Origin of the sequence: Bradyrhizobium sp. CCBAU 51753 (assembly GCF_015291565.1) — a bacterium.
GTDB classification, from domain to species: Bacteria; Pseudomonadota; Alphaproteobacteria; order Rhizobiales; family Xanthobacteraceae; genus Bradyrhizobium; species Bradyrhizobium ivorense.
In genome coordinates this window covers 4,904,820-5,127,506 of the sequence record NZ_CP030037.1, presented here as the reverse complement: position 1 = coordinate 5,127,506, position 222,687 = coordinate 4,904,820, and the positions used below count along the sequence as shown (strand labels likewise).

Annotated in this window: 226 protein-coding genes, 5 tRNA genes and 2 pseudogenes (2 of these 233 running past the window's edge); 140 read left to right on the top strand and 93 right to left on the bottom strand. The window is 64.5% G+C overall.

Annotation, left to right across the window (positions count from 1 at the left end; all coding sequences use genetic code 11):
- The 7 genes from XH93_RS23300 to XH93_RS23270 all read right to left on the bottom strand — a co-directional run.
- A protein-coding gene (locus tag XH93_RS23300) for an L-aspartate oxidase (RefSeq protein WP_194469293.1) crosses the window boundary here: on the bottom strand, positions 1-1,157 show its 5' portion. 394 nt of this gene lie to the left of the window's left edge; only the first 1,157 of its 1,551 coding nucleotides appear in the window; its start codon is at positions 1,155-1,157; the stop codon falls past the left edge of the window.
- Positions 1,154-2,140 carry a quinolinate synthase NadA gene (nadA, locus tag XH93_RS23295; RefSeq protein WP_194469292.1) on the bottom strand — a complete coding sequence of 329 codons (987 nt, stop codon included), beginning with the start codon at positions 2,138-2,140 and terminating at the stop codon, positions 1,154-1,156. The genes XH93_RS23300 and nadA overlap by 4 nt, the downstream gene beginning before the upstream one ends.
- A 54-nt stretch (positions 2,141-2,194) precedes the next feature.
- Entirely contained in the window at positions 2,195-3,151 is a 957-nt protein-coding gene (locus XH93_RS23290) for a hypothetical protein (RefSeq protein WP_194469291.1), read from the bottom strand.
- A gap of 1 nt (position 3,152) precedes the next feature.
- Positions 3,153-3,563, bottom strand: a complete 411-nt coding sequence (locus XH93_RS23285; protein ID WP_371814776.1) for a hypothetical protein — start codon at positions 3,561-3,563, stop codon at positions 3,153-3,155.
- Positions 3,564-3,695: 132 nt separating this feature from the next.
- Positions 3,696-4,976, bottom strand: a complete 1,281-nt coding sequence (locus XH93_RS23280; RefSeq protein ID WP_139483209.1) for an O-acetylhomoserine aminocarboxypropyltransferase — start codon at positions 4,974-4,976, stop codon at positions 3,696-3,698.
- Positions 4,977-5,127: 151 nt separating this feature from the next.
- Complete coding sequence (locus tag XH93_RS23275) at positions 5,128-5,712, bottom strand: CoA-binding protein (protein WP_139862709.1); 585 nt, start codon at positions 5,710-5,712, stop codon at positions 5,128-5,130.
- Between the two features lie 103 nt (positions 5,713-5,815).
- Positions 5,816-6,640, bottom strand: coding sequence for an enoyl-CoA hydratase (locus tag XH93_RS23270; protein WP_194469290.1), 825 nt, complete (start codon positions 6,638-6,640; stop codon positions 5,816-5,818).
- A 69-nt stretch (positions 6,641-6,709) separates the two neighbouring features.
- Here XH93_RS23270 and XH93_RS23265 point away from each other — a divergent pair, with 69 nt between their 5' ends.
- Positions 6,710-7,138: a PaaI family thioesterase gene (locus XH93_RS23265; protein WP_194469289.1), complete on the top strand. Its 429-nt coding sequence runs from the start codon at positions 6,710-6,712 to the stop codon at positions 7,136-7,138.
- 14 nt (positions 7,139-7,152) lie between these two features.
- Here the strand turns inward: XH93_RS23265 and XH93_RS42780 are convergent, their stop codons facing one another.
- Entirely contained in the window at positions 7,153-7,281 is a 129-nt protein-coding gene (locus XH93_RS42780) for a hypothetical protein (protein ID WP_256436475.1), read from the bottom strand.
- 10 nt (positions 7,282-7,291) lie between these two features.
- On the opposite strand from XH93_RS42780, the gene rplM reads away from it, so the two are divergent.
- The 4 genes from rplM to XH93_RS23240 all read left to right on the top strand — a co-directional run bounded on the left by rplM (position 7,292) and on the right by XH93_RS23240 (position 9,988).
- On the top strand, positions 7,292-7,756 hold the full coding sequence (gene rplM, locus XH93_RS23255) for a 50S ribosomal protein L13 (protein ID WP_139483213.1): 465 nt from the start codon (positions 7,292-7,294) through the stop codon (positions 7,754-7,756).
- Positions 7,756-8,232, top strand: coding sequence for a 30S ribosomal protein S9 (gene rpsI / locus XH93_RS23250; protein ID WP_139483214.1), 477 nt, complete (start codon positions 7,756-7,758; stop codon positions 8,230-8,232). The genes rplM and rpsI overlap by 1 nt, the downstream gene beginning before the upstream one ends.
- Positions 8,233-8,491: 259 nt before the next feature.
- On the top strand, positions 8,492-9,709 hold the full coding sequence (locus tag XH93_RS23245; RefSeq protein WP_194469287.1) for a GGDEF domain-containing protein: 1,218 nt from the start codon (positions 8,492-8,494) through the stop codon (positions 9,707-9,709).
- A 42-nt stretch (positions 9,710-9,751) separates the two neighbouring features.
- Entirely contained in the window at positions 9,752-9,988 is a 237-nt protein-coding gene (locus tag XH93_RS23240) for a hypothetical protein (RefSeq protein ID WP_194469286.1), read from the top strand.
- Between the two features lie 69 nt (positions 9,989-10,057).
- On the opposite strand, the gene XH93_RS23235 is transcribed toward XH93_RS23240, so the two are convergent.
- Entirely contained in the window at positions 10,058-11,197 is a 1,140-nt protein-coding gene (locus XH93_RS23235; protein ID WP_194469285.1) for an AI-2E family transporter, read from the bottom strand.
- 161 nt (positions 11,198-11,358) lie between these two features.
- On the opposite strand from XH93_RS23235, the gene XH93_RS23230 reads away from it, so the two are divergent.
- The 4 genes from XH93_RS23230 (at position 11,359) to XH93_RS23215 (ending at position 16,776) form a co-directional block, all read left to right on the top strand.
- Positions 11,359-12,054, top strand: a complete 696-nt coding sequence (locus XH93_RS23230) for a hypothetical protein (protein WP_194469284.1) — start codon at positions 11,359-11,361, stop codon at positions 12,052-12,054.
- A 167-nt stretch (positions 12,055-12,221) separates the two neighbouring features.
- A complete protein-coding gene (locus XH93_RS23225) occupies positions 12,222-12,992 on the top strand; it encodes a gamma-glutamyl-gamma-aminobutyrate hydrolase family protein (RefSeq protein WP_139483219.1) in 771 nt (256 codons plus the stop codon).
- 316 nt (positions 12,993-13,308) lie between these two features.
- Positions 13,309-15,621 (top strand): PAS domain-containing sensor histidine kinase, encoded by a 2,313-nt coding sequence (locus XH93_RS23220; RefSeq protein WP_246799276.1) that lies wholly within the window; start codon positions 13,309-13,311, stop codon positions 15,619-15,621.
- 87 nt (positions 15,622-15,708) lie between these two features.
- Positions 15,709-16,776: an extracellular solute-binding protein gene (locus XH93_RS23215; RefSeq protein ID WP_194469283.1), complete on the top strand. Its 1,068-nt coding sequence runs from the start codon at positions 15,709-15,711 to the stop codon at positions 16,774-16,776.
- 87 nt (positions 16,777-16,863) lie between these two features.
- Here the strand turns inward: XH93_RS23215 and XH93_RS23210 are convergent, their stop codons facing one another.
- Positions 16,864-18,093 (bottom strand): ABC transporter substrate-binding protein, encoded by a 1,230-nt coding sequence (locus XH93_RS23210; protein ID WP_194475305.1) that lies wholly within the window; start codon positions 18,091-18,093, stop codon positions 16,864-16,866.
- Positions 18,094-18,279: 186 nt separating this feature from the next.
- Positions 18,280-19,257: a GlxA family transcriptional regulator gene (locus XH93_RS23205; protein WP_194469282.1), complete on the bottom strand. Its 978-nt coding sequence runs from the start codon at positions 19,255-19,257 to the stop codon at positions 18,280-18,282.
- 151 nt (positions 19,258-19,408) lie between these two features.
- On the opposite strand from XH93_RS23205, the gene XH93_RS23200 reads away from it, so the two are divergent.
- Positions 19,409-19,672 carry a tautomerase family protein gene (locus XH93_RS23200; RefSeq protein ID WP_194469281.1) on the top strand — a complete coding sequence of 88 codons (264 nt, stop codon included), beginning with the start codon at positions 19,409-19,411 and terminating at the stop codon, positions 19,670-19,672.
- An 81-nt stretch (positions 19,673-19,753) separates the two neighbouring features.
- On the opposite strand, the gene glnA is transcribed toward XH93_RS23200, so the two are convergent.
- Complete coding sequence (gene glnA / locus XH93_RS23195; RefSeq protein WP_139483224.1) at positions 19,754-21,163, bottom strand: type I glutamate--ammonia ligase; 1,410 nt, start codon at positions 21,161-21,163, stop codon at positions 19,754-19,756.
- Between the two features lie 152 nt (positions 21,164-21,315).
- Positions 21,316-21,654 (bottom strand): P-II family nitrogen regulator, encoded by a 339-nt coding sequence (locus tag XH93_RS23190; protein WP_011441447.1) that lies wholly within the window; start codon positions 21,652-21,654, stop codon positions 21,316-21,318.
- A gap of 354 nt (positions 21,655-22,008) precedes the next feature.
- Here XH93_RS23190 and XH93_RS23185 point away from each other — a divergent pair, with 354 nt between their 5' ends.
- Together XH93_RS23185 and XH93_RS23180 are read left to right on the top strand one after the other, a co-directional pair.
- Positions 22,009-23,508, top strand: a complete 1,500-nt coding sequence (locus tag XH93_RS23185) for an NAD(P)H-hydrate dehydratase (protein ID WP_194469280.1) — start codon at positions 22,009-22,011, stop codon at positions 23,506-23,508.
- A gap of 82 nt (positions 23,509-23,590) precedes the next feature.
- Positions 23,591-23,938, top strand: coding sequence for an N-acetyltransferase (locus XH93_RS23180; RefSeq protein ID WP_246799730.1), 348 nt, complete (start codon positions 23,591-23,593; stop codon positions 23,936-23,938).
- Between the two features lie 10 nt (positions 23,939-23,948).
- Here the strand turns inward: XH93_RS23180 and XH93_RS23175 are convergent, their stop codons facing one another.
- Both XH93_RS23175 and XH93_RS23170 read right to left on the bottom strand, forming a co-directional pair.
- The gene (locus tag XH93_RS23175) at positions 23,949-25,034 is read right to left on the bottom strand and encodes an enolase C-terminal domain-like protein (RefSeq protein WP_194469279.1); all 1,086 of its coding nucleotides are present in this window, start codon (positions 25,032-25,034) and stop codon (positions 23,949-23,951) included.
- Positions 25,035-25,052: 18 nt separating this feature from the next.
- The gene (locus XH93_RS23170; RefSeq protein ID WP_246799275.1) at positions 25,053-26,114 is read right to left on the bottom strand and encodes a multicopper oxidase family protein; all 1,062 of its coding nucleotides are present in this window, start codon (positions 26,112-26,114) and stop codon (positions 25,053-25,055) included.
- A 381-nt stretch (positions 26,115-26,495) separates the two neighbouring features.
- On the opposite strand from XH93_RS23170, the gene XH93_RS23165 reads away from it, so the two are divergent.
- The 5 genes from XH93_RS23165 to lon all read left to right on the top strand — a co-directional run bounded on the left by XH93_RS23165 (position 26,496) and on the right by lon (position 33,473).
- A tRNA-Leu gene (locus XH93_RS23165) sits at positions 26,496-26,580 on the top strand.
- 166 nt (positions 26,581-26,746) lie between these two features.
- Positions 26,747-28,108, top strand: coding sequence for a trigger factor (tig, locus tag XH93_RS23160; protein ID WP_194469277.1), 1,362 nt, complete (start codon positions 26,747-26,749; stop codon positions 28,106-28,108).
- A 264-nt stretch (positions 28,109-28,372) separates the two neighbouring features.
- Positions 28,373-29,008, top strand: a complete 636-nt coding sequence (locus XH93_RS23155; RefSeq protein WP_139483229.1) for an ATP-dependent Clp protease proteolytic subunit — start codon at positions 28,373-28,375, stop codon at positions 29,006-29,008.
- A gap of 443 nt (positions 29,009-29,451) precedes the next feature.
- Positions 29,452-30,726 (top strand): ATP-dependent Clp protease ATP-binding subunit ClpX, encoded by a 1,275-nt coding sequence (gene clpX, locus XH93_RS23150; RefSeq protein ID WP_024515407.1) that lies wholly within the window; start codon positions 29,452-29,454, stop codon positions 30,724-30,726.
- Between the two features lie 323 nt (positions 30,727-31,049).
- A complete protein-coding gene (gene lon, locus XH93_RS23145; protein ID WP_139483230.1) occupies positions 31,050-33,473 on the top strand; it encodes an endopeptidase La in 2,424 nt (807 codons plus the stop codon).
- 61 nt (positions 33,474-33,534) lie between these two features.
- Here lon and XH93_RS23140 read toward each other — a convergent pair whose 3' ends face one another.
- The gene (locus tag XH93_RS23140; protein WP_194469276.1) at positions 33,535-34,752 is read right to left on the bottom strand and encodes an MFS transporter; all 1,218 of its coding nucleotides are present in this window, start codon (positions 34,750-34,752) and stop codon (positions 33,535-33,537) included.
- A 1-nt stretch (position 34,753) separates the two neighbouring features.
- Entirely contained in the window at positions 34,754-35,422 is a 669-nt protein-coding gene (locus tag XH93_RS23135) for a GntR family transcriptional regulator (protein ID WP_139483232.1), read from the bottom strand.
- Positions 35,423-35,588: 166 nt separating this feature from the next.
- Here XH93_RS23135 and XH93_RS23130 point away from each other — a divergent pair, with 166 nt between their 5' ends.
- The 5 genes from XH93_RS23130 to XH93_RS23110 all read left to right on the top strand — a co-directional run bounded on the left by XH93_RS23130 (position 35,589) and on the right by XH93_RS23110 (position 37,822).
- A complete protein-coding gene (locus XH93_RS23130) occupies positions 35,589-35,993 on the top strand; it encodes a GFA family protein (protein WP_194469275.1) in 405 nt (134 codons plus the stop codon).
- A 54-nt stretch (positions 35,994-36,047) separates the two neighbouring features.
- Positions 36,048-36,122, top strand: a tRNA-Val gene (locus tag XH93_RS23125).
- Positions 36,123-36,310: 188 nt separating this feature from the next.
- Positions 36,311-36,637 (top strand): hypothetical protein, encoded by a 327-nt coding sequence (locus XH93_RS23120; RefSeq protein ID WP_194469274.1) that lies wholly within the window; start codon positions 36,311-36,313, stop codon positions 36,635-36,637.
- Positions 36,638-36,659: 22 nt separating this feature from the next.
- Positions 36,660-36,965 carry a YciI family protein gene (locus tag XH93_RS23115; RefSeq protein WP_139862723.1) on the top strand — a complete coding sequence of 102 codons (306 nt, stop codon included), beginning with the start codon at positions 36,660-36,662 and terminating at the stop codon, positions 36,963-36,965.
- Positions 36,965-37,822: a class I SAM-dependent methyltransferase gene (locus tag XH93_RS23110; RefSeq protein ID WP_194469273.1), complete on the top strand. Its 858-nt coding sequence runs from the start codon at positions 36,965-36,967 to the stop codon at positions 37,820-37,822. Before XH93_RS23115 ends, XH93_RS23110 begins: the two co-directional genes overlap by 1 nt.
- Positions 37,823-37,831: 9 nt before the next feature.
- Here XH93_RS23110 and XH93_RS23105 read toward each other — a convergent pair whose 3' ends face one another.
- Positions 37,832-39,064 (bottom strand): lytic murein transglycosylase, encoded by a 1,233-nt coding sequence (locus XH93_RS23105; RefSeq protein ID WP_194469272.1) that lies wholly within the window; start codon positions 39,062-39,064, stop codon positions 37,832-37,834.
- A 111-nt stretch (positions 39,065-39,175) separates the two neighbouring features.
- A complete protein-coding gene (locus XH93_RS23100) occupies positions 39,176-39,697 on the bottom strand; it encodes a MarR family winged helix-turn-helix transcriptional regulator (protein ID WP_194475304.1) in 522 nt (173 codons plus the stop codon).
- A gap of 104 nt (positions 39,698-39,801) precedes the next feature.
- Here XH93_RS23100 and XH93_RS23095 point away from each other — a divergent pair, with 104 nt between their 5' ends.
- Together XH93_RS23095 and XH93_RS23090 are read left to right on the top strand one after the other, a co-directional pair.
- On the top strand, positions 39,802-40,281 hold the full coding sequence (locus XH93_RS23095; RefSeq protein ID WP_194469271.1) for a carboxymuconolactone decarboxylase family protein: 480 nt from the start codon (positions 39,802-39,804) through the stop codon (positions 40,279-40,281).
- Positions 40,282-40,330: 49 nt separating this feature from the next.
- Positions 40,331-40,837 carry a cupin domain-containing protein gene (locus tag XH93_RS23090; protein ID WP_194469270.1) on the top strand — a complete coding sequence of 169 codons (507 nt, stop codon included), beginning with the start codon at positions 40,331-40,333 and terminating at the stop codon, positions 40,835-40,837.
- An 18-nt stretch (positions 40,838-40,855) separates the two neighbouring features.
- Here the strand turns inward: XH93_RS23090 and XH93_RS23085 are convergent, their stop codons facing one another.
- Positions 40,856-41,281, bottom strand: coding sequence for a DUF805 domain-containing protein (locus XH93_RS23085; RefSeq protein WP_194469269.1), 426 nt, complete (start codon positions 41,279-41,281; stop codon positions 40,856-40,858).
- Positions 41,282-41,563: 282 nt separating this feature from the next.
- Here XH93_RS23085 and XH93_RS23080 point away from each other — a divergent pair, with 282 nt between their 5' ends.
- Complete coding sequence (locus XH93_RS23080) at positions 41,564-42,454, top strand: dihydrodipicolinate synthase family protein (RefSeq protein WP_194469268.1); 891 nt, start codon at positions 41,564-41,566, stop codon at positions 42,452-42,454.
- A gap of 24 nt (positions 42,455-42,478) precedes the next feature.
- On the opposite strand, the gene XH93_RS23075 is transcribed toward XH93_RS23080, so the two are convergent.
- The 3 genes from XH93_RS23075 to XH93_RS23065 form a co-directional block, all read right to left on the bottom strand.
- Positions 42,479-44,062 (bottom strand): M23 family peptidase, encoded by a 1,584-nt coding sequence (locus XH93_RS23075; protein ID WP_194469267.1) that lies wholly within the window; start codon positions 44,060-44,062, stop codon positions 42,479-42,481.
- A gap of 143 nt (positions 44,063-44,205) precedes the next feature.
- Positions 44,206-44,772: an elongation factor P gene (gene efp / locus XH93_RS23070; protein ID WP_139483241.1), complete on the bottom strand. Its 567-nt coding sequence runs from the start codon at positions 44,770-44,772 to the stop codon at positions 44,206-44,208.
- 158 nt (positions 44,773-44,930) lie between these two features.
- Positions 44,931-45,659: a hypothetical protein gene (locus tag XH93_RS23065; protein ID WP_194469266.1), complete on the bottom strand. Its 729-nt coding sequence runs from the start codon at positions 45,657-45,659 to the stop codon at positions 44,931-44,933.
- Positions 45,660-45,896: 237 nt separating this feature from the next.
- On the opposite strand from XH93_RS23065, the gene epmA reads away from it, so the two are divergent.
- Genes epmA through XH93_RS23045 form a run of 4 tightly spaced genes read left to right on the top strand, consistent with a single transcriptional unit; the run spans position 45,897 to position 48,543 of the window.
- Positions 45,897-46,949, top strand: a complete 1,053-nt coding sequence (gene epmA / locus XH93_RS23060) for an EF-P lysine aminoacylase EpmA (protein WP_194469265.1) — start codon at positions 45,897-45,899, stop codon at positions 46,947-46,949.
- Positions 46,946-48,037: a lysine-2,3-aminomutase-like protein gene (locus XH93_RS23055; RefSeq protein ID WP_194469264.1), complete on the top strand. Its 1,092-nt coding sequence runs from the start codon at positions 46,946-46,948 to the stop codon at positions 48,035-48,037. The genes epmA and XH93_RS23055 overlap by 4 nt, the downstream gene beginning before the upstream one ends.
- 8 nt (positions 48,038-48,045) lie before the next feature.
- Positions 48,046-48,258: a hypothetical protein gene (locus XH93_RS23050; protein ID WP_194469263.1), complete on the top strand. Its 213-nt coding sequence runs from the start codon at positions 48,046-48,048 to the stop codon at positions 48,256-48,258.
- 21 nt (positions 48,259-48,279) lie between these two features.
- Positions 48,280-48,543, top strand: a complete 264-nt coding sequence (locus XH93_RS23045) for a hypothetical protein (protein ID WP_139483305.1) — start codon at positions 48,280-48,282, stop codon at positions 48,541-48,543.
- Positions 48,544-48,657: 114 nt separating this feature from the next.
- Here the strand turns inward: XH93_RS23045 and XH93_RS23040 are convergent, their stop codons facing one another.
- The 4 genes from XH93_RS23040 to XH93_RS23025 all read right to left on the bottom strand — a co-directional run bounded on the left by XH93_RS23040 (position 48,658) and on the right by XH93_RS23025 (position 53,131).
- On the bottom strand, positions 48,658-49,743 hold the full coding sequence (locus XH93_RS23040; RefSeq protein WP_194469262.1) for a 3-deoxy-7-phosphoheptulonate synthase: 1,086 nt from the start codon (positions 49,741-49,743) through the stop codon (positions 48,658-48,660).
- A gap of 237 nt (positions 49,744-49,980) precedes the next feature.
- Positions 49,981-50,553 (bottom strand): HdeD family acid-resistance protein, encoded by a 573-nt coding sequence (locus tag XH93_RS23035; protein ID WP_139483307.1) that lies wholly within the window; start codon positions 50,551-50,553, stop codon positions 49,981-49,983.
- Positions 50,554-50,648: 95 nt separating this feature from the next.
- Positions 50,649-51,686: a PrsW family glutamic-type intramembrane protease gene (locus XH93_RS23030; protein WP_139483308.1), complete on the bottom strand. Its 1,038-nt coding sequence runs from the start codon at positions 51,684-51,686 to the stop codon at positions 50,649-50,651.
- Positions 51,687-51,886: 200 nt separating this feature from the next.
- A complete protein-coding gene (locus XH93_RS23025) occupies positions 51,887-53,131 on the bottom strand; it encodes a Zn-dependent hydrolase (protein ID WP_194469261.1) in 1,245 nt (414 codons plus the stop codon).
- 130 nt (positions 53,132-53,261) lie between these two features.
- Here XH93_RS23025 and XH93_RS23020 point away from each other — a divergent pair, with 130 nt between their 5' ends.
- The 5 genes from XH93_RS23020 (at position 53,262) to XH93_RS23000 (ending at position 55,048) form a co-directional block, all read left to right on the top strand.
- Positions 53,262-53,597 (top strand): hypothetical protein, encoded by a 336-nt coding sequence (locus XH93_RS23020; protein WP_194469260.1) that lies wholly within the window; start codon positions 53,262-53,264, stop codon positions 53,595-53,597.
- A 352-nt stretch (positions 53,598-53,949) separates the two neighbouring features.
- The gene (locus XH93_RS23015) at positions 53,950-54,132 is read left to right on the top strand and encodes a hypothetical protein (RefSeq protein WP_194469259.1); all 183 of its coding nucleotides are present in this window, start codon (positions 53,950-53,952) and stop codon (positions 54,130-54,132) included.
- A 133-nt stretch (positions 54,133-54,265) separates the two neighbouring features.
- A tRNA-Glu gene (locus XH93_RS23010) sits at positions 54,266-54,340 on the top strand.
- Between the two features lie 173 nt (positions 54,341-54,513).
- Positions 54,514-54,771 carry a PilZ domain-containing protein gene (locus tag XH93_RS23005; protein WP_139483312.1) on the top strand — a complete coding sequence of 86 codons (258 nt, stop codon included), beginning with the start codon at positions 54,514-54,516 and terminating at the stop codon, positions 54,769-54,771.
- A gap of 31 nt (positions 54,772-54,802) precedes the next feature.
- A complete protein-coding gene (locus XH93_RS23000) occupies positions 54,803-55,048 on the top strand; it encodes a hypothetical protein (protein ID WP_194469258.1) in 246 nt (81 codons plus the stop codon).
- Between the two features lie 92 nt (positions 55,049-55,140).
- Here the strand turns inward: XH93_RS23000 and XH93_RS22995 are convergent, their stop codons facing one another.
- Positions 55,141-55,785 (bottom strand): glutathione S-transferase family protein, encoded by a 645-nt coding sequence (locus tag XH93_RS22995; RefSeq protein WP_139862739.1) that lies wholly within the window; start codon positions 55,783-55,785, stop codon positions 55,141-55,143.
- Between the two features lie 378 nt (positions 55,786-56,163).
- The gene (locus tag XH93_RS22990) at positions 56,164-56,616 is read right to left on the bottom strand and encodes a VOC family protein (RefSeq protein ID WP_194469257.1); all 453 of its coding nucleotides are present in this window, start codon (positions 56,614-56,616) and stop codon (positions 56,164-56,166) included.
- Positions 56,617-56,888: 272 nt separating this feature from the next.
- Here XH93_RS22990 and XH93_RS22985 point away from each other — a divergent pair, with 272 nt between their 5' ends.
- Both XH93_RS22985 and XH93_RS22980 read left to right on the top strand, forming a co-directional pair.
- Entirely contained in the window at positions 56,889-57,263 is a 375-nt protein-coding gene (locus XH93_RS22985) for a hypothetical protein (RefSeq protein WP_194469256.1), read from the top strand.
- Positions 57,264-57,435: 172 nt separating this feature from the next.
- A complete protein-coding gene (locus XH93_RS22980; RefSeq protein ID WP_172626901.1) occupies positions 57,436-57,582 on the top strand; it encodes a hypothetical protein in 147 nt (48 codons plus the stop codon).
- Positions 57,583-58,011: 429 nt separating this feature from the next.
- On the opposite strand, the gene XH93_RS22975 is transcribed toward XH93_RS22980, so the two are convergent.
- From XH93_RS22975 to XH93_RS22965, 3 genes are all read right to left on the bottom strand, one after another.
- On the bottom strand, positions 58,012-58,386 hold the full coding sequence (locus XH93_RS22975; RefSeq protein ID WP_246799274.1) for a hypothetical protein: 375 nt from the start codon (positions 58,384-58,386) through the stop codon (positions 58,012-58,014).
- Positions 58,387-58,465: 79 nt separating this feature from the next.
- Positions 58,466-58,696 (bottom strand): hypothetical protein, encoded by a 231-nt coding sequence (locus XH93_RS22970; RefSeq protein WP_194469255.1) that lies wholly within the window; start codon positions 58,694-58,696, stop codon positions 58,466-58,468.
- 127 nt (positions 58,697-58,823) lie between these two features.
- A complete protein-coding gene (locus XH93_RS22965) occupies positions 58,824-58,997 on the bottom strand; it encodes a hypothetical protein (protein WP_172626902.1) in 174 nt (57 codons plus the stop codon).
- A gap of 361 nt (positions 58,998-59,358) precedes the next feature.
- Here XH93_RS22965 and XH93_RS22960 point away from each other — a divergent pair, with 361 nt between their 5' ends.
- Both XH93_RS22960 and XH93_RS22955 read left to right on the top strand, forming a co-directional pair.
- Positions 59,359-59,553 (top strand): hypothetical protein, encoded by a 195-nt coding sequence (locus tag XH93_RS22960; protein ID WP_194469254.1) that lies wholly within the window; start codon positions 59,359-59,361, stop codon positions 59,551-59,553.
- 452 nt (positions 59,554-60,005) lie between these two features.
- Positions 60,006-60,284, top strand: a complete 279-nt coding sequence (locus XH93_RS22955; protein WP_139483320.1) for a hypothetical protein — start codon at positions 60,006-60,008, stop codon at positions 60,282-60,284.
- Positions 60,285-60,394: 110 nt separating this feature from the next.
- On the opposite strand, the gene XH93_RS22950 is transcribed toward XH93_RS22955, so the two are convergent.
- The gene (locus tag XH93_RS22950; protein WP_194469253.1) at positions 60,395-60,556 is read right to left on the bottom strand and encodes a hypothetical protein; all 162 of its coding nucleotides are present in this window, start codon (positions 60,554-60,556) and stop codon (positions 60,395-60,397) included.
- Between the two features lie 283 nt (positions 60,557-60,839).
- Between XH93_RS22950 and XH93_RS22945 the strand changes: the two genes are divergently transcribed.
- The 14 genes from XH93_RS22945 to XH93_RS22880 all read left to right on the top strand — a co-directional run bounded on the left by XH93_RS22945 (position 60,840) and on the right by XH93_RS22880 (position 69,604).
- Positions 60,840-61,601, top strand: coding sequence for a Sir2 family NAD-dependent protein deacetylase (locus XH93_RS22945; protein ID WP_172628237.1), 762 nt, complete (start codon positions 60,840-60,842; stop codon positions 61,599-61,601).
- A 200-nt stretch (positions 61,602-61,801) separates the two neighbouring features.
- Positions 61,802-62,467 carry a cold-shock protein gene (locus XH93_RS22940; RefSeq protein WP_194469252.1) on the top strand — a complete coding sequence of 222 codons (666 nt, stop codon included), beginning with the start codon at positions 61,802-61,804 and terminating at the stop codon, positions 62,465-62,467.
- A gap of 181 nt (positions 62,468-62,648) precedes the next feature.
- Complete coding sequence (locus tag XH93_RS22935) at positions 62,649-63,128, top strand: DUF192 domain-containing protein (protein WP_194469251.1); 480 nt, start codon at positions 62,649-62,651, stop codon at positions 63,126-63,128.
- Between the two features lie 130 nt (positions 63,129-63,258).
- Positions 63,259-63,335: transfer RNA gene (locus tag XH93_RS22930), tRNA-Pro, on the top strand.
- A gap of 230 nt (positions 63,336-63,565) precedes the next feature.
- Positions 63,566-64,825: a phage portal protein gene (locus XH93_RS22925; RefSeq protein WP_194469250.1), complete on the top strand. Its 1,260-nt coding sequence runs from the start codon at positions 63,566-63,568 to the stop codon at positions 64,823-64,825.
- Positions 64,825-65,145 (top strand): gene transfer agent family protein, encoded by a 321-nt coding sequence (locus XH93_RS22920; protein WP_194469249.1) that lies wholly within the window; start codon positions 64,825-64,827, stop codon positions 65,143-65,145. Before XH93_RS22925 ends, XH93_RS22920 begins: the two co-directional genes overlap by 1 nt.
- Positions 65,138-65,629, top strand: a complete 492-nt coding sequence (locus XH93_RS22915) for an HK97 family phage prohead protease (protein WP_194469248.1) — start codon at positions 65,138-65,140, stop codon at positions 65,627-65,629. Before XH93_RS22920 ends, XH93_RS22915 begins: the two co-directional genes overlap by 8 nt.
- Before the next feature lie 29 nt (positions 65,630-65,658).
- The gene (locus XH93_RS22910) at positions 65,659-66,789 is read left to right on the top strand and encodes a phage major capsid protein (RefSeq protein ID WP_194469247.1); all 1,131 of its coding nucleotides are present in this window, start codon (positions 65,659-65,661) and stop codon (positions 66,787-66,789) included.
- Positions 66,790-66,800: 11 nt separating this feature from the next.
- Positions 66,801-67,397: a hypothetical protein gene (locus XH93_RS22905; RefSeq protein WP_194469246.1), complete on the top strand. Its 597-nt coding sequence runs from the start codon at positions 66,801-66,803 to the stop codon at positions 67,395-67,397.
- A complete protein-coding gene (locus tag XH93_RS22900; protein WP_194469245.1) occupies positions 67,397-67,726 on the top strand; it encodes an HNH endonuclease in 330 nt (109 codons plus the stop codon). The genes XH93_RS22905 and XH93_RS22900 overlap by 1 nt, the downstream gene beginning before the upstream one ends.
- 336 nt (positions 67,727-68,062) lie before the next feature.
- The gene (locus tag XH93_RS22895) at positions 68,063-68,572 is read left to right on the top strand and encodes a hypothetical protein (RefSeq protein ID WP_194469244.1); all 510 of its coding nucleotides are present in this window, start codon (positions 68,063-68,065) and stop codon (positions 68,570-68,572) included.
- Positions 68,573-68,586: 14 nt separating this feature from the next.
- Positions 68,587-68,868 carry a head-tail connector protein gene (locus XH93_RS22890; protein ID WP_194469243.1) on the top strand — a complete coding sequence of 94 codons (282 nt, stop codon included), beginning with the start codon at positions 68,587-68,589 and terminating at the stop codon, positions 68,866-68,868.
- Positions 68,868-69,287 (top strand): DUF3168 domain-containing protein, encoded by a 420-nt coding sequence (locus tag XH93_RS22885; RefSeq protein WP_194469242.1) that lies wholly within the window; start codon positions 68,868-68,870, stop codon positions 69,285-69,287. Before XH93_RS22890 ends, XH93_RS22885 begins: the two co-directional genes overlap by 1 nt.
- Positions 69,287-69,604 carry a head-tail adaptor protein gene (locus tag XH93_RS22880; RefSeq protein ID WP_194469241.1) on the top strand — a complete coding sequence of 106 codons (318 nt, stop codon included), beginning with the start codon at positions 69,287-69,289 and terminating at the stop codon, positions 69,602-69,604. The genes XH93_RS22885 and XH93_RS22880 overlap by 1 nt, the downstream gene beginning before the upstream one ends.
- 8 nt (positions 69,605-69,612) lie before the next feature.
- Here XH93_RS22880 and XH93_RS22875 read toward each other — a convergent pair whose 3' ends face one another.
- Positions 69,613-70,323, bottom strand: coding sequence for a hypothetical protein (locus tag XH93_RS22875; RefSeq protein WP_194469240.1), 711 nt, complete (start codon positions 70,321-70,323; stop codon positions 69,613-69,615).
- 152 nt (positions 70,324-70,475) lie between these two features.
- Between XH93_RS22875 and XH93_RS22870 the strand changes: the two genes are divergently transcribed.
- The 9 genes from XH93_RS22870 (at position 70,476) to XH93_RS22830 (ending at position 79,540) form a co-directional block, all read left to right on the top strand.
- The gene (locus tag XH93_RS22870) at positions 70,476-70,745 is read left to right on the top strand and encodes a P27 family phage terminase small subunit (RefSeq protein ID WP_246799272.1); all 270 of its coding nucleotides are present in this window, start codon (positions 70,476-70,478) and stop codon (positions 70,743-70,745) included.
- A complete protein-coding gene (locus tag XH93_RS22865; protein ID WP_194469238.1) occupies positions 70,723-72,351 on the top strand; it encodes a terminase large subunit in 1,629 nt (542 codons plus the stop codon). Before XH93_RS22870 ends, XH93_RS22865 begins: the two co-directional genes overlap by 23 nt.
- Positions 72,348-72,758: an HK97 gp10 family phage protein gene (locus tag XH93_RS22860; RefSeq protein WP_194469237.1), complete on the top strand. Its 411-nt coding sequence runs from the start codon at positions 72,348-72,350 to the stop codon at positions 72,756-72,758. The genes XH93_RS22865 and XH93_RS22860 overlap by 4 nt, the downstream gene beginning before the upstream one ends.
- Positions 72,748-73,089 carry a GTA-gp10 family protein gene (locus XH93_RS22855; protein WP_194469236.1) on the top strand — a complete coding sequence of 114 codons (342 nt, stop codon included), beginning with the start codon at positions 72,748-72,750 and terminating at the stop codon, positions 73,087-73,089. Before XH93_RS22860 ends, XH93_RS22855 begins: the two co-directional genes overlap by 11 nt.
- Positions 73,089-75,248, top strand: coding sequence for a hypothetical protein (locus tag XH93_RS22850; RefSeq protein WP_194469235.1), 2,160 nt, complete (start codon positions 73,089-73,091; stop codon positions 75,246-75,248). The genes XH93_RS22855 and XH93_RS22850 overlap by 1 nt, the downstream gene beginning before the upstream one ends.
- A gap of 43 nt (positions 75,249-75,291) precedes the next feature.
- The gene (locus XH93_RS22845) at positions 75,292-75,567 is read left to right on the top strand and encodes a hypothetical protein (RefSeq protein WP_194469234.1); all 276 of its coding nucleotides are present in this window, start codon (positions 75,292-75,294) and stop codon (positions 75,565-75,567) included.
- A gap of 899 nt (positions 75,568-76,466) precedes the next feature.
- On the top strand, positions 76,467-76,805 hold the full coding sequence (locus XH93_RS22840; protein WP_194469233.1) for a hypothetical protein: 339 nt from the start codon (positions 76,467-76,469) through the stop codon (positions 76,803-76,805).
- Entirely contained in the window at positions 76,787-77,536 is a 750-nt protein-coding gene (locus XH93_RS22835; RefSeq protein WP_194469232.1) for a hypothetical protein, read from the top strand. The genes XH93_RS22840 and XH93_RS22835 overlap by 19 nt, the downstream gene beginning before the upstream one ends.
- 186 nt (positions 77,537-77,722) lie before the next feature.
- A complete protein-coding gene (locus XH93_RS22830) occupies positions 77,723-79,540 on the top strand; it encodes an ATP-binding protein (protein WP_194469231.1) in 1,818 nt (605 codons plus the stop codon).
- A 6-nt stretch (positions 79,541-79,546) separates the two neighbouring features.
- Here the strand turns inward: XH93_RS22830 and XH93_RS22825 are convergent, their stop codons facing one another.
- Positions 79,547-81,328, bottom strand: coding sequence for a site-specific integrase (locus XH93_RS22825; protein WP_194469230.1), 1,782 nt, complete (start codon positions 81,326-81,328; stop codon positions 79,547-79,549).
- A 385-nt stretch (positions 81,329-81,713) separates the two neighbouring features.
- On the opposite strand from XH93_RS22825, the gene XH93_RS22820 reads away from it, so the two are divergent.
- Entirely contained in the window at positions 81,714-81,878 is a 165-nt protein-coding gene (locus XH93_RS22820; RefSeq protein WP_194475302.1) for a Flp family type IVb pilin, read from the top strand.
- 420 nt (positions 81,879-82,298) lie between these two features.
- On the opposite strand, the gene XH93_RS22815 is transcribed toward XH93_RS22820, so the two are convergent.
- Together XH93_RS22815 and XH93_RS22810 are read right to left on the bottom strand one after the other, a co-directional pair.
- Positions 82,299-84,542: a calcium-binding protein gene (locus tag XH93_RS22815; protein WP_194469229.1), complete on the bottom strand. Its 2,244-nt coding sequence runs from the start codon at positions 84,540-84,542 to the stop codon at positions 82,299-82,301.
- Positions 84,543-84,700: 158 nt separating this feature from the next.
- Positions 84,701-86,740, bottom strand: a complete 2,040-nt coding sequence (locus XH93_RS22810; protein ID WP_194469228.1) for a calcium-binding protein — start codon at positions 86,738-86,740, stop codon at positions 84,701-84,703.
- Positions 86,741-87,125: 385 nt separating this feature from the next.
- Between XH93_RS22810 and XH93_RS22805 the strand changes: the two genes are divergently transcribed.
- A complete protein-coding gene (locus tag XH93_RS22805) occupies positions 87,126-87,902 on the top strand; it encodes a cyclase family protein (protein WP_194469227.1) in 777 nt (258 codons plus the stop codon).
- A gap of 317 nt (positions 87,903-88,219) precedes the next feature.
- Here XH93_RS22805 and XH93_RS22800 read toward each other — a convergent pair whose 3' ends face one another.
- Positions 88,220-88,504: a hypothetical protein gene (locus XH93_RS22800; protein WP_244622300.1), complete on the bottom strand. Its 285-nt coding sequence runs from the start codon at positions 88,502-88,504 to the stop codon at positions 88,220-88,222.
- A gap of 369 nt (positions 88,505-88,873) precedes the next feature.
- Between XH93_RS22800 and XH93_RS22795 the strand changes: the two genes are divergently transcribed.
- On the top strand, positions 88,874-90,694 hold the full coding sequence (locus tag XH93_RS22795; protein ID WP_194469226.1) for a carbamoyltransferase C-terminal domain-containing protein: 1,821 nt from the start codon (positions 88,874-88,876) through the stop codon (positions 90,692-90,694).
- Positions 90,695-90,697: 3 nt separating this feature from the next.
- Here XH93_RS22795 and XH93_RS22790 read toward each other — a convergent pair whose 3' ends face one another.
- Positions 90,698-91,861, bottom strand: a complete 1,164-nt coding sequence (locus tag XH93_RS22790) for an OpgC domain-containing protein (RefSeq protein WP_139862757.1) — start codon at positions 91,859-91,861, stop codon at positions 90,698-90,700.
- A 238-nt stretch (positions 91,862-92,099) separates the two neighbouring features.
- Between XH93_RS22790 and XH93_RS22785 the strand changes: the two genes are divergently transcribed.
- Positions 92,100-92,405: an ETC complex I subunit gene (locus XH93_RS22785; protein ID WP_139862758.1), complete on the top strand. Its 306-nt coding sequence runs from the start codon at positions 92,100-92,102 to the stop codon at positions 92,403-92,405.
- A gap of 183 nt (positions 92,406-92,588) precedes the next feature.
- On the opposite strand, the gene XH93_RS22780 is transcribed toward XH93_RS22785, so the two are convergent.
- On the bottom strand, positions 92,589-93,086 hold the full coding sequence (locus tag XH93_RS22780; protein ID WP_194469225.1) for an Lrp/AsnC family transcriptional regulator: 498 nt from the start codon (positions 93,084-93,086) through the stop codon (positions 92,589-92,591).
- Positions 93,083-93,745: a TetR/AcrR family transcriptional regulator gene (locus XH93_RS22775; protein ID WP_246799271.1), complete on the bottom strand. Its 663-nt coding sequence runs from the start codon at positions 93,743-93,745 to the stop codon at positions 93,083-93,085. The genes XH93_RS22780 and XH93_RS22775 overlap by 4 nt, the downstream gene beginning before the upstream one ends.
- 192 nt (positions 93,746-93,937) lie before the next feature.
- Here XH93_RS22775 and XH93_RS22770 point away from each other — a divergent pair, with 192 nt between their 5' ends.
- The 6 genes from XH93_RS22770 to XH93_RS22745 all read left to right on the top strand — a co-directional run bounded on the left by XH93_RS22770 (position 93,938) and on the right by XH93_RS22745 (position 103,435).
- The gene (locus XH93_RS22770; protein WP_194469224.1) at positions 93,938-95,110 is read left to right on the top strand and encodes an isovaleryl-CoA dehydrogenase; all 1,173 of its coding nucleotides are present in this window, start codon (positions 93,938-93,940) and stop codon (positions 95,108-95,110) included.
- Between the two features lie 241 nt (positions 95,111-95,351).
- Positions 95,352-96,956: a carboxyl transferase domain-containing protein gene (locus tag XH93_RS22765; RefSeq protein WP_194469223.1), complete on the top strand. Its 1,605-nt coding sequence runs from the start codon at positions 95,352-95,354 to the stop codon at positions 96,954-96,956.
- A 2-nt stretch (positions 96,957-96,958) separates the two neighbouring features.
- Positions 96,959-98,968 (top strand): acetyl/propionyl/methylcrotonyl-CoA carboxylase subunit alpha, encoded by a 2,010-nt coding sequence (locus XH93_RS22760; protein ID WP_194469222.1) that lies wholly within the window; start codon positions 96,959-96,961, stop codon positions 98,966-98,968.
- Positions 98,965-99,867: a hydroxymethylglutaryl-CoA lyase gene (locus XH93_RS22755; RefSeq protein ID WP_194469221.1), complete on the top strand. Its 903-nt coding sequence runs from the start codon at positions 98,965-98,967 to the stop codon at positions 99,865-99,867. Before XH93_RS22760 ends, XH93_RS22755 begins: the two co-directional genes overlap by 4 nt.
- A gap of 1,026 nt (positions 99,868-100,893) precedes the next feature.
- Complete coding sequence (gene ilvD / locus XH93_RS22750; RefSeq protein WP_194475301.1) at positions 100,894-102,618, top strand: dihydroxy-acid dehydratase; 1,725 nt, start codon at positions 100,894-100,896, stop codon at positions 102,616-102,618.
- The gene (locus XH93_RS22745) at positions 102,605-103,435 is read left to right on the top strand and encodes a tetratricopeptide repeat protein (RefSeq protein ID WP_172626905.1); all 831 of its coding nucleotides are present in this window, start codon (positions 102,605-102,607) and stop codon (positions 103,433-103,435) included. The genes ilvD and XH93_RS22745 overlap by 14 nt, the downstream gene beginning before the upstream one ends.
- A gap of 30 nt (positions 103,436-103,465) precedes the next feature.
- Here the strand turns inward: XH93_RS22745 and xth are convergent, their stop codons facing one another.
- Together xth and XH93_RS22735 are read right to left on the bottom strand one after the other, a co-directional pair.
- Positions 103,466-104,263, bottom strand: coding sequence for an exodeoxyribonuclease III (gene xth / locus XH93_RS22740; protein WP_194469220.1), 798 nt, complete (start codon positions 104,261-104,263; stop codon positions 103,466-103,468).
- Positions 104,264-104,320: 57 nt separating this feature from the next.
- Entirely contained in the window at positions 104,321-104,746 is a 426-nt protein-coding gene (locus tag XH93_RS22735) for a GNAT family N-acetyltransferase (RefSeq protein WP_139862274.1), read from the bottom strand.
- Between the two features lie 219 nt (positions 104,747-104,965).
- On the opposite strand from XH93_RS22735, the gene XH93_RS22730 reads away from it, so the two are divergent.
- The 3 genes from XH93_RS22730 to XH93_RS22720 are packed head-to-tail and all read left to right on the top strand — an operon-like array spanning position 104,966 to position 110,070.
- Positions 104,966-106,099, top strand: coding sequence for an efflux RND transporter periplasmic adaptor subunit (locus XH93_RS22730; RefSeq protein ID WP_194469219.1), 1,134 nt, complete (start codon positions 104,966-104,968; stop codon positions 106,097-106,099).
- Positions 106,100-106,102: 3 nt separating this feature from the next.
- On the top strand, positions 106,103-109,225 hold the full coding sequence (locus XH93_RS22725) for an efflux RND transporter permease subunit (RefSeq protein WP_194469218.1): 3,123 nt from the start codon (positions 106,103-106,105) through the stop codon (positions 109,223-109,225).
- 2 nt (positions 109,226-109,227) lie between these two features.
- Positions 109,228-110,070 (top strand): amidohydrolase family protein, encoded by an 843-nt coding sequence (locus tag XH93_RS22720; protein WP_194469217.1) that lies wholly within the window; start codon positions 109,228-109,230, stop codon positions 110,068-110,070.
- Positions 110,071-110,077: 7 nt separating this feature from the next.
- Here XH93_RS22720 and erpA read toward each other — a convergent pair whose 3' ends face one another.
- Positions 110,078-110,407, bottom strand: a complete 330-nt coding sequence (gene erpA, locus XH93_RS22715; protein WP_139483341.1) for an iron-sulfur cluster insertion protein ErpA — start codon at positions 110,405-110,407, stop codon at positions 110,078-110,080.
- 166 nt (positions 110,408-110,573) lie between these two features.
- Between erpA and XH93_RS22710 the strand changes: the two genes are divergently transcribed.
- The 12 genes and pseudogenes from XH93_RS22710 (at position 110,574) to surE (ending at position 123,294) form a co-directional block, all read left to right on the top strand.
- Positions 110,574-111,785 (top strand): deoxyguanosinetriphosphate triphosphohydrolase, encoded by a 1,212-nt coding sequence (locus tag XH93_RS22710; protein ID WP_194469216.1) that lies wholly within the window; start codon positions 110,574-110,576, stop codon positions 111,783-111,785.
- Positions 111,786-111,794: 9 nt separating this feature from the next.
- On the top strand, positions 111,795-113,591 hold the full coding sequence (gene argS, locus XH93_RS22705) for an arginine--tRNA ligase (RefSeq protein WP_194469215.1): 1,797 nt from the start codon (positions 111,795-111,797) through the stop codon (positions 113,589-113,591).
- Between the two features lie 118 nt (positions 113,592-113,709).
- Positions 113,710-115,251: an SPOR domain-containing protein gene (locus XH93_RS22700; protein WP_194469214.1), complete on the top strand. Its 1,542-nt coding sequence runs from the start codon at positions 113,710-113,712 to the stop codon at positions 115,249-115,251.
- A 46-nt stretch (positions 115,252-115,297) separates the two neighbouring features.
- On the top strand, positions 115,298-116,320 hold the full coding sequence (gene nagZ / locus XH93_RS22695; protein ID WP_194469213.1) for a beta-N-acetylhexosaminidase: 1,023 nt from the start codon (positions 115,298-115,300) through the stop codon (positions 116,318-116,320).
- Positions 116,317-117,138, top strand: coding sequence for a ScpA family protein (locus tag XH93_RS22690; RefSeq protein ID WP_194469212.1), 822 nt, complete (start codon positions 116,317-116,319; stop codon positions 117,136-117,138). The genes nagZ and XH93_RS22690 overlap by 4 nt, the downstream gene beginning before the upstream one ends.
- 22 nt (positions 117,139-117,160) lie before the next feature.
- Positions 117,161-117,946, top strand: a pseudogene (gene scpB, locus XH93_RS22685) (SMC-Scp complex subunit ScpB); the annotation flags it as partial.
- Positions 117,947-118,149: 203 nt separating this feature from the next.
- Positions 118,150-118,383 carry a twin-arginine translocase TatA/TatE family subunit gene (locus XH93_RS22680; RefSeq protein WP_139483348.1) on the top strand — a complete coding sequence of 78 codons (234 nt, stop codon included), beginning with the start codon at positions 118,150-118,152 and terminating at the stop codon, positions 118,381-118,383.
- A 160-nt stretch (positions 118,384-118,543) separates the two neighbouring features.
- A complete protein-coding gene (gene tatB / locus XH93_RS22675; RefSeq protein ID WP_139483349.1) occupies positions 118,544-119,077 on the top strand; it encodes a Sec-independent protein translocase protein TatB in 534 nt (177 codons plus the stop codon).
- Positions 119,074-119,874, top strand: a complete 801-nt coding sequence (gene tatC, locus XH93_RS22670) for a twin-arginine translocase subunit TatC (RefSeq protein WP_194469210.1) — start codon at positions 119,074-119,076, stop codon at positions 119,872-119,874. The genes tatB and tatC overlap by 4 nt, the downstream gene beginning before the upstream one ends.
- Positions 119,875-119,952: 78 nt before the next feature.
- Positions 119,953-121,449: a serine--tRNA ligase gene (gene serS, locus XH93_RS22665; protein WP_194469209.1), complete on the top strand. Its 1,497-nt coding sequence runs from the start codon at positions 119,953-119,955 to the stop codon at positions 121,447-121,449.
- A gap of 15 nt (positions 121,450-121,464) precedes the next feature.
- Positions 121,465-122,460, top strand: a complete 996-nt coding sequence (locus XH93_RS22660) for a hypothetical protein (protein WP_194469208.1) — start codon at positions 121,465-121,467, stop codon at positions 122,458-122,460.
- A gap of 66 nt (positions 122,461-122,526) precedes the next feature.
- Complete coding sequence (gene surE / locus XH93_RS22655; RefSeq protein WP_139862287.1) at positions 122,527-123,294, top strand: 5'/3'-nucleotidase SurE; 768 nt, start codon at positions 122,527-122,529, stop codon at positions 123,292-123,294.
- A 119-nt stretch (positions 123,295-123,413) separates the two neighbouring features.
- Here the strand turns inward: surE and XH93_RS22650 are convergent, their stop codons facing one another.
- Positions 123,414-123,791: a response regulator gene (locus tag XH93_RS22650; protein WP_139483407.1), complete on the bottom strand. Its 378-nt coding sequence runs from the start codon at positions 123,789-123,791 to the stop codon at positions 123,414-123,416.
- A gap of 416 nt (positions 123,792-124,207) precedes the next feature.
- Between XH93_RS22650 and XH93_RS22645 the strand changes: the two genes are divergently transcribed.
- Together XH93_RS22645 and XH93_RS22640 are read left to right on the top strand one after the other, a co-directional pair.
- Entirely contained in the window at positions 124,208-124,825 is a 618-nt protein-coding gene (locus tag XH93_RS22645; RefSeq protein ID WP_139483408.1) for a protein-L-isoaspartate(D-aspartate) O-methyltransferase, read from the top strand.
- A 110-nt stretch (positions 124,826-124,935) separates the two neighbouring features.
- A complete protein-coding gene (locus XH93_RS22640) occupies positions 124,936-126,312 on the top strand; it encodes a M23 family metallopeptidase (protein ID WP_194469207.1) in 1,377 nt (458 codons plus the stop codon).
- A 249-nt stretch (positions 126,313-126,561) separates the two neighbouring features.
- On the opposite strand, the gene XH93_RS22635 is transcribed toward XH93_RS22640, so the two are convergent.
- Positions 126,562-127,539: an ATP-binding protein gene (locus XH93_RS22635; protein ID WP_194469206.1), complete on the bottom strand. Its 978-nt coding sequence runs from the start codon at positions 127,537-127,539 to the stop codon at positions 126,562-126,564.
- Positions 127,540-127,738: 199 nt separating this feature from the next.
- Between XH93_RS22635 and yajC the strand changes: the two genes are divergently transcribed.
- The 5 genes from yajC to XH93_RS22610 are packed head-to-tail and all read left to right on the top strand — an operon-like array spanning position 127,739 to position 132,045.
- Positions 127,739-128,095: a preprotein translocase subunit YajC gene (yajC, locus tag XH93_RS22630; protein WP_139483356.1), complete on the top strand. Its 357-nt coding sequence runs from the start codon at positions 127,739-127,741 to the stop codon at positions 128,093-128,095.
- Positions 128,096-128,133: 38 nt separating this feature from the next.
- A complete protein-coding gene (secD, locus tag XH93_RS22625) occupies positions 128,134-129,735 on the top strand; it encodes a protein translocase subunit SecD (RefSeq protein ID WP_194469205.1) in 1,602 nt (533 codons plus the stop codon).
- 10 nt (positions 129,736-129,745) lie between these two features.
- On the top strand, positions 129,746-130,771 hold the full coding sequence (gene secF, locus XH93_RS22620; RefSeq protein ID WP_139483358.1) for a protein translocase subunit SecF: 1,026 nt from the start codon (positions 129,746-129,748) through the stop codon (positions 130,769-130,771).
- Positions 130,772-130,777: 6 nt separating this feature from the next.
- Entirely contained in the window at positions 130,778-131,161 is a 384-nt protein-coding gene (locus tag XH93_RS22615; protein WP_139483359.1) for an Mth938-like domain-containing protein, read from the top strand.
- Positions 131,158-132,045 carry a phytoene/squalene synthase family protein gene (locus XH93_RS22610; RefSeq protein WP_194469204.1) on the top strand — a complete coding sequence of 296 codons (888 nt, stop codon included), beginning with the start codon at positions 131,158-131,160 and terminating at the stop codon, positions 132,043-132,045. The genes XH93_RS22615 and XH93_RS22610 overlap by 4 nt, the downstream gene beginning before the upstream one ends.
- Here XH93_RS22610 and XH93_RS22605 read toward each other — a convergent pair.
- The 4 genes from XH93_RS22605 to XH93_RS22590 all read right to left on the bottom strand — a co-directional run bounded on the left by XH93_RS22605 (position 132,042) and on the right by XH93_RS22590 (position 135,248).
- Positions 132,042-132,326 carry a DUF1488 family protein gene (locus XH93_RS22605; protein WP_139483409.1) on the bottom strand — a complete coding sequence of 95 codons (285 nt, stop codon included), beginning with the start codon at positions 132,324-132,326 and terminating at the stop codon, positions 132,042-132,044. The genes XH93_RS22610 and XH93_RS22605 overlap by 4 nt on opposite strands.
- A gap of 79 nt (positions 132,327-132,405) precedes the next feature.
- Complete coding sequence (locus XH93_RS22600) at positions 132,406-133,524, bottom strand: serine/threonine protein kinase (RefSeq protein WP_194469203.1); 1,119 nt, start codon at positions 133,522-133,524, stop codon at positions 132,406-132,408.
- A gap of 5 nt (positions 133,525-133,529) precedes the next feature.
- On the bottom strand, positions 133,530-134,963 hold the full coding sequence (gene trmFO, locus XH93_RS22595; protein ID WP_194469202.1) for a methylenetetrahydrofolate--tRNA-(uracil(54)-C(5))-methyltransferase (FADH(2)-oxidizing) TrmFO: 1,434 nt from the start codon (positions 134,961-134,963) through the stop codon (positions 133,530-133,532).
- Between the two features lie 132 nt (positions 134,964-135,095).
- The gene (locus XH93_RS22590; RefSeq protein WP_016846063.1) at positions 135,096-135,248 is read right to left on the bottom strand and encodes a DUF1127 domain-containing protein; all 153 of its coding nucleotides are present in this window, start codon (positions 135,246-135,248) and stop codon (positions 135,096-135,098) included.
- 345 nt (positions 135,249-135,593) lie between these two features.
- Between XH93_RS22590 and XH93_RS22585 the strand changes: the two genes are divergently transcribed.
- Both XH93_RS22585 and XH93_RS22580 read left to right on the top strand, forming a co-directional pair.
- Positions 135,594-136,001 carry a hypothetical protein gene (locus XH93_RS22585; protein WP_194469201.1) on the top strand — a complete coding sequence of 136 codons (408 nt, stop codon included), beginning with the start codon at positions 135,594-135,596 and terminating at the stop codon, positions 135,999-136,001.
- A 17-nt stretch (positions 136,002-136,018) separates the two neighbouring features.
- Positions 136,019-136,267 carry a hypothetical protein gene (locus XH93_RS22580; RefSeq protein ID WP_371814773.1) on the top strand — a complete coding sequence of 83 codons (249 nt, stop codon included), beginning with the start codon at positions 136,019-136,021 and terminating at the stop codon, positions 136,265-136,267.
- 78 nt (positions 136,268-136,345) lie between these two features.
- Here the strand turns inward: XH93_RS22580 and XH93_RS22575 are convergent, their stop codons facing one another.
- Together XH93_RS22575 and XH93_RS22570 are read right to left on the bottom strand one after the other, a co-directional pair.
- Positions 136,346-137,161: a lytic transglycosylase domain-containing protein gene (locus XH93_RS22575; protein WP_139862297.1), complete on the bottom strand. Its 816-nt coding sequence runs from the start codon at positions 137,159-137,161 to the stop codon at positions 136,346-136,348.
- 255 nt (positions 137,162-137,416) lie between these two features.
- A complete protein-coding gene (locus XH93_RS22570) occupies positions 137,417-138,325 on the bottom strand; it encodes a DUF2189 domain-containing protein (RefSeq protein WP_194469200.1) in 909 nt (302 codons plus the stop codon).
- A gap of 289 nt (positions 138,326-138,614) precedes the next feature.
- On the opposite strand from XH93_RS22570, the gene XH93_RS22565 reads away from it, so the two are divergent.
- The gene (locus XH93_RS22565; protein WP_194469199.1) at positions 138,615-139,022 is read left to right on the top strand and encodes a DUF3597 domain-containing protein; all 408 of its coding nucleotides are present in this window, start codon (positions 138,615-138,617) and stop codon (positions 139,020-139,022) included.
- 87 nt (positions 139,023-139,109) lie between these two features.
- On the top strand, positions 139,110-139,901 hold the full coding sequence (locus XH93_RS22560) for a fumarylacetoacetate hydrolase family protein (RefSeq protein ID WP_194469198.1): 792 nt from the start codon (positions 139,110-139,112) through the stop codon (positions 139,899-139,901).
- An 11-nt stretch (positions 139,902-139,912) separates the two neighbouring features.
- Here the strand turns inward: XH93_RS22560 and XH93_RS22555 are convergent, their stop codons facing one another.
- Complete coding sequence (locus XH93_RS22555; protein ID WP_194469197.1) at positions 139,913-140,185, bottom strand: GNAT family N-acetyltransferase; 273 nt, start codon at positions 140,183-140,185, stop codon at positions 139,913-139,915.
- Positions 140,186-140,286: 101 nt separating this feature from the next.
- On the opposite strand from XH93_RS22555, the gene XH93_RS22550 reads away from it, so the two are divergent.
- The 4 genes from XH93_RS22550 to XH93_RS22535 all read left to right on the top strand — a co-directional run bounded on the left by XH93_RS22550 (position 140,287) and on the right by XH93_RS22535 (position 144,541).
- Entirely contained in the window at positions 140,287-141,231 is a 945-nt protein-coding gene (locus XH93_RS22550) for a tetratricopeptide repeat protein (RefSeq protein WP_194469196.1), read from the top strand.
- A gap of 156 nt (positions 141,232-141,387) precedes the next feature.
- Positions 141,388-141,789, top strand: coding sequence for an SPW repeat protein (locus XH93_RS22545; RefSeq protein WP_139483369.1), 402 nt, complete (start codon positions 141,388-141,390; stop codon positions 141,787-141,789).
- Positions 141,790-142,020: 231 nt separating this feature from the next.
- Positions 142,021-143,661, top strand: coding sequence for an acyl-CoA synthetase (locus tag XH93_RS22540; RefSeq protein ID WP_194469195.1), 1,641 nt, complete (start codon positions 142,021-142,023; stop codon positions 143,659-143,661).
- A gap of 4 nt (positions 143,662-143,665) precedes the next feature.
- Complete coding sequence (locus tag XH93_RS22535) at positions 143,666-144,541, top strand: PCC domain-containing protein (RefSeq protein ID WP_194469194.1); 876 nt, start codon at positions 143,666-143,668, stop codon at positions 144,539-144,541.
- 862 nt (positions 144,542-145,403) lie between these two features.
- Here XH93_RS22535 and XH93_RS22530 read toward each other — a convergent pair.
- Positions 145,404-145,727 carry a hypothetical protein gene (locus XH93_RS22530; RefSeq protein WP_194469193.1) on the bottom strand — a complete coding sequence of 108 codons (324 nt, stop codon included), beginning with the start codon at positions 145,725-145,727 and terminating at the stop codon, positions 145,404-145,406.
- 124 nt (positions 145,728-145,851) lie between these two features.
- On the opposite strand from XH93_RS22530, the gene XH93_RS22525 reads away from it, so the two are divergent.
- From XH93_RS22525 to XH93_RS22505, 5 genes are all read left to right on the top strand, one after another.
- Positions 145,852-146,604, top strand: coding sequence for an AAA family ATPase (locus tag XH93_RS22525; protein WP_371814772.1), 753 nt, complete (start codon positions 145,852-145,854; stop codon positions 146,602-146,604).
- 1 nt (position 146,605) lies between these two features.
- The gene (locus XH93_RS22520) at positions 146,606-147,400 is read left to right on the top strand and encodes an AAA family ATPase (RefSeq protein ID WP_139862303.1); all 795 of its coding nucleotides are present in this window, start codon (positions 146,606-146,608) and stop codon (positions 147,398-147,400) included.
- Positions 147,401-147,548: 148 nt separating this feature from the next.
- The gene (locus tag XH93_RS22515; protein WP_194469191.1) at positions 147,549-148,088 is read left to right on the top strand and encodes an SRPBCC family protein; all 540 of its coding nucleotides are present in this window, start codon (positions 147,549-147,551) and stop codon (positions 148,086-148,088) included.
- A gap of 2 nt (positions 148,089-148,090) precedes the next feature.
- Positions 148,091-149,029, top strand: coding sequence for a cytochrome D1 domain-containing protein (locus XH93_RS22510; protein ID WP_194469190.1), 939 nt, complete (start codon positions 148,091-148,093; stop codon positions 149,027-149,029).
- A 177-nt stretch (positions 149,030-149,206) separates the two neighbouring features.
- On the top strand, positions 149,207-149,539 hold the full coding sequence (locus XH93_RS22505) for a PRC-barrel domain-containing protein (protein WP_194469189.1): 333 nt from the start codon (positions 149,207-149,209) through the stop codon (positions 149,537-149,539).
- A gap of 144 nt (positions 149,540-149,683) precedes the next feature.
- Here the strand turns inward: XH93_RS22505 and XH93_RS22500 are convergent, their stop codons facing one another.
- From XH93_RS22500 to XH93_RS22485, 4 genes are all read right to left on the bottom strand, one after another.
- The gene (locus XH93_RS22500; RefSeq protein WP_194469188.1) at positions 149,684-150,124 is read right to left on the bottom strand and encodes a hypothetical protein; all 441 of its coding nucleotides are present in this window, start codon (positions 150,122-150,124) and stop codon (positions 149,684-149,686) included.
- A gap of 57 nt (positions 150,125-150,181) precedes the next feature.
- The gene (uvrA, locus tag XH93_RS22495) at positions 150,182-153,160 is read right to left on the bottom strand and encodes an excinuclease ABC subunit UvrA (RefSeq protein WP_194469187.1); all 2,979 of its coding nucleotides are present in this window, start codon (positions 153,158-153,160) and stop codon (positions 150,182-150,184) included.
- A 260-nt stretch (positions 153,161-153,420) separates the two neighbouring features.
- Positions 153,421-154,080 (bottom strand): outer membrane protein, encoded by a 660-nt coding sequence (locus XH93_RS22490; RefSeq protein ID WP_194469186.1) that lies wholly within the window; start codon positions 154,078-154,080, stop codon positions 153,421-153,423.
- Between the two features lie 320 nt (positions 154,081-154,400).
- Complete coding sequence (locus XH93_RS22485) at positions 154,401-155,156, bottom strand: outer membrane protein (RefSeq protein WP_139483381.1); 756 nt, start codon at positions 155,154-155,156, stop codon at positions 154,401-154,403.
- Between the two features lie 434 nt (positions 155,157-155,590).
- On the opposite strand from XH93_RS22485, the gene XH93_RS22480 reads away from it, so the two are divergent.
- The 3 genes from XH93_RS22480 (at position 155,591) to gyrA (ending at position 159,674) form a co-directional block, all read left to right on the top strand.
- Positions 155,591-156,076, top strand: a complete 486-nt coding sequence (locus tag XH93_RS22480; RefSeq protein WP_139483382.1) for a single-stranded DNA-binding protein — start codon at positions 155,591-155,593, stop codon at positions 156,074-156,076.
- A 260-nt stretch (positions 156,077-156,336) separates the two neighbouring features.
- On the top strand, positions 156,337-156,735 hold the full coding sequence (locus tag XH93_RS22475; protein WP_194469185.1) for a DUF2306 domain-containing protein: 399 nt from the start codon (positions 156,337-156,339) through the stop codon (positions 156,733-156,735).
- Between the two features lie 212 nt (positions 156,736-156,947).
- Positions 156,948-159,674, top strand: coding sequence for a DNA gyrase subunit A (gene gyrA, locus XH93_RS22470; protein WP_139483384.1), 2,727 nt, complete (start codon positions 156,948-156,950; stop codon positions 159,672-159,674).
- A 272-nt stretch (positions 159,675-159,946) separates the two neighbouring features.
- On the opposite strand, the gene XH93_RS22465 is transcribed toward gyrA, so the two are convergent.
- On the bottom strand, positions 159,947-161,800 hold the full coding sequence (locus XH93_RS22465) for a potassium transporter Kup (protein ID WP_194475300.1): 1,854 nt from the start codon (positions 161,798-161,800) through the stop codon (positions 159,947-159,949).
- Positions 161,801-161,997: 197 nt separating this feature from the next.
- Positions 161,998-162,255, bottom strand: a complete 258-nt coding sequence (locus tag XH93_RS22460) for a hypothetical protein (protein ID WP_139483412.1) — start codon at positions 162,253-162,255, stop codon at positions 161,998-162,000.
- A gap of 288 nt (positions 162,256-162,543) precedes the next feature.
- Here XH93_RS22460 and coaD point away from each other — a divergent pair, with 288 nt between their 5' ends.
- The 5 genes from coaD to queA all read left to right on the top strand — a co-directional run bounded on the left by coaD (position 162,544) and on the right by queA (position 165,675).
- Positions 162,544-163,041 (top strand): pantetheine-phosphate adenylyltransferase, encoded by a 498-nt coding sequence (gene coaD, locus XH93_RS22455; protein ID WP_139483413.1) that lies wholly within the window; start codon positions 162,544-162,546, stop codon positions 163,039-163,041.
- Between the two features lie 47 nt (positions 163,042-163,088).
- Positions 163,089-163,631, top strand: a complete 543-nt coding sequence (locus XH93_RS22450; RefSeq protein WP_194469184.1) for a peptidylprolyl isomerase — start codon at positions 163,089-163,091, stop codon at positions 163,629-163,631.
- A gap of 6 nt (positions 163,632-163,637) precedes the next feature.
- Positions 163,638-164,075, top strand: a complete 438-nt coding sequence (locus XH93_RS22445) for a hypothetical protein (protein ID WP_194469183.1) — start codon at positions 163,638-163,640, stop codon at positions 164,073-164,075.
- Positions 164,051-164,515: a peptidylprolyl isomerase gene (locus XH93_RS22440; protein ID WP_194469182.1), complete on the top strand. Its 465-nt coding sequence runs from the start codon at positions 164,051-164,053 to the stop codon at positions 164,513-164,515. Before XH93_RS22445 ends, XH93_RS22440 begins: the two co-directional genes overlap by 25 nt.
- A 62-nt stretch (positions 164,516-164,577) precedes the next feature.
- On the top strand, positions 164,578-165,675 hold the full coding sequence (gene queA, locus XH93_RS22435) for a tRNA preQ1(34) S-adenosylmethionine ribosyltransferase-isomerase QueA (protein WP_194469181.1): 1,098 nt from the start codon (positions 164,578-164,580) through the stop codon (positions 165,673-165,675).
- Between the two features lie 110 nt (positions 165,676-165,785).
- Here the strand turns inward: queA and XH93_RS22430 are convergent, their stop codons facing one another.
- Both XH93_RS22430 and XH93_RS22425 read right to left on the bottom strand, forming a co-directional pair.
- Positions 165,786-166,544, bottom strand: a complete 759-nt coding sequence (locus XH93_RS22430; protein ID WP_194469180.1) for an SDR family NAD(P)-dependent oxidoreductase — start codon at positions 166,542-166,544, stop codon at positions 165,786-165,788.
- A gap of 77 nt (positions 166,545-166,621) precedes the next feature.
- Entirely contained in the window at positions 166,622-167,890 is a 1,269-nt protein-coding gene (locus tag XH93_RS22425; protein ID WP_194469179.1) for an ROK family protein, read from the bottom strand.
- Between the two features lie 285 nt (positions 167,891-168,175).
- Here XH93_RS22425 and XH93_RS22420 point away from each other — a divergent pair, with 285 nt between their 5' ends.
- From XH93_RS22420 to XH93_RS22390, 7 genes are all read left to right on the top strand, one after another.
- The gene (locus XH93_RS22420; protein WP_371814771.1) at positions 168,176-169,129 is read left to right on the top strand and encodes a sugar-binding protein; all 954 of its coding nucleotides are present in this window, start codon (positions 168,176-168,178) and stop codon (positions 169,127-169,129) included.
- Positions 169,130-169,191: 62 nt separating this feature from the next.
- Complete coding sequence (locus tag XH93_RS22415) at positions 169,192-170,733, top strand: sugar ABC transporter ATP-binding protein (RefSeq protein ID WP_194469177.1); 1,542 nt, start codon at positions 169,192-169,194, stop codon at positions 170,731-170,733.
- Positions 170,730-171,791, top strand: coding sequence for an ABC transporter permease (locus XH93_RS22410; protein ID WP_194469176.1), 1,062 nt, complete (start codon positions 170,730-170,732; stop codon positions 171,789-171,791). Before XH93_RS22415 ends, XH93_RS22410 begins: the two co-directional genes overlap by 4 nt.
- A 148-nt stretch (positions 171,792-171,939) precedes the next feature.
- Entirely contained in the window at positions 171,940-173,286 is a 1,347-nt protein-coding gene (locus XH93_RS22405) for a carbohydrate porin (protein ID WP_194469175.1), read from the top strand.
- Positions 173,287-173,392: 106 nt separating this feature from the next.
- Positions 173,393-174,187, top strand: coding sequence for an ATP-binding cassette domain-containing protein (locus tag XH93_RS22400; RefSeq protein WP_194469174.1), 795 nt, complete (start codon positions 173,393-173,395; stop codon positions 174,185-174,187).
- Positions 174,187-175,269: an ABC transporter permease gene (locus tag XH93_RS22395; RefSeq protein ID WP_194469173.1), complete on the top strand. Its 1,083-nt coding sequence runs from the start codon at positions 174,187-174,189 to the stop codon at positions 175,267-175,269. The genes XH93_RS22400 and XH93_RS22395 overlap by 1 nt, the downstream gene beginning before the upstream one ends.
- A 93-nt stretch (positions 175,270-175,362) precedes the next feature.
- Complete coding sequence (locus XH93_RS22390; protein WP_194469172.1) at positions 175,363-176,295, top strand: sugar-binding protein; 933 nt, start codon at positions 175,363-175,365, stop codon at positions 176,293-176,295.
- A gap of 82 nt (positions 176,296-176,377) precedes the next feature.
- Here the strand turns inward: XH93_RS22390 and XH93_RS22385 are convergent, their stop codons facing one another.
- The 3 genes from XH93_RS22385 to XH93_RS22375 form a co-directional block, all read right to left on the bottom strand.
- Positions 176,378-177,403, bottom strand: coding sequence for an aspartate-semialdehyde dehydrogenase (locus XH93_RS22385; protein ID WP_194469171.1), 1,026 nt, complete (start codon positions 177,401-177,403; stop codon positions 176,378-176,380).
- Between the two features lie 297 nt (positions 177,404-177,700).
- Positions 177,701-178,327: a PepSY domain-containing protein gene (locus XH93_RS22380; RefSeq protein WP_246799270.1), complete on the bottom strand. Its 627-nt coding sequence runs from the start codon at positions 178,325-178,327 to the stop codon at positions 177,701-177,703.
- Between the two features lie 281 nt (positions 178,328-178,608).
- Positions 178,609-179,358: a TetR/AcrR family transcriptional regulator gene (locus XH93_RS22375; RefSeq protein ID WP_194469170.1), complete on the bottom strand. Its 750-nt coding sequence runs from the start codon at positions 179,356-179,358 to the stop codon at positions 178,609-178,611.
- Between the two features lie 230 nt (positions 179,359-179,588).
- Here XH93_RS22375 and tgt point away from each other — a divergent pair, with 230 nt between their 5' ends.
- Complete coding sequence (gene tgt, locus XH93_RS22370) at positions 179,589-180,734, top strand: tRNA guanosine(34) transglycosylase Tgt (protein WP_194469169.1); 1,146 nt, start codon at positions 179,589-179,591, stop codon at positions 180,732-180,734.
- Between the two features lie 9 nt (positions 180,735-180,743).
- Here tgt and XH93_RS22365 read toward each other — a convergent pair whose 3' ends face one another.
- Positions 180,744-180,959, bottom strand: coding sequence for a hypothetical protein (locus XH93_RS22365; RefSeq protein ID WP_139483438.1), 216 nt, complete (start codon positions 180,957-180,959; stop codon positions 180,744-180,746).
- Positions 180,960-181,185: 226 nt separating this feature from the next.
- Here XH93_RS22365 and cysK point away from each other — a divergent pair, with 226 nt between their 5' ends.
- A complete protein-coding gene (cysK, locus tag XH93_RS22360; RefSeq protein WP_139483440.1) occupies positions 181,186-182,160 on the top strand; it encodes a cysteine synthase A in 975 nt (324 codons plus the stop codon).
- Positions 182,161-182,163: 3 nt separating this feature from the next.
- Positions 182,164-182,403, top strand: a complete 240-nt coding sequence (locus XH93_RS22355) for a BrnA antitoxin family protein (RefSeq protein ID WP_139483442.1) — start codon at positions 182,164-182,166, stop codon at positions 182,401-182,403.
- 65 nt (positions 182,404-182,468) lie between these two features.
- On the opposite strand, the gene XH93_RS22350 is transcribed toward XH93_RS22355, so the two are convergent.
- Complete coding sequence (locus tag XH93_RS22350) at positions 182,469-183,347, bottom strand: DMT family transporter (RefSeq protein WP_194475297.1); 879 nt, start codon at positions 183,345-183,347, stop codon at positions 182,469-182,471.
- Between the two features lie 145 nt (positions 183,348-183,492).
- Between XH93_RS22350 and XH93_RS22345 the strand changes: the two genes are divergently transcribed.
- On the top strand, positions 183,493-183,891 hold the full coding sequence (locus XH93_RS22345) for a RidA family protein (RefSeq protein ID WP_194469168.1): 399 nt from the start codon (positions 183,493-183,495) through the stop codon (positions 183,889-183,891).
- Positions 183,892-183,964: 73 nt separating this feature from the next.
- Here XH93_RS22345 and XH93_RS22340 read toward each other — a convergent pair whose 3' ends face one another.
- From XH93_RS22340 to XH93_RS22310, 7 genes are all read right to left on the bottom strand, one after another.
- Positions 183,965-184,342: a hypothetical protein gene (locus XH93_RS22340; protein WP_139862367.1), complete on the bottom strand. Its 378-nt coding sequence runs from the start codon at positions 184,340-184,342 to the stop codon at positions 183,965-183,967.
- 133 nt (positions 184,343-184,475) lie between these two features.
- A complete protein-coding gene (locus XH93_RS22335; protein WP_139862366.1) occupies positions 184,476-184,811 on the bottom strand; it encodes a hypothetical protein in 336 nt (111 codons plus the stop codon).
- Positions 184,812-185,000: 189 nt separating this feature from the next.
- A complete protein-coding gene (locus XH93_RS22330; RefSeq protein WP_139483447.1) occupies positions 185,001-185,597 on the bottom strand; it encodes a formyltransferase family protein in 597 nt (198 codons plus the stop codon).
- Between the two features lie 104 nt (positions 185,598-185,701).
- Positions 185,702-186,991: a hemolysin family protein gene (locus XH93_RS22325; RefSeq protein WP_194469167.1), complete on the bottom strand. Its 1,290-nt coding sequence runs from the start codon at positions 186,989-186,991 to the stop codon at positions 185,702-185,704.
- Positions 186,992-187,416: 425 nt separating this feature from the next.
- A complete protein-coding gene (locus tag XH93_RS42410) occupies positions 187,417-187,809 on the bottom strand; it encodes a hypothetical protein (RefSeq protein WP_246799269.1) in 393 nt (130 codons plus the stop codon).
- 69 nt (positions 187,810-187,878) lie between these two features.
- A complete protein-coding gene (locus tag XH93_RS22315; protein WP_194469166.1) occupies positions 187,879-188,082 on the bottom strand; it encodes a hypothetical protein in 204 nt (67 codons plus the stop codon).
- Positions 188,083-188,249: 167 nt separating this feature from the next.
- Positions 188,250-188,549 (bottom strand): hypothetical protein, encoded by a 300-nt coding sequence (locus XH93_RS22310; protein WP_139483452.1) that lies wholly within the window; start codon positions 188,547-188,549, stop codon positions 188,250-188,252.
- A 102-nt stretch (positions 188,550-188,651) separates the two neighbouring features.
- Between XH93_RS22310 and XH93_RS22305 the strand changes: the two genes are divergently transcribed.
- The 5 genes from XH93_RS22305 to XH93_RS22285 all read left to right on the top strand — a co-directional run bounded on the left by XH93_RS22305 (position 188,652) and on the right by XH93_RS22285 (position 192,510).
- A complete protein-coding gene (locus XH93_RS22305; protein ID WP_194469165.1) occupies positions 188,652-189,137 on the top strand; it encodes a hypothetical protein in 486 nt (161 codons plus the stop codon).
- A 748-nt stretch (positions 189,138-189,885) separates the two neighbouring features.
- The gene (locus tag XH93_RS22300; protein WP_194469164.1) at positions 189,886-190,737 is read left to right on the top strand and encodes a 3-hydroxybutyryl-CoA dehydrogenase; all 852 of its coding nucleotides are present in this window, start codon (positions 189,886-189,888) and stop codon (positions 190,735-190,737) included.
- A gap of 644 nt (positions 190,738-191,381) precedes the next feature.
- Complete coding sequence (locus tag XH93_RS22295; protein ID WP_194475293.1) at positions 191,382-191,636, top strand: DUF3551 domain-containing protein; 255 nt, start codon at positions 191,382-191,384, stop codon at positions 191,634-191,636.
- Between the two features lie 223 nt (positions 191,637-191,859).
- Positions 191,860-192,024 carry a hypothetical protein gene (locus XH93_RS22290; protein WP_194469163.1) on the top strand — a complete coding sequence of 55 codons (165 nt, stop codon included), beginning with the start codon at positions 191,860-191,862 and terminating at the stop codon, positions 192,022-192,024.
- Between the two features lie 27 nt (positions 192,025-192,051).
- A complete protein-coding gene (locus XH93_RS22285; RefSeq protein ID WP_194469162.1) occupies positions 192,052-192,510 on the top strand; it encodes a hypothetical protein in 459 nt (152 codons plus the stop codon).
- Positions 192,511-192,520: 10 nt separating this feature from the next.
- Here XH93_RS22285 and XH93_RS22280 read toward each other — a convergent pair whose 3' ends face one another.
- Positions 192,521-192,742, bottom strand: a complete 222-nt coding sequence (locus tag XH93_RS22280; protein ID WP_194469161.1) for a hypothetical protein — start codon at positions 192,740-192,742, stop codon at positions 192,521-192,523.
- Between the two features lie 573 nt (positions 192,743-193,315).
- On the opposite strand from XH93_RS22280, the gene XH93_RS22275 reads away from it, so the two are divergent.
- Complete coding sequence (locus XH93_RS22275; protein WP_139483462.1) at positions 193,316-193,525, top strand: hypothetical protein; 210 nt, start codon at positions 193,316-193,318, stop codon at positions 193,523-193,525.
- A 172-nt stretch (positions 193,526-193,697) separates the two neighbouring features.
- On the opposite strand, the gene XH93_RS22270 is transcribed toward XH93_RS22275, so the two are convergent.
- The 6 genes from XH93_RS22270 to XH93_RS22245 all read right to left on the bottom strand — a co-directional run bounded on the left by XH93_RS22270 (position 193,698) and on the right by XH93_RS22245 (position 199,901).
- Positions 193,698-193,991, bottom strand: coding sequence for a hypothetical protein (locus XH93_RS22270; RefSeq protein ID WP_194469160.1), 294 nt, complete (start codon positions 193,989-193,991; stop codon positions 193,698-193,700).
- Positions 193,992-195,308: 1,317 nt separating this feature from the next.
- On the bottom strand, positions 195,309-195,533 hold the full coding sequence (locus XH93_RS22265; RefSeq protein WP_194475291.1) for a hypothetical protein: 225 nt from the start codon (positions 195,531-195,533) through the stop codon (positions 195,309-195,311).
- The gene (locus tag XH93_RS22260) at positions 195,521-195,820 is read right to left on the bottom strand and encodes a hypothetical protein (RefSeq protein WP_210340394.1); all 300 of its coding nucleotides are present in this window, start codon (positions 195,818-195,820) and stop codon (positions 195,521-195,523) included. Before XH93_RS22260 ends, XH93_RS22265 begins: the two co-directional genes overlap by 13 nt.
- Positions 195,821-195,948: 128 nt before the next feature.
- Positions 195,949-196,024 (bottom strand) — tRNA-Lys (locus tag XH93_RS22255).
- A 215-nt stretch (positions 196,025-196,239) separates the two neighbouring features.
- A complete protein-coding gene (locus XH93_RS22250) occupies positions 196,240-199,107 on the bottom strand; it encodes a glycosyltransferase (RefSeq protein WP_194469158.1) in 2,868 nt (955 codons plus the stop codon).
- A gap of 191 nt (positions 199,108-199,298) precedes the next feature.
- Complete coding sequence (locus XH93_RS22245; protein ID WP_194469157.1) at positions 199,299-199,901, bottom strand: beta-1-3, beta-1-6-glucan biosynthesis protein; 603 nt, start codon at positions 199,899-199,901, stop codon at positions 199,299-199,301.
- 244 nt (positions 199,902-200,145) lie between these two features.
- Here XH93_RS22245 and XH93_RS22240 point away from each other — a divergent pair, with 244 nt between their 5' ends.
- On the top strand, positions 200,146-201,771 hold the full coding sequence (locus tag XH93_RS22240; RefSeq protein WP_194469156.1) for a beta-(1-6) glucans synthase: 1,626 nt from the start codon (positions 200,146-200,148) through the stop codon (positions 201,769-201,771).
- Here XH93_RS22240 and XH93_RS22235 read toward each other — a convergent pair.
- Together XH93_RS22235 and XH93_RS22230 are read right to left on the bottom strand one after the other, a co-directional pair.
- Positions 201,731-202,111 (bottom strand): hypothetical protein, encoded by a 381-nt coding sequence (locus XH93_RS22235; protein WP_194469155.1) that lies wholly within the window; start codon positions 202,109-202,111, stop codon positions 201,731-201,733. The two genes, XH93_RS22240 and XH93_RS22235, sit on opposite strands and share 41 nt — an antisense overlap.
- 97 nt (positions 202,112-202,208) lie before the next feature.
- Positions 202,209-203,564: a hypothetical protein gene (locus XH93_RS22230; RefSeq protein WP_194469154.1), complete on the bottom strand. Its 1,356-nt coding sequence runs from the start codon at positions 203,562-203,564 to the stop codon at positions 202,209-202,211.
- Positions 203,565-203,746: 182 nt separating this feature from the next.
- Between XH93_RS22230 and glmU the strand changes: the two genes are divergently transcribed.
- Positions 203,747-205,105, top strand: coding sequence for a bifunctional UDP-N-acetylglucosamine diphosphorylase/glucosamine-1-phosphate N-acetyltransferase GlmU (gene glmU, locus XH93_RS22225; protein WP_194469153.1), 1,359 nt, complete (start codon positions 203,747-203,749; stop codon positions 205,103-205,105).
- Between the two features lie 480 nt (positions 205,106-205,585).
- Here the strand turns inward: glmU and XH93_RS22220 are convergent, their stop codons facing one another.
- The 4 genes and pseudogenes from XH93_RS22220 to XH93_RS22205 all read right to left on the bottom strand — a co-directional run bounded on the left by XH93_RS22220 (position 205,586) and on the right by XH93_RS22205 (position 207,292).
- Entirely contained in the window at positions 205,586-205,801 is a 216-nt protein-coding gene (locus XH93_RS22220; RefSeq protein ID WP_139862351.1) for a hypothetical protein, read from the bottom strand.
- Between the two features lie 302 nt (positions 205,802-206,103).
- Positions 206,104-206,325 (bottom strand): hypothetical protein, encoded by a 222-nt coding sequence (locus XH93_RS22215; RefSeq protein WP_194469152.1) that lies wholly within the window; start codon positions 206,323-206,325, stop codon positions 206,104-206,106.
- A gap of 132 nt (positions 206,326-206,457) precedes the next feature.
- A pseudogene (locus tag XH93_RS22210) lies at positions 206,458-206,993 on the bottom strand (ferritin-like domain-containing protein).
- A gap of 86 nt (positions 206,994-207,079) precedes the next feature.
- Complete coding sequence (locus tag XH93_RS22205) at positions 207,080-207,292, bottom strand: hypothetical protein (protein WP_194469151.1); 213 nt, start codon at positions 207,290-207,292, stop codon at positions 207,080-207,082.
- 172 nt (positions 207,293-207,464) lie between these two features.
- Between XH93_RS22205 and XH93_RS22200 the strand changes: the two genes are divergently transcribed.
- Positions 207,465-207,641: a DUF3606 domain-containing protein gene (locus XH93_RS22200; protein ID WP_194469150.1), complete on the top strand. Its 177-nt coding sequence runs from the start codon at positions 207,465-207,467 to the stop codon at positions 207,639-207,641.
- Between the two features lie 170 nt (positions 207,642-207,811).
- Entirely contained in the window at positions 207,812-208,237 is a 426-nt protein-coding gene (locus tag XH93_RS22195) for a PRC-barrel domain-containing protein (protein ID WP_194469149.1), read from the top strand.
- Positions 208,238-208,250: 13 nt separating this feature from the next.
- Here XH93_RS22195 and XH93_RS22190 read toward each other — a convergent pair whose 3' ends face one another.
- Positions 208,251-208,505, bottom strand: coding sequence for a hypothetical protein (locus XH93_RS22190; protein ID WP_194469148.1), 255 nt, complete (start codon positions 208,503-208,505; stop codon positions 208,251-208,253).
- On the opposite strand from XH93_RS22190, the gene XH93_RS22185 reads away from it, so the two are divergent.
- The 3 genes from XH93_RS22185 (at position 208,504) to XH93_RS22175 (ending at position 212,366) form a co-directional block, all read left to right on the top strand.
- Positions 208,504-208,851 (top strand): DUF1236 domain-containing protein, encoded by a 348-nt coding sequence (locus tag XH93_RS22185; protein WP_194469147.1) that lies wholly within the window; start codon positions 208,504-208,506, stop codon positions 208,849-208,851. The two genes, XH93_RS22190 and XH93_RS22185, sit on opposite strands and share 2 nt — an antisense overlap.
- Before the next feature lie 719 nt (positions 208,852-209,570).
- Positions 209,571-211,397 carry a glutamine--fructose-6-phosphate transaminase (isomerizing) gene (gene glmS, locus XH93_RS22180; RefSeq protein WP_194469146.1) on the top strand — a complete coding sequence of 609 codons (1,827 nt, stop codon included), beginning with the start codon at positions 209,571-209,573 and terminating at the stop codon, positions 211,395-211,397.
- A 192-nt stretch (positions 211,398-211,589) separates the two neighbouring features.
- Positions 211,590-212,366 (top strand): DUF502 domain-containing protein, encoded by a 777-nt coding sequence (locus XH93_RS22175; RefSeq protein WP_139483498.1) that lies wholly within the window; start codon positions 211,590-211,592, stop codon positions 212,364-212,366.
- Positions 212,367-212,641: 275 nt separating this feature from the next.
- Here the strand turns inward: XH93_RS22175 and XH93_RS22170 are convergent, their stop codons facing one another.
- The gene (locus tag XH93_RS22170) at positions 212,642-212,929 is read right to left on the bottom strand and encodes a GIY-YIG nuclease family protein (RefSeq protein ID WP_194469145.1); all 288 of its coding nucleotides are present in this window, start codon (positions 212,927-212,929) and stop codon (positions 212,642-212,644) included.
- A gap of 125 nt (positions 212,930-213,054) precedes the next feature.
- Positions 213,055-215,163 (bottom strand): ATP-dependent DNA helicase RecG, encoded by a 2,109-nt coding sequence (recG, locus tag XH93_RS22165; protein ID WP_194469144.1) that lies wholly within the window; start codon positions 215,161-215,163, stop codon positions 213,055-213,057.
- A 240-nt stretch (positions 215,164-215,403) separates the two neighbouring features.
- Between recG and XH93_RS22160 the strand changes: the two genes are divergently transcribed.
- Positions 215,404-215,694, top strand: a complete 291-nt coding sequence (locus tag XH93_RS22160; protein ID WP_194469143.1) for a succinate dehydrogenase assembly factor 2 — start codon at positions 215,404-215,406, stop codon at positions 215,692-215,694.
- The gene (mfd, locus tag XH93_RS22155) at positions 215,691-219,209 is read left to right on the top strand and encodes a transcription-repair coupling factor (RefSeq protein WP_194469142.1); all 3,519 of its coding nucleotides are present in this window, start codon (positions 215,691-215,693) and stop codon (positions 219,207-219,209) included. Before XH93_RS22160 ends, mfd begins: the two co-directional genes overlap by 4 nt.
- 174 nt (positions 219,210-219,383) lie before the next feature.
- On the opposite strand, the gene XH93_RS22150 is transcribed toward mfd, so the two are convergent.
- From XH93_RS22150 to XH93_RS22140, 3 genes are all read right to left on the bottom strand, one after another.
- Positions 219,384-220,610, bottom strand: a complete 1,227-nt coding sequence (locus XH93_RS22150; protein ID WP_194469141.1) for a GGDEF domain-containing protein — start codon at positions 220,608-220,610, stop codon at positions 219,384-219,386.
- A gap of 107 nt (positions 220,611-220,717) precedes the next feature.
- Complete coding sequence (locus XH93_RS22145) at positions 220,718-222,226, bottom strand: class I adenylate-forming enzyme family protein (protein WP_194469140.1); 1,509 nt, start codon at positions 222,224-222,226, stop codon at positions 220,718-220,720.
- Positions 222,227-222,264: 38 nt separating this feature from the next.
- On the bottom strand, positions 222,265-222,687 hold the end of the coding sequence (locus XH93_RS22140) for an extracellular solute-binding protein (RefSeq protein WP_194475289.1). It continues 1,341 nt past the right edge of the window; only the last 423 of its 1,764 coding nucleotides appear in the window; the start codon falls outside the window, past its right edge; its stop codon occupies positions 222,265-222,267.

Sequence of the window (222,687 nt, the reverse complement as noted above, 5' to 3'; positions counted from 1 at the left end):
CGCGCGCAAACGATCGCTTCCATCAGCGAGTTGCTGGCGAGCCGGTTGGCGCCGTGCAATCCGGTGCGTGCGGCTTCGCCGCAGGCCCACAGGCCCTGCACGCTGCTGCGTCCTGCGCCGTCAACCGCGATGCCGCCCATGTGGTAGTGCACTGCGGGGCGGATCGGGATCGGATCATGCGCCGGATCGATGCCCGCCATCTTGCAAAACGCGCTGATCACGGGATAGCGCTGCGCAAAATCGGCGCCCGGATGCTGGCGCGCATCGAGGAAGGTGCGGTGGCCCGCGGCGCGGTGGCGCCACACCGCGCGCGCGACGATGTCGCGCGGCGCGAGCTCGGCGCCCACCTGGTCGGCCATGAAGCGCTGCCCGGTCTCGTCGATCAGCAGCGCGCCGTCGCCGCGGATCGCCTCGGTGAGCAGCGGCATCGGCCGCGACGGCCCGTCGAAGGCGGTCGGGTGAAACTGGACGAATTCGAGATCGGCGAGCGTTGCGCCGGCGTGTGCGGCGAGCGCGAGGCCCTGGCCAAAGCATCCGCCCGGATTGGTGCTGTCGGCGAACAGCCCGCCGATGCCGCCGGTCGCGATCACGACGCGGTTGGTGGCAATCGTCAGTGGGCCGCGATCATTCGCCGCCAGCACGCCACGGATCGCATTGTCCTCGACCAGCAGCCGCCGCGCCTCGACGCCTTCCAGCAGCGTGATCGACGGCGTGCGCCGGACGGCCGCGATCAGCGCGCGCATGATTTCGCGTCCGGTGCCGTCGCCGGTGGCGTGCACGATGCGGTTGCGGCCGTGCGCGGCTTCCAGCCCGAGCCGCCAGCTGCCATCGGCCCGCCGGTCGAAGCCGACGCCGAGCTTGACCAGGCGCTCGACGGCATCAGGCGCTCCGTGAACGATCCGGCTCGCGGCGGCCTCGTCGCACAGGCCGGCGCCGGCTGCGAGCGTGTCAGCAAGATGCAGGGCAGGGCTGTCGTCGGCGCCGACGGGGGCGGAAAATCCGCCCTGCGCCCACATGCTGGAGGCCTCGGCGCCGAGCGGCGATTTCGACAGCAGCACGACCGGTTCGGGGGCGAGCTCGAGCGCGGTCATCAGCCCGGCGGCGCCGCCGCCGATGATGACCGGGCGGCCGGTCAGATCGGAGATGTCGGTGCTCATATCGCCAGCATCCTTTCCACGCTCTTGCGCGCGCGCTCGGCGATCTCAGGATCGATCGTGACCTCGTGCTGATTGGTCTCCAGCGCGTGACGGATGTTCTTCAGCGTGATCCGCTTCATGTGCGGGCAGAGATTGCAGGGGCGGACGAAGTCGACATCGGGATTACGGGCCGCGATGTTGTCGCTCATCGAGCATTCCGTCAGCAGCACGACGCGCGGCGGCCGCCTGGTTTCGACGAACGACTGCATCGCGGCCGTCGATCCCGCAAAGTCCGCTTCAGCGACCACCTCAGGCGGGCATTCCGGATGCGCCAGGACGGTGACGTCGGGGTAATTTTCGCGCAACTGGCGCACGTCGTCCGCGGTGAACAGCTCATGCACCTCGCAATGGCCCTTCCAGGCGATGATCTTCTTGCTGGTCTGCTTGGCGATGTTCTGCGCCAGATACTCATCCGGCAGCATGATGACGCGCTCGGCGTCGAGCGATTCCACGACCTTCAGAGCGTTGCCTGAGGTGCAGCAGATGTCGGACTCCGCCTTCACCGCGGTCGAGGTGTTGACATAGGCGACCACAGGCGCGTCGGGATAGCGCGCGCGCATCAGCCGCACGTCGGCTGCCGTAATGGAGTCCGCCAGCGAGCAGCCGGCCCTGAGGTCGGGGATCAGCACGGTCTTGGCCGGATTGAGCAGCTTTGCCGTCTCGGCCATGAAATGCACACCCGCGAGCACGATGACGTCGGCATCGACTTTGGTGGCTTCGCGCGCCAGCAAGAGGCTGTCGCCGACGATGTCGGCGACGCCGTGGAAGATCTCCGGCGTCTGGTAATTATGCGCCAGCACCACCGCGTTGCGGCGGCGTTTCAGCGCGAGGATCGCATCGACGTCCTCGGCGAAGGTGGCCCATTCGAAGGGCGGGATCACGCGCTTGACGCGCTCATACAGCGGCGCGGTGCGCTCGAGCAGTTCGGCGTTGGGACTGGCCATTTATACTCTCCGTGAGCATAAGATGGCTTATACTTATCCTGAGCATAAGGTCTGTCAAGTGCGCGACAGCGGGAGCTTGGTGCCGGTGACCGCCCGTTCGGCCAGGACGCCATGGCGGAAGCGGAACAGCTTGGCCGGCCGCCCGACGGTATCCGCGGCCATTGCGCCAGTCTCTTCAACGAGTTCCTGCTGCTCCATGAGGCGGCGGAAATTCTGCTTGTGGAGCAGCCGGCCTGCGAGCGCCTCAACACTGCGTTGCAGTTGCAGCAGGGTGAACTCGGCCGGCATCAGCTCGAACACGACCGGTCGGTATTTGATCTTGGCGCGCAGCCGGGCGAGCCCGGTAGCAAGGATGCGGCGATGATCCGCGGTCATCGGCTTGCCCGGCGCGACGGCGGTGTCGCGGCCATGCGCGCGTCCGGCCTCCGGGATCAGGCCGGCCTCATAGAGCAGCTCGTAGCGCTGCAGCACCAGCTCCTCGTTCCAGTCGCGCTCATCGAGGCCGAAGGTGATGGCGCAGCGCTGCCAGCGCTCGCGCTGCAGAACGGGCGACGGCGCCGATTTCGCCCAGGCTTTCAGCTTCGGCGTGATCAGCTTGGCAATGAAGGCCGGCGCGCCGGCACGGTGGTCCTCCCAGGGGAAATAGTCGTACCAGCCGGACCAGTGCGCCTCAAAGCCTTCGCCGACCTGATCCTCGCGCGTGAGGCCGAGATAGCTGATGGAGACGCTGTGCGGTCCCTTGATATCGCCGGAGCGGCCGCGGTCGGCGAAGGTGTACAACTGCTCGACATAGCCGAGCGGGTGGCCGGTCTGGGTCTCGACCCAGGCCCTGAGCGCGGTCTGCAGCGAGCGGTGGCTGAACTCGAACGGGCCGCTCGGCAGCGCCGCGCCGCCGGCGATGGTCATGATCTTCGGCGTGCCCTCGGTGACGGCGACCAGCACCGCGACGAGGTCGGCGGTGATGGCGTTCCCCGAAGCGGATGTCTTGGTCTTTTGCGGCGAACGGGCCACGCTAGCAGTAGCCGTAGACGCCGCAGGCGTAGGGCAGGCGGTCCCAGTAGTCCACATAGGCGCCGCCGTAGTACGGGCCGAGGTAGCTGTAGGAGCGGGAGTTGCCATAATAGCCGGGCAGCGACGACGATCCCGGCAACAGCGGCTCACCCGGCACGTAGGGGATGTAGGGCTCCGAGTTCAGCGGCACCACCACGACCTCGGGCTCGACCACCACGAGCTGGCGGCCGCGCCGCACATAGGTCGGCGGCGCGATCGTGGTGCGGTAGGCGTAGTTCCGGCGCGGCAGGCCGGCCGGCAACTGGCGTGCGGCCTTGATGGTGGCCTGCTTGGTGGCGACGGGGGCGTCGGTGGCATCAGCAGGCGGGATCGCAAACAGCGCGATCGCGAGCGGCAATATCCAGCGCAGCATCAATGGTCTCCCGAATCATCCGGAGCCTATCACTGCCACTTTATGCCGGAATGAGCGTTAACGAGAGACTTGTCCTTTCGACTGACCTCGCCGGAGCGATGCGGCGCACCGCTCCGGAACTTATGGTGCGGTTCAGGCGCGCAGCGCCTGGTCGAGGTCCGCAATCAGGTCTTCCTTGTCCTCGATGCCGATCGAGACCCGCACCACGTCGGGCGCCGCGCCGGACCTGACCTTGGCCTCGTCGTCGAGCTGGCTGTGGGTGGTGGAGGCCGGGTGGATCACCAGCGAGCGGGTGTCGCCGACATTGGCGAGATGCGAGAACAGTTTCAGGTTCGACACCAGATTGACGCCGGCGTCATAGCCGCCCTTGAGGCTGAAGGTGAACACCGCGCCGGCGCCCTTCGGCGAATATTTGCGCTGCAGGTTGTTGTAGCGGTCGCCGGGCAGGCCGGCATAGTTCACCGCCGAGACCGCCGGGTGCGAGGAGAGGAATTCCGCGACTGCCTTGGCATTGTCGCAGTGCTTCTGCATGCGCAGCGGCAGCGTCTCGATGCCGGTCAGGATCATAAACGCATTGAACGGCGATAGCGCCGGGCCGAGGTCGCGCAGGCCGAGCACGCGGCAGGCGATCGCGAAGGCAAAATTTCCGAAGGTCTCCTGGATCCGGATGCCGTGATATTCCGGGCGCGGCTCGCTCAGCATCGGGTACTTGTTGTCCTTTGCCCAGTCGAAGGTGCCGGCATCGACGATGATGCCGCCGAGCGAGTTGCCGTGGCCGCCGAGGAATTTCGTCGCCGAGTGCACGACGATGTCGGCGCCGTGATCGATCGGCTTGATCAGATAGGGCGAGGCCAGCGTGTTGTCGACGATCAGCGGCACACCAGCCTTGCGCGCCACCGCCGCAATCGCTTCGATGTCGGTGATGCTGCCGGCGGGATTGGCGATCGACTCGATGAAGATCGCCTTGGTGTGCGGCGTCACCGCGCGCTCAAAGCTTGCGACGTCGTCCGGATCGGCCCAGGCCACGTTCCAGCCAAACGCCTTGAAGGCATGCGTGAACTGGTTGATCGATCCGCCGTAGAGTTTGCGCGCGGCAAGCACCTCGTCGCCGGGCCGCATCAGCTGCTGCAGCACGACCACCTGCGCGGCGTGGCCGGAGGCCACCGCGAGCGCCGCGGTGCCGCCCTCGAGCGCGGCGACGCGCTCTTCCAGCACCGCGTTGGTCGGGTTGCCGATCCGGGTGTAGATGTTGCCGAACGCCTGCAGGCCGAACAGCGAGGCGGCATGGTCGGCATCGTTGAACACGAATGACGTGGTCTGATAGATCGGCGTCGCCCGCGCGCCGGTGGTGGGATCAGGCTGCGCGCCCGCGTGCACGGCGAGGGTGGAAAATCCCGGAAGGCGATCGGTCATTATCTGGCGTCCTGTTGTGGCCTGGTCGAAAATGCGCGGCATGCTGATGGCAGCACACGCCGCCGTCAAGGCAGCTCGGCGGCGGCTTGTGGGTTTGAAATGAGGTGCTTGCACCTGATCGCGGGATCGAAACGATTGTTCCGCGGTGGCCTCAGGTCGTCTCGGTTTTGTTTTTCGCCGCGCGGTCGGATGCTGCAGTCTGACCGCCGCCGAAGCTCGTGCGATTGAGCGACAGCCGCATGCCCTGGGTCGGAATCGGCGCGCGCTTGGAGCTCAGCGTGCGCGAATTGACGCCCATCCAGGAAATCTCCGACGACAGCCGGCCATATTCGATCTTCGGGCAGCGGTTCATCACGACCTTGAGCCCGGCGGCCTCCGCCTTCTCGGCGGCCGCGTCATCGCGCGCGCCGAGCTGCATCCAGATCACCTTCGGCGGTGGCGACAGCTTTAATGCCTCCTCGACCACGGGCATGATGTGGCTCGAATTGCGGAAGATGTCGATCATGTCGATCGGATGACCGATGTCGGCGAGCGAAGCGACGAACGGCTTGCCCATCAGCGTCTTGCCGACATGGCCGGGATTGACCGGGATCATGTCATAGCCGCGCTGCGCCAGGTATTTGAACGCAAAATAGCTCGGCCGCACATTGACCGGCGAGGCGCCGACCATCGCGATCGACTTCACGCCGTTGAGGATGCTGCGGATGTAATTGTCGTCGTAGGCGTCGTGGTTCATTGCGAAGAGCTATCCCAATTTCGTCATTGCGAGCGAAGCGAAGCAATCCATTCTATCATCGTGCGGCGATATGGATTGCTTCGCTTCGCTCGCAATGACGAGGTTATCTATCCTGCCATTTCGGCTCGCGCTTTTCGATGAAGGCGCCGATACCTTCCTCGGCATCGCGCGCCATCATGTTCTCGGTCATCACTTCGGCCGCGAGGCGATAGGCATCCGCAAGGCTCATCTCGGCCTGGCGGTAGAATGCCTCCTTGCCGAGCTTGACGGTGTAGGCCGATTTCAGCGCGACCTGTTGCGCCAGCGCGATCGCGGCGTCGCGTTCGGTGCCTGCTGTTACCACGCGGTTGACCAGGCCGATATTTTTCGCCGTTGCCGCCGAGATCGGCTCGCCGGTCAGCAGCATCTCCATCGCCTGCTTGCGCGGCACGTTGCGCGACAGCGCCACCATCGGCGTCGAGCAGAACAGCCCGATGTCGACGCCCGGCGTCGCAAAGCTCGCGGCTTCCGATGCGACCGCGAGGTCGCAGCTCGCGACCAGCTGACAGCCGGCCGCGGTCGCAATGCCCTGCACGGACGCCACCACCGGCTTCGGCAGATGCACGATCGCCTGCATCATCGCGCTGCAGGCGTTCATGATCTTTGCGAAATAGGCGCGGCCGCGGTCAGCGTCGCTGCGGCGCGCGGTGAGCTCCTTCAAGTCATGGCCGGCGGAGTAGGCCGGGCCGTTGGCGGCGAGCACGACGGCGCGAATGCTCTTGTCGTCGCCGATCTGGTTCAGCGCCGCGTGCAGCTCGGCAATCATGCCTTCGGAGAGGCTGTTGCGCGCCGCCGGGCGATTGAGCGTCAGGACGGCGATACTGCCGACGGTCTCACGCAGCAGGATCGGGGCCTGCGGCACTTCTGCACGGGCAGCTTGGGCGGACATGGCGAATTCCATTATGGTGTCCATGACAATTTAATGTAACAGGCAGGCAGAGGCGAGGGCAGAAACGGCATGGCGATAGCGAAAATGGGCGCGGCTGAGGTGGAGGAGTTCCTGCGCAAGGAATTTCCGCAGGCGTTCAGCAGCGACGATATCAGGATCGAAAGCGCCGACGGCGAGACGGCGCTGCTGCGCCAGCGTTTCAGCGAGCGCATGCTGCGGCCGGGCGGCACGGTGTCGGGGCCGACCCTGATGGGGCTCGCCGATTTCGCCATGTACGTGGTGCTGCTGTCCGCGATCGGGCCGGTCGGCCTCGCGGTGACCACCAATCTCAACATCAACTTCTTGCGCAAGGGCCAGCCGGGGCAGGACGTGCTCGCGGTGGCCAAGCTGCTCAAGCTCGGCAAGCGGCTTGCGGTCGGCGAGGTCAACCTGCTGTCGGGCTCTTCGCCCGATCCGATCGCCCATGTGACCGCGACCTATTCCATTCCAACTACGTGAGCTTTTCGCTGGTATTATTGTACCATATTTTTAAGCGGCTGTTTCCATTGATGTAATTTGCGCGCATCGACGTTGACTGACGCGCGCGGCTTCTCTAGAAAGCCGCCCAGTTCGGCGCATACGGCGCCGATTTCCTTTTTCACGGATTTCACCATGAGCACGTTCTCGGCCAAGCCCGCCGAAGTGACGAAGAAGTGGGTCGTGATCGACGCCAAGGGTCTGGTCGTCGGCCGTCTCGCCACCCTCGTTGCGATGCGCCTGCGCGGCAAACACCTGCCTACCTACACCCCGCATGTCGATTGCGGCGACAACGTCATCATCGTCAACGCCGCCCATGTGGTGCTGACCGGTCGCAAGCGCGAGCAGAAGACCTACTACAAGCACACCGGCTTCATCGGTGGCATCAAGGAGCGCACCGCCAAGCAGATCCTCGAGGGTCGCTTCCCCGAGCGCGTCGTCGAGAAGGCGATCGAGCGCATGATCCCGCGCGGTCCGCTCGGCCGCATGCAGATGGGCAATCTGCGCGTCTATCCCGGCGCCGAGCATCCGCATGAGGCGCAGAGCCCCGAGAAGATCGATATCGCTTCCCTGAATCGCAAGAACACGAGGGCCGCATAATGTCCGATACGTTGCAGTCCCTCGACCAGCTCGCGCAGGTCAAGCCGGCGGCTCCCGAAGCGCCGAAGTACGTCAAGAAGGTGGACAAGTTCAACCGCGCTTACGCCACCGGCAAGCGCAAGGACGCGGTCGCCCGCGTCTGGGTCAAGCCCGGCTCGGGCAAGATCTCGGTCAACACCCGCGAGTTTGAAGTCTACTTCGCCCGCCCGGTGCTGCGCATGATGATCCAGCAGCCGCTGGTCGCCGCTGCCCGCAACGGCCAGTACGACGTGATCTGCACCGTCGCCGGCGGCGGTCTGTCCGGCCAGGCCGGTGCTGTCCGTCACGGCATCTCGAAGGCGCTGACCAACTTCGAGCCGGAGCTGCGCGGCGTGCTCAAGAAGGGCGGCTTCCTGACCCGCGACTCTCGCGCGGTCGAGCGCAAGAAGTACGGCAAGGCGAAGGCCCGCAAGTCCTTCCAGTTCTCGAAGCGCTAATTCGAGACTTAAAATTTGCGGCAATCGCCGCACGCATCAAGTTGAAGAGGGCGCCGCGAGGCGCCCTTTTTGCTGCGTTGCGTGTCGATGTTTCTGCGCTGCCCTTAGATGTGAATTAACGCAGTTTTTCGCGAAAACTTGCGTATGCGTGCAAACGAAATTGGAACTCGGCCGCCCTAGCGTGGCAACAGCAGAAGCGCAGCATCACCAATTTCAATTGCGCCTGCGAACGTTGCACCACCCAGGGCTGGGGTCATTCATGTCGTTTGACACGTCGACACTTTATTTGTTCGCCACCATGGTCGCGGGCATGCTCGGCGCCATGCTGATGCTGTTCGGCAGGCAGGAGAACATTCCCGCATTGAAATGGTGGGGCACCGCCTATCTGCTCGGCGCCGGCTCGGTCGCGATCTGGACGCTGGGCGGCTCCTCGCTCGGCGTGCACATCGTGCTCGGCCTCAATGCGGTCGGCTTTGCCGCCTGCGGCCTGGTCTGGAATGCGGCGCGGATTTTCCACGGCCGCAAGCCCAACCTGGCGGGTCTCGTGCTCGGCCCGATCGTCTGGGTCGCCACCGTGACGATGGTGGAGAGTCCCGCAATGCGCATGACGATCGGCGCCGGCATCGTCGCGGTCTATGCGGCGCTCACCGCCACCGAACTGTTCAGCGAGCGCCGCCGCGCGATGCAGAAGCGCTGGCTTGCGATCGCGGTGCCGGTGCTGCATGGCGGCGCCTTGATGCTGCCGATCCTGGTCGGCGACCTCCTGCGCCCGCATGATGCGAATTTCGTCTCGAGCTTCTGGGTCACGCTGTTCTCGATCGAGCTCGTGCTGTACGCGATCGGCACGGTGTTCGTGATCTTCATGATGGTGTCGGACCGCGCGGTGGCCGTGCACAAGACCGCGGCGTCGATCGATCCGCTCAGCGGCATGCTCAACCGCCGCGGTTTCACCGAGGCCTGCACGCGCGTGATCGAGCGCGAGGCCAATGCCGGCCGGCCGGTCACCGTGATGATCTTCGACATCGATCACTTCAAGTCGATCAACGACCGCTTCGGTCATCCCGCCGGCGACGAGGTGCTCAAGCTGTTCTCCGCCGTCGTGGTCAACAACCTCAGGATCAGCGACCTCTCGGGCCGCATCGGCGGCGAGGAGTTCGCGGCGCTGCTGCCGTGCTCGCTCGAGGAGGGCGTGCTGGTCGCCGAGCGCGTGCGCGAGGCCTTCGAGTGCAGCAACATCACCTGCGAAGAAGGCGCGGTCGACACCACCGTCAGCATCGGCGTCGCCGGGGGGCCGGCCGGCACCGAGCTCGAGGTACTGCTGGCCTCCGCCGACACCGCGCTCTACCAGGCCAAGCGGGGCGGCCGTAACCGCGTCGAGGCCGCTGAAGAGCTGCCGCTGTCGCTGGAGAACTGGCGGCGCAAGACCGCGGGCCTGCCGGCCACCGCGCGGCAGAAGCCGACGCCGGTGCGGGCCTGAGCGGTAACGTCTGGTTAACCATTCGATCCCATGCTTTTGGGCATGGAGTCGATCCGCACGCGCAATCCGCAGGCAGCCCTGATGTCGCTCGAAGCGGCGGCGGCTTCGGCGCGCGGCGGGTTCGCCTGCCGGTTCGCGAACTCCGACGAGTACGAGACCGCGCTGATCGCCGAACGCCGCGCGCAGGGCCGCTACGCGCCGCCCCAGCGCCGCTGGCCGGTCGCCATGCTGATCGGCGTCATGCTGATCGTTGCAGGCACGGTGCTGCTGTTCGCTTGAACCTATTTTTGTCTTGACGCGTTTTCTTCACGCGAACCGGTATCCACTTCGCTCGAAAACGCTCTGATCTCACGCGGCTTTGGCAGGCGCGCCATTCTCCGCCTTGAAATGGTCGATCATCACCTTGGCGATCGCGATCAGCGGCAGCGCCAGCGCCAGCCCCCAAACGCCGAACACGACGCCGAGCAGGATCTGGAACGCGAACAGCGTCGCCGGCGGGATGTCGAGCGCCTGGCGCTGGATGATCGGCGTCAGCACGTAGCTCTCCAGCGCGTGCACGCCGAGGAACAGCACGAAGGCGGAGACCGCCGCGATCCAGCCGGTCGCGAGGCTCGCCAGCACCACGATCAGCCCGCCGAGGATCGCCCCGACGGTCGGGATGAAGGCGAGCAGCCCGGCCTGGATGCCGAGGATGAACGAGCTCGGGATGCCGATGATCGCAAGCCCGATCCAGGTGACCAGGAATACCGCCACCATCGTGATGATCTGCGCGATCAGCCAGCGCTCCAGCGTCTCGCCGATGCGGTCGACGATGGCGGTGGCCTCGCGGCGGTATTTTGCCGGCGCGATGAATAGCAGCCCGGCACGGTAGACGCTCGGCTGGGCGGCGAAGGCGAGTCCCAGGAACAGCACGATGAAGAAGTTGCCGACCACGCTGACGGTGCCGAGCAGCACCTTCAGCGTCTGTCCGATGATCGCGCCGCCGCTCGAGGCGAGCGCGCTGGCGCCGGGCAGGCCGTGGCTCTGCGAGGTCGCGGGCGCCGTCGTCGTTGCCGCGCCGGCGCCTTCTGGTTTGGCCTCATTGGTCACGTTGCTGAAATCGAAGTAGCTGGTGTCGACGCCGTGCTGCTCGAGGAATTCCTTGACGCTGCCGAGCTGCGACTTGATCGTGTTGGTCAGCACGGTGGCCTGCTGCGCGATGGTGGTGCCGCCGAGGAACACGATGCCGGACAACAGCCCGGCCAGCGCCAGGCAGACGATCGCAAGCCGCAGCGGGTGGGGCAGCCCGGTCAGGCGGCCGAGCAGGGTGGTCATGGCGTTCAGCCCGACGCCGAGCAGCATGCCGGCGAACAGCAGGAACAGCGTCGCGGCGAAATGCCAGGTGAACATCAGAAGCGCCGCGAACAGCACGATCCCGGTGCCGCCGACGGCGATCGCCCACGCCATGTCGTTGCGCGCCCGCAGGCGATTGTCAGCCGAGTCTGTCACGGGTGATTCCCTTCCGCGCCGGTGTCCTCGCCACTTTGTCGCGAAACCGCCGCGGGGATCAAGCTGCGACCGCACGGCGGTTTGACGCTGGCGTCCCGATTGTGCCAAGCGAGGCAAAAGATCGATCGGGCGGACGCGCTCGGGGAACGGCGAGGGCGGGCATGGTTTTGAAATGGGTCGGGCCGCTCGCGCTGCTCGCGGCGCTTGTGATCGGCGACCAGATCCGGATCAACCGGCCCGGGCACAAATACCGGTTGTCGGTCGAGGTCGAGACGCCGGACGGCATCAAGTCCGCCTCCGGCGTGCTCGCGGTGCATCCCGACCGCGGCTACAGCCGCGGTGGCCACACCCGCACCGCGGGCGATGCGGTCTATGTCGATCTCGGTGGCGGCAAGAATTTGGTCGCGCTGCTCGCCCATCTCGACAAGGCGATCGATCTCGACGACATCAACTACGTCGCGCTGCGCGCCTACGGCGCGGCCCGCGGCGACCGCGTCTCGTTCAGCGCGATGAACAGCCAGACCGGCGTCGTGCCCATGACGGGCAAGCTGATCCCGGTGCTGATGACGTTCGCCGACCCAGCCGACCCCGGCAGCGCGCGTGCCGTTTTGCCCGAGGAAAGCGAGGCTGCGCTCGGCCAGGGGTACCGGCTGCACGGGCTCACCGCCGAGGTGGTGCCGAACGGCTACTGGCCGCTCGATTTCGGCGGCAGGCTCGGCGAACCCGTCACGCGCGCCATCAAGGCCCGGCTGCCCTGGCTCCGCGGCGACAGCGCGCCGGCCGCCGCCGCGCTCCGCGCAGCTGGCCTGCCCGGCGTCGAGACCATCGATGCCGGGGCCGCCTTCGCCCGAAAGTGACCGCTTTTGGCGCCGCTACGGCCGATCCGGGCCATCGGCGCCGGTGCTGTGCAGGGCTGCAAGGTGGGCTTTGCGCAGATAGGCAGTTGATCCGGGGGGAACTCGAAGGCATGATCGTCTTTGCAGCGTCGCAAACTTAGAAGAATCATCGCGCGAGACTTAAGATAATGAGACGGCCCGTGGTCGGCGTGATCGGAAACGCCCATCGCATCGAAAATCGTTTCACAGTCCAGATGGTCGGGGAGCGCAACCTTCGCGCGGTTGCCGAGGTGTCGGGCGCCGTCCCGCTGATGTTCGCAGGCAGTCCTGAAATTACCGACGTCGGGGCCTTGCTCGACGTGGTCGACGGCGTGGTGCTGACCGGGGCGCGCGCCAATGTCCATCCGACCCGTTTCAACACCGAGCCCTGCGCGGCCCACGAGCCCTACGATCTGCACCGCGACGACGTCGCGCTGGCGCTGTCGGAGGCCTGCGTCGCGCGCGGCGTGCCGATCTTCGGCATCTGCCGCGGCCTGCAGGAGATGAACGTCGCGTTCGGCGGCTCGCTGCATCCCGAAATCCGCGAGCTTCCCGGCCGCATGAACCATCGCATGCCGCGGCTGGAGAACGGCGAGATCCATCCTGACCCCACGGTGATCTTCGCCGACCGTCACGACGTCGCGCTGACGCCGGGCGGCGCCTTCGCCAAGATCCTCGGGCGCGAGTCCATCCGGGTCAATTCGCTGCACGGGCAGGGCATCCTGGTGCCCGGCGATCGCGTCGTGATCGAGGGCATCGCCGAGGACGGCACCATCGAGGCGATCCGCATCGCCGACGCGCCGGGCTTTGCGCTCGGCGTGCAGTGGCACGCCGAATACGACCCGCAGCGCAACCCGATCAACCGCGCGCTGTTCGAGGCTTTTGGCGACGCGCTGCGCGAGCGGCGGCGGGCGGCGTAGGGCCCATCTGGCGATCCATTTGCGGTGTCATCACCCGCGCATGCGGGTGATCCAGTATTCCAGAGGCAGCAGCGCTGGAGCCGAGAAGCCGCGGCGTACTGGATCGCCCGGTCGAGCCGGGCGATGACAGTTGTGCCGCTCGGGGAGCGCATCTCCGTAATTCTACGGATACGAAATTGGCGGATCGCCGGGCCGGACTCGGCTAAGCAACACCGGAGCAGCCCACCGGATATTGCCCGGCGCCGACGATCCTTTCCGAATTCCTGTTTCCCTTTTTTCCGTTTCCGGTGCGGCTGATCACGATGAGTTGGTCGGGATGAATTTGTCGGGCCGTCTGGCGCTCGGGGTGACGCTCCCGGTCGTCGCGATCCTGCTTGGGCTGGGGCTTATCCACGGCGCCTCCTGGTCGGGCCTTGGGCTCGCCGTGGGCGCAATTGCGGTGGTGTTGATGATTGCCGAGATCATTGCCAGATCGCTCTCGAAGCCGCTCGCCCAGGCGGTGGAGGGGCTGTCGCGTGGCGAGCCGGCGCCGGTGTCTCCTGCCAGCGGTCATGAGATCGCTCGCCTTACCGCGGCGCTCGCCGATCTGTCGGCGCAATTGGGCTCGCGGCAGAACCTGCTGGAAACGACGGTCGAGAGCATCCGTGACCTGGTGGTGATTGCCGACGAGACCGGTGCGGTCGTGGTCGTCAACGCCGCCGCGCGACAGCTGTTCGGCATCGATGCCGGCTTCAACAGCCTGACCGGCGTGCGCAGCTTCGAGTGCTATTACGCCGACGGCGTGACGCCGATGCCAATTGCGGAGTCGCCGCTGGTGCGGGCGCTGCGCGGCGAGGATATCGAGGCTCTCAAGCTGGTGGTGAAGCCGCGCTCCGGCGCCCCCGAAGTCTGCCTCGTCGCCAACTCCCGGCCGTTGCGCGACGACGCCGGGAATCTGCGCGGTGCGGTCTCGGTGCTGCATGACGTCACGGCGCGGCGGCAGGCGCATGCGGCGCTGGTCGAGAGCGAGCAGATGGCGCAGGCCATCATCCGGACCGCGCTCGATGCCTTCGTGCAGACCGACCAGGACGGCATCGTGCTGGACTGGAGCCCGCAGGCCGAGGCGCTGACCGGCTGGACCCGCTCCGAGGCCGTCGGCTGCAAGGTGGTGGAACTGGTGGTCCCGGAAGAGCTTCGCGTCGCGCACCGGCAGCGCATCACCCGCTTCCTGCAGGAGACCGCGGCCGGCGGCATGGGCATGCGCTATGAATCGCCGTCGGTGCACCGCGACGGCCATTTGTTCTATGTCGAGGTGTCGCTCAACGCGCTCAAGCGCGGCGATGGCTACGTCGTCAACGCCTTCGTCAGGGACATCACCCAGCGGCGCGTCGCCGCCGAGCAGTTGATCCAGGCCCAGAAGACGGAATCGCTGGGGCGGTTGACCGGCGGCATCGCGCACGACTTCAACAACATGCTGACCGTGATCACCGGCACGATCGAGCTGCTCGCCGACGGCGTCAAGGACAACCCGCAGCTTGCCGCGATCGCCAAGCTGATCAGCGATGCCGCCGATCGCGGCGCGCAACTGACATCGAGTCTGCTGGCGTTCTCGCGCAAGCAGCCGCTGCAGCCCGCCGAGACCGACGTCAACGAGCTGATCGGCGAGGTGGTGCGGCTATTGTCGCAGACGCTGGGCTCACAGATCGAGATCAGGACCGAACTCCGCCGCGACGCCTGGCTTGCCTTCGTCGACCGCAGCCAGCTTTCGGCGGCGCTGGTCAATCTCGGCATCAATGCGCGCGATGCGATGCCGGAGGGCGGCACGGTGACGTTTGCGACCCGCAACATCCAGCTTGGGATTCCCGAGGCGGTGGCGCGCGGCGTCGAGCGCGCCGGCGATCATCTCGTGATCGAGGTGACCGATACCGGCGTCGGAATCTCGCCGTCGCATCTGGAGAAGATCTTCGATCCGTTCTTTTCCACCAAGGAGGTCGGGCAGGGCACCGGGCTCGGGCTCAGCATGGTGTTCGGCTTCGTCAAGCAGAGCGGCGGCGGCATCGAGGTCCGGAGCGAGGAGGGGCGCGGCACGATCTTCCGGATCTATCTGCCGAAGGCCGACGGCGTCGCGCCGCGTGCGGACGAGGAGGACGAAGCGCCGGTCCGCGGCGGCACCGAGACCATCCTGTGCGTCGAGGACGACGTCCGGATCCGCGAATATGTCACCGGACAACTTGAAAGCCTCGGCTACAAGGTACTGGTGGCGGCCAATGCCGACGAAGCGCTGGCGATCGTCCGCCGCGGCACCGCGTTCGACCTCTTGTTCACCGACATCGTGATGCCCGGCAGCATGAACGGCCGGCAGCTCGCGGAGACGCTGATGGCCGGGCGCCCGGCAATGCGGGTGCTGTTCACCTCGGGCTACAGCGACGGCGCCTTGCCGACCCAGCAGGGGCGCAGCGGTCACGGCATTCCGCTGCTGACCAAACCCTATCGGCGCAGCGAGCTGGCGCGGATGCTGCGGCGCTGTCTCGATCTGCAGGTCGACTTTCAGGGCGATCCGGTTCCGCAGCCTTACTCCGTGCTGCCCGACCTCGAACGCTTCTTGCGCGAGAACCCTCCGGACAAGACCGATCCGCGGTCTGCAGGATAGGTATCGCTTCGCTCGACCCATCCGACTATCATCACTTCCGTAACAATGGCGTGGCCGGTCAACGGCCCGACCCCGGGGAGTGTGCAGATGCAGGACCGCAAATGGTCGAGGCGCGATTTGATCAAGGCGACGGCGGCGACCGCGGCCGGCATGGTGTTCGCCGAACCGCTGAGGGCGGCAGCGCCGCCGGCGGAGGCGGTGACGCCGGAATTGATCGCGGCGGCGACCAAGGAGGGCAAGGTCTCGTTCTACAGCGCGCTGGAGTTGAACACCGCCGAGCGGCTGGCGCGCGACTTCGAGCAGAAATACCCCGGGATCAGCGTCCGCGTCGAGCGCTCCGGCGCCGAGCGCATCTTTCAGCGCATCGCGCAGGAGCAGGGCAGCGGCATCAACGCCGTCGACGTCGCCAACTCCACCGACCCCGCGCATTATCTCGACTGGAAGAAGAACGATTGGCTCGCGGCCTACGTGCCGGAAGATGTCGCCAAGAATTTTCCGGCCGACCAGATCGATCCGGATGGCACCTCGGCGACGTCCTGTGCCTGGTTCGAGGTGATCGGCTACAACACCGATCAGGTGAAACGCGAGGAGGCGCCGAAGAGCTACGCCGACCTGCTCGATCCGAAATGGCGCGGCAAGATCGTCAAGGGTCACCCTGGCTACTCGGGCGCGATCATGACAGCGACCTTCGTCCTGGCGCGCGACCTCGGCTGGCCCTATCTGGAAAAGCTGGCGCAGCAGCGGGTGATGCAGGTGCAGTCGGCAGCCGATCCGCCGAAGAAGATCCTGCTCGGCGAGCGCGCCATCATGGCCGACGGCAATGACTACAATTTGGTGCTGGCCAAGGACCAGGGCAAGCCGGTCGAAGTGGTCTATCCAACCGAAGGCGCGCCGCTGATCATCGTGCCGAGCGGCATCTTCAAGAGCGCGCCGAATCCGAACGCGGCAAAACTGTTCCAGAGCTTCCTCTTCAGCGCCGCGACCCAGCAGATGCTGGCCGACGAGTTCGCCCACCGCTCGTTCCATGCCCGGGTGAAGGAGAAGGTCGAGCACGTGCCGCTGGCGAAGCTGAAAATGCTGAAGGCCGATCCGGCCCAGGTGCAGGCGCAGAGCGAGGAGATCAAGGCAAAGTACGCGAAGCTGTTCCGGGTCTAGGTTCGCCGGGGTCCGGAAGGGTGGGGTGCTTCCGCCTTCGCTCTTCGAGCTACGGCGGACAAGTCGCTCCACCCATCCTGCGGATCGCTAACCTCCGATCTCTGCGCTGAGCATGGGCCCGAACAGCTCCCATTTCTCGCCCTTGAGTCGTCTGAGCTGCATCTGCTTGATCGGCGCGAAATCGATCGGGCTGGTGTTCATCGTGATTCCGGGCAGCAGGTTGCTGGTCCGGAAGGCCTTCAGGCTGGCGGCCTGTTTCATCACGTTGGCACGCGTGAGATCGTCGCCACACTGCTTGAGCACCTGAACCAGCGTTTGAGCGGCGTTGTAACCCGTCATCACCAGGCTGTCGGCCCGATTGCCTTCGGGGAAATATTTGGAGAGAAACTCGTCGAACGCCTTCATCCCGGGGTCGTCCCTCCATTGCGGATCGAGCGCATCCATCATGTAGGCCACCGAGATGATGCCCTGTGCGTTCTCGAAACCGGCAGGCTGGATCACGGCGCCGAGCGAGGAGGCCACCGAGTTGAGGATGTGTAACGGTTTCCAGCCGATCTCGGCCGCCTTCTTGATGGCCTGCGCGGCGAACTTCGGTGTGGCAATGTCGACGAATACATCGGCATTCATCGATTTCATCTTGACGATGTGCGTGTCGATCGTCGGCTCGGCCACCTCGTACGCATCCTCGATGACGATCATCGACGCCGCCTTGTCGCCGAGGCCGTCCTTCAGACCCTTGAGATAGTCTTTTCCATAATCGTCGTTCTGATAGAGGACGGCGATCCGGCCGCCCGGCTTTTCCTTCAGGATGTGCTTGGCGTAGATCCGTCCCTCGCTCTGATAACTGGGCTGCCAGCCCATGGTCCACGGAAAGTTCTGCGGGTCGTTCCACTTCGTGGCGCCGGTCTGAATGAACAGCTGCGGTACTTTCTTCACGTTCATGTATTTCTGAATCGCGCCGTTGGATGCCGTGCCGAGCGCTGCGAAGATCAGCAAGACCTCGTCGCCTTCGACCAGCTTGCGCGCCTGCTCGACCGTTTTCGGCGGACTGTAGCCGTCGTCGTAGGAGATGAAATTGATCTTGCGACCATTGATGCCGCCCTCGGCGTTGATCTTGCGGAAATATGCCGCCTGAGCCCGGCCGCTGGTGCCATAGGCGGATGCCGGCCCGCTGTAGGGCATGATATTGCCGATCTTGATTTCAGTATCGGTTGCGCCGGTGTCGTATTTCTTCTGGGCAAATGCGCTGCCAGCACAGACAGCTAGGATGGTGATGGCGGTCGAAAGCGCCGCCATTCGTCGAGCGACGAAAGACATCTCGTTTCTCCCCATGCAAAATGAATGTGTCTGTTTTTTATCGCGGGCCGCTTTTCGGGGCGTTGCTGCGAGTGAACACCCGACTCCAGACATTGTCGATTCCGAACGTCACCTTGCGTGCTGGTTCGCGCAATTTCGTGAGGTTTTGTCAGCATCGCTGACCGTAGTCTTCCGGGCTTCCAGCGATCAGGCCGCGCGCATCGATCGCTGCGCGCGATAGGCCTGCGGCGAGGTCAGCGTCAGTTTGCGGAAGGCTTTGCGAAAGCTGCTTTCGTCCTCGTAGCCGGTGGCGCGGGCGATCGCCTTGATCGGCTGCGTCGTCGTCTCCAGCAGCGTGCGGGCGTGCTCGACGCGGCGGCGCGTGATGAAGGCTTGCGGCGGCTCGTGGGTCAGCTCGCGGAAGCGGCGGTTCAGCGTGCGCTCGCTGAGGCCGAGTGCATGGGCGAGACGGCGGACCGTGATCGGCGTCTTGCCGGTGCGGCGCACCAGCATGTCCGCCTTCATCAGCAGCGGATCCTGGGCGTGCAGGTAGCCGAGCGGCATGAAGATCGCCTGGGTGCGCTGCGCGGTGTCGATCACCGCATAGTCGGCGCAGACCTTGGCGACCTCGGGGCCTTCGACCAGCTCGATCAGCCGCAGCAGAAGATCGACCCACGACATCGGGCCGGCCGCGCAGACCAGGCGATCGGCCTGGGTGATGACGGCGTCGCCGGCGAGATCGACCTTGGGATGGCGGCGGCGGAACTCGCTCTGCAGCCACCAGGTGATGGTGGCGCGCCGGCCGTCGAGCAGCCCGGCATTGGCGAGCAGCAGTACGCCGCTGCAGAACGCGCCGATCAGCCGGCCGCTCGCATGTTGCTGGCGCAGCCAGGCGCCGGCGCGGTCGTATTGCGGTTGCAGGCGTTCGGCGGTCAGATGATCGACCAGGCTGCCGGGCACGATGATCGCATCATATGCCGTCCGCTTGCCGACCGCGCCATCGACCGCCAGCACCTTTCCACCGCCCGCACGCACCGCCTTGCCGTCGAGCGACAGCGTCTGCCAGCTGAAGCGCGCCTTGCCGCCGCGCAGCTGCATCACGTGGTTGGCGAGCGTGAGGATGTCGGCAATGCCGGCGATCGCCGATTGCATGCAGCCTTCCAGCGCGAGGATCGCAAGCTTCATGGCACCTCCGGAGTTTGCCGTCATGCTACCCGATCGGTGCATCGAGCGGTGGCAGATATTGCCCGATCTCTGTCTGATCGGCCACTGCCTCGTCGCGCCGTGCCGGTCCATCTTCGCTGCGTTGTCAGACCCTCAGCAATGGAGAGAGGCCATGCCTTACGTCACCATTTCCACCGTCCGCGGCATCTTCGACGTCGCGCAGAAGAAGGCGCTGCTGGAGCGCGTCACTGATCTCATGGTCGAGATCGAGGGGCAGGGTAACCCGGACTTCCGCCGCAACGTCTGGGTCAAGATCGAGGAGGGCGAGCCGGCGAGCTGGTCGCTCGGCGGCATGATCCCGACGCCGGACATGATCGCAGGCAAGTTTGGCGCGATCGATGCCGGCGGCCGCCGAGTCGCGAAGGCGAAGGTGTAAGCTTCTCTCCATCCATCCTACGTCAAAAACAAAAGGCGCTTCCGTCGGAAGCGCCTTTCGCATTGCTGAGAGCCGTAAAGCTTACAGCGAGTAGTACATCTCGAACTCGACCGGGTGCGGGGTCATCTCGAAGCGGGCGACCTCGGTCATCTTCAGCTCGATATAGGCGTCGATGAAGTCATCATCGAACACGCCGCCGTTCTTGAGGAAGGCGCGGTCCTTGTCGAGGTTTTCCAGCGCCTCGCGCAGCGAGCCGCAGACGGTCGGGATCTGCTTCAGCTCTTCCTTCGGCAGATCGTAGAGGTCCTTGTCCATCGCCGGACCCGGATCGATCTTGTTCTTGATGCCGTCGAGGCCGGCCATCAGCATCGCGGCGAAGCCGAGATAGGGATTGGCCATCGGGTCGGGGAAACGCACCTCGACGCGCTTGGCCTTCGGGTTCGCGGTGTAGGGGATGCGGCACGAGGCCGAGCGGTTGCGCGCAGAGTAGGCGAGCAGCACCGGCGCCTCATAGCCCGGCACCAGACGCTTGTAGGAGTTGGTCGACGGGTTGGTGAAGGCGTTGATCGCCTTGGCGTGCTTGATGATGCCGCCGATGTAGTGCAGGCAGGTCTCCGACAGGTCGGCATATTTGTTGCCGGCGAAGGTCGGCTTGCCTTCCTTCCAGATCGACTGGTGGACGTGCATGCCCGAGCCGTTGTCGCCATAGACCGGCTTCGGCATGAAGGTGGCGGTCTTGCCGTAGATGTGCGCGACCTGGTGGATGCAGTACTTGTAGATCTGCATCTGGTCGGCCATCAGCGTCAGCGTGTCGAACTTCATGCCGAGCTCGTGCTGGGCGGAGGCGACCTCGTGGTGGTGCTTCTCGACCTTGACGCCCATCTTGGCCATCGCCCCTAACATTTCCGAGCGCATGTCCTGCACCGAGTCCTGCGGCGGCACCGGGAAGTAGCCGGCCTTGGTGCGGATGCGGTGGCCGAGATTGCCGCCTTCATATTCGGTGGCGGAGTTGATCGGCAGCTCGGAGGAATCGAGGCGGAAGCCGGTGTTGTAGGGGTCGGCCGAATAGCGCACGTCGTCGAACACGAAGAACTCGGCCTCGGGGCCGACGAACACGGTGTCGCCCACGCCCATCGACTTCACCATCGCCTCGGCCTTCTTGGCGATGCCGCGGGGGTCGCGGTTGTAGGGCTCGCCTGTGGTCGGCTCGAGCACGTCGCAGGTGATGACCATGGTGGTCTCGGCGAAGAACGGGTCGATCGTCGCGGTGACCGGGTCGGGCATCAGGCACATGTCGGATTCGTTGATCGCCTTCCAGCCGGCGATCGAGGAGCCGTCGAACATCTGGCCTTCGGCAAAGGTGTCCTCTTCGATCATGCCGACGTCGAAGGTCACGTGCTGCCATTTGCCGCGCGGATCGGTGAAGCGCAGGTCGACGTACTTGACGTCGTTGTCCTTGATCATTTTCAGGACGTCTTTGGCGGTCTTCATGAATACCCCTTATGGATGAGCGGGTCGGTTTTGCGGCGGTGGGCGAGGTTATTCCCGCTTGTGGCGAGTTGGCGTGACGGCTCAAACGAAATCAGGCTGCCGAAGCAGCCTTTGTTCTCTTTTGGCGTCAGAAAATCCGGATAGCACCGCCCTCAAATAGCGTCCAGCCCGGATTCGCCGGTCCGGATGCGGATCGCTTCCTCGATGTTGGAGACGAAGATCTTGCCGTCGCCGATGCGCCCGGTCTGGGCGGCGCGGCGGATCGCGTCGATCGCCTTCTCGACCAGGTCGTCGCCGATCACGATCTCGATCTTCACCTTGGGCAGGAAGTCGACGATGTATTCCGCACCGCGATAGAGTTCGGCGTGTCCCTTCTGCCGGCCAAAACCCTTGGCCTCGGTGACGGTGATGCCTTGCAGTCCGACTTCCTGGAGCGCCTCTTTCACCTCGTCGAGCTTGAAGGGCTTGATGATGGCTTCAATCTTCTTCACTGAGCGCCTCCCGGGCATTGCAGATAACAGGTCGTGTTTTGATGCGCGTGGGGCGCAGTCTCGTGGGTTCTTAAGGCTTCCGGCGGCTGGCCGGAAGCACGCATAATGGCCGCAACAGCCGCTGCTGTGCGCGGCTTCCTCAAAAGCAGGGTCTATGCCAAGTTGTGATGGTCCCCGAATTTGGAATGTTATCAGCCTTTTAACAGGCAGTCGGCTGATATCGAACCAGATGGCTATGATATCCAAGCCTAACGAATAGGCAAATAGATCAATCCGTATGCAATCAGACCTTAGAAACTCCGGGAACAGCGCGGGAGTTGCCTCTCGAAAAGGCGAAGCGATTGAGGATTCGGCATGGACGTCCTGACCACCACCGAGATGGAACGCGCCGACCGGCTGACCATCGCGGCCGGTAGGCCGGGCTTCGCGCTGATGATGAGCGCCGGGCAGGCGGTCGCCGAGGCGGCGATGGACCTGGTCGAGGAGGGGCCGATCGTCGTGGTAGCCGGCCGCGGCAACAATGGCGGTGACGGATTTGTCGCCGCCGCCGAACTCGCCGCGCGCGGCCGCGAGGTCTCGGTCGTCCTGCTCTGCGAGCGCGACAGCCTGCAGGGCGACGCGGCGCTGGCGGCGAAGGGCTGGAAGTATCCCGTGCTGCCGTTCAACCCGCAGGCGCTCGGCAAGCCGGCGCTGATCATCGATGCGCTGTTCGGCGCCGGCCTCAACCGTCCGGTGAAGGGCGACCCGCTGGAGATGATCGCCGCGATCAACGCCAACGGTGCGCCGGTGCTCGCGGTCGATCTGCCGAGCGGCATCAACGGCACCACGGGCGCGGTGATGGGTGCCTCGGTGCAGGCGACCGAGACCGTGACCTTCTTCCGCAAGAAGCCCGCGCATCTGTTGCTGCCCGGGCGGATGCAATGCGGACGGGTCCGCGTCGCCGACATCGGCATCGATCTGACCGTGCTCGACGAGATCAAGCCGCTGACCGCGGAGAACGTGCCGCAGGCCTGGCGCTGGTCGTTCCCGGTGCCGCGGATCGACGGCCACAAATACGCACGCGGTCATGCCGTCGTGGTGTCGGGCGACATCGCCTCCACCGGCGCGGCGCGGCTCGCGGCGCGCGGCGCGCTGCGTGCCGGCGCCGGTCTCGTGACGCTGGCCTCGCCGCGCGATGCGCTCGCGGTCAACGCCGCGGCGCTGACCGCGGTGATGGTGCGCGCGGTCGACAACCCGATCCAGTTCGCCGAGATGCTCGGCGACAAGCGCTTCAACGCATGTGCGATCGGTCCCGGCATGGGCGTCAACGCGCGCACCCGCGACTTCGTCCACACCGCGCTGGCGGCGCAGCGGCATCTGGTGCTCGACGCCGACGCGCTGACCAGCTTTGCCAGCGCGCCGGACCGGCTGTTCGAGGCGATCAAGGCGTCCGACGGCCAGCAAATCGTGCTGACGCCGCATGAGGGCGAGTTTCCGCGGCTGTTCAGCGACATCTCCAACAAGCATCCGGGCCGTTCAAAGCTCGAGCGCGTGCGTGCCGCGGCCGAACGCTCCGGCGCTGTGGTGCTGCTGAAGGGTGCCGATACGGTGGTGGCCTCGCCCGACGGCCGTGCCACCATTGCCGGCAACGCGCCGCCCTGGCTCGCGACCGCCGGCGCCGGCGACGTTCTCGCCGGCATCATCGCGGGTTTTCTGGCGCAAGGCGTCGCGGCGTTCGAGGCCGCCAGCATCGGCGTGTGGATGCATGGCGAAGCCGCAAGCGAGGCCGGCCCCGGCCTGATCGCCGAAGATCTCACCGAAGTGCTGCCCGCCGTGTTCCGCCGCCTCTATGACGAGTTCGGGATTGAGTATTAGGCGGCTCGCGCTTGCCGACATGGATGCAGCTGCGCACGTGCATCGCGCGGCGTTCGACCATGCGCTGCCGTAGCTTGCCGGCCTGCACACGCTGGACGAGGACCGCTGGTTCTATCGCGAGCGGATGTTCGCCAGTTGCACGCTGTGGGGTTGGTTCGAGGGCGAGGCGATGTGCGGGGTGATCGCCTTCCATGACGACTGGATCGAGCAGCTCTATGTGCTGCCGGCTGCCCAGGGCCGTGGCGTCGGCAGCGCGCTGCTCCAGATTGCACAGCAAGGCTCCGACCGGCTGCAGCTCTGGACCTTTCAGCGCAACGCGCAGGCGCGCCGCTTCTACGAGGCGCGCGGATTTGTGCTGGTCGAAGAGACCGACGGCAGCCGCAACGAGGAGAGGGAGCCGGACGCGCGCTACGTGTGGACGCGATCGTAGAGGATGGGTCTCACTCCACCAGATACTTCGCGACGGCCGGCTCGTTCCATTCGATGCCGAGGCCAGGGCCGCGGGCGGTGACGGCGCCGTCAACGATTTCCGTGGGCTTCGCCAGGATCGCGCCGGCAAAGTCGAGATATTCGAGCCAGTGCGCGGTCGGCGTCACCGCGAGCAGATGCGCGCTGACCTCCGCGAACAGATGGCTCGACACCGGGATCGAGGCGGCGTCGGCTTGCCCTGCGACCTGCAGCCAGCCGCTGACGCCGCCGACCTTCATCACGTCGGGCATGATGAAGTCGGACGCGCCGGCGGCGATCGCTTCGGCAAAGCCGCGCGGGAACCACCAGTTCTCGCCGGCCTGGATCGGCGTCGGTGAGGTCTCGCGCACCTTGGCGTGACCGGACAGGCTCTCCTGCGGCACCGGCTCCTCGATCCAGTGCAGATCGTAGGGCGCAAGGCGCGCGATGCGGCGGGTGGCTTCGGCCGGATCGAGCGACTGGTTGAAGTCGAGCATCAGCGCGATGTCGCCGCCGAGCAGGGCACGCACGCCCTTGACGACGCGCTCGTCATTGGCGGCATCGCCGTCGCCGCCCTTGATCTTGATGCCCCTGAATCCCTGGTCGAGGGAGCGGCGCAGCGCGCGCTCGTCGGCTACGGGGTCGACCACGCCGTAGCTGTCATAGGCCTTGATCGGTTTTGCGGTACCGCCGAGCAACTCGACCAGCGGCCGGCCGGCGAGCTGGCCGAGCACGTCCCAATACGCCATGTCGAGGCCGGACACCGCCATGCCGACCAGCCCCTGCCAGCCGAGCAGGCGAAATTTGGCGTCCATCGCCCGCATCAGATCGAACGGCGCGACCGGCTTGCCGACGAGCTCGCGGCCGATCTCCCCGATCAGATAACAAAGCGGTTGAAGCGTCAGCTTGCTGTAGGCGAACAGATAGGTGCGGCCGGTCACGCCCAGATCGGTCTCGACATCGATCAGCACCAGGGGACCGGAATCGATCGTGGCGAACGCGGTCTTCACCGGGCGCTTGAGCGGCACCACGACGCTTCGCGCGCGGACTGCGCGGATCGCTGCAACTGTCTGGCTCATGAGCGTTTCCCCCTGTCGTTATTGGACACTGTACCATCGCACTAGCCGCGGCGCGGCCCAATCGGTCGCGACCTGCTCGATCAGATAGCGCCCGGGATATTCGGCGAGGAAGGCGACGCGCTGGGTCTGGCCGGGCTCGATCGCGAGCGTGTCGAGCCAGAACGGTTTCCAGCCGTCGTCGAGCCGGTCGAGCAGGCGGAAGTGATGGCCGTGCAGATGAAATACGGTGGCAACCGTTGCACGGTTGGTCAGGGCCAGCACGACGGGGCGTCCGGCCTTGGCCTGGAAGGCCGGCGCGGAGGACGAGCCCAGGTTTGTGGGGTTTACCCAATCGTTGGGTTGGCCAAGGACAAGGTCGATCCGTTGGGCCCCTTTCAGCTCGATCTGGGCTGGCAGTCCATTCGACGGCAGCGGTGGGGCAGGCGGACGCGGCGAGTTCCGGACTGGCTGCTGGGTGGAGAGTGACAGCTTGCCGATGGTACGGGCGTCCTTGCCGTCATGCAGGAGAATCGACGAGGCCGCGGTTGCATCAACGAAAGCGTCGAGCCGTCCGCCGGGCGGCAGTACTATTGCACCGTTGCGGGCCGGAAACGGCTCGGCCGGCTGGCCGTCGATGGCCATGACGCGCAACTCGACGGCATCCAGTTTGATCGCGAGCACCGTTCGCTGCGAGCCGTTGATGAAGCGAAATCTGAGGCGGTCGTGCTTCCTGGCAGTGGTTTCGAACGAAGATTTACCGTTAACTGTATAGAATGCCGTGCTTTTCTCAGCATTTTCACCGGGCGCTATTGCTCTTCCGGAGGAGTCCAGGCGCCATTCCTCGATCAGAAGAATCTCCTCCCCATCCTGCACGGCGGGTTCGCGCTCGTAGATGATCACGGGGAGCGGGCGGACCAGTCGGCTTGGTTCTTCAATAGGGATAAGCTCGCACTGGAAGGTTCCGGCATGACGGGCAGGCAGCTCAAGCCGGGTCTCACTGCCGGTCGACAGAACCGCACCGGTCCCAAATGGCTCCAGCGCTGATGCGCCGTCGATCCCGCGCCAGTTGAGCAGGACTGGCCCCGGCAGTGCGTTGCGCAACCGGAGATTCTCGACCGGTCCCCGGCCAAGGAGGAGCCGATCTTGTCCAAACGACCAGACCTCGACCGCCGGCCCGTTTTCCCGTGGCGTCAGGCTGTCGACTCGAAGTCGGAGCGAAGCGGGCAGTCCCTGCGGCGACGCCGCACTCGGCCAGGCCGTTGGCAGTGCAAGCGCGCTCAACCCAGCCAAGAGGGTGCGTCGATCGATCGTGGGAGAAGGACTTGCCATCGGGCCGATGCGGACCATTTTCAGTTAAGCCTGTCCAGTCGCGATCAGTCGCAGCGCAGCTTGCATAACGGCCATTTTTTTGCTGCGAACCGGTGGGCGCATGCTATAAGCCCGGCCGCCCGCGGCATCGCGGCCGGAGTGGATGCTTTTCACGCGGGCGTGGCGGAACTGGTAGACGCGCTGGATTTAGGTTCCAGTGACGAAAGTTGTGGGGGTTCGAGTCCCTCCGCCCGCACCAAGCGCTTACAGCGTTTGCATGACGATTCCTTGGAGAACCTTGAGCCCAGACGGGCCGCGGGTTCACCGAACCACCGGCGTCAGGCTTGAACAGGCCGCGCGTCGACTTGATTGAACACTGCGACGGTCCGCGAGGCCCGTGGCGAAAGCGGAAGAAGATTGACACCATGCAGGTCACCGAGACCCTCAACGAGGGACTGAAGCACGAATTCAAGATCAGCGTTCCGGCATCCGATCTCGATGCCAAGGCGGGCGCCAAGCTGGTCGACCTCAAGGACAAGGTCCGTCTCAACGGCTTCCGTCCCGGCAAGGTGCCGGTGGCGCATCTGAAGAAGATCTACGGCCGCTCGGTGATGGCCGAGACCATCGACCAGACCATCAGCGACACCAACAAGCAGATCTTCACCGACCGCGGCTTCCGCCTCGCCGGCGAGCCGAAGATCACGATGCCGACCGAGAAGGCCGAGGTCGAGGATCTGCTGTCGGGCAAGACCGACCTGACCTACACGGTCGCGATCGAGGTGGTGCCGCCGATCACGCTCGCCGACTTCAAGACCTTCTCGGTCGAGAAGCCGGTGGTCGAGGTCTCCGATGCCGATGTCGATGACGGCATCAAGCGCGTCGCCGAAGGCGGCCGTCCGTACAATGCCAAGGCCGAGGGCACCAAGGCGGAGCAGGGCGACCGCGTCACCATCAACTTCAAGGGCACCATCAACGGCGAGGCCTTCGAGGGCGGCACCGGTGAGGGCATCCAGGTCGTGATCGGCGCCGGCCAGTTCATCCCCGGCTTCGAGGAGCAGCTGATCGGTATCGGCACCGGCGAGACCAAGACGCTGAAGGTCTCGTTCCCGAAGAACTATCTCAACGACAAGCTCGCCGGCCAGCCGGCGGAGTTCGAGACCACCGCGACGCTGATCGAGGCGCCCGGCGAGACCAAGATCGACGACGAATTCGCCAAGACGCTTGGCCTCGAGTCGCTCGACAAGCTGAAGGAACTGATGCGCGAGCGTCTGAAGGCCGAGTTCGCCGGCGCCACCCGCCAGCGCGTCAAGCGCGCGCTGCTCGACCGTCTCGACGAGAGCCACAAGTTCGAGGCGCCGCCGTCGCTGGTCGACGAAGAGTTCAACCTGATGTGGAACTCGATCAAGGCCGAGATGGATTCCTCCAACAAGACCTTCGCCGACGAGAACACCACCGAGGAGGCCGCCAAGGAGGAATACCGGGCGATCGCCGACCGCCGCGTCCGCCTCGGCCTCGTGCTGTCGGAGATCGGCGAGAAGAACAAGATCACCGTGACCGACGACGAGATCTCGCGCGCCGTGATCGAGCGCGCCCGCCAGATGCCGGGCCGCGAGAAGGAGGTCTGGGACTACTACCGCAGCAACGCCCAGGCGCTGGCCCAGCTGCGCGCCCCGATCTACGAGGACAAGGTGGTCGACTTCATCCTGGAGCTCGCCAACGTGACCGAGAAGAAGGTCACCAAGGAAGAGCTGTTCAAGGATGAAGACGCTGAGAAAACTGCCGCCTAATCGCGGCACCTCGCGTTAATGATGTACCGAGAAAGCCGGCCTGCGACGGATTGCCGTCGCTAGGCGGGGCGGGTCGAATCAGCTTGAAGTTCGACCCGAACTCCTGACCTGCCCGGGTGGCTAGTGCCGGTCTTGTCGGCCGGAAATTGGCCTATATCTGGGTTAAGCCTCAAGGTAAGCCTTAAGGCAAATTCGCCTAAGACCAAGCCTTGAGACCAAGTCGTTCAGACGTCCTGCATCACCCCTAACCCCAGGGTCCTTCCAATGCGCGATCCCGTTGAAACCTACATGAACCTCGTCCCGATGGTCGTCGAGCAGACCAATCGCGGTGAACGCGCCTACGACATCTTCTCGCGCCTGTTGAAGGAGCGCATCATTTTCGTGACCGGCCCGGTGGAAGACGGCATGTCGACGCTGATCGTCGCCCAGCTGCTGTTCCTCGAGGCCGAGAATCCGAAGAAGGAAATCTCGATGTACATCAACTCGCCGGGCGGCGTGGTGACGTCGGGCCTTGCGATCTACGACACGATGCAGTTCATCCGTCCGCCGGTGTCGACGCTGTGCACCGGCCAGGCGGCCTCGATGGGCTCGCTGCTGCTCGCCGCCGGCGAGAAGGACATGCGCTTCACGCTGCCGAATTCCCGCATCATGGTGCATCAGCCCTCCGGCGGCTTCCAGGGCCAGGCCACCGACATCATGCTGCACGCCCAGGAGATCCTGAATCTCAAGAAGCGCCTCAACGAGATCTACGTGAAGCACACCGGCCAGACCTACAAGGCGATCGAGGACGCGCTCGAGCGCGACAAGTTCCTCACCGCCGACGATGCCAAGGCGTTCGGCCTGGTCGACAAGGTGATCGACAAGCGTCCCGACGACCCGGCAAGCGCGAAGGCCGCTTGAGTCAGGGCAGGCATCCCGGGGCGTCGGTGTGATCTTCACATTGACGCCTCACATAACCGGCAAACACGCCGGCGGACCCGCCCGCAAGTGCACGGGCATGGGCAGAAAGTTCCGCTTTCGTGCTCGTTTGCCGGCGTGGCAATCCCGCAACGTTCCGTGGATTTCGACGCGTATTCCACGTGCGATCGTTGAAAATCACGGTATTGTCACGGTCTTGAGCTGGCCCCCCGATTAGCGAATTCTTGATAGTCGGGTGCCAGCATGGTTGGCTGTGACGCATCGGCTATGATCGCGGGGGATTCGAATAAACCGTGATTCGCACGGTCAGTATTGCGTAGGGTCTTTTTTGGTACGGAATTTGCTCTATCTACCCAAAAGCTCCGGTTTGGTGCCGGATTGGGTCGATCTGGCAAACGAGATCGAACGGCGGACGGAGATAATGGATGAGTAAGGTCGGCACGAGCGACTCCAAGAACACGCTATACTGCTCGTTCTGCGGCAAGAGCCAGCATGAAGTTCGCAAGCTGATTGCCGGACCGACTGTCTTCATTTGCGACGAATGCGTCGAACTCTGCATGGACATCATCCGTGAGGAGAACAAGTCCTCGCTGGTGAAGTCGCGCGACGGCATCCCGACGCCGAAGGAAATTTGCAAGGTGCTGGACGACTACGTGATCGGCCAGAGCCATGCCAAGAAGGTGCTGTCGGTTGCTGTGCACAACCACTACAAGCGCCTTAACCATCAGACCAAGCACAACGACGTCGAGCTCGCGAAGTCGAACATCCTGCTGATCGGTCCGACCGGCTCGGGCAAGACGCTGCTGGCGCAGACGCTGGCGCGCATTCTCGATGTGCCCTTTACCATGGCCGACGCGACGACGCTGACCGAGGCCGGCTACGTCGGCGAGGACGTCGAGAACATCATCCTGAAGCTGCTGCAGGCGGCCGACTACAACGTCGAGCGCGCGCAGCGCGGCATCGTCTACATCGACGAAATCGACAAGATCAGCCGCAAGTCGGACAATCCCTCGATCACCCGCGATGTGTCGGGCGAGGGCGTCCAGCAGGCGCTGCTGAAGATCATGGAAGGCACGGTGGCGTCGGTGCCCCCGCAGGGCGGCCGCAAGCATCCGCAGCAGGAGTTCCTGCAGGTGGATACCACCAACATCCTGTTCATCTGCGGCGGCGCCTTCTCGGGCCTCGAGAAGATCATCTCCGCGCGCGGCCGTTCGACCTCGATCGGCTTCGCGGCGCAGGTGCTCGCGCCGGAGGATCGCCGCACCGGCGAGATCTTCCGCCATGTCGAGCCCGAGGATCTCCTGAAGTACGGCCTGATCCCGGAATTCGTCGGCCGTCTGCCGGTGGTTGCGACGCTGGAAGACCTCGACGAGGCCTCGCTGAAGAAGATCCTGACCGATCCGAAGAACGCGCTGGTCAAGCAGTACCAGCGCCTGTTCGAGATGGAGAACATCGAGCTGACCTTCGCCGACGAGGCGCTTGGCGCGGTCGCCCGCAAGGCGATCGAGCGCAAGACCGGCGCCCGCGGCCTGCGGTCGATCCTGGAGAGCATCCTGCTCGAGACCATGTTCGACCTCCCGGGCCTCGAAGGCGTCGAGGAAGTCGTGATCTCGCGCGAGGTGGTCGAGGGAACGGCGCGTCCGCTCTACATCTACGCGGATCGTTCCGACCGTGCGGTCGAGAGCAGCGCCAGCGCCTGAGCGCGCTCGCCAAAGCCTTGCCAAAAATGCACGGCTGCCGGTCGTTTCGGCAGCCGCTGTCATGTCGCCGCGCCGCTAGTTTCGCGCAGCAGCAAATGCTTGTTTAGCCCTGAATTTCCGGGCACTTCTCAGACTTGACTCCCCTGTGCCCGATAGCCACCTAATGCTATCGGTGACGGGCCTCATGTGTTGAGATTCGTCGCTTCACGAGACGGAAAAAGAGCGGCCCAAGACGCCTTACTTATTCCGGATCATCAAGGCACCTTGTGGCGGTTGCGCGAGCGCGGGCTGCGTGCAAGGGGGCAAAACAAGAGGATTAGGCCATGACGACTTCCAAACCCCGGCCAACGATTATCCACGGCGAAAGCCATTCCTATCCGGTGCTGCCGCTCCGCGACATCGTCGTCTTCCCGCACATGATCGTGCCTCTGTTCGTCGGCCGCGAGAAATCGATCCGCGCGCTCGAAGAGGTGATGAAGAACGACGCGCTGATCATGCTCGCGACGCAGAAGAACGCGTCCGATGACGATCCGGCACCCGACTCGATTTACGAGACCGGTACGCTTGCCAGCGTCCTGCAGCTGTTGAAGTTGCCCGACGGCACCGTGAAGGTGCTGGTCGAAGGGCTCGAGCGTGCGCGCGTCCAGAGCTATTCCGACCGCAGCGAGTATTACGAAGCGACCGCGGTCGCGCTCGAAGACACCGACGCCAACTCGGTTGAAGCCGAGGCGCTGGCGCGTTCGGTCGTGTCCGACTTCGAGAACTATGTGAAGCTGAACAAGAAGATCTCCGCCGAGGTCGTCGGCGTGGTTCAGGCGATCACCGATTTCGCCAAGCTCGGCGACACCGTCGCCTCGCACCTGGCCGTGAAGATCGCCGATCGGCAGGGCATCCTGGAGACGTTGTCCGTCACGCAGCGCCTGGAGAAGGTGCTCGGCCTGATGGAGAGCGAGATCTCGGTGCTGCAGGTCGAGAAGCGCATCCGCTCGCGCGTCAAGCGCCAGATGGAGAAGACCCAGCGCGAATATTACCTGAACGAGCAGATGAAGGCGATCCAGAAGGAGCTCGGCGACGACGAAGGTCGCGACGAGCTGGCCGATCTGGAGGAGAAGATCTCCAAGACCAAGCTCTCCAAGGAAGCGCGCGAGAAGGCCCAGCACGAACTCAAGAAGCTGCGCCAGATGTCGCCGATGTCCGCGGAAGCGACCGTCGTGCGCAACTATCTGGATTGGCTGCTGTCGATTCCGTGGGGCAAGAAGTCCAAGGTCAAGAAGGACCTCGAGGCCGCGCAGGCGGTGCTGGACTCCGATCACTACGGGCTGGAGAAGGTCAAGGACCGCATCGTCGAGTATCTCGCGGTGCAGTCGCGCGCCAACAAGCTGACCGGACCGATCCTGTGCCTGGTTGGACCTCCCGGCGTCGGCAAGACCTCGCTCGGCAAGTCGATCGCCAAGGCGACCGGCCGCGAGTTCGTGCGCGTGTCGCTCGGCGGCGTGCGTGACGAGGCCGAGATCCGCGGTCACCGCCGCACCTATATCGGCTCGATGCCCGGCAAGATCATCCAGTCGATGCGCAAGGCGAAGACCTCGAATCCGCTGTTCCTGCTGGACGAGATCGACAAGATGGGCGCCGATTTCCGCGGCGATCCGTCGTCGGCGCTGCTCGAGGTCTTGGACCCCGAGCAGAACTCGACCTTCAACGACCACTACCTGGAGGTCGACTACGACTTGTCCAACGTGATGTTCATCACGACCGCGAATACGCTGAATATTCCGGGCCCGCTGATGGACCGCATGGAGATCATCCGGATCGCCGGCTACACCGAGAACGAGAAGGTCGAGATCGCGCGCAAGCACCTGATCCCGTCCGCGCTCTCCAAGCACGGCCTGGACTCCAAGGAATGGTCGATCGACGACGCGGCCTTGCTGCTGATGATCCGTCGCTACACCCGCGAAGCGGGCGTGCGCAACCTGGAGCGTGAGCTTTCGACACTCGCCCGCAAGGCGGTGAAGGAGCTGATGATCTCCAAGAAGAAGTCGGTGAAGGTGACCGAGGCGAACATCGAGGAGTTCCTCGGCGTGCCGAAGTACCGCTTCGGCGAGATCGACAGCGAGGATCAGGTCGGTATCGTCACGGGTCTGGCCTGGACCGATGTCGGCGGCGAGCTGCTGACCATCGAAGGCGTCATGATGCCCGGCAAGGGCAAGATGACGGTCACGGGCAATCTGCGTGACGTGATGAAGGAGTCGATCTCGGCGGCGGCGTCCTACGTCCGCTCGCGCGCGATCAACTACGGCATCGAGCCGCCGATGTTCGATCGCCGCGACATCCACGTGCACGTGCCGGAGGGCGCAACGCCGAAGGACGGTCCGTCCGCCGGCGTCGCGATGGCCACCGCGATCATCTCGGTCATGACCGGCATTCCGGTCCGCCACGATGTCGCGATGACCGGCGAGATCACGCTGCGTGGCCGCGTGCTGCCGATCGGCGGTCTGAAGGAGAAGCTGCTGGCTGCCGCACGCGGCGGCATCAAGACGGTGCTGATACCCGAGGACAACGCCAAGGATCTCACGGAGATCTCCGATGCGATCAAGGGCGGCATGGACATCATCCCGGTGTCGCGGCTGGACGAGGTCGTCGCCAAGGCGCTGACCCGCGTGCCGACGCCGATCGTCTGGGAAGAGGAGACCAAGGTCGACGTCAAGCCCGACGCTTCGGACGAAGCCAGCGGCCTGACGGCGCACTGAACGAGCTCTTTTCGACAAGCAATCAAACGGCGCCTTCGGGCGCCGTTTTCGTTTGGCGCGGCTAGCGCTTCCCTTCGACCATCCAATTGCCGACCGCGCCGAGCGCCATCAGCACGCTGGTGCCGAGGAACACCGCTGGCATGCCGATATGGCCGCCGACGAATCCGCCGGCGAGCGGGCCGATCACCTGGCCGGCATATTGCGCCGACACCGAATAACCGAGCATGCTGCCGGTGACCGCATCCGGCACGTTGTGCCTGATCACGCTGGCGATGCAGGGCAGCAGGCCGCCGAGCGCCAGTCCCATCAGGAAGCGCAGCAGGATCAGTTGCCAGCCGCTGGCCACGAAGGCTTGCGGGATCAGCAGCACCGCCGAGACTGCGAGGCAGATGATGATGATGCGCCAGTGGCCGACGCGATCGGCGAGCTTGCCGAGATGCGATGACGACAGCAGGCTGCCGAACGCCGCCGCCGACATCACGAGGCCGGCGACGAACGTCACCTGCGGCGCTTCCACCAATTGCGCGACGTAGACCGTGATGATCGGCTCGATCGACATGTTGGCGATCATCAGAAGCAGGCCCGTCACCCACATCGCGATGAGCGGCCGCTTGTCGGGGACCAGCGCCCAGCCGCCGCGCGCTTTGCCGCCGCTTGCCGCCTTCGGCCGTGGTCCCTCGCGGAGCAGGAAGGTGGTGCCGAGGAAGGTGATGAAGATGACGCCGCCGATCAGGAAGAAGCTGGCGCGGATGCCGATCAAAGGTGGCAGGATGCCGCCGACCAAGGGACCGACCAGGCTGCCGGCCATGATGCCGGCGGACAGGACGCCGATCGCCCAGCCCGAGCGCGCCTTCGGCGTCTGCGCCGCGACCAGCACTGTCGAGCCCGAGGCATAGCCGCCGAGCAGGCCGGTCAGGAGCCGCAGCCCGACCAGCTCGTAGACGTTGTGCGCCATGCCCATCAGCGACATCGCGATCGCCATGCCGAGGCTGGCGCGGATCAGCATCAGCTTGCGGCCGTAGCGGTCGGCGAGGCGTCCCCACAGCGGCGCGGTCAGCGCTGCCGAGAAGAACGTCGCGCCATAGGCGACGCCCGACCACTGCACAATGGCGGCATGGTCGGTGACACCGAGCTGCTCGACATAGAGCGGCAGGAACGGCAGCAGCAGCGTCATGCCGACAATGGTGGTGAAGGAGCCATAGACGCAGACGATCAGGTTGCGCTTCCACGGGCCGGCCTCGAGGGCTGCTTCGTGATCGATCTCGGTGCGAGCATCCATGTCAGCGCAGCCCGATCACGGCGAAGCCGCGCGCCTTCAGGCCGCGGCGGTCCTCGTTCAGCGAGCGCAGCAGGCGGTCGCGGGTGTCGCGGATATGATCGGCCGCCTCGCGCGCGGCGGCGTCCGGATCGTTCGCCTTGATAAAGGAGAGGATGCGCCGGTGCTCGGCCCAGGCCTGCTCGCGCGACGGCTCGGTCCACACCTCCAGCCAGCGCGCCCGCGACAGCCTTGTCATGGCGCCAGCGATCGCCTTGACGATGAACGGATTGCCGGAGAGGCGCGCGATTTCGACATGGAAATCGGTGCCAACGCGGTGCCATTCCTCGCGCGGCGCGCCGGACTGGCAGGCGTCGAGCATCGCCTCGATCGCGGCGATATCGGCCTCACCGGCGCGCGCGCAGGCGAGGCGGACTGCGGTCGTCTCCAGCGGCAGGCGGAATTCGGCCAGCGCCTCCAGCTCGCCGAGATCGATCGGCGCCACGATCCAGTTGCGGCCGTCGCGGCGCACCAGCTCTTCGCCCTCGAGCCGCACCAGTGCGGCACGGATCGGGGTGCGCGATCCCTCGAAACGGCTCTCCAGCCAGCGCTCGGTCAGCCGTTCGCCCGGGCCGAGGTCGAGCGACAGAATCATCTCGCGCAGCTGGTCATGGATCTGGAGCATCTGGGACATGCGCGAACCCGCGAAAAACAGTGAAATCTCGGATTCTACCCGGATATCCCGAATTGGTATCCCAAACAATCCCTTTTCGGGATACCAGGGATGACGTTGTGCCGATGGAACGTGCCGCGGGAGCAATCCATTTTGTCGGAGCGGGGAATGGGAGGAGGGACACGCGATGCAGATCGACGGGCAGTGCCACTGCGGCGCCGTGACCTATCAGGCCGAGATCGATCCCGAACGCGTATCGATCTGCCATTGCACGGACTGCCAGACCCTGACCGGCTCGCCCTACCGCGTCACGGTGATCTGCGCCGGCGAGCAGGTCCGGCTGACCGGACGGGCGCCAAAGGTGTATGGCAAGCGCGGCGACAACGGCCAAATCCGCTTCCAGCATTTTTGCGGCGAGTGCGGCTCACCGCTGTTCACCAGCGGCGAGGCCGGCGGGCCCGACGATTGGGGCATCCGCTGGGGCAGCATCCGCCAGCGCGAGCAGCTATCCCCGAAGCGGCAAATCTGGTGCCGCTCGGCCGCGCCGTGGATCAACGATCTCGCGGGATTGCCGGGGCGCCCGGCCGATTGAGCCGGCCACCTTGCGCGGCGGGGGCGGGCGAGGCTAAAGAGGCGCGACAGGCAGGGGCGGTTAGCTCAGCGGTAGAGCACTGGTTTTACACACCATTGGTCGGGAGTTCGATCCTCTCACCGCCCACCAGCCTTCGCCCTGCGGGCTACGGCTCGGCAGGCCAGCCTTCACGGGAACAGTTGCCACTTGTTCGGTATCGCAGGGCGAAGGCTGTCGCGCCGAAGCTCGCAGAGCGAAGGCGGACTTTCTCCTTGTCCGACTCTCGTCATTGTTTTCGCGCAGATGATATGATCGTTGCACAACCGGGAACTTGATCCATGCGCATCATCGCCGTCGCCTTCCTTTTGTCCCTGATCGCCGGACCTGTCTTGGCGCAGGACCACATCCAGCAGTATCGCGAAGAGGAAAAGGAGAAGACGCAGGCGCAGAAGGCCGAAGAGCAGCGCGCCCAGCGCGCCTACCAGCGTTCGCTCGGAAATGTGCCGGACCAGAAGCAGGCCGATCCATGGGGCATTGCGCGCACCGACAGCGCGGCAAAAAATCCGCCCAAGGCCGAGGCCAAGTCGGAGGCCAAGTCGGAGGCCAAGTCCGCGGCGAAGACGGCCCCGCCGAAGCACGCAAAGCCCGCCAACGCCGCCAATTGACCTCGCGCTCCGGGCCAGCTCGATGAAGTACTACGTCTGCAGGTTGACCGGTCCGCGTCCGACCTTTCCGCAGGACATCACGCCGCAGGAAGCCGCCATCATGCAGGCGCATGTCGCCTATTGCGGCGAGCTGCTGCGCGCCGGCAAGGCGCTGGTGTTCGGCCCCGTGGCCGATCCCGCCGGCCTCTGGGGCCTTGGCGTGCTGCAACTGCCCGACGATGCCGATCCGCAGGACATCGTCGCCAACGATCCCGTCACCAAGGCCAATGCCGGGTTCACCTACCAGGTGATGCCGATGCTGCGCGCCGCGACCAAAGAGACCTGCTAATGGATTCCTCGCAAGGCCACGAGCACAACGCCGACCAGATCGCCTATTGGAACGGCCCCGGCGGCGAGCGCTGGGCGAAGCGGCAGGCCGCGCAGGACATCGTGCTCAAGCCGGTGCTCGACCTTTTGGTCGACCGCGCCGCGCCGCAAGCCGGCGAGCGCGTCGTCGATGTCGGCTGCGGCAGCGGCGCCTCGAGCTTTGCACTCGCGGCGAAGGTCGCGCCAAACGGCCAGGTGTTCGGCGTCGACGTCTCCGAGCCGATGCTGACGCGGGCGCGGCAGAGCGCGCCGTCCGGACTGCCGGTCGAATTCGCGCTCGCCGATGCCACCGTGTATCAGTTCGCGCCGGAAAGTTTTGATCTGCTGGCCTCGCGCTTCGGCGTGATGTTCTTCGCCGATCCGGTGTTGTCGTTCGCCAATCTGCACAAGGCGATGCGAAAGAGTGGGCGGCTGGCTTTCGTCTGCTGGCAGGAGCCGCGCGAAAATCCATTCTTCATGGCGCCGCTGCAGGCGGTCTATCGGCATGTGCCGAAAATGCCGCCGGTCGGCCCCGAGGATCCCGGCCCGTTCGCCTTCGCATCGGAAGCGCGGGTGACGCGGATCCTGGGCGAAGCCGGGTTTTCGAACGTCGCCATGGAGCCGTGCCGGGTCGAGCTCGATATCGCGACCGGGCGCGGCATCGATGCGGCGGTGCAGAGCGCCCTCGAAATCGGTCCGGCCAGCCGTGCGCTGGACGGGCACCCCGACGACGTCCGCGCCGCCGCCACCGCATCGATACGCGAGGCGCTGACGCCGTTTGCGAAGGGTGGCGCCGTGCTGCTGCCGGGCGCGATCTGGATCGTGACCGCGCGGGCGTGACGCCGCGCCTCAGCCGCCCTGCCTGAGCCGCGCCAGCACCTTCAGCCCGCCATAGCCGTCGGCGGGCAAGAGGCCCGCCTTGGTCTGAAAGTCCTTGATCGCCTTCATGGTGTCGTTGCCGACCCGGCCGTCGGTGCCGCCGGTGTCGAAGCCGGCCTTGGTGAGACGCGTCTGCATCTCCTGCACTTCGGCGAGCGTCAGCGCGCGTTCCGAGCCGGGGAACGGCTGGATGAAGGGCGGTGCGCCGAGGCAGCGATCGCCGAGATGGCAGATCGCCAGCGCATAGTTCATCGACGGGTTGTAGCTCTTCACCGAATAGAAGTTCGGCCCGAGCAGGAAGGCGGGGCCGCCCGCGACGGGGATCCAGAGCTGCGCCGAGGCATTCGGCTGCGGAAACGGCTGGCCGTCGGCTCTGACGACGCCGGCGCTCGCCCAGGCCGCATAGGTGCGGCTGCCGCTGCCGCCACCGGAGGCGCGCACCTCGTAGCCCCAGTGCTCGCCGCGATGCCACTTGCCGCGGTTGACGAGATATTTTGCGGTCGAGCCCAGCGCGTCGTCGGGCCGGCCGAACGGCGACACCTTGCCGTCGCCGTCATAGTCGAAGCCGACATTGAGCCAGACCTCCGGCATCCATTGCGAATGGCCCATCGCGCCGGCCCAGGAGCCGTTCATCTCGTCGGGCGTACTCCAGCCGCGCTGCACGATCTTCATCGCGTTGATCAGCTCGGTCTCCCAATAGGCCTTGCGCCGCGGCTCGTTCCAGGCGAGCGCGGCGAGCGAGGGAAACACCGGCGTCATGTGGTTCTGCTGCACCAAGGGATCGCCATAGGCGGATTCAACGCCCCACAGCGCGAGCAGCGTGCCGCGCTCGACGCCGAAGTCGCGCTCGATCCGGGCGAACAGCGCCTCGTTCTTCTTCAGCGCCTCGCGGCCATGGATCACGCGCCAGTCGGAGACGCGGCGGTTGATGTACTGCCAGATCTGCTCGTGGAATTCAGGCTGGTTGCGCATCTGCCTGAACACGCTCATGTCTGGCTCGACCCGCGCCATGCAGCGATTCCAGGTCGCGTCCGAGATGCCTTTTGCGGCCGCGCGGGCGCGAAAATTGTCGCGCCATTGATCGAAGCCGGGCGGCGTGGCCGCCAATGCGCCGACCGGGTTGGCCAGCACTACACCCGCCGCAAGGCCCGCCTTCAGCACGGCGCGGCGGGTGGGGGACTTTGGAGAATCAGGCTGTTTCATAGGGCCAGCTTAATGGCGCCGATGGGGTGAGCCAAAAGCCACGACGCCGCAGAATCACTATTTGAGCATGACCTTGTCGGAAAACCGGTACCCACTTTTCCGGGTCATGCTCTAGCTATCCTGCAAATCTGTGGCGATTTTTGACAGCCATTGCCGGACCACGCGTTCGCTTTTGGCATCCAGGCTGGCCGCCAGCCGCTGCTCCTGGGCCTGGGCGATCTGCCGGCATTTTTCCAACAGCGTGGTTCCATGGCTGGTCAGCGTCCACTGCAGCACCCGGCCGTGCACCGGGTGCGGCGTCTTGCGGATCGCGCCGTCGCGCTCGAGGTTCTTGATGATCACGCTGACGGTCTGCGGCGTCAGGATCGCAACCCGCGCCAGATCAGCGCCTGACAGCCCCGGATAGGCCTTCAGCATGGTCAGCACCACGAATTGCGGCGAGGTGACGCCGAGGCGGGCGAGCGCGCGCTCCATCGACAGCCGCGAGGCGCCATGCGCCTGGCGCAGCAGATAGGCGAGGTAGCCCTGTTCGCCGCGCTTGCCCTCGCCGGGCGGCGGAACGGGAACGGCGACCATGGCATCCGCGGCCGGTGCCGCCACGGCCTTGCCGGCCGCTTTCCCTCGTTTGCGCATTGCCGCCATGCCGCCCGCTGCTGCCCTTGCCGATGCCTGCGTCTTGCCCACCATATCAGTGCTCTGATAATATCTCAGAACACTGATAACATGAGGCCGCCCCGATGTCACATGCGCGCAAGGAATACATCGATTTCGAGAAGCTCGCCCCCGACGTGTTCGCCGCGGTGCGTGCGCTCGGACAGTTCGCGGCCAAGGCCGGCCTCGACAAGCAGCTGCTCGAACTGGTCAAGCTGCGCGCCTCGCAGATCAACGGCTGCGCGTTCTGCGTTCAGTATCACATCTTGCAGGGCGAGAGCCTCGGCGTGTCCACGGACAAGCTGAACCTCGTCGTGGTGTGGCGCGAGGCGCCGCAATTCTCGGCCCGCGAGCGCGCGGCGCTGGCCTGGACCGAGGCGCTGACGACGCTGCCGAACGGCGTCAGCGACGAGGTTTATGCGGAGGTCTCTGCGCAATTCTCCGAGCAGGAGCTGACCTATCTCACCTCGGCGATCGCCTCGATCAACGTCTGGAACCGGTTCGGCGCCGCCTATCGCTGGACGCCGCCGCCGCGCCGGCAAAAGACGGACGCGGCCGCGTCGTAAGGTCGGCGCGCGAAATGGATTGAACAACGGGAAACAGGGAGAAACACCAATGACCTCGATGGCAGCGACAATGTCCGTTCCATCAGCACGGCCGCCGCGCTCGGTAGCGCTGGCCGCGATCGCGGGCCTCGCCTGCGCGTTTGCGATCGGCAAGGCCTTGCCGGTCTCGATGGACACGATCTCCTCGGCGATCGCGCCGCTGTGCGCGAGCGCGAATGCGGCGTCGCCGCTCGACAAGGTCGAGGTCATCACCTCGCACGCGCTGCCCAACGTGGCGGGCAAGCGCGTCACGGTGGTGCGCGTGTTCTACGGTCCGGGTGGATTCACCCCGCCGCATCGCCATTCCGGCTCGGTGACGGCCTACATCACCAAGGGCGAGATCCGTTCTCAGCTCGGCGGCGGGCCGGTCGAGACCTTCAAGGTCGGCCAGTCCTTCTTCGAGCCGCCGGGCTCGACCCACGTGATCTCCGCCAATGCGAGCGCCACGGAGCCGGCGGAGCTGATCGCCGTGTTCGTGGCCGACGAGGGTGCGCAGCTGACGACGATGCTCGAATGATCCGTTCGTGATCGGGGGTTAAATACCTGCGCGCGCCAGCGGGTCGACGCCGAACCGGTTGTCGCCCCGCGATCCCGGCAGCACGCCCAGCGTTGCAACGATCGCGAGATAGAGCACCCAGTACTTGACGTGCAGCGCACTGGCGAGGTGCGGGACGCCGAGGATCGTCAGCGCCCACCAGCCGGAGACGTTGAGGTCATGCAGCCGCTTCACCAGAATTGCGACTAACGGCCACAACAATGCGATCAGCAGCAGGTGGAGGATGGAGATGTCGTGACCCGGCGGCGGCCGGGTGTCGTAGTAGCGCGGCGCGGAGTCGAACTTGAACCCGATACGAACGACCAGCATGTCGACCAGAATGAGACCGAACAGCCCGAGGCCGAACTCCTGACGGCTGACGCGACCTTTTGGCGAGAGAAAGTACCAGGTGAAGGTTGAGAGCATGCAGTTGGTTCCGCCTGAGCTGGCATCTGCGATACACCAGCGTCTATTAACGGGGATGGAATCGGTTCCGCAATCAACTGCCTTGCCGGCGTCCTTGCCGTGACATTCCGCCGCGACGGATTGCCGCCATGACGCGGGGGCGCCGCAGTGCGCGGCGCGGCGAGACAGCGGGGTGGTACACCGAGATTGATCGAAACTGGATCACCTCGAACCGGGTCGACCGCGCTATGAGTTCTGTTCAGAAGCCCACCGACGCATGCGCTGTTGCAGAGGAATAGACCGATGACCAATCTGAAGGGACTGTCCGCATTTCCCATCACGCCGTCGGACCGCGACGGACGGGTCGACGTCGGCGCGCTCCGGGCGCTGGTCGAACCGTTGCTTGCCGCGAGAGTGGATTCGATCGGGCTGCTCGGCAGCACCGGCTCGTATCCGTATCTGTCTCGCGACGAGCGGCGGCGTGCGGTTCAGGCGACGGTTCGCCTGGCGGAAGGGACCACGCCGGTATTGGTCGGCATCGGTTCGCTCCGCACCGACGACACCGTGAGGCTGGCTCAGGACGCGCGCGATGCCGGCGCGGCTGCGGGGCTGCTGGCGGCGGTCTCCTACACGCCGCTCACCGATGATGAGGTGTTCAATCATTTCCAGACGGTGGCGCGCGAAAGCGGGTTGCCGATTTGCATCTACGACAATCCAGGCACCACGCATTTTCGTTTCACGCCGGCGCTGATCGGTCGGTTGAGCCGCGTCGATGGCATCGTGGCGGTGAAAAGTCCTGCGCTCGATGCTGTTGCCGTACCGGGCCATCTCAGCGAATTGCGCGCTGCCACACCCGCCGGCTTCTCGCTCGGCTACAGCGCCGACTGGAACTGCACCGCGGCGCTGCTGGCCGGTTGCGATACCTGGTACAGCGTGCTCGCAGGCGTTTTCCCCGGGATCTGCCTCGAGATCGTTCGTGCCGCGACCAGCGGCAACGCCGCAGAGGCGCGACGGCTCGACGCGCGCCTGCAGCCGGTCTGGGAGCTGTTCAAGACGTTCTCGAGCATTCGCGTGGCTTACGCGATGGCCAATCTCAGAGGCATCCACGCGCAGCCTCCACTCCCGGTCATGCCGCTCTCTGCCGAAGGCCAGCAGCGCGTGAAGGAGATCGTGGCCGCAATGCAGCTCGACTGACGGTGTGGCAACAGCGCGGCCGCGCTAATTGCCGCCGCCTTCCTGGGTGTCGATGTTGCGCATGACGTCGTCGGGCAAAGCGTGCGCCACGGCGGCCGCGGCCGGCGGCTCCGGTCCGATCTCACGGCCGCGGCCGCGGATCAGCCGCTCATAGGCCGACACCAGCGTGGTGTAGGGATTGACCCAGATCCAGCCGTCGCGGGTGAACACCTGCACGTCGAAATGCAGGTGCCGCGAGGTGCCGTTGGGATGGTCGAGATAATTCGACACCACGCCGATCTTCTCGCCCTCGGCGACGCGGCGTCCGTTGAGCAGGCCGTCGCCATCCATCGCCGTCGGGTTCATGTGCATGTAGCGAAAGCGGATATGCTCGGTGCGGGTGTTAACCTGCAACGTCGCCGCCTGCTGCTGTTGTGAGCGGATCACGATGCTGTCGCGCACCGCGACCACTGCCTGCTGCCTGGGGTCGCAGCCATCCTTGCTGTCGACGGGACATGCGCCGGGGCGGACATCCTGGCCTTGATGGCCGAAGCCGCTGGCGCATTGCCCGACCTCAAAGCTGCGCGCCTCGCAGAAATTGTCCTGCCAGGGATATTCGTCGACCGGCGCACCGGCCTTGCGCTTGGCGAAGGATTGCGAATGTGCAAAGGCCGGCGCCTGTTCGAGCGGAAAGCGGATCTGCGAATAGACCGTGACGTCGACATGCCCGCCCTGTTTGCGCGCGCCGCTGCCCGCGATGATGTCGCCGCTCGGGCGATAGGTGAAGTCGGACGAGGCCGCTGCCGGCCGCTCCGCGACGTCGGAGGTGATGTCGTTGCGTGGCCGCGACGGTTGTCCGCCGGCAATGCGCAGCGCCTTCAGAAAGCGTTCGGCGACGGGGTAGGCCTCGCGGCAGGCCAGCCGCTTCGGTCGCGGCACGCTGTCGAGGCACTGGATCGACACCACATAGGGAATGCCGAAACGGGTGAAGGCGTAGCGGACATAGCCTTCGCGGATGAAGCGGCGCAGGTCCGGAAACGTGCCGGCCAGTGTCTTGACCGGCTCGCCCTTGCCGGCGAGCCGATCGGCAAGGTCGTAGACCAGCATCGAACCCGAGATCTGCACCTCGACCGGCTTTGCGAAGGTCCGTGGCGGCATGGCGTCGCCGGCGCCCGGCTCGAGCGAGAACACGGCATCGTAGCCGGAGCCGCCGGCATGGAAGACATCGGCCGGGCGGAAGTCGGCCTGATAGCGCGCCACCGACAGGCTCGCCGGCGCGCCGTCCTGCCGCGCTTCGAGATAGTTTGCGGTATCGAACGGCAACAGCACGGGGATCGGGCTACGCGCGATCCCGGGGAAGATTTGCGATGTCACCGCATTGAGCTGCACCAAGGCGGGGAGCGAACGCGGATCGGAGGCGGGGACGCGGCGCTGGCTCGCGAAGGTGAAGCCCGGGGCTATGGCCGGGCGGGCGTTGATCTCCAGCCGCAGCTGGTCGAGCACGCCACGCCATTCGACCCGCATGGCCGAGATCGAGGGCGTCCTGAATTCGTCGGCGGAAGCGCCGGGAAGAGGCAAGACAACGGTTGCCAGCCAGCAACTGACGAAGCTGACAACCTTCCTGTTCACTGCACCCCTCGGCCCATTTGCGAAATCGCAGGAGAGACTAAGCCATGATCCGGAAAACAGTGTAGCGGTTTTCCGCAGCTATCGTGCCTAAACAAGATGCTGAAGCGCGATGAGGGTTAACCAGCCGCCATCGCGCGTTAGGCTTAATCCTTGGCGCGTTCGACGTAGGAGCCGTCTTCGGTCATCACCACGATGCGCGTGCCGGTGGAGACGTGCGGCGGCACACCGGTGCGGATGCCGTTGGAGAGCACGGCCGGCTTGTAGGACGAGGAAGCGGTCTGGCCCTTGGTGACCGGCTCGGTCTCGACGACTTCGAGCGTCACGCGCTGCGGCAGCTGGATCGCGACCGGATTGCCCTCGTGCATCGAGAGCTTCACGGTCATGTTCTCCTGCAGATACGGCGCGGAGGTGCCGACGATCTCCTTTGAGACCTGAACCTGGTCGTAGTTCTCGGCGTTCATGAAGTGGAAGCCGTCGCCGTCCTCATAGAGGTAGTTGAAGTTGTGGTCCTCGACGGTGGCCTTCTCGACCTGGTCGGTGGTCTTGTAGCGCTCCGAGACCTTCACGCCGTCGCCGATGCGACGCATTTCGATCTGGCTGACCGGGGTGCCCTTGCCGGGATGAATGTTCTCGGCGGACAGGACCACATAGAGCCGGCCGTCCTGCTCGATGACGTTGCCCTTGCGGATGGAACTGGCGATGACTTTCAAAGGTGTTTTCCTGAATTTGGGAAGCCGGGGGCGCAAACCGGGTCGCCAGCCCCTCGGCCATGGCGGCGATTTCGGGCTGCAACATACTGATTTGTCCCTGAGATGCCAGTCTTTTGCGGCCGATTTTGGCAGGTTGCCAACCGTTCCGATCGCGGCAATCAGCGCGATTTCCGGTCCGGATCGGGCGTTTTCCACGCCTTGGCGTTGTGCTCGGCAAAGGCCTCGGGAATCGAGAAGGTCCCGGTTTTCAGGTCGTAGAGGCAGCGCCAGTCCTCGACCCAGGGAAACGGCGTGTCCTCGCCCTGAATGTCGAACGACAGGCCGATCACGAGATAGCGGCTGTCGGGCCAGTGCTGGCCGAGCCAGGCATAATTGTCCTCGAGCCCCTTGATCAGGCCCGCCTGCATATGATCGAGCGAATAGGGGTCCTGGGGGTCGTAGCGAACGACCTTCGCGGCGGGTTGGGTGAAGAAATAGTCCCAGGCGGCATCGCCGAGCGGCTTGTCGGTTGCGGCAGCAAAACGGTCGCCGCTGCGCTTGTAGAGGTGCAGCGTCTGCGTGCCGGAGCCGATCTTCTGCATCCGCACCAGCCATTGGCTGTCCGGGCTGAAGCGGAAGCCGGCCTGATAGCCTGCCTGGTCGGTGGTTTCGCCCTCATTCAGCGGGAAAGCGTTCTTGCGGGCACGGTCGAAGGTCCAGAACTGAAACAGCATGCCATCATCGCCCATGTCGCGCGCATATTGCTCGACGCGCAGCTTGCCGTCGGGCGAGGTGATGACCTTCGCATCCTTGACCCGCTTGAACTCGCTCCCGGGCCCGTTGGCGCAGGCCGGCGCGGCAAGGGCCAGAGCGAACAGCAGCACCAATCCTGGGAGTCGGCCAAACATCGTCGCGTTCCCTTGTCCGTGGGTTGCAGATGGGACGCCGGGGCAGCCGGTCCGGTTCAGTCCATCGCGCACATGGACAACGCCGGTATCTTTCGACATGAAGGGATGGACGGCGCCCATGGGGCACGAGATCGAGATCGTGGCAGTCATAAATACTTTCAGAATCAATGGCTTGTTCTCGCTTCTTAAGCGGAATTGGCGGCGCGTTGATGTCGAATCCACAGGAGCCGTGCGGCGATGACGGAGCACGGCCAATCCTCGCCATGGTGGACACCGTCGCGCTTCGCCGACCGCAGGCCATTCCTATTGGCGCGGACCGCGATCACCAAGGCGCTCAGGGCCTGGTTTGAGGAGCAGGGATTTGCCGAGGTCGAGACCGGCGTGCTCCAGGTCTCGCCGGGCAACGAGACCCATCTCCATGCCCCACGCACCGAGCTGTTGCGGGCCGACGGCTCGCGGGCAACGCGTTATCTGCGCACCTCGCCGGAGTTCGCCTGCAAAAAGCTGCTCGCGGCCGGCGAGCCCAGGATCTACGAATTCGCGCGGGTGTTCCGCGATCGCGAGCGCGGCGATCTGCATCTGCCCGAATTCACCATGCTGGAATGGTACCGCGCCAACGAGGGCTATGACGCCATCATGGCCGACACCGTGGTGGTGATCGCCCATGCCGCACAGGCCACCGGGATCGGGCGGTTCGCGTTCCGCGGCAAGACGGCCGATCCGTTCGCCGAGCCGGAGCTGCTGACTGTCGCCACCGCTTTCGAGCGCTTTGCCGGGATCGATCTGCTGGCGACGATCGCAGGCAACGAGGGCGACCGCGCGGCACTGGCGGCTGCAGCGAGGCAGCGGGTGCGGATTGCAGACGACGACACCTGGTCCGATATCTTCAGCAAGGTGCTGGTCGAGCATGTCGAGCCCCATCTGGGGCAGGGGCGCCTGACCGTGCTGTTCGAATATCCGTCGCCGGAAGCGGCGCTGGCGCGCACCAAGGCGGGTGATCCGCGCGTCGCCGAGCGCTTCGAGATCTATGCCTGCGGCGTCGAGCTTGCCAACGGCTTTGGCGAGTTGACCGACGCCGCCGAGCAGCGCCATCGTTTCACCGCCGCGATGGACGAGAAGGCGCGCCGTTACGGCGAGCGCTACCCGCTGGACGAGGATTTCCTTGCCGCGGTCGGCCAGATGCCGGAGGCGAGCGGCGTCGCGCTCGGCTTCGACCGGCTGGTGATGTTGGCGAGCGGCGCGCCGCGGATTGACCAGGTGGTCTGGACACCGCCCGCAGGAGAGACATGAACAGGATCGATCGAAGATTGGCGGCAACGCTGCGGCAACCGCGCGAGCTGGTCGATGCCGGGCTCGCGCCGGCGAACGCGCTGCCCGAGCTGGAGCGGGTCGCCGCGCGCTATGCGGTTGCGGTGACGCCGGAGCTGGCGGCGCTGATCGATCCGGCCGATCCGGATGATCCGATCGCGCGGCAGTTCGTCCCAAGCGCGGCCGAGCTCGTTGAGCAGCCGGGCGAGAACGCCGACCCGATCGGCGACGACGCGCGTTCGCCGGTCGCCGGCATCGTGCATCGCTATCCGGACCGGGTGCTGTTCAAGCTGGTGCATGTCTGCGCGGTGTATTGCCGGTTCTGTTTCCGGCGGGAAATGGTCGGGCCCGGCAAGGCCTCGGCACTATCAGACGACGCCTATCGCGCGGCCCTGGATTATATCCGCGACCATCGAGAAATCTGGGAGGTCATCCTGACCGGCGGCGATCCCCTGATGCTGTCGCCGCGCCGATTGTCCGAGATCATGGCCGATCTCGCGGGCATCGATCATGTGAAGATCATCCGCATCCACACCCGCGTGCCGGTCGCCAATCCCGCGCGCATCGATCCCGATCTGGTCGCGGCGCTGCGGGTCGATGGTGCGACGACCTGGATCGCGGTCCATGCCAACCATCCGCGCGAGCTGACGGCGAGCGCCTGCGCGGCCTGCGCCCGCCTTGCCGATGCCGGCATCCCGCTGGTCAGCCAGTCGGTGCTGCTGCGCGGCGTCAACGACGATGCCAAAACCCTCGAGGCGCTGATGCGCGCCTTCGTCGAGTGCCGGATCAAGCCGTACTATCTGCACCACGGCGATCTCGCGCCCGGCACCGCGCATCTGCGCACCACGATCGAGGCCGGGCAGGAATTGATGCGCACCCTGCGCGGCCGCGTCTCCGGCCTGTGCCAGCCGGACTATGTGCTCGACATCCCCGGCGGCCACGGCAAGGCGCCGATCGGCCCGAGCTATTTGTCGCAGGCATCTTCCCACGAACGTGAAGAGGCCGGGGAACGACGCTATCGGGTCGTCGATTATTGCGGTGACGTTCACCTTTACCCGCCGGAAACGTGAGCCAGGCGATGGGCGGGAGCGGCGGCGGGCGGCAGGAGCCGCCCGAGGACGAGGGCAACCGCTGGATCGAAAATGCCGTGCTGCTCGGCTTCTTTGCGGTACTGGTCGCCGCCGGAATCTGGCTACTTGGCACGATGGCCGATATACGGAAGGTACAGGATTGCGCGGCGCAGGGGCGCCGCAACTGTGCTAGCATCGATGTCCCGGAACGGGCGCGATAGGGTTGAGAGCGGAGACGCGAGATGCGGAAAACAGTTTTGGCGATGGCGTTGATGGTTGCGGTCGGCGCGCTGCAGGCCTGGGCACCCCAGGCCTGGGCACAGCAGCAGGGTGGGTCGTCCTCGGTCCAGAAAAACGGGCCGTTGCTGGAGGCGCCGATCGGCCACCGCCAGCCGCGCCGCGGCGACGTCCCCAGTGAAAAGAATCTGAGCGATCCGAACAGCGCGATGAACAAGGAAGACGCCGCGCTCGACAAGAAGATCAAGAGCATCTGCCGCGGCTGCTAGAGCATGATCCGGAAAAGTGTGAGGCGGTTTTCCGAATAGATCATGCTCAAGTAAAGAGCGAGAGCCGGCGGAGCTCGAGTTCGCCCCGCCGGCAGCGCTCAATCCGTTCCCGCCTCAGGCCGAACGCTCCTTCAGGCCGTCGCGTTGCACGCTGCGCCGGGCGTCGACGGCATCGGCCAATTGCTTCAGCACATCAGCCGTCGTGTCGAAGTCGATGCAGCCGTCGGTGATGCTCTGGCCATAGGTCAGCGGCTTGCCGGGCACGACATCCTGGCGGCCCGCCACCAGATTGCTTTCGATCATCACGCCGACGATGCGCTGCTCGCCGCCTGCGACCTGGCCGGCGATGTCGGCGGCCACCAGCGGCTGGTTCTCCGGCTTCTTGCTCGAATTGGCGTGGCTGGTGTCGATCATCATCCTTGCGGCGACGCCGGCCCGGCCAAGCTCGGCCCCGGCCGCGTCGACGCTGGCCGCGTCGTAGTTCGGCGCGCGGCCGCCGCGCAGGATGACGTGGCAGTCCTCGTTGCCGCTGGTCGCCGCAATCGCCGAACGGCCGCCCTTGGTCACCGCCATGAAATGATGCGGATGCGAGGCCGACTTCACGGCGTCAGCTGCGATCCGCAGGTTGCCGTCGGTGCCGTTCTTGAAGCCGACCGGGCACGACAACCCCGACGCCAGCTCGCGATGGATCTGGCTCTCGGTGGTGCGCGCGCCGATCGCCGCCCATGAGACAAGGTCGGCGATGTATTGCGGCGTCGTCATGTCGAGGAATTCGGTGCCGGCCGGCAGGCCGAGATTGTTCACCGCCGACAGCACGCTGCGGGCGAGCCGCAGGCCCTTGTTGATGTCGAAGCTGCCATCGAGGCCGGGATCGTTGATCAGTCCCTTCCACCCCACGGTGGTGCGCGGCTTCTCGAAATAGACCCGCATCACGATCTCGAGGCGGTCGGCGAGCTGTTCACGCAGGCCGGCAAGGCGCTCGGCGTAATCGACGGCCGCCGCGGGATCGTGGATGGAGCAGGGGCCGACCACGACCAGCAGGCGGTCGTCGGTCCCGTGCAGGATGGCGTGGATGGCGTTGCGCGCGCCCATCACGACCCGGGTCGCGGTCAGGGTGCGCGGGATTTCCCGCATCACCTCATCGGGCGTACTGAGCTCTTTCAGTTCCTTGATGCGAAGATCGTCTGTCGTACTCAACACGGCTGGCTCCTTTGGATGTGGGACCTGCCGGCACGCAAAAAAGCCGCCAGGTCTGGCGGCTTGTTTTGGTGGTCTGCTGCAATTCTTCAGATTGAGCGCGATCCTCCTGCCGCCAGCGAGCTGTCGTAGCTAAAGTACCAAAAATAGCTGGTGGCGACGGTGATCATGGGCCGGGTCTATAGCCCATGGAATCCGGCCTGTCACCCCAAAATCTCGCCCCGGCATGCCGGTTCGGCGTCACGTGTTGCGCGCCGCCAACGCCATGCCGATCAGGGTAGCGCCGCCGAACATCAGATTGAGGCCGACCAAAAGCCCGATCGCCCACTCCGCCGAGCCCGGCAGGCCGGCGATGATGAAGAACGCGATCAGGATGTCCATCAGCCCGGCGATCAGGAGCCACGACCAGCGTCCGGACAGTTCGCGGCGGTGCTCCAGCGCGTACATGATGGTGGCGACGCCCTCGGCGATGAAATAGGCGCCGATCACGATGGTCAGCGTCAGCACGCCCTGCATCGGCCGGGCCAGCAGGATCAGGCCGGCCAGCACCGCGAGCGCGGCCGAGATCAGCGACCACCAGAAGCCCGGCATGTCGCGCGCCCACCAGGTCACGATCAGCCCGCCGATGCCGGAGATCAGGAACATCCAGCCGAGGAAGATGGTGACGGCGAGGCTCGCGAATGCCGGCACGAGCATCGCCGCGATGCCGAGGATCACGAGCAGGATGCCCTCGAACAAAAACGCCCGCCAGTGCTGCTTGACCGCGGCGCTCATCTGCGATCGCAGCTTGTCGAGATTGTCGGGAAGGGTCATTGCGGCTCTCCGGATCTGCGAGCGTCGAGACGAATTCTAGAGCATGATCCGGAAAAGCGCGAAGCGGTTTTCCGAGAAGATCATCTCATCGCGCTTCAGCTTGGGCCTGATGCCGACGAAAAACCCTCTCCGGCGCTCCGCATCCGGTTACGGCCGAAGAAATACACGGCGGTGGTTGCGATCAACAGCGCGAGGCCGATCAGGATCGAGGTGAAGCCGATCGGCACCAGGATGAACGACGCGTTGCGCTCGGGGTTGACGTACCAGTGATGCAGCGAGGTGAGCAGGAAGGAGACGCCGGCAAAGCCGGCGCCGCCGCCGATCAACAGCAGCGCCCACATCCGCCTGAGCTGGCTGAGCCGCTCGCGCGCGATGTCGGTGCGCGGCGCGTGATGCTTGCCGACGCGGCGCACCAGGCGGATGGCAAAGCCGATCGAGGAGAAGCCGATCACGACGCTGGCCGACCCGAGCAGCAACCGCGTGGTCGAACCAAGGTCGGGAATCCGCTGCAGGCACAACAGCGGGAAGTCGAACGCGGCGTGCAGCGCAATCGGCGCGAACAGCACCAGCGACCAGCTCGAGATCTTGGCCCAGTCGCGGTTGTGCCGGTGCGCGCCGAGCGCGCCGCCCGAGCGCGCGATCGCAAGATAGGCGCCGGCAATGATGCCGAGCGCGCCGTGAAACGGCACCGTCAGCACGCTGCGCAGCGCCGCGAGCGCACGCCACATGTCCTTGTGCTGGACCAGATAGGCAAGGTTCTCATAGGCCGCAAAACCGAGCCCGGCCGCCGCGCCATAGACCACCGTGTCCATCGGATCGGCGGAGGCGCGGCGCCGCGCCGAGATCGCGACGATGACGAGGACCTTGACGATCTCCTCGGGCGCCGCGACGCCGAACGCCGCGCGCACCGCCTGGGTGAGCCAGGGATCGTCGGGAATGGCGAGCAGCGCGTTGAACGGCGCCCGCGCCAAGCCGAGCAGCGAGATGCTGGCGGCGCCGAGCACGAAGGCCAGCCACACCTGGGTCGGCGGTCCGGGGCGCTCATCGGCTGCGATCACGAGCCACAGCACCAGCAACGCGGGCGCGATGGCGGCAGCCCCAATCACAGTCGGAAGCGACTCAAGCAACAACATGAAGCCAATTTGTCCTTATGAGCGGCGAAAATGGCCGCAAATCCAGCCCTTTGCAAGGTGGCCCGTCGCCGCGGACACGCGGTTGGGAATTCACGTTTCGCTGTAACGGGGTGCAGGCCTGGTTGCGTGGCAGCCGGCCGCCGGCAGCTCGCCGGCCAGCGGGATCTGGGCAGTCGTTCCGTTCGGACGGCGGGTCTGAGTTAGCGCGCCGCCGCGCCCTCCAGCAGGCGCCGGCAGGTTTCGACGTAGACGTCCGCGCCGGTGACGATGTCGGCGTCGTCGGTGTTCTCGGTCCAGTGATGGCTGATGCCGCCGATCGACGGCACGAACAGCATCGCCGCCGGCATGATGGTTGCGAGGATCTGGGCGTCGTGGCCGGCGCCGCTGGGCATGCGCACGGATTTGCCGTCCGCGCGCGCCGCGCTGGCGGCTTCGATCGCATCCTGGAACGGCTGATGCATCATCGCCGGCGCACCGGTTCTGATCCGCTCGACCGCGGCGCTGCAGCCGCCGCGCGCGGTGAACTCGGCGGCCATGCGCTGCAGATGCTCTTCCAGCCGCGCAATCACGGCAGGGTTGTCGTCGCGGATCTGGAACAGCATCTCGGCGCGGCCCGGGATGATGCTCGGCGCGCCCGGGTCGAGCGTGATGCGGCCGGTGGTCCAGACCGTGCGAGGGCCGCACACGGCCGGGAAGCTGTCGTCGATGGCGACGCAGAACCGCGCCAGCGCGAGGCCAGCGTCCTTGCGGATCGCCATCCGCGTGGTGCCGGCATGGTTCTGCGCACCGGTGAATGTGATGCGGTACTGCCAGATCCCGACGATCGAGGTGACGACGCCGATCTTCAGCTGGCCGCTCTCCAGCGTGTCGCCCTGCTCGATATGCGCCTCGAGGTAGCCGATATGGCGTCCCGGCGCGGCGTGCAGGCGCGGGCGGCCGGCAAAGCCGGCATCGTGCAGCGCCTGACGCATGGTGCGATCGCTGCTGCGGTCGCGCGCCGCATCGATCTCGGCCTCCGTTACCGCGCCGACATAGGAGCGGCTGCCGAGGAACTGGCCGAAATGGCCTTCCTCGTCGCACCAGGCCGCGACCTCGACGGCGCCGTTGATCGAGGGATCGGTGTTGATGACACGTGCGGCTTCGAGCGCATAGATCACGCCGAGCGGGCCATCGAGCCAGCCCGCCTGGTTCTGGCTTTCGAGATGCGAGCCGGCGAGCAGTTTTGGTCCGGCCTTGGCGCTGCTGCCGAGCACATTGCCGATGCCGTCGATCGCCGCAGTGAGACCCGCCTCCGGCAGCCGCGCGGCGAGCCAGTCGAGCGAGCGCAGATGCGGCTCGGAAAACGTCGGCTTGTGCACGCCGGTCTTGAAGGCGCCGATGGCGCGCAGCGCGTTGAGATCGGCGAGCACGCGCTGGCCGTCGAAGCGCGGGTTGACGTCAGGCATGGCAAAACTCCCGTTCCACTTTTACGCCGCAATACCGTCGTCCTTGCATGCGATGGCTGGCCGACAGGGCAAACGATTTCTTAGCGGTTCTGCTCTTAGGTCGCAGCACGAATAGCGTGAGAGTTTGATCATGTCTGCATTCCGGAACTGGGGCGGCAAGGCCGCGGTGCTGTTGTTGCCGTTCGCACTCGGTGCCTGCGCGCAATATGCGCAATACGACATGACGACGTCGACACAGCCGGGGCAGGGACCGATCGCCTGGGACGGTGCCGGACAGGATCCGAACCTCCCACCGCCGCGGCGGCAGGCGCGCAATGCATCGCCGGCCGTGGCGCAGTCAGCGGATGCCGACGATCAACTGGCGCGGAAACTCGTGATCTGCAGCACCTGCATCAAACCGGCGCCGGCACAGGTGGCGGTGCAGCCGGACAACCGCCAGGACGTGGCCAGCGCCGCCAATCGCTAGCCGGCTCGCGCGGCACGCGCGCTGAACGTTGGCCGCAAATCTCGGAACAGGTCCGCGGGCCATAGTTAGGCCACGATATCGTCTGATGCGCTGGCCCATGCTGTTCGGAAGACCTGTCGTTCCCATCGTCGTCATCGCGCTTGTTGCCGCCATCCTGATTCACCTCGGCGGCACACGGGCGCATGCGCATATGCCGCCGCATTGTGGATTCTGGACCACAATCCAGGCCGGACTTTCCTGCCGGTGACCCAGTCGCTCGCGCTTTGATCTATTTGGGTCATGACCGGAGCTGGTCCGGCGTGCTCTCAACTGGCGCAGGATTGCAGTTCATTTTTTGAAGTGACGGCGGCGCGTGGAAACACGCAGCCGGCGTCGCGGTCGGCTTTTCTCACTCCAGGTGATTTTGATCGTGCGCATTGGCTTCATCGTATTCGTCGTCTTGGCGGCCATCGCGGGCCTGCTGTCGCTTCCGGACCTGGACGAGCGCGCGGCGCTCGACCGCGGCGTCCCGGTCAGCCAGCTGGAACAACGCTGACGGGCGTGAAAGCCCGTTCGGAACGCTTGCCCACCCGGCCAATCGCCACTATACGTTCGCCCGTCGCGGCCGTTGACGGCTGTGGCCGGTCCGGCGCATCTCACGTCTAACGTATTGATTTGCCGGGAGTTTTGCTCCCTTCGTCTATCGGTTAGGACGCCACCCTTTCACGGTGGAGAGAGCGGTTCGATTCCGCTAGGGAGCGCCATCAAGGCCCAATCCAAAATCGAGCAAACTCAAGGCATTGCGCTGGCTTCCTCAAGCGGCGGCTGCCGTGCCTCGTCGCGGCGCAGGATCTGGTGGATCGCTGCAATCTGCGGCGATTTCGCAACCCTTTGGTAAGCCACCGGCGATACGGCTTGGCCTCGGGGAATGATGCCAATGGCTCTCGGGACCAAGAAACGCGAAACGCGCAAATCGCTGCGCCAACCCGGCTGGATCACACTCGACGGTGGATTCGCCGCGCGGCCCTGCGTGGTCGAGGACCTGTCGTCGACCGGCGCCAGGATCACGATCGAGGACCGCAACACGCTGCCGGCCAAGCTGCGGCTGGCGTTCTCGCGCGATGCCCGCACCGGGCGAGCCTGCGAGGTGGTCTGGCGTGAGGGCAGGACGTTCGGCGTCAAATTCGTGCGCTAGCCTCGACCATCCGCGCGCGATAAAAGGCCGGATGCGAACAACACTCTTCGCCATCCTCGCCGTGCTGCTGCCGGTCGCCGCGTTCGCGCAGCAGGGCAGAAGCCGCGATTTTCAAACGCCGCCCGATGCAGGCAAGCCGCTGCCGTCGAAGCCCGCGGCGCGGGCCAATCCCTGCGCCTCGTTCGGGCCCGGCTTCGTCCGGGTCGAGGGCACCGACACCTGCGTCAAGCTCGGCGGCGCGGTCAGCGTCGGCGGCGGCTACTCGAGCGGGCGCTGAGCGCGGCCTTTTCGTTTGAGCATGCTCTCCGCGCAAACGCGTTCCGCGTTTGTCGCGAGGGAGAACCGCTTCACCCTTTTCCGGATCATGCTCTACGACATCGGCGGCGCGACGAAGCGGACGAATCCCGGCCGCGCTGCGAGCTCGCCGAACCAGCGGTCCAGATTGGGCAGCTTTGGCTTGCTGACGCCCTCGACGCCGAGCCAGCGCCGCGCGAATGCGCCGAGCACGATGTCGGCGATGGTGAACTGATCGCCCTCGATGAAGCGGCGGGTCGCGAGCCTGTCCTCGACCACGCGCCACACCACGCCCTCGGCGTCGACATCCTTCTGGATCTGGACCATGTCGCGCTTCTCCGGCGGCGTGCGCACCAGCGCCCAGAACACCGGACGATCGACCGGCTGCAACGTCGACAGCGACCAGTCGAGCCAGCGGTCGACCGCGGCGCGCGCCTGCGGCGCCTGCGGATAGATCGGTGATCCCTGACCATAGGCCATGCAGAGATAGCGCATCACCGAATTGGATTCCCACAGCACGTAGTCGCCGTCGACCAGCGTCGGCACCCGGCCGTTCGGATTCATCGCCAGATAGTCCGCCTGGTCGTTCTTGCCGAACTGCATGCCGGCGTCGATGCGTTGATAGGGCAGCTCGAGCTCGGCAAGGCACCAGAGCACTTTCTGCACATTGACCGAGTTGGCCCGGCCCCAGATCGTCAGTTGCGGCTTGCTGTCAGGCACGCGTTTCTCCCGCTGTTGCTGTTTGCAGCGTTCTTAGCGGAGTCTTCCGCGGAAAGCCCGCGGTGAATTGCTCGCAGGACAAAAAACAGGCCCCGCCGCGGGATGGCAGGGCCTCTCGTTTCCGGGGCGGTCATGCGTGCGTCGTACGCGCCTGCGAATTCAGTGGCCGAACACCAACCAAAGCAAAATGATCACCGGGATCGGCACGCCCACAAGCCAAAGCAAAATTCCTCTTGCCATGCGTCGTCCTCCTCCGCTTTGGGAAGACAACGATGCTGATAGCACCATGTTCCTAAGCGGATCCGGACCGGCTAGCCTCGCGGACCAGCGCGCTGTAGCGCGGAGTGGCGGAGGATTTCGCCAGGGCCTGTCGGGGACCTACCAGTGGCCGGTGTTCGGCATCGAGGTCCACGGCTCCGCCGGCGGCTTCGGGTCGCCCTTCTGCAACAGCTCGATCGAGTGCAGGTCGGGCGAGCGCACGAACGCCATGTTGCCGTCGCGCGGCGGACGGTTGATGGTGACGCCCATCTTCATCAGGTGGTCGCAGGTCGCGTAGATGTCGTCGACCTCGTAGGCGAGGTGGCCGAAGTAGCGGTCCTCGCCGTACTTCTCCTCATCCCAATTGTAGGTGAGTTCGACCAGCGGCGCGCCGCGGGGCTGCGGCTGCGACTTCAACAGGTCGAGATCCTCGGCCGCGCACAGGAACACCAGCGTGAAGCGTGCCTTGTCATTGTCGATGCGGCGCACTTCCTTCAGCCCCAGCGCGTCCTGGTAGAATTTCAGCGCCGTATCGAGATTGCGGACGCGCAGCATGGTGTGGAGATAGCGCATTTTTCTTATCCTCCTGAGAACGTTCAGAGATGCTCGTTTGGGCGAGGGAGCGGGGCGGAAATTAGCAGCAAATTGTGGGGAGGGGCAGCCTTTGCGTGCCGGTTGCGGGCGAATGAAAGCCCCTTTGTGCGCCTTGCGCTCTCAACCTTTCGCGAGCTTTCGGCGCGCGGAGCCGATAGCGAAATTGCCAGGCTCGCGCCTGCAGCGTTCTACGGAAAATCTCCTGAATAACTGCGCACGCTGGCAAGCGCGAACAGGCCTATGCTCTCGGCATGAAGCGGTTTCTGGCTTTTGCCCTGATCGGGCCATTCATCACCATCGCGCTGCTGACGGCCTACATTGTCGTGCGCTCGGGAACGACGAACCCGGCGCTGGTGGCTGCCGGGTTCGTGGCGAGCGCGTATCTGGCAAAACTGTTCGTCTTCCTGACATCGCTGGCGGCCTGGCTCGGCGATGTGGTTCTGGTTCATTGGCGCGTTGAGCTGCTGAAACGAATCCTCGTCATCGGGGGAGGGGTGACGGTGCTGACCGCGGGTCTCGAGACATTCAGCACCGCCGTGCTCGTCATTGGACTGATTTGCGGTTCGATCGCGGCGCTTTGCGTGTGGCTGTCGGACGACGAAGAGCGCGGAAAGCAGGAGTCTTAAAGGCATCTCGCGCGCTCCATCTTCGTTCGTGAAAACAGAATGAAGCTTACCGGAAGTTCATCTAACGAGAGGTGCGTCCTGCGACAATAAGGTGCCTAAGGTTGCAGCGGTTTAATGATGGGCGAGCGACGACCTGGAGTAATTTCCGCTCCAACAATCGGAGCTTATTTCCATGTCGAACCGCGTCGAAGACGTGCAGATGTTGAGGTTGGCGAAAGCGTTCTACAAGATCAAGAGCTCGGACGTTCGCCGAGCTGTCGTGCAGTACGTCGAAGAACAGCTCGAAAAGGAAGAACGGGAAGAGAAGAAGCGGGCGTGATGGTTTTGCGAACGAAGCTTGCCTCTCCGTTAGAGGTCAACTTTTCGCGAGATTTCAGAAATGGCGCTGATCACCGCCAAGGCAAGGCCGAAGGCGATCCGCTCCGAACGATGCCTCTCCCAAAAATGGAAAGCCCCGCAGGCTGGATGCGGGGCTTTCCCAGTTGACGGTCTGGGATTTTCAGGGCGTGAGCCGTCAACTGCTACAGACAAACTTAAGGTTGAATTCGCAAAAAGCAACAGCGCCGAGGCGACGGAATATGTTTCGTCCCCGCGGCGCTGCCTGGATACTGGGCCCTGAAAAACCCCAGCGCCCGTGTGTCTTCGCAGTCGCCAAAAGTTCAAAGCAAACCCCGCGAGCGGGAATCGCGGGGCCTTCCGAAGCCGACAGGGCGGTGAGCTGCCGGCACTACTCAACGCTGTTTCAGGCTCAATGCGGCTTCGGCCGATTGGTTCCCCCTGCCGCAGCAGGATTCACGCGGTCGGGCTTCCAATCCGGCTGCGGTTCGTATTCGCCAACCCGCTCCACGTGATAGTCGGCAGCGAGAATACGCCCACCGGCTTCGTCCGCGGCGGGAACGTTGGTCACGAGGCCATCGATCAGAGCGGCTTCCCAAACTTCCTTTTCAGTCGGGAATGACCGTCCGACCTGCGTCTTGCCGCGGAACAGTGCGTACATTCGCGCCTCTTTCATACCAAAACCCCGCCAGCTACCGAGGTAGGCTGACGGGGCTTTTGAGCTGATATTTCCGGTGGATTTCTCCCTCGTTGTATCGCTCGCAACATCAACGGTCGGGTCGAGCATCCGTTCCAAATTGTTTTGTGGGCTGCGCAACGCTGCGCCAAGGCCGAGGAGAGCCGCGACGCCCGTGCAGAGCGGGCCGCTACTTCCTGGGATTGTCCTTCCTGGCGGCGTTGTCCTTTGTCGTGTCCTTCGCGTCGGGCTTATTGGCGCGGTTCACGTTCATGCCGGTGGTATCCATCGAGCCTTTCGGCGTGGCCCCCTTGATATTTTCCGGCCGCTCCATCCCGGTCTGGGGAGCGGGACCCCTATCCTGCGCGAAGGCCGGGCCGCACATCAGGGCGAGGGCGGCAACGACGACGAGCTTGTTCATGAGCATCTCCTTGCCCATGACTACCTGTGCGCGGAGGAGTTGTTCCAGTCGCCGGCGAGGTTTCCCGCGCGCGCGAGACCTTGGCACACGACGGGCGCCCTTCGCGCGGCCTGACGATGGCCGGCGTTCAGACCTTGATGTTGAGGATGGTCTCGACGGCGTCGCGGTCGGCCTTGTTCTTGGCGGCGAAGACGTCGAGCACGTCCTCATTGACGACGCGGGGCTCAGCCTTCGCGGTCTGGTCGACGACGAGCTGCACGCGGGCGTGCGTCACTTCGACAGGTACGGGGTAGATGAGCATGGCTCTCCCTCCTGGGGGAACCTTGTCAGCGGCTTCTTAACGCTTTGTAAATGCGAGGGTGCGGCGTTTTCGGCCGAATCAGCCCGGGCCCCGGTCAAGCGGCCCACCGGATCGGCCGATAAATACCAATTGTGCACCTCTGTGGATTTGTGCGCAGCAAGATCATTAAAATACTAGGCAAAAGCGCTCTGATGGGGCTGTGGATTTGCTGCGGACAAGCTCTGGATATGCTGCGGATGGGACGCTGGCGGTCCGCAGCAGGCGGCCGCTCACGAAACGATCCGGCCGATAACCCTATTCGGTTAGGTTAAGCGCTATATCGCGTTGTCACGACCCGTGATTGGGCGTGGAATGGCTGCGGATGACAGCCATGATGCCGACATTTCACAGTGCGGACCGACCGACCCACCGGCGCGTGATGGTGGTGGGGCTGCTGTTTTGCGCCGCCTTCATCGCGATCAGTTTTTGGCTGCGGCCGCAGCCGGAGAGTGGGCATGTGCTGGTCAAGGCGGACAGGCTGGTTCGCACCGCGGGTGAGCCGCACAAGTCTAACTAGACCACGATCCGGAAAAGTGTGAAGCGGCTTTCCCCCGCGACAAACGCGGAACGCATTTGCGCGGAGATCATGCTCAAACAAAAAGCTGAAGCGCGATGATGACTCAACCTCATCTCATCGCGCTTTAGCGGCGGCGCCGAGGCTCAGTCCGGCAGCTTGCCGTTCGGGTGCTTGTGATACATCGCGATCGCGATGAAGCCGGCAAAGCCCATCACATTGAGTAAAAGTTCCATCCAAGCCGGCATAGGTCAACCTCACGAGATCACATAGTAATCCCTGAGGTTGTCTTCTAGTTCCCGCGCCAACCGATGGTGGCTCTGCGCTATCGCATGGCTGTGGAACCGGGCGAGGGGGAATCCAGCGTATTTGCTGATGCTTGGCGCCCCGCGTTGATCTGAAACCATCGCTCCGCGCCGGCGTTAATCCCACGAAATGAGGAGAGGAGGTTGCGGATGAAAAAGACATTGGCAGTTGTGGCGGCGGTTGCGACTGTTGGCGCAACCGTGCTGAGCGCGCCGGCGGAGGCGCGCCACCGCGGTATCGGTCCTGGTCTGGCGTTCGGTCTGGCCGCCGGTGCGATTGCTGCCGGCGCAGCGGGCGCTTACGGCCCATACTACTACGGGCCTGGCTACGGTTACTACGGCCCGCGCTACTACAGCCCGGGGCCATACGCCTATTACGGCGGTCCGTATTATCGACACCGCTATTACCGGCACTATTATGACTGGTAATGACGAAGCCCGGAGCGCACCGCTCCGGGCTTTTTGACAGCGCGTGATCGATCAGCCGCGTTTCAGACAGACCAGAGCGATGTCCCGATCGCGTTTCGCACCGCGCGGCATCACGTGCTCTCGCGTCGAAATCCGCTCCAGGCGTTGCCGAGCGTGTTGGCGAAATATTCCTGGCGATCGCGTTCGAACTTCTGTTGCGTCGCCCTGAAGCTGGCCACGCGTGCGGCGATCTCTTCGCGCTCGCGCGAGACGCGATCTTTCTGGTCGGTCATTGCCCATCCTCCGTGTCACCCCCCGTCCCCGGCCGCATTGGCATCGGCGATTTGGGCGTCAATGGGGAGCTGAAATTGCAGGAATGTGATGAAGCGAAGGCGGTGCCGTCGGCAAAACTCAGGAAGAGCAACGAGACGGGCGCCGGAGCAGCACGCTGCCAAGGCCGCTTGATGCAGCCGCCTGATTGACGCGGCTCGATCGAGCGAGATCGCTCGCCCGCATTGCGCGTTGGTCCCGCAATCGGCCGTGCTATAGTCGGCGCATCCAACCGGATTGTCTCCTGTGATTGCAAAGGATCTGCGCAGCGGCGTCGAGCAACTCGGCAACATGATTGCCGAGGCGTCGTCGATCGTGCCCTTCACCGGCGCCGGCATCTCGACCGAGTGCGGCATTCCGGATTTCCGTTCGCCGGGCGGGCTGTGGACCCGCAACCGGCCGATCCCGTTCGACGAGTTCGTCGCCAGCCAGGATGCGCGCGACGAGTCGTGGCGCCGCCGTTTCGCGATGGAACCGACCTTTGCCGCGGCTAAGCCCGGTCGCGGGCATCGCGCGCTCGCCTCGCTCTATCGCGCCGGCAAGGTTCCGGGCATCATCACCCAGAACATCGACAACCTTCATCAGGCGTCAGGCTTCAAGGCCACCGACGTCATCGAGCTGCACGGCAACACGACCTACGCGCGCTGCATCGGCTGCAGCAAGGACTACGAACTCTCGTGGGTGAAGCGGCAATTCGACCAAAGCGGTAGTGCGCCCGACTGCGCGGACTGCGGCGATCCGGTCAAGACCGCGACGATTTCGTTCGGCCAGGCGATGCCCGAGGACGCGATGTTGCGCGCGACGGAATTGACCAAGACCTGCGATCTGTTTCTCGCGATCGGATCATCGCTGGTGGTGTGGCCGGCGGCGGGCTTTCCGATGATGGCGAAGAACAGCGGCGCGCGACTCGTGATCATCAACAAAGAGCCGACCGATCAGGACGACATCGCCGATCTCGTGATCCGCCACGACATCGGCGACACGCTCGGTCCGTTCGTTGGCAACTGATGCCTGTTTGATTCGCAGCTGTGCAAGCCTGTTCATAGTTCCCGTTAGATTCGATTTTTAGCTATGCCCCGCAAGCGGGAGTGTTATCTTTTGATTCGAGAGATTCGCGCAGCGTTCTCGTGGGTTGGTCATGAATGGCATCGTGTTCAGGCTTTGCCGCAACGACGGCGAACTGCAATTGATGTGTGGGGTCCGGGGTCATGGGGTCGGACGGATTTGAGTCCAAGAAGCTCGGCGGGCAGCCCGCGAGCGGAGTTGGGCAGAGCAGAATTGGACAAGGCGAGTATGGCGGCGGCGCGCCGCGCGATCCGGCGCTCGATGCATTCTCCGGACTGGGCGATGCAGCGGCCAATCTCGTCGAGCTCTCCGGCGTCATCAAATGGTTCGACGCCTCGAAGGGTTACGGCTTCATCGTCCCCGACAATGGCTGGCCCGACATCCTGCTGCACGTGACGGTGCTGCGCCGCGACGGCTATCAGACCGCCTACGAGGGCGCGCGCCTGGTCGTCGAATGCGTGCAGCGCGCCAAGGGCTATCAGGCCTTCCGCATCGTCTCGATGGACGAGTCGACCGCGATCCATCCGGCGCAGATGCTGCCGCCGCGCACCCACGTCACGGTGACCGCGACCAGCGGGCTCGAGCGCGCCCAGGTCAAGTGGTTCAACCGGCTGCGCGGCTTCGGCTTCGTCACCTGCGGCGAGGGCACGCCCGACATCTTCGTGCACATGGAGACGCTGCGCCGCTTCGGCATGACCGAGCTGCGCCCCGGCCAGTATGTGCTGGTGCGGTTCGGGCCCGGCTCCAAGGGCATGATGGCCGCCGAGATCCATCCCGAGACGGGCCCGTCGGCGCTGTCGTCGCACTAGCCCCCCGGCGCTTGACCCAGAGCACTTGACCCCAAGGCACTTGATCCCGGACTCCTGATTCAAGATTTGGGATCGCTTGACGGAAACGTGAGGCGAGGGGCCGCCGGCAAGGCTCTGGCATTTGCCGCAATCATCGGGTTAGGGTCCGCCGGCAAAATTTCACCGGCATGAGTATCCTTCGATGAATTTCGATCGCAATGTTGGGCGGCTTCGCCCGTGGCTGCTGGCTGCGCTCGTCATCCTGTCCGGCGCGCTGCTGGCCCCGGCCGCGCAGGCGGCAAGCTTCCAGCCGCTCGAGATCGTCACCAAGTCCGGCGTCCACGTCTTCTCGGTCGAGATGGCGACCACCGAGCAGGAGAAGGAGACCGGGCTGATGTACCGCAAGGAGCTGGCGGACGGCAAAGGCATGCTGTTCGACTTCTCGCCGGAGCAGGAGGTGTCGATGTGGATGAAGAACACCTACATCTCGCTCGACATGATCTTCATTCGCGCCGACGGCCGGATCCTGCGGATCGCCGAAAGCACCGAGCCGCTGTCGACCAAGATCATCCCGTCGCGGGGGCTCGCGAAGGGCGTGCTGGAGGTCATTGCCGGGACCGCGCAGAAGTACGGCATCCAGCCCGGCGACCGGGTCGCCCATCCCCTGTTCAACGGCCGCTAACTGCTTGTTTTGACGCGCTTTCCCGGGTCCGCGCCGGTGTCCGCCCGGGCTTGTGGCGCAGCGCCCTGCGCGCCCAACCGGCGCCTTGCTGGCGCCGGGCTAAGCGTGTATCCACTCGCCTCATGGAGTTCGGGGTATAGCGCAGCCTGGTAGCGCGGCAGTTTTGGGTACTGCAGGTCGTTGGTTCGAATCCAGCTGCCCCGACCAATTTACATTTTGTCTAGTAGAATTAGTATCTTACGCGAAAGCAACTAGTCCAAAATGTTGCAGATCGTAACAGTCTGTCGAGGCATATAATCGGGCTAGCGACTCAATTTAGCCGCAATCTACGCGCAACATAATTACGCGTTCGGACCTGATCCCGAAACAAAGCACACACAGAGATTCCCGATCTCCCGCACTCGCCCAACCAGCGAGCGCTAACCGTGTAGTGCTTTTTGCCCTTTCTCGATCGCTTCCGTAAGGCCGCCCCGGCGCCCGTAGAGACTAAGAGCCTCGCCTCGCCAGAGCCGTGGCTGTTCGAACTGTTCGGCGCGTCGCCGACCCTCGCCGGCATCTCAGTGTCGCCCTTCAGCGCCATGCAGTGCGCGCCGGTATCCTGCGCGGTCCGCGCGATCTCCGAGACCGTGTCATCGCTCCCGGTCAAGACATTCAAGACGACCGCTGCCGGTCGGCGCGAAGAGATCGACCACCCCATCACCAGGTTGCTCAACGAGGCGCCGAACAGTTGGCAGCCGGCCGCGACCTTCAAACGCCTGATGACGATGGACTGCCTGCTGCAGCCCTACGGCGCGTTCTGTCAGGTCATCCGCGTTGACGGCAAAGTCTATGAGCTGGTCCGGCTCGATCCGCGCCTCTCATCCATCGTTGTCGACTACTCCAACTTCGAGGCCGCATACGCGATCAAGGCGGACGGCAGCAGTCCCAAGCGCACCATCCCCGGCTCGCAAATCCTGCACTTCGCCACACCCGCATACGATCCGACGCGCGGCCTGGTCGGCGAGAACCGCGACACCATCGCCCTGGCGATCGTCCTGGAGCGCTTCGCGAACCAACTGTTCCTGAACGGCGCGCGGCCCAGCGGCATCATGAGCGTCCCCAAGTCGTGGGTGAAGGACACCCTCGACAAGGCCAAGGCGGCATTCAGTGCGGCCCATTCGGGCACCAGCGCGGGCGGCACCGCCTGGGTCACTGACGACATGAAGTTTCAGCAACTCATGCTGAACGCTACCGACGCCCAGTATATCGAGTTGCGCACCTACATGCTCGGCGAGATCGCGCGCATCTTCCGCGTCAGCCTGCATCTGCTCATGGCGCTGGAGAAGAACGTCTCCCGGTCGATCGAGGCATTGGGCACTGAGTTCCTGAGCTTCACGCTGTTGCCGCACCTGATCGCGCAGCAGCAGGAATTCACGCTCAAACTGTTGACCGTAGAAGAGCGCGCGGCCGGCGTCACGATCGAATACGACACCACGCATCTGGTTAAGGCCGACCTCGCCCAGCGCAGTCAGGCGTTCGCCGACGCGGTCTCTGGCCGGATCATGACGCCCAATGAAGCGCGGGACCTCGGCTGGTCGCTTGGGCCAGTCGACGGTGGCGACGTTCTCGAAAACCCGTGGACCTCGTCCGCGTATCGCGGCGGCAAGCTCAACGGTCGATCAAATGACAACCAGAACGACGACGCGGAGGCCGCCTGATGCGCACGCCCTACGTCACTTTTTTCGGCGATGGCGAACAAACGTTCCAGCTTACGCCTGCACTGATTGCCGAGCTTGAAGCGAAGTGCGGCCCGATCGGCGCACTCTTCAATCGCTTGAACTACCGGCAGTTCTCCCAGGTTGACCTCAGCGAGACCATCCGGCTCGCGTTGATTGGCGGCGGCACCGCGCCCAAGCGCGCCGCTGAACTGATCGCGACCTATGTCGCCGATCGACCGATCTCCGAAACCTATCCCATCGCCGCGAAGATTCTTGAGCGTGTCTGGTTCGGCGCACCGAACGAGGCCACCAATGGATAAGCTCGAAATCAAGGCCACACTCAGCGTCACCGACGAAGGCGAGATCGTCGGCACTGCATGGCCGTTCAATGCCGGCCCCGATAGCGCCGGCGATATCATCGTCAAGGGCGCGTTCAATTTCGTCTCCAGCGAATTGCCAATGTTGTTCGGTCACGACGTCGGCGACCTGATCGGCACCTGGACCGACGCGGTCGAAACGGCTGACGGCCTCACGGTCAAAGGCAAGCTGCACCTGGAGAACGCGCGCGCCCGCACCATCCTGGGGATGATCAAGAGCGGCCTCGTCAGCGGCCTGTCGATCGGCTTCAAAACGAAGTCATCAACGCAGCAAGGCCGCAACCGCGTGATCGCTGCCCTCGACCTTTATGAGGTTTCGGTGGTTCGCAACCCCGCGCACCCGCGAGCCCGCATCTCTTCAGCAAAGGAATATGACCGCGCATCCGCCGTAGCGTCGGTCATCCGCGACTTCACGGCAAGCATCTGAACCCCATCAAGGAAGGTTGAACTACCACTATGAAGCATCTCCCCACCCTCGAATTCAAGGACGCGCCGGAACTGTCGCCGGAAGAGCTCGTCAAGAAAGAGCTCGCCGATCTGCAGGCGAAGCTCGAAAAGAAGAGCGCCGACGAGCACGCCGCACTCCGACGCCGCATTGACGAGCTTGAGGCCAAGGCATCGCGCCTGCCGGTCGGCAACGGCAACTCCGACGACGCTAGCCTCGAAATGAAGGCTTTCGAGAACTTCCTCCGCCTCGGTCCGGACGCAATCAGCGACCTCGAAAAGAAGTCCCTGGTAGTCACCGGCAATCAGGCACTGACCCCTCCGGAGTTCGGCAACGAAGTTCTCAAGCTGCTCCGCCTGTTCTCACCCATCCGCCAGTATGCGCGCGTCGTCACCATCGGCGCGGCACAGGTTCAGTATCCCAAGCGCACCGGCAGCACGGCCGCGACCTGGGTCGCTGACACCGACGATCGCACCGAAAGCGATCCGGCTTACACCGGCGTGTCGATCACGCCCTATGAGGCCGCCACCTACACCGACGTGTCTAACCAGTTGCTGGAGGACAACGCCTACAATCTCGAAGGCGAACTGGCCTCTGACACCGCCGAGTCGTTCGGTATCGCGGAGGGCACCGCGTTCGTGAAGGGCAACGGCACCACTCAGCCCAAGGGCTTGATGACCGCCGCTGGTATCTCGCAGGTGATCACAGGCGCCGCGGCTGACTTCCCCGCGACCAGCCCCGGCGACGTTCTGATCGGCATGTTCCACGCGATCCCGACGCAGTGGGCGCAGCGTGGTGTGTGGCTCATGAACCGCAACACCATGTCGAAAATCCGTCAGTTCAAGGACGGCATGGGCCGCTATCTCCTGATCGACAATCTCAACGGGGACGCCGCGCCGACGCTGCTCGGTCGCCCGATCGTCGAGGCCGTCGATATGGACAACATCGGCGCTGGCAACTTCCCGATCCTGTTCGGCGACCTGTCGGGTTACCGCATTGTCGATCGCGTCAGCTTCCAGATGCTCCGCGACCCGTATTCGCTCGCGACCAAGGGGCAGACCCGCTTCCACTCGCGCAAGCGCGTCGGCGGTGACATCACGAATCCTGACCGGTTCGTGAAGCTCAAGGTCTCGGCGACCTAAGGACCAGGAACATGCGGCTCGCAAACGACGAAATCGCGATCAGCCTCGACAATGAGACGATCCATTTGCGCGCGACATTGCGAGCCGCATTCCGCATCGAACGTGCCTATGGCGGCTTTCAGAACCTGTCCGAGGCGATCTATGAATGTCGGATCGCCGCCTTTGAGGAAGTAATCCGGCTCAGCGCCGTCGATCCCGACGTCGCGCTCAACCGCTTTTACAAGCACGTGCTCGACAAGCCGCTGGCTGAAGTCGCCAATAACCTCATTGAGCCGCTGCTCAAGTTCGTCGCGCTGCTCGCTGGCGTAGATGACGACCAGGACGACGCCAAGCCGGCTGGCAAGCCGATCGCCTTCGACCAGTATTTCACCCGGCTGTTCCAGATCGCCACCGGCTGGCTGGGCTGGTCGCCAGAGCAGGCCTGGAGCGCGACGCCTGCCGAAATCATCAACGCCCATATTGGCCGGCAGCAAATGCTCAAGGCCATTTTCGGCGGCAAAGAGAACGACGCGGACGACGCTACCGTCACCAACATCAGTTCGGCACGCGACCGCTTGAACGCGCTCGGCGACCAAACCGTCCATAGCATGGCTGAGGTTCCGGCCTGATGCGCGAATTAACCCAATCTGACCTGAGAGACGTTCTCGACTACGACCCGGATACCGGAATCTTTCGCTGGCGTGTCAGCCCAACAAACCGTGTCAAGGCGGGTGCAGTTGCGGGGTGGCGCCATAAGGAAGGGTATCGCGAGATCAGGATTGCTGGACGCAACTATCTCGCAAGCCGGCTCGCGATCTTCTACGTGACCGGTGAATGGCCGGCTGAACTGATCAAGTATCGCAACGGCGTCCGCGACGATGACCGGTTCGCGAACCTGTATCAAGCCACGTATTCCGAGAACAGCGTTGAGGCTTGGAAGACAATGAGGGCCATCTAATGCCCATGCGTCCACCTCGCATTTGTTCTTGTGGTCGAAAGGTCGCTTCCGGTGTCATGTGCGCGTGCCAGCTTGCCCGCAAGCTTGAGGCCGACAAGCATCGGCCGTCAGCATCTCAGCGCGGTTACGGCGCCAAATGGCAGCGCGAGAGCAAGGCATTCCTGGCCCTCCCTCAGAACCGCTACTGCGCGTGCGGTTGCGGCCGCATCGCCGATTGTGTCGACCATATCGTTCCGCATCGGGGCGATATGGCGAGATTTTGGGATCGCAAAAACTGGCAGGCCTTAGCGTCGTCGCCTTGTCACTCCAGCCGGAAACAACAGCAGGAACGTCGCGATGACCGTTGATCCGGCAGAAGACGGCGCCTGCAAAGCTCTCTGGCTCGCCCTGATCGAGCGAATGATCATGGACGCCTGCGGCATAAGCTGCACCGAGCTTGAGCACCAACAGGCACTCAGTTGGCTGTTCAAGCCCAACCGCGGCTTCAGCGAGGCCTGCGCCCTTGCTGGTCTGGAGCCCAGTTACGTCCGCGTCCGCGCACGACAGCATGTCGATGCAGCCGAGCAAGGTGTCGTGCTGTCAGCCGAACAGCCAGTGAAGCCTACGCGAACCAAGCTGCCAGACAGGGTCTGCACCATTAGGGGCAGAACCATGCGGCTCGCGGATTGGATCAATAAGTCACCAGTGAGCAAGCCGGCCGTTTACAGCCGCATTCGTCGCGGTTGGTCGATCGAGGCTGCGCTGTTCACACCGCCGACCATCAACGGCAAACCCCGGGGGTGGGGTCAAACGCCAGCAAAAAGCGGCCCTGACCGGTTGTTCCCCACCGCGCAAGATAGCGTCTAATTGTAGTTTTTTCAGTGATCACCCTCGATCAGGCCAAGGCCCATCTCAACGTCACCACCGACTTCGACGACGCCCTGATCCAAGGCAAATTGGATGCGGCGAAGGCTTGGGTTGCGGCATACACGGCCGGAGAAGTGGATTCGGACGCGGCTCCAGCACCGGTTCGTGAGGCCGTGCTGCAACTGACCGCGCACCTCTATGAGAACCGGGAAGCCAGCCTTGTTGGCGTCATGGCGTCGTCTCTGCCGTTCGGGATGCTCGATTTGCTCTCTCCTTACCGGGCTTTTTCGTTCTGATGGCCGCGTTTGATCCATCTCTGGACCTTCAGAAGGCCATCCGTGCGCGCCTCTTGGCGTCGGCCGACCTCATGGCGATGATCCCGGCCGACAACGTGCTCGACGTCACTGGTCGCCCTGAACGCATGCCCAGCGTCATTATCGGCGAGGGCCAGACCGTTTACCGGCGCTGGGACGCGACCACCTACACCACCTTGCATGTGTGGTTGCAAGAGCCCGGCTTGGTGCAGGCCAAGGCAGCGGCCGGCCTGATCGTTGACGCCGTGCGCGTCGATGCCCAGCGCGACGGCGCTCTGGCGCTGGACCACTTCACCGTGCTCGACATGCGCGCCAGCGATACCCGCTTCCTGCGCGACCCTCACGGTTCATTCTCCCATGCCGTGATCACGGTCGCGGCGATCGTGAAGGAACGACCCTGATGCGCGCCGGTGATCTTGACCGCGTGATCGAGATTCAGCGCCGCACCACCGGCCTCGATCTCTATGGCACCGTGATCGACACCTGGGCGACCTTCGCCACCATGCGGGCGAAGCTGATGCAGTTCGTCATTGATGACCGGGAAGCGCAGCGCGGTCAGACGACCGACGCCGTGATCACCTTCCGGACCCGCTGGTTGGACGGCCTGACGCTGGAGCACCGGGTTGTCTACCAGGGCAACACCTACACTATCCGGAATTTGAAAGAGCTTGGCCGTCGCATCGGCTTTGACATTATTTGCGAGCGATCCGGACCATGAGGCTCGGCTCAATCAATCGCAAGCGACTTCTCGAGTTCGCGACGCAAAATATCGGATCTTTTTGCCTCGGCCCTTCCTCGTTGAATAATTTGTTCGCGAAGCGCTTCGAACTCTTTCTGCGCCTTCTCGTAACGTTCCGTCGCAATGGCGAGCCGCTCCTCGGCTGCAACCACATCTGGTTTGTGCCGTTCGGCATTATCGTCGGCCCGCACCGCCGCATCATACACGCGCGTTGCATTCCGGCTCAATTTTGTCGCCGCGGCGAAGCGATCGGCGGTGCTTCGAAGTCGAAACAACTCCACCGCGATATCCCGCTTAATCCTATCCGGTGTCACTGGAAGCGCCTCAAGCACTTTGTTCACGAAATCCGAGACTTTGCTTTGGTTCAGCCCCAGCGCATCGAACTCTTTCAAAATCTCTTCCGGGCCACGATTACCTTCGAGGGCCCAATGAAAACGCAACAGAAGATAATTTGCAGCGCGAAGGCCCGGCAACTCGCGCTCGATCCTATCTTGCTCTCGGCCGCGGGCAGCCAAACGCATTTGCCGCGTGACGTTCCAAGCAGCGACAACGACGCCCACGAAAGTCACCACTCCACTGATGAGCGTCTGCCATCGCCATACGGCCTCAACGTTAATCGGGCCCAACACAACGAAAGTGATCAACGTGGCCGTGAACATCAAAAGCGAAATCGCGAGAAAGTCGTAGCGTTGATTCATTTCGTCAAGGTGCCTTTCGGCCCGAATCGTAAGGGATGCACGTCAGTATGAAAGGTCGCAAGCCCAAACTCCAGCCGGATTGCGCTGCTCTGGCGATGCTCCGTGCTCCAAGTTGGTTATCGAAGTTCGCGAAAGCGGAGTGGCGACGCGTTATGCCCGAGCTGTCGGCCCGACGCATCTTGACGACCGCGGACCTTGGGAGCCTAGAGCACTATTGCACAGCGCACGGCCGCGTCCGCGAGCTTGAGAAGCTGTTGCGCGGCGGTATCGATCCAAAGCTCTTCCGCATGCAAGACAAAGCCATGGTGACGGCGCGGCAGCTAGCGGCCGAGCTTGGCTTGACGCCCGTTTCCCGGTCGCGGCCGGCCGTGCGCGGCGACGGCACCGACGAAGGCGACGATGACAACCCGCTCGCCGTCTAAAGACACGTTCCCGCATTGGATCTACGACGGCAGCCCGATCGCTGACCCGATGGGCTACGGCGAGCGCGCTGTCACGTTCTTGCGAAGGCTGAAACATCCCAAGTCCAAGCTGCCAAAGAAGGCCTTCTGTCTCGATCCCTGGCAGGAACGCATTGTGCGCCGCATTTATGGGCCGCGAAACGACGATGGCAGCCGCATCGTTGCCACGGTTGTCATCCTGGTGCCGCGCGGCAACCGCAAAACCTCATTGTCGGCCGCGCTGGCCTTGCTCCATACGTTCGGACCCGAAAAGGTCGAAGGCGGCGAAGTGATCTTCGCGGCCAGTGACCGAAAACAGGCCGGCATTGCCTTCCGTGAGGCCACCGGCATCGTTAAGGCTGATCCCAAGCACCTGGTGCCCGTCACCAAGATTTACGACGCCTTCAACAGCGCCAAAAAAATCAGCTATCCGCGTGCTGGCGTCGAGTTGGAGGTGATCTCTTCGGACGCGCCGTCGCAGGAAGGCCGGACGCCCGCATTCGTCCTGGCGGATGAAATTCACGTGTGGCGCGGCGATCTCCTTTGGAAGGTGCTGACCAACGGCCTCGACAAAACGGACGACACCCTCTTGGTGGTTGCCACGACCGCAGGACGCGGGCAGGACAACATCGCATGGGACGTAATCGATCGCGCCCGGAAGATCGCTCGCGGCGAGATCGTCGATCCCACGGTTCTGCCAATCCTCTTTGAGAGCGATCCGGACTGCGACTACACCGACGAGGATCACTGGCGCCGCGTCAATCCCGGTAGCGCTCACGGGTATCCGTCGATCGCTGGCTTCCGGCGTCACCTTGAGCGGGCCAAGACCAGTCCGACCGAACGGGCCAGCTTGCTCCAATACAAGCTCAACGTTTGGCTGGATCACTCGACCTCGCCATTCGTCGACATGGCGATCTATGATCAGGGCGCGGCGCCAGTTGACTATGAAGCCCTTCGGGGCCAGCCGTGCTGGGTCGCCGTCGATATGTCCCGCACCACCGACCTTTCCGCCGTGGTCGCGTGCTTCAAGGATGGCGACACCTACATCGTGTTGCCGCATTTCTTCTGCCCCGAGGCTGATATCGGCCGGCGCGGCGACGTCGACGGCGTGAACTACAAGTCATGGGCGAACGAAGGCTTTCTGACCGCGACTAGCGGCAACGTCATAGACGACTCGGCGATCGTTTCTTATGTCCGATCGCTTGCTGATCGTTTCATCGTCAGGGAAGTCGGCTTCGATGCCACCTACGCCCAGGCCGTCATGCGACCGCTGCAGGATGACGGCTTTGAAGTCGTCACCATCCGTCAGGGCTGGGTGACGCAATCGCCCGCGCTCAATCTGGTTGAGGCCGCGATCATCTCCCGAAAGTTCAAGCACGGCGGACACCCAATCCTGCGCTGGAACTTCGCCAACGTCGCTATTGAGACAGACAAGAACTCCAACCGGACGATCCACAAGGGCAAGAGCACCGACAGGATCGACGGCGTGGCAGCCACGTGGATGGCCGTGTCGCGCGCAGCGGCCGGCGACACCGGTCCGTCGCTCTGGGATGACCCGACCCTTACACCTGGGGATTTTGTGTCATGAGCGACCAGGACCATCTCGACGCCTGGCTGCAGGCGCTCCCGGACAAGCTAGAGCAGCATCTGTCGGACGTGGTCCGCGAACAGGCCGAACAGCTTTCCGATGCACAACGCCGCGCGCTGCAGTCGCTGGAACAGTCGCCCGATGAAACGGGACACCTTGAAGAGTCCTGCACCGTCATCAAGGGCGACGGCAGCCCCACTGAGTGGCTTGTCGTCGCTGGTGGGGATCACACGACTGGCGAGGTGAGGGGCGGCTCCAGCGTCCCATATGACTACGCGCTCGGTTTCGAGTTCGGCAACAGCCATCAGCCCGCGCGGCCCTTCTTCTATCCGACCTATCGCGCTCGCCGCGACGACATCGGACAAGCTATCCAAGAGGCAATTCAGGAAGTGATCAATGACCAGTAAGACCAGCCGCGAACTCACCTGGGCAGGCGGCACCCATGTTTTCAATCTCGGCGACCGCTGGGTGCGCCGGGTTCTCGAATATCGCGGTATCCGTCACCCCGGGGACACGCCCGCCATGTGCGCCCAGCGTTTTGAGGCCGGCGAATACAGCGACCTCGATATCGATCGGGTTCTCGAGCTTGGACTGCTGGGCGGGGGAGCCTCCGAAAAGGACGTCGAGAATCTGCTCGATCAGCACGTTCGCGGCCAGCCGGTCGCAGATAATGCCACCGTGGCCTACGCGGTGCTTACCGCACTCTTTGTCGGCGACGTCGCGGAAGGTGCCGCGTAATGGCTATCCCTGGTCTCCGTATCCCGATCGACGTCAACCTTGAGCAGTTCAAGGCCGCGATGGAAAACACCAGTTCGCTGTCGAAGGTGGCAGCACGCAAGATCGTCACCGAGTTCGGCAAGGCCAATGCCGATATCATTAAGGACACGGCACTGTCGGCGGCGAAGTTCGCCGCGCCGTGGGTAGCGCAGTTGGCCGTGATCGTCGGATCGGTCAAGCTCATGAGCGCGGCGATCACCGGCGCGCGCGAGCAAATGCAGCAGATGATCGCCATCGCCGACAAGGCGCAGAACCTTGGCGTGTCGCCCGCGTTCCTGCAGGGCTTCACCAATGAGGCCAAAAAGCTCAAGCTTGGCGTGGACGATCTCGAATCCGCTCTCGCGCACGCTTACGACGCGACCAAACAGAAGTCGCCGATCGACGTGAACGAGTGGACTGTCGGCGAAGAGAAGATCACCGACGTCGAGAAGGCGCTGCGCGTCTACAACGAGACCGTTGCGAAGGCGGCTGGGCAGCGCCTAGAAGGTCTTGTTGCGTTCCGGAACGCGACCGACCAGGATCAGAAGATCAAGGCCGTGCTCGCGGCCATGATCCAGCTTGACCAGATCGGACAGCATGCGGCCAGCCTCGATCTCGGCGAGCGGATGTTCGGCTCTCAGTTCGTTGACCGGATCAGGCAGGGTAAGACCAGTGCCGAGAGCATGTTGCAGACCATCAAGGATGCCAGTGCCAACAGCGACGGCATTTTCAGCAACGTTCTGGTGACGCGGGCGAAAGAAGTTGACGACCAGCTAAAGGTCGCGGACCAACGCCTGCGAACGGCGCTGAAACCGGCCTGGGACGACCTCGCGAGCGTGATCACCGAGATCAAATCAACCTGGGCCACCGTGGTTGACCTGATCGCGCGCGGCGTCGAGTTGTCCAATCAGATCAAAATCCCGGGCTTCACGTCAAACACCGACGTCGACGCCAAGCGGTCCGCCTTGGACACGATCAATCGTCGGCTCAATGGCACGTCGGGATGGACCGAGACCTACGGCATCCTCGCGAGCCGAGAGACCCTTGAAGCCCACCGTGATCGGCTCCAGAAGGAGATCGCCGCGCTTGCGCAAGGTGACCAGTTTGGACCGCCTGCGCCTTCCGTCGATCGTGGCACGGGCGCCGCGCCCAGGAAGATTCAGACCGGCAGCGACCATGACCGGTTCGATGGCGCCGCCGATGCGATCGACAAGCGCACCGCCGCATTGAAGGCGGAGGCGGAAGGCCTCGATCTCTCGACGGCTGCCCGGGAGCGAAACAAGGTCGCGGCCCAGCTACAGGAAGTCGCCATGCAGGCGAATAAGGCCGCTGGCCTGGGCGAAGGCGTCGTTACCGACGATCAGCGCAAGAGGATCGAGGAAGTCACCGCCGCCTATGAGAAGGCCACCCAGGCTTTGGAGCGGAACACCATCGCCCAGTCTATCCGGCGCGGCCGGCAGACCGCGCTGTTGGACCCCCAGGACGTCCAGATCGCCGAGCAATTGAAGGGTCTCTATCCGGATGTGGCGACAGCCCTGGCGAGCACCGAGGCTGCAGCTATGCGGACCAATGAGGCGCTTAAGACCATCGGCACGACCATGTCGAGCACGCTCACGACCGGCTTGGCCGACATTTTGGACGGGACCAAGAGCGTTTCGGACGGGTTTGCCAGCATGGCGAAGTCCATCGTCCGCTCGATCGAGGAAGCCGTGATCAAGATGGCGATCGTCCAGCCGCTCATGCGCTCGTTTGGTCTGGGCGCGGGATCAGGCATTCCCGGCTTCGCCAACGGCACCGACTTTGCACCCGGTGGCTTGGCCCTGGTCGGCGAGCGCGGCCCCGAATTGGTCAACTTGCCGCGTGGCTCCCGTGTATTCCCAAACCATGTTTCCGCCCAGATGGCGCGGGACATCTCCAACGCCACCGGTGGCGATGGATCGGCCGGCCCCATGGTCAGTAGCAGCCAGATCACGCTAGCGCCCTCGATCGCTGTGACCGTGCAGGGCAGCCCCGGCCAGTCAAGCGCCGATCATGAGCGCATGGGTGCAACGCTCGCCAAGGCCGCGATGGGCCACCTGCAGAAGATGATGGGCGACGAACTGCGCCGGCAGACCAGACCCGGCGGCATCTTGAAGCGGTAACCGAAGGAAGCGTAGATGCTTATTCGGGAAGGGAGAACTGAGCATGTATCTGGTGTTCGATCGGTTTGACGGCAGAAACTATGGCAGCCATGAGATCAGGGACCTTGATCAAGGCGGGAAAACAGTCGGTGAAATCCTCACCGGCAGGCAGTCGCCCGGTATTCATATCAGCTTGTTGGCCGGCAAATACAAAACTGCGGTCGGCGACTACGGAGAATGCCGCGGGTTCATCGCGGGAGTTGAGGCCGTCCTGCGGCACATGACAAGCACCGACGATGGCAGCGCAGTACACGGAGCCAAGCCACAGTATCGCCCATAACAAGAGAAAAGCCCCCGGGAGGAGTCAATTCCCGGAGGCTTTCCCTGATGAAGACGCATGCGGCTGAGACAGCGTCTATCCCCCAATATAGCGTTCAAGCGAAGGTTTGACGGTCTTTCTTCAAACTATTTTCGTTTGAGCAACTGGGTGGCACCGTGATCCTCGCCTCCGGCTCGGCAGCGCTCCGCGCTGGCTTGTGCTTGATCGTCTGAGTCCAAACCGATCAATCAACTTCCTTCACAGTCACCATTCCAAAGGAAACTTTCTCCCTCCAGAGATAGACACCTAGAGCAGAGCCCTAAGCGCCTATCCCGAAGGGAGAGAAGTTCGAGGGGTTCATTCCACCGAAGGTTAATCTGGAGCGTAGCGTTCGTGATGACAAACGCGGCGAGGTGGCATCCCGAACCCTCGCCCTAAACTCCGTTTCTCGATTGCAAGCAATCATGCGGTTATCCGACCGAAGCCGGACGCCCGACCGTCTGCCAGATATCCATCAACAGCGCGGCCGGTGAAGGGTGCCGTAGGGCAGAGCCTTCATCTTTTTGGCGCGTTCGACGATCTTACGATCGTCCGGTCCAACCTTACCGAAGGCGTCCTACGTTCTCCGTAGGGGAGCGCTTGGTCCGATACCCGTTCGCCTGCGGCTGGCTCATAGCAGGCGTTCAAACCGCCTTACCGTCTCGTTCAGGGCCGCTATGCTGCATCCCGAGTGTGGGAACAGACTTCATCAGCAACAATTATAGCGAGCTTCGAAGGCCTCTGCCGACCTTTCTGAACCAGATGCGCCCCAAAAGTGCATTTAATTTCTAGAAGGCTAGAGACTAAACACTCAATCGCCTTGCGGATCAGATTCAGCATGTGGCAAGCGTGAATCATTGCATCATAACCACGGGGCCAAAATGCCTGAAGAGTTCTATCCGAACGTTCTCTACACCGCCGTTGTCGATCGCATCCGCCCTGTCGCCGGCCAAGGCGACGTCGATCTGATCCGCCGCGCGATGGGGCCGCTGCTCGCCGATCGCCCAGGCCTGGCCGAGTGGCTCGCCGCCCTCGATCCGTGCCCCTGGTCCGGCGAGATGACCGACAACGAGGTGAAGGTCGCGCTGGGCGAGTTCGGCAACATCTGGCCGACCTCGATCTGGGCGCACGTGGTGCATGCCCACCATGAAGACTTGCCAACATCCACCCCGCTGAAGTTGAATGGCTCGGGGAGGTCGTCATGTCCATCATATGGCTAACCTATCAAAAGCGCATTGACGCGGACCTGGATGATGCCTTCCGCGAGGCTGGCGCGGAAACATTCTTCAGTCAGGAATACGTGCGCCGACTTGCAGAGCCAATTAAGCAGCTCGACGAGTGGCTGCTTAAGCTGTTCGTCGTGCAATTCGCGATTATCGGCTTCCTCGCTGTCGAGTTCGTGTCTACCGACGCAACCTTCAGCCTTTTCGGACTTTCACTTAAGAATGCACCAGGGCTAAAAGAGATATTGCTGGCGCTGTCAGCGACCATTGCCATCGCCATAGGAGTGATGACGGCTACACGGGATACTACCGTCAGCATCATCCAAGGGATTTTGAAGCGGACCGTCGATAAGAGGTTCGTCGAATATGAGACATTTGCAGCGCCGGCTGGCTTTCATTTCAAGCTATACCTGCCGCGCGAACATAAGCGCGGCTATTTCCCGACGCGATCAGGAAAAGTTGTGACAATTGCGATTGCGGTCCTGGGGTTCCTAATTGCGTTATCAACTATTGCGGCCTCGTTGGCAGTGCACTGGATGATCATCAAAGACATTTGGCTGCACCCGACGCTCGGAAACTGGTCGTATTTTGTCCTGTCTTACGTAGCTTCGTCATATGCACTCAATCTGTTGGTGCTGTTGAAGCGCACGCTGCCGTTTCCGTATGAGGACTCAACCATACCCAAGGCTCGATCAGTTGGTGGAGGACCATGGGGCGGTCGCCGTTAGGGCCGCTCGCGCGTCGAGAGTCAAAGGGAATCGTATCTCAATGCCGGATTGATCCCTCAAACTTGGGCGGCGAAAAGCAGCCGGCTCGACAGGCCACTTGCCCAGGCAATTCCTTCGCGCTTAGATTGTGCGGGGCATGCCGTGTTGGTCCAACTTGGCCACACCTTGGGAAAATGGGGGCTAAAGTTGAAGCTTTTGAAGTTCAAACTTGGCAACTACAAAGGGTTTAGGTCGTCCGGTTGGCTGGAGTTCTCTCCTAAATTCACGGTGGTGATAGGCAAGAACAACTCCGGCAAAACAGCGCTTCTGGAGGCATTCAATCTGCTGGGTGTGGGCTCGCATCCGCATAGATCGCCAACGACTCCACGTGGGATGCCCCTTACCCCAAATCCCGTGATTGAATTCGAGCTTACGCTGACGCGTGAAGAACTTCATCATGCGATGCTGGCTCTTGGCGATCAGTGCGAAATACCGGTGATACGCCACAACAACATCGTCGATATGCAGCAGTTCGCTCTCTCTCTATTTGCGAAACAGAACGTGGCAGTGAATATTCAGGTCGCGGGCAACGAGTTTCGCCCATTGCAATATCCGTCGCATGGCTTATTCAAATTGGCGTCGGACCAAGTTTCCATAAGGGTTACCGCCAAGCGCGAACATCCTTGGTTTTCAGTCGCGGACTCAATAGTCGCTAGCAACACCGACTCCTTACCCAAGATTGCCCAAGTAGCATATCCCGACGCATTCTATGTCTTTAAGCCCGAGCGGCTGAACATAGGGCGGGTGCGTGCATCGCAAGCGATAAAGCTTGAAACCAATGCCTCGAATTTGGCCGCAGTGCTCGGAACAATGCAAGCAAATCACGTGCGATTCGATAAGTATAACGAGCACGTGAGGGAGATATTCCCTGCCATACAACGGGTCTCGGTTTTTACCGTCGGAGAAGAGTTCGAGGTGAGGCTTTGGTCCGTGGCTCCAGAGACGGAGCGAGAGGACCTTGCTATACCCCTTCGTGAGAGCGGAACGGGTGTCGGTCAAGTCCTCGCTATTCTGTATGTCGTAATGACCGTTCCGAATGGCGTCATTGTAATTGACGAGCCAAACTCATTCCTTCACCCAGGAGCTGCCAAGAAGCTAATTCAAGTCCTAAAGAGATACGAGCAGCACCAATATGTATTGGCGACTCATTCTGCAGAATTGATCTCAACGGCTCGCCCGGACATTATTCATCTCGTCAGTTGGGCAGACGGAGAGAGCAAGATCGAAAGAATCGATGCCACGAAGCTTGACGACCTTCGGACTGTGCTGACGGAGATAGGCGTAAGTTTCTCCGACGTTTTTGGTTATGATCGAGCCGTGTGGGTTGAGGGGACGACAGAGGAGATCTGTTTTCCTATAATACTTGAGCGTTTGCTGAAGCGGCCTGCACTTGGCCTTATATTTGTTGCTGTTCGCGCTACCGGAGATTTTGAGAAGAAGCGAGACCGAAAGAAGCTGATCTGGGACATCTACGAGAGGTTGAGCGCGGGTGCCTTGCTTCTGCCGGCGGCTGTTTCATTCAGTTTCGATCGGGAAGACCGGTCCGAAGCTGATATTGAAAGGCTGCGGCTTCAATCGAAGGGCCGCGCATGCTTTATGTCCCGCCTGACTTACGAAAACTACCTACTTGACCCCGATGCTATCGCAGCTTTGGTGAATTCGTTGCCTCGTGAGGGAAGAGAGCCCGCGACCTCGACACAAGTAGCCAAATGGCTGCAGTCGAACGGCGGTAAGTTCATCTCAGGCACAAAATGGAACAACGAAATAGACGATCAACAATGGCTGCGGAAGGTTCACGCACCCAGCCTTTTGAATGCACTATTGAACGAACTCGCTGGGCCGGGTGATCCTCTGGACAAGACCTCACATTCCAAGGCGCTAACGGAATGGCTTATCGATCACAAGCCCGAGGCGCTTTCCGAACTTGCGGCGCACGTTACGGAATTGACCGATAAAACGCGATAGGAGCCGTTACGACGGCAGACCAGCAAAATGGACAGACTGGATCATCTCGACGCGCTGGCTCAGAATGCCCTGGGGCAGGATGCCATACCGGCCGGTTGTTGTTGCCTTGGTGTGGCCTAACAGCGGCCCGAACTGTTCGTCCAGATAGCCGGCGCGCCGGAATGCATCGGCGGCACCATGACGGAACGAATGGAAGTTTTGGCTCTTGTCGCTCTTGACGCCGATCCGCTTGAAGTAACCTGCGAAGAACCGCGACGGCGTGCGCGAGAAAAAGCCGCGCGTGTCCGGCTGCAGTTCGGGGAATAGCTGATGCTCGCCGCGCTTGACCATCTTCGCGTGGTAGTCGAGCAGGCCAAGCTTGATCAGTTCGCTATGGATCGGGATCACCCGTTGCGACCCGCTCGTCTTGGTCGACTTGAGCCGCGATCCCTCGCGCGTGACGTGGATGCACCACGCGCCATGAATCTGGCGAACGTCCGCCGTCAACAGTTGCGCGAGTTCGCCGAGCCGCGCGCCGGTATAGGCGGCGATCCACGGCAACCAGTAGCGCCAATCCCTAATCTCGACGTTCCCGGGCTTGTGTTCCTGGTCGTCACCGGCGCAGCGTGTCATGAGCGGGGACTCAAAGATCACGCGCAGCTGGTCGTCAGAGTAGGGGAACACCTTTTGCTTTTTCTTGTCGATCGACAGGAACATGCCCCGGATGACGTCCTGCTCAATGTATTCGTTGTTGAGCAGCCAGTCGCAGAAACCCGCGATCGCGGAGAGGTAGCGATTTGTGGTGTTCTCGCTGATCGACGGTTTGCCGACAGACTTGTTCGCCTCGATGATCTTGCGGAAGGTCATGCCCTCGAATTCTTTGATTTTGAGGGCCTTCACAGGCCATGAGGCGAGGGCGTGTTTCCAGTCGCGCACGGCCTTCCTGGTGATCGCCGACACATGCGAAGTCTCGCCGATGAATTCGAAGAACAGCCCGACGATGACACGGTTCTGTGTCCACGTATCGAGGCTCACGGAAGCTTTCTTTTCGCTCTCGAAACGGTCGTAAAGCTCCCATAGGCCTTCGCCGGCAGCGGCCTTTTGCTTTCCCATGGTCGGATCGGCCGGCGCCACTGTAGGATCGGCCGGCACGCCAGCCCAGTTCCCGGCGTCGCGCTCGGCCGCGCGCTCCAGCGCCTGAATCTCCGCGCGCTGCAGCCGCTGGCATAGCTCGCGGTATTTAGGTGATCCTTTCTCGATCAGCAGCCGGTCCCGCTGGATCACGTCATCCGCTGCCCATTCGATCAGCGCAGTTTCCCCGGTCGCCAGATGTTCGCGGAGCTTGGCCAGTTTGGCAGTGCGTCCCTCGCGGACGAAGGCCGCAACACCCTTCATGGCGATGACGTCGGCAGCGGCGCTCACCTGGACAAGCGGATCGTCCGACCACTCGACCGCGCCGCTCGCGATATCGCCGGCGAGCTTGTCCTTCGCTTCCTGCAGCATGGCGGCCGTAGGCATCGCCGCGCGCTGGCGCTGGTCGTCGGTCAGGAGGGTTTCATAGTGGCGCCAGATCGCGGCCTGCAGGTCGCCCGGCGTCGGCTCTTGGCGCTGGGATAGCGCTTCAAACTGCGCCCGATACTTCGCCAAGATCGGCAGCGCAGCAACGCGCGCCGACTTCGGATCGCGCACCCCGGTCGACTTCCAAATCTCTTTCTTGCCGACGATGGCCTGGAGCTTCTTTGGCACCGCGAGTCGCACGTAGTAGACGGCCGAACCGCCCCGCCGCTGAATGTTTGACGCTAGCGCCATTGCCCCCTCGCAACATCGAGTCGTAACAGTTGTCGGGGCTAGCGATAACCAATAAGCCTTTGTGAATCAATCGTTTATTGATTTTGTTGAGCTTTTGGTCGGGGCAGAACCAATCCAGCTGCCCCGACCAATTATCTGGCCGAGTTTGCCACGATGGCCGGGTTCGTGCCGGCCGCCGAGAGTGCAGCTTGCGCCGTGGTCGCGCCCGGCATTGCCCCCCACACGCGACGGCAACCAGCAAGTTTTCCGAAAATTCGAGTTCCGATTTAGTGAAAATGCACGGGCTGGTCATTCAGACGGCCTTAAATTCTTCCGTAGTAATACCCCGTTCAGAACCGGGATTTCATCCGTGTTCTTGAGCAGAAGATCTAAGGGCAGGGCTGTCATGAAAACCTTTATCGTTAGCTTTTTGCACGATGAATCCGGAGCTACCGCGATCGAATACGCGCTGGTTGCGACGGGCATCGCCATTGCCATCATCGCGGCCGTCAACGGTGTCGGCTCGAAGCTGAGCGGGACCTTCAATTCCATCAGCGGCTCGCTGAAGTAATCGAGGTCGCGACGCGGGCTTGGCGCAAGTGTGATTCAAGCACCGGGGGAAGCCAATGTCCCTCGGTGCTTTTTCATTCCGGCCGGGCCGACTGGACGCCCGCGCGCGGGGGCCGCGAGCGATCGGGATGCCGCGGGCCGGTGCCCGCCGACCGCACCCCAACAAACAACAGCGCCGCCTGAACGGAATATGATCGTTCAGACGACGCCGCCGAAATCACTGGGCCCTGAAATCCCCAGTGTCCATGGGTCGCGGCCGCTGTCAAAAGGTTCAAACTTGGTGAACCATTCTTTGCGCTGATTGTCGCAGGCCGGCCAGCGCTGGCCGCGGGGCCGCCGGGCGCGCGTCCGGATGATCCCAGATGCCAGGACGCCCGGCCGTTGCCCGTCGGCGAGGACGGGCAACCAGCCGCATGCCGGCTCAGAAGTGGAAATCTCCCGCATCGAGCTGGCCGATCAGGACGCCTTTGAGCAGGACGGCATCGCCGCCGGGGATGCCGACCACCACGCCGCCGGTGACGCTGGTGAGCGCCAGCGCGCTGAAGTTGAGCCCGCGTCCAGATAGGTCGATGACGTCGTGCTCCGCCGCATTGGCATTGTCGGCGTTGAAGTCGTTGATCGTGTCGAAGCCGTTGCCCGCCGTGCGATAGTTGTAGGTGTCGTTGCCTCCGGCGCCTGTAACGGTGTCGTCTCCCGTTGCGCCGGTGAATATATTGTTGAGCGTGTTGCCCGTACCTTCGTGCGAAGTGCCGCCGACGAAGGTCAGCTTTTCGACGTTGGCCGGGAGAGTATAGGAGGCCAGGAAGGTCTGCACCTCGTCGGCACCTTGAAATATCAATTCAAACACCGTGTCGGCGTTCGATTGCACGGCGTAGATGTCGTCGCCGTTCCCGCCCTGAAGGGTGTTGAGGCCGGAGCCGTCGATCAGGGTGTCGTTACCCGCGCCGCCGACCAGATAGTCATTGCCGGTGCCGCCGATGATCAGATTGTTCAGCTCATTGCCGATGCCGATGAAATCGTTGCTGCCGGTATGGGTGAGATTTTCGACATTCGACACCAGGATCAGAAACCCGAGGCCGGTCTGCACCAGGTCGGTGCCTTCATTGGCGAATTCGGTGATCGAATCCCCCACCGTCTGCACGACATAGGTGTCGTTGCCGGTGCCGCCCTGCATCGTGTTGGCCGCGCCGGCCCCGTCGATCAGCGTATCGTTGCCGTCGCCGCCGACCAGCGTGTCGGCGCCGCCGCCGCCACTCAGCGTGTTGTTGCCGCCATCGCCGATGATCGTGTCGTTGTAGTTCGAGCCAGTGATGTTCTCGATGCTGATGTAGGTATCGGTCCCGCCATAGCCGTTGAGGCCATGACCGGTCGCAAGACTCGCCGTGATGGCCGCAGGCGCCGCTGAATAGTCGGCGGTGTCGCTGCCGCCCCCACCGTTCAGGACGTTGTCGCCGCCGAGGCCGGACAGGAAATCGTTGCCGCTGCCGCCCTGGATGGTGTTGTCGAGCTCGTTGCCGATGCCGGTGAAGTTTTGGTTGCCGGAGTATTTCAGGTCCTCGAGGTTTGCACCGAGCGTGAAGCTGGCGATGGTGGTCAGCACCCTGTCGTGACCTTCGCCCGCGAATTCGATCAGATTGTCACTGGCCGCCTCGACGACGTAGGTGTCGTCGCCGGTGCCGCCCTGCAGGGCATCCGGCGAGCTGCCGCCGTCGTAGAGCGTATCGTTGCCAGCGAGCCCGATCAGATAGTCGCTGCCCACGCCGCCCTGAATCCAGTTGTCGGCGGCACTGCCGATGCCGGTGAAGCTCTGGGTGCCCAAATAGAACAGGTTCTCGACGTTGGCTGAAAGCGTATAGCTGGACGAGCTGGCGAACACGGCGTCGTTGCCCTCGCCGGACAGTTCGGTGATGGTGTCGGTGGCCTTGTTGACGAAGTAGACGTCGTCGCCGGCGCCGCCCGCCAGGGTGTTGGCGCCGCTTCCTCCCTTCAAGACATCGTTGCCGGTGCCGCCAAACGCAACGATCGGCACCGAGGCGAAAGTTGCGTCGAAAGTGTCGTTGCCGGAGCCGCCGTCGAAGGACACGTCCTGGACGCCGGTCCCCGTCAGATTGGGCAACACGAAATTATCGTTTGTCGAAAAGCTGTAGTCCGGCGGCCAGACGACGTCGCCGAACCCCGCCGGTGCGTCCGCGGTACCTCCGACAATTTGCAAATGCTCGATGGATGTGAGGACCGTTCTATTGAGGTGAGATTCTGACGTAATGTAAAAGCGTTGAGAATGAGTACCGACGACCAGCTCTTGATAAAGACTGTAGGTCTCAAAAACCACGTGGCCGTTAGCATCGATCCCGATCCGCGCCTTTTCGATGTTTTCCCTGTAGTGATCGATTTCGTATACTTCATAGAAGGGAATGTTGGCCTGGAACGTGTCGCTGCCATCGCCGCCGTTTACGGCATCTGCACCGTCGCCTGCGACGTTCGCATAGTATTTGTCTGAGGCAGCGTTGCCGGTCGCGGCATCCGCGTCATTGCCGCTCGACCAAACGAACAGGTCGTCGCCGCCGAGACCGTTGAGCGTATCATTGCCCTTCAGTCCGATGATCGTATCGTTGTCCGGGGTGCCGTTGAGGGTTTCGGGATTGTCGGTTCCTTGAATCAGAGCCATGCTAGTTCACTTCCAATGAAATTGTACCCGAGACGGGCAAGTCCAGTTCGTGGCGGGCCCGCGAGCTCGCCCGCGCTAGCGCTGATCCAGAAGTTCTTTCGCGCGTGATGCCCAGCCGTTGCCCGTCCGTGAGGACGGGCAACGATTGGTGCAGCAACTCAGAACAGGAAATCTCCCGCGTCGAGCTGGCCGATCAGGACGCCCTTGAGCAGGACGGCATCGCCGCCGGGGATGCCGACCACCACGCCGCCGGTGACGCTGGTGAGCGCGAGCGCGCCGAAGTTGAGCCCGCGCCCCGTCAGATCGATGTGGTCGTGCTCGGCCGCGTTGGCATTGTCGGCGTTGAAGTCGTTGATGGTGTCGAACCCGTTGCCCGCCGTGCGATAGTTGTAGGTGTCATTGCCTCCCGCGCCGGTGAAGGTGTCGTCGCCCGATCCGCCGGTGAACGTGTTGTTGAGCACGTTCCCCGTCCCGGTGTGCGACGACGAGCCGATGAAGGTCAGCTTTTCGACGTTCGGCGAGAGCGTGTACGAGGCGAGGAAGGTCTGGACCTCGTCGATGCCCTCGTTGGCGAATTCGAACACGGTGTCGGCGTTCGATTGCACGGCGTAGATGTCGTCGCCCGTGCCGCCCTGAAGGGTGTTGAGGCCCGCTCCGTCGATCAGGGTATCATTATCCCCGCCACCGACCAGATAGTCGTTGCCGGTGCCGCCGATCAGCACGTTCTTCAGGTTGTTGCCGACGCCGGTGAAATCGGCGCTTCCGGTGTGGGTCAGGTTTTCGACGTTCGCCGACAGGGTGAACGATCCCAGCGCCGTCTCGACCAGGTCGGTGCCTTGATTGGCGAACTCGACCACGGAATCTCCGGCCGCCTGGACGATGTAGTGGTCGTTGCCGGTGCCGCCTTGCAGCGTATTGGCGGCGCCGGTGCCGCCGATCAACGTATCGTTGCCTGCGCCGCCGATCAGGTAGTTGGCCGCGGTGTCACCGATCAGGGTGTCGAAGCCGCTGCCGCCGTCCAAGGTCTGGATGTTCACCAGAGTATCGATGCCGGCCGCACCGGTGTCCTGGGTGCCCTTGTTGCTCAGGTCGATATGAAGATCTCGCGTGTACCTGGAGTAATCGACCTCGTTGGTGCCGCCGAGACCGTTGTAATAGTCGTTCCCGTCGCTGCCGTAGAAGTGGTCGTTGCCAGATCCGGTCGTATAGGTGTCGTCACCCGTGCCGCCGAACACTCTCATGTTGTTCGTTGTGAGCTGCGCGTCGAGGTAGTTCTGATCGCCGTCGGCATAATAGGTCACGGTGCCGGTGACGCCGGTGCCGGTGAGGTCGCCGACAGTCAGGCTGTCGTTGCCGGCGCGGCCGTGGATATCGATGCTCTCGATCGAGTTGAATGTCAGGGTATTGAAATAAATGGAGTTGCTGATGTCCAGCTTGGCGACACCGGCCACGGATCTCAGGTAGAGATGGTCGCCGAGGTTGGACCCGGTGATGTCGGCGTTGTCGGTGGCGGCGCCTCCATTAAAGGTATCGTTGCCGTCGCTGACCGCACCAAAGGTGCTGTTGCCCCCCATCCATATGAAGGTGTCATTTCCGCCGAAGCCATTCAGGATATCGTCGCCTAGCCGTCCATCGAGCACACTTCCGCCCGGTGCCGTTGAGTTGAGTGTCTCGGAATTATCGGTGCCATAGATAATGGGCAGCGGGTTGAACTGCGCTTCACCGATGAAGAGCCGATATTCACCTGTGCTGGTGGCGCCGTTGCCCGACGCGGGATCAAAGGGATTCACCTGGGTGTTGTTGAACGCGGCCACCTGAAGATAGAAATTCCCGGCAGCGTTGACGTTCGTGTAGGTCAGAAAGGAGTCGTTTAAATCGCTGTCGTCATTGAAGGCGACGATGTTGCCGTTTGCATCATACAACCGCAAAAACGGATCAAGACCAGAGCCCATCCTGTATGCGTCGGCATCGACTTGGATCGTGCTGTTGGTCGGCATCGCGATGACATAATAGTCGAAGTCTCCCGAGGTCGTGCCATAGGGGCCGTCGCCGATGAAGCCGTTGACTTGAATGACCTCGCCGTCCTGGAAGCGCGTGAGCGCGTTGTTGGCGGCAAGGATCGAACCGTCGTTTTCAGATTGAGAAATTTGGGTGACTTGGCTGACCTGAGTCGAACTGGTGCCTTGAATGAACGGCATTACTTATCTCCCATAAAAAAATCGCGTGAAATGACAATCGTTAAAACATCGTTAAGATAATGTGGGGTGCTTGCAGTCGTCAACGTGGAACAGAGCGGCCAAACGGGCTCGGGGAGCCATGCACGTCATGGTTGTGGCGGCAAATTGGGATGGAGCGTCTTCCGAGATTTAGGCGCGGCCCGGCCGACATGCGACGGAGATCAACTTGGCGCGGGCTTCGTTGGAATGAGAAAAGGATCGAAAAAAGGGGGAACGCGCACGTCCCTTCTATCGTAATGCGAGTGAAAGCGGGGGTGTTCTCGATGTGCCATGATCCGGCGGGAATGGGGTAGGATGGACCGGTAAACCGACGCCACCAGCACAAGAACAATCCGCGAGGAGCACCATGGCGCGCCGACTGATCGACATCTCCGTTCCGCTGCAGAATGACGTGCCGGCCGATCCGCCCGGCAATCATCCGACCATCCAGTACATCGACCACCAGCAAGGTCTGCCGCGCATGCTGCAGTTCTTCGACGGATTGAAGGCCGAGGATCTGCCCGACGGGCAGGGCTGGGCGGTCGAGCAGGTCTCGCTCTCCACCCACAACGGCACGCATCTCGATGCGCCCTGGCATTTCCATCCGACCATGAACCGCGGCGAGCGCGCCTGGACCATCGACGAGGTGCCGCTGGAGTGGTGCTTCCAGCCGGGCGTGAAGCTCGACTTCCGCCATCTGCCTGACGGTTACGTCGCGACCGCCGCTGATGTCGAGGCCGAGCTCAAGCGCATCGGCCACACGCTGTCGCCGCTCGAGATCGTCGTGGTCAACACCAGCGCCGGCGCCAAATATGGCCGCCCCGATTACGTCAACTCGGGTTGCGGCATGGGCTACGAGGCGACGATGTATCTGCTCGAGCGCGGCGTGCGGCTCACCGGCATCGACGGCTGGAGCTGGGACGCGCCGTTCGTTTTCACCGCGAAGAAGTATGCCGAGACCCGCGACGCCAGCCTGATCTGGGAAGGCCACAAGGCCGGGCGGCACATCGGCTACTGCCACATCGAGAAGCTGCACAATCTGGAGCAGCTGCCTTCGACCGGCTTCATGGTGTCCTGCTTCCCGGTGAAGATCGAGCGGGCGTCGGCAGGGTGGACGCGGGCGGTCGCGATCCTCGATGGCTAGCCTTGGATGCCAGCTCTGGGTGACTGGGCCCGGTGCCGGTCACAGCACCATGCTGCGGGCCTTTCATAACGGTGGATTGTTGCGGCGAGGCCACAGCCTCAGGCAGCCAAATGTGATCTCATACACGCCGTAGTCGTGCGGCGGCTGGCGCGTCAGCAGCGCATGATCTGCGAAGGTCTCTCCCGCGGACTGTGAGCCCCGGCGTCGTCCGGGGCTCTTTCTTGCCCGGGCCTGCCTCGCGCCAAAAAAATCAGGTGCGCCGTCACCGACGCACCTGACCAACCCTTGCAATATGACTTGCGTGGAACGGGCGGCTGTTACCAGCGGCAAACGCGAACGCCGCGCGGGGTCCACCAGCAACGCGGACCGACCACTCCGTATCCATATCCATATCCGCCGCGATAGCCATAACCGCGATAGCCATAGCCGCGGCCGCGATAACCCCAGCCGCCGCCGCGATAACCCCAGCCGCCACGTCCGCGATAGGCTTGAGCCGGCGAGGTGGTTGCACCCACCAGAATGGCGGAGGTGCTGGCGACATAGACGAACAACAAAGCGACTGCTGCGAGGCAACGAGTCAGGATATTGTAGCGTTTAGTCATTCTGAACATCTCCAGGTCACTTCCAAACATCAGAACTGATGATGGTTGTCTCGCTTAGACGCGCCAGACCGGCATTCGGTTCGCACGCGCCAAGACAATATTTTCACGAAGGTACTTGCGAGCTTTCGCGACTCTATTGAGACGAACAGATAAGGTCAAGTTACAGTCCTGATTGTGATGGAAGATCATGGAGTTGCGTTCATCTTGCTGTTCATCGGCCGTTCATTCTGTTCATCTTGATCTATAGGTTAATCGATTTGTGCACCGCAGAAGCCGAGACGGCGGGCGGCGGCGCGTGCGGATCGAGAACTGGAAGTCGACACCATCGTAATCCCAGAGCGTTGAAAGCAGTCCCTCCGAAGAGTCCCCATGCCGAAACAACACACCTACGTGCTTGGTCTCAACACCTACGACCATGACGTCAGTGCCTGCCTGCTGCGTGACGGGGCGATCGCCTTTGCCATCGCCAAGGAGCGCATCACCCGAGAGAAGCACGCCTCCGGCTTCTACAAGGAGGTGATCGACTATTGCCTCGAGGCCGAGGGCATCACGCTCGACGACGTCGATCTCGTGGTGCGCAACAGCTACATCCTGCCGGTGCCCGACATGGAGGAGCGGCTGGCGCATCAGGACATGCCGGGCTTCCTGTCGTTCGCCGAGCGCAACGAGGCGGAGAAGCATCCGCTGTTTGGCGCCAAGTCCGACAAGGTGGTGTCGATCTCGCATCACCTCGCGCATGCCTACAGCGCGTTCGCGGTGTCGCCGTTCAAGGACGGCGTCGTGATGGTGGTCGACGGTGTCGGCAGCTATCGGGCCGACGCGATGGAGCCGTATCCGCTAGAGGAGGCCGGCAGCCCGCTCGCCCGCGAGTCCGAGAGCTACTACAGATTCGACGACGCCAAGCTCGAATGCCTGAAGAAGGTCTGGATGGAGCCGGCGCGCGGCCTGCTCTCGGACGAGTTCTACAACATGCCGGGGCTGGGCGCGCTGTACAGCCGCGTCTCGACTTATGTGTTCGGCGACTGGAACAAGTGCGGCGAGCTGATGGGGCTGGCACCCTATGGCCGCCGCGAGCAGGTCGGCCACCTGCTCGAGATGACCGACGGCAGGCTGCACGTGCCGTTCTGGGGCGAGGAGAACCGGCAGCCATACCTGCTCGACAGCGGCAGCTGGGACAAAAGCCCTGCGATGCGGCACTGGGAGGACATCGCCTGGCGGGTGCAGGACGACACCGAGAACGTGCTGCTGGCGCGGGCGCGCTGGCTGCGCGAGAGCACCGGCGCGAAAAACCTCTGCATCGCCGGCGGCGTCGCGCTCAACTGCGTCGCCAACGGGCGCATCGCACGCGAGGCCGGCTTTGACAATGTCTGGATCCAGCCCGCCGCCGGCGACGACGGCATCGCGATCGGCTGCGCCTATTACGGCTGGCTGGAAATCCTGAAACGGCAGCGGTGCTTCGTGATGGAGCACGCCTATGTCGGCCGGCCCTACAGCGACGCCGAGGTGGCTGCCGCGCTGAAGGATTTCCTGGTGCGCATCCAGGTCGAGGCCAAACGCAGCGACAACATCTGCCGCGACACCGCAAAGCTGCTCGCCGAGCAGCGCGTGATCGGCTGGTTTCAGGGACCGTCGGAGTTCGGGCCGCGCGCGCTCGGCAATCGCAGCCTGATCGCCGATCCGCGCAAGGCCGAGATGAAGGACATCCTCAACAGCCGGGTCAAGCACCGTCAGGCATTCCGCCCGTTCGCGCCGATCGTGCTGGCCGAACGCATGAAGGAGATTTTTGAAGGCGAGGAGGACTCGCCGTTCATGCTGATCGCCAAGCCGGTGCGCTCCGAATGGCGCGACCGGATTCCGGCGATCGTCCATGTCGACGGCTCGGCGCGGGTGCAGAGCGTGCGCGAGGACACCAACCCGATGCTCTACCGCCTGCTCAAGGAGTTCGAGGCGCTGACCGGCGTGCCGGTGCTGATCAACACCTCGTTCAACGTCAAGGGCGAGCCGATCATCGAGACGCCGCAGGACGCGGTGAGCTGCTTCCTCACCACCGGCATCGACACCCTCGTGATGCACGACACGCTGGTGACGAAGACACGGATGCACAAGGTGGTCGCGCCGGTCATGACCACCTTCGGCGACGTCGCGACCATCGTCGCCTCGACCACGCAGAACGGCAGCCGGGGCGGCTAATCCTTAGCTCGCCTTGGCGGGGGCCGCCGGCTTCGGCGCCGGCGGCTTGATCGGCTTGTCCTGCCGCTTCGACCAGGAGATGTAATAGGCCACGATGGTCATGATCGCGATGCCGGAGATCGACACGAAGATCTGCGCGAACAGCGAGCCCGAGCTCATCGAGAGCTCGAAATGGCCGACAAAGGACAGGAACACGCCGACGCAGAACACCGCGAGCGACTGCTGGCCGCAGACGATCAAGGGATCGAACACCTTCCACTCCAGCGCCGCCCAGTCCTTCGGGATGAAGCGGATCACCAGCACGGTGATCACCACGAAGTGCAGGAAGCGGTAGGGCGCAAGGTTGGTCTTGTCGTTCGGGTTGAACGCCGAATAGAGCCAGTCCGGGAACAGCGCGCCGAAATCCGGGAAGCGGCCGGCCATCGTCATGATCAGCGCGAAGATCATGTAGGCGATGCAGAACCACAGGGTGTAGGGCGAATTGATGATGTGCATGTTCTTGCGCGCACCGCCCATCGCGCACCAGGAGCCGAACACGAACAGCACCTGCCAGGCGAACGGATTGAAGTACCAGGTGCCGGCCGGATAGGCCGCCAGGTTCCAGCCCATGTGCCGCGACACCAGCCACAGCGCGATCGAGGCCAGCATGGTCCAGTTCGGCCGTCGCAGCATGAACCACAGCACCGGCGGGAACAGGCCCATCAGCACGATGTAGAGCGGCAGCACGTCGAGGTTGACCGGCTTGAACTTCAGAAACAGGCCCTGGCGCAGCGTCTCGGTGGCGTTGTCGACGAGGCCCGCGACGTTGAACTCGTTGATGATCTCGGAATCGCCGAACCGCAGCGCCAGGTAGCTGATCGAGGCGATGTAGATCACGAACAGGATGATGTGGGCGACATAGAGCTGCCAGACCCGCTTGGTCAGCCGCGTGGCGCCGACGACGAAGCCGCGCTCCAGCATCATGCGGGCATAGACGAACGAGGCGGTGTAACCGGAGATGAAGACGAACAGGTCGGCAGCGTCGCTGAACCCGTAATTCCGGGTCGTGATCCAGTTCACGACATTGTCGGGGATGTGATCGAGATAGATCGCCCAGTTCGCGATCCCGCGGAACAGGTCGAGCCGGAGGTCACGTCCTTTTTCGGGCAGGGTGGCGTGGATTTCCATGGGGCCGCTTCCTCGAGGTGACGCTGTCGAGAAGGCCGCGCTGCGGGCCCGAGGCGTTCCAAAGGAGAGCCCGGGGCCAGATTGTCACAGCGCGGTAGAATGACTATACCGGTCCGGCGAAGGCTGCCTCCGAGATCGAGGAATCACCGATCACATCACTGAGCGGTGTTTCTATACTATCCCGGCGGTTTTCCTCCAATCGCTCCCATGTCGCATATCCCACGAGGCTCGACCATCCATGACCGCACGCATTTTTAAGCCGGCCAAAAACGCGATGCAATCGGGACGCGCCAAGACCAGGGAATGGCAACTGGACTACGAACCCGAGCAGCCGCGCGCCGTGGAGCCCTTGATGGGCTGGACCTCGTCCGGCGACATGAAGCAGCAGCTCACGCTGCGCTTCGACACCAAGGAGGAGGCGGTGGCCTATTGCGAGCGCAGGGGCATCGCCTATCAGGTGATCGAGCCAAAGGACTCCGCGCACCGCCAGATCGCCTACGCCGACAATTTTGCATTTCGCCGCTGGGAGCCGTGGACCCACTAAGGCCGACCCTTAGGGGCCTGAGGGACTCCAACCCCGTCATTGCGAGCCAACGGGTCGCGCGAACGCGCGCCCGATGACAGGCTCCGCGAAGCAATCCACGCCTCAGCTCGGGGATCGATGGATTGCTTCGTCGCAAGCGCTCCTCGCAATGACAGGCCGTCTGGAACGGCCCGTCAGGCAGTATCACCCTGCCGGGCTCGGCGCGGCGAGGTGGCCTGGGATCGGCAGCGGCGCATCCTTGGAGACGCCGAGCACGGGATAGCTCCTGATCTTGCGCACGTTCGGCAGGCCCGAGAACTGCAGCAGCTGCTGGCGCATGTCGTCGACGCTGGGCGCGACGCATTTCAGCATGAAATCGGCATCGCCCGAGATCCGCCAGCATTGCAGGAACCGCGGCACGGCCGCCACCGCCGCCTCGAACGCCTCGATCGCGGCGAGCGTCTGGCTCTCGAGCTGGATCAGGACGAAGGTGGTCACCTCGTAGCCGAGCGCCCGCTCGTTCAACGTGGCGCGGACCGCCTGGATCACGCCGCGGCTGCGCAGCGCGCGGACCCGGCGCAGGCAGGGCGGGGCGGTTATGCCGACCCGCGCGGCGAGCTCGTTGATCCGGATCCGGCCGTCCGTCTGCAATTCGGACAGGATCTTGAGGTCGACGTCATCGAATTGTTGGCGCTCCGTCACGAACGCGCACCCGCTGCGGCGCCGTGCGGCAGCCTGCCGGTCTCGCGCACTTCCCCGGTCACCGCCTGCGCCGCACCGACGCCGGAGAGCACCAGCTTCTCATGCGCTGATATGATCGCCTCCCGGGTCAATCGGCCGCCGGGCCGATACCAGGTGCAGAGCCCGGTCAACAGCGCCAGGATCGCAAAGGTCGCGACCTGGATGTCGACGACCTCGAACACGCCGTCGGACACCCCGTCGGTCAGGATCTGCGCCAGCCGCTGCTCATAGGCGCCGCGCAGCGCCACGACGGCATCGTAGTTCTTCGGCTCCAGGCTGCGCAGCTCGGAATTGGCGATGAAGACCTCGCGCTTGCGGGTCATGTGATAGGTGACATGGAAGGACACGAAGGCGCGCAGCTGCTCGACCGGGTCGGCCTTGCCGGCCAGGGCAAGATCGAGCTCGCGCAGCAAATCGTTGATATGGTCCTGCACCAGATCGAACAGCAGATCCTGCTTGGTTGCGATATGGTTGTAGAGTGAGCCGGCCTGGATCCCGACCTCGGCGGCGAGCTTGCGCAGGCTCATCGCCTCGTAGCCGTTCTCGTAGATCAGGCGCACGCCGGCCTTGCGGATCGCCTCCAGCGTCGTGGGGCCATGTGAGCCGATCGTGCGTGCCATCGGGGCCTCGGAGGGGTGTTGGCTTGTCGGGAGGATGCAGAAACAAGCGAACGACCGTATGTTTTTCGCATGAAATCCAAGGAAATTCAATGGAATGCGGATTTCTTGCAGCGATCATAGCAGGTCCGCTTGCGGAGCCAAGAAAAAAACGTATGATCGTTTAATTGAAAGAGGAAACTGTAGGGAGGGATCATGGCGTCGAACCAGGCGGCAGTCTTCAATTTCGACCTTGGCGAGACCGCGGATGCGATCCGCGAGACCGTGCGCGATTTCTCGGCCAACGAGATCGCGCCGCGCGCCGCCGAGATCGATCGCAGCAACAGCTTTCCGCGCGACCTCTGGCCCAAGATCGGCGCGCTCGGCCTGCACGGCATCACGGTCGAGGAGGAGTATGGCGGGTCGGGCCTCGGCTATCTCGAGCACTGCATTGCGGTGGAGGAGATTTCGCGGGCGTCGGCCTCGGTCGGGCTGGCCTACGGCGCGCATTCCAACCTCTGCGTCAACCAGATCCGCCGCAACGGCAACGAGGCGCAGAAGCGGAAGTATCTGCCGAAGCTGATTTCTGGCGAACATGTCGGCTCGCTCGCGATGTCGGAGCCATCAGCCGGTTCCGACGTAGTCTCGATGAAGACCCGCGCCGAGAAGAAGGGCGACCGCTTCGTGCTCAACGGCAGCAAGATGTGGATCACCAACGGTCCCCACGCCGAGACGCTGGTGGTCTACGCCAAGACCGATCCGAACGGCGGGCCGCGCGGCATCACCGCCTTCATCATTGAAAAGGGCATGAAGGGATTTTCCACCGCGCAAAAGCTCGACAAGCTCGGCATGCGCGGCTCGGACACCTGCGAGTTGGTGTTCGAGGATTGCGAGGTGCCGGAGGAGAACGTGCTCAGCGAGGTCGGCCGCGGCGTCAACGTGCTGATGTCTGGCCTCGACTATGAGCGCGCGGTGCTGGCGGCAGGTCCGCTCGGCATCATGCAGGCCTGCATGGACGTGGTGATGCCCTATGTCCACGAGCGCAAGCAATTCGGCGAGCCGATCGGTTCGTTCCAACTGGTGCAGGGCAAGATCGCCGACATGTACACCACGATGAATGCCTCGCGCGCCTACGTCTACGCGGTGGCAAAAGCCTGCGACCGCGGCGAGACTACGCGGGAGGACGCCGCGGGCGCCATCCTCTACGCCGCCGAGAAGGCCACCCAATGCGCGCTCGATGCGATCCAGCTCTTGGGCGGCAACGGCTACATCAACGACTATCCGACCGGCCGGCTGCTGCGTGACGCCAAGCTCTACGAGATCGGCGCCGGCACCAGCGAGATCCGCCGCATGCTGATCGGCCGCGAGCTCTTCACCAAGTCGGCGTAGCTTCTCTTCTCCCTCGCCCCGCTCTTGCGGGGAGAGGGCGGGGTGAGGGGCTGTCACCGCATCAACGGTGGCAGAGGTTTTTGCGGAGGCTCCCCCTCACCCGGATCGCATCTTCGATGCGATCCGACCTCTCCCCGCAGGCGGGGCGAGGTCAGGAACGGCTTCCGCGACACTGGCTATCGTGCGCTTCGGCGCGATGATCTAATTCGCAGACCCACCTCCAACGAAACGTGCAAGCAAAATGCCGCTTCATTCGACGATCGATCCCACATCATCCGAATTTGCCCGCAACGCCGAGGTGATGCGCGGCCTGGTCGCCGAGCTCCGCGACAAGCTCAACGTCGTCTCCGGTGGCGGCGGCGAGGCCTCGCGCAAGCGCCACACCTCGCGCGGCAAGATGCTGGCGCGCGACCGCGTCGATCTCCTGATCGACCCGGGGACCGCTTTCCTCGAGCTGTCGCCGCTGGCCGCCAACGGCCTCTATGGCGGCGACGTGCATTCGGCGAGCGTCATCACCGGCGTCGGCCGGATCTCGGGGCGGGAATGCATCATCGTCGCCAATGATGCCACCATCAAGGGCGGCACCTACTACCCGATGACGGTGAAGAAGCATCTGCGCGCCCAGGACATCGCGCGGCAGAACAATCTGCCCTGCGTCTACATGGTGGATTCCGGCGGCGCCTTCCTGCCGCTGCAGGACGAGATCTTTCCCGACGAGCGGCACTTTGGCCGCATCTTCTACAACCAGGCCCAGATGTCGTCGCAGGGCATCCCGCAGATCGCGATCGTGATGGGCTCCTGCACTGCCGGCGGCGCCTATGTGCCGGCGATGTCGGACGAGAGCATCATCGTGCGCAATCAGGGCACCATCTTCCTCGGCGGTCCGCCGCTGGTGAAGGCGGCGACCGGCGAGGTGGTCACCGCCGAAGAGCTCGGCGGCGCTGACGTGCATTCGCGGCAGTCCGGCGTCACCGACCACTACGCCCAGAACGATGCCCACGCGATCGGCATCGCGCGGCGCATCGTCGCCACGCTGAAGCAGCCGGCCAAGGCGCCGCTCAACATGCGCCCGCCGCTGGAGCCGCTGTTTCCCGCCGAGGAGATCTATGGCGTGGTCTCCGCCGACGGCCGCAAACCGTTCGACGTGCACGACATCATCGCGCGGATCGTCGACGGCTCCGAATTCGACGAGTTCAAGAAGCTGTACGGCACCACGCTGATCTGCGGCTTTGCCCATATCTGGGGCCATCCGGTCGGCATCATCGCCAACAACGGCATCCTGTTCAGCGAGAGCTCGCTGAAGGGCGCGCATTTCATCGAGCTGTGCTGCCAGCGCGGCATTCCCCTGGTGTTCCTGCAGAACATCACCGGCTTCATGGTCGGCAAGAAGTACGAGGCCGGCGGCATCGCGCGCGACGGCGCCAAGCTGGTGACGGCGGTGGCGACCGCCGGCGTCCCGAAATTCACCGTCGTGATCGGCGGCTCCTACGGCGCCGGCAATTACGGCATGTGCGGCCGCGCCTATTCACCGCGCTTCCTCTGGCTGTGGCCGAACGCCCGCATCTCGGTGATGGGCGGCGAGCAGGCGTCGATGGTGCTGAGCCAGGTCAAGCGCGACGGCATCGAGGCCAAGGGCGACACCTGGTCGGCGGAGGAAGAGGACAAATTCCGCGAGCCGATCCGCGCGCAATACGAGAAGCAGGGCAATCCCTATTACGCCACCGCGCGGCTGTGGGACGACGGCGTGATCGATCCGGCCGACACGCGGCTGGTGCTCGGCCTCGGCCTGTCGGCCGCCGCCAATGCGCCGATCGAACCCACCAAGTTTGGCCTGTTCAGGATGTGATCATGGATCGCTCAAAACTCTACCGGCGTTTCCGCACGCTTCTGATCGCCAACCGCGGCGAGATCGCCTGCCGCGTCATCCGTTCCGCGCGCGCCATGGGGCTGCGCACCGTCGCTGTTTATTCCGAGGCCGACCGCGACGCGATGCATGTCGCGCTGGCCGACGAGGCGGTGCTGCTCGGCCCCGCGCGGGCGCGCGACAGCTATCTCGACATCGAGCGCGGCATCGCGGCGGCGAAGCAGACCGGCGCCGAGGCGGTGCATCCCGGTTATGGCTTCCTGTCGGAGAATGCCGAATTCGCGCAGGCCTGTCTTGAAGCAGGGCTGGTGTTCGTCGGCCCGACCGCCGAGATGATGACGGCGATGGGCTCGAAGTCGGGCTCGAAGGCGCTGATGGAGAAGGCCGGCGTGCCGCTGGTGCCTGGCTATCACGGCGAGGCCCAGGACGAGGCGACCCTGGCGGAGGCCGCCAACCGGATCGGTTTTCCGGTGCTGGTCAAGGCGTCGGCCGGCGGCGGAGGCCGCGGCATGCGCGTGGTCAATTCGGCCGGTGAATTGTCGGCGGCGATCACCAGCGCCAAGCGCGAGGCCAAGGCGGCGTTCGGCGACGATCGCATGCTGATCGAGAAATACGTCCAGAACCCGCGCCATATCGAGGTGCAGATCATCGGCGACAGCCATGGTCATCTGCTCTCGCTGTGGGAGCGCGAATGCACGCTGCAGCGGCGGCACCAGAAGGTGATCGAGGAGGCGCCGTCGCCGACGCTCAACGCCGCGCAGCGCGACACGGTCTGCGAGGCCGCCCGCAAGGCCGCCGGCGCGGTCAATTATGTCGGCGCCGGCACCATCGAGTTCGTCTCCGACGGCAAGGACGTGTTCTTCATCGAGATGAACACCCGCCTGCAGGTCGAGCATCCCGTTACCGAGGTGATCACCGGCGTCGATCTGGTCGAGTGGCAGCTCCGCGTCGCGTTCGGCGAGGCGCTGCCGCTGAAGCAGGACGAGATCAGGCTGAACGGCCACGCCATCGAGGCGCGGGTCTACGCCGAAAATCCCCAAAAGAACTTCATGCCCTCGGTCGGCCGCATCAAGACCTGGCGGACGCCGCCGGAAGGCGACGGTTTGCGCATCGACGCCGGCTATCGCAGCGGCGATGCCGTCTCGCCGTATTACGACGCGATGCTCGCCAAGGTGATCGCCTGGGCGCCGACCCGCGAAGGCGCGATCGAAAAGCTCAACCGCGGTCTGGAAGGAACAGACGTCCGCGGCATCGTCACCAACATCCCGTTCCTCTCGGCGCTGGTGACGCATCAGAACGTCCGCGACAACGCGATCGACACCGGCTTCATCGAGCGCGAACTGAAAAACCTCACCGCCGAGACCGGCGCGGCCGGCGAGCTCGAGCTGTGCGCGGCGGTCGCCGCGATCGTCAACGACGAACGGCGGGTGGCGCGTAGCGAGGCCAACTCGCCCTGGCAGACCTTTGGCTGGCAGCCGGTCGGTCGCCGCCAGCGCGTGTTCTCGTTCCGCCAGGGCCATGAGGCCCCGCACACCATCACGCTGCATTATGGCCGCGGTCCGTCGACGTTGTCGGTCGGCGGGCGCGAGATTCCATTCGCGATCTCGTCGGCGAACGAGGCCGGCTTCGACCTGACGCTCGACGGCGTGAAGACGCGTGTCGCCTCGGTGATCGAGGGCCATGAGCTCTATCTGCGCACCCGCAACGGCCGCTTCGACCTGCACTGGGTCGACCCGTTCGGCGGCGAGAGCGAGGAGCAGGTCGGCGAGGACAAGATCGTCGCGCCGTTGCCGGGCACCGTGGTCGCGCTGCTGGCCGAGGAGGGCGCCACCTTGGAGAAAGGCGCGGCGATCCTCACGCTGGAAGTGATGAAGATGGAGCAAACGCTGCGCGCGCCCTATGCGGGCGTCTTGAAGAAGCTCAAATGCAAGGTCGGCGACATCGTCGGCGAGGGCGTCGAACTGGCCGAAGTCGAGCCCGTGGCCGCGTCATGAGCATCCGGATCGTCGAGATGGGGCCGCGCGACGGCCTGCAGAACGAGAAGACGCCGGTCAGCGTCGAAGCGCGCATCGCTTTCGTCGAGGCGCTGGTGGCGGCCGGCCTCACCACCGTCGAGGTCGGCGCCTTCGTCTCGCCAAAGGCGATCCCGCAAATGGCAAGCTCGGATGCGGTGCTGCGCGGCGTCAGTCATATCAAGGACGCCGAATTCCACGTGCTGGTGCCGAACGAGAAGGGTTATGACGCGGCGCGCGCCGCCGGCGCCCAGGTGGTGTCGGTGTTCGCCGCCGCCTCCGAAGGCTTTTCCCGCGCCAACATCAACTGCTCGATCGCGGAGTCGATCGAGCGTTTCAAGCCTGTGCTGGCGCGCGCCAAGGCCGACGGCGTCAAGGTGCGCGGCTATATCTCCTGCGTGCTCGGCTGTCCGTTCGACGGCGAGATCAAGCCGAAGGCGGTTGCCGATCTCGCCGTCACCTTGTGGGACCTCGGCTGCTACGAGATCTCGCTCGGCGACACCATCGGTGTCGGCACGCCGCAAAAGGCGAAGGCGATGCTGCGCGCGGTCGGCGCTGAAATTCCGGCTGCCAACCTCGCGATGCATTTTCACGACACCTACGGCCAGGCGCTGGCCAATCTCTATGCCGGCATGGAGGAGGGCGTCCGCGTCATTGACAGTGCCGCCGGCGGCCTCGGCGGCTGCCCCTACGCCCCGGGCGCCACCGGCAACGTGGCCACCGAGGACGTCGTCTACATGCTCGAAGGCATGGGCGTGAAAACCGGCATCGACATGGACAAGCTGCTCGCCGCGACCAACGAAATGGCCGGATTGCTCGGCCATCCGCCGGTCAGCCGCGTCGCGTCCGCGCTGAACGCCAAGCGCAAGCGCGCGAATTGACCGGCGCGCTGCCGGTATCCGCGGCCCAGAGCAAAGCCAAGGGAAGACGAAAGGCCCAGCGCGATGGGTACCGGAGCCGTCGGCGCGGAACTCGGCAAAACCGAATGCGTATTTTCCGAAATTTTCCTTGACGGCGGCCCCCAACTCACTGTCTAATCCGCCCGTCTCACCCGATCGAGGGGCGCTGGCCATCGTCATAGTGTTGCGGTGAGATGCGGTGGACGTTTCGCGTGTCAGTGACGACAGCATGCGAGGCGGACGGTGAAGTCGTGCAGGCCTGACGCCCTAGTGGCAGGTGTCCTCCGGTAAGACGCGCAAGCGTCTTTGCCGTAGCGGTGACAAAAAAGCCCAGTCTCGCCGGGGAGAGCACGTATAAGCCGTAACCCATCGCGCAGGGAAAGCCGGGTTGTTTCCGGTTACACCTGTGGTCCTACCCCGGTGCTTTTTTGTTGCACCGGGCCCATGGGTGCAATCGGCACCCGGCTTTCCCTGCGCCCTCTGTTCTCAGAGCGGCGAAACGAAATGCAAAGCTCGGACAAATCATGTCGCGAGAATGCGCATGCACAACCTCACCCCGTCATCCTGAGGTGCTCGCCTCTTCGGCGAGCCTCGAAGGATGAATCGGCCCGGCCGGTGGCCGTCGATCCTTCGAGGCTCGCAAGAGCTCGCACCTCAGGATGACGGGACGAAGAGCTATCGGCGCGATCCGATCCACATATGCAATTTAGGCGTTCATTGATTCCAAGCCGCAATCTCTCGCTTCGTCCCCACCCGGTTCCATCGGTTCCCATAAGCTTCGATAATACATGGTTGCCCGGGAGCCACGAATGTTGCGTCTGCGCCACAGGATTGGAACATTTAACCCTAATCACAGCCGGTTCGCGGTCGCGCCGCTTTTTGGCCACACCCCGACATGAAAGGATGTTCACAAAGCTGAATGGCCAGCACTCGCGACGGGACGATTCGACCGGTTCCGGCGTTACAGAGCAAAAGAGTGCTGGGAGCAGGGTTGCGATGGACGCCAAGGTGGACGCGAAGACGAACATCAAAGGCAGGCTGCCCAGCCGTTACGTGACGGAAGGGCCCGCGCGCGCCCCGCATCGCTCCTATCTCTACGCCATGGGGCTGACGACAGCCCAGATTCATCAACCCTTTGTCGGCGTTGCTTCATGCTGGAACGAAGCGGCGCCCTGCAACATCTCGCTGATGCGCCAGGCGCAGGCGGTGAAGAAGGGCGTGGCCTCCGCCGGCGGCACGCCGCGCGAGTTCTGCACCATCACCGTGACCGACGGCATCGCGATGGGCCATGATGGCATGCGCTCGTCGCTGCCGTCGCGCGAATGCATCGCCGATTCGGTCGAGCTGACCGTGCGGGGCCATGCCTATGACGCGCTGGTCGGCCTCGCCGGCTGCGACAAGTCACTGCCGGGCATGATGATGGCGATGGTCCGTCTCAACGTGCCCTCGATCTTCATCTATGGCGGCTCGATCCTGCCCGGCAATTTCCGCGGCCAGCCGGTCACGGTCCAGGACATGTTCGAGGCGGTCGGCAAGCATTCGGTCGGCGCCATGTCGGACGAGGACCTCGACGAGATCGAGCGGGTGGCGTGCCCCTCGGCTGGGGCCTGCGGCGCCCAGTTCACCGCCAACACCATGGCGACCGTCTCCGAGGCGATCGGCCTCGCGCTCCCGTATTCTGCCGGGGCTCCGGCGCCCTACGAGATCCGCGACTCCTTCTGCGCCGCCGCCGGCGAGAAGGTGATGGAGCTGATCGAGAAAAACATCAGGCCCCGTGACATCGTCACCCGCGAAGCCCTTGAAAATGCTGCGGCCGTGGTTGCAGCCTCAGGTGGCTCGACCAATGCTGCACTGCACCTGCCGGCAATCGCCCATGAGTGCGGCATCAAGTTCAACCTGTTCGACGTTGCCGAAATCTTCAAAAAGACTCCTTACGTCGCGGATTTGAAGCCGGGTGGCCGTTATGTTGCCAAAGACATGTTCGAGGTTGGCGGCATTCCGCTGTTGATGAAGACGCTGCTCGACAATGGCCACCTGCACGGGGATTGCTTAACCGTCACGGGCCGAACGATCGCTGAAAACCTCAAAGGCGTGAAGTGGAATCCGCACCAGGATGTGGTGCGGCCCGCCGACAATCCGATCACCGTGACCGGTGGCGTTGTCGGTTTGAAGGGTAATCTCGCTCCGGAGGGTGCGATCGTGAAGGTCGCGGGAATGTCTAACCTGAGGTTTACCGGTCCCGCCCGGTGCTTCGACCGCGAGGAGGACGCCTTCGAGGCCGTGCAGAACCGCACCTACAGGGAAGGCGAAGTCATCGTGATCCGCTACGAGGGGCCGAAGGGCGGCCCCGGGATGCGGGAGATGTTGGCGACCACCGCAGCGCTGACCGGGCAGGGCATGGGCGGCAAGGTCGCCCTGATCACCGACGGCCGGTTTTCCGGCGCCACGCGCGGCTTTTGCATTGGACATATTGGACCCGAGGCGGCCATCGGCGGGCCGATCGGGCTGTTGCAGGACGGCGACATCATCGAGATCGATGCGGTCGCCGGCACTCTTGACGTAAAGTTGAGTGACGCCGAGCTCACAAATCGTAAGACCAAATGGGCCCCTCGCGCGACGAACCATACATCTGGTGCGCTGTGGAAGTACGCCGAGCAAGTGGGGCCGGCGGTGGATGGCGCTGTTACCCATCCGGGTGGCGCGTACGAGAAACAGTGTTATGCGGACGTTTAGGCGTACGATATTTGCGTTTGCGTTAGGGGCCATTCCGGTGGCGGGCCCCGGATTCGGATTCGACGGCGCCCCGGTCAACCCGCAGGACACAACCATCCCGGTGGTTTCCCCGCAGCCAGGCGCCGCCGCCGCGCTGAAGCGGGCTGCCGCGCCGATCGCGCCGACGGCGCTGCCGAACTCCAACTCCAGCGTGATGTCGCTCGCCGAGGCCGGCCACCCGGTGGCGCAGTGGAAGCTCGGCAAGATGTACGCCGAGGGCGACGGCGTCGCCCAGGACGACCTCCGTGCCTTCGAATATTTCAGCCGGATCGCCAATGCGCATGCCGAGGATTCGCCGTCGGCGCCACAGGCCTCGATCGTCGCCAACGCCTTCGTGGCGCTCGGCCGCTACTATCTGAGCGGCATTCCCAATTCCAAGGTGAAGGCCGACACCGAGCGCGCGAGGGAGATGTTCTCCTATGCGGCGTCCTATTTCGGCAACGCCGACGCCCAGTACGACCTCGCCCGGCTGTATCTGAAGACGCCGGACGCCTCGCGGGACGATTTCCGCTACGGCGCCCGCTGGCTCGGGCTTGCCGCCCAGAAGGGCCAGCACCAGGCCCAGGCGTTGCTCGGCCAGATGCTGTTCAACGGCGACCGTCTGCCGCCGCAGCGGGCGCGCGGCCTGATGTGGCTGACGCTCGCGCGCGACAGCGCGACGCCGGACGAGAACTGGATCCGCGAAAGCTACAACCGCGCCGTCGCCAAGGCGTCCGAGGACGACAAGACCATGGCGCTGCAGATGCTCGAGCACTGGGTGCAGGGCCGCCGAGACTGATCGGCGGCCGCGGTGCGCGGCCCGTCCGGATCAGGCGGTCTCGAAATCGAGATCGGCCCAGACCGGGACATGATCGGACGGCTTTTCCCAGCCCCGGACATAGCTGTCGATACCGACGTCGATCAGCCGGTCGCTGGCCTGCGGCGACAGCAGCAAATGGTCGATTCTGAGCCCCCAGTTCTTCTGCCAGGCGCCGGCCTGGTAGTCCCAGAAGGTGTACTGGCCGGGCTCGTCATTGACCGCCCGCAGTGCGTCGGTGAGGCCGAGGCCGAGCAGCGACTGGAAGGCCTCCCTCGTGGTGGGGCGGAACAGCGCGTCATCGGCCCAGGCGGCGGGATTGTAGACGTCGCGGGCCGCCGGGATGACGTTGTAGTCACCGGCCAAAACCAGCGGCTCCTCGGCCTTGAGCCGCTCCTTCGCATACTCAAGAAGCCGCGACATCCACTTGAGTTTGTACGGATATTTGTCGGTGTTCGCCGGGTTCCCGTTGGGCAGATAAAGACACGCCACCCGCACCACGCCCTGCTTCAACGTGACGACACCTTCAATGAAGCGGGCATGGGCGTCCTCGTCGTCGCCGGCCAGCCCCGACTTGGTCTCGTCGAACGGCAGCTTCGACAGCAGCGCGACGCCGTTGAAGGTCTTCTGGCCGTGGGTGACGACATTGTAGCCGAGCGATTCGATCTCGAGCCGGGGAAACGCCTCATCGACGCACTTAATCTCCTGCAGGCAGACGATGTCGGGCGAGCATTCCTTCAGCCAGCTCATGAGAGGCTCGATCCGCTGCCGGACCGAATTGACGTTCCATGTTGCAACGCGAACTGGCATCAAAGTTCCTCTATTCCAATGGGGTTTTCGCGTTAGCGGCCCTGCATCCGCAGTCCGTCAGACCAAGCGTTTCCGCATCTCGATGTGCGAGATGCCGGCCTCCACGAATTCCTCGCCGACAGGCTCGAACCCGGCGCGTGCGTAAAACGGCGCCGCGTGCGTCTGCGCGTTGAGGATCAATCGGGGATAGCCGAGTTCGGCCGCCTTGACCATCAGCGCGTCCAGGACACGCGCGCCGACGCCGGTACCGCGTGCCGGCTTGAGGACCGCCATGCGGCCGATATGGCCGTCGGCTAGCAGCCGGCCGGTCGCCACCGGCGTACCGTCCTCGGCAAAGCCCAGCGCATGCCAACTCGTCGCGTCCTTGTCGTCCCACTCCAATTCCACCGGCACGCCCTGTTCCTCGACAAAGACGCTGTAACGGATGGATTTGGCGCGCTCCTGGGCTTCTTCCCAGCGGCAGACGAGGACGGAGGCGGACATGAACGGCGATCGGAAAGGCTCGATGTTGATGGGCCACGCCCATTCTTGCGAACTTCCGGCAATGCACAAGCGAAGACGGCCGCACAATTTATCTTAGGTGGCATACCATGTGCGGTCTGCCTGTGCTAACCCTGCAGGGAAACAAGGCGCAACAATTGCCGAGGGGGAGCTACGAACCGTCCTGGTGTTGACGATGGGGGCGGCGCGCGTGCAAAACTTATGAAAAGACGCAATTTCCTTTTGATTGTTGCCGTGCTCGGCATTGCGGCCGGGGCGGCTTACACGACCCGATCCTCATGGATGAATGGCGGCGCCGCCACGGCGCAGGGCGGCCCACGGGCCCGCGTCGTCTCGGTCGATCTCGCCAAGGCCGAACGCAGATCGGTGCCGGTCGATGTCGATGCAATCGGCTCGGTGACGCCGATTTCCAGCGTCGCGCTGAAGTCGCGGCTGGAGACCACCATCGTCTCGGTGCATTTCGAGGACGGCGCCAAGGTCAGTGAAGGCGACCTGCTGTTCACGCTCGATGCGCGGCAGATCGACGCCCAGATCGAGCAGGCCGAGGGCGTGCTGGCCAGGGACCGCGCGCAGCTCGAAGGCGCGCAGCGCGACCTGCGCCGCTATACCGAGCTAGTCGGCAAGGGCGCGACCACCCAGGTCAATCTCGACAACGCCAAGACCCAGTCCGACGTCCTGATCGCCACCATCAAGGCCGACCAGTCGTCGCTCGACAATCTCCGGGTCCAGAAGAGCTATACGGTCATTCGGGCGCCGTTCGCGGGCCGGATCAGCGCGGCCAACGTCAAGGTCGGCAATTTCGTGCGCCCCGCCGACACCCAGCCGCTCGCGACCATCAACCAGATGGCGCCGGTCTATGTCACCTTTGCCGTCCCGCAGAAAGCGTTGGTCGACCTGCGCGACGCGATGGGGAAGGGCGACCCGCAGGTGCTCGCGACCATTCCGGGCCGCCAGCGCTCCGAGAGCGGCAAGGTCGCGATGGTCGAAAACACCGTCGATGCGACCACCGGCATGGTCACCGTGCGCGGCATCATGAACAATGAAAACGAGACGCTGTGGCCCGGCACCATCGTGCAGACCAAGCTGATCATCCGCAACGAGGACGCGGTCGTGGTGCCCACGGTCGCGGTGCAGCGCAGCCAGAACGGCAATTTCGTCTTCGTGGTCAGAGACGGCGTGGCAAAAGTTCAGCCGGTCAAGGTCGACCGCACCTTCCAGGGCACCTCGGTGATCGCCGACGGGCTTGCGGGCGATGAGAGCATCGTCGTCGACGGCCAGCTGCTGCTGTCAGACGGATCGCGGGTCGAGCCGCGGGCGCGCAAGGCCGGAGCCTAGCCGATGACGCTGTCCGAGCTCTGCATCCGCCGCCCGGTGATGACCACGCTGATCACGGCGTCGATCATCGCGTTTGGCGTGTTCGGCTTCCGCCTGCTGCCGGTCTCGGCACTGCCCAAGGTCGACTTCCCGACCATCGCGGTGACCGCGACGCTGCCCGGCGCCAGTGCCGACACCATGGCCGCCTCGGTCGCCGGCATCATCGAGCGTCAGCTCTCGACCATCGCCGGCATCTCCTCGATGTCGTCGAACTCGTCGCAGGGCACCAGTGTCATCACCATTCAGTTCGACCTCAACCGCAACATCGATGCTGCCGCGCTCGACGTGCAGACCGCGCTGACCATCGCGCAGCGCCGGCTGCCGATCGAAATGACGATTCCGCCGAGCTTCCGCAAGGTGAACCCGGCGGACTTCCCGGTGCTGTTCGTCTCGCTCGGCTCGGCGACGCTGCCGCTGTCGTCGGTCAACGAGTATGGCGACATCACCATCGGGCAGGCGTTGTCGCAGCTGCCCGGCGTCGCCCAGGTGCTGATCTACGGCGCGCAGAAATTCGCGATCCGTGTGCAAGCCGATCCGGAGGCGGCCGCCGCCCGCGGCGTCTCGATGGAGGACATCCGCGCCGCGGTGTCGCGCGCCAATTCCTCGACCCCGGTCGGCACGCTGAACGGTCCGAAGCAGGACGTCGCCCTGCAGGCCTCCGGTCAGATGGACAAGGCGGCCGACTACCGCCAGATCTACGTCGCCTGGCGCAACGGCTCGCCGGTGCGGCTGGACGAGATCGCCAAGGTCTACGACGCCGTCGAGAACGACAAGATCGCGACCTGGATGAATGACGAGCGGGCGATCGTGCTCGCGATCCAGAAGCAGCCCGACGCCAATACCGTGGCGGTGGTCGACGCCGTGCTGGCCAAGCTGCCGGCGCTGCGCGCGGCGATCCCGCCGTCGGTCACCATGCAGGTGATGATGGACCGCTCGGTCTCGATCCGGCAGGCGGTCAGCGACGTCGAGGAAACCCTGCTGATCGCGATCGGGCTCGTGATCCTGGTGATCTTCCTGTTCCTGCGCTCGGCCTCGGCGACCTTCATTCCGGCGCTGGCGGTGCCGATCTCGCTGCTCGGCACCTGTGCGGCGATGTATGCGCTCGACTACTCCATCAACAACATGACGCTGCTGGCGCTGACGCTCTCGGTCGGCTTCGTGGTCGACGACGCCATCGTCATGCTGGAAAACATCATGCGCCACATCGAGCACGGCATGAAGCCGTTCGAGGCGGCGCTTAAGGGCGCGCGCGAGATCGGTTTCACCATCATCTCGATCACCTTCTCGCTGATCGCCGTGTTCATCCCGGTGCTCTTGATGGGCGGCATCGTCGGCCGTGTGTTCCGCGAATTCGCGGTGACGATCTCGGTGGCGATCATCGTCTCCGGTTTCGTGTCGCTGACGCTGACCCCGATGCTATGCGCCCGCGTGCTGCGGACGCATGACGCGACCAAGCGGCCGAACATCGTGCTGCGGGCGTTCGAGGCGGTGTTCGAGTCGTGGCTGAAAGCCTATGAATGGGCGCTGGACTGGGTGCTGGCCAAGAAGGCCCTGATGCTGGTGGTGACGCTCGCGACCCTCGGCGGCACCATCTATCTCTACATGATCGTGCCGAAGGGCTTCTTCCCGCAGGAGGATACCGGCTTCCTGATCGGCGTGACCGAGGCTGCGACCGACACCTCGTTCGAGGCGATGAAGGTCCGCCAGCAGGCGCTGGTCGAAGTACTCCGCACCGATCCGGCGGTCGACTACGTCAATTCCACCGTCGGCTCCGGCGGTCCCAATCCGACCACGAACTACGGCCGTCTGTTCATCGCACTGAAGGACCAGAAGACGCGCGACAACGCCGCCGTCGTGATTGGCCGCCTGAGGCAGAAAGCCCGCCAGATCCCGGGCATGCAGGCGTTCTTCCAGAGCGTCCAGAACCTCAACATCGGCGGCCGGGTCTCGAAGAGCCAGTATCAATACGTGATGCAGAGCGGCGACACCGAGGCGTTGTACCGCCTGGCGCCGGAGATGCGGGACAAGATCGAGAAGATCCCGGGCCTGCTCGACGTCACCACCGACCTCTACATCAAGAACCCGCAGATGACGGTCGACATCGACCGCGAGAAGGCGGCGGTCTACGGCGTCACCGTCGACCAGGTGCGCAATCAGCTCTACAACGCTTACGGAGCGCGCCAGGTCGGCACCATCTACATGCCGTCGAACGACTACCAGATCATCCTGGAGGTGCAGCCGCAATTCCGGGTCGATCCGTCCGACCTGTCCAAGCTCTATATGAAAACCGGCACCGGCCAGACCATTCCGCTGGATGCGGTGGCGAAGCTCGTTCCGACTGTCGGGCCACTGCAGATCAACCACCAGGGCCAGCAGCCGGCGGTGACGATTTCGTTCAACCTCGCGCCGGGCACGTCGCTCGGCTACGCGGTCGACAAGATCACCGAGCTCGAGCAAAGCGCCAATCTGCCGCCGACCATCGTGACCGGCTTCTCCGGCACCGCGCAGGTGTTCCAGGATTCGCTGCGCGGGCAGGGCGTGCTGATCCTCGCTGCGGTGTTCGCGGCCTTCGTGATCCTCGGCATTCTCTACGAGAGCTTCATCCATCCGATCACCATCATCTCCGGCCTGCCGTCGGCCGGCATCGGCGCGATCCTGACCTTGATGCTGTTCAACATGGAGCTGTCGGTGATTGCGATGATCGGCATCGTGATGCTGGTCGGCATCGTCAAGAAGAACGCGATCATGATGGTCGACTTCGCGCTGGAGCGCCGCCGGGTCGGGCTGAGCGCCGAGCACGCGATCCGCGAGGCGGCGCTGCTGCGCTTCCGACCTATCATGATGACGACGTTCGCGGCGATCTTCGGCACGCTGCCGATCGCGCTCGGCGCCGGCGCCGGTGCCGAACTGCGCCAGCCGCTCGGTGTCGCCGTGGTCGGCGGCCTCTGCGTGTCGCAGCTGCTGACGCTGTTCATCACGCCGGTGATCTACATCTATCTCGACCGCATCGACCGCAGGCTGCGGCGCAAGCTCGATCCGCAGCTTGATGCCGAGGTCGAACGGCCGCAGGTGGTCGCGGCGGAGTGACGATGCTGCGCGGCGCGCACCATCTCGTCGTCGCCGGGATCGCAGCGCTGGCCGCGCTGGCATCCTGGTCCGCGGCGGCGGCCGAGCCGATCGAGATCTTCGACGCGCATCTGCACTACAATTGGGAGCCGAAACCGTTCTACCAGCCCGACGAGGTGCTGGCGCTGTTTCGCAAGCACCATGTCACCGGCATCCTTGCCACCAGCCGTCCGAACACCGGAACGCATGTGCTGGTCGAGCGCAAGGCGGACGGTCTGCAGGTGGTGCCGTTCATCCGGCCCTATCGCGTCAGACCGGATATCCAGACCTGGTTCAGCGACCCCACGATCTTCGATCTGATCCAGGACGAATTCAAACGCGGCTACTATCGCGGCATCGGCGAGTTTCATCTCCACGGCAAGGCGGCGGAGAGCGAATGGGTGAAGAAGATGGTCGACTTCGCGGTCGCCAACGATCTTTATCTTCACGCCCATTCCGATGCCGAAGCCGTCGAGATCCTGATGCGGCACAATCCGCGGGCGCGGATCATCTGGGCGCATACCGGCTTCGGTCTCGCGACCGATCGCGTGGCGGAGATGCTGGCGAAATGTCCCAAGCTATGGGGCGAACTGTCCTACCGCGGCGGTATCGTCGACGGGGCAGGGAAGCTGACGCCGGAATGGCGGGCGCTGTTCGAGCGCTTTCCGGATCGTTTCATGCTGGGCTCCGACACCTGGATCTCGGAGCGCTGGGCGAGCTACGGCGAGATCATGGCCGGCTATCGCGGCTGGCTGGATCAGCTGGCGCCTGACGTCGCCGCAAAGATCGCGCATGGCAACGCGCGGGCGCTGTTCGCCGCGCGCTGATCTGCGATTAGATCGAGAAGCTGGTGCCGCAGCCGCAGGAGGCGGTAGCGTTCGGGTTGACGACGCGGAACGAGGCCCCGATCAGGTCGTCGACGAAGTCGACCTCCGAGCCCGCCAGGAACGGGACCGAGGCGGGGTCTACCAGCACGACGGCGCTGTCCCGCTCGATCACGAGGTCGTCATCGGCCTGGGTATGCTCGACATCGAATTTGTACTGAAAACCGGAGCAGCCGCCACCCTCGACGGAAATGCGAAGTTTTGCGCCGTCGCCTTCCTTGCTGAGGATCTGCCCGATACGGCGGGCGGCCCGTTCGCTGACAGTGATGGCAGCAGTCATGGTGATCGGTCTCCGGTCCTCTTATTTGAGCATGATCTGATCGGAAAACCGGTGGCCACTTTTCCGGATCATGCTCGCGCGTCATACCCATTTCATTTGGTATCCGCCGCTATCAATAGTTAAGTGCGTCGGGCCATGGAATCAAATGGATAAGGACTAAAATACCGTGTCGGTCGGAATGGCTGCTCCCCGCGCGCCTTATGCCTGCGACCCCGATCGCAGCCGGGGCCGGCTGGTCGCGGAGCCGCCGAGCCGGACCCGCAGCCCGTTCCGGCGCGACTGCGACCGGGTGATCCATTCCACCGCGTTCCGCCGCCTCAAGCACAAGACCCAGGTCTTCATCTTCCACGAGGGCGACCACTACCGCACCCGGCTGACCCATTCGCTGGAGGTGGCCCAGATCGCCCGCGCGCTGGCCCGCCAGCTCGGGCTCGACGAGGATCTGACCGAGACGCTGGCGCTGGCCCACGATCTCGGCCACCCGCCGTTCGGGCACGCCGGGGAGCGGGCGCTCGATGAATGCCTGAAAAGCGACGGCGGCTTCGACCACAATGCCCAGACACTGCGGGTCGTGACCTCGCTGGAGCACCGCTATCCTGAGTTCGGCGGGCTGAACCTGACCTGGGAATCGCTCGAGGGCATCGTCAAGCACAATGGTCCCCTGACCACGCGCAGCGGCGCGCCGGTCGGGCGGTATCTGGAGAGCGGCGGCATTCCCGTCGGCATCGCCGATTACAACAAGACTTACGACCTCGAGCTGTGGAGCTACGCCTCGCTCGAAGCACAGATCGCGGCCTTCGCCGACGACATCGCCTATGACGCGCACGACATCGACGACGGCCTGCGCGCCGGCCTGTTCGCGGTCGATGATCTCAAGGAGATGCCGCTGACCGCCGAGATCATCGGCGAGATCGACCGGCACTATCCGGCGCTCGACGAGATCAAGCGCGGCGCCGAGCTGGTGCGCGAGCTGATCTCCCACTTCATCAGCGCGGTGTTTACCGAGGCGAGCCAGCGCCTGGCCGCCGCCCAGCCGCAGTCGGCCCACGATGTCCGCCACTACCATGCGCCCCTGATCGGCTTCCCGCCCGACGTGGCGGAGGAGGAGGCGGCGATCAAGGCGTTCCTGTACCGGCGGATGTACCGGCATCACCGGGTGATGCAGATCATGGGTGACGCCGAGCAGGTGGTCCGCGACCTCTACGAGCGCTACCGGCAGTCGCCGGGCGACCTGCCGGCGGAATGGATCGAGGGCACCGAGCAGGAGACCGACAGTGAGCGGAACAGGCGGATCGGCAATTTCATCGCCGGGATGACCGACCGTTTCGCCCTGATCGAACACCACAGGCTTTTTGACTCGACCCCGGATTTGCGTTAGCGCCCTGCCATGGCCGACACCCCTGCTTCACCACACCTTTTTGCCGACGTGCTGGCGCGCGTGCACGCGATCTGCGCCGCGATCGGAGCCGAAGATAACTGGCCCGCCGGCATCGATCTGTCCCGCGTCGTGGTCGAGCCGCCACGCGATGCCAGCCATGGCGACATGGCGACCAACGCCGCGATGGTGCTCGCCAAGGACGCCAAGGCCAAGCCGCGCGAGCTCGCCGACAAGATCGCGGAGCGGCTGCGCGCCGACGACCTGGTGGCCTCGGTCGATGTCGCCGGTCCCGGGTTCATCAACCTGACCTTGAAGCCGCAGGTCTGGGCCGACGCACTGCGCGCCGTGCTGGCGGCCGGTGCGGCGTATGGCAAGAGCGACGTCGGCAAGGCCGAAAAGGTCAATGTCGAATACGTCTCGGCCAATCCGACCGGGCCGATGCATGTCGGGCACTGCCGCGGCGCCGTGTTCGGCGACGCGCTGTGCAGCCTGCTGCAATTCGCCGGATTCGACGTCTGCCGCGAATATTACATCAACGACGCCGGCGCCCAGGTCGACGTGCTCGCGCGCTCCGCATTCCTGCGCTACCGCGAGGCGCTCGGTCAGGACATCGGCGCGATTCCGGAAGGACTCTATCCCGGCGACTACCTCGTGCCGGTCGGCGAGGCGCTCGCGAAGGAATACGGCGACAAGCTGCTTGGCATGACGGAGGCCGCGTGGCTCCCGATCGTGCGCGACAAGGCGATCGCCATGATGATGGAGATGATCAAGGGCGATCTCGCCGCGCTCAACATCCATCACGATGTGTTCTTCTCCGAGCGTTCGCTGATCACATCAGGCAACAACAAGGTCGCCGAGACCATCGATTTCCTGCGCGCCAAGGGCGACATCTACGAGGGCCGGCTGCCGCCGCCGAAGGGCAAGCCGGTCGAGGATTACGAGGACCGCGAGCAGTCGCTGTTCCGCGCCACCGCCTACGGCGACGACGTCGACCGTCCGCTGATCAAGTCGGATGGCAGCTACACCTATTTCGCGTCCGACATCGCGAACCACCGCAACAAGTTCGAGCGCGGCTTCACCAACCTGATCGATGTGTTCGGCGCTGATCACGGCGGCTACATCAGGCGGATGCAGGCGGCGGTGAAGGCGGTCACCGCGGGCAAGGCCGTGCTCGACGTCAAGATCGTGCAGCTCGTCAAACTGCTGCGCGACGGCGAGCCGGTGAAGATGTCGAAGCGCTCAGGCGAATTCGTCACGCTGCGCGAGGTGGTCGACGAGGTCGGCTCCGACGCGGTGCGGTTCATGATGCTGTTCCGCAAGAACGACGCGGTGCTCGATTTCGACCTCGCCAAGGTGATCGAGCAGTCCAAGGACAACGCCGTTTTCTACGTCCAGTACGGCCATGCGCGGGGCCATTCGATCTTCCGCAATGCGCGGGAGGAGGCGGTTCCGGATCTGCCGCAGGCGGACGAGGCCCGGCTGGCGTATTTGCGGAGTGCCGCCGTGGAGCGGCTGACCGACCCGGCCGAGCTTGACCTGCTGAAGCGGCTTGCGCTTTATCCCCGGATGATCGAGGCTGCGGCTATTGCGCATGAGCCGCACCGAATCGCATTTTATCTGTATGATTTGGCCAGCGAATTTCATGCGCTGTGGACCAAGGGGCGGGATTTGCCCTATTTACGCTTCATTATCAATAATGATGCAGAAATCACAAAGGCGCGACTGGCAATGGTTCAGGGCGTCGTCTCGGTTCTGGCATCGGGCTTAGCTGTTCTAGGCGTCCACGCTCCGACCGAGATGCGGTAGGCAGGGGCATTTGGCTCTCACGAGTGGGGATTTGTGAGAGCATCTGGCAGGGGCCAATTCGTTCGGACCGGCAGCGCCGGCGATCTTGGCGCTGTCCCGAAGGGGATGCATCATCACGATGGCTGATCGATATCAGGACCGACCTTTTCCCGCCGCTGACGATTACGATCGCGGTGCTTATCCCGACGCGGCCCCGAAGGCCGAGGGCGATCCGCTTGCCGAGCTGGCCCGGCTGATCGGCCAGACTGATCCGTTCGGGACCGCGAGCAAGGCGCAGCCGCCGCATCCGCTGCTGTCGCGTGCCAACGCGCGGCCGCCAGCCCAGCAGCATGCTCATGAACCGCCGGCGGAAGACGAGGATACGCGACCCGCGGGCCCGCCGCCCTGGATGCAGCGTGCGCGCCAGGAGCCTCGCCAAGAGCAGCCTCGCCAGGAGCCTCAGCCGCCCGCGCCGGTGGCGTATGATGAAGAGCCCGAGCAGGATTACCAGCCGAGCGCGGTGCATCCGTTGCACCGTTATGCCGCAAAGCCGGCGCCTGCACCCGAGCCCGAACCTGTCGTGCCGTATCAGCCGGCTCCGGCCTTCCAGCAGGCCGACGGTTTCGACGAGGAGTTTCGGCATCAGGACGACGGTCGCCAAGGTCACGGCCAAGGTCACGGTCAAGACCACGATCCGTCGCGCTATGACGACGCGCTGTACGGGCAACTGGAAGCCACCGGCGAGCACGATTTGCAGCGCGATCCGGCCTATCCAGACGATCCCTACGCCTATCAGGACTATGAGGAAGAACCCGAGCCGCGCCGGCGCAGCAGCGGCGTGATGACGGTTGCCGCGGTGCTCGCGCTCGCGGTGATCGGGACCGGCGGCGCGTTCGCGTACCGCACCTATGTCGGTTCGCCCCGCAGCGGCGAGCCGCCGATCATCAAGGCCGACAACACGCCGACCAAGGTGATCCCGGCGCAGGCCGACGCACCGGCGAAGACACCGGACCGCATGGCCGCGGGCGACGGCACCGAGAAGATTGTGTCGCGCGAGGAAACCCCGGTCGACCCCAGCGCGAAGGTTTCAGGACCGCGCGTCGTGCCGCTGGTCGCCAATCCGAATCCGCCGCCGCTGTCCAGCGTGCAGACCACGCCGCCCCCGCCGGCGCCGGCCACGGCGAACGGAACACTGCCGAACAACGAGCCGCGCAAGGTCCGGACCCTGTCGGTCAAGGGCGATACGCCTGATGGTGCGCAGGCCGCAGCCAAGCCGCCGGCACCCCCCAAGCCGCAGGTTCCGCGCAGCAACCCGGCATCGGCCAACGCCAGCGTGAATTCGCCGTTGTCGCTGACGCCTGGCCAGGCCGAGGCCCCGGCCGCGCCGCCGACCCGAGTGGCCTCGACCACGACGGCCTCGGTCAGCAGTGGTGGCTACCTGGTGCAGGTGTCGTCGCAGAAGAACGAGGCGGATGCGCAGGCGTCGTACAAGGTGCTGCAGAGCAAGTATTCCAGTCTGCTCGCCTCCCAGCCGCTGGTGGTGCGACGCGTCGATCTGGCCGAGAAGGGCGTGTACTACCGTGCCTTCGCCGGCCCGCTCGGCTCGGCGGAGGAGGCGAACCAGCTCTGCAAGAGCCTGAAGTCAGCCGGCTTGCCGAACTGCTTCATCCAAAGAAATTAGCGGCCGTTTCCTTGACCGATGAGCCGCATGCGGCCTAATCGGCCGAATGGCGAACCGCGCATTCATCACCGGGATATCCGGGCTGACCCTCAATGACGCCGAACGCGAGTTCATTCGCGCCGAACGACCATGGGGCTTCATCCTGTTCAAGCGCAACATCGAGAGCCCGGCACAAGTCTCGACTCTCGTTGCGGAACTCAAGGCAGCGGCCGGGATGGCCGACGCGCCGGTCCTGATCGATCAGGAGGGCGGACGGGTGGCGCGGCTCGGGCCGCCGCACTGGCCGGTCTATCCGCCGGGCGCGAGTTTTGGCGCGCTGTACGACATCGACCCTAAGCTTGGTTTGGCCGCGGCGCGGCTCAGCTCCCGCCTGATTGCGGCCGATCTGGCCGATCTGGGGATAACGGTCGATTGCTTGCCGCTGGCTGACGTTCCGGTGTCCGGCGCCGATGCGGTGATCGGCAACCGGGCCTATGGAACCGAACCCGGCAAGGTCGCGGCGATCGCCCGGGCGGTCACGGAAGGACTGGAACAGGGCGGCGTGCTGCCGGTTCTCAAGCACATACCCGGTCATGGCAGGGCCAACGCAGACAGCCACTTTCGACTTCCGACGGTCGATACTGCCCGAATCGAGCTGGAAAGGACCGATTTTGCCGCGTTCCAGCCCTTGGCCGACCTACCGATGGCCATGACCGCACATGTTGTGTTTAGCGCGCTGGACCCCGCCCAACCCGCGACGACTTCTGCGACAATCATCGAACAGGTGATTCGCGGCCGGATCGGGTTTGAAGGTCTGTTGATGAGTGATGACGTGTCGATGAATGCGCTGGCTGGATCGATCGCCGAACGAACGGCAGCCATCGTCAGCGCCGGCTGCGACATGGTCCTGCACTGCAACGGCAATTTCGACGAGATGCGCGAGGTCGCGCGGGAAACGCCGGAGCTGGCCGGCAAGGCGCTTGAGCGCGCCAATCGGGCGCTGGCCGCGCGGCGGCAGCCCCAGCCGGTCGACCGGCAGGCGGCGCGGGCGGAACTGGATGCGTTGTTGGATCGGGTAGGGACGGCATGACCGCGGAAATTCTATCGTTCGAGACCGGGCGGCCGGCCGACCTCGCTGAAGGCGAGCCGGCGCTGGTGGTCGACGTCGAGGGCTATGAGGGCCCGCTCGACCTGCTGTTGACGCTGGCGCGGCAGCAGAAGGTCGACCTGTCGAAGATTTCGATCCTGGCGCTCGCCGATCAGTACCTCTCCTTCATCGACGCCGCGCGAAAAATCCGGCTCGAGCTCGCGGCCGACTATCTGGTGATGGCGGCCTGGCTTGCCTTCCTGAAGTCGCGGCTGTTGCTGCCGGAACCGCCGAGCGCGGAGGGGCCGAGCGCCGAGGAGATGGCGACCGCGCTCGCCAACCAGCTGCGCCGGCTGGAGGCGATCCGCGAGGCGGCGAACCGGCTGATGAACCGGCCCCAGTTCCAGCGCGATATCTTTCCGCGCGGCAATCCGGAATCGATCGCGGAGATCAAGCATCCGAAGTTCACCGCGACGCTCTACGACCTGCTGTCGGCCTATGCCACGCAGCGCCAGGCGCGCGTGCTGACGTCGGTGCATCTGGCCAAGCGCACGGTGTGGTCGCTGGCCGAAGCGCGCGCCTCGCTGGAGCGGCTGGTCGGCATTTCCGAGGATTGGAGCTGTCTCGACGAATATTTGATGAATTACGTCGCCGATCCCACCCAGAAGGCGACGGTGTTCGCCTCCAGCTTCGCCGCGGCCCTCGAACTGGTCCGTGAAGGCGAGATGGAGATCAATCAGAAGCAGGCGTTCGCGCCGATCTATTTCCGAAAGCGCCCCGCGCAGGCCGCAATGGCTGCGCCGGACCTGTCGGTTGAGTAAGTGGAAGAAGGAGAGCAAGCCGATGGCAAGCTTGGCGGAAGTGCGCATGGACGAGCCCGAGGAGGAGGTTTCTCCGGTGGATCATATGGCGCGTCCTGAGGAATTGCGGCTCCTGGAAGCCCTGCTGTTTGCATCGAGCGAACCGATCGACCAGGCGACGCTGGCAAAGCGGATGCCCGACGGCGTCGACATCAAGAAGGCGCTGGCGCAGCTGCAGGCCGAGTATGCACCGCGCGGCGTCAATCTGGTGCGCGTGGCCAACAAGTGGACGTTCCGCACCGCCGGCGACCTGTCGTGGCTGATGACGCGCGAAAGCACCGAAACGCGAAAACTGTCGCGTGCCGCGATCGAGGTGCTGGCGATCATCGCCTACCACCAGCCGGTGACCCGCGCCGAGATCGAGGAGATCCGCGGCGTCGTGACGTCCAAGGGAACGATCGACGTGCTGCTGGAGACCGGCTGGATCCGGCCGCGCGGCCGCCGCAAGACGCCGGGCCGTCCGCTGACCTTCGGAACCACCGACGCGTTCCTCTCGCAATTCAGCCTCGAGGCGCTCGGCGACCTGCCGGGGCTCGAGGAGCTGAAGGGAACGGGTCTGCTGGATTCCCGCCTGCCGACCGGCTTCAGCGTTCCGTCGCCGTCCGACGATGTGACCTTGCGCGAGGATGAGGAACCGCTCGAGCCCGGCGACACGCTGGAACTGCTGCTCGCGCCGTCGGCTGAGCCGGAGGCTAAAGCCGCACCCGAGGCGGAAGCGACCGCACCGGAAGCGACCGAAGCTGAAGCGGCCGCACCGGATTCCACGGAGCATGAAGCCCGTGCCGGTGACCACGGCGATGAGGCCGAGGAGAAGGGCGAATAGCCCGGAATATTCCCGGTTAAGCCTAGCAATATTACGTAGCCGCGACAGCGATTTGCCGCGGCTGAAGTCCTTGTTTTTGACACCCCGCGGGCCTACCTTCCGGGCAAAGCTCAGGTCGGCAATGCCGGCCATTTCTGGAGGGTTGCAGGATGGGTTCGCTTAGCATTTGGCACTGGATCGTCGTGATCGCAGTGGTCCTGCTGCTGTTCGGACGCGGCAAGATTTCGGACCTGATGGGTGACGTCGCCCAGGGCATCAAGGCCTTCAAGAAGGGCATGCAGGACGACGACAAGGTCGCCGAGAAGACCGAGCCCGCCAAGGCCATCGATCACAATGCGGCGCCGACCGCGGCGCGCCAGGACGTCGGCAGCAAGGCCGTCTAAGGCCCTTGTCCCGAACCGATATTTCGACGTTTTTTGTTGCGCGAAACGGTGACGCCGCCGCGTGAAAGCGCTATGGACGCCGATTGAGAAAGGCGCCGGCCGCCCCAAATCCTGTTAAGGCAGATGGGGTCGTCAGTGGCGCGCTTAGGCGGAAGCATTCATGTTCGACATCGGGTGGAGTGAACTGGTCGTCATCGCGGTCGTCGCGCTGATCGCCATCGGCCCGAAAGAGCTGCCGGGCGTGCTGCGCATGGTCGGGCAATGGATGGGCAAGGCGCGCAAGATGGCCGCCGAATTCCAGGGCCAGTTCCAGGAGGCCATGCGCGAGGCTGAAATGGCCGACCTCAAGAAGAGCTTTGACGAGGTCAAGGAAGCCGCCACCGGGATCACCAGCGGCAACGTCATGACCTCGCTGCAGAAGGACGTCAGCGACGCCCTGCAGATCGACAAGCCGGTCGATGCCCAGGTGGCGTCCGCGATCGACGCGCCGGTGACGTCAAGTGACGCTCCGGTGACGTCAACCGATCCGTTGGCACCAACGACGCCGGCCGCGCCGACGCCCGAGACCTTCGTCGAGGCAGAGACCCACGCGGCGGCGGGTGAGCCGCTCGCGATCAGCAATGAGGTCAAGCCCGAGCCGCATGATGCGGCGCCGGCCGAGCCCCACGTGTTCAAGGACGCCAAAGCGTCATGAGCGCCGAAGATATCGAGGCCAGCAAGGCCCCCCTGATGGACCATTTGATCGAGCTGCGCTCGCGGCTGATCAAGGCGCTGCTCGGCTTCGGAGTGGCCTTCATCTTCTGCTTCTTCTTCGCCAAGCAGATCTACAACGTGCTGGTGTGGCCGTTCGTCTGGATCGCGGGGCCGGAGAACTCGAAGTTCATCTACACCGCGTTGCTGGAGTATTTCATCACCCAGCTCAAGCTCGCGCTGTTCGGCGCCGGCTTCATCTCGTTTCCGATCGTCGCGACCCAGATCTACAAGTTCGTGGCGCCGGGCCTCTACCGTCACGAGCGCAACGCCTTCCTGCCGTATCTGATCGCCACCCCGGGGTTCTTCGTGATGGGCGCCGCGCTGGTCTATTTCGTGGTGCTGCCGATGCTGGTGCGGTTCTCGCTCGGCATGCAGCAGGCCGGCGGCGCGGAGACCGCGCAGATCCAGCTGCTGCCCAAGGTCGGCGAGTATCTCTCGCTGATGATGTCGCTGATCTTCGCCTTCGGCATCGCCTTCCAGCTGCCGGTGATCCTGACGCTGCTCGGCCGCATCGGCATCGTTACGTCAAAAATGCTGCGCGAGAAGCGGCGCTATTTCATCGTCATCGCCTTCATCATCGCGGCCGTCCTGACGCCGCCCGACGTGCTGAGCCAGGCCTCGCTGGCGATCCCGCTGCTTGCGCTCTATGAGGGCGCCATCATCGCGGTGCGGATGGTGGAGAAGAAGGCCACGACCACGGCCGCCTCGTCGGGGTCGGCGACCAATCCGGCCGAGTAACCCGTCTTCGCTGTTCCAAATTCGCCCCATTTCGGGTACTGGAAACGGCCCTCAAGGCACGATCCTGAAAGTCCCGCCATGCACGATATCAAAGCGATCCGCGACAACCCGACCGCCTTCGACGCCGGCCTGAAGCGCCGCGGTCTCGGGGCGCTGTCGCCGTCGCTGCTGGCGATCGACGAGAAGCGCCGGGCCGCGATCCTGGCGTCCGAGCAGGCCCAGGCGCGCCGCAACGCGGCCTCGAAGGAGATCGGCGACGCCAAGAAGGCCAAGGACGAGGCGCGCGCCGCCAAGCTGATGGCCGAGGTCGCCGAGCTCAAGACCACGATGCCGGAGCTCGAGATTGCGGCGAAGACGGCCGACGAGGAACTGACCCGGGAGCTGTCCTCGATTCCCAACCTGCCGCTCGACGAGGTCCCCGACGGCGCCGACGAGCACGGCAACGTCCAGCACCATGTGTTCGGCAAACAGCGCGACTACGGCTTTGCGCCGAAGCTGCACGACGATCTCGGCGCCGCGCTCGGCGACATGGATTTCGAGGCCGCCGCGAAACTGTCCGGCGCGCGCTTCGTGGTGCTGAAAAAGGGGCTCGCGCGTCTCGAGCGCGCGATCGGGCAGTTCATGCTCGATCTGCACACCGGCGAGCACGGCTATACCGAGATCAATCCGCCGCTCTTGGTGCGCGACGAAGCGATGTTTGGAACGGGCCAGTTGCCTAAGTTTAGGGACGACCAGTTTGGAACGTCTCGATTGGCCGACATCGACGATATTAGGCCAATTGTTCGCGAGGCCACCCGTGAATTCGAAAAGAAAATCGCTCTTGAGGGATTTCAGGGGACTAAGAAGGAACTGAAGGAGGCCTTCCTCAAATTCGCTCAAACAAAAGTGGAGCCTTGGCTAGGACAAAAGGTGGATTTGAGCGAGGGGGCACCGAACGTTGCGTTCGAGAAGGAAATCGGACTTTGGCTGATCCCGACCGCCGAGGTCTCGCTCACCAACCTCGCGCGCGAATCCATCCTCGACGAGAAAGAGCTGCCGATGCGGCTCACCGCGCTGACGCCGTGCTTTCGCGCCGAGGCAGGTGCGGCAGGGCGTGACACCCGCGGCATGATCCGACAGCATCAATTTACAAAAGTCGAGCTGGTGTCGATCACGACGCCGGAAGCCAGCAAGGACGAGCTCGAGCGCATGCTGGCCTGCGCCGAGGAGGTGCTGCGCCGTCTCGACCTGCACTACCGCGTGATGACGCTGTGCGCCGGCGATATGGGATTCTCGGCGCAAAAAACCTACGACATCGAGGTGTGGATGCCGGGGCAGGGCGATGGCGGCGCCTATCGCGAGATCTCGAGCTGCTCGGTGTGCGGCGACTTCCAGGCCCGCCGCATGGACGCGCGCTATCGTGGTCCCGACGGTAAGCCACGCTTCGTGCATACGCTGAATGGTTCCGGCACGGCGGTCGGACGCGCGCTGATCGCTGTGATGGAGACCTATCAGCAGCAGGATGGTTCAATCGCGGTGCCCGATGTGCTGCAGCCCTATATGGGCGGGCTCAAGGTCATCGAGCACGGCATGTAAGGGGGAGCCAGTGTGATGCCACTGCACCGTGACATCCACTGGCTTGGTCGCCAATGGGCCGTGACCGGCCACGGGCTGCAGCTGATCAATCAGAAGCAGATGGGCTATTACGACATCGAGGTCGCGCGGCTCTGGGAGCCCGGCGTGATCGAGGCGATGCAGTCGAAGGCCTGGATCAACCGCGCCGACTTCGACAAGGCGGTCGAGGTTGCGCGCGGCAAATTCGCCCATACGGCGCCGGCCGATTATCAACCGGCGGTCGCGCCAGCCGTTGCGCCGATGCCGCCCGCCGCACCGCCCGTGACGCGGGCGCCGGCCGAGCTGCCAGCGGGGCCTTCGCTTGAGGAGCTGCTCGCCAAGCTGAAAGCGAGGTCGGCGGCTTCAGCGCCAGCCGCGCAGCCGGCGGATGCGCCCGTCGCCGCGCCGCCTGAGGCGGAGCGGTCCAATCCCACGTCGGAATCTCTGGAGCCGGAGCTTTCCAAGCCGGAACTTGCGAAGCCTGAGCGTGCCACGTCTGAACCTGCGCATGCTTTAAAGCCCGAACCTGCCAACGCCGAGCTTCGCCCGATCGTGCAGGCCAAGCCCGAGCCGCCGAAGCCCGAGTTGCCGAAGCCTGAGGCGGCCGAGTCTGAGCCCGCCGAGTCTGAGCCCGCCAAATTGCACAAGCTCACGCTTCGCCCGTTTGCGCAGGTCGGGCTCGAGCCGCCCAAGGCCGAACCTTCCAAGGCCGATCCGCTCAAGGCCGATCCACCCAAGATCGAGCCGTCCAAGCCTGAGCCGTCGCAGCCCGAGCCGCGGCAGGCTGAACCTCCGAAGTCCGAACAGCCCCAAACCGCAGCGGCCGAAGCCAACTCGCGCAGACCGGTGCCGATTCCGATCCGGATCGTTCGGCCGTCGGGGCCGCCCAAGCCGATTTTGCCGGTGTTCAGCCGGAAAATCGCCGGCAGCGCCCGGTTTGTCAGCCCCTGGCGCGCGCGCTGGATTTCACCGGGTTTGCCTCCGCGGCCCTAGCCGGTTAAGACGGCCGTCAGGTTGAAGAAACCCGCGTCGAATCAGAACAAAAAGGCACGTTGACGGATGCGAATTCTCTGCACCAATGACGACGGCATCCACGCGCCCGGCCTGCAAGTGGTCGAGCAGATCGCGCGGGCCTTGTCCGATGACGTCTGGATCGTCGCGCCCGAGCTCGATCAGTCCGGCGTCTCGCACTCGCTGTCGCTGAACGATCCGCTGCGCCTGCGCGAAGTCAGTCCGCGTCATTTCGCGGTGCGCGGCACGCCGACCGACTGTGTGATCATGGGCGCGCGCCACATTCTCGGCGACAAGCTGCCCGATCTGGTGCTGAGCGGCGTCAACAAGGGCCGCAACGTTGCCGAGGACGTGGTCTATTCCGGCACCATCGCCGGCGCGCTGGAAGGCACCATTCTGGGCTTTCCGTCGTTCGCGCTGTCGCAGGAGTTTTCCATCGACACACGCAACGCGCCGCTGTGGGAGACGGCGCTGAAATTCGGACCCGACATCATCCGCAAGGTCATCGACGCCGGCGTCCCCAGAAATACCGTCGTCAACGTCAACTTCCCGTCCTGCATGCCCGATGACGTCAAGGGCATCCGGATCACGCGGCAGGGCAAGCGCAATCAGGGTTTTCTGAAGATCGACCGCCGTCACGACGGGCGCGGCAATCCGTATTTCTGGATCGGGTTCGAGCGCGCCGCGATGATGGATACGCCGGCCGAAGGCACCGATCTGGCCGCGCTCGCCGCGCGCTACGTCTCGGTGACGCCGCTGCGGCTCGACCGCACCGATGAGGCGTTTTCTGAAGCGCTGGCCGCGACGTTGAAGTGATCTTGTAGCCTGGATGCAGTAGCCCGAATGAGCGCAGCGATATCCGGGGCCGCTGTCTCCGCGGATGGATTGTCCCGGATGTCGCTTCGCTCATCCGGGCTACGGCTCCGAATTTACGGCTAGACCGGTGCGCCCTTCATGGCGTTGAAGATCACCTGCGCCAACGTCTCCAGCTGGAAGGGCTTTTGCAGCGCCGGGCGGTCGCGATATTCCGGCGGCAGGCCGGACGAGCCATAGCCGGTCGCGAAAATGAAGGGGCGGTTGCGGGCGTTGATCAGCTCCGCGACCGGGGTGATCACCTTGCCGTTGACGTTGACGTCGAGGATCGCGAGGTCGAATTCGGTGGATTGCGCAAGCTTGACGGCTTCGCCGATCTCGCCAGCCTCGGCTGCAACGCTATGGCCGAGTTCTTCCAGCATATCGGCGACCATCATCCGGATCATGACCTCGTCCTCAACGAGGAAAACTGAACAGCCCGCCGGCCGTGTCGCTGTCATGATGGAATCCTTGCCCGTCGCAGAACCAAGCTCGCAAATAACATCAAGGGGCGCAATGCAAACGTTCGGGAATTGCCGCATTTTGCAGCGCGCAACCGCGAATCGTTCTATGGCGTTGTTGGCCTTGTCGAGCGCGTTGGAAGAGGCTCGGCACTGGTGGCCGGGACGTCTTCACTCGAACTGCCCGGTCTCAGTCATACCGGGGCTTCATCGCGCGTCACTGCGGCTCCATATGGGGAGCAGTCACCGCGATGCCAACCGGAGATCGGGAGCAGGTTCCTGATCCGGAACAGCGGCGACGGGAAAGTTTTCCTTAACGCGGCATTTCGAATTTCGATGGCATCTAGAGCGGGCCGCATTGCCACCCCGCGACGTTGACGAGCATGGCCGTGACCTTAGACCCGCCCGAGAAGATGATGTTTCAGCTCACCCTGCGGCGGCGTGGGATCAGCGACCAGGCGGTGCTGCGGGCCATGGAAGAGGTGCCGCGCGAAGTCTTCGTCGAGGCGCGCGACCGCGACGATGCCTATCGCGACAGCGCGCTTGCGATCGCCTGCGGCCAGACCATCAGCCAGCCGTTTGTCGTGGCCTACATGACCGAGCAACTGCAACTGCAGAAGACCCACCGTGTGCTGGAGATCGGCACCGGATCGGGCTACCAGGCGGCCATCCTGTCCCGGCTGTGCAAGCAGGTGCTGACCATCGAGCGTTACCGCACCCTGGCCGACGGCGCCCGCCAGCGGCTGGAGAAGCTCGGCTACTACAACGTCGAGGTGCTGCTCGGCGACGGATTTGACGTCCCGGCCGGCGCCGGCGATTTCGACCGCATCATCGTCACTGCGGCGATGGAGCAGGTCCCCGACAAGCTCGCGGAACGGCTGGAGGTGGGCGGCATCCTGATCGCCCCGGTCGGGCCGCATCAGGGCACCCAGACCCTGGTCCGGATGGTTCGGACCGCGACCGGCTTCGACCGCAAGGAATTGGTCGACGTGCGCTTTGTGCCGGCGCTGCCGGGAATTGCGCGCGAGCTCTAGAAACGGCGGATTGCCGCTTGCCGCCAACGCCTTATTCGCCGGCTTAAGCGGTTGTTTACTCGGTACGTGTTTACTCAAAACAGTCTTTTGTTGCGTACGAGTGAGTAACCATGTCTGGGGTTGTCGAGTTGCTTCGCTCGCGTCGCGTGCCGCAGGTCGCGGTGCTGGCGCTGATGTCCGTGGCTTTTGCCGGTTGCAGCGCCGACATGTCGTCGCGCTTCTCGCAAAACTCATACTCGCAAAATCCGTTCGCCTTCGATCCGCAGCCGACCGGCGCGGTGCAGCAGCAGCAACCGCCGCGCGAGCTGCCGCAATATTCGAGGCCGCAGTCGCCGCAATACTCGCAGTACCAGTCGCAGCCCTTGCCGCCGCCGGTCGCGGCGGCGCCGCAGTCCTATCCGGTGGCCGGTGGTGGCACTGGCGTTTCCGGAGGAGGGCGCGGGCTTTCGTCCTACACGCCGCCCCCGGCGCGTCCGCAGATCGAATCCACCGGCACCGTGCCGCGTTCGGTCGCGGCGGCCCATGCCGGGCACGGTAACGGCACCACCATCATCGTCGGCACCAGCGATACGCTGGAGGTGCTGGCGAAGCGCTACAACGTCTCGAGCGCCGAGATCCTGCGCGCCAACGGCTACAAGGGTCCGCGCGCGCTGTCGCCCGGCCAGCAGCTGATCATTCCGCGCCCGGGCGCAACCGCTGCCGCGCCTGTTGCCCCCGCCGCCAAGCCGGTTGCGGTGGCCGCGGCGCCTGCCGGCGTCCACTATGTCAACCGCGGCGACACGCTGCACAGCATCGCCCGCCAGCACCACATCCCGGTCGCCGAGCTCGCCCGCGCCAACAATTTCGACGCGTCGGCCCGGCTTAGCCCGGGCATGAAGCTGGTCGTGCCCGGCGCCAAGACCACCGCGGTTGCACCCGCGGCCCCCGTCGTTGCGGCTGCGCCGGTTGCCGCTGCGCCGGCACCGGCCCTCGGCGCCCCGAAGGTGGTCGCGACCGCGCTGCCGCAGCAAAGCGCACGGCTGGCGCAGCCGACCGCAAATGTCGAAGCGCCGCCTGCCGCTGCGGAAACGCCTGTTGTCACCAAGTCCAGCGAGGCGACCGGCGCATTGCCGACCTTCCGCTGGCCGGTGCGCGGCAAGGTCATCACCGCCTACGGCTCCAAGACCAACGGCAAGGTCAATGACGGCATCAACGTCGCGGTGCCCGAGGGCACGCCGGTGAAGGCCGCCGAAGACGGCGTCGTCGCCTATTCGGGCAACGAGCTGAAGGGTTACGGCAACCTCGTGCTGGTCCGCCATTCCAACGGCTACGTCACCGCCTACGCCCATGCCAGCGAGATCATGGTGAAGCGTGGCGATACCATCAAGCGCGGTCAGGTGATCGCCAAGTCCGGTCAGTCGGGCGAGGTGGGCTCGCCGCAGCTGCACTTCGAGATCCGCAAGGGCTCGTCGCCGGTCGACCCGCTCCAGTTCCTCAACGGCGCGTAAGCCACGCGCCGGACTTCCAAAGCTCACGACAAAGACAACGGGGGTGGCGCAAGCCTCCCCCGTTTTGTTTTGCTCGCACCACTCATACTGTCGTCGCCCGGCTGCAGCGCCACTGATGCTGTCATCGCCCGGCCTTCACCGGGCGATCCAGTATTCCAGAGACAGTGGTGATTGATCGAGAGGCCGCGGCGTACTGGGTCCCCCGGTCAAGCCGGGGGACGACAGCGGCGTGCGTTGAAAAATCCGCGGCTACTTCACGCTCAGCCGCACGCCCAGCCGTCCCGCCAATTCCTGGGTGAACTGCCAGGCGACGCGGCCGGAGCGCGAGCCGCGGGTGGTCGACCATTCCAGCGCCTCGCGCTCCAGCTCGTCGTCGGCGATCCTGATGCCGAAGTGGTCGCAATAGCCCTTCACCATGGCGAGATACTCGTCCTGGCTGCAGCGGTGGAAGCCGAGCCAGAGGCCGAACCGGTCGGACAGCGACACCTTCTCCTCGACCGCTTCGCCCGGATTGATCGCGGTCGAGCGTTCGTTCTCGATCATCTCGCGCGCGAGCAGGTGCCGCCGATTCGAGGTCGCGTACAGGATGACGTTGTCGGGACGGCCCTCGATGCCGCCTTCCAGCACCGCCTTCAGCGACTTGTAGGAGGCGTCGTTGCCGTCGAAGGAGAGGTCGTCGCAGAACACGATGAAGCGGAACGACGAAGAGCGCAAAAGCTCCATCAGGCCGGGCAGGCTCTCGATGTCCTCGCGGTGGATCTCGATCAGCTTCAGCCGGTCGGCCGGCTTGCGGTCGAGGTTGAGGCTGGCATGCGCGGCCTTCACCAGCGACGACTTGCCCATGCCGCGCGCGCCCCAGAGCAGCGCGTTGTTGGCGGGAAAGCCGTTGGCGAAGCGCTCGGTGTTCTCCATCAGGATGTCGCGCATCCGGTCGACGCCCTTGAGCAGGCCGATCTCGACGCGGCTGACGCGCGGCACCGGGGTGAGGCGGCCATCGGGATGCCAGACGAAGGCGTCCGCGTCGGCGAACGGCTCGCCCAGCTCCGGCTCGAGCTCCGGGGAGGCGGCCGCGAGCAGGATGGCGATGCTCTCAAGGGCCGTGGCAATCCGCTCGGCGGTCGTGCCATCGAAGGCCGTTTCCGGGCGTTTTGTCGCGGCTTTTACCGGCGTCCTGGCGGCGGCTTTGGACGTGGTTTTGCTGGCTGTTTTGTTGGCTTTTTTCGGCATTTTTCCAGTTCCTGACGGCGCAGCCTTATCGGGCTGGCGCCGCTCCCGCAAGCGGCCTAAATGGAAGGCTGTTAACGTTGCAATTGGGACCGCGGCCGCTATAGTCCGCGCGAATTTGTCCGGACCGCCATACCGCCCAGGGACTTAGGGTCTGGAGGGCGATGCCGGTCCTTTCCCGTCTTATCCGAGGATCGTCCGAATGCTGATTACTCCTGCGTTTGCTCAGGCTGGAGCCGGTGGTGATGCCAACAGCATGTTGATGTCGCTGCTGCCATTCGCGCTGATCTTCGTCATCATGTACTTCCTGATTCTGCGTCCGCAGCAGAAGAAGGTGCGCGATCACGCCGATCTCGTGAAGAACATCCGCCGTGGCGACACCATCGTGACCTCCGGCGGCCTGGTCGGCAAGGTCACCAAGGTGGTCGATGACGACCAGGTCGAGTTCGAGATTTCGGACGGCGTCCGCGTGCGGCAGATGCGCCAGATGATCTCGGGCGTGCGCGCCAAGGGCGAGCCGGCGAAGGGCGAAGCCAAGGACGAGGCGTCCGCGAGCTGATCGCGCGCCGCCTCACTGGAATCTGACAGGTCAACTCGATGTTGTATTTCACGCGGTGGAAGGCGCTGGCGATCGTTCTGACAGCGCTGGTGGTCTGTCTGTGCGCCGTGCCCAATTTCTTCCCCGAGGCGCAGGTCAAGAGCTGGCCGGCCTGGGCGCAGCGCCGCCTGGTGCTCGGCCTCGACCTGCAGGGCGGCTCGTATCTGCTGCTCGAGGTCGACGCCAATTACGTCAGGAAGCAAAAGCTCGACCAGATCCGCGGTGACGTGCAGAAGGTGGTGCGCGAGAACCGCATCCTGTACACCGGCCTTGCCGTCCGCAACGATGCGGTCGAGGTGCGCATTTCCAAGGAGAGCGATCTGCCGACCGCGCTGAGCAAGCTTCGCGAGCTGTCGCAGCCCCTCGGCGGCCTGCTCGGATCGAACGGCCAGCGCAGCATGGAGGTCACCGACGCCGGGGCCGGGCTGATCAAGTTCACCGTGCCGCAGGCTGCGATCACCGAATTGCTGCGCCGTACCATCGAACAGTCGATCCAGATCGTCGAGCGCCGCGTCAACGAGCTCGGCACCGTGGAGCCGGTGATCCAGCGCCAAGGCACCGACCGCATTCTGGTGCAGGTGCCCGGCCTCCAGGATCCGACGCGCTTGAAGGAACTGCTCGGCAAGACCGCGAAGATGGAATTCCGCATGGTCGACACCTCGGTGTCGCCGGATCAGGCCCAGCAGGGCCGGGTGCCGCCGGACTCCGAACTCTTGATGAGCACGTCGTCGCCGAAGGTGCCGTATGTCGTCAAGAAGCAGGTGCTGGTCTCCGGCGGCGAGCTGACCGATGCCCAGCCGGGCTTCGATCAGCGCACCGGCGAGCCGATCGTCAGCTTCAAGTTCAACACGACCGGCGCGCGTAAATTCGCCCAGGCGACGTCGGAGAATGTCGGCCTGCCGTTCGCGATCGTGCTGGACAACGAGGTGATCTCGGCGCCGGTCATCCGCGAGCCGATCACCGGCGGACAGGGCCAGATTTCCGGCAACTTCACTGTGCAGTCAGCAAACGACCTCGCGGTGCTGCTGCGCGCCGGCGCGCTGCCCGCGCCGCTGACGGTGGTCGAGGAGCGCACGGTCGGTCCCGGCCTCGGCCAGGACTCGATCGAAAAGGGCGAACTTGCCGCCTATGTCGGCTCGATCCTGGTCATCGTGTTCATGCTGGTGACTTACCGCCTGTTCGGCGTGTTCGCCAACATTGCCGTGACCATCAACGTCGCGATGATCTTCGGCCTGCTGTCGCTGCTCAACGCCACGCTGACGCTGCCCGGCATCGCCGGCATCGTGCTGACCGTCGGTATCGCGGTCGACTCCAACGTGCTGATCTACGAGCGCATCCGCGAGGAGCTGCGCGGCGGCCGCAACGCGATCTCGGCGATCGACGCCGGCTTCACCCGGGCGCTGGCCACCATTCTCGACTCCAACATCACCACCTTCATCGCTGCCGCGGTGCTGTTCTACATCGGCACCGGACCGGTGCGCGGCTTCGCCGTGACGCTCGGCATCGGCATCATTACCACGGTGTTCACCGCCTTCACGATGACGCGCCTGATCGTCGCCACGTGGGTGCGCTGGAAGCGGCCGCAAACCGTGCCGATCTGAGAGGCCTGTCGTGACTCATTACGTTCTGATCGGCCTTGGCATTCTGATCGTCGTTCTGACGGTGGTCGCGGCGCTCGGCCTGATGCCGTCGCTGCGCATCGTGCCCGATGATACGCATTTCGACTTCACGCGCTTCCGCCGCATCAGCTTTCCGGTTTCGGCCGCGCTGTCGATCCTGGCGATCACGCTGTTCTTCACCCATGGCCTGAACTTCGGCATCGACTTCAAGGGCGGCACGCTGCTCGAGGTGCGTGCCAAGTCTGGCACCGCCGATATCGCGGCGATGCGCACGAGCCTTAACGGTCTCGGCCTCGGCGAAGTGCAGCTGCAGCAGTTCGGCGGCCCGGCCGAGGTGCTGATCCGCGTCGCCGAGCAGCCGGGCGGCGACAAGGCGCAGCAGGAAGCCGTCGGCAAGGTCCGTGGTGCGCTCGGCGAGTCCGTCGAGTACCGCCGCGTCGAGGTGGTGGGACCGCGCGTCTCCGGCGAATTGCTCGCGTTCGGCATGCTCGGCCTGATGCTCGCGATCGTCGGCATCCTGATCTATCTCTGGTTCCGCTTCGAGTGGCAGTTCGCACTCGGTGCCATGATCGCCAACGTGCACGACATCGTGCTCACGATCGGCTTCATGTCGATCAGCCAGGTCGACTTCGACCTCACCAGCATCGCGGCGCTCTTGACCATTCTCGGCTACTCGCTCAACGACACCGTCGTCATCTACGACCGTATCCGCGAGATGCTGCGCCGCTACAAGAAGATGCCGATGCCGCAGCTGCTCAACGAATCGATCAACTCGACGCTATCGCGCTCGATCATCACCCACGTCACCGTGACCCTGGCGCTGCTCGCGCTGCTGCTGTTCGGCGGCCAGGCGATCCACAGCTTCACCGCGGTGATGATGTTCGGTGTGGTGCTGGTCGGCACCTACACCTCGATCTTCATCGCGGCGCCGATCCTGATCTATCTCGGCGTTCACAGTACGCGCGGCGAAGCGCCGGAAGCGGCGGAAAAGAAGCCGGGCGCGGCAGCCAAGAAGTAGCCGGTCATGAGCAACTCCTCGGACGCTCCCCATCTTCCGAGGTCGGCGCCGATCGAGGCCTACGGCAAGGGCGGCTTCGCGTTCGCCGACATGTCGCATCGCGGCTCGCTCTTGTGCCTGCCCGACGCGATCTGGGCCTGGCCGGTGACCAGCCCGCAGCAGATCGACGAATATTCGCTGCAGAAGGTGTTCGCGGCCGCGAACGCGATCGACACGCTGATCGTCGGCACCGGCAACGAGGTCTGGGTGCCGTCCAAAGGCCTGCGTGAGGCCCTGCGCGCGGTCCGGGTGGTGCTCGATGCCATGCAGACCGGCCCGGCGATCCGCACCTACAACGTCATGCTGGGCGAGCGGCGGCGCGTCGCGGCGGCGCTGATCGCGGTGCCATGAGCGCGACGGAAGCGCCCAGCGACACACCCAAGGAAACGCCAAAGGACGGCGCGGCCTTCTGCGCCGATCTTGTGAAGACCCATGATTTCGTGCGCTACGCCTCGACCTTGTTCGTGCCGGGTCCGGAACGCCGCGCGCTGCTGTCGATCTACGCCTTCAACGCCGAGATTTCGCGCGTGCACGAGCAGGTGAGCCAGCCGCTGCCCGGCGAGATCAGGCTGCAATGGTGGACCGACATGCTGGCCGGCAGCGGGCATGGCGGCGTCGAAGGCAATCCGGTAGCGGCCGAATTGCTGCACACCATCCGCAACCACCGCCTGCCGGTCTCGCCGCTGTCGCGCCTGGTCGAGGAGCACCAGTTCGATCTCTACAACGATCCGATGCCGTCGCTGGCCGCGCTCGAGGGCTATCTCGACGCCACCGCGTCGGCGCTGTTCTCGCTCGCCGCGCGCGTGATAGTGCGACCGTCGGAGGCGATCGAACACGTGGCGCGCCATGCCGGCCTTGCCCAGGGCATGACGCAGGTGATCACCAGGCTGGCGCGGGACGCCGCGCGGCAGCAGCTGTTCCTGCCGCAGCAGTTCTTGCAGCAGCACGGCAGCAGCAAGGAGGAGGTATTTGCAGGCAAGCTGACCCCGAACATCCGTGCCGCGGTCGACCAGCTCGCAAGCGAAGCGCAGACCCATCTTGCGACTGCGCTGGCGCTGCTGGCGGATGTTCCACGCGAGGTGCGGCCGGTGTTCCTGCCGCTGGCGCATGTCAGGCGCGAGCTGAAGCTGATGGCGCGGGCCGACAGCGATCCGTTCCTGGCAAGGCCGGCGTCGCGCCTGCGCATTCTTTGGACGCTGTGGCGCGCCGCCCGCACGCGGGAGTTCGGCGGTTAACTTTCTTGCTTGGGGATGTGCTTGGTGAAGATCCGGATCGTCGCGCCCTTGACCGGCGGGGCGCTGTCGTGGATGCCGGACGCGATTTGCTCAATCATGTCGCGCAGCGCGACGAACTGCGCCTGGCGCGCCATGCTCGGCGTGCCCCGCGTGCCGGCCAGTTCATCCATCGCGGCGTCGCTGATCTGGCATTCGATTTCCTGATCGCCGTTCATCATGGTGAATCCGAACGCCATCCGCTCGGAATCATAACCCCCGATACGGCCACGTGTGAGTGGCATCAAACTTGTTCCTTGAGCGCGCGCTGCCACTGCAAGAGTGGGGCTTCGCGCCGCGTTTGTCGAGGCCTACGAGGCCTCTCTACGACGCCTCTCTCTTGGCTGACGCTTGGTCCATCTCGGCCACTTCGAAGTTGAAGCGGTCGCGCAGGTTCTTGCGTTGCTCGAGAATGTCCTTGAGGAATTCACGGTCGGCATCGCTGCGCATCATCGGCTCGATCAGATCGACCTGGTTCATCGCGACGAGCTGCAGGATTTCGGTGCGCGGCTTGCCGGCGGCGTCGCGCGGCAGCGCGTGCACGACCTGGATATGTTCGGGCGGCTTGACGCCCTTCGCCGCGGCGAGCTCACTGCGCAGCGTCTTCTCCAGCGCGGACTGATCCGCCTCGACGAAGGCATAGAGGCCGACGCCGACACGGCGGTCGGCAAACGCCACGATCGCGGTGTCGCGCACCTCGGGATTGCGGCGGATCAGGTCGACCAGAACCGGCGCGTCGTTGACCAGCCGCCGGCCGCCGCCTTCGCGGTCGGTGAAATTGAAGATGCCGCGGGTGATCGCCTGATAGACCTTCTTGCCGGTCTTCAGCCAGATGCTGGCGAACGGCGACTTTCGCGCCAGCACCTTGCGCTCTTTCGGCGTCAGCGCCTCCGGCGCGTAGCTGCGCTTGTGCTTCAGCAGATGGCGCAGATCCTCATAGGCTGCAATACGGAACAGCCGGCTGCGGGTCTTGAAGCAGGCGGCGAGCTGGAAGTCGGTGAGATAGGCGCGGCCGTCGCGGCCGACCAGCCAGTTTTGTTCCTTGGCGAGGTCGTTGTGGCAGATGCCGGCGCGATGCAGCTTGCGCAGCGCGGCCTTGGCCGAGCGGAAGTAGGCGAGGTCACCGTGCGGCTTGGCCAGATGCAGCGCCACGCCGTCGATGAAGCCGCGCACCAGCGCGCGCCGGCCGGCCCACAGCAGTTTTGGGCCGACGTCGAGATCGCGCGCCAGCGCCAGCGCGCGGCGCTCGCGCCAGAACAGATGCAGCGCAAGGCCGAACGACCAGAACGGCACCTGGTCGAGCCGGCGCAGCACGCCCTCGACCTCGCCGTCAGCGCTGCGGAAGCGGCCGCGCTCGACGGTCGAGAACACGTCGCGCTTGAGCAGCACGCCCTGGCTCCATCGCGCCGACAGGGTGGCCGCGTCGTCTTTCGGCAGGCTCATGATGATCAGGCCGCCGCCGCTACGCGCAGGTGCTCTGCGATCCAGTGATCGAGATCGGCAAGCGCGCGGGCGCTGATCGCCTGCTTCTTGGCGACCGTCTTCTCGTTGCCGCGCAGCCGCGAGCCGTCCGGCTTCTTCGTCGGCGGACTGGCGAGCGGCGGGAACAGGCCGAAATTGATGTTCATCGGCTGGAACGAGCGCGGACCTTGCTCGATCGTCTCGATATGCCCGCCGGTGATGTGGCCGAGCAGTGCGCCGAGCGCGGTGGTGGCCGGCGGTGGCGTCAGCGAGGCGCCACGCGCGTCGGCGGCGGCGCAGAGGCCGGCGATGAGGCCGACGCTCGCCGACTCCACATAGCCCTCGCAGCCGGTCATCTGTCCTGCAAAACGCAGCCGCGGCTGGGCGCGCAGGCGCAACTGGGCGTCGAGCAGTTTTGGCGAGTTGAGGAAGGTGTTGCGATGCAGGCCGCCGAGGCGGGCGAACTCGGCCTGCTCGAGGCCGGGAATGGTGCGGAACACGCGCTGCTGCGCGCCATGCTTCAGCTTGGTCTGGAAGCCGACGATGTTGTAGAGCGTGCCGAGCTTGTTGTCCTGCCGCAGCTGGACGATCGCATACGGCTTCACCGTCGGATTGTGCGGGTTGGTGAGCCCGACCGGCTTCATCGGCCCGTGGCGCAGCGTCTCGTGCCCGCGCTCGGCCATCACCTCGACCGGCAGACAGCCGTCGAAATAGGGCGTGTTGGTCTCCCACTCCTTGAAGTCGACCTTCTCGCCCTCGCGCAGCGCCGCAACGAAGGCGTCGTACTGCTCCTTCGTCATCGGGCAGTTGATGTAGTCGGCGCCGGTGCCGCCGGGCCCGACCTTGTCGTAGCGCGACTGGAACCAGGCCACCGACATGTCGATGGAATCCCTGTGCACGATCGGCGCGATCGCATCGAAGAACGCCAGCGCGCTCTCGTCAGTCAGCTGCCGGATCGCATCGGCAAGCGGCGCCGAGGTGAGGGGACCGGTCGCGACGATCACGTTGCTCCAGTCGGCCGGCGGCAGGCCGGCGACTTCCTCGCGGCTGAGCTCGATGTTCGGATGCTCGTGCAGAGCTTTTGTCACGGCCGCCGAGAAGCCGTCGCGATCGACCGCCAGCGCGCCGCCGGCGGGCACCTGGTTGGCGTCGGCCGACCGCATGATCAGCGAGCCCAGCCGCCGCATCTCGGCGTGCAGCAGCCCGACCGCATTGTTGGCGGCGTCATCGGAGCGGAACGAGTTCGAGCAGACCAGCTCGGCGCAGCCGTCGGTGCGGTGCGCCTCGGTCATCCGCTGCGGACGCATTTCATGCAGGACGACGCGGACGCCGGAATTGGCGACCTGCCAGGCGGCTTCCGAGCCGGCGAGCCCCGCGCCCACGATGTGCACGGGTTGGGAAGAGGAGTGATGCGGTGTCATCGCGCAGCGTTAGCGCGTTTCGGTCCCGCATGCATCTGAAACCGCGCCACAAACGACAACGCCCGCTGCGGGAGCGGGCGTTATCCGTCATTCAAATGGCTTCCAGATGGCTTGCAAATGGCTTGCCGGCGATTAGCCGTTGTAGGTACCGGCAGCAACGCGCGGAATGTCCGAGCGATCGAGGCCGATATCGGCCAGCTCGCGATCGCTGAGCTGGGACAGTTCGCTGACATTGCGCTGATAATCCCGGAAAGCCTGGATCATGCGGATGAGCGAGAGCAGCATAGTAGTCTCCTAGTAATTCAGATTCAGCCCTTCCGAGGCCAAATCGTTGAAATGAATATAGATCAGATTTTGCACTGCAGTAGTTCCGATGTTGCGATGCAGCTAAGCCCAAAATGCATGGCGACGCTAAGTTTTGATTAAATGTTTCGGTCCAGCGGAGGAGGTGCAGGGAATAGAGTTCCTCCTATCCGATGCCAACCGAAAGAAACTCTGCTTCATCAGTACCTTGTTCGGATATTTCGTCTCCACCCCATCGCCCAAGAGGTGGTAATTCAGGACCGGTAAATCAAGCGGCGGTTGTCCCGAGCCCGACCCGGTTTCGATCGGGTTCCATGCGCGATTCGCATGCAGCCTGAAGACATAAAAATGATCTTGAGTTCATTTAATGTCGAGGATTGCGGGCGAAGAGCATCAGCGGCAATCCGCCGCATTGACGATGCAGGTATTTTCGTCGGTCTGGACGGGCAAGTCCGCAATCGACCGCGCATGATCGCGCAGGATGCATTGCTGAATATCGCAACTGCGAACCATTCAGCGGTTCGATTGAAGTGGCGCTGCAGCAGACGCGATCGCAGTGCACTTCCTTACCGGCTTGTAATCAAAACACGATGCAACGCATGCGCGCTACGCGTGCAGCGCTCATCACATTTGCATCGCGCGGATTTCATTCTGAACGCTGTCGGGAACAGGCGAATAATCATTTCGCAGATTCCGCAATCACGCTGGTTTCTGTCTAAGAAAAAAGATGGATAATTCCCATGATCAAAACATTGATCGGCGCAGCCGCAATGGCTGCCGTTGCGTTCGCTGTTCCCGCCCACGCCGCCAAGAGGGGCGTCGGATGCAGTGGTGACAACCTCGGCAAGACCGAATCCGCTATCGAAGCCATGGCCGACACCGACGTCAAATTCGCCGCCGAGAAGGAAATGTCGCTGGCTCAGGACGCGATGCTCAATGGCAAGATGGGCGCCTGCGGCATGCACCTGACCAAGGCTGCGCGCGCCAGCATGGCGAAGTAAGCCTTTGCTCAAGGCGATAAGGGCCGGTCGCCTGGGGCGATCGGCCCTTTGATTTTGTTCGGTTCGATCGACGGCGCGCTACGGCGCGCGGGCGAGTTGGGTGGCGAAGTAGCCGATGGTCTTGGCGTAGACCTCGCTCTTATTCCACTGCTTGATCACCGCGAAATTCTCGCTGCCGGGCTCCCAGTCCTTGCCCTTCTTCCAGCCATAGCTCTTCAGGAAGTTCGCCGTCGATGCCAGGACGTCGGGCACGTTGTGCAGCAGGTCGCGCTTGCCGTTGTTGTCGAAGTCGACCGCGAACTTGATGTAGGACGACGGCATGAACTGGGTCTGGCCGATCTCGCCGGCCCAGGCGCCGCGCATCTCCTGCGGCGAGAGATCGCCGCGTTCGATGATGCGCAGCGCATCCAGCATCTCGGCCTTGAACATGTCGGAGCGGCGGCAATCATAGGCCAGCGTCGCCAGCGAGCGCATGGTGGAGAACTTGCCGGTGTTGACGCCGAAGTCGGTCTCCAGCCCCCAGATCGCGACGATGATCTCGCCCGGCACGCCGTAGGCCTCCTCGATCCGCGACAGCACCGAACCGTAGCGCTTCAACATGTCGGAGCCGCGGGTGAGGCGGGGCGGCACCATGCGGCCGGAGAATTGCTCGAAGGTCTGGTTGAACACCTGCTGCGAGTGGTCGCGCGCCACGATCGCCTTGTCCTGGGTCACGCCGGCGAGCCCGGCCTGGATCGCGTTCTGCGAGATGCCCTTGGCCACCGCCTCCTTCTTGAAGTCGTCGAGCCACGCTTCGAAGCTGCCCGTCCCGCAAGGCGCCGCGAGCGCCGATGCCGTCGAGGTCAGGAGCCATGCGCCGACAGCGAGGGTACCAAGGGAAACACGAGAGGTCATAGGGCGGTTCACTCCGGAGTCTGCGATGTCATCGACATTGGTCGCGGAACCCAGCGGGTATGTTCGCGGCAACAGCGGCCAAAACAAGGCTCCGTCTTCGACCTGTCGATCTCCTGTGTCGGAGCAAATCACACGCCAGGTTCACATCCCGTTGACGGCCGGCGCCGGCCGCATGCGACCGAAAACCGCCGGCCGAGGCCCGGCCGGCGGTTTGGGGGATGAATCGGCATTGCTCGCGACGGATGCGGCCAGCACCTAGCCGCGGTCGCTCCGCCGCCACGGGAACAGGTTGGCCGGGAAATCGGCGGCCGGCTTGCGCGCGCGCGATTCCGGGATCACCGGCCGCGCATTGGGATCCTTGACGATGACCGCGCGATAGAGATGCCAGGTGGCGTGACCGAGCAGCGGGATCACGACGGCAAGCCCGAGGAAGAACGGGATCGTGCCCGCCACCAGCAGCACCGCGACGATCAGGCCCCAGGCCAGCATCGGCACCGGGTTCTGTGCGACGACGCGCATCGAAGTCACCATGGCCTCGCCGGCGGTTGCCTGGCGGTCGAGCATCATCGGGAATGCGACGACGCTGATGCACAGCGCGACCAGCGCAAACAGGAAGCCGATGCTGCAGCCGACCATGATCAGCCACCAGCCCTGCTGGGTGGTCAGCACGCGCTCGGCGAAATCGGGCATGTTGGCCGCGGTCTCGTAGCCGAACACTGCGGTGTAGACCGCCTGCGCCGTGGCGATCCAGGTCACGAACAGGGCGAACAACAGCGTGCCGACCCCGAGCATCGCGCCGAACGACGGCGAGCGGAATACCTCCATGGCGGTCCACGCGGATGCTTCCTCGCCGTTCTCGCGGCGGCGGCTCATCTCGTAGAGTCCGATTGCGGCAAACGGGCCGAGCAGGGCGAAGCCCGCGGCCAACGGAAACAGCAGGGGCAGCACGGAATAGCCGTGCACCGTGCGCGCAAGCACGAGGCCGAGCACGGGATAGATCAGGCACAGGATGATGGCATGGGTCGGTATCGCCTTGAAGTCTTCCCAGCCGAGACGCAGCGCTTGGTGCAAATCGGACAGGCCGATGGTCCGGATGATGGGTGCAGACGCAGCGCCTTCGCTCTGCGTCACCGATGTGACATTGCCTTGAATTGAACTGGCCATGGTCGTTGTCTCCCACTGGCAGCCGCGTCTTGCGCCCGCACGCGGGCACAAGCGCGCCGCTTCTCGAAACGATCACGAACCGGCCAGACGCGAAAGACAAAGCAGGGAACTGGCCATGCCGCGAACTGTCGCGTGAGGCTACTCCCAAACGTCGCCAAAAGCACTCACGCTTAAGTGAATGTCGCATTGGCAAGCTATGGAGGGGGCGGTACAGTTGAACTGCGACCGCGGCCAGGCGTCCCAGCGCCGTCTGGCCCTCACACCATCTCAACTCTTTTGGGAGCCAACGATGAGCATATTCGGAAAAATCATGGGCGCGATCTTCGGCAGCAGCGCGCAGGCCGCGCCCGCTGGCGGAACGGCCACCAGCGCAGCTCCCGCCGGTGGCTCCTCTGGCAGCGCATCGGCTCCGGCCGCCGGCGGTGCGGCGCCTGCCGCGACCGTCGACGTCGCGCCCATCCTCGACAAGGCGGTCGCCGCCAAGGGCGAGAAGCTGGAATGGCGCACCTCGATCGTCGACCTGATGAAGGCGCTCGACATCGACTCCAGCCTGTCGGCGCGCAAGGAGCTCGCCCATGAGCTCGGCTACACCGGCGACACCAGCGATTCCGCCAGCATGAACATCTGGCTGCACAAGCAGGTGATGGCCAAGCTCGCCGCCAATGGCGGCAAGCTGCCGGCTGATATCAAGCACTGACGGCATCGCCGCAGTCATCAACGAGGCCCGCGACATCGCGGGCCTTTTTTTGTAGAGCAACCGACAACAACAACAAGGAGAACGCCCATGACTGATCTCGACCGCCGGACGATGCTGACGACCGGCGCCCTGGCGCTGGCCGGTGCCGCTGCGCAATCCGCGCCAGCTAAGGCGCAGGCCGCGCCGAAGCCGATCTTTGCCGTCCCGGCTGTGACCATCCCGATCGTGGGCGAGGCCGAGGTCTTCCAGGTCCGCCGCATCTACTGCATCGGCCGCAACTACGCGGCGCATGCGATCGAGCGCGGCTCCGATCCGACCCGCGAGCCGCCGTTCTTCTTCCAGAAGCCGACCGACGCGATCCAGAACGTCGCGGTCGGCACCGTCGCCGATCATCCCTATCCATCGCTGACCAAGAACTATCACCACGAGGTCGAGCTGGTGGCGGCGCTGAAATCCGGCGGCACCAACATTCCCGCCGAGAAGGCGCTCGATCACGTCTATGGCTACGCGCTCGGCCTCGACATGACACGGCGCGATCTGCAGAACGGCATGGCCGCGGAGAAGAAGCCGTGGGAGATCGGCAAGAGTTTTGACCACGCCGCCGTGCTCGGGCCGATCCACCCGGCTGATAAGACCGGCCACTTCACCGCCGGGGCGATCTCGCTCGCGGTCAACGGCACGGTGCGGCAGAACTCCGATCTGAAGAACATGATCTGGAGCGTCGCCGAGCAGATCGCGAAGCTGTCGGAGGCGTTCGAGCTGAGGGCCGGCGACATCATCTATTCCGGCACGCCGGAAAATGTCGGCCCGGTCGTCAAGGGCGACGTGCTGCTGTGCAAGCTCGAGGGCCTGCCGGACATGTCGATCAAGATCGTCTGACGGGCAGGGTTCTACCCGGCAATGTCTGCGTATTCCGGATGCTTGCGCAGATAGTCCACCACGAACCCGCAGCCGGCGACCACCTTGTGGCCGTCGGTGCGGATCAGCTCCAGCGCCCCCTTGACCAGCTCGGAGGCGATGCCGCGGCCGCGCAGGGCGCGCGGTGTCTCGGTATGGGTGATGATCACGGCCGACGGCGTCCGCCGGTAGTTGGCAAAGGCGAGGCCGCCCCCGGCGTCGAGTTCGAAGCGGATTTCGGCCTTGTTGTCGCGGACGGCAGCCATCGCAAAATCCTTACTTGATTCACTGCGTCTGATCTAAGCGCGTGAACCCGTCCGCGCAAAGCCGCGACCAACGGGCAAATTGGCATTTGTGGATTGACGATATGCGCCTTCTGGCCTGCCTGACCGCCGCATTGCTCGGCACCGCTTTCACGCTCGCACACGCCCCGGCGACCTCCGCCGCTGACGACCCGAGCTGGCAGGCCTGCGTCAGCCTCTCGGCGACCCCAGGCGACCGCGTCGCGGCCTGCAACACCGTGATCGAGGGCAGGACCGAGACCGGCAAGCGGCTGGCCGCGGCCTATTGCAACCGCGGCTACGGGCTCACCGAGAAGCGCGAGCTCGACGCGGCGCTCGCCGACCTCAACGAGGCGATCAAGCTCGATCCCGCCTATGCCTGCGCCTACACCAATCGCGGCCGCGTCTACGCCTTCAAGCGCGACCTCGATCGCGCGATCGCCGACTACGACGAGGCGATCCGGATCGATCCGAGCTTTGCGCTGGCCTACAACAACCGCGGCGATGCCTGGCTCAACAAGGGCGATCTCGACCGCGCGCTGGCCGATCTCAGCCTCGCGATCAAATACAATCCGAAGCTGGCGGGCGCCTATGGCAATCGCGGCTTCGTCTACTATCGCAAGGGCGACGCGGCGCATGCGATCGCCGACTTCACCACCGAGATCAAGCTCGAGCCGAACGTGCTCGCCTACATCAACCGCGGCAATGTCTACCGCGACACCGAACAGCTCGATCGCGCCGCCGCCGACTATGGCGAGGCCGCGAGGATCGCGCCGACCGATGCGCGCGGTTGGCGCAACCGCGGCATGATCCGCCTGTTCAAGGGCGACAACAAAGGCGGCATCGCCGATTACGACAAGGCGCTGCAATACGATCCGAACGACGCCTATTCCTGGAATAACCGCGGCCAAGCCAAGCTGCGGCTGGGCGACAAGAAGGGCGCGGCGGCCGATTTGAGCAAGGCGCTCGAACTGCGCCCCGACCTCAAGACCGCGCAGGAGGCGCTGGCGCGCCTTGGCGCGACACGATGACGCTCGACAGGCGATCCCGCATCGCACACGCAGGGACTTGCGGGCCGATGCGGTTCGATTAGGCTTGACCTCGGACATACGCCCCCGCTGCGGCCGGATGGTCTGGAACGGAGTGCCGGCCGCCGACGTATGCCTCTTGTCGGGAGGAGGTTCGTCATGTCGGACAATCGTTTCTTCTCTACACATCGTCCCTGGGAGGACTGGGTCGGCATGGCGCTCGGCGTGCTGATCATGGTCTCGCCCTGGTTTCCGGTGCAGGCGAGCGACATCATCGATGCCGAACACAGCCACCTGGTGCTCAACAGCTTTGTGGTCGGCATGCTGGTGCTGGGCCTCGCCCAGCTGGAATATGTCGCGCTGCATCGCTGGGAGGAGGTGGCGAGCATTCTGCTTGGGCTCTGGCTGATCGCATCGCCCTTCATACTCGGCTATTCCGCCGATCATGGGCTGCAGGCCTGGCACGTCCTGCTCGGCGCGCTGGTTGTCATCGTCGGCGCGTTGCAGCTCTGGCAGGACTGGAACCTGAGCGAGCAGGAACTGGCCAGGCATCCGCAATAGCCCGCCTGCAGGCGAGACGGGCAGGCGAGCGGGACGCCAGCCGCCTTCGCGCGGCCGCCGCGAGGCCGCGCGTCGGCCTTTTTGCGGCCCTTGCCGAGGACTGCGCCTTGGCGATAAACCGGGTGCGACCTTCCCCCTTGCGGCGCTTGAAGACGCCCGGTTTTGACCGAGGAAATAGCCGATGATTGTCCTGAGCTTTCCCCCTGTGTTTTGCGTGGCGGCGGGGCGGCGATGAGCGGGGCGGCTGCCACTGCGCCGCGCGGCGGGATCGCGCGGGTATCGCGTCGGGTGATGAACCTCGCCTATATCCTGACCCAGAACGCCCGCCGCCACGGCGACCGGCCCGGCTTCATCTGGAACGAGAAGACCTGGTCCTGGCGCCATATCGACCAGAACGTCTCGGCGCTGGCGGCGGCGCTTGCCGCGCGCGGCATCGTCAAGGGCGACCGCATCCTGGTGCATTCCAAGAACTGCGACCAGATGTTCTGGTCGATGTTCGCCGCCTTCCGGCTCGGCGCGGTCTGGGTGCCGACCAATTTTCGCCTGATGCCCGACGAGGTCGCCTATCTGGCGACGGCGTCCGGCGCCAAGGCGTTCCTCTGCCATGGCGACTTTCCCGAGCACGCCAAGGCCGCCGCCAATCCCGCGCTGGAATTCACCTGGCGGATCGGCGAGGAGGGCACCTTCGGCGAGGCCACGCTCGGTGACGTCATCGCCAAATACGCCGGCGCCGAGGTCGAGAACGCGGCGGTCGAGTACGACGATCCCTGCTGGTTCTTCTTCACCTCCGGCACCACCGGCCGCTCCAAGGCCGCGGTGCTGACCCACGGCCAGATGGCCTTCGTCATCACCAACCATCTCGCCGACCTGATGCCCGGCACCACCGAGGACGACGCCTCGCTGGTGGTGGCGCCGCTGTCGCATGGCGCCGGCGTGCATCAGCTGGTGCAGAGCGCGCGCGGCGTTCCGACCATTTTGCTGCCGTCGGAAAAATTCGACATCGCCGAGGCGTTCCGGCTGATTGCCAAACACCGCGTCAGCAACATGTTCACCGTGCCGACGATCCTGAAGATGATGGTCGAGCATCCCGCCGCCGACCAGCACGACCATTCCTCGCTGCGCTACATCATCTATGCCGGCGCGCCGATGTATCGCGAGGATCAGAAGGCGGCGCTGGCAAAGCTCGGCGGCGTGCTGGTGCAGTATTTCGGGCTCGGCGAGGTCACCGGCAACATCACCGTGCTGCCGCCTGCGCTGCACGATCCCGAGGACGGGCCGCATGCGCGGATCGGCACCTGCGGCTTCGAGCGCACCGGCATGCAGGTCCAGATCCAGGGCGACGACGGGCGCGAGTTGAAGCCGTTCGAGACCGGCGAGATCTGCGTGATCGGCCCCGGTGTGTTCGCCGGCTATTACGACAACCCCGAGGCCAACGCGAAGGCGTTTCGCAACGGCTGGTTTCGCACCGGCGATCTCGGCCACATCGACGCCGAGGGCTTTGTCTACATCACCGGCCGCGCCTCCGACATGTACATCTCCGGCGGCTCCAACATCTATCCGCGCGAGATCGAGGAGAAGATCCTCACCCATCCCGCCATCGGCGAGGTCGCGGTGCTCGGCGTGCCCGACCCGTTCTGGGGCGAAGTCGGCGTCGCCGTCTGCGTCGCGCGCGAGGGCGTGGATCCAGTCGGCGAGGCGGAGCTTGCGGCGTATCTCGCGCCAAAAGTGCCGCGCTACAAGATGCCGAAGCGGTTCTTCTTCTGGGAGGCGCTGCCGAAATCCGGCTACGGCAAGGTGCCGAAGCGGCTGATCCGCGACGAGCTCGCGGCGCGCGGGCTGCTCGAGGTCATCGCCAAATCGACGGGCGGTTGAGGCGATGCGCAGCATCGCCCAGCCCGGCGCTCCGATCCCAGAGCGCATCCAGTGGGTCGCGGCGCGCGGCCGCGCCTTTTCATTCACGCTCAAAGCCGGCATGCCCTTGCTCGAAGTGGTGCGCCGCGGCTTTGCGGCGGAAGGTTTTTCCAGCGGCGTGCTGAGCGCACGGGGAGGAGCGCTCGGACCGTTCGCCTATGTGATGCCGGCATTGTCGAAGGACGGCGCCAATGCCGCGTTCTACAGCGAGACCTTTCGTCCCGCCGGCGTGACCCGGCTCAAGCTTGCCGCGCTGACCTTTGGCGTACGCGACGGCGCGCCGTTCTTCCACTGCCATGGGCTGTGGACCGAGGCTGACGGCTGCTTCAACGGCGGCCACATGCTGCCGGAGGAAACCGTCGTCGCCGAACCGTTCGAGGTCAGCGCGTTCGGCATCGACGGCGCGACGTTCCTCGCCGAGCCCGACCGCGAGACCAATTTCAAGCTGTTCGGCCCGGTCGCAATCGAGCCCACCGGCGCGAGGACGACGAGCCCGGCCTTTGCGCTGCGGCTGCGGCCGAACCAGGATTTTTCCGGCGCGCTGGAGGGCTTTTGCCGCCAGCACGGCATTTTGCGGGCGCGGCTGCATGGCGGGGTCGGCTCGACCATCGGCGCCGTGTTCAGCGACGGCCACAGCGTGGTGCCGTTCGCCACCGAGCTTGCGGTGACCGCGGGCCAGATCGCGCCCGATGCCAACCGCCGCCTGCGCGCCAGCCTCGACGTCGCACTGGTCGACTATCTCGGCGGCATCGCCGAGGGCCACCTGGTGCGCGGCGACAACCCGGTGCTGATGACGATGGAACTGGTGCTTGAGGTGCTGGAGGAGGCGGAGCGGCCGTAGGGGGGCGTGCGGGAAGGTGTTCCGTCATCCCCGCGCAAAGGCTTCGCCTTTGTCGCTGGAGGTGCGAGCACTTGCGAGCCTCGAAGGATCGACGGCCCGGCTTTTTCCGCACGGCGACCAGCCGGGCCGATTCATCCTTCGAGGCTCGCCGAAGAGGCTCGCACCTCAGGATGACGGTGATGGTGATTCAACTGTCAAACAGCTAACTCGGTGTCATCACCCGCGCAGGCGGGTGATCCAGTATTCCAGAGACAGTAGTGCTTGAGCCGAGAGGCCGCGGCGTACTGGATCGCCCGGTCCATGGGCGCAATTGCGCCCAGGCCGGGCGATGACAGTGTGGGTGGGGACGCAGCTTCGCGTTCTCGCGACATCAGTTGTCCGAGGTTTGCTCCAATCTTCACGCCCTTCGAAGCAGAGGGCGCAGGGAAAGCCGGGTGCCGATTGCACCCATGGGCCCGGTGCAACAAAAAAGCACCGGGGTAGGACCACAGGTGTAACCGGAAACAACCCGGCTTTCCCTGCGCGATGGGTTACGGCTTATACGTGCTCTCCCCGGCGAGACTGGGCTTTTTTGTCACCGCGCTCGACAAGACGCTACACGTCTTGCGAGGGACACCTGCCACTAGGGCGTCAGGCCTGCACGACTTCACCGTCCGCCTCGCATGCTGTCGTCACTGACATGCGAACCGTCCACCGCATCTCACCGCAACACTATGACGATGCGCAGCGCCCCTCGATCGGGTGAGACGGCGCGCATTAAATCCGTGAGTTGGGGTGCCTGTCAAGAATAAATTCGGAAAATACGAACGGTGAGGCGATAAAACAGAAATGTCGACTGCCTGGCAAATCGGCGATCGCTGCGCTACCGCCGCTTCCGCACATGGACGTTGATATCGAGGTCGATCGCGCTGACGCAGGTCTGCGTCGTCAGGTGCGAGCCGCCCTCGTGCCAGCGGCCCTTGCGCAGGCCGACGTCGCTGACAAGGGCGAGCCGCAGGCAGCGCCATTGCGGCAGCTTGCCGGAACTCTCGCCGGCGAACTGCCAGGCCAGCACGACCTCTTCACCGCTTTTGTTGTGGCCGATGATGTGCGGGCAGAGCTCGCGCGGGCGGCCGTCGTAGAGGCAGACCACCTGCTGCTCGGTGAGGATGGCTTTGCGGAAGAGACTGTAGGCAGGGCTGGGCATGCGGATTGCGGTATGATGTTCTTGTTATGTTCTTGACGACTTCTGCCCAATCTGCGATTGTATCGCAGCAATTGCGTGACGGATCGGGGTGGGGCGCGTGGCACGGCGAAACCGGACGATCAACATGCCGGCGCCGTATCTCCGGCGGGTCTGGCTCGATCCCGCGCGCATTGCGAACCGCGACGTCTATCCGTTCGTGCTGCCGCTGCTGCGCGACGATTTCGAGCTCACCTTCGACAAGGCCATCACCATCATCGTCGGCGAGAACGGCACCGGCAAGTCGACCTTGCTGGAAGGCATCGCCGTGCTGGCGGGCTTCGACGACGCCGGCGGCGGCAAGGGCTATCGGCCGGTCGACCATTCCAGGGCGCTGGAGGAAATGGGCGGCGCGCTTGCGGACGCACTCCGCGCGAGCTGGCTGCCGAAGATCACCAATGGCTGGTTCTTCCGCGCCGAGAGTTTTTTCTCGGTGGCGCGCTACCTCGATGAAGCGGCGCTCGATGATCCCTTTGGCGGACCTCCGCCCGACTTCCTGTCGCATTCCCACGGCGAAGGCTTTTTGCGCTTCTTTGACGAGCGCTGCCAGCGCCAGGGTATCTTCATCTTCGACGAGCCGGAGTCGGCGCTGTCACCGTCGCGGCAGATCGAGTTCCTAAAACTGCTGCACCGGATGAACGCGATCGGCCACTGCCAGGTGATCATGGCCACGCATTCACCGGTGCTGATGGCCTATCCCGGCGCAACGCTGCTGCGGCTGACCAAGTACGGGCTGGAGCCGGTGAGCCTGAAGGACATCGATCACTTCAAGGTCATGCGCGAGTTCTGCGATGACCCCGAGGGGTTTGTCGAGGGCGCGCTGACGGGGGCTGCGGGCTAGCATGGCACGACGACGCATCCGTCCGACCACGCTGTCGGCGCCGTATCTCAGACGGGTCTGGCTCGATCGTGCCGCCATCCCGGACCAGGACGCCTATCCGTTCTGCCTGCCGATCTTCAGCGACGGGTTCGATCTCGGCTTCGAGACCGCGGTCACCATCATTGTCGGCGAGAACGGGGCCGGCAAATCGACGATACTTGAAGGCATCGCCGCGATCGCCGGCTTCGACAGCGGCGGAGGCGGCAAGGGACACAACTCGGTCGAACAGGGGTTGGAGGTGACCGGCGCCGACCTGTCATCGGCGTTGCGCGCGGCCTGGTTGCCTAAGGTCCCCTATGGCTGGTTCTTCCGCGCCGAGACGTTCTTCTCGGTCGCGCGATATCTCGACCGCTCGGCGATCGCGGCCCAGGAGGATCTCGGCGCGGTGACCGGCGCGGCGCCGCAATTCGCGCCCGACTATCTGTCGTTCTCGCACGGCGAGGGCTTCATCGCCTTCTTCGAGGAACGCTGCCAGAAGCAGGGCATCTACATCTTCGACGAACCGGAATCGGCGCTGTCGCCGGCGCGCCAGATCGAGTTCCTGAAACTGCTGCGTCGGATGGATCAATCCGGCCATTGCCAGGTCATCATGGCAACCCACGCGCCGATGCTGATGGCCTATCCCGGCGCAACCCTGCTGCGGCTGGCGAAATACGGGCTCGAGCCGATCAGCGTGGAGCAGACCGATCATTACCGGGTGATGCGCGAATTCTGCGCCGACCCGCGCGGATTCATCGAGGCGACAATCGAGGAGTGAGCCCGTTGCGGGCTTGTCTCGGGGGGAAGACGGCCGCCGCGACTTCGCTCTGGTGCAAGCAGCCGCTCTCCATCCAGGCCACAATGCCGGGATCAAAAAAATCGGCCGGCGCTTGCGGCGCTGGCCAAACACACATTGAGGAGACGGGATGAGGAGAGCGATCGCGAATGCTTGCGTCGTGATGGCGGCATTGGCCGTATTGGGAGCCGCGTGGGCGCACGGGCCGACCCGCCAGAAGGTGCGGGAGTCGATCGAGATCAACGCGCCGCAGGCCAAGGTGTGGGCGGTGATCGGCAATTTTCAGGACATGAGCTGGCTCGCCGGCGTCAGCAAGACCGAAGGCGAGAAGGGCAACGAGATCGGCGCCACGCGGCGGCTGACCCTGGCGCCGGGCGCCACCGTCGATGAGGAGCTCTACAAATACGAGCCCGAGATGATGAGCTACTCGTATCGGATCACGGCGGTCGACGTGAAAGTGCTGCCGGTGACCAACTATTCCTCGACGCTCACCGTGTCGCCGGCGCCAGACGGCAAGGCCAAGCTGGAATGGGCCGGCGCGTTCTATCGCGGTTTCCCGAACAACGATCCGCCGCCGGAGCTGAGCGACGAAGCCGCGGTGAAGGCGGTGAGCGGCCTCTATCGCAGCGGGCTCGAGGCGCTGAAGAAGAAGATCGAGAGCGGCAGCTGAGCGTGCGGGCGATTGTTCTGGCGGCGCTACTTGCCAGCCTCGGCGCCGCGCAGGCGGAAGAGGCGTTCGTCACCAACCAGCTCAGCGACGATCTCACCGTGGTCGATCTCGCGACCTCGAAGAGCGTCGCGACGATCGCGATCGGCGGCAAGCCGGCGGGCGTCGCGGTCTCAGCGGACGGCCGCTTCGCCTATGTGACGAGCCCCGATGCCAAGGCCGTGACCGTGGTCGACGCATCGGCGCGAAAAGTCGTCGGCCGCGTCGATGTCGGCGGCGGGCCGCTCGGCATCGCGGTCGCGCCCGACGGCGCCACGGTCTATGTCGCCGACTGGTATGCCGCCGCGGTGCGGGTGATCGACGCGCATGAGCGGAAGGTCGCCGCCAGCATCGCGGTCGGCGCATCGCCGTCCGGGCTCGCCGTGACGCCGGACGGCCGCCTGCTGCTGTCGGCGGACCGCGACGACGACAGCGTCTCGATCATCGACACCGGCACGCGCGAGCGGAGAGGGGTCGTGAAGGTCGGCACCCGCCCGTTCGGCGTCACCATCGACGCCGAGGGCAAGCGCGCCTACACCGCCAATGTCGGCAGCAACGACGTCTCGGTGATCGACATCGCAACCGCCCGCGAGATCGGCCGCGTCCATGCCGGCCTGCGCCCCTACGCCGTGGCGCTGGCGCAGGGCCGCGGCTTCGTCACCGACCAGTATGACGGCACCGTCAGCGTGTTCGACCTTGCGACCCTGCAGCCCGTGAGGCGGATCAGCGTCGGCGACTACCCCGAAGGCATCGAGGCCACCGCCGACGGCAAGCGCATCGTGGTCGCGAACTGGGAGAGCAACACGCTGAGCGTCATCGATGCCGTCGAGCTGAAGGTGGTCGGCGAGATCAAGGTCGGCGACGGCCCGCGCGCGTTCGGGGCGTTTCTCAGGCGGACGGAGTAGGGGCCCGCATGAGCAAAGCGACATGCGGGACGAAATGTTCCCGGATGTCGCTTTGCTCATCCGGGCTACGCCGCCGAGTTTGCGGCAGGTGCGGCGATTGCGCCTCGCCGGTCCGCCCCTGCGCCTGCCCATTCGTGCTATAGTGCCGGTCAAACCCACTGAAACTGGGAGGACGCCATGAGTCATACCTTGGTGCCCAGTGACCGCGTTGAGCACGTCAACGTCTACGGCCGCAACGGCACGAAACTCGGATCGATCGAACGGCTGATGCTCGACAAGTTGACCGGAACGGTCGCCTATGCCGTGATCAAGTCCGGCGGGATGCTGAGCACCCACCATCACTATCCAATCAAGTGGAGCGCACTCAGATACGATCCCGAGCGTCTGGCCTACGAGGCCGAGGCAACGCTGGAAGAGCTGCAGACCGGCCCCTGCGAATTCGACGGCGACGAATTCGACTGGGGCGACCGCTCGCGCGCGTACACGCACCCGAACTATTGGGCGGTGTAGCGGCGAGGGGAGCCCGGAGTTGTTGCCCGCATGAGCGGAGCGAGATGCGGGAGCAGTCGTTGCGCATGCCCCGATGGCCCCGGATATCGCTTCGCTCATCCGGGCAATTTTGTTGGTTAAGAATGGAACGGTATCTGGCGCCGCCTAGGCGGCCTTTCCCTTCATCTTTTGCAGGAAGGCTCGGTATTCGTCCGATGAGTCGAAAAACTCATCCGACGAAGTCCGGACCTTTCCGTCGGGCGAGCGGAGCGCATATTTCTCGAGGCGACCATCGTCGGCAGTAATCGGATCGAGCCCGGCACCACCTGAGTGTACGGCAAACGCGACGACAGGTCTCCAGTCGAGCGTCACTGGACCATCATCGTCAAAGTCCAACTCGTACTCACGGTTTGCTTCAAAGCCGGCGGGAGCAGGCACAATTGTTTCCGTAAGGGATTCGATTTCGCTTTGGAGCACGAAGCCTTCACGTTGCGAGCCGTCATGCATTACCAGTGTCGCATTGGGCTCGTTGGCCTGATTCGACCGTAGGCGAATTTCGGCAACATATTGAGAATTTACGAAGAGGCTTCCAAGTCGAATAAACATGTTTCGGACTCCCCGGGTCCACTCAGAAAAATCAAGTGCAAGGTATGGTTGGTAACCTCACTCCGCCGCCTCGCTCGCCGAGCTCTTCCGCGGCTTGCTGTTGGCCTTCTTCAGCACCGGCGCCAGAAACTTGCCGGTGTAGCTCCTCGGCGCCTTGACGATGTCTTCCGGCGGGCCCCAGGCGACGATTTCGCCGCCGCCGTCGCCGCCTTCGGGGCCGAGGTCGATCACCCAGTCGGCGGTCTTGATGACTTCGAGATTGTGCTCGATCACGACAACCGTGTTGCCCTGGGCGACCAGCTCGTGCAGCACCTCCAGCAGTTTTGCGACGTCGTGGAAGTGCAGGCCGGTGGTCGGCTCGTCCAGGATGTAGAGCGTGCGGCCGGTGGCGCGCTTTGACAGCTCCTTTGCCAGCTTGACGCGCTGGGCTTCGCCGCCCGAGAGTGTCGTCGCCTGCTGGCCGACGTGGATGTAGTCCAACCCGACACGGTGCAGGGTCTGGAAGGTTTCGCGGACGCGCGGCACTGCCTTGAAGAACTCGGCGGCTTCCTCGACGGTCATGTCGAGCACGTCGGCGATGCTCTTGCCCTTGAACAGCACTTCGAGGGTCTCGCGGTTGTAGCGCTTGCCCTTGCAGGTGTCGCAGGTGACGTAGACGTCGGGCAAAAAGTGCATCTCGATCTTGATGACGCCGTCGCCCTGGCAGGCCTCGCAGCGGCCGCCCTTGACGTTGAAGGAGAAGCGCCCGGGCTCGTAGCCGCGCGCCTTCGCCTCGGGGAGGCCGGCGAACCATTCGCGGATCGGCGTGAAGGCGCCGGTATAGGTCGCGGGGTTGGAGCGCGGGGTGCGGCCGATCGGCGACTGGTCGATGTCGATGATTTTGTCGATGTGCTCGAGGCCCTCGATGCGGTCGTGCGGCGCGGCGCCCTCGCTGGCGTTGTTCAACTTGCGCGCGATCGCGCGGTACAGCGTGTCGATCAGCAAGGTCGACTTGCCGCCGCCGGAGACGCCGGTCACGCAGGTGAACAGGCCGAGCGGGATCTCGGCCGAGACGTTCTTGAGATTGTTGCCGCGGGCGTTGATCACCTTGATGGTGCGGCGGTGGTTCGGCGGCCGCCGCTCCGGGATCGCAACCGACAGCTCGCCGGTGAGATACTTTCCGGTCAGCGACTTCGGATTGCGCATGATGTCGGCGGGCGTGCCTTCGGCGACGATGTGGCCGCCATGCATGCCGGCCCCGGGACCGATGTCGAGCACGTAGTCCGCGAGGCGGATGGCGTCCTCGTCATGCTCGACCACGACCACGGTATTGCCGAGGTCGCGCAGCCGCTTCAGGGTGTCGAGCAGGCGGGCATTGTCGCGCTGGTGCAGGCCGATCGACGGCTCGTCCAGCACGTAGAGCACGCCGGTCAGCCCCGAGCCGATCTGCGAGGCGAGGCGGATGCGCTGGCTCTCGCCGCCGGACAGCGTGCCGGAGGAGCGCGACAGCGTCAGGTAGTTCAGGCCGACGTCGAGCAGGAAGGTCAACCGCTCGCGGATCTCCTTGAGGATCCGCGCGGCGATCTCGTTCTGCTGCGCATTGAGCGCCGCCGGCACCGTCTCGAACCATTCGCCGGCGCGCCGCACCGAGAGGTCGGCGATCTCGCCGATATGCTTGCCGCCGATCTTGACGCACAGCGCCTCCGGCTTCAGGCGGTAGCCGTTGCAGCCGGCGCAGGGCACGTCGGAAAAATACTTGCCGAGCTCTTCGCGCGCCCACTCGCTCTCGGTCTCGCGATAGCGGCGGTTGATGTTGGTGATGACGCCCTCGAACGGCTTCTTGGTGTCGTAGGAGCGCACCCCGTCCTCATAGGAGAACTTGATCTCGTCGTCGCCGGAGCCGTGCAGCAGCGCTTGCTGCACCTTCTTCGGCAGGTCCTTCCACTTTGTGTTCAGCGTGAACTTGTAGTGCTTGCCGAGCGCGGTCAGGGTCTGGATGTAATAGGGCGAGGACGATTTCGCCCACGGCGCGATCGCGCCCTTGCCCAGGGTCAGCTCCTTGTCGGGGATGACGAGATCCTCGTCGATATGCTGCTCGACCCCGAGGCCGCCGCAGGCCGGGCAGGCGCCATAGGGATTGTTGAAGGAGAACAGGCGCGGTTCGATCTCGGGAATGGTGAAGCCGGAGACCGGGCAGGCGAATTTTTCCGAGAACAGGATGCGCTCGGGTCCGCTCTTGTCGTGGATTTTTGCCGTCTTCTTCTTGTCGTCCGCCGCAGCCGCCGCCGCCGGCGCGTCGGCATACTCGATTACGGCGAGGCCTTCGGTGAGCTTCAGCGCGGTCTCAAAGCTCTCGGCGAGGCGCTGCGCGAGATCCGGGCGCACCACGATGCGGTCGACCACGACGTCGATGTCGTGCGGGAATTTCTTGTCGAGCGCGGGCGCTTCCGCGAGCTCGTAGAACGTGCCGTCGATCTTGACGCGCTGAAAGCCCTTCTTGAGGTACTCGGCGAGCTCCTTCTTGTACTCGCCCTTGCGGCCGCGCACGACCGGCGCCAGCAGATAGAGGCGGGTGCCCTCGGGCAGCGCCAGCACGCGGTCGACCATCTGCGAGACGATCTGGCTCTCGATCGGCAGCCCGGTGGCCGGCGAATAGGGCACGCCGACGCGGGCCCACAACAGGCGCATGTAGTCGTAGATTTCGGTGACGGTGCCGACGGTGGAGCGCGGGTTCTTCGACGTGGTTTTCTGCTCGATCGAGATCGCCGGCGACAGGCCGTCGATCTGGTCGACGTCGGGCTTCTGCATCATCTCGAGAAACTGGCGCGCATAGGCCGACAGCGACTCGACGTAGCGGCGCTGGCCCTCGGCATAGATGGTGTCAAACGCCAGCGAGGATTTGCCGGAGCCGGACAGGCCGGTGAACACGACCAGTCTGTCGCGGGGAATCTCGACGTCGATGTTCTTCAGATTGTGTTCGCGCGCGCCACGGATCGTGATGGCGCGCGACGAGGAGCCCGCGGTCTGTTGGCGCTTCGCCTTGAGCACTTCATCCATTGCGACAGTTCCGGGCGCCTGAACGTTGCGCCTTTTGGGCGCGCGCCACCGGTGATGCCGGGACCCTGCGCCGATGGTGGTGTGAGGACTGGAACGTAGGAAGAACGGCGGCAGATTTCCAGTGCCGAGTTGATTCCATCAACGGATAGTTCGCCTGATGGCAGCAGGCGTCAGCAGCGGGGGTTCCGGGCAAAGCAAAAAGGCCGGCCACCAGGGCCGGCCTTCGGGTCCCGATCGTGCGATCAGGAGTTGCTCAGTGCTCAGTATCTCGCGACCACCGGGCCGCCGAAGTGATAGTTCACGCCGAACTGGACGCTGTGCAGTTCGAGCGTTCCGGAGGGCACGCCGAAATAGGTCTCGCTGTCCAGGCTGCGGTACAGGTACTCGCCCTTGATCGACCACTGCGGCGCGATGAACGCCTCGATGCCCGCGCCGACGGTCCAGCCGGAGTGGAAGTTGCTCTGCGAAGCCGTCACGCCGAGCGCGGTGACGCTGAGCTTGTTGTCGACCCAGGCGTAGCCGCCGGTGCCGTAGAACAGCACCTGGTCGACGGCGAAGCCGACGCGGCCGCGCACGGTGCCGAGCGCTTCGATCTTGCTCTTCACGGTGACGCCGAAGCCGCTGACCGACGCATTGACGTCAGCCCAGGCGCCGTCGGCCTCGAGGCCGTACACGAAGTTGCCGGCCTGCCAGTTGTAGCCGATGGTGCCGCCGCCGAAGCCGCCTTCCATCTTCGGGTTGCCGGAGTTTTCGCTGGCGTAGCCACCGAAGCCGCCGATGTAGAAGCCCGTCCAGTTGTAGATGGCGGCAGGGGGCGGAGCCTTCACGTAGGGGGCACGGGCCGCCATGTCCGCGGCGCTGGCCGGTGCAAATGCGCTCAGTACAAGCAAACCGGCCGAAGCCAGCAACAGATTCCTCATTTCCAAATTCCCAGTCCCGATTGTCTTGTCGACGCTATCGTCGACCCTTCATGCCCCGTGAAGGACATCACGCAGGATTGCCTGACGTTGTCATCCTTCTACACAGCCGGACACAGAATGTGTGTGCCCGGAAAACAACAATGCGGCGGAAACACACAACCTAAGGTGTTTTGGCGGCGCCGGATCACAGCTTTTCGTCTGAACAGCAAAAGGTCGGCGCGAAGCCGGCAAGCGACATTGGCCGGCGGGCAAACAAAAAGGCCGGCACAAGGCCGGCCTTTTCGATGGTCTGAAATCCGATCGCGCGATCAGTACCTGACTTAGTACTTGGCGATGACCGGGCCGCCCCACTTGTAGTTGACGCGGACGGTGACGACGTCGACGTCCTGACTGATGCGGGTGTTGCTGAACAGCAGGCCGCCAGCCGGAGTCCTCAGAGTGTAGGTGTGGTCTTCCATGAAGAAGTGGTTGTACTCGACACCGGCGGTCCAGTTCGGCGCGAAGCCGACTTCGATGCCGGCGCCGACGGCTCCACCCCAACGGGTTTCGTCGGTCTGGCCCGCGACGACCGGGGCAGGCACGTTGGCGAAGGTGCGATAGCGGTTGTCGGTCAGAGCAGCACCGCCCTTGACGTAGAGCAGCACGTTGTTGACGGCGTAGCCGATCTGGCCGGTGAACAGGCCGAAGGCGTCGATCTTGGTCTGGTTGGTGAAGGCGCCGGGCGCGAACAGTGCTGCGTTATTGCTGCCCTTGAAGTCGGCCCAGTTGCCCTGGGCTTCAAGGCCGAACACCCAGGTGCCGGACTGCCAGCGATAGCCAATCTGACCACCGGCGGTGCCGCCGGTCGCGTCGTGGCAACCATCCGATCCGATATTCACGCCGCCGACGATTTGATCCCAGCAGTTGTGGCTCGAGCCCCAGCCGCCGTTCACGCCGATGTAGAAGCCAGTCCAGTCGTAGATCGGAGCGATGACGGGCGGCGGCGCCTTGGTGTAGGGCCGGGCAGCGAGGTCGGCGGCGGCGGCAGGCGCAGCGAACGCAATCAGAGCGACGGTACCGAGCAAAAATTTCTTCATCGTCAAATCTCCCAGCTCGTGATCGGCTTCCTGTGGTCCCGAAGCGCGATCTCAGACGCGAGCGCCCGCGTCATGGATCACAGCTATAGCCTGATTCAACCGCCAAAGCCGTCTCCCAAAAGCCACACTCGCGCAAGAAGTGCATAATAACCAAGCTATTGTTTTGTTTGGATTTTTCAGAAGGCCTCGGGCGGTGAAGCGCAGATCGGGGACAGAATTGGCCGCAGTTCCGTTGCTACGGCTGGTTGCAGAACAAAGCTGGAACGATGCCGGCGGCGATGCTATATGTGGTGGATAACGGCTTGATAACCGTGTGACGGCGAAGGCGGCGCGCCGGTGTCGGCGTATAGGGTCGTTCGCGACGCCTGCAGTAAGTGGCGAAGGTTGAGAGTGGCGGCCGATGTCCGGCTGCCCGGTTGAGTGGAGAAGAAGCGATGGCGGGAAGCGTGAACAAGGTGATTCTGGTCGGCAATCTCGGCAAGGATCCGGAGATCCGGCGGACGCAGGACGGTCGTCCGATCGCGAACCTCTCCATCGCCACCTCGGAAACCTGGCGCGACAAGGGCACCGGCGAGCGCAAGGAAAAGACCGAGTGGCACCGCGTCGTGATCTTCAACGAAGGCCTTTGCAAGGTCGCCGAGCAGTACCTGAAGAAGGGCGCCAAGGTGTACATCGAGGGCCAGCTGCAGACCCGCAAATGGACCGACCAGAGCGGCGTCGAGAAATACTCGACCGAGGTCGTGCTGCAGGGCTTCAACTCCAACCTCACGATGCTGGATGGGCGCGGCGGAGGCGGCAGCAGCTTCTCCGACGATGGCGGCAGCGATTTCGGCTCGGCCGGTCCGGTCTCCTCCGCGCCGCGTCGCCCGGTCGCCGCCGGCAGCCGCAACAGCGACATGGACGACGACATCCCGTTCTGACCAGCGGCAGGATTTCCAGATAGCGCGATCAGGGCGCTCATTCCGTGAAGATTCGTTTCATGGAGGGGTGTCCTGATGCGCGCTGGGAGCTTGCTCATGTGGACAAGTGGGATAACTCCATAACTTGCTGATATAGTGTAGCCATTTTCCGGTGGCCGGCTAAGGTTCCGCCAGACTTTGACACAGCCAAATGTAAATGATATTTACATCGGCGCCGGCAATGCGCTGTGGTTGCCGCGAAGCGCCTGAGGGCTGTCATCATGAGCCTCGCACCGTTGCTCGACGCTGCGCCTGCGATCCCGCTCCACGCCTTTGCCGCGATGGCCGCCTTTGTGCTCGGCTCCATTCAGCTCGCCGCGCCCAAAGGGACGCTGCCGCACCGGACGCTGGGCTGGATCTGGGTAGTCCTGATGCTGGTGGTGGCCGGCAGCTCGTTCTGGATCCACCAGATCAAGCTGGTCGGTCCGTGGAGCCCGATCCATTTGCTGTCGATCTTCTCGCTGGCGATGCTGGTGCTCGGCGTCGCAGCCGCGCGAACGCATAATGTCCGCCGGCACAAGTTCACGATGATCGGCATCTTCTTCGGCGCGCTGGTCATCGCCGGCCTCTTCACCTTCATGCCGGGCCGCATCATGCACGCGGCGGTATTCGGGCCGTGAGAGCAGCGAATGGGGTAGCGAAGAGGGCTTTTCCGTTCGCTGTTCGCCATTCACTATTCGGCCCTCAATCGCGTCGTTCGGGAACTTGCGAGCTTCCCCGTAAGTGCATGAAAAAACAGACGGAAAAACCGAGCAGCAAAGCCGTGTGGGGGTGGTTTTCGGGCCCCCGATACGCTATATGATTCCCGAGTAAAACTGAGCGGATTTCCCCTTTGTCCGATAGCGAAGACGACAAGCCCGGCGAGCAGCCGGGACCCTCCGATATTCGTCCCGTTTCCATTCTCGAGGAGATGAAGAAGTCCTACCTCGATTACGCGATGAGCGTGATCGTGTCGCGTGCGCTGCCCGATGCGCGCGACGGACTGAAGCCGGTGCACCGGCGCATCCTCTACTCGATGCATGAGCAGGGACACACGCCGGACAAGAAGTATGTGAAGTCCGCCCGCGTGGTCGGCGACGTGATCGGTAAGTATCACCCGCACGGCGACCAGTCGATTTACGACGCCATGGTCCGCATGGCGCAGGACTTCTCGCTGCGCGTGCCGCTGATCGACGGGCAGGGCAATTTCGGCTCGGTCGACGGCGATCCGCCCGCGGCCTACCGATATACCGAAGCGAGGCTGACCAAGGCGGCGCTTGCCGTGCTCGCCGACATCGACATGGACACTGTCGATTTCCAGCCCAACTACGACAATTCCGAGAAGGAGCCGTCGGTCCTGCCGGCGAGATTCCCGAACCTGCTGGTCAACGGCGCCGGCGGCATCGCCGTCGGCATGGCGACCAACATCCCGCCGCACAATCTCGGCGAGGTCGTCGATGCCTGCGTGGCGCTGATCGACAACCCGGCACTTACGATCGACGAGCTCATCAACATCATCCCGGGACCGGATTTCCCGACCGGCGGCGTCATCCTCGGACGCCAGGGCATCCGCTCGGCCTATCATCTCGGCCGCGGCTCGATCATGATGCGCGGCAAGGTGACGATCGACACCATCCGCGGCGGTCGCGAGGCGATCATCATCACCGAAATTCCGTATCAGGTGAACAAGGCCTCGATGGTCGAGCGCATCGGCGAACTGGCGCGCGAGAAGAAGATCGAGGGCATCGGCGAGATGCGCGACGAGTCCGATCGCGAGGGCTACCGCGTCGTGATCGAATTGAAGCGCGACGCCGTGCCGGACGTGGTGCTGAACCAGCTCTACAGGTTCACGCCGCTGCAGACGAGTTTCCCGGCCAATATGCTGGCGCTGGATTCCGGCCGTCCGCAGACGATGAATCTGAAGGATCTGCTCACCATTTTCGTCGCGTTCCGCGAGCAGGTGGTGACGCGCCGGACCAAGTTCCTGCTCGGCAAGGCACGCGACCGCGCCCATATCCTGGTCGGCCTCGCGATCGCGGTCGCCAATATCGACGAAATGATCCGGGTGATCCGCACCTCGCCCGATCCGAACACCGCGCGCGACACCCTGATGTCGCGCGACTGGCCGGCACGGGATGTCGAAGCGATGATCACGCTGATCGACGATCCCCGGCATCGCATCAACGATGACGGCACGCTCCGGCTGTCGCTGGAGCAGGCCAGGGCGATCCTCGACCTGCGGCTGCAGCGGCTCACCGCACTGGGCCGGGACGAGATTTCCGAAGAGCTCGACAAGCTCGCCGCCGAGATCAAGGACTATCTCGAGATCCTGCGCTCGCGTGCGCGGGTGCAAGGCATCGTCAAGGCCGAACTCGCCGAGGTGAAGGCCCAGTTCGCGACCCCGCGCAAGACCATGATCATGGAGCAGGAAGGCGAGGTCGAGGACGAGGACCTGATCCAGCGCGAGGACATGGTGGTGACGGTGTCGCACGCCGGCTATGTCAAGCGCGTGCCGCTCTCGGCCTACCGGGCGCAGCGCCGCGGCGGCAAGGGCCGCGCCGGCATGCAGACCCGCGACGAGGATTTCGTCTCGCGCCTGTTCGTGGCCTCCACCCACACGCCGGTGCTGTTCTTCTCCTCGCGCGGCCAGGTCTACAAGGAGAAGGTCTGGCGGCTGCCGGTGGCGGCGCCCAACGCGCGCGGCAAGGCGCTGATCAACATCCTGCCGCTGGAGCAGGGCGAGCGCATCACCACCATCATGCCGCTGCCGGAGGATGAATCCTCCTGGGGCAATCTCGACGTGATGTTCGCGACGACAGGCGGTAACGTTCGCCGCAACAAGCTGTCCGACTTCGTCGATGTCCGCCGCTCCGGCATCATCGCGATGAAGCTCGACGACGGCGAGGCGATCGTCGACGTGCAGATCTGCACCGAACATGACGACGTGCTGCTGACCGCCGATGGCGGCCAGTGCATCCGCTTCCCCGTCACCGACGTGCGCGTGTTCACCGGCCGCACCTCGATGGGCGTGCGCGGCATCGCTCTCGCCGAGGGCGATCGGCTGATCTCGCTGGCGATCCTGCGTCATGTCGACACCACGTCGGACGAGCGCTCGGCCTATCTGAAGATGCGCCGAGCGGTCGCCGGCGAGGCCGCGGCCGACGAGCCGGCGGATGCCGAGGGCGAGGAGACCGCCGATTCGATCCAGCTCACCCAGGAGCGCTACGCCGAGATGTCGGCCAAGGAGCAGGTGGTGCTGACCGTCTCGGTCAACGGTTACGGCAAGCGGACCTCGTCCTACGAGTACCGCACCACCGGCCGTGGCGGCAAAGGCATCGTCGCGATGAGCGTCAACAACCGCAACGGCAAGCTGGTGGCCTCGTTCCCGGTCGAGGACGCCGACCAGATCATGCTGGTCACCGACAAGGGGCAGCTGATCCGCTGCCCGGTCGCCGACATCCGCGTTGCCGGCCGCTCGACCCAGGGCGTGATCGTGTTCGACACCGCCGAGGACGAGCACGTCGTCTCGGTCGAGCACATTCCGGAAGAGGAAAACGGCGAGAACGGCAACGGCGGCTAGCGCCGCTGTTGAGGATCGCGAATCCAGGCTACGTGCTCCGACCTCCCCTTGAAAAGGGGAGGTCGCTTTGCTCGTCAGAGCAAAGCGGGTGGGGATCTGCTCTCTCCGCGTAGAGCGTCGCCTGCGGCTGACCCCCATCCCGACCTTCCCCCTTTCAGGGGGAAGGAGAAGAGAGCACCCGTAGCCCGGATGCAGCGAAGCGAAATCCGGGGCTCTTGCAATGCGGCGGCAGTCGTCCCGGATTGCGCTTCGCTGCATCCGGGCTACAGGTGCTAGATCTCGATCTCGGTGCCGAACTCGACGACCTGACCGGTGGGCACGCCGAAGAAGGCCGCCGAGCGCTCGGCGTTGCGTTGCAGGAAGGCGAACAGCGATTCCCGCCACACCCACATGCCCGGAATGTCCTCGCGCGGGATGATGGTCTCGCGGCCGATATAGTACGTCACGTCGGTCAGGCGGACACCGGGCAGTTTGCCCTGGCGGCAGGCGAGCTTCAGCCCTTCGTAAACGGTCGGATACTGCATGAAGCCGTAACGCAGGATGACCCGGATGATGCCCGGGGTGACGTCGTGAATCACCGCGCGGTCCTCGTCCGAGATGCGCGGGGATTCCTCGATCTGTACCGTGACCAGCAGTACCCGCTGGTGCAGCACGTGGTTGTGCTTGACGAACTGGGTCAACGCGAGCGGAACGCCGTTGGGGGCGGAGGCGAGGAATATCGCGGTGCCCGGCAGCCGGCTGTGGCACTTGTTGACCGCGGTCTCGATCAGATCCTCTTCCGGCTGGCGCAACTGGCCGCGCGCCTTCTCGACCAGCTTGACGCCGCCGCGCCAGGTCAGCATCAGGAACGCCACCGCGCCGGCGAGCAGCAGCGGGAACCAGCCGCCCTCGAACAGTTTGGTCGAATTCGCCGCGAAGAAGATCATGTCGATGATGAAGAAGAAGCCGTTCACGGCGATCACCAGGATCGGTGCGTAGCCCCACTGGATCGCCACCAGCGCGGCGAGCAAAGTGGTGATCGCCATCAGCAGCGACACCGCGATGCCGTAGGCGCCGGCCAGCGCATCCGAGGTGCCGAAGGCCAGCACCGCGCCGAGTGTTCCGGCCGCGAGCAGCCAATTCACCAGCGGCACGTAGATCTGCCCGATCGCGTCGCTGGTGGTGTGCTGGATATGCATCCGCGGCAGGAAGCCGAGCTGGATCGACTGCTGGGTCAGCGAGAACACGCCGGAGATGATCGCCTGCGAGGCGATCACGGTGGCGACCGCCGCGAGCGCGACCAGCGGATAGTGCGCCCAGTCCGGCGCGAGCTGGAAGAACGGGTTGTCGATCGAGTTGGGATCGGAGATCAGCTCGCCGGCCTGGCCGAAATAGTTCAGCACCAGCGCCGGCAGGCAGACCGCGAACCAGGCCAGCCGGATCGGGAAACGGCCGAAATGCCCCATGTCGGCATACATCGCCTCGCCGCCGGTCACCGCGAGGAAGGCGGCGCCGAGGATGGCGAAGCTGACATGGAAATTCTGGTGGATCAGGAAATCGAACGCATAATACGGGCTGAGCGCAACCAGCACGCCGGGCGCCTTGACGATGCCGTGGATGCCGAGCGCGGCGAGCACGAAGAACCAAAAGAGCATCACCGGGCCGAAGATCCGGCCGATGAATCCGGTGCCCTGCTTCTGCATCATGAAGAGGCCGATCAGGATCACGACGGTGATCGGCACCACCGCCGATGACAGCGACGGCGCGTCGACCTTCAAGCCCTCGATCGCCGACAGCACCGAGATCGCCGGCGTGATCGCGCCGTCGCCATAGAGCAGGGCGGCGCCGATCAGGCCGACCACGAGGAGGTGGGCGCGCCAGGTGCCGGGTGCCGCATTGCGTGCCGAGAGCAGCGCCAGCAGTGCCACGATGCCGCCTTCGCCGCGGTTGTCCGCGCGCAGGATCAGCATGGCGTATTTCAGCGAGATGATCAGGATCAGCGCCCACAGGATCAGCGAGACCACGCCGAGCACGGCGCTCTCGGTGAGCGGACCGCCATGGGTGGCGGCCTTGGCCGCTTCCTTCAGCGCGTAGAGCGGGCTGGTGCCGATATCGCCGTAGACGACGCCCAGCGCACCGAGGGTCACGGCAAACGGCAGCGGGCTGGTGGGAGGGTGGCCGGAGGAGACGACGGCGGGTGTGCTGGTCACGTGCGATCTCCCGATGGCTTGGCGCCCGCCGGGTGATCCGTGCGAGCGCCTTAGACGTTAGTCTGCGACGGGTCGTCGCAAATTACCATCGGGATTTGTGTGACGGTCAGACGTGAATGCACGCGCAGACGTGATTACGGGGTGCGATCGGCGGTGACGAGGCGGGCTTCGCGAACCACCGTCTTGCTGCCGGCGGAGCGCAGGCAGGAGGCCTCGAAGTTCGGCCAGGCCTGCTGCGAGCAGCCCTTGCCGATCGGGTGGACATCGAGGCGGTCGCCCTTGGCGAGCGGCTGCGGGGTCGAGGCTTCGACCTGCGGGGCGAAGCCCGGAAGAACGGTGAGTGCGGCGGCGATGAACGCAGCAATCGCGATGGCGGAAAATGCCTTGATCATGACGGTCCCCATTTGATCGGGCCCCCCGGGCCCGTCGTTTCGTTGTGCGAGATGTACCGGCCGCAAGTTTCCTGACGTCTTCGCCACGCCGGAAAATGGTTTCATCCCGGGCCGGTTGTGTTTCGTCCGCCAGCGGGCGACGAAACATTCGGCCTGGTAGACGCTGGCATCCCAGATCTGGTTCAGTGGCCGACGGACGAAAGTCCGTTGGCCGACTTGGCCCGGAGCCGGGGAGCGGCGGAACCGGGCTGGCTTGCCGCGGCGGGCCGGGCGGGTTAGAGGGGACCCATGCCCCGTATTGCGCTCTATCCCGGCTCCTTCGATCCCGTCACCAACGGCCATCTGGACGTGGTCCGGCAGGCCGCCGTCCTGTGCGACCGCCTGGTCGTGGCGGTTGCCGTGCATCCCGGCAAGAAATCGCTGTTCTCGACCGAGGAACGGCTGCAGATGCTCCAGGAGGTGTGCGGTCCCGTGGTCCAGCAGGCGGGCTGCACGCTCGAGTGCACCACCTACGACAATCTGACGGTGACGGCGGCGCGCAAGCTCGGCGCCACCATCATGATTCGCGGCCTGCGCGATGGCACCGATCTCGATTACGAGATGCAGCTGGCCGGCATGAACGAGGCCATGGCGCCGGAGGTGCATACCGTCTTCGTCCCGGCCTCACCCGCGGTCCGCCCGATCACCGCCACACTGGTGCGCCAAATCGCCCAGATGGGCGGCGACTTCTCAGCCTTCGTGCCGTCATCAGTCGCCGCTAGCCTGAAGGCCAAGTTCGCCGGCTGATGCCGGTCATCCGCTATATCCCGAACGTTCAGAGATCCGGAGTTTCCATGATCCGCATTCTTGCATTCGTTGCCGCGCTGCTCTGCGTCGTGCCCGCGGTGGCGCAGCCGCTGCCGGCCAATCTCGACAAGGCCAATGCGATCGTGATCGACACCACCAAGGGCCGCATCGTCGTCAAGCTGCGCCCGGATCTCGCGCCCCAGCACGCTGAGCGCATCAAGCAGCTGGCGCGCGACGGCTACTACAACAACGTGCCGTTCCACCGCGTCATCGAGGGCTTCATGGCGCAGACCGGCGACGGCAAGAATTTCAACGGCACCGGCGGCTCGAAATATCCGAACCTTCCGGCCGAATTCTCCAACGTGCCCTACAAGCGCGGTATCGTCGGCATGGCGCGCACCAGCGATCCCAATTCGGCGAATTCGCAGTTCTTCATCATGTTCGCCGACGGCTCGAGCCTGAACGGGAAGTACACCGTGATCGGCGAGGTGGTATCCGGCATGGACGTGGTCGACAAGCTCAAGCGCGGTGAACCGGTTGCCGATCCCGACAAGATGGTCAAGGTGCAGGTCGCATCCGACATCAAGTGACACATGATGGCGGCGCGCGGCAGGCCATGGACCTTGCTCGCGGCGCCGCTGCTGTGGCTTGGGCTGACGGCCGGCGCCGCGGCCGAGTCCGAGCAGCTCGATACGATCAGGGACGTCGTGCTGGCCATTCACCGCTGCTGGCGGCCGCCGCCGCCGGACAAGGCCGGCCCGATCGACATCACCGTGATCGTCAGTTTCAACCGCGCCGGCGCGATCCTCGGACACCCCAGGATCACCTATGAATCGCAGGGGGCCAGCGATAAGGACCGGGTACAATACCGGATTGCCGTGATGGAGGCGTTGCAACGCTGCACGCCGTTGCCATTTTCCGAGAGTCTGGGCGGCGCGGTGGCCGGCCGTCCGTTTGCAATCCCGTTCAGGAACAAGAAATATCCACCCAAGAGCCAGGAGAGACGAGCATGGCTGCTACCGAAAATACTCTGATCCTCGAGACCACGCAGGGCCCCGTCACGATCGAGATGCGTCCGGATCTCGCGCCGGGCCATGTCGCGCGGATCAAGGAGCTGGTGCGCGAGGGCTTTTACGACGGCATCGTGTTCCACCGCGTGATCGACGGCTTCATGGCGCAGACCGGCTGTCCGCAGGGCACCGGCATGGGCGGAAGCGGCAAGAAGCTGAAGGCCGAGTTCAACAAGGAGCCGCATGTCCGCGGCACCGCCTCGATGGCGCGCGCCGCCAATCCGGATTCCGGCGACAGCCAGTTCTTCATCTGCTTCGACGACGCCTCCTTCCTCAACGGCCAGTACACGGTCTGGGGCAAGGTCACCGAAGGCATGGAGAACGTCGACAAGATCAAGCGCGGCGAGCCGGTGCAGAACCCGGACAAGATCGTCAAGGCGCGCATGGCCGCCGACGCGGAGTAAACCAACACTCTCCGTCATTCCGGGTTCGTGCTTTGCGCGCCCCGGAATGACGATGTTGAATCATGCGCACTGACCTCTTTGATTTCGAACTCCCGCCCGAAAGCATCGCGCTCCGCCCCGCGAGTCCGCGCGATGCTGCGCGGATGCTGGTGGTGCATCCGGACGGCGTGCTGCGCGACCAGGGCATCGCCGATCTGCCGCATTGGCTGGAGCCGGGCGACCAGATCGTCGTCAACGACACCAGGGTGATCGCGGCGCAGCTCAAGGGCCGGCGGATCGGGCGCGAGACCGAGCCCAAGATCGAGGCGACGCTGATCAAGCGGCTCGACGGCTCGCGCTGGCAGGCGCTGGTCAAGCCGGCCAAGAAGCTTGCCGAGGGCGACACAGTCAGGTTTGGCAATGAGGGCAGGGTCTGCCTGCTCGGCCATCTCGATGCGCAGGTCGAGGCCAAGGGGCCGGAGGGCGAGGTGACGCTGTCATTCTCGTTCCACGGCCCCTCGCTCGACCAGGCGATATCAGACGTCGGCATCACGCCGCTGCCGCCCTACATCGCCTCGAAGCGCACGCCTGACGATCAGGATGCGCGCGACTACCAGACCATGTTCGCGGCCAACGAAGGCGCGGTGGCCGCGCCGACCGCGGGGCTGCATTTCACGCCGGCGCTGGAGGCCGCGCTGAAGAACCGCGGCGTCGGGCTGCACCAGCTCACGCTGCATGTCGGAGCCGGAACGTTCCTGCCGGTCAAGGCAGAGGAGACCTCGGAGCATCGGATGCACGCCGAATGGGGCTGCATCACCGCCGCGACTGCATCGGCCCTGAACGCGGCGCGCGCCAAGGGCGGCCGGATCGTTGCGATCGGCACCACCTCGCTCCGGCTATTGGAAAGCGCGACGACGCCCGACGGCACGGTGCAGCCGTTCGCGGGCGATACGTCGATCTTCATCACCCCGGGCTATCGCTTTCGCGCGGTCGATATCCTGCTGACGAATTTCCATCTGCCGCGCTCGACGCTGTTCATGCTGGTCTCGGCCTTCTCGGGCCTGGGGACGATGCAGCGCGCCTACGCACATGCGATCAAGGACGGTTACCGGTTCTATTCATATGGCGATGCGTGCCTGCTGTTCCGGGCGCACGAGCCCCACGGCGATGTAGACCTGTAGGGCGTAGGGTGGGTTAGCAAAGCGTAACCCACCATCGTGCCGCAACCGGCGTAATGGCGGGTTACGGCTTCGCCTAACCCACCCTACAAATCCTCGTGGTCACACGCCGATCAGACCCAGCCGCCATCGACGATGTAATTCTGGTTGGTGCAGGCGCCGCTGTCGTCGGCGGCGAAGAACAGCACGACGCGGGCGATGTCGTCGGGCACCAGCTTGCGCTTGAGGCATTGCCGCTCCATCAGCTCGGCCTCGCCGGCGGGCGTCAACCAGTTGTCCTGCTGCCGCTGGGTCATAATCCACCCGGGCAGGATCGAATTGACCCGCACGTTATTCGGTCCGAGATCGCGCGCCAGCGCGCGGGTCAGGCCCTGAACCGCCGATTTGGCTGTGGTGTAGCAGGGCATGTTGCCCTGGCCGATCACCCAGCTCACCGAGCCGATGTTGATGATCGCGCCGCCGCCGGCATGGACCATGTCGGGTGCGACCGCCTGGGCGGCAAAGAACTGGTGCTTCAGATTGACCGCGAAGCGCTCGTCCCAATATTCCGGCGTGACGTCCGCGATCGCGTGACGGTCGTCGCGGGCCGCGTTGTTGACCAGGATGGTGATCGGCCCAAGCGTCTCGCGGATGGCCGCGATCGCGCGTCGCAGCGCCGCGATGTCGCGCAAATCGGCGTGCTCGAACTGCACGCGCGCGTGTGCCGGCAGGCTGGAGACCAGCTGCTGCGAGGCCTTCGCATCGATGTCGATGAAGCCGACCCGCGCGCCCTGGTCGACGAATTGGCGGACGATGGCTTCACCGATGCCGGAACCGCCGCCGGTCACCAGCACAGTCCGGTCCTTGAGGCTTGGATAGGTCGCGCCCTGCATGTGCATTCTCTCGATCTTGCGCCTTCACGGCGTCGGTTGCTTGATTATGGTTCAGAGAAGGGCCGCGCTTCCAGTGTTCACTCGGCACTTTCCAGCAGGTTGCGGTCCACCACCCGCAGCGTCCGCCGCACCATGCCGTCGACGATGGCCGCCGACTCGCTCGGACGGACATAGATCGCGGTGGACTTGAGCAGCCACGGCAGCACCGCCTGCTCGAGCCGCTCCTCATAGGCGTGGCGCATCATCTCGAAGGCCTGCAGGCCGGGGCCCGCCAGGATGATGTGATGCGGGCGCAGCACCGAGATCGTGGCGGCGACCGCCCCTGCGAGCGAGCGGCCTGCCGCCTGGTACAAATGTTCGAGGCGGGGATCGCCGCTCTGGGCGCGTTCGCGCAGCAGCGTCATTTGGGCCTCGGACGGCTGCTGTGCCGCCGCCGGCGGCAGGTCGAGAAAGGTGCGGGCGTCTCGGTAGAGCGCGTAATCGGCGAGATAGGCCTCGATGCAGCCGCGCTGGCCGCAGCGGCATTGCGGACCATCCGGCGCCAGCTTGACGTGGCCGATCTCGCTGCCGGCGTCGGTGCCCCAGCGCGGCTCGCCGTCGACAACGACGCCCATGCCGACGCCATGGCCGACCACGATGCTGGCCGAGAGGCCCTGCGCCAGCGCCGGCTCCGCAGCGGTGAGCGCCAGCGCAACCGCGACCGCGTCGTTCGCCATCACGGGCTCGACGCCGAACGCTTCGCGGATCGGCGTCGCCAGATCGACGTCGGTGGCCGACAGCGCCGGGCTCCACAGATGCCGGCCGGTATCGGCGTTGACGATGCCCTGCAATGCGATCCCGATGCCGAGCAGCCGATGCCGCGGCGTGGCCGTCGCATCGAGCATGGCGTCGATCTGGGCAATCACCAGCGCGCGCAGCGCGCTTGCATCGAGCGCGCGGGTCGGGATTTCAAGCCGGGATTGCGCGAGGCCGGAGCCGCTGAAATCGGCGATCAGCGTCTCGATCAGGTTCATGCGCAGCGAGACCGCGACGATGCGGCCGAACTCCGGGTTCAGCGTCAGCAGCACCGCCGGCCGGCCGCGGCGGCGGACAGCCAGCCCCTCGCCATCGTCCTCGTCGGCATCGTCGGCCCAGGCCACCGCGTCGGGCTCGGCCTCGCACAGCAATTCTTCGGCGATCAGTTTCGATGTGATGGCGGAAATCGCCGCGAAGCTCAGCCCCGTGCTCCGCGCGAGCTCGACGCGCGGCATCGGTCCCTGACGCCGCAGGACGTCGACAAGACGGCCGCGGTTCGATCCGCGGGCCGGGTTCAGGGCACGTTTCGACGGTTCGGGCTGCTCATCCATGGGATCTTTCATGGTGTCTTTTAATTCGTCTTCTGAAGTTAATCAACGCGTCCAGATGCAGGTGTAATCGAAAAAGCACAGTTTGGGGCTGATATGTCGCAGCATATTTACTAATATCGCCCCTCGTGTACCATTCATGCTTGAAGAAACAATAAGAAACATCCTTGACTGGATATTTTGTCGCTCTAGTTTCTTCACTGACTAAATAAAATAGGGCGCGAAAAGCGCCGCGTGTGAGGCCCTCAGAGTGGGGTCACAAAAGGGGAGGTGCTCATGAAGGGCCCAATGAAGAAATTGATCCTGCCTGTGCTGGCGAGCGCAGCCGCGCTTGCGATGGCCACGGGCGTGGCACAGGCGCAGCAGAAAAAGACCATCGCGCTGGTGACCAATGTCGCCGCCGACTTCTGGACCATTGCCGGCCGCGGCCTCGAGAAGGCGCAGAAGGAGCACCCGGACTACAAGATCGAACTGATCGTCACCAACGAAGGCACCGCGGCGGGCCAGCGGCGCGAGCTGGACGACCTCCTGGTGCGCGGCGTCGCCGGCATCTCGATCTCGGTCGACGATGCGCCGCATGCAACCGAACAGCTCAACAAGGTTGCGGCCAAGACCGTCTTGATCACGACGGACAGCGACGCGCCGCAGAGCAACCGCCTCGCCTATATCGGCACCGACAACGTCGCGGCCGGGCGGCAGGCCGGCGAGGAGATCAAGAAGGCGCTGCCGAATGGCGGCAAGATCGCGCTGTTCGTCGGCACGATGGACGCCGACAACGCCCGCGAGCGGGTGCAGGGCATCAAGGAATCGATCGCCGGCACCAAGGTCGAGCTGGTCGACGTGTTCACCGACCAGGTCGACTTCGCCAAGGCCAAGGCCAACATGGAGAACGTGCTGGTCAAATATCCCGACATTGCGCTGATGTCCGGGCTGTGGAGCTACGAGACGCCGCTGATCTATGACGCCGTGAAGGCGTCGGGCAGGGCCGGCAAGGTCAAGATCGTCGGCTTCGACGAGGACCAGCGCACGCTGCGCGGGATCTCCGACGGCACCATCGAATCCACGGTCGTGCAGCAGCCGTACGAGTTCGGCTACCTCTCCGCCACCAACATCATCAAGACGCTGAACGGCGACAAGTCCTGGATCCCGGCGGACAAGAAGCTGATCGTGCCGACCAAGGTGATCAGCAAGACCAACGTCGCCGAGTTCGCCGCATCCCTGAAGGACCTGCTGAAGAAGTGACTTCAGCGTGCTTCACCGCCCGGCTGCCTCTGGCGGCCGGGCGCTGTGCCGGAGGACCACGAATGGCCGAGACGTTGCTGGAGCTCGCGGGGATCAGCAAGACCTATCCCGGTGTCCGGGCGCTCGACAATGTCAGCTTGCGCGTCTGCCGCGGCGAGGTGCTCGGCCTGATCGGCGAGAACGGCGCCGGCAAGTCGACGCTGATGCGCGTTCTGGGCGGCGTGGTTGCGCCGAGCGAGGGCGTGATCCGGATCGGCGGCATCGACCACGCCGAGATGACGGTGACCGAGGCGACGCAATGCGGCATCGCCTTCGTGCACCAGGAATTGAACCTGTTCGAGAATCTCGACGTTGCCGCCAACGTCTTCATCGGCCGCGAGCCGCTGACCGGCGGCCCCTTGAGGCTGGTCGACAACGCCGAGATGCGCGCCCGCGTGACGCCGCTGCTGCAGCGGCTCGGCGCCGATTTCACGCCGACCACGCTGGTCGAAAACCTGTCGATCGCGGAGCGCCAGATGGTGGAGATCGCCAAGGCGCTCTCGATCGACGCCCGCGTCATCATCATGGACGAGCCGACCTCCAGCCTGACGATTTCGGAGACTGAACGGCTGCTGGAGGTGATCGCCGATCTCAAGGCGCACGGCATCTCGGTGATCTATATCTCGCACCGGCTCGGCGAGATCATGACCTGCGCCGACCGCGTCGTGGTGCTGCGCGACGGACGCACGGTGGGCGAGCTCGCGCGCGACGAATTGAGCCACGCCGCCATGATCCGGCTGATGATCGGCCGGGACCTCAAGGCGCTGTACACGCCGCCGAAGCGGCCGCCGCAGTCGGGCGGCTGCGATATCGCCGGCGTCGTGACGACCGCCTTTCCCGACCGGCAGATCGACCTTTCGGTGCGCCGCGGCGAGATCCTCGGCCTCGCCGGGCTGGTCGGCGCCGGCCGCACCTCGCTGGCCCGTGCGGTGTTCGGCATCGACCCGCTGCTCGGCGGCGAGATCAGGATCGACAATGCGCCGGTCGGTGTCGCCTCGCCGCGCGACGCGATCAGGCAGGGGATCTACCTCGTGCCGGAGGACCGCAAGAAATCCGGGCTGGTGCTGGAATTGCCGATCCGGGAGAACGTGACGCTCGCGAACCTGCTGGGCCATGCGTGGATGTGGCTGATCCATGGCACATCCGAGCGCAAGGTGGCGCAGGACCAGGCGCGGCGCCTGTCCATCAAGGCGCCGAGCATCGATATCGAGGCCGTGACGCTCTCCGGCGGCAACCAGCAGAAGGTCGTGCTGGGCAAATGGCTGTCGATGCAGCCGCGCGTGATGTTCTTCGACGAGCCGACCCGCGGCATCGATGTCGGCGCCAAGAGCGAGATCTACGCGCTGATGCGCGAGCTCGCCGACCAGGGCGTCGCGATCGTTATGATCTCCTCGGACATGGAGGAGGTGATCGGCGTCTCCGACCGCGTCGCCGTGATGCATGAGGGCGCCGTCAGCGGCGTGCTCGAGCGCGCGCAGTTCAGCGAATACAACGTGCTGCGGCTGGCGATCGGGCAGCAGCTGGAGACCCAGGCGCTGGAAACCATGGAAGCCGCCGCGACATGATGAAGAAAGAACTCGGACTGTTCCTGCTGCTCGCGCTGATCTCCGCCATAACAGGCGCGATCAATCCGGCCTTCCTGTCGGTGGTGAACCTCTTGAACATGGCTAATCTGATCGGCCTGTTCGGCGTGTTCGCGCTGGGCGAGGGGCTGGTGATCATCACTGGCGGCATCGATCTTTCGCTCGGCTCGATGTTCGCGCTGCTCGGCGTCATCTTCGTCGACCTGCTGGTGACCTATCAGGTCGACTGGCCGCTCGCGCTATTGCTGGTCCTGCTCGGCGGGCTGGCGCTGGGCGGCATTCAGGGCTTCCTGATCACGCGGCTGAAGATGCAGCCCTTCATCGTGACGCTGTGCGGACTGCTGATCTATCGCGGCGCGGCGCGCTACTACACCAGCGACTCGACCCGCGGCTTCGGCTACGGAGATGAGGCCAGCACGCTCGGCAGCATCGCCTCCGGCAATGTCGCGGGCATCCCGAACACCTTCATCTTCCTGATCATCCTCGCGCTGATCCTCGGCGTGCTGCTGCACCGCTCGGTCTACGGGCGCTGGCTCTATGCCGTGGGCAAGAACGAGGAAGCGGCGCGGTTCTCCGGCATCAACACCAACCTGGTGATCGCGACCGCCTACATCATCAGCGGCGGGCTCGCCGGCGTCTCCACCGTGTTGTTCGTGTTCTACACCAACTCGGTCTCGCCGAGCTCGTTCGGCAATTTCTACGAGCTCTATGCGATCGCGGCTGCCGTCCTCGGCGGCTGCAGCCTGCGCGGCGGCGAGGGCTCGATTCTCGGGATCGTGCTGGGGACGGCGCTGCTGCAGGTGCTGCAGAACCTCGTCAACATCCTCGGCATCCCCAATTCGCTGAACTTCGCGGTGATGGGGACGGTGATCCTGGTCGGCGTGCTGGCGGATCAGCAATTGCAGAGCCGCCGGCGGCGCAAGGCGGCGCTGGCCGGCCTCGCCCGCAAGGCGCCGAAATCGACATCTGTGCAGGGAAACCAGAGCACAACACCGCGCGGCGCGGCCGCGTTGTCGGCGACAACGGACGAACAGAGATGACAGCTTCACGCTCCGGTTGACACACGGTCGCTGCGTCAGCGGCTGAAATCGGCGCGTGCTGAGACGGGGGCACGTTCCAGCTCGTGGGCTTGGGCAGGAACGTGATGCAAAACAGACAAAGCCTGGGGAAGCTGGAAGGACTACGAAAATGTTGCACAGGTCTGTGACCGCCGCACGCATGTGCGGCGCAGGGATACTATTGTCTTTGCTCAGCGGTGGAGCACATGCGGCCGATCTCATGACGAAGGCTCCGCCGATCCCTTATGCCGAGACCGATGATTTCTGGACGAGGCCGTATCTGTTCGGCGATCTCGGCAGGACGCAGTTGAAGGAACGCGGCATCTCGCTGGCGCTGACGCTGGGTGACGAAGCGGTCGGCAACCTGTCGGGCGGCAACCGGAACACCGCGACCCAGGCCGGACAGCTGTTCTTCCAGGCCAAGTTCGATATGGCCAAGCTGGCCGGCATCCAGGGTGGCCTGGTCGGCCTCACGCTGGTCGACCGCTTCGGCCACAACCTGAACGACGAAGCAGGCATTCCGGCCCTGCAGCTGACCAACGAAGTGTTCGGCCGCGGCAACATCCTGCGCCTGACCGAGCTCTACTATTCGCAAAAACTGTTCGATGGCCAACTCGAACTGAAGGGCGGCCGCCTCCCGGTCGGCTCCGACTTCTTTTTCGGCCTGTGCGAGTTCATCAACCTGACCTTCTGCGGCGGCCAGCCCGGCAACATCCAGGGCGGCTACATCTACAACTGGCCGGTGAGCCAGTGGGGCGGTGTGGTTCACTACAATTTTGCCAAGGGATTCCAGCTGTCGGTCGGCGTCTACGACGCCAACTCGAATTATCTGACCACAACAGACCCCACCATATACTTCCTGCCGGGCGTGCCGAACTCGAACCCCGCTGCCGGCGTGCTGGTGCCGGTCGAATTGGTCTGGGCGCCGAGCGGCCCGCTGGACGGCACCTGGCGGTTCGGTGGCTGGTATGACAGCGCATCCTCGATCGACGGCGGCCTGCCGGGCATTACGGCGATCATCCCGGGCGGCAATGGGGGCCCGGACCAGAACATCGGAGATCAACGCGGCCGCTACGGCATCTATGAATCGATCCTGCAGCGGTTGACCGTCGACGGTCCCGACGCGCAGGGTTGGTACACCTTCCTCAATACGACCGTTGCCGATCACCGGACGTCGTATCAGGACTACCAGATCGCCCTGGGCTTCCGGCACACCGGCACGTTCAGCTGGCGCCCCAGGGACGAAGTCGGCTTTGCGGTGGGCACGACCCACGTGAACTCGGCGGCGCTGACCCCAAATGCCGGCGGCAACGAAGTCCCGATCGAAGCCTGGTACGGCTGGCAAGCAACGGGCTGGATGAACCTCAAGTTCGACGCCCAGTACGTGATCAATCCCGGCGGGCGCGGCTATAATGCCGCCGGCGTCAAGACGAGCAATGCTTGGGTGCTCGGCATCCGCACGCTGGTGCACTTCTGATGCGACGGCTGGCTGCCCGGGTCACGGCAATGAACGACGGCAACGCCAAAGCCGTGAGCATGCCCGCTCACGGCGCCTCCTGTCGATCGTTTGAGCGAGGACCGCGATGGTAACCTCTCAAGCTGCCGGGCAGCCAGCCCTGGACAAATCGGCATTGAACCAGCCCGTGCTGGAGTTGAAGGGCATCGGCAAGGAGTTCGGCGCCATTCGCGCGCTGCACGATGTCGACCTGCGCATCGCTCCCGGCGAGGTGGTCGGCCTGATGGGAGACAACGGCGCCGGCAAGTCGACGCTGGTCAAGATCATCGCCGGCAATTTCCCGCCGAGCCATGGCGAGATCCGCTTTGACGGCAGGACGGTGCATTTCGTCCGTCCGATCGATGCCCGCGCAGTCGGCATCGAGGTGGTCTACCAGGACCTCGCGCTCGCCGACAATCTCACGGCGGCCGCCAATGTCTTCCTCGGCCGCGAGCTCAAGCGCAAAGTTGGTCCGTTCGCCTTGCTCGATCACAAGGCGATGGCGGCGCGTGCGCTGGAGCTGTTCGGCGAGCTGCGCTCGGAGACCCGTCCGCACGACCTCGTCAGGCAGATGTCGGGCGGCCAGCGGCAGGCGGTCGCGATCGCGCGGACGCGGCTCTCCAATGCCAAGCTCGTGATGATGGACGAGCCGACCGCGGCGATCTCGGTCCGCCAGGTCGAGCAGGTGCTGGGCCTGATCCATCGTCTGAAGGAGCAGGGCGTCGCGGTGATGCTGATCTCGCACCGCATGCCCGACGTGTTTGCGGTCTGCGACCGCGTCGTCGTCATGCGACGCGGCGAGAAGCGCGCCGACAAGGCGATCGGCGACACCAGTCCGGAGGAGGTCACCTCCCTGATCACGGGCGCGAAGGAGGCTGCGTGATGGCCACGCCGCTGGAATCTCCCATCACCTTCAGCAATGTCGGCAAGGCCCGATGGTGGCAGAGCGGCCTGTTTGCCTCGCAGACCGGCTACGTGCTGCTGGCGCTGGCGGTGCTGTTCGTGGTGATGAACTTCGCCAGCCCGTATTTCTTCACCCAGGGCAACATGCAGAATGTGGCGAAGAACTTTTCGTTCATCGCGATCGCCACGCTCGGCGTCACCCTCGTCATCATCATCGGCGGCATCGATCTCTCGGTCGGCTCGATGATGTGCTTCTCCGCGATGATCACCTCGATGGTGATGACGCAGCTCTCGACCCCGGGCGCGCCCGGCGCGGAGTGGTTCGTGCATCTCGCCGACGACGGCAAGACGGTGATCGCCAATTTGCCCGGTCTGATCCTGCTGATCTCGGTGCTGGCAGGGCTCGGCGTCGCGCTGGTCGTCGGCCTCGTCAACGGCTTCTGCATCGCGGTGCTCGGGCTGTCGCCGTTCGTCACCACGCTCGGCATGCTCTCGATCGTGCGCGGCCTCGGCTATGTCGTCTCCAACGGCCGCGGCAGTTTTCCCGGTGGTCCCGACGCGGATTATTTCTACGCGCTGACGTCGGGCGTCGTGTTCGGCATGCCGACGCCGTTCATTTACCTCGTGGTGCTCGCGGTGGCGATGGCGGTCGTGCTGCATCACACCGGCTTCGGTCGCCACGTCTTCGCCATCGGCGGCAATGAGGAGGCCGCCGCGCTGACCGGCATCCCGGTGGTCCGGGTCAAGATCGAGGTCTACGTGATCTGCGCGCTCGCGGCGGGGCTGCAGGGCATCATCGTCTCGGGCTGGCTGGGCTCCGCGCCGGCCAACATGGCGACCTCCTACGAGCTCAACGTGATTGCGGCGGCCGTGATCGGCGGCGCCAATCTCGCCGGCGGCATCGGCGGTCCGCTCGGCGCCATCGTCGGCTGCATGCTGCTCGAGGTGATCCGCAACGGCCTCGTGCTGGCGCAGGTCAACTCCTACTGGCAGCAGGCGCTGGTGGGCGTGATCATCATCGCGGCGGTGCTGGTCGATCGCATCCGCTCGCGGATGGCCTGAACAATGCCTCCGGGAGGATCGCGACATGATCGCCTATCCGCCTCCCGAAGCCGCTGACGTCAAGGATGGGCGCGAAAAATGTGGAGGGAAGCGATGAGGAAGACACTTTTTGCCGCCGTGGCAATTGCCATGATGGCCACACCGGCGTTGGCGCAGAGCTACAAGTTCGTGATCGTGCCCAAGGCCATGAACAATCCGTTCTTCGATTTCGCGCGCGACGGCTGCCTGAAGCGCGCCAAGGAGCTCGGCAACATCGAGTGCATCTACAAGGGTCCGGTCGAGCACGAGCCGGCGACGCAGGCGCAGATCATCCAGGATTTCGTCACCCAGAAGGTCGACGGCCTCGCGATCTCGGTCGCCGACGTCGCCGCGATGACCAAGTCGATCGCGGCGGCGACCGCAGCCGGCATTCCCGTCATCACCTTCGACTCGGACGCGCCCGGCTCGAAGCGGATCGCCTATATCGGCACTAACAACAAGGAGTTCGGCACGGCGCTCGGCAAGCAATTGCTGAAGCTGCGGCCCGACGGCGGCAAATACGCTATGATCTCCGGCGGACCGGGTGCGGAGAACCTGGCCGAGCGCGTCAATGGCGTGCGCGAGGCGCTCAAGGGCTCGAAGTGGACCGAGGTCCCGGGTTCGCCGAGCTTCTGCAACGACGACCCCGCGCTCGGCGTGCAGCAGATGACCGATCTGCGCACCGCGACGCCCGATCTCGCGGCGATCATCCCGGTCGGCGGCTGGCCGATGTTCGCGCCGGAAGGTTTCAAGGCGTTCGCCAGCAAGAGCAAGAAGGATATCGACGCCGGCAAGTTCACGCTCGTCGTCGCCGATACGCTCAGGATGCAGCTCGAACTGCTCAAGGAGGGTTATGCCAATGGCCTGGTCGGCCAGCGGCCGTTCGAGATGGGCGAGAAAGCAATGGACACGTTGTTTGCCATCAAGAAGGGCGCAAAGGTGCCCGAGATCATCTACACCGGTCTCGACGTCGTGACCAAGGACAACGTCGCGACGATGTTGAAGTAGGAGCGTTCGCTGGTCCAACGTTGCCGCGCGGCCTCCTCCGGTTCGGGAAGAGGCCGCGCGTACGTTCACATGCCGGCTCGTCTCACGCCATCACGCGCTCGGGCAGCAGCTCGGCGATCTGCACCGCATTCAGCGCAGCGCCCTTAAGCAGCTGATCGGCGGCGACGAACATCGAGATCGAGTGTCCCGAGGGATCGCTGAGATCCTTGCGGATGCGGCCGACCAGCACGTCGTCCTGGCCGGAGGCGTCGACCGGCATCGGAAAGTAGTTCTTGGCGCGGTCGTCGACGATCCTGACGCCCGGCGCCTGCGCCATGATCGCGCGCACCTCGTCCTCGGTGATCGGCCGCTCGCATTCGAAGGTGATCGCCTCGCAATGCGCGCGCAGCACCGGCACGCGCACGCAGGTGACGCCGACCGCGATCGTCTCATCCTCGAAGATCTTGCGGGTCTCCTTGATGACCTTGGTCTCCTCGTCGTTGTAGCCGGTCTCCGGATCGATGGCGGTGTTATGGTTGAACAGGTTGAACGCGAAGGGGTGCGGCATCACCTTCGGCGCATAAACCTGTCCGTTGAGATGGGCGCGGGTGGATTCGACGAGCTCGTCCATCGCGGCGGCTCCCGCGCCGCTGGCGGCCTGGTAGGTCGAGATGATCACGCGCTTGATGCGGTTCTTCTGATGGATCGGCCACAGCGGCACCAGCGCGGTGATCGCGGCGCAGTTCGGGTTTGCGATGATGCCCTTGTGATCACGGATGCGGTTCGCGTTGATCTCGGGGATGACAAGCGGCACGTTCGGATCCATCCGGAAGGCCGAGGAATTGTCGACCACGACGGCGCCGGACTTCACCGCAAGCGGCGCGAACTTCTTGGAAATGCCGCTGCCGGCCGAGAACAATGCGATGTCGACGCCCTCGAAGGCGCGCTCGGTGAGCTCCTCGATCACGACAGGCTTGCCGCGGAAGTCGATGGTCTTGCCGGCGGAGCGGGCGCTCGCCAGCGCCTTCAGTCTGCCGACGCGGAAGCCGCGCTTGTCCATGGTGGCGATGAATTCGGCGCCGACGGCGCCGGTGACGCCGACAATCGCGACGACGGGATCGTTACTCACTGTGTTCTCCGTTTGAGTCTCGGTTGGGCATGATCTGATCGGAAAACCGGTTTCCACTTTTCCGGATCATGCTGTGTGCTGCAGGCAATAAAAAAGCCCCGGACCTTCATCAGGCGGGGCTTCGGGTAGAGATGATGCGGTTCGACCGACTACGCGCGCACGCCTCCCGAGGCCCCGGAGGGCTTGGTGGTTTTGGTCGTGCATTTGGTCGCGCTGATCATGGGGCGGACTTATGCGGGAGAGATCGGCGGCCGTCAACGGCTTTTGGGCGAAATCCGGGCGGCGTCCCGGCCGGCATCAGCGCATGCGGCCGCCGGGCGGCTCCAGGATCACCTGTTTCAGATCGCTGCCGGCGACCACCACGATGACGAAATTCAGCTTGCCGCGTTCGCGGGTCAGGCCGCCGCTGATCGCTTTTCCGGAGGTCGCACGCTCGGCGACTTGCACCGCATCCGCCAGGCGATGCCGGAGCGCCCTGAGCACGACGAGGTTGCCGCGGTCCTCACTGTCCAGCGAGGTGAGGGGCGAGGCGGCCTCGCTGCCGGACACTGCGCCGGTCGTCGCGTCGATGGTGTGGCGCCAGACTCGATCGTGCTGCACGGTCTTGACCCGGTACACAGCCGTTTCCGCCGCGGCGTCGAAGCTGATATCGGCGGTCGTCGAGCCGGCGTGGAGTTTTTCTGCAATGGCCATCGCCTGGCGCAACGAGATCTGGGCGGCCTGAAAACTGTCGAGCTCGCGGCGAACCTCGTGGGTGTCGAGCGCGGCCTCGTCTTCCTGGGCCTGAGGCAGGCCCGCCGCGGCATCCGTGGTCGCGATCGCATGGGCCGGCGCGGCAAAGGGCAGGGACAGCAGCGCGATCGCAAACAGCCGGGTTCCAAGTGCCCAATACCCCAGCCTGCGCAGTCGTCCGGTCGTCATCATGGAACCCGTGCTCCGCGCGTCGCCCTCGCGCATCCAGGGGGCCGTGTCGGTGGAAATGCGCGGCCGACCTCTTAGGTAGAGGCCGGCCGCCGAACTCCAAGTCGGAGCGACGGCGACGGCTCCGCTACGGCGATCGAAGTTGCTTAGGCGGCGCGAGACCCGAGGGGGCTGAGCAGGGATTCGCGCCTGTTATAACAAAACCATACGGTTTCGTTTTGTTTTAGTCAAGCCCAACTTATTGTGATGACGCGCGGGGCGTCAGCATGTTCCTGTGGGAACCGTCAGCGCGGCGATCGGCGGCGGGGCTTGGTTGGGTCCTTGCCGGCGTCGCGGAGCCGGTCCGGTGGACCCACGGCCCCGGCCAGGAACAGCCGGATCGAGACCTCCATCCGCTGTTCGGCCGCCTCCAGCTCGAACGGGATGCCGAAGGTCGCCATGCGGTGGGCATGGCCGACCACCATGTTGAGGAAGGTCTCGGCCGCGATGGTGGTGTCCTCGAGGTCGAGCGCGCCGCTGTCGACCAGCTGATCGAAGAATTCGGCGGTGGTTGCGACCGCTTTCGACCAGCCTTCGTCGACCGCAAGCTTTGCCACCTCGGGAAAATTGATCGCCTGCGCGGTCAGGATCCGGCTGAACGCGATCGAGTCCGCGCTGCAATTCAGAATCAAGAGCTGGCGTCCGAGATCGATCAGCCGCTGCTCGACCGAACGATCGGATGCGCTGTCGACCCGGATGTCAGACGCCGCCGCGGCCAGCGGGGCGAGCCAGCGCGCGATCTCACGCCGCAGCACCGCGGTGAACAGGCCGCGCTTGTCGCCATACTGCACGTAGACAGTCGGCTTGCTGACGCGGGCGGCCTCGGCCACCGCGTCGATCGAGGTGGCGTCGAAGCCGCGCTCCAGGAACAGGCGGGTGGCGACCTCGATCAGGCGCTGGTCGCGCTCGATCGCGGCGTCCCGGGTCGGCCGGCCGCCGCGCGACTTCGCCACGCTGCGCTTTGCTGCCCTGACCTTGGTTGCCGTCAATCCCATTGCCCTTCATCTCGTTGCACGCCGGACGGGTCACTTGCGGTCTATAACCCGCGGCGGCGGGATTCGTCGCCGCCGTATTTTGCCAAAGTAGAACGATACGGTATCGTTTTGTTTAACGGTGCATCTGCCCGGGTGCAAGAGATCCGGCCCGCCGCGATCCGGAAGGTCGGCGGGCGGGCGCCGCGCACAGCGGGTTGATCACGCACCGGCGACACGCAATAAGCAGCCGCATGAGTCCTGCCAATCATCTTGCCAATCATTTCGAACTGCTGGCCACCGACGGGGCCGCCCGCACCGGGCGCCTGACCACGCCGCATGGCGTGGTGCGGACGCCGGCGTTCATGCCGGTCGGCACCGCGGGCGCGATGAAGGGCATGCACTGGCGCGAGGTGCGTGATGCCGGCGCCGATATCGTGCTCGGCAACACCTACCATCTGATGCTGCGGCCGGGCGCCGAGCGGATCGCCGCGCTCGGCGGCCTGCAGCGCTTCACCGGCTGGGGCGGCCCGATGCTGACGGATTCCGGCGGTTTCCAGGTGATGTCGCTGTCGGAACTGCGCAAGGTGACCGAGCAGGCGGTGACGTTCCGCTCGCATATCGACGGCACCAAGCTCGAACTGTCACCGGAGCGTTCGATCGAGGTGCAGCGGCTGCTCGGCTCCGACATTGTGATGCAGATGGATGAATGTGTCCGGCTGCCGGCCGGGCACGCCGATATCGAGCGGGCGATGCAACTGTCGCTGCGCTGGGCCGAGCGTTCCAAGCGGGCGTTCGAGACGGCAGCGGACGGCACCATGCTGTTCGGCATCGTGCAGGGCGGCGACGTGCCCGCTCTGCGGCATGTCAGTGCACGCGGGCTCACCGACATAGGCTTTCACGGCTACGCGATCGGCGGGCTTGCGGTCGGCGAGCCGCAGGCGGTGATGCTGTCGATGATCGAGGAGACGGCCCCAGCGCTGCCGGCCGACCGGCCGCGCTATCTGATGGGCGTCGGCACGCCCGAGGACATGCTGGAAGCGGTGGCGCGCGGCGTCGACATGTTCGACTGCGTGATGCCGACCAGGAACGGCCGCCATGGCATGGCCTTCACCCGGTTCGGCCAGATCAACCTGCGCAACGCCCGCCATATCGACGATCCGCGGCCGCTGGACGAGGAGAGCCCGTGGCCGGCGGCCCGCAACTATTCGCGCGCCTATCTGCATCATCTCGTGCGCGCCGGCGAAACACTTGGGGCAATGCTGCTGTCCGAAATCAACGTCGCCTATTACCAGGAGCTGATGCAGGGCATCCGCGCGGCGATCGCAGGCGGCACGTTCGAGGAATTCAAAATGCAAACGCGCGCCGGATGGGCGCGCGGTGACATCGCTCAGATGTGAGCTGTGTGATCAGTTGCACACGATCGGCTTCACCGAGTGTTTTGTTACAAAGCCGTAACCACAGGTATCGCAGGTCCAGAGATAGCTGATCAGATTGTCATGAAGGTACGCGGACGCCTCGGCCGCGACCATCGAATCCGCACACACCGGGCAGGTCGGCAGATCGCTGCCGCGCGGATCGGGCTTAGACGCGACGGTCGACAGGATTTCAGCAAATGCTGGCATCGTGACCTCCTTTGCGTTCTGAGCTTCACTGACGAAAGTATATAGCCTGAATTGTTTGACCTTGTCGCAACACAAATGCGTTGGTTTGACGATATTTGTGCAGATTCTGATTTTGCGATGCAACGAAGAACGGATCAGCCGGTTGTCACTTGCGCCTCGTTGCCGCACTGCGTCTAATGCGCGAGAGCCAGATCTTCCCCGCACATTTGGGCCCAAGGAGCCGCTGATGGACGCGCCGTCGACAACGAGTGCACTGCAACCCGGACGCGGCCGCGTCTTTGACTCCATCGTCGATGCGATCGGCAATACGCCGATCGTGCGCCTGCGCAGACTGCCGCAGGCGGCTGGCGTCAACGCGACCATCCTCGCCAAGCTCGAATATTTCAATCCGGCGGCCAGCGTGAAGGACCGCATCGGCGCCGCGATGATCGTGGCGATGGAGAAGGCGGGCATCGTCAACGCCGACACCGTGTTGATCGAGCCGACCTCGGGCAATACCGGGATCGCGCTCGCCTATGTCGCGGCCTCGCGCGGCTACCGGCTGAAGCTGGTGATGCCGGAATCGATGTCGATCGAGCGGCGGCGGATGCTGGCCTTTCTCGGCGCCGAGATCGTGCTGACGCCGGCGGCGCAGGGCATGAAGGGCTCGATCGCGACCGCGGAAGAGCTGGTGCGCACCACGCCGAACGCGGTGATGCCGCAGCAATTCAAGAACCTTGCCAATCCGGAAATCCATCGCCGCACCACCGCCGAGGAAATCTGGAACGACACCGGTGGCAATATCGACTATTTCGTCGCCGGCGTCGGCACCGGCGGCACCATCACCGGCGTCGGGCAGGTGCTCAAGCCGCGCAAGCCGTCGCTCAAGATCGTCGCGGTGGAGCCCGAGGAAAGCCCGGTGCTGTCGGGCGGCCAGCACACGCCGCACAAGATCCAGGGCATCGGCGCCGGCTTCGTCCCCGACATCCTCGACCGCTCGGTGATCGACGAGATCATCAAGATCAACAGCGCGAGCGCGATCGAGACGTCACGTGCGCTGGCGCGCAGCGAGGGCATCCCCGGCGGCATTTCGTCCGGCGCTGCGATCGCCGCGGCCATGCAGATCGGCAAGCGGCCGGAGGCGGCCGGCAAAACCATCCTGGCGATTGTGCCCTCATTCTCGGAGCGCTATCTCTCGACTGTGCTCTTCGAAGGAATCTGAGACATGCCCGATCAGCCCAGGCGACCGCGTACCCTGAACGACCCCCGCAGCGAGGCCGAGGCGGCCTTCAAGCGCGCCACCACCAAGGTCGCGGAGGCGCCGCCGAAGACCGTTGCGGTCCCCGGCGTGCGGGAGCAGGTCACGTTGCGGATCGACAAGGACGTGCTGGAGCACTTCCAGGAAGGCGGCCCCGGATGGCAGGACCGCATCAACGCGGCACTCCGCAAGGCCGCGGGGAAGTAGCGCCATCGCAAACAAAAGGCCCGGGTCGATCCCGGGCCTGTTGCCGTCGCTGGCTCGCAAACCCATCAGATGCCGGCGCGGACCGGCACCCGAGCGCCCGGCCTCAGGTTCAGGAGGTTGCCGGTCAGGATCATCGCCGCGCCGAGCACCGTGAAGGCGTCGAGCCGCTCGGCATAGGCCAGCCAGCCCATGATCGCGGTCAGCGGCACGCGCAGGAAATCCATCGGGATCACCACCGTGGCGTCGGCATGCAGCAGGGCGCGCGCCATGCAGTAGTGCGAGAAGGTGCCGCAGAACGCGATCACGGTGAGCCAGCCCCAGGTGGCGAGCGGCGGCCAGGTCCAGACGTAGAGTCCTGGCCCGAGGCTCGCCAGCGACTGCACCAGGAGCATCCAGAACATGATCGTCACCGTCTGCTCGGTCCGCGTCAGCAGCTTGACGATGGCGACCGAGACGCCGAAGCCGACGGCGGCGACGAGCGCGATCAACTGGCCGGGATTGATGGTGCCGGTCGCCGGCCGCACGATCACGAGCACGCCGATGAGGCCGAGCGCGATTGCGATGGCCTTCCATGCCGTCATGCGTTCGCCGAGGAAGCTGGCGGCAAGGATCGCGGTCCAGATCGGCATGGTGAACTCGATCGCGACCAGCTGGCCGATCGGGATCAGGGTCAGTGCATAGAACCAGCCGAGCTGGGCGGAGAAATGGATCAGGTTGCGCGTGATGTGCAGATGCACCCGCGCCGTTTTCAGAACCGCAAGGCCGCCGCTCATGGCGATCAGCGGCGACAGCATCACGAGGCCGAGCACGCCGCGAACCGCCATCAGCTGAAAGACGTTGACCTCGCGCGTCGCTTCGCGGCCGGCCACCGTCACGATCAGCATCAGTGCGAGCCAGCCGGACATCCACAGCGCGGCGCGGGTCTTTGAGGGCGTGCGATCCATGGCGGGAAGCAATGTGAGGGGAGAGCCGGTATCGGCGAGCTGATACGGATTTGCAACGCGCAATTCTGCCGATGCGGATACGCCGTCCATGCGATCGGTGCTAAGCAGCCTCGAATGCCAAAAAGGGTCAAAGGAGGATCTGCTCATGCGCGTGTTGCAACCGGCCGAATGGTCGAAACCCCGCGGCTTCTCGCACGGCGTCGCGTTCGACGGCCCGGGCAAATGGATCGTGCTGGCCGGTCAGACCGGCGGCGACGAGAAGGGCGAGTATCAGCCCGACATGGCGGCGCAGGTCGGCACCGCGCTGAAGCGCATCGTCAAGCTGCTGGGCGAAGCCGGCGCGGGCCCGGAGCACATCGTCCGCCTGACCTGGTATCTCACCAGCCGTAGCGAATACGAGGGCGCGGGCGGTGGCATCGGCGCGGCCTGGAAGGAAACGCTGGGCCGCAATTTCCCGCCCTCGACCCTGCTCTATATCGACGGGCTGGTCGATCAGCGCGCCAAGGTCGAGATCGAGGTCACGGCGTTCGTGCCCGGCGCATAAGATCGATCGCTGAAATCACCCAATAAAAAAGCCCCCGGGCGCGGCCCGGGGGCTTTCTCGTCGGTGCAATCGATTACTTCGACAACGAGATGTTGGCGCCGCGGAATTGGCTGTCGGCCCGGATAGAGACCGACTGCTTGTTGCCGCGGGTCTGCAGCGCGATGTTGGCGTTGAAGCCGGGGGCGCTGGCCAGAACCTGGAAGTTGCCGCCGCCGCCGCGCCCCTCGATCGAGCCGCTGACATTGCGGCTGGTCTCGCTCCAGGTGCCGCTCACCGCGTTGCCCTCGGCCTGCACGTCGGCGGCGAGGTTGAACTTGTAGGCGTCGCTGGCGCAGGTGAGGCCCATGGTCATCCGGGGGCCGGCGACATGGTAGGTGGCGCGGCAGCGAATGCGCTCGCTGGAGCCGTCGTCCAGGGTGACCGAGCCGCCGCCGGACCAGGTGCCGGCCATGCCGGCGAACGGGCCGGACTGGGCGTGGCCGGCGCTGCTTGCAAGCGCCGTCACGAAAAACGCGACGGCTGCAAATGCAGGCCGCCGCGCCATCTCGAAAAATCTCTTGGCGAACAATCCTGGTGCGCTGATCTTACTGACGGGACGCTTCCCATCGGCCGCTGCACGGTACGCCAGCTGATGCCCCATTCCACTTCCCCGATCCGGATTTGCCACTGAGTTGACCGTTCGCATATGCACCATTGATCGAGACTCGCACAAGTCCCCCGCTGCCCACGGTGCCGGAGATCGCCGCGCCCTGCGCCGAGATCTTTCCTTCGCTGACGGTCACGGTCGAGCTGGTCGAGGGCTCGCAGCTGCCGGTCTTGGTGACCACAGTGACCTGCCAAAGGCCGTCATAGGGCTGCTGAGCGGAAACGGGAGCGGCGGCGACGACGGTCGCGGCGGCGGCCAACGAGGCCAAAAACATGTTGCGGATGCGGATCGGACGCATGAATCAATTTCCTGTCATTTAGGTGAGATGACACGGCTTATCCGGGCACAATGTGACCAGAATTTGGTGCGCCGCGGAACCGAAGAATGTTCCTGTGGATTCAAGCACATCATGGTGAATTTGGTTCCGGTCGCGGAACCGGTTTCGGCCCGCAGGTCACACAATTTAGTGCTTGCCGTCCAGACTGGGGGCCTTGGTGGCGAATTCCTCGTCCTGTGGCTCGGCGGGCAGGGTCTTGTGGGTCTTGGCGTGGTCGATGACCTGGGCGAGCAGGCGCAGGCCGAGCGGCGCCAGCGCACGCTCCCACAATTCGCGCGCGGTCTCGCCCTTCTTGACGAAGATCCAGTCCTGCGCCGCGATCGCGCCGGCGTCCATCCGGTCGGCGAGGTGGTAGATGGTGCCGCCGGCGATCGGATCGCGCTCCTTGATGGTCCATTCCACCGCCGCGATGCCGCGGTGCCGCGGCAACAGCGAGGGATGGTAGCCGATGCCGCCGAGGCGGCTCGCGGCCAGGGCTTCCCTGCTGACGCGGGCATGGCTGTGGGCGGTCACGATCAGTTCGGTGCCCGGCGCGATCTCGGACGCCGCCACGATCTTCGGATTGGCCTGCACCACGACATCGAGGCCGGCGGCCCTGGCGGCCGCCGCCAGACGGTCCTCGCCGTCATGGACCACGACCCTGGCGATTTCGATGCCGTGGTCGCGCAGCATGTTCAGGGTCGTCACGCCGAAATGGCGGGAGCCGACAAGGGTAATTCGCATGGGATCCGTTCCGTGGGTTGGCCGGGAGGGTTATGCCGATAGCACAGTGGGGCTGTCCGTTTCGCTGTCCTGCCCGTTATCAACAGGAGGGCCGGGAGGCAATGTCAGGCGGCCGGCTTGCGGCTCGCCAGCACCTTGTCGATGCGCCTTCCGTCGAGATCGACGATCTCGAACTCCCAGCCCTGCGCCAGGGTTTTGGCGCCGACATCGGGGATCGCGCCGAACTCGTGCAGCAGAAATCCCGCCGCCGTCTGGTAGGGCCGCGGCGAGGGCAGCGTGATGCCGAGCAGTTCGCTGAACTCCAGCGCCGGCATCCAGCCCGAGATCAAATAGGAGCCGTCGTCGCGCCTGACGTAAGCGGGCTCGGCGGGGCCCTGTTCGGTGTGGAAGGCGCCGACGATCGCCTCCAGAATGTCGGCGCTGGTGACGACGCCCTGGAAGGTGCCGTATTCGTCATGCACGAGGCCGATATGGACGGCGGAGTCGCGCAGGATCGCGACCACGTCGCGGGCGTCGACGGTCTCCGGGATGATCGGCGCATCGCGGGTCAGCGCGCGGACGTCGGGGGCCTGGCCGGCGAGATAGACGTCGAGCACGTCCTTGGCCTGCACGATGCCGAGCGCGTGGTCGCGGTTGCCGTCGAACACCACGCAGCGCGAGTGATTGCTCTTCTGCAGCGCCGCCAGGATGTCGGGCGCGGGATCGGCGAGGTCGATCAGGCTGACCTCGTGGCGCGGCGTCATCACGGCGCCGACCGGCAGATCGCCGAGCCGCATCACGCCGGCGATCATCTCCTTCTCGCCGGGCTCCAGCACGCCGGCGTTCTCGGCCTCCACCACCAGCGTCTTGATCTCGTCCTCGCTGACGCGGTCCTGCGCATCGTCGCGATGGCCGAGCACCCACAGCAAAAGCTTGCCGGAGCGATCCAGCAGCCATACGACCGGCAGCGACAGCTTGGCCATCATCGTCATCGCCGGCGCCACGCGCACCGCGATCGACTCGGGATCGCGCAGCGCGATCTGCTTCGGCACCAATTCGCCGACGATCAGCGAGGCATAGGTGATCACGCCGACCACGACGCCGACGCCGACCGCGTCGGAAAGGCTCGACGACATCCCGAACTCGAGCAGCCATTGCGAGAGGCGCTGGCCGAGTGTTGCGCCGGAAAACGCGCCCGACAGCACGCCGATCAGGGTGATGCCGATCTGCACCGTGGAGAGGAATTTTCCGGGATCGGAGGCCAGCGCCAGCGCGCGGCGCGAGCCGCTGACGCCTTTCTCGACCAGCGCGGCGAGCCGCGCCGGGCGCGAGGAGACGATGGCGAGCTCCGACATCGACAACAGACCGTTGACGACGATCAACACCGCCACGATCGCAAGTTCCAGATATAGCACGGGAGTCCCTGAAGCATTTTGGCGGCGTTCGCCGCGGCACCACGGCCCCTATATAGCCGGACCGTTGCGGTTTTGCTGTGCCTTGTGCGACCACGCGCAACCGTCGATGCGCATGACGCGCATGCAGCGGAAAATCGCGGCATTTTGGCGCGTGGTGAGTGCGTCGACCGCCGTCTCGCAGGGGGCGCCAACCAAAACCCGAAAAACAACCCCATGCAAAGTAGCCGGTGGGCGGACGCTCGAAACAAGCAACTCGAAACAAGCAACTTGACACGTCGGGCAAGTCAGGGTTATTTTTCCAAAATTCCGAAATCGTGGCGGGTGCGACGCGCTATGGGCGTGGCCGGTAGGCATGTGCGAAAGCTTTGGCGTCTGCGAAAGCTTTGGCGTCGATGGCGCGCGCGAACGAAAGCAGGAGCGGCAGGCTAGCTCCAGGCCAGCAGCCGCAGCTCCGGCTTGGCGAACTTCTTGGAGGGCGTCGGCGGCGGCACCGGCGGTCGATCGGATGCCGCCTGCAAGTGCATGCGCAAATCCGCGGTGCACTGCTTCATCTGGTTGCGCAATTCGCGCCGGGAGAACGTGGTCATCGAGGGATCGGCAAGCTGTTGCCAGGCCTGCCGCAGCCATTCCTGCAGCTCGCGAATCTTTTGATCCAGAACCTTCTGGTCCAGGATCTTCTGATCCTGGGCCCATTGATCCAGAGCCGTTTGACGCGAGACTTTTTGATGCGAGACTTCGGGGTGGGCCATGTCGCCGATATCCCAGGAAGCGATCGGTTGTGAAGTAACGCTGATTCGCGTCGTTTCACCTAGCGCCATCTTGAGCGACGAAGCTGTCTGTACCGGCGCGGCACTGCGGCAGGCCGCGATGCGAGAGTGGACGCTGCGTCAGCGCGTCTCGCCGGGAGGGGAGCGCACGAAATCTAGCGCGAGCGGCAGCGCGAGGACGAGCGCGGTGATCATCGAGAGGTGACGGGTTTGCACCGCCGACAGGCCGAGATCGTTCTGCGCGACATAAGCGAGCATGATCGCGGCGTATCCGGCCACGCAGACCGCGACGATGATGCTGGCGAAATCGATCTTGCTGTCCATGGCGCCGCCGGTTGCTCGTAGAGCCGGTGTAGCGCGGCCGAGACCGGCGCAATTATGAGCTGGATCACGGCTGCGTTGCGCTAAAGCGCGATGAGATTGGATTGAATCCTTGTTTGCGCATGATCTGTTCGGAGAACCGCTTCGCGCTTTTCCGGATCATGCTCGAGCTACTCGACGCAGAAATAGGTGCGCGGCACGACGCGGGCGGCGGTGTAGCGATAATACGGACGGTAGGCGAAGCCGCGGTAGATCGCCGGCGGCTCGCTGTAGAGGGCGCCATGATAGGCGTTGAACACCGGGCCTGCCGTGCAGCGATACGGCATCGGGCTCGGCGGATACGGCGTCACCACGGCGAGCTCGGGCGGGATGGCCGGCCAGCGTTCCACGGCCTGCGCAGACCGTTCGGCGGCCACCAGGGCTAGGGCAGCAAGGGTGGCGATCGCGGCAAGCGCCAGAGCGCGTTTCATCTGCTCACCTCATCGCGGCCGAAGCGGCCGGTGGGACAAGGTTGCCAGCAATCCCGCTGACGGTCCACGGCCGGCCGCAGATTAAAGCGCGATGAGATTGGGTTGAATCATCATCGCGCTTTGGCTCTTTGTTTGAGCATGATCTTTTCGGAAAACCGCTTCACACTTTTCCGGATCATGCTCTATTTCCCGCGCGGCAGCGTGACCGGGACGTGCGGCGAGGTGCTCACCACACGCGGGCTTCCATCGGGATTGCGGGGTTGGCCGTTAAGCAGGGTCTCGAGATACAAAAAGAATTTTTCGGCAAGCATGGGCGTAGCCCTCGTCGTGTATTCCCGTACGTCGCGGGCGCTCGCTGGACAATTCAATCAACAAAATGCGATGCGCGCCGGCACTGCGATGCTGCGGCGCGTGTGCGTCGATGTTCAATCCGTGAGATTACCGGCCATCCGTGCCGCCCGGGCTTGTCGCAGCCGTGACCTTCCAGGGCGCCCGAAGCGCCTCGTCGGCCTGGCGGGCGCAGCGCTCGGGAACCAGCCCGCGCTGCGTGGTCACGCAGCGGGCAGGCGCGTCGAGCTCTTGGGATAACGCCTCAAAGCGCCACAGGGTGACGGGCGCCGCTACCGAGCAATGTTCGCAGCGCAATGGCGTGCCGCCGCCCAAGTATCGTCCACGCCGGAACGTCTCTGGCGACGCGGGTTGTTTACAGGTCGGGCAAGCCAGCGCGAGCTTGCTTGCCTTCCACCATTGAACCACGCGAAACACCGCACCCCTCGGGCATTGCCGCCCATTGCCACAATTGTGACAATTTAGCGAAGTCGCCACAATTGGGCAATGTCGGTTGGCGGGGGACGCGGCAGTTAGCCACGCCTTTCAGCGCAGTGTCCGGGACGGCTAGAGGGCACCGATCTATCTGAGTTGGTTAGTGAATTCCTAAGAATTGTGGGTGCAGGCTGTGAGCGCATCACACAGTTCCTTCAAGGATGCGGGTTAGCAATTCGGATCATGGACAGGCAGAACGACACCGACGATCGAATCGTACCCGCGTTACGCCAGCGCTATGGACGGCTGGCTTGGTGGATCGTCCGGTTCAATCGGATGTTCGAGCCGTCCCGCGTCGCCGAGCCGACACGGACCTACCTGCCGCCGCGTACCGCCGTTCCGCCCAGGCGCCCGCTGCCGCCGCGTCCCGAATAGCGCCTCCACGAAGACCTGCGAGCCCCCGTATCGGCGGCCGGACCGGGCTGCTATGCATGCGGCAGCGGCGGACGGCTGGTCCGCTTTTGGCGATGCGCGTCACGGGGACCGGGCGCAAGCGACGAGAAGGACGAATACAATGATTGAGACGGTTGGCATCATCGGCGCGGGGACCATGGGCAACGGCATCGCCCAGGTGTGCGCAGCGGCGGGGCTCGACGTCACCATGGTCGATATTTCCGACGCGGCCGTGCAACGCGGCCTGAAGACGGTGGGGGCGAGCCTCGAGCGCCTGGTCAACAAGGAGAAGATGACCGCGGCCGATCGCGACGCGACGCTGGCGCGCATTACCGCGACCACGGACAAGGGCAAGCTCGCCGCCTGCGACCTCGTGATCGAGGCGGCGACCGAGAACGAGGACCTGAAGGTCAAGATCCTCAAGGATCTCTGTGCCGGCCTGAAGCCGAGCGCGCTGGTCGCGACCAACACCTCGTCGATCTCGATCACCAAGCTTGCGGCGGCGACCGATCGCCCCGACCGCTTCATCGGCATGCACTTCTTCAATCCGGTGCCTGTGATGGCGCTGCTCGAACTGATCCGCGGCCTGCAGACCTCTGATGACACCGTCGCCAAGGCCGATGCATTTGCAAAGCGCGTCGGCAAGGTCGCGATCACGGCGAAGAACAGCCCGGGCTTTGCCGTCAACCGCATCCTGTGCCCGATGATCAACGAGGCGATCTTCGCGCTGCAGGAGGGCATTGCGACCGCCGAGGAGATCGATGCCGGCATGAAGCTCGGCTGCAATCACCCGATCGGGCCGCTCGCGCTCGCCGACCTGATCGGGCTCGACACCATGCTCTCGGTGATGGAGGTGTTTTACACCGGCTTCAACGATCCAAAATATCGGCCCGCGCCGCTGTTGAAGGAGATGGTCGATGCCGGTCATCTCGGCCGCAAGACCGGCCAGGGATTCTACAGCTACAGCAAGTGACGTCTTTCGGTGTGCGCGCCGCTGCCGGCGCAGACACCGTAGTGATCCGGAATGGATCGCACGCAAGACCTGACGTAACACGCGGCTCATCCGCCGCGTGAGGCGGGGGACAAAAGACACGAGGCCCGGGCTCCTAGGCACACCGGGCCTCGTGTTGTCTTTGCGGGCGCCCGCAGTCTGCGCGCCTTGCTCACTCTCTGGAAAAATCAACGGCGCGGTCGCTGCGTCAGCATTCTCGGTCATTCCGGGAAGCGCCGCAGGCGCAGACCCGGAATCTCGAGGTTATGAGGACTCATCCCGGGATTCTCCGGTGCGCGCTTGCGCACCTGAGAGGATGTGAGGCTTTGTCCTCACACACCGCTGTCATCGCCCGGCCTTGACCGGGCGATCCAGTACGCCGCGGCCTCTCGGTTCATTCACCACTGCCTCTGGAATACTGTCATCACCCGCCTGCGCGGGTGATGACACCGAGCAAGTTGAGCAAGCCATCCCGTCATCCTTGTATGCGGATGCGCAGGTGAGGGGCGTGCCGTCCACCCGCGCGCAGCCTCACAGCGAGTTGAGCGGCGGCTGGAAACCTCGCGTCGCCGCCGCCCGTACCCTACATCACGGCTGGGAGCCGAAGGTGAGAAGGAATTGGAATGATGCGCAGGACGATTTTGGCGGTTTTGGCGTTCACGGCACTCGGCTCGCTGGCGGGCGCGGCGTCGCCGGCCGCGGCTGCGACGTATGACTATCCCTGGTGCGCCCAGGGCCGGCAGGAGGGATATCCCGGCGACTGCAACTACCGGACCTACGAGCAGTGCCAGGCCTCGGTGTCGGGCCGCGACGCCTATTGCGGCGTCAATCCGCGCTTTGGGTTCGGCCAGCAGCGGAGCTCGCCGCGAGCGTTCCACTAAGGCGCATCGCGCTTTAGCTCTTTGTTCGAGCATGATCTTTTCGGAAAACCGCTTCACACTTTTCCGGATCATGCTCTGAGGGCCGCCGCAACCGAAATCAGCAACAACGACATGCGGCGCGCCGCCGGCGGAAGGCGGCGAGCCGCGGAACGCGACCATCCGGCACGATGGTTGCTTCATGGATCCGATGGGCCACATCGAATCCTCTGCATTGGAGAGCCAAATGGGCGAGGTCATCAGGTTCATCTCGAAGTCGGAACGCGAGCGCGCGCGTCTGATCCGCGAAGCCCGCGCCAACTACGAGCGCATCTTTCCATCGGGCGGCTCCGGGCAGGCCGAGACAGGTTCGTCCGGAAGTAACGCGGACCAGGTGTCGTCCGAACCTTGAGCGCGCATCTGAACTGGGGAGCGGGCGATGTGGAAACGGTTGTGGCAGACATGGACGATCGACAAGCCGGCGGCGCTTGGTGACTTGCTGTGGCAGGTCCTGGTCGTCGACTTCGCGGCCTTGCTGGATCGGCTGACCCTGCGCAGGATCATCGCGCTGATCCCGCTCGTCCTGGTGATCGCTGCCTATGTGCACCGGATCCCGGTTCCTCCGGAGTTGATGCTGGTCGGCGATCTCTTTGCCTATATCGACGTGTTCTCGATGGTGTTCCTGATCGGCCTGTTGACGCGGATGTCGACCGTCCTGGTCGTGGTCAAGCAGGCCGTCGATCTTGCGCGCAGGCTGTTGCAGCGTGTGCCGGGCACCTTGCGTCGGCTCGATGTCCGCCATCGCCGCGCCAAGGACAGCACCCGCCGCAAGCACCTCGGCCGCGCCACAACGGACGATGATGACGGCGCCGTCATGCCCGGCCTCGCCTGGGCGTAGATCGTCGCGCCTATTGCGGCCGTCCGATCTGAGATTCGAGCTCGTCGGCCGCGGAGCCTTCGGAGGAAGCGCGGTGCCCTGCCTGGCGATGCGAGCTGGAGAGGTCGGTCACGCCGAGCCGGGATCGGTGATACGCGATGCCCATCTGCACGCTCCAGACGCCGAACAGCAGCGCGCCCGCAGCACACGCCGCGACGAAAGCCCAATCGCGTTTCTTCATCAGCTCGAACAAGGCCAAACCCACAGCAAGCGTTCCGCGGCCACGTCCGGGGCCGGGCGGGCCCGGAGGAACGTCCCGCTCCATCAACAAGCCCGAAGTGGCAGCACTAAGGCATTGATTTCTTTCGTGCAAGAGGTGGTATCACGAGGCATATAGAACCAGAGGTAGTTTTAGCCGATTCTTGATCGGCGAGGATCCAACTGCCGATCTGCAACGAGGGCGGCCGAGACATCGCGGCTTTGTGGGCACAGCAGCCGCGCGACCGCCGGTCGCGCCGCGCAGGAAAAAGCCCCGCCGAGCGTGAGCTCTGGAGCGGGGCTTTCCTGGGGGTGCCTTGGAGGCAGATTGATGTTGCATCGTCACGCCGGGCGTTGCCAGTCACATGCGCTGGAGGTGGAGACCCTCTCAAAGCAAAACCACGCGAGCAAGGCGCGGCGCAATTGCGAGCGCGCTGCGGATTTCAGGATAACCTGCGCAGCACTGCGGGACCCGATCACTGCATTAAGAAATCGCAACGTGATCTCGCAGGCTTGTGAGTGGCAGACGGAGTCCGTGCGACTATTTTGGTGGCCGCGGAGGGCAGCGATGAAATACAGCGCCGAACTCGTCCAGACGATGCGTGATGCGTTAGAAGCCGTGATGGCCAAGGTGCCGAGAGACCAGGTCGTGTTCGGTCTCAAGGCCGCAGTCGCCGAATACATCCTGGTCACCGCCGCGCACGGCCAGACATCCTACGACGGGCTGGTGGCGTCCGCGTCGGATCAGGTGCAGACGATCATTTCGATGCTGACGTGAGCGCCGACACCGGCTTGTCTCTGGTCGTCCCAGGAAAAGTACGCCGCCGGTCTCAAAAATACACGCCCGGCGGCGCTTCCTTCCTGAACTGGGACACTGAAATCCCCAGCGTCACTCGAAGTGCATGGACCGTGCCACGGGCAGCATGGACTGTGCCACGGGCCTGCATCGGCTAGGACAGTGGCCGGCATGCCGTCACGAACACCGTCTTGCTGCACTGCCAGTCGCTGCCGAGCGCGGCGTTCGAGACGTGCTTGGGAGCGGTGACCGCCACCAATAGAACCGCGCCCGCGGCCAGACAAACTGCGATGGCAAGGGTGCGCAAGCTGCCTGCCCACGTTACGGCGGAGGCCGCGCTCTGCTGGCGACGCCGCAACCAGCCGCCTATGTCGGCCGATCGGCGGAGATGGGCGTTACGCAAAACCTGATCGAGATCCTGGAATTGAATGCCACTGTCTTGCTGCATGGCTTGACCCCTGAAATTTGCAGGTAAGAAAACGATGCAGGGATGCTGGGCGCAGTTTGTTTCGCCTTCGCTTCAACGGGCAGAAATGATGTTTCGTTCACGGAGAGGTTATCGGTCCGACGGCGATGAGCCCGCGCGATCGTCAATGTGGCCCCGCACAAAAAACCACGCCGCCGAGCTTGAAATACAGCATCCCGGCGGCGTCACGTTCTTCCAGCCCTGGGCCCTGAAATCCCCAGTGGCCAAAACCTAGCAATGATCAAACCGATGAACTGTTGCCTGGTTCACACAAACTGAAAAAAGAGAGGCTGACGCCAGGGCTGTACGCCAGCCCCTCCGAAACGTGACCGTACTCTACTGTCGTCCCCAACGGTCCCGTCCCTTGGAGAAGCCTGCGCCTATGAGGTTGCTGATTTGCTAACGGAGGCCGTTTTCCCGCTCCAGCGGAGTACCTCGTCAGATTTTGCCAGGTGCACGGCGACGTGGAGTACAGTTCGGGGCTGCCGCGGATGTACCGGCGCGCTCTGCTGAACCGAGGCGGCCTGCCCACTGGCGCCCGCGCTACAGCAGACGGAACGACGGCTTCAACGATCCCCCTTTGCTGAGGCCGTTCGTAGTGACGGCCTCGGCGCGCCGCCCGCGCTGGGGCCGTTCTGTTGCGTCGCTTAGGCCGGTAGGGAGGCGTTGTTGCAGGCCCTTGATCGCCGCTTGGATCGCATCCTATAGGCCGTCATCAGGCCCGCCTTGCGGCTCTCAGTCGGGAATCCTCGGCGGGTCGGACCGTCCAATCCCGATTAACGCGACTTTAGTCGTATCAAGATACCATTCTCGCAGTAGTTGCACGAATCGGATTTCTGGTAGCATCTCTCCAATGGCTATTGCATGAGCAGAATTATGCAGCTTTATTTCGGTGTCAGCACTCCTGAAGAATGGAGTGATCGGTATGAACAGTCGATGCGAGAGACTGCGTTCCGGACCTCGCCAACATATGATTCAAAACTTGGTGCTATCTCGGCTTGGTTGCGCAGAGGAGAGATGGAAGCTGCTTCCCTACATACCGGCAATTGGAATCCGGATCTTTTGCGAAAGTCACTTGATGGACTTAGAACGCTAAGCAAAGCAAAAGCGCCTGGATACTTTCTGCCACGTGCTAGGAAGATTTGCGCAGAGGCTGGCGTTGCAGTTGTCTTTGTTCGAGCTCCTACCGGATGTCGTGCGAGCGGCGCTACCAGATTCATTTCGCGCTCAAAGGCAATGGTCGTACTCAGCTTCCGCTATCTTTCGGATGATCATTTTTGGTTCACGTTTTTCCACGAGCTAGTCTGCAAACCATCTAGCGGGCGAGGGGGCAAAACAGGACACAAAACTATCGACCACATTCGCAGTACCACTATTTGACGCCGGGTTTAGCGTTTCATATTTCCGATGATTGCCGAAGGCTCCTCTGATGTGTTGATAGTTGCTTTCGAGCCAGTTACGGAAAGCTCTGGGATTGGCTGATACCCGCGACCATGTCCAGCGGGACTTGCCTAACCGCCAAATACAATCCCGTCCTCGGCATCTTTCTTGTACTGAGGGACGTAAGGCTGGATAGAATCGAGTTTGTTATCACCTGAGAGATACCAGACTAGCTCGCCTAGCGAGCTGAACAGTTTGCCACGCGTCTCCGACCGACTCAGTCTCGCGCGCGAGTTGGTAATCTCAATAAGGGCACCGATCGTTTCAACAAACGCGCCTCGGGTAGCCGTGACGGTGTCGTTCTTTCTTGCGAGTAGCTTGGGATAAATTTCCAGAAGGGCGCCGTCTAAAGTTTCGGCAGAAATGAACATTGACAAGCCAGAATATGCATCAGTTAAGCTTTAAAACTGAAGGTAGCAAAACTCTTCGATTCGTGGCAGCGCTACTTTCGTAGCGTTGTGAGAGGGTTATTGAAAGTTGTGCTAACTATCTGATTGTTTGGTGAGCGCGGAGGGACTCGAACCCTCGACCCCATGATTAAAAGTCACGTGCTCTACCGCCTGAGCTACGCGCTCACTCACCTGAGCATAGCATCCGGATGTCGGCGGTGGCCTGTATCCGGGGATCACGCTCCAGTCCGCGCTGTGTAGGGGGCGGGGCCCATCGGGTCAATAGCCGAGGGCGCCGCGATGGCGTTCCCGTGTGGCTAAATTTGCCTTGGCGGCGCCGGTGGTTAGGAGAATGTCTTCACCCTGCCGGCGGCGCTGTCCACGGCGTTCGGGCCGCCGTCTCAGCCGTCCTGGCGCATTTCGCTGGCGACCGGCTGGCTGGGGGCGGCGACCGAGGGCAGGCTGACCGGGCGCAGGCCGATCAGTTCCGCGGTGCGGATCGCGCTGTTGCGCCAGAATGCGAATTCGTTGATCCGCGAATTCTCCAGAATCGCGATCGACACCGCGGCGAGGAACGGCAGGCTTTGCAGCACCAGCACGCCGGCGAAGATGTAGATCTCGCGCACCTGCTTGAAGCCGTTGGTGGCGACCAGCACGGCGGCGCCGACCAGCAGCAGCACACCGATCACGGCCTCCCAGAACGCCTGGAATTCGATCGACATCCGCGACAGCCCGCCCTTGGAGGTGCGCGCGAAGGCGAGGTGCTCGGTGATCAGGCCCTGCGCCACCGCGCGCGACACCGTCCACTGCACGCTCATCGCGGCGATCATGGCGCCCAGCATCTGGCCGGCCTTGATGTTCACTCGCAGCCGGTACAGCGCGACGAAATGCACCAGCGAGACGATGAAGGAGGCGATGATCGGCAGGGTCAGGATCTTGTCGGGGATCGCGATGTCGGCGAAGGCGACGATCGGCACCCAGATCAGATTGAGGATCGCGACCACGACGCCGAGGCTTTCGGCGCCGAGCCAGTTCAGCCAGCCGAGCGAGAATTCGCGGCGCTGATCCGGCGTCAGGCGGCTGGCGCCGGGCAGGAAGCGCCGCCAGTGCTTCTTGACGATCTGGAAGCCGCCATAGGCCCAGCGGTGGCGCTGCTTCTTGAAGGCTTCATAGGTGTCGGGCAAGAGGCCCTCGCCATAGCGCACATTGGTGTAGTGCGTGAGCCAGCCCTGCTGCTGGATCGTGAGGCCGAGGTCGGTGTCCTCGCAGATCGTGTCGCTTGACCAGCCGCCGGCCTTGTCCATCGCGGCGCGGCGGATCAGGCACATCGTGCCGTGCACGATGATGGCGTTGAACTCGTTGCGCTGGACCATGCCGATGTCGAAGAAGCCGGCATATTCGCCGTTCATGATGTAGTGCATCAGCGAGCGGTCGCCGTCGCGATGCTCCTGCGGCGCCTGCACCAGGCCGACGCGCGGATCGGCGAACGCCGGCACGAGGTCCTTCAGCCAGTCCGGATGCACGACGTAGTCGGCGTCGATGATGCCGATGATCTCGGCGTCCGCCGCGGTGCGCTCCATCGCGATGCGCAGCGCGCCGGCCTTGAAGCCCTGCACCTTCTCGGCGTTGATGAACTTGAAGCGCTCGCCGAGCTGCCGGCAGTGATCCTGGATCGGCCGCCAGAAGTCGGGATCCGGCGTGTTGTTGATGATGCAGACGCATTCGAAGTTCGGGTAGTCGAGCCGCGACACCGCATCCAGCGTCTGCTTCAGCATCTCGACCGGCTCGAAATAGGCCGGGATGTGGATCGAGACTTTTGGGAACGACAGGTTTTCGCCCATCGTGGCCGGCGCCAGCGGCGCGCTCTGGCCGATCAGCCGGCGCGGGCCGCGGCCGAACGCGACAGCCGCGATCTCCTCGATCCGCGCCATCGCGATAAGTACGAGGGGAACCAGGAGCACGAGGCCGAGCGTGAGCGCGAAGGCCGAGCCCCAGACGAAGTAGTGCGTGGTCCAGTAGGCGAACACGGTCGCCACCCAGGCGCCGACGCCGTTCGCCGCGGCCGACAGCGCGAAGGCCTGCATCACGGTCGGCGAATCCAGCCGCAGGATCGGCAGCGACATGAACAGGCCGACGAGGACGGCGACCAGCGCGATCTTCCAGTAGTTCAGGTTGGTGATCGGGCCGGTCCAGGCGAACTTGGCCTCGCGGTCGGCGTTGAGGACGCCCCAATAGGGACCGACGCCGCCTTCGAAGAACTTCCAGGGCTGATCGATCGCCTCGACGATGTTGTAGTCCATGCCGATGGCGTCGGCGCGCGAGACGAAGTTGCGCAGCACCGTGGCCTGCTGGAACGCGCCGGGCTCGGCGCTGCGCAGGTTGTAGCCCTGGCTCGGCCAGCCGAACTCGGCGATCAGGATGCGTTTGCCGGGGAACGAATCGCGCAGCAAATTGTAGCGGTCGACCGCCTGGTCCACCGCCTGTTTGTCGGTGAAGTTTTCCCAGTACGGCAGCACGTGGGCGGCGACGAAGTCGGTCGAATTGGCGAGCGACGGATGGTCGCGCCAGATGTTCCAGATTTCGCCGGTGGTGACGGGAACGTTGACCGATTTCTTGACGCTTTGGACCACCCTGATCAGGCGGTGCACGTTGTTTTCGGCAATCGCCCATTTCATCGCCTCGGACCGCTTGTCCTCGGGCTGCACTTCGGCGTCGCGAAGCCGCGCGTCCTCCTCGCGCTGGATCCGCGGGGCGTCGTCGCGCATGAAGCGGGCAAATTCCTCGCGGAAGCGCTCGGCTTCTTCCGGGCTGGGGTCGGGCTTCGGCAGCGGTCCGAGATTCTCGATCGGGACCTGCTCGCCGCGATACACGGTTTCGTTGCCGACGATGATGCCGATGACGTTGCTGTTGCGCTTGGCGAGATTGATGGCGGCCAGGAGCTCGCGGCTGTTGCGGTCGCCGTTCTTGTCGATCCAGGCGCCGACCGTGACCTTCATGCCGAACTCGGCGGCGATCGGCGGCACGATCTCGTTGCCCTCGGTCGACGAATAGAGGCGGACCGCCTTGGTGAGGGTGGACAGCTTTCGGAGGTCGGCGCGCACCTTCTCGGCGTCGCCGTCGACGGCGACATGGCCCGGCTCGAACGGAGCGTAGGACAGGCTCGGCAGCGTGCCACGGAAATCAGGCGCCGACTGTTTCTCCTGGAACAGGCCCCACAGGGCGGCGTGAGCGGCGGTGACAAGCAACAGGACGGCGACGACGGCGCGCATCGCGGTTAAACCATACGGGGCCTGAGATTGAGGATAAAGCGAACCCGTCCCCTGGGTTCGACCGGCGTGGCGGCGGATGCAAGGATAACTCCGCCACACGATTTAACAACTGGTATGCCGCGATGGCGTTTTAAGGGCGCAAGCCGTTCCAGACGCGAAAAAATCGCGGCCGGCGCCTGACCCCGATGCGGCTATTTGGCAGGCGGCGCCGGAGACGCGGACGGCGCCGGCGCAGGCGAGGGGGACGCGGCCGGCGCGGGGGCGGCATTACCCGCCGTTGACGGCGAAGGCGTCGGCGGCGTCGCAGCCGCCGTCGCGGCCTGCGGCTGGGCGCCGGGGTTGATCCAGCAGGCGTGGATGCGGCCGTCGAGGCTGCCCCGCACCTTGTCGTCGATCTGGGCGCCGAACCGGGTCAGGCAGCGGAAGGTGGCCTGGACGTGGCCGCCGGGGCAGCCGAACCGGTCGTAGAGGTCGAGATGGCGGAAGGCGGTGTCGAGGTCGTCGTTCCACATCAGGCGGACGACGCGGCGGCCGAGCCAGACGCATTCCGGGTTGCCGGCCGGGCCGTTGATCGCCTGCTGGGCCTCGACGAATTCCTCGACCTTGCGCTGGTTGGCTTCCCGCGCGGCATTTGCGGTGTCGGCCGGATTGCCGGACTGCTGCTTGGCCTGGTCCTGCGGATTGGGCGTGCCGCTCTGGGCGAAAGCGCCACTGGTGCCGATCAAGAGCGCAAGGCCCGTTGCGGCAAGATGGCGCAAACCAGTGTTCTTCAACTCAAGCAGCCGTCGACGCATGCATTCCCCGATATGTGTTCCTGCCCCCGCAGGGATCATCCTAACGGCTCGAATGGTGCCGTCCAACAGTCTCCAATGCGGGGAGATGCTGGCGGAATCCCATGACGTGAATTTGTTATTTTGTCCAGCAAACTCACAACTTTATCGCAGCAGCGCAAAACTGTCGCAGGACAACCATGGTATTGACCTAATCCCGCACTTGGCAGACGGGCTGTGACCGGCTAAGTCGACGGTCCCCCGGAGGATGGAACCGATTTCGCTTCGTACGCCGCTGGCGCTTCTTCTGATCTCGCTCTCCGTGATTGCAGCCGTGTGGTGGTGGCTTGCCACGCCGATCACGCTTGCGCGCGCCCCGATCGATCCCAACGCGAAGCTGCAATGCGTGTCGTACACGCCGTTCCGCGGCGCGCAGACGCCGCTCGATCCCACCACGCAGATTCCGGTCGAGCAGATCGAGCAGGACCTCACCGATCTCGCCAAGATCACCGACTGCGTGCGCACCTATTCGATCGAGAACGGCCTCGACCAGGTGCCGGGCGTGGCCGCCAAGCTCGGGCTGAAGGTGATGCAGGGCATCTGGCTCGGCAGCAACCGCTTCAAGAATCTGCAGCAGATCGGCATCGCGGTACGGCTGTCCAAGGAATATCCGGCCGTCATCACCTCGCTGATCGTCGGCAACGAGGTGCTGCTGCGCGGCGAGATGACCACCGCCGACCTCGCCGCCAACATCCGCGCCGTGAAGGCGCAGGCCAGCGTGCCGGTGACCTATGCCGATGTCTGGGAATACTGGCTGAAGAACCGCGAGATCTATGACGCGGTCGATTTCGTCACCATTCATATCCTGCCGTATTGGGAGGACGTGCCGATCAAGGCGAAGTACGCCGCGGCGCATGTCGATGACATCCGCAAGCGGATGGCGGTCACGTTCCCGGCCAAGGAGATCCTGATCGGCGAGACCGGCTGGCCGAGCACCGGGCGGATGCGCGAAGGCGCGCTGCCGTCGCGCGCCAACCAGGCGCGGGTGGTCTCCGAGATACTCGATCTCGCCCGGCGCGAGGGTTTTCGCGTCAACCTGATCGAGGCCTACGACCAGCCCTGGAAGCGCATGCTCGAGGGCACCGTCGGCGGCTTTTGGGGCCTGTTCGATTCGGTGCATCGGCAGGTCAAGTATCCGCCGGGGGTGGCGATCAGCAACTATCCGGCCTGGAAGCTGTACATGGGCTGCGGCATGGCGCTCAGCGTCGCCACCTTCCTCGCGGCCTGGCTGACGCTGCGGCGGCGGCCGTGGACGCCGCGGCCGTCGGCCTGGATCGCGGTCGCGATATCGGCGACGACGGCGGGCGCTCTCGTGGGCATTGCCGCCGACAAGATGGCCTATGAGAGCTACGGCGCCGCCGGCTGGGTGCATTGGGGCGTGCTGCTGGCCGCGGCGATTGCCGCGCCCTTGCTGTCGGCGCATGCGCTGATCGCCGGGCGCTCGCTGCCGACCTTTTTGGAGCTGATCGGGCCGCGCGACTACCGCGGCAAGGGCGCGCTGATGGCGCTCTTGGCGCTCGCCCTCGTGGTGACCACCGTGATTGCCGCCGAGACCGCGCTCGGCTTCACCTTCGATCCGCGCTACCGCGATTTCCCCTATGCGTCGCTGACCATGGCGGTAGTGCCGTTTGCGCTGCTGACCATGCTCAACCGTCCGAAGGAGGGCGTCCGCCCGCTCGCCGAATCGGTGTTCGCCGGGCTGCTGACGATCGCTGCGGCCTACATGCTGTACAACGAGGGCACCATCAACTGGCAGTCGGATTGGACCTGCGCGATGTACCTGCTGCTGGCGGCTACGCTGTGGCGGGGGCGGGCCGCGCAAATCCCAGGATGAACAGTCCGATCGCAAGCCCCGACAGGATAACGTTATAGAGTACGATGCCGAGGGCGGCGGCGATCAGCCCGCCGGTCAACAGCACGATCGACGGCCGCATCAAATTCAGCACCGCGATCACCAGCGCGGTGATCCCGAACACCGAGTTCTTGAACAGCACGGTCGAAAGCGCGCGCGCCTTGCAGATCATGGTCTGCATGCCGGCGTCGCAGGCCAGCGCTGTCGGCGAGAACTCGATGCCGAGATAGCGCAGATAAAGCGCATAGCCGATGGTGACGAAGCTGATCACCATCAAAAACTGGACCTGGTAGGGGGAGAGACGGAACGGAGGTTTTGTCATCGCGCCACTATGGTCGGGATCGGGGTGTCGGACAAGACATAGCAACAAGCAGCGAAATCGGTTGAGAATTTGGCCGCAATGCGTTGCCGTGCATGATTCATTGGCTGTTGCGGCGGAACATCGAGGAGAACGTCGTCGGCTCCGGCCTCTTCTCCTCGGCAACCGGCGGCGGAGGCGGTGGTGGCGCCACAGCACGCCTCGGCGCCACCCGCCGGTGCGCCGGCGCGGGCCGGGCTGCAGGCGGGTCGTTCAGGCTGAGGCGCTGGCCGTCATAGATCGCGGTCTCGCAGGTCCGCTGGTTCAGGCTCAGGGTGGCGCAGATCTTTGCCGCGGTGCCGGCATCGTTCAGCGGCCCGGCCACCAGGCGCAGCTGCATGCCGAGCCCGTTGGTATTTTCCTTGATCACGATGATCGGCCGCAGCGCCGCCAGCGGCGCGTTGGCTTTCGACTTCAACAGGCCGCGCCACAGCGCGCGTAGCCCATTGACCGAATTCGCGGTGCCGAGATCGACCCCGAACTCGGTGTGCTGGATCTTTGCCTTCGGCGCCTCGCTGTCGTCGTCGGCCTGGGAATCCGGATCCGCCATCACCACCGGAAGCGGCTCGGCGGTGACGTGGTCGGCGGCCGGCGGCTTCACCAGCTCGAGCGGTTTGCCGGCGGCCGGATCGGGAGCTCCGATAACCGACTTCTCGGCGACCAGCGGCGCCGCCGTGGGCTTCCTGTCGCGCGGCTCCACGGCCGCGCTTGCCGGGCTCATCGCGATCGGAGCAGGCGATGCCGGATTGTCAGCGGCCGCCGCCGGTGCGTCGGCGGCAGGCGGTGTCTTGCCGGCCGGCGCAGGCGCTTTGTCCGCGGGTTTCTCCAGCGCGGCCTGCGGTCTGTCGGCCGGTACGGCCGGCTTGCTGTCGGCCGGCATCACCGTCTTCTCGGCGGCAGTTGGCTTGTCGGGCTGAATGGTCGCGACCGGTGCGACCGCCGGGACCGGTGCTGTCGGCTGCGCCGGCGGCAGATGAGCGGGGGCGGGCGGTGCGCCGGGTGCGGTTGCCGCAGTCGAAGGCGGCGGTGCGGGCGCCGTCGCCTGCCTGGCGATCGCGCCGGTGACGGAATCCAGATTCTGCTCCAGCGTGGTCACGCGTGCGTAAAGCCGATCGCGGTCGCCGCTCAGCGTATCGATGGCGGAGGCGAGCCGCCGCGCCTCGCTGTGGCTCTCTTTGCTCAGAGCCCGCAGCTGCTGGGTCTGCTGGGCCATGTCGGCGACCGCGAGCTGGTCGCGCTTCAGCGTCAGCGACGATTGGTTGGCCATCACGGCAATCACGATCGCGCCGACCGCAGCCAAGCCCCACGATCCGAGCCGCCACAGCAGGCGGCGGTCGAGCGCATCCTCCTCGGCCAGCAGGCCGCCGCTGCCTTCGGTGTCGAAAGCCGCCGCAAGGTTGTCGGGATCTTTGGCCAAAGCCCGCTCGGCCCTCCTCAAGGCCCGCCGAATCACAGGGTAAAGATTAACAGGAAATAGGCGGGGAACCTGAATCCGGGCGGCAAAGGCGGCGAATCGGTTTCTTCTGCCGGGGAAAACAATTAAAGACGGCCTCGATGAAAGCTTTGCGCAGAATGCTGCGCGTGACGTTGAGGACTTGCATGACTGCACGATCGAGCCTGACGGTGGTGCTTGCGGCCGGCGAGGGCACGCGGATGCGCTCGGCGCTGCCGAAGGTGCTGCATCCGGTGGCGCAGCAGTCGCTGCTGTCGCATGTGCTCGATGCCACCGACGCCGGCGAGGGATCGCAGCTTGCGGTCGTGATCGGGCCCGACCACGAGGCGGTCGCGGCCGAGGCACGCCGGGTGCGGCCCGACGCCCAGACCTTCGTCCAGCGCGAGCGGCTCGGCACCGCGCATGCCGTGCTGGCGGCGCGCGAGGCGCTTGCCCGCGGCGCCGACGATCTGCTGGTCGCATTCGGCGACACGCCGCTGATTTCGGCCGAGACCTTTGCCCGCATGCGCGCGCCGCTGCGCCAGGGCGCGGCGCTTGCCGTGCTCGGCTTCCACGCCGCCGACCCGACCGGCTATGGCCGGCTGGTGGTCGAGAACGGCAGACTGGTTGCGATCCGCGAGCAGGCCGACGCCAGCGCTGAGGAGCGCAAGATCACGCTGTGCAATGCCGGCGTGATGGCGTTCGACGGCAAAAGAGCGCTGGCGATCATCGAGAAGATCGGCAACGCCAACGCCAAGGGCGAATATTACCTCACCGACGCGGTGAGCATTGTCAGGGAATTGGGACTGGAGGCCGTCGTGATTGAAACCAGCGAAGACGAAGTGCGCGGCATCAACACCAAGGCGCAGCTCGCCGAGGCCGAGGCCGTGATGCAGGCGCGGCTGCGCAAGGCGGCGCTCGAGGCCGGCGTGACCTTGATCGCGCCCGACACCGTCTATCTCTCCGCCGACACCAAGTTCGGCAAGGACGTTACCATCGAGCCGTTCGTGGTGATCGGCCCCGGCGTCACCATCGACGACGGCGCCGTGATCCATTCGTTCACGCACATCATCCAGTCGAAGATCGGCAAGAAGGCGCTGGTCGGTCCCTACGCGCGGATGCGGCCCGGCAGTTCGCTCGGCGAGGGGGCGAAGATTGGCAATTTCGTCGAGACCAAGGCGGCCGTGATCGAGGCCGGTGCCAAGGTCAATCATCTGTCTTATGTCGGTGATGCCCATGTCGGCGCCAGTGCCAATCTCGGCGCCGGCACCATCACCTGCAACTATGATGGCTTCCTCAAGCACAAGACCCTGATCGGCGAGGGCGCCTTCATCGGCACCAACACCTCGCTGGTCGCGCCTGTGTCGGTTGGCAAGGGCGCCTATATCGGTTCCGGCTCGGTGATCACCAAGGACGTCCCCGACGACGCGATGGCCGTCGAGCGCAGCCAGCAAACCACCCGCGAAGGCGGCGCCGCGCGTTACCGCACGGCCAAGCTGAAGGAGAAGGCGGCGAAGGGGAAGTGAAGCGCTGTCCTTGGGTCGGTCATCTCGGCGCAGCAGACACGGCGTCGTCCTGGCGGAAAACCTTGACCCACAACCACCGATCTCGAATGTGAACGAGATCGCGGCCCCAACGTTGCGCAACAACACTGGCCGACCGCTACTTTGGCGGCTCGACCGTCGTTTTTGTCGACCCGTCTGGCGCCGGCTGCATCCGAGGGGGACTTTGCCCCTGGGGGCTTTCCGGCGGCGCGCCGCCGGAACCGGTGTCGATCGGTCCGGTCCAGCCCTGCGGTTGTAGCTGACCTTTTTCTTCGGGCGCTGAGCGACCATCTGGCGCTTTGATATCTCCCGTTGGCTGCGCTGCGGCCAAATCGAACGAGAGGGCAAGGCATATGGCCGCCAATTCAGCTCGCACCTTGAATCTCCCATATTGTTGCGTGGACGGCTCTGGCCTCGGACAACTTCCGGGCTCGGTGCTGAGTTCCTCCGGCCAGCGCGTGTCTAGGGATGGAGCAGCGAGAGCAGGCGTTGGCGGTTCTGCTCCCGGTCGAGCTGACTTCTGCGCATCACGTCAAGTTCGGCTTCCACCCTGCGGGTGTCTTCATTCCGCTGCTTCAATTCAATCAGGAGCGCTTCTTTCTCTGCCAGCCGCCTCTCGCCCTCGACCACGTCGATTTCAATTTGCCTCAGCTCGTCCATGATCGATTCTTTGTACATCGCATCTCTACGAGTTGCCTGGCCTATGTGTTGCGGGTTGCACCAATAGCTGCAACGGCTTGGATTTCTGCTCGTTCCTGAGGCGTGGGCTTACCTTGGAAAAGGAGCAATCGTTGCTGCTCAACGGAATCGCCATGTAGCGCAAACCTTGCGCTCACTTAGACGCCAAGGCTGAACGCTCGTCATTGATCTGTGTGAATCGTTGGGGTGCAGAAGGCCCAGGTCCGGCCTCCGCGCGCGGGCCGGGTGCACGACTGCGATCCGGATGGCAATGCTGCAATCCAAACTGTTGCGCGCGACGATCAGCCAGGCTGATACCGGCGGATTTCGCCGATGGTCATGTTGAGCGCCGCAATTTGCTCGGGGTCGATTTGACGGGGATCCAGGCTGACGGCCCAGCCTTCCGGGATAACGTCCAGCACGCGGTCGAGGGCCTCATCGATCGACGTGGCGGCCAGCCAAAATTCGACGTCTCCGTCGTCGGTCCTCACGCGCACCAAATGGACCTCAAGGGCAGGCTGCATTAGCAATAAGCACTGCGCAGGAGATTGGTTGCTTGTTCACCTGTGTTATTTTCTGGCGGAGGCGCCATCCCCATCACCAGAAGGTCGTCCGCATCGCTGCGGACGACTTTCTCTTGCCGGCCCGTGATGAACTCAAGCCGCCTTCTGATTGACGCCCCGCAGCGCCATCGCGTTGAGCTTCTGATCGGTCGCCTTTTCCTCGTCGAGATTCTGCTGCAGGACCGAGGCGCAGTCGCTGCGGCCAAGCATGTTGGCCCATGCGATCAGCGTGCCGTAGCGCGTGATCTCATAGTGCTCGACCGCCTGTGCGGCCGCGATCAAGGCGGCATCCAGCACCTTCTTGTCGGCGACGTCACCCGCGACGTCGCTGGCCTCCTCAAGAATGCCGTCGATGGCCGGGCAATCGACCCCCGTGGCGTCGACGCCATGCATCTTGAAGACCTTCTCGGCCGAACGATCTGGTTCCTGGTCTCGGCGAGATGGGTTTCAAAACCCTTCTTCAGCGAGCTGTCGGTCGCCTTCTCGATCATGTCGGGCAGGTTCTTCGCGATCTGCTGCTCGGCGTAGTAGATGTCGCGTAGGGTGTGCACGAAGAGATCATTGAGTGTCTTGATGTCTTGAGTAAAAAAAGCCCATGAGGCGTCTCCTGGTTCGGTGTCGCGAAGCAACGGGCAGTGTCCGCGAGCGTTCCTAATCCCGGCGATCGGTCCAAGATTTGGCGCGGGCAGCCCGGGTTGCGGCCGCCGAGGTGACTTCAAGGGCCCCTGCGAATGGAGGCCGTGTAAATCGCTTTGCCCGAATCCGTTTTCACGACAACGGCGCATAATGTGTCGTCGGCCACGTCGGTGCGGATTTGCTCGGCGATCTGGTGCGCGATGGCCCTTGCCTGGTCCTCCGTTGGAAGTTCGATGCCGAGGGGATCTTCGATGGTGTAGCCGTTGACGATCTCAAAATGGAATCTGGGCATTGGCTTCTGCTTCTCCGCAAAACGTAAGAAAGAAGAGCCGTCCTCGTTGTTCCTCGCAGGAACGACTAGCATCGCGCGACGTTTTCACAGGGCGATCGGATGATCGCCTGAGGGCGCGCGGTATGCCTGCGAACTTGGAGCAGGAGCCGCGCGCTCGTACCTGGAGGCGTGAATGTCCGACCACCTTACCAAACCAGTGCAGCCGGACCGATCGAAAATCAACATGCAGGAGGATTACGAGGTCAAGTACTGGACCCATGAACTCGGGGTGACGCGCGATGAGTTGCAGCGCGCTGTCGACAAGGTCGGCAACGCGGCTGCCAGCGTCCGCAAGGAATTGGGCAAGTGAAGATTGCCTGAGTGAGCATTGCTTGGGAGAGCATTCCCTGAGCGATCAATCCGCGAGCGATCGATCCATCGCGAATGATTCGCCGGTGCTGAAATTTCGAGCCCGCCATCGCCGTTAGGAACAATTGCCCTTCGCTTTCGGTTTCACAGCCCACAATGGAGGAGAGGACAATGCGATTTATTCCCGCAGCAATTCTGGCCTGCACCTTGGCGTCGCCGATGGCTGTTGCTCAGACCAGCACCCAGACGTCGCCGTCGACGGCTGCAGCGCCGGTCTCGGCTTCAGGCCAATGGCGCGCGTCGAAGCTGGTCGGCGTCAACATCTACAACAAGCAGAACGAGAAGATTGGCGACGTCAGCGACGTGATCCTGGATGCGTCCGGCAAGGTGGCCGGCGTGGTCGTCGGCGTCGGCGGCTTCCTCGGCATGGGTGAGCACGACGTGCTGATGCCGATGGACAAGATCCACTTCGCGAACGAATCCGGCAAGACCACCACCGGCTCGACGAGTTCGGGATCGAAGCAGTGGTATCCCGACCGCGGCACGGTGGACGCCACCAAGGATCAACTGAAGGCGATGCAGGAGTTCAAGTACTAAAGCATAGGCCCCTTCACCGGGGCCTATTGTTTGCCTCGGCACTGAGCTTGGCGCCGAGACGATTGCCAGACTGCTGATGACGTCTCTCGCTCAGCATGCGCTGCACTTGTGCGTGCTGATGGGCCTTGCGGCAGCGGCGCATGCTGCTGTCCGCGATCGGGCGCTGGACGATGCAGCGCTCTGGCAAAGCAGTGACTGCGTCAGGAACATTGCCGTCTTTTAATGGTTCTCGATAGGCCGCATGGGCGGCAAGGAGGAGAATGATCATGAAGAAGTTGTTGCTGATGTCGGCGACCGCGCTGCTGGTGTCGACGGGAGCGTTTGCCCAGACGACGACAATCGCGCCTACGACTGGCACCGGCCACGCCACCACCGTGCAGATCGAGCCGCAGTACCGCACGCGGATCCATAGCTACATCACCGAGCACAAGGTCCGTCCGGTTCAAACGCGGGAGAAGATCGTGGTTGGAGCGACCGTGCCGAGCGAGGTCGAGCTTGAGGCTGTGCCGGCCGATTGGGGTCCGTCGCTGACCAGATATCGCTACGTCTACTCCGGCGAGCGCGTCATGCTGGTCGATCCCGGCACCCGCACGGTCGTCCAGGAAATCGACTGACGCCGCAGCGGCGGGCGATCCGGAGAGGCTCGCCGCACGGCTTGGGAATGCAGGAATTGGGAATGCAACAGATGGATTGGCGAGGCGAGGCGCGGATTGCCGGCCTCAGCCTTGCGGCGATCTACATCGCGTGTCCGGTGTTTGCTGCTATCGGAATGGGCTGAAGGTTCCAATGATGCGCCGGGTGACGAGTCGAGAGCTTCAGCCTGGCGGATTCAACTGGGTTAATGCCGGAACTCCCCCATGCGAGCACGGTGCCGGCTCGCACGGGGAGGACGGCAATGAACGGGCAGTCTAGCGCGCTGAGAGAGCTGAGTTTCTGGTTTTCGATGCTGCTCGGGCTTTCGCCGGTCTGGGTCGCCGCGGCGCTGCTCATCTTCTTTAGTTTGTGATCGGCAGGCAGCTTCGCACGACGGCGGACTGGTGCTGCTTGTCCGCGCATCGTCAGGCAGTCGCTGGAGCGTGGTCGTGATTCAGTGCGCGGCAATCGGGCTGTTGTTCGCGCTCGCCTTCTGGTTGGCGGCCGTGCTTGAGCGGCCATCTTGACGTAGTTTCGCCGAAATGGTTAGCCCGAGTTAACCAGCCTTTCGCATCGATATCGCCGCTTAAGACTGTCGCAATCCGCAATAATTATTGAGTATCTTGCGGCCGGCGATTCCCGTTAAGGGACCGTGTCGCCGCGTTGGCAAATTTTCGGCGATTTGGGGACATTGAACCGCATGTGCGGCATCGTCGGCATTCTTGGACGCGCTCCGGTCGCGGAGCAATTGGTGGATTCGCTAAAGCGGCTCGAATATCGCGGCTATGATTCCGCCGGGGTCGCCACGCTGGAGAACGGGGCGCTGGCGCGCCGCCGCGCCGAGGGCAAGCTGAAGAATCTGGAGGCCCGGCTCGAGGCAAAACCGCTCGGCGGCCATACCGGCATCGGCCATACCCGCTGGGCCACCCACGGCAAGCCGACCGAGAACAATGCGCATCCGCACGCCACCGAGCGCGTCGCCGTGGTGCATAACGGCATCATCGAGAATTTCCGCGAGCTGCGCGAGGGTCTCGAGGCCAAGGGCACGGTGTTCGCGACCGAGACCGACACCGAGGTCGTGGTGCACCTCGTCGACAATCTGCTGAAGGGCGGCGTCAAACCGGTCGAGGCGGTGCGGGCGGTGCTGTCGCAGCTCCGCGGCGCGTTCGCCCTCGGCTTCATCTTCGAGGGCGAGGACGATCTGATGATCGGCGCCCGCAACGGCCCGCCGCTGGCGATCGGCCATGGCGACGGCGAGATGTATCTCGGCTCGGATGCGATCGCGCTCGGGCCGTTCACCGACACGATCAGCTATCTCGAGGACGGCGACTGGGTGGTGCTGAACCGCAACGGCGCCACCATCTTCGACAAGGACAACGCCATCGTCCACCGCGAGGCGGTCAAGCACCTGACGGCGACCGCGCTGGTCGACAAGGCCAACTACCGTCACTTCATGGCGAAGGAAATCCACGAGCAGCCGGAAGTGGTCGGGCACACGCTCGCCCGCTACGTCGACATGGCGACCGAGCGCGTCACCATGCCGGTCAAGCTGCCGTTCGACTTCAAGAACATCCAGCGCATCTCGATCACCGCCTGCGGCACCGCGAGCTATGCCGGCTTCGTTGCCAAGTATTGGCTGGAGCGGCTGGCGCGGCTGCCGGTCGAGCTCGATGTCGCCTCCGAGTTCCGCTACCGCGAGGCGCCGCTGCGCAAGGGCGATCTCGCCGTCTTCATCTCGCAGTCCGGCGAGACCGCCGACACGCTGGCGGCGCTGCGCTATGCCAAGGCGCAGGGCGCGCACACGCTCTCGGTCGTCAACGTGCCGACCTCGACGATCGCACGCGAGAGCGAGGTGGTGCTGCCGACCTTGGCCGGTCCCGAGATCGGCGTCGCCTCGACCAAGGCGTTCACCTGCCAGCTGATGGTACTGGCCTCGCTCGCGGTCGCCGCCGGCAAGGCGCGGGGCGAGCTGTCCGATGCCGACGAGGCCAAGCTGGTGCATTCGCTGGTTGAGATTCCGCGGCTGATGTCGGAGGCGCTCACCACCGAGCCCCATATCGAGAAGCTGGCGCGCGAGATCTCGAAGTCGCGCGACGTGCTCTATCTCGGCCGCGGCACCAGCTATCCGCTGGCGCTGGAGGGCGCGCTGAAGCTGAAGGAAATCTCCTACATCCACGCCGAGGGCTACGCTGCCGGCGAGCTCAAGCACGGGCCGATCGCGCTGATCGACGAACACATGCCGGTCGTGGTGATCGCGCCCTACGACAAGGTGTTCGAGAAGACCGTCTCCAACATGCAGGAGGTCGCCGCGCGCGGCGGCAAGATCATCCTGATGACCGACGCCAAGGGCGCGGCGGAGGCGACCATCCAGTCGCTGGTGACGATCGTGATGCCGGACATGGGCGCGACCTTTGCGCCGATGGTCTATGCCGTGCCGGTGCAACTGCTCGCCTATCATACCGCCGTGGTGATGGGCACCGACGTCGACCAGCCGAGGAACCTGGCGAAATCGGTCACGGTCGAATAGTCGCAAGTGACGCCGTCACGCGGCCCTTCAAAAACCTGCTAGGATGGCTTAGCTGAGGGGTGCGCGCGGTGGTTCGGGACAGGATTATCATCGTGCGCTAGCCCGTTGTTTAGCATGATCTTTTTGGAATCCGCGGCGCACTTTTCCGGATCATGCTGGTGAGGACGGCCGCGTCGACGACCTGGAACCGCAATGACGTCCAACCAAGTGCCTCCCGTCTCGTCAGGTGAACTGCCCCCCGACGCCCCGCGCGGGCTGATGGCCCGGTTTCGCAACTATTTCCTGACTGGCCTCGTGGTGGCCGGGCCGGTCGCGATCACGCTGTATCTGACCTGGTGGTTCGTGAACTGGGTCGACAATCTGGTGCGGCCGTTCGTGCCGACCGCGTACCGGCCGGAAACCTATCTGCCGTTCGGACTGCCCGGTTCCGGCCTGATCGTCGCCGTGATTGCGCTGACTCTGCTCGGCTTCCTCACCGCCAATCTGATCGGCCGCACCTTGGTCGATCTCGGCGAGCGGTTGCTCGGGCGGATCCCGGCGGTGCGCGCGATCTATCGCGGCCTGAAGCAGGTGTTCGAGACGCTGTTCTCCGGCAACGGCTCGAGCTTTCGCCGCGTCGGCCTCGTCGAATTTCCCTCGCCGGGGATGTGGTCGATCGTGCTGATCTCGCAGGCGCCGAGCGCGGAGCTTGCCGCCAGCCTGCCCGGCGCGGAGGAGCACATCTCGGTGTTCCTGCCGTGCGCGCCGAACCCGACCACCGGCTTCTTCTTCTACGTGCCGAAGAGCAAGATCATCGAGATCGAGATGAGCACCGAGGATGCCGCCACTCTGATCATGTCGGCCGGCGTGGTGCAGCCCGGCGCCGCCGACCAGAAGCGCGCCGCAGCGCTCGCCGGCGTCGCCAACGCCGCCCGCATCGCCAGCCAGGCCTCGCTGCAACCGGCCGCGGCGCCGGCGAAGGTGGAGTAGGGGCGGCGCGCTATCCCCGTCATTGCGAGGAGCGAAGCGACGAAGCAGTCCATGATCCCACATATGCGGAACGATGGATTGCTTCGCTGCGCTCGCAATGACGGTGGGGAAGGGGCCTGCACAAAGGCAAGGCGAGAAGGTGGAGTAGCGCGGCGCTCTCTCCCCCGTCATTGCGAGGAGCGATAGCGACGAAGCAATCCATGGTCCCGCATCTGCGGAGCGATGGATTGCTTCGCTGCGCTCGCAATGACGGGTGGGGAAGGGGCCGGGAACGGCTAGATCAGCGTGTCGTAGAGGTCGTTCCAGTCGGGGTTTAGGGCCTCGATGAGCGCGATCTTCTTCGCCCGGCTTCCCGCCTTGAGCTGCTTCTCGCGCGAAATTGCTTCATACATCGTGTCGTGCAACTCGTACCAGACCAGTAGCTTGCAGCCGTATTTCGCCGAGAAGCCCTTTACCAATCCCTCTCGATGTTCAAACGCACGTTTCGGCGGATCGGACGTGACACCAGTGTAGATGGTCCCGTGACGCTTGTTGGCGACGATGTAGACGCACGGTTGCTTCATGCCGTTTCCCCAACCGCATCCTACAGCGTCATTGCGAGGAGCGATAGCGACGAAGCAATCCATCTATCCGCGCGTGTGGAGCGATGGATTGCTTCGTTTCGCTCGCAATGACGGCGGAGACAGCGTTACCCAGCCCCGATCAGCGGCACGGCTTCGTCGCGTTCGTAGAGGTAGAGCAGGCAGCGCAGCGCGTCACCGCGGTCGCCTTTCAGTTTTGGATTGTCCTTCATGATGCGCAGCGCCTCGTCGCGGGCTTGCGTGATCAGCTGGGCGTGGACGTCGGAGCGGGCGATGCGGTAGCCGGGCAGGCCGCTCTGGCGGATGCCGAGCACGTCGCCTTCGCCGCGCAGTTTTAAATCCTCCTCGGCGATGCGGAAACCGTCCGTGGTCTCGCGGATCACCTTCAGCCGCGCCTTCGACATCTCGCCGAGCGGCTCTTTGTAGAGCAGCAGGCAGGTCGAGGCTTCCGAGCCGCGGCCGATGCGGCCGCGCAGCTGGTGCAGCTGGGCGAGGCCAAAGCGCTCGGCGTTCTCGATCACCATGATGGTTGCGGCGGGGACGTCGACGCCGACCTCGACGACGGTGGTGGCGACCAGAAGGCCGATCTCGTGCGCGGCGAACTGCGCCATCACGCGATCCTTTTCCGCGCCCTTCATCTGGCCGTGCACCAGGCCGACGCGGTCGCCGAACCGTTTTTGCAGCGACTCGAAGCGCTCGGTGGCGTTGGTGAGATGCTCGGTGCCTTCGGCTTCGGATTCATCGACCAGCGGGCAGATCCAGTACACCAGCTTGCCGGCGGCGAGCGCGCGGCCGACGCCGTCCATCACATCCTCGATCCGGCTCATCGGCACCGCGCGGGTGTCGATCGGCTGCCGGCCGGCGGGTTTTTCGCGCAGCTCCGAGACATCCATGTCGCCAAAATAGGTCAGCACCAGCGTGCGCGGGATCGGGGTCGCGCTCAGCACCAGCACGTCGACGGCCGCGCCCTTGGAGGTTAGCGCGAGCCGCTCGCGCACGCCAAAGCGGTGCTGCTCGTCGACCACGGCGAGCGCAAGATCTTTGTAGATCACGTCGTCCTGGATCAGCGCGTGGGTGCCGACCAACAGATCGATCTCGCCGGCCTCGAGCCGCGCCAGCAGCTCGCGGCGCTCCTTGCCCTTCTCGCGGCCGGTGAGGATCGCGACGCGAAGACCGGCGCGCTCGGCGAGCGGCGCGATGGTCTTGATGTGCTGGCGCGCCAAAATCTCGGTCGGCGCCATCAGCGCCGCCTGCTTGCCGGCTTCCGCGACGGCGGCGGCCGCAAGCAGCGCCACCACGGTCTTGCCGGAGCCGACGTCGCCCTGCACCAGCCGCAGCATGCGCACCGGCTGGCGCAAATCCTCGGTGATGGCGGCGACCGCCTCGCGCTGCGATTTTGTGAGCGCATAGGGCAGGGCGTCGATGATCTTGCTGCGCAGATGGCCGTCGTCGGCATTGCGGACCCCGGCGGGACGGCGCAGCGTGGCGCGGATCAAGGCCAGCGCCAACTGGCCGGCCAGCAGCTCGTCGAACGCCAGGCGTGACCAGAACGGGCCATGGGGCAAGATGTCGGTCAGCTCGACCGGGACATGGACACGGGTCAGCGCCTCCCGGATCGGCGGAAACTTGCAGCGGCGCAGCACCTCGGGGCTGATCCACTCCGGCAGGTCTGGCAGTTTGGTCAGCGCCTGCGCGATGGCGCGGCGGAGCGAGCCGATCGCAAGGCCCTCGGTCAAGGGATAGACCGGATCGATGCCGGAGAGTTTTGCAAAGCCGGCCTCGTCGACGACGCGGTCGGGATGCACGATCTGCGGAATGCCGTCATACATCGCCAGCGTGCCGGAGACGTAGCGCTTCTCGCCGACCGGCAGCAGCTTCTCGACGAAGCCGGGCGGGCTGCGGAAGTAGGTCAGCACCACGTCGCCGGTGTCGTCGCTGGCATAGACTAGGTACGGCGCGCGCGAATTGCGCGGCGGTGGCGGGCGGTGGCGGTCGACGGTGACCTCCAAGGTCACGATGGTTCCAACCGCGGCGTCGCGGATTTTTGGCCGCGCCCGGCGGTCGATCACGCTGGCGGGCAGATGCAGCAGCAGATCGACCAGCCGCGGCGTCTCGCTGCGGTCGAGCAGATAGCGCAGCAGCTTGTCCTGCTTCGGACCGACGCCTGATAGCGTCGTGACCGGGGCAAACAGCGGATTGAGCAGGCTGGGGCGCATTCGGAAAACCTAGGACTAATCTTCACCGTCATGCCCGGCCTTGTGCCGGGCATCCACGTCTTTTTTTGGAGCCACTTGTTCGCCGGGTCCCGCCTTCGCCAAGGCTTCGGCGGGCGGGCAAGCCCGGCAATGACAACATGGCTCGCAGGCCGCAGATGAGGGCTGACATCCCCCATCGCGCTCGCTATATCAACCCCGCCCGGCACGTCCGGGCTTTTGGCGTTCGATGGATTTTGCGACATGACGGGATCGACACGGTCGAGCAGTGGGCTCGATGACCGCCGCAAGCGGCTTTTGTTTCGCTGCTGGCACCGCGGCACGCGGGAGATGGACTTGATCCTCGGCCGTTTTGCGGACGCCACCATCGCCGATCTCACCGACCAGGAACTGGCCGAGCTCGAGCACCTGATCGAGGTGCCCGATCCCGACCTCTATGCCGCGCTGACCGGCGACAGGCAGCTGGCGGCCGAACACGCGACCGCGCTGTTTGCCCGCATCAAGGCGTTTCGGGTGGCGGATCACGGCGCATGAAACAGCCTTTGAAATCGCCGGCCGCGATGCTGGCGCCCGGCCGCGTGCTGACCATCGCCAATGTCGCGGAGGGCGCCGAGGGGCTCGTCATTTCCGATCTCGCGCGCGCGATCGCGGCCAAGCCGAAGCGCACCGCCGTGAGCCTTGCCGTGGTGTGCCGCGACGGCGCGCGGATGCAGCAGCTCGCCCGCGCGCTGGAGTTCTTTGCGCCCGACATCGCGGTGATGCAGATCCCGGCCTGGGACTGCCAGCCCTATGACCGCGTCTCGCCGCATTCCGGCATCCTGGCGCAGCGCCTCACCACGCTGGCAAAACTGTCGCGGCTGGTCGGCTCCGACAAGCCGCTGATCGTGCTGACCACGGTGAACGCCGCCGTGCAGCGGGTGCCGGCGCGCGAGCTGGTCGCGGCGCAAGCGCTGTCGGTTGCGCCGGGCAACGTGGTGCCGATGGACTCGGTCGTGGCCTGGCTCGAGCACAACGGCTACAGCCGCTCGTCGACCGTGCGCGAGCCCGGCGAATACGCCGTGCGCGGCGGCATCCTCGACCTGTTTCCGGCCGGCCTCGACCAGCCGGTGCGTTTCGACTTCTTCGGCGATTCCCTGGAATCGATCCGCACCTTCGATGCCGAGACCCAGCGCACGCTGCTCGACATGCGCGGGCTCGATCTCGTGCCGGTCTCGGAATTCCAGCTCACCACCGAGACCATCCGCCGCTTCCGCATGGGCTATGTCGCAGCGTTCGGTGCGCCGGAGCGCGACGACCAGCTCTATGAAGCCGTCTCCGAGGGCCGCCGCCATCCCGGCATGGAGCACTGGCTGCCGCTGTTCCAGGAGCGGATGGACACGCTGTTCGACTATCTCGACGGTGCCGTGGTCGCGATCGAGCCGCAGGCCGAGGACGCCGCCCGCGAGCGCTTCACGCAGATCCTCGACTACTTTGAGGCGCGCCGCGAGGCGCTGGAGCATCCCGGCAGCGGCGCGATCTACAAGCCGCTGCCGCCGGACAAGCTCTATCTGACCGAGAGCGAGTGGACAAAGCTGCTCGGCGATGCGCCGCTGGCGCGGCTGACGCCGTTCGCGGTTCCGGAAGGCTCGACCGAGGTGTTCGACGCCGGCGCGCGGGCCGGGCGCAACTTTGCGCCCGAACGCGCCGACACCAAGGTCAACGTGTTCGAGGCCGTGGTCGGCCATGTCGGCGCGCTGCAGTCGCAGCGCAAGAAGGTGGTGATCGCGCTGTGGAGCGAAGGCTCGCGCGACCGCATGGGCGCGATGCTGCGCGACCACAAGCTGCTCAACACCACCAGCGTCAACACCTGGCGGATCGTGCAGGCGACGCCGCGCAACGAGACCATGCTGGCCGTGCTCGGCATGGAAAGCGGCTTCGAGACCGACGAATTCGCCGTCATCAGCGAGCAGGACATTTTGGGCGACCGCCTGGTGCGGCCGCGCAAGGCGAGCCGCAAGCTCGACAATTTCATCTCGGAGGTGACGAGCCTTGCGACCGGCGATCTCGTGGTCCACGTCGAGCACGGCATCGGCCGCTTCGTCGGGCTGCAGACGCTGGAGGTCTCCGGCGCGCCGCATGACTGCCTCGAGCTGCATTATGCCGCCGAGACCAAGCTGTTCCTGCCGGTCGAAAACATCGAGCTGCTGTCGCGCTACGGTTCCGACAGCGCCAATGTCGAACTTGACCGTCTGGGTGGCGGCGGCTGGCAGGCGCGCAAGGCCAAGCTGAAGAACCGCATCCGCGAGATCGCGGGCGAGCTGATCAAGATCGCCGCCGAACGGCAGCTGCACGAGGCGCCGAAATTCCCGCTGCAGCCGCATGTCTATGACGAGTTCTGCGCGCGCTTCCCCTATGAGGAAACCGAGGACCAGCTCGGGGCCATTACCTCGACGCTGAAGGACCTCGAGATCGGCCGGCCGATGGACCGGCTGATCTGCGGCGACGTCGGCTTCGGCAAGACCGAGGTGGCGCTGCGCGCGGCCTTTGCCGTGGCGCTGGAGGGCAGGCAGGTCGCGGTCGTGGTGCCGACCACGCTGCTGGCACGGCAGCATTCGCGCACCTTCGCCGAGCGCTTCCGCGGCTTCCCGGTCAACGTCGCGCGGGCGTCGCGGCTGGTCTCGACCAAGGAGCTGAACCAGACCAAGAAGGGGATCGCCGACGGCAGCGTAGACATCGTGGTCGGCACCCATGCGCTGCTCGGCAAGGCGATCAAGTTTAAGGACCTCGGCCTCCTGATCGTCGACGAGGAGCAGCACTTTGGCGTCAGCCACAAGGAGCGGCTGAAGCAGCTCCGCGCCCAGGTCCACGTGCTGACATTGTCGGCGACGCCGATCCCGCGCACGCTGCAACTCGCGCTGACTGGCGTCCGCGAGCTCTCGATCATCGCCTCGCCGCCGGTCGATCGCCTCGCGGTGCGCACCTTCGTCGCGCCGCACGATCCCCTGATGATCCGCGAGGCGCTGCTGCGCGAGCGCTATCGCGGCGGCCAGGCGTTCTACGTCGTGCCGCGGATCGAGGACCTCGCCGGCGTCAAGGACTTCCTCGACAAGAACGTGCCGGAGATGAAGGTCGCGGTCGCCCACGGCCAGATGCCGCCGACCGTGATCGAGGACATCATGTCGGCGTTCTACGACGGCAAATACGACATCCTGCTGTCGACCACGATCGTGGAGTCCGGCCTCGACATTCCGAACGCCAACACGCTGATCGTGCACCGCGCCGACATGTTCGGCCTGGCGCAGCTCTATCAGCTGCGCGGCCGCGTCGGCCGCTCCAAGCTGCGCGCCTATGCGCTGTTCACGCTGCCGGCGCAGCAGAAGATCACGGCGCAGGCGGAGCGGCGGCTGAAAGTGCTGCAGTCGCTGGAGACGCTTGGGGCCGGCTTCCAGCTCGCCTCGCACGACCTCGACATCCGCGGCGCCGGCAATCTGCTCGGCGAGGAACAGTCCGGCCACATCAAGGAGGTCGGCTTCGAGCTGTACCAGTCGATGCTGGAGGAGGCGATCGTCAATCTCAAGGCCGGCGTCGCCGAGCCGGCCGCCGACCGCTGGTCGCCGCAGATCACGATCGGCATGCCGGTGCTGATCCCAGAGGATTACGTCAACGATCTCAGCGTGCGGCTGTCGCTGTATCGACGGCTCGCCGATCTCGACACCGATGACGAGATCGACAGCTTTGCCGCCGAGATGCGCGACCGTTTCGGCGTGCTGCCCGACGAGGTGCGCTATCTGTTCAAGGTCGCGGCGATCAAGGCGTATTGCCGCCGGGCCAATGTCGAGAAGGTCGACGCCGGCCCCAAGGGCGCGGTGATCGCATTCCGCGACAACTCGTTTGCGCAGCCGGATCGGTTGGTGATGTTCATCCGCCAGCACGGCCAGGCCGCAAAAGTGCGGCCGGACATGAAGGTGGTGTTCTTCCAGGATTGGGAGACGCCGGAAGAGCGGCTCGCCGGGACGACGGAGATCTTGCGCCAGCTCGCCAATCTCGCGGAGAGCAAGAAGGCGGCGTGAGGTGGAGCTATCTCCACGTCATTGCGAGGAGCGAAGCGACGAAGCAATCCATGGCTCCGCGGGTGCGGAGGAATGGATTGCTTCGCTTCGCTCGCAATGACGGGGAGAAGTGTGTGCACGAATGGCGGGCACGTCGCTTCGCTCCGTTGCCACGCTACGCAGCTTACGCCGTCCTTACGACGCCGCGCGCTCCGGCATCTGGGTGAGACGCGCCAGCAGCGAGGTTGCGGAATCGCCCGGCTGCAGCGTGGCGACCGCGACGGCCGGCTCGGCTCTGACGTCGCGGCGGCCGTGATGGGTATGGCGCATCACGCTGGCGAGCCGCCGCGTGATCGCATGGGCGTTGCGCAAATCGGTCCCGGTGAACACGACGATGAGCGAGCGGTCGTCGTGCACGGCGCCGAAATCGGCCTGGCGCATCAGCCGGCTGATGATGCGGGCGCCGTCGAACTGGGCGCGCGGATGGGTGTCGTCGAAGGTGAAGCGCGCCACCGACAGGCTGCCGCCGCGCTCGGCGGTCTGGTAGACGGCGGTCGCGAAGTCGCGGTCGAACGCAACCTTGGTCAAGAGGCCGGTGCGGGCATCGATCAGGCCCTTGGCGTCGATCGCGCGCAGCATGCGGCCGAGCCGCGCCTCGAACGCGTGCTGGCGGATCATCGGCAGGGCGATGTCGGCGATGCGCGACGGCCCGGCCGTGATGATCTCGAGATTGGGCAGATCGTAGCGCGGCGTGAGCTCGGCCGAGGCGACCAGCACCGGCAGCGGGCGAAAGCGCACGTCCTCGGTCAGCACGGTCAGGAACGCATCCATCACCCGCGGCGTAAAGCCTTCGGCGAGCACGATGCCGTCGATGTCACGGCTGGAGAGATGTTTTGCCGCCGCCTCGATGCTGAGCGCGCCGACCACGCCGGCGCGTTCGCCGAGCGCCACCGACAGCGTCGGGTAGGCGCCGCCGCGGCCGATCAGGAGCGTAGTCGCTTCGCCGACCGGATCGATATCCGACAACGCAATCGGCGCCGGCGGCACCAGGCGCCGCATCACCGTCGCATGCAGCGCGCGAACGCGCAGCGACGCGTTGAGCCGCGCGATCAGGCGATCGGGCAGGCCCTTGCGCTGGAAGAATGCGATTGCGGTATCGGGCAGCGTGGTCGCGGGATCGACTGCGATCAGCGGCAGATAGGGCGCCCGGGCGGCAGCGCGTTTGGCCAGCGCCGCGAGCGCTGTGAAATCGGTGCCCTCGGCCGCCGCGATGATGGCGGCCGGCTTCACCTGCTCGATCGCCCGCCCGGCCTCGCTCCAGTCGGTGACCACCACCGGGAACAGCTTCGTCTCATCGAGGACAGCGGCGAACGGCGGTTTGGCCGCCGCCGATACGATGAGGACCGGACCTTGTTGCGACATACGAAAAGCTCGGAACCAATGCGCGAGATCAGCAAATTGGGGCGATGCTAGTTCGCTTCGCTTAATGCAGTGTCAACGCAATGCTAAGGCTAACGCATCGATAAGATTCAGCCCGTCGCGGCGTTGGCGCGGTCACGAAAAGCTTCCACCATCAATGGGTTAAGCCCGAGTTCCGTTAGCGCGTCGCGCGCCCTTGCATTGTCCTGTGCCCGTCCGGCCAGCCGATGGCCGCTGAGTCGGTCCGGCAGCGCGGTCAAAAGCGCGCCCTGGCCGAGGCGACGTGACCACTCCTGCAGGTCCTGCGCAAGGAAGCGGTACCCGCCAACCGTCATGACCCCGGCCGGCGGCGCGGTGATGTTGAGGCCGCCGGTCGCGCGATCGATTCGGGCGGCGTATTCGGTGTCGACGTAATCACGCGGCGGCGGTGCGATCATGCCGTCGCCCGCCGGGTGCGGCGGCGCATAGGCGGCGACCGGCACCATCGGGCCGCGCAGGCCGAGCGTACCCTTCGGCGTCAGCAGGATCTCGCCGGCGATCGCCGCACCCGGCGCTTCGCGCGGCGCGCTGTGCGGGCCGGCCTTGATCCGGGCGGGCGATCCGTCCTCGGCGTTGCGGCGGGCGCCGAACAGCCCGGCTTCGCCGAACAGGTAGACATCGGTCAGGGTCGCGCGCTTCGCGGTCCAGGCCGCGCTGGAGCCGACCTGTTCCGGCGTGCGCCAGAGCCCGACGACGTTGCGCAGGCCCGGCAGGCGCTCCAGGCCGCGTTCGTCGAGCCGCAGCGCGAGCTGTGCCGGCGCGATCAGCGTGTCGCAGCCGTAGTCGGTGAGCTGGGCTTCGAGCACCTCTTCGTCGAAGGGGTGATGCAGCACCAGCGTTCCGCCCGACAGCAGCCAGGTCACCAGCGAGGCGCAGATGCCGGCAAACGACATCGGCGCGAACGCCGCCATGATGGTCGAGCCCTGCGCGAGGTCGCTCTCCAGCGACATCGCGAGTCCGCCGGCGATCAGGCTGAAATGCGCGCGCGGCACCGGGCGAAAACCGTCACTGGTGACGTCGAAGGAGATCAGCGCCGGCTTGCGGCCGTCCTGGATCACCGAGCGCGAGGTCCGGGAATCCTGCAGGATCGCCTGATCGAGCGAGGCCATGCCCTCGGGCAGATCGCTGCCGAAGCCGCAGACATGGCGGATCGAGAAGGCTTCGGCGGCGGCGTTCATCGCGATGTCGGCGTAGGACACGCCGTCGATCCGGCCGCAGGTGACGATCGCCCGCGCCGCGGTGCGGTTGAGCACCGATGTCAGCTCGGACTGCCGCCACAGCAGCGGCAGCGGCACGACCACCAGCCCGGCGCGATGCGCCGCGAGCACCGTCAGCGCGAACTCGACGGTGGTGGGCAGCTGGACGGCGATCACCGTGTTGGTCGGCAGTCCGCTCTCGATGAAATGGGCCGCGATCGCCGAGATCGCACGGTCGGCCTGGGCGTAACTCAGTCGCTTGCGGTTCTGCCCGGTGATGCGCTGCTTGTTGATGGGATCGACCAGTGCCAGCGCGTCCGGCTGCCGCGCCAAAGTCCGCTTGAACAGGGTATCGAGCGTCGGCGAGGTGATCTGCTGGTTCACGGGGGCAAATTCGGTTGCATCGCTTGATTCGGATCAGGTCACTTCGGCTTCGCGACTTCGGGCTTTGTGACTTGCGGCTTCGCGCCGGCCCTCTGCCACCAAGTCTCCGGCAAATAGCCCGCCAAGGCCGTTGTCGATGGCCGTTGTACCCGATTCCAGCGCGCGATCCATTGCTCTCCCGCGTTAAACAGGGGGATAGCGTAGAAGCCCGACATCAGCGCCCGGTCCAGCGCCCGCACCGCCGAGACGAAGGCCGGCCGCTCCCGCGCCGCCAACAGCGCCGCGATCATGGCGTCGATCGCCGGGTCCCTGGCGCCCATGTAATTCCGTGTACCGGTGACGTCGGCGGCCTGGCTGCCCCAGTAGAACGCCTGCTCATTGCCTGGGGACAGCGACTGGTCCCAGCGGTTTGGAATCATGTCGAAGTCGAAGGCGAGCCGGCGCTGCTCGAACTGCACGGC

Bases quoted from the DNA above. Each gene is read 5' to 3' on its own strand.
- nadA (WP_194469292.1), bottom strand. From the start codon at position 2,140: ATGGCCAGTCCCAACGCCGAACTGCTCGAGCGCACCGCGCCGCTGTAT.
- XH93_RS23285 (WP_371814776.1), bottom strand. From the start codon at position 3,563: ATGCTGCGCTGGATATTGCCGCTCGCGATCGCGCTGTTTGCGATCCCG.
- XH93_RS23280 (WP_139483209.1), bottom strand. From the start codon at position 4,976: ATGACCGATCGCCTTCCGGGATTTTCCACCCTCGCCGTGCACGCGGGC.
- XH93_RS23275 (WP_139862709.1), bottom strand. From the start codon at position 5,712: ATGAACCACGACGCCTACGACGACAATTACATCCGCAGCATCCTCAAC.
- XH93_RS23270 (WP_194469290.1), bottom strand. From the start codon at position 6,640: ATGTCCGCCCAAGCTGCCCGTGCAGAAGTGCCGCAGGCCCCGATCCTG.
- XH93_RS23265 (WP_194469289.1), top strand. From the start codon at position 6,710: ATGGCGATAGCGAAAATGGGCGCGGCTGAGGTGGAGGAGTTCCTGCGC.
- rplM (WP_139483213.1), top strand. From the start codon at position 7,292: ATGAGCACGTTCTCGGCCAAGCCCGCCGAAGTGACGAAGAAGTGGGTC.
- rpsI (WP_139483214.1), top strand. From the start codon at position 7,756: ATGTCCGATACGTTGCAGTCCCTCGACCAGCTCGCGCAGGTCAAGCCG.
- XH93_RS23245 (WP_194469287.1), top strand. From the start codon at position 8,492: ATGTCGTTTGACACGTCGACACTTTATTTGTTCGCCACCATGGTCGCG.
- XH93_RS23240 (WP_194469286.1), top strand. From the start codon at position 9,752: ATGGAGTCGATCCGCACGCGCAATCCGCAGGCAGCCCTGATGTCGCTC.
- XH93_RS23230 (WP_194469284.1), top strand. From the start codon at position 11,359: ATGGTTTTGAAATGGGTCGGGCCGCTCGCGCTGCTCGCGGCGCTTGTG.
- XH93_RS23225 (WP_139483219.1), top strand. From the start codon at position 12,222: ATGAGACGGCCCGTGGTCGGCGTGATCGGAAACGCCCATCGCATCGAA.
- XH93_RS23220 (WP_246799276.1), top strand. From the start codon at position 13,309: ATGAATTTGTCGGGCCGTCTGGCGCTCGGGGTGACGCTCCCGGTCGTC.
- XH93_RS23215 (WP_194469283.1), top strand. From the start codon at position 15,709: ATGCAGGACCGCAAATGGTCGAGGCGCGATTTGATCAAGGCGACGGCG.
- XH93_RS23210 (WP_194475305.1), bottom strand. From the start codon at position 18,093: ATGTCTTTCGTCGCTCGACGAATGGCGGCGCTTTCGACCGCCATCACC.
- XH93_RS23205 (WP_194469282.1), bottom strand. From the start codon at position 19,257: ATGAAGCTTGCGATCCTCGCGCTGGAAGGCTGCATGCAATCGGCGATC.
- XH93_RS23200 (WP_194469281.1), top strand. From the start codon at position 19,409: ATGCCTTACGTCACCATTTCCACCGTCCGCGGCATCTTCGACGTCGCG.
- glnA (WP_139483224.1), bottom strand. From the start codon at position 21,163: ATGAAGACCGCCAAAGACGTCCTGAAAATGATCAAGGACAACGACGTC.
- XH93_RS23185 (WP_194469280.1), top strand. From the start codon at position 22,009: ATGGACGTCCTGACCACCACCGAGATGGAACGCGCCGACCGGCTGACC.
- XH93_RS23175 (WP_194469279.1), bottom strand. From the start codon at position 25,034: ATGAGCCAGACAGTTGCAGCGATCCGCGCAGTCCGCGCGCGAAGCGTC.
- tig (WP_194469277.1), top strand. From the start codon at position 26,747: ATGCAGGTCACCGAGACCCTCAACGAGGGACTGAAGCACGAATTCAAG.
- XH93_RS23155 (WP_139483229.1), top strand. From the start codon at position 28,373: ATGCGCGATCCCGTTGAAACCTACATGAACCTCGTCCCGATGGTCGTC.
- clpX (WP_024515407.1), top strand. From the start codon at position 29,452: ATGAGTAAGGTCGGCACGAGCGACTCCAAGAACACGCTATACTGCTCG.
- lon (WP_139483230.1), top strand. From the start codon at position 31,050: ATGACGACTTCCAAACCCCGGCCAACGATTATCCACGGCGAAAGCCAT.
- XH93_RS23140 (WP_194469276.1), bottom strand. From the start codon at position 34,752: ATGGATGCTCGCACCGAGATCGATCACGAAGCAGCCCTCGAGGCCGGC.
- XH93_RS23135 (WP_139483232.1), bottom strand. From the start codon at position 35,422: ATGTCCCAGATGCTCCAGATCCATGACCAGCTGCGCGAGATGATTCTG.
- XH93_RS23130 (WP_194469275.1), top strand. From the start codon at position 35,589: ATGCAGATCGACGGGCAGTGCCACTGCGGCGCCGTGACCTATCAGGCC.
- XH93_RS23120 (WP_194469274.1), top strand. From the start codon at position 36,311: ATGCGCATCATCGCCGTCGCCTTCCTTTTGTCCCTGATCGCCGGACCT.
- XH93_RS23115 (WP_139862723.1), top strand. From the start codon at position 36,660: ATGAAGTACTACGTCTGCAGGTTGACCGGTCCGCGTCCGACCTTTCCG.
- XH93_RS23110 (WP_194469273.1), top strand. From the start codon at position 36,965: ATGGATTCCTCGCAAGGCCACGAGCACAACGCCGACCAGATCGCCTAT.
- XH93_RS23105 (WP_194469272.1), bottom strand. From the start codon at position 39,064: ATGAAACAGCCTGATTCTCCAAAGTCCCCCACCCGCCGCGCCGTGCTG.
- XH93_RS23100 (WP_194475304.1), bottom strand. From the start codon at position 39,697: ATGCGCAAACGAGGGAAAGCGGCCGGCAAGGCCGTGGCGGCACCGGCC.
- XH93_RS23095 (WP_194469271.1), top strand. From the start codon at position 39,802: ATGTCACATGCGCGCAAGGAATACATCGATTTCGAGAAGCTCGCCCCC.
- XH93_RS23090 (WP_194469270.1), top strand. From the start codon at position 40,331: ATGACCTCGATGGCAGCGACAATGTCCGTTCCATCAGCACGGCCGCCG.
- XH93_RS23085 (WP_194469269.1), bottom strand. From the start codon at position 41,281: ATGCTCTCAACCTTCACCTGGTACTTTCTCTCGCCAAAAGGTCGCGTC.
- XH93_RS23080 (WP_194469268.1), top strand. From the start codon at position 41,564: ATGACCAATCTGAAGGGACTGTCCGCATTTCCCATCACGCCGTCGGAC.
- XH93_RS23065 (WP_194469266.1), bottom strand. From the start codon at position 45,659: ATGTTTGGCCGACTCCCAGGATTGGTGCTGCTGTTCGCTCTGGCCCTT.
- epmA (WP_194469265.1), top strand. From the start codon at position 45,897: ATGACGGAGCACGGCCAATCCTCGCCATGGTGGACACCGTCGCGCTTC.
- XH93_RS23055 (WP_194469264.1), top strand. From the start codon at position 46,946: ATGAACAGGATCGATCGAAGATTGGCGGCAACGCTGCGGCAACCGCGC.
- XH93_RS23050 (WP_194469263.1), top strand. From the start codon at position 48,046: ATGGGCGGGAGCGGCGGCGGGCGGCAGGAGCCGCCCGAGGACGAGGGC.
- XH93_RS23045 (WP_139483305.1), top strand. From the start codon at position 48,280: ATGCGGAAAACAGTTTTGGCGATGGCGTTGATGGTTGCGGTCGGCGCG.
- XH93_RS23035 (WP_139483307.1), bottom strand. From the start codon at position 50,553: ATGACCCTTCCCGACAATCTCGACAAGCTGCGATCGCAGATGAGCGCC.
- XH93_RS23030 (WP_139483308.1), bottom strand. From the start codon at position 51,686: ATGTTGTTGCTTGAGTCGCTTCCGACTGTGATTGGGGCTGCCGCCATC.
- XH93_RS23025 (WP_194469261.1), bottom strand. From the start codon at position 53,131: ATGCCTGACGTCAACCCGCGCTTCGACGGCCAGCGCGTGCTCGCCGAT.
- XH93_RS23020 (WP_194469260.1), top strand. From the start codon at position 53,262: ATGTCTGCATTCCGGAACTGGGGCGGCAAGGCCGCGGTGCTGTTGTTG.
- XH93_RS23005 (WP_139483312.1), top strand. From the start codon at position 54,514: ATGGCTCTCGGGACCAAGAAACGCGAAACGCGCAAATCGCTGCGCCAA.
- XH93_RS23000 (WP_194469258.1), top strand. From the start codon at position 54,803: ATGCGAACAACACTCTTCGCCATCCTCGCCGTGCTGCTGCCGGTCGCC.
- XH93_RS22990 (WP_194469257.1), bottom strand. From the start codon at position 56,616: ATGCGCTATCTCCACACCATGCTGCGCGTCCGCAATCTCGATACGGCG.
- XH93_RS22985 (WP_194469256.1), top strand. From the start codon at position 56,889: ATGAAGCGGTTTCTGGCTTTTGCCCTGATCGGGCCATTCATCACCATC.
- XH93_RS22980 (WP_172626901.1), top strand. From the start codon at position 57,436: ATGTCGAACCGCGTCGAAGACGTGCAGATGTTGAGGTTGGCGAAAGCG.
- XH93_RS22975 (WP_246799274.1), bottom strand. From the start codon at position 58,386: ATGCTCGACCCGACCGTTGATGTTGCGAGCGATACAACGAGGGAGAAA.
- XH93_RS22970 (WP_194469255.1), bottom strand. From the start codon at position 58,696: ATGAACAAGCTCGTCGTCGTTGCCGCCCTCGCCCTGATGTGCGGCCCG.
- XH93_RS22965 (WP_172626902.1), bottom strand. From the start codon at position 58,997: ATGCTCATCTACCCCGTACCTGTCGAAGTGACGCACGCCCGCGTGCAG.
- XH93_RS22960 (WP_194469254.1), top strand. From the start codon at position 59,359: ATGACAGCCATGATGCCGACATTTCACAGTGCGGACCGACCGACCCAC.
- XH93_RS22955 (WP_139483320.1), top strand. From the start codon at position 60,006: ATGAAAAAGACATTGGCAGTTGTGGCGGCGGTTGCGACTGTTGGCGCA.
- XH93_RS22950 (WP_194469253.1), bottom strand. From the start codon at position 60,556: ATGACCGACCAGAAAGATCGCGTCTCGCGCGAGCGCGAAGAGATCGCC.
- XH93_RS22940 (WP_194469252.1), top strand. From the start codon at position 61,802: ATGGGGTCGGACGGATTTGAGTCCAAGAAGCTCGGCGGGCAGCCCGCG.
- XH93_RS22935 (WP_194469251.1), top strand. From the start codon at position 62,649: ATGAATTTCGATCGCAATGTTGGGCGGCTTCGCCCGTGGCTGCTGGCT.
- XH93_RS22920 (WP_194469249.1), top strand. From the start codon at position 64,825: ATGCGCACGCCCTACGTCACTTTTTTCGGCGATGGCGAACAAACGTTC.
- XH93_RS22915 (WP_194469248.1), top strand. From the start codon at position 65,138: ATGGATAAGCTCGAAATCAAGGCCACACTCAGCGTCACCGACGAAGGC.
- XH93_RS22910 (WP_194469247.1), top strand. From the start codon at position 65,659: ATGAAGCATCTCCCCACCCTCGAATTCAAGGACGCGCCGGAACTGTCG.
- XH93_RS22905 (WP_194469246.1), top strand. From the start codon at position 66,801: ATGCGGCTCGCAAACGACGAAATCGCGATCAGCCTCGACAATGAGACG.
- XH93_RS22900 (WP_194469245.1), top strand. From the start codon at position 67,397: ATGCGCGAATTAACCCAATCTGACCTGAGAGACGTTCTCGACTACGAC.
- XH93_RS22895 (WP_194469244.1), top strand. From the start codon at position 68,063: ATGACCGTTGATCCGGCAGAAGACGGCGCCTGCAAAGCTCTCTGGCTC.
- XH93_RS22885 (WP_194469242.1), top strand. From the start codon at position 68,868: ATGGCCGCGTTTGATCCATCTCTGGACCTTCAGAAGGCCATCCGTGCG.
- XH93_RS22880 (WP_194469241.1), top strand. From the start codon at position 69,287: ATGCGCGCCGGTGATCTTGACCGCGTGATCGAGATTCAGCGCCGCACC.
- XH93_RS22875 (WP_194469240.1), bottom strand. From the start codon at position 70,323: ATGAATCAACGCTACGACTTTCTCGCGATTTCGCTTTTGATGTTCACG.
- XH93_RS22870 (WP_246799272.1), top strand. From the start codon at position 70,476: ATGCCCGAGCTGTCGGCCCGACGCATCTTGACGACCGCGGACCTTGGG.
- XH93_RS22865 (WP_194469238.1), top strand. From the start codon at position 70,723: ATGACAACCCGCTCGCCGTCTAAAGACACGTTCCCGCATTGGATCTAC.
- XH93_RS22860 (WP_194469237.1), top strand. From the start codon at position 72,348: ATGAGCGACCAGGACCATCTCGACGCCTGGCTGCAGGCGCTCCCGGAC.
- XH93_RS22855 (WP_194469236.1), top strand. From the start codon at position 72,748: ATGACCAGTAAGACCAGCCGCGAACTCACCTGGGCAGGCGGCACCCAT.
- XH93_RS22850 (WP_194469235.1), top strand. From the start codon at position 73,089: ATGGCTATCCCTGGTCTCCGTATCCCGATCGACGTCAACCTTGAGCAG.
- XH93_RS22845 (WP_194469234.1), top strand. From the start codon at position 75,292: ATGTATCTGGTGTTCGATCGGTTTGACGGCAGAAACTATGGCAGCCAT.
- XH93_RS22840 (WP_194469233.1), top strand. From the start codon at position 76,467: ATGCCTGAAGAGTTCTATCCGAACGTTCTCTACACCGCCGTTGTCGAT.
- XH93_RS22835 (WP_194469232.1), top strand. From the start codon at position 76,787: ATGTCCATCATATGGCTAACCTATCAAAAGCGCATTGACGCGGACCTG.
- XH93_RS22825 (WP_194469230.1), bottom strand. From the start codon at position 81,328: ATGGCGCTAGCGTCAAACATTCAGCGGCGGGGCGGTTCGGCCGTCTAC.
- XH93_RS22820 (WP_194475302.1), top strand. From the start codon at position 81,714: ATGAAAACCTTTATCGTTAGCTTTTTGCACGATGAATCCGGAGCTACC.
- XH93_RS22815 (WP_194469229.1), bottom strand. From the start codon at position 84,542: ATGGCTCTGATTCAAGGAACCGACAATCCCGAAACCCTCAACGGCACC.
- XH93_RS22810 (WP_194469228.1), bottom strand. From the start codon at position 86,740: ATGCCGTTCATTCAAGGCACCAGTTCGACTCAGGTCAGCCAAGTCACC.
- XH93_RS22805 (WP_194469227.1), top strand. From the start codon at position 87,126: ATGGCGCGCCGACTGATCGACATCTCCGTTCCGCTGCAGAATGACGTG.
- XH93_RS22800 (WP_244622300.1), bottom strand. From the start codon at position 88,504: ATGACTAAACGCTACAATATCCTGACTCGTTGCCTCGCAGCAGTCGCT.
- XH93_RS22795 (WP_194469226.1), top strand. From the start codon at position 88,874: ATGCCGAAACAACACACCTACGTGCTTGGTCTCAACACCTACGACCAT.
- XH93_RS22790 (WP_139862757.1), bottom strand. From the start codon at position 91,861: ATGGAAATCCACGCCACCCTGCCCGAAAAAGGACGTGACCTCCGGCTC.
- XH93_RS22785 (WP_139862758.1), top strand. From the start codon at position 92,100: ATGACCGCACGCATTTTTAAGCCGGCCAAAAACGCGATGCAATCGGGA.
- XH93_RS22775 (WP_246799271.1), bottom strand. From the start codon at position 93,745: ATGGCACGCACGATCGGCTCACATGGCCCCACGACGCTGGAGGCGATC.
- XH93_RS22770 (WP_194469224.1), top strand. From the start codon at position 93,938: ATGGCGTCGAACCAGGCGGCAGTCTTCAATTTCGACCTTGGCGAGACC.
- XH93_RS22765 (WP_194469223.1), top strand. From the start codon at position 95,352: ATGCCGCTTCATTCGACGATCGATCCCACATCATCCGAATTTGCCCGC.
- XH93_RS22760 (WP_194469222.1), top strand. From the start codon at position 96,959: ATGGATCGCTCAAAACTCTACCGGCGTTTCCGCACGCTTCTGATCGCC.
- XH93_RS22755 (WP_194469221.1), top strand. From the start codon at position 98,965: ATGAGCATCCGGATCGTCGAGATGGGGCCGCGCGACGGCCTGCAGAAC.
- XH93_RS22745 (WP_172626905.1), top strand. From the start codon at position 102,605: ATGCGGACGTTTAGGCGTACGATATTTGCGTTTGCGTTAGGGGCCATT.
- xth (WP_194469220.1), bottom strand. From the start codon at position 104,263: ATGCCAGTTCGCGTTGCAACATGGAACGTCAATTCGGTCCGGCAGCGG.
- XH93_RS22735 (WP_139862274.1), bottom strand. From the start codon at position 104,746: ATGTCCGCCTCCGTCCTCGTCTGCCGCTGGGAAGAAGCCCAGGAGCGC.
- XH93_RS22730 (WP_194469219.1), top strand. From the start codon at position 104,966: ATGAAAAGACGCAATTTCCTTTTGATTGTTGCCGTGCTCGGCATTGCG.
- XH93_RS22725 (WP_194469218.1), top strand. From the start codon at position 106,103: ATGACGCTGTCCGAGCTCTGCATCCGCCGCCCGGTGATGACCACGCTG.
- XH93_RS22720 (WP_194469217.1), top strand. From the start codon at position 109,228: ATGCTGCGCGGCGCGCACCATCTCGTCGTCGCCGGGATCGCAGCGCTG.
- erpA (WP_139483341.1), bottom strand. From the start codon at position 110,407: ATGACTGCTGCCATCACTGTCAGCGAACGGGCCGCCCGCCGTATCGGG.
- argS (WP_194469215.1), top strand. From the start codon at position 111,795: ATGGCCGACACCCCTGCTTCACCACACCTTTTTGCCGACGTGCTGGCG.
- XH93_RS22700 (WP_194469214.1), top strand. From the start codon at position 113,710: ATGGCTGATCGATATCAGGACCGACCTTTTCCCGCCGCTGACGATTAC.
- nagZ (WP_194469213.1), top strand. From the start codon at position 115,298: ATGGCGAACCGCGCATTCATCACCGGGATATCCGGGCTGACCCTCAAT.
- XH93_RS22690 (WP_194469212.1), top strand. From the start codon at position 116,317: ATGACCGCGGAAATTCTATCGTTCGAGACCGGGCGGCCGGCCGACCTC.
- XH93_RS22680 (WP_139483348.1), top strand. From the start codon at position 118,150: ATGGGTTCGCTTAGCATTTGGCACTGGATCGTCGTGATCGCAGTGGTC.
- tatB (WP_139483349.1), top strand. From the start codon at position 118,544: ATGTTCGACATCGGGTGGAGTGAACTGGTCGTCATCGCGGTCGTCGCG.
- tatC (WP_194469210.1), top strand. From the start codon at position 119,074: ATGAGCGCCGAAGATATCGAGGCCAGCAAGGCCCCCCTGATGGACCAT.
- serS (WP_194469209.1), top strand. From the start codon at position 119,953: ATGCACGATATCAAAGCGATCCGCGACAACCCGACCGCCTTCGACGCC.
- XH93_RS22660 (WP_194469208.1), top strand. From the start codon at position 121,465: ATGCCACTGCACCGTGACATCCACTGGCTTGGTCGCCAATGGGCCGTG.
- surE (WP_139862287.1), top strand. From the start codon at position 122,527: ATGCGAATTCTCTGCACCAATGACGACGGCATCCACGCGCCCGGCCTG.
- XH93_RS22650 (WP_139483407.1), bottom strand. From the start codon at position 123,791: ATGACAGCGACACGGCCGGCGGGCTGTTCAGTTTTCCTCGTTGAGGAC.
- XH93_RS22645 (WP_139483408.1), top strand. From the start codon at position 124,208: ATGTTTCAGCTCACCCTGCGGCGGCGTGGGATCAGCGACCAGGCGGTG.
- XH93_RS22640 (WP_194469207.1), top strand. From the start codon at position 124,936: ATGTCTGGGGTTGTCGAGTTGCTTCGCTCGCGTCGCGTGCCGCAGGTC.
- XH93_RS22635 (WP_194469206.1), bottom strand. From the start codon at position 127,539: ATGCCGAAAAAAGCCAACAAAACAGCCAGCAAAACCACGTCCAAAGCC.
- yajC (WP_139483356.1), top strand. From the start codon at position 127,739: ATGCTGATTACTCCTGCGTTTGCTCAGGCTGGAGCCGGTGGTGATGCC.
- secD (WP_194469205.1), top strand. From the start codon at position 128,134: ATGTTGTATTTCACGCGGTGGAAGGCGCTGGCGATCGTTCTGACAGCG.
- XH93_RS22615 (WP_139483359.1), top strand. From the start codon at position 130,778: ATGAGCAACTCCTCGGACGCTCCCCATCTTCCGAGGTCGGCGCCGATC.
- XH93_RS22610 (WP_194469204.1), top strand. From the start codon at position 131,158: ATGAGCGCGACGGAAGCGCCCAGCGACACACCCAAGGAAACGCCAAAG.
- XH93_RS22605 (WP_139483409.1), bottom strand. From the start codon at position 132,326: ATGCCACTCACACGTGGCCGTATCGGGGGTTATGATTCCGAGCGGATG.
- XH93_RS22600 (WP_194469203.1), bottom strand. From the start codon at position 133,524: ATGAGCCTGCCGAAAGACGACGCGGCCACCCTGTCGGCGCGATGGAGC.
- trmFO (WP_194469202.1), bottom strand. From the start codon at position 134,963: ATGACACCGCATCACTCCTCTTCCCAACCCGTGCACATCGTGGGCGCG.
- XH93_RS22590 (WP_016846063.1), bottom strand. From the start codon at position 135,248: ATGCTGCTCTCGCTCATCCGCATGATCCAGGCTTTCCGGGATTATCAG.
- XH93_RS22585 (WP_194469201.1), top strand. From the start codon at position 135,594: ATGCAGCCTGAAGACATAAAAATGATCTTGAGTTCATTTAATGTCGAG.
- XH93_RS22575 (WP_139862297.1), bottom strand. From the start codon at position 137,161: ATGACCTCTCGTGTTTCCCTTGGTACCCTCGCTGTCGGCGCATGGCTC.
- XH93_RS22570 (WP_194469200.1), bottom strand. From the start codon at position 138,325: ATGGCCAGTTCAATTCAAGGCAATGTCACATCGGTGACGCAGAGCGAA.
- XH93_RS22565 (WP_194469199.1), top strand. From the start codon at position 138,615: ATGAGCATATTCGGAAAAATCATGGGCGCGATCTTCGGCAGCAGCGCG.
- XH93_RS22560 (WP_194469198.1), top strand. From the start codon at position 139,110: ATGACTGATCTCGACCGCCGGACGATGCTGACGACCGGCGCCCTGGCG.
- XH93_RS22555 (WP_194469197.1), bottom strand. From the start codon at position 140,185: ATGGCTGCCGTCCGCGACAACAAGGCCGAAATCCGCTTCGAACTCGAC.
- XH93_RS22550 (WP_194469196.1), top strand. From the start codon at position 140,287: ATGCGCCTTCTGGCCTGCCTGACCGCCGCATTGCTCGGCACCGCTTTC.
- XH93_RS22545 (WP_139483369.1), top strand. From the start codon at position 141,388: ATGTCGGACAATCGTTTCTTCTCTACACATCGTCCCTGGGAGGACTGG.
- XH93_RS22540 (WP_194469195.1), top strand. From the start codon at position 142,021: ATGAGCGGGGCGGCTGCCACTGCGCCGCGCGGCGGGATCGCGCGGGTA.
- XH93_RS22535 (WP_194469194.1), top strand. From the start codon at position 143,666: ATGCGCAGCATCGCCCAGCCCGGCGCTCCGATCCCAGAGCGCATCCAG.
- XH93_RS22530 (WP_194469193.1), bottom strand. From the start codon at position 145,727: ATGCCCAGCCCTGCCTACAGTCTCTTCCGCAAAGCCATCCTCACCGAG.
- XH93_RS22525 (WP_371814772.1), top strand. From the start codon at position 145,852: ATGCCGGCGCCGTATCTCCGGCGGGTCTGGCTCGATCCCGCGCGCATT.
- XH93_RS22520 (WP_139862303.1), top strand. From the start codon at position 146,606: ATGGCACGACGACGCATCCGTCCGACCACGCTGTCGGCGCCGTATCTC.
- XH93_RS22515 (WP_194469191.1), top strand. From the start codon at position 147,549: ATGAGGAGAGCGATCGCGAATGCTTGCGTCGTGATGGCGGCATTGGCC.
- XH93_RS22505 (WP_194469189.1), top strand. From the start codon at position 149,207: ATGAGTCATACCTTGGTGCCCAGTGACCGCGTTGAGCACGTCAACGTC.
- XH93_RS22500 (WP_194469188.1), bottom strand. From the start codon at position 150,124: ATGTTTATTCGACTTGGAAGCCTCTTCGTAAATTCTCAATATGTTGCC.
- uvrA (WP_194469187.1), bottom strand. From the start codon at position 153,160: ATGGATGAAGTGCTCAAGGCGAAGCGCCAACAGACCGCGGGCTCCTCG.
- XH93_RS22490 (WP_194469186.1), bottom strand. From the start codon at position 154,080: ATGAGGAATCTGTTGCTGGCTTCGGCCGGTTTGCTTGTACTGAGCGCA.
- XH93_RS22485 (WP_139483381.1), bottom strand. From the start codon at position 155,156: ATGAAGAAATTTTTGCTCGGTACCGTCGCTCTGATTGCGTTCGCTGCG.
- XH93_RS22480 (WP_139483382.1), top strand. From the start codon at position 155,591: ATGGCGGGAAGCGTGAACAAGGTGATTCTGGTCGGCAATCTCGGCAAG.
- XH93_RS22475 (WP_194469185.1), top strand. From the start codon at position 156,337: ATGAGCCTCGCACCGTTGCTCGACGCTGCGCCTGCGATCCCGCTCCAC.
- XH93_RS22460 (WP_139483412.1), bottom strand. From the start codon at position 162,255: ATGATCAAGGCATTTTCCGCCATCGCGATTGCTGCGTTCATCGCCGCC.
- coaD (WP_139483413.1), top strand. From the start codon at position 162,544: ATGCCCCGTATTGCGCTCTATCCCGGCTCCTTCGATCCCGTCACCAAC.
- XH93_RS22450 (WP_194469184.1), top strand. From the start codon at position 163,089: ATGATCCGCATTCTTGCATTCGTTGCCGCGCTGCTCTGCGTCGTGCCC.
- XH93_RS22445 (WP_194469183.1), top strand. From the start codon at position 163,638: ATGGCGGCGCGCGGCAGGCCATGGACCTTGCTCGCGGCGCCGCTGCTG.
- XH93_RS22440 (WP_194469182.1), top strand. From the start codon at position 164,051: ATGGCTGCTACCGAAAATACTCTGATCCTCGAGACCACGCAGGGCCCC.
- queA (WP_194469181.1), top strand. From the start codon at position 164,578: ATGCGCACTGACCTCTTTGATTTCGAACTCCCGCCCGAAAGCATCGCG.
- XH93_RS22430 (WP_194469180.1), bottom strand. From the start codon at position 166,544: ATGCAGGGCGCGACCTATCCAAGCCTCAAGGACCGGACTGTGCTGGTG.
- XH93_RS22425 (WP_194469179.1), bottom strand. From the start codon at position 167,890: ATGGATGAGCAGCCCGAACCGTCGAAACGTGCCCTGAACCCGGCCCGC.
- XH93_RS22420 (WP_371814771.1), top strand. From the start codon at position 168,176: ATGAAGAAATTGATCCTGCCTGTGCTGGCGAGCGCAGCCGCGCTTGCG.
- XH93_RS22415 (WP_194469177.1), top strand. From the start codon at position 169,192: ATGGCCGAGACGTTGCTGGAGCTCGCGGGGATCAGCAAGACCTATCCC.
- XH93_RS22410 (WP_194469176.1), top strand. From the start codon at position 170,730: ATGATGAAGAAAGAACTCGGACTGTTCCTGCTGCTCGCGCTGATCTCC.
- XH93_RS22405 (WP_194469175.1), top strand. From the start codon at position 171,940: ATGTTGCACAGGTCTGTGACCGCCGCACGCATGTGCGGCGCAGGGATA.
- XH93_RS22400 (WP_194469174.1), top strand. From the start codon at position 173,393: ATGGTAACCTCTCAAGCTGCCGGGCAGCCAGCCCTGGACAAATCGGCA.
- XH93_RS22395 (WP_194469173.1), top strand. From the start codon at position 174,187: ATGGCCACGCCGCTGGAATCTCCCATCACCTTCAGCAATGTCGGCAAG.
- XH93_RS22390 (WP_194469172.1), top strand. From the start codon at position 175,363: ATGAGGAAGACACTTTTTGCCGCCGTGGCAATTGCCATGATGGCCACA.
- XH93_RS22380 (WP_246799270.1), bottom strand. From the start codon at position 178,327: ATGATGACGACCGGACGACTGCGCAGGCTGGGGTATTGGGCACTTGGA.
- XH93_RS22375 (WP_194469170.1), bottom strand. From the start codon at position 179,358: ATGGGATTGACGGCAACCAAGGTCAGGGCAGCAAAGCGCAGCGTGGCG.
- tgt (WP_194469169.1), top strand. From the start codon at position 179,589: ATGAGTCCTGCCAATCATCTTGCCAATCATTTCGAACTGCTGGCCACC.
- XH93_RS22365 (WP_139483438.1), bottom strand. From the start codon at position 180,959: ATGCCAGCATTTGCTGAAATCCTGTCGACCGTCGCGTCTAAGCCCGAT.
- cysK (WP_139483440.1), top strand. From the start codon at position 181,186: ATGGACGCGCCGTCGACAACGAGTGCACTGCAACCCGGACGCGGCCGC.
- XH93_RS22355 (WP_139483442.1), top strand. From the start codon at position 182,164: ATGCCCGATCAGCCCAGGCGACCGCGTACCCTGAACGACCCCCGCAGC.
- XH93_RS22350 (WP_194475297.1), bottom strand. From the start codon at position 183,347: ATGGATCGCACGCCCTCAAAGACCCGCGCCGCGCTGTGGATGTCCGGC.
- XH93_RS22345 (WP_194469168.1), top strand. From the start codon at position 183,493: ATGCGCGTGTTGCAACCGGCCGAATGGTCGAAACCCCGCGGCTTCTCG.
- XH93_RS22340 (WP_139862367.1), bottom strand. From the start codon at position 184,342: ATGGCCGGCACCTGGTCCGGCGGCGGCTCGGTCACCCTGGACGACGGC.
- XH93_RS22335 (WP_139862366.1), bottom strand. From the start codon at position 184,811: ATGTTTTTGGCCTCGTTGGCCGCCGCCGCGACCGTCGTCGCCGCCGCT.
- XH93_RS22330 (WP_139483447.1), bottom strand. From the start codon at position 185,597: ATGCGAATTACCCTTGTCGGCTCCCGCCATTTCGGCGTGACGACCCTG.
- XH93_RS42410 (WP_246799269.1), bottom strand. From the start codon at position 187,809: ATGGCGCTAGGTGAAACGACGCGAATCAGCGTTACTTCACAACCGATC.
- XH93_RS22315 (WP_194469166.1), bottom strand. From the start codon at position 188,082: ATGGACAGCAAGATCGATTTCGCCAGCATCATCGTCGCGGTCTGCGTG.
- XH93_RS22310 (WP_139483452.1), bottom strand. From the start codon at position 188,549: ATGAAACGCGCTCTGGCGCTTGCCGCGATCGCCACCCTTGCTGCCCTA.
- XH93_RS22300 (WP_194469164.1), top strand. From the start codon at position 189,886: ATGATTGAGACGGTTGGCATCATCGGCGCGGGGACCATGGGCAACGGC.
- XH93_RS22295 (WP_194475293.1), top strand. From the start codon at position 191,382: ATGCGCAGGACGATTTTGGCGGTTTTGGCGTTCACGGCACTCGGCTCG.
- XH93_RS22290 (WP_194469163.1), top strand. From the start codon at position 191,860: ATGGGCGAGGTCATCAGGTTCATCTCGAAGTCGGAACGCGAGCGCGCG.
- XH93_RS22285 (WP_194469162.1), top strand. From the start codon at position 192,052: ATGTGGAAACGGTTGTGGCAGACATGGACGATCGACAAGCCGGCGGCG.
- XH93_RS22275 (WP_139483462.1), top strand. From the start codon at position 193,316: ATGAAATACAGCGCCGAACTCGTCCAGACGATGCGTGATGCGTTAGAA.
- XH93_RS22270 (WP_194469160.1), bottom strand. From the start codon at position 193,991: ATGCAGCAAGACAGTGGCATTCAATTCCAGGATCTCGATCAGGTTTTG.
- XH93_RS22260 (WP_210340394.1), bottom strand. From the start codon at position 195,820: ATGTTCATTTCTGCCGAAACTTTAGACGGCGCCCTTCTGGAAATTTAT.
- XH93_RS22250 (WP_194469158.1), bottom strand. From the start codon at position 199,107: ATGCGCGCCGTCGTCGCCGTCCTGTTGCTTGTCACCGCCGCTCACGCC.
- XH93_RS22245 (WP_194469157.1), bottom strand. From the start codon at position 199,901: ATGCGTCGACGGCTGCTTGAGTTGAAGAACACTGGTTTGCGCCATCTT.
- XH93_RS22240 (WP_194469156.1), top strand. From the start codon at position 200,146: ATGGAACCGATTTCGCTTCGTACGCCGCTGGCGCTTCTTCTGATCTCG.
- XH93_RS22235 (WP_194469155.1), bottom strand. From the start codon at position 202,111: ATGACAAAACCTCCGTTCCGTCTCTCCCCCTACCAGGTCCAGTTTTTG.
- glmU (WP_194469153.1), top strand. From the start codon at position 203,747: ATGACTGCACGATCGAGCCTGACGGTGGTGCTTGCGGCCGGCGAGGGC.
- XH93_RS22220 (WP_139862351.1), bottom strand. From the start codon at position 205,801: ATGTACAAAGAATCGATCATGGACGAGCTGAGGCAAATTGAAATCGAC.
- XH93_RS22215 (WP_194469152.1), bottom strand. From the start codon at position 206,325: ATGCAGCCTGCCCTTGAGGTCCATTTGGTGCGCGTGAGGACCGACGAC.
- XH93_RS22205 (WP_194469151.1), bottom strand. From the start codon at position 207,292: ATGCCCAGATTCCATTTTGAGATCGTCAACGGCTACACCATCGAAGAT.
- XH93_RS22200 (WP_194469150.1), top strand. From the start codon at position 207,465: ATGTCCGACCACCTTACCAAACCAGTGCAGCCGGACCGATCGAAAATC.
- XH93_RS22195 (WP_194469149.1), top strand. From the start codon at position 207,812: ATGCGATTTATTCCCGCAGCAATTCTGGCCTGCACCTTGGCGTCGCCG.
- XH93_RS22185 (WP_194469147.1), top strand. From the start codon at position 208,504: ATGAAGAAGTTGTTGCTGATGTCGGCGACCGCGCTGCTGGTGTCGACG.
- XH93_RS22190 (WP_194469148.1), bottom strand. From the start codon at position 208,505: ATGATCATTCTCCTCCTTGCCGCCCATGCGGCCTATCGAGAACCATTA.
- glmS (WP_194469146.1), top strand. From the start codon at position 209,571: ATGTGCGGCATCGTCGGCATTCTTGGACGCGCTCCGGTCGCGGAGCAA.
- XH93_RS22175 (WP_139483498.1), top strand. From the start codon at position 211,590: ATGACGTCCAACCAAGTGCCTCCCGTCTCGTCAGGTGAACTGCCCCCC.
- XH93_RS22170 (WP_194469145.1), bottom strand. From the start codon at position 212,929: ATGAAGCAACCGTGCGTCTACATCGTCGCCAACAAGCGTCACGGGACC.
- recG (WP_194469144.1), bottom strand. From the start codon at position 215,163: ATGCGCCCCAGCCTGCTCAATCCGCTGTTTGCCCCGGTCACGACGCTA.
- XH93_RS22160 (WP_194469143.1), top strand. From the start codon at position 215,404: ATGACGGGATCGACACGGTCGAGCAGTGGGCTCGATGACCGCCGCAAG.
- mfd (WP_194469142.1), top strand. From the start codon at position 215,691: ATGAAACAGCCTTTGAAATCGCCGGCCGCGATGCTGGCGCCCGGCCGC.
- XH93_RS22150 (WP_194469141.1), bottom strand. From the start codon at position 220,610: ATGTCGCAACAAGGTCCGGTCCTCATCGTATCGGCGGCGGCCAAACCG.